Origin of the sequence: Candidatus Poriferisodalis sp. (genome assembly GCF_965203655.1) — a bacterium.
Lineage (GTDB): Bacteria > Actinomycetota > Acidimicrobiia > Acidimicrobiales > Poriferisodalaceae > Poriferisodalis.
This window is the reverse complement of record NZ_CBDBDD010000003.1, coordinates 1-230,686: the sequence shown is the minus strand read 5'-3', so window position 1 is coordinate 230,686 and position 230,686 is coordinate 1. Positions and strand designations below refer to the sequence as shown.

The window sequence follows — 230,686 nt, the reverse complement described above, 5'->3', positions numbered from 1 at the left end:
GTTGGCCGTCATGGGCTCGCCGAAGCGCAGGCGCCGAACGACGCCGTCGCCGCCGTTGTTTGCGCCACGGCCGCCCGAGCCTCGGCGCACCTCGAACCGTTCCAGCAGTACAGGGTGACGCTGCTCGAGGATCTCGGGGTCGGTGAGGCGGGTGTTGGTCATGTGCGTGTGCACCGCATCGGCACCCGAGCGGCGGGCCGTGGCGCCCGCTCCCCCGCAGATCGTCTCGTAGTACTGGTGGGCGGCGTTCCCCCAGATGAAGTTGTTCATGGTGCCCTGCGAGGCCGCGATGACGCCGAGGGCGCCGAACAGCGCATCGGTGATCTGCTGGGACGTCTCGACGTTGCCGGCGATGACTGCGGCGGGCGGGTGGGGCGACAGCATCGAGGGGTCGGGCACCACAAGTTCGATGGGCCGCAGGCAGCCGGCGTTCAGCGGGATGGCGTCGTCGACCATGCAGCGGAACACGTAGAGCACCGCCGAGCGGCACACCGCCACCGGGGCGTTGAAGTTGCCCGGATGCTGACCGCTGGTACCGGCGAAATCGACGACTGCGCTGCGCTGGTCGGCATCCACCACAATGCGGACGCAGATCACGCTGCCGTCGTCGAGCTCCATCCGGTAGCTGCCCCGAAAATTGCGATGGTCGAGGGCATCGATGACCCGGCGCACCATCTCCTCGGCATTGTCGGCGACGTGGCCCATGTAGGCGTGCACGACATCAAGTCCGTAGTACTCGACGATCCGAGCCAGCTCGACGGCGCCCCGCTCGCACGCCGCCACCTGGGCGCGCAGGTCGGCAATGTTCTGGTCGGGATTGCGGGCCGGCCACGGACCGCTGGCGAGCACGTCGCGCACCTTGCCTTCGAGGAAACTCCCCTCGGTCACGATCTGGAGGTTGTCGAGGACCAGCCCCTCCTCGTCGATCGTGGTCGAATCGGCCGGCGCCGATCCGGGCACGCAGCCGCCGATGTCGGCGTGATGACCTCGGGACGCGACATAGAAGATGCGCTCGACGCCCGAGGCGTCGAACACCGGTCGCACCACGGTCACATCGGGGAGGTGCGTGCCGCCGTTGTAGGGGTTGTTGAGCACGAAGACGTCACCGGGTGCCATATCTGGGTTCTGCTCGATGACGGTGCGGATGGATTCGCTCATCGAGCCGAGGTGCACCGGCAGGTGCGGTGCGTTGGCCACCAGCTCGCCGGAGAGATCGAACAGCGCGCAACTGAAGTCGCGCCGCTCCTTGATGTTCACCGACACCGCTGTGTGCTCAAGCACCACCCCCATCTGCTCGGCGATGTTCATGAACAGGTTGTTGAAGATCTCGAGCTGCACCGGATCGACGCTGGTGCCGATCGCCACCCGTGAAGGCCGGGCCACCACCCGATCCAGCACGAGATCGCCGCGGTCGGTGATCGTGCCCTGCCAGCCCGGCTCGATCACCGTCGTGGCGTTCGGCTCGACGATGACCGCTGGGCCTGTCACCGCCGTGCCGGGCGCCATGGCGGTGCGGTCCCAGAACGGAGTGTCGTAGCGCTCGCAGGTCGGCTGCGTGTCGCCGTCGGCTGATGCGGCGCCATTCGCTGCCGCGCCGGAGGTTGAGCCCATGTAGGTCGGATGGGTGGCAAGCAACGGCTCTCGGTCGCCGGCCAGCGGTGCGGCCGGCGGCGGATCGACAGCCTGGCCGCGGGCCTCGATATGCAGCGCGTCGACGACCAGAGCTGTTGCAGAGTTCGCCGCTCCAGGCGGGCTGAAACCGAACCTCGTCCGGTGTGCGAGCACGAACGCCGCTGCCACTTCATTCGCGGTACCGAGCGGCACCTCAAGCGTCGTGTCCGAGCCCCGGTACCGGACGGCGAGACGACCGGTCACCTCGATCCGATCAGGCGACACACCCGCGGCGGCCACGGCGTCGATGGCACTGGGAGCGGCAGCGGCCAGTCGCCGGTGCAGATCGTCAATGAGGGTCTCATCCAGCGGGGCTTCGACTGGTTCGGCCCGCAAGTCGGTCACATCGGCAAGTCCGATGCCCAGCGCCGAGAGCACACCTGCGTGCGGGTGGATCAGCACCGTGGTGATGCCGAGCCGATCGGCGACACGGCAGGCGTGCTGGCCGCCGGCACCGCCGAAACAGACGAGCGTGTACGCGCTGACGTCATGGCCCCGCTCGGTGCTGATCTTGCGGATCGCGTTGGCCATGTTCTCGGCTGCGATCTCGCCGTAGCCGAACGCCACCTCGGCGGTACTGCGTCGCGCGCCGCTCGCGTCCGCGATCCGGTCGGCCAGCTCGGCGATGCCGCGGGCCGCAGCATCGGCATCCAGCAGCTCGGTGCCGTCGGCGCCGAAGACCGCAGGGAAGTACTCGGGCCGGATCACACCCAGCACCGCGTTGGCATCGGTGAGCGCGAGCGGGCCGTCGTTGCCGTAGCAGACCGGTCCGGGGTCGGCGCCGGCCGATTCGGGGCCGACACGCAACCGGCTGCCGTCAAACGTGAGCAGCGATCCGCCCCCTGCAGCGACCGTGTGCATGTCGATGATCGGAGTGCGGACGCGGATGCCCGCCACCTCGGTCTCGTTCGCCCGCTCGAACTCGCCGGCGAAGTGGGAGACATCGGTCGACGTGCCGCCCATGTCGAAGCCGATGAGCCGCTCGAAGCCGGCTGCCTGGGCGGTGCGGGCCATGCCGACGACACCCCCGGCAGGACCCGACAGCAATGCATCGCGGCCGGTGAAGCGCCGAGCGTCCGCCAGACCGCCGTTGGACTGCATGAACTGCAGCTGCGGCCCCCCTGCCGATTCAGAGCTGCCGATCCTCGACGCGACGGCATCGGCCGTGCCGATTCTCGATGCCACGGCATCGACGTAGCTGCGCAGGATCGGGGACAGGTAGGCGTCGGCCACGGTGGTGTCGCCGCGGGGAACGATCTTGACCAGCGGGTCCACTTCGTGGCTGACCGAGACCTGCGAGAAGCCAATCTCGCGGGCCGCAGCTGCCAGCGCTGCCTCGTGATCGGTGTGCCGGTAGCCGTGCACCAGCACGATGGCCACGGCCTCCATGCCGCGCTCACGCGCCGCGGCCATGCCGTCTGTGGCCGCCGCCAGATCCAGCGGGCTCAGCACCGTGCCGTCCGCGGCGATGCGCTCGTCGACCTCGAACACCTCCGAATAGAGCATTTCGGGCAGCACGATGTCGAGCTTGAACAGATGCGGGCGGGTCTGGTAGCCGATGCGCAGCACGTCGCCGAATCCGGCCGTGGTCACGAACAGCGTCGGCACGCCGCGGCGTTGCAGCAGCGCATTGGTGGCCACCGTGGTGCCCATCTTCACCGACCTGATCCGGTCCGGCGGCAGCGGCTCGCCCCGAGGCACTTCGAGCAGGTCGGCGATGGCGGTGGTGGCTGCGTCGTCGTAGCGGCGCGGGTCCTCGCTCAGCAGCTTGTGCGAAACAAGACCGCCGTCGGGCCGCCGAGCCACGACATCGGTGAAGGTGCCGCCACGATCGACCCAGAAGTCCCAGCCACCCGGCCCGACGTTCATGGCAGGACCCTACGTGCCGTCCTTGGCGAGGTCCGTCTCACGGCCTGCTCTCAGTCGGGAACGACGGCCGTGGTGATGATCTCCACCATCGCATCGGGTTCGACCAGCCCAGTCGTCCCCAGCAGCGCCATCGCCGGGAAGTGCCGGTTGAGATGCTTGCGGTGGGCGGCCCCCACGCCGCGGAGGTCGTCCCGGTAGGCCTGCACATCGGTCGCGTACACCACCATCGACACGATGTCGTGGGGTTCGCCGCCGGCATGCGCCAGCGCCTCGACGACGTTGCCCAGTGCCACGTCGTACTGCTCGGCGAACGTGTCGCCGACCACGGCACCGGTCGGGTCTGCGGCGATCTGGCCAGCGAGGTACACCGTCCGCCCGTCAGCCGGCACGACCGCGTGGGAGAAGCCCGGCGAGGGCGACATCGATTCGGGGCTGATCAGCCGGTGTGGCGTGCTCATCTCATCGTCCTTGCCATCTCGTCTTCTCCAATGTCTCGAGTGTCATGACGGTCCTCCGTCGAGCACGACCTCTCGGCCGTTGTGATCGCCGTCGAGCAGCTCCATCACCGCCTCGACCACTTCGGCGATCTCGATGATCCGTCCGTGGGGCGTGGCCTTGGCCAAGGCGGCTTCAGCCTCGGCGAGGTTCTTGCCGGTCTGGCGGGCAATGTTGGCGATCGTGGCGACAGTCATCTCGGTGCGGACGAAGGTCGGGCACACGGAGTTGGCCGTGACCCCGGTGCCATCCACCTCGGCCGCCACCACACGCGTCAGGCCCATGACTGCGTGCTTGGACGACGCATAGGCGGCGATGTACTTCGCGCCCTCGACGCCGGCAATCGAGGCAACCGTCACGATCCTGCCGGCGTCGCGTTCCAGCATTCCGTCGATGACGGCTCGGGTGCACAGGAATGCCCCGGTCGCATTGACCGCGATGCTGCGGTGCCACTCCTCCAGCGTCGTGCGGCTCAGCCGGTTCGATCCCGACACGCCGGCGTTGTTGACGAGGATGTCCACCGGGCCGATGTCGGAGAATGTCGAGGCCACCTGCCGCTCATCGGTCACATCGCAGATGCGGGCCTCGACGCCGTCGAGCGGGTCGGCAGGCGCCGAGGTGGCCAGGGCGATGACGTTGTGGCCCGCACTGGCGAGTTCGAGGCTGATGGCCCGGCCGATCCCGCGAGTGCCTCCGGTGACGACGGCCGTGCTCATGCGGCAGCTCCGGCGTTGTCGAGCATGGTGGGGACTGTACTACTCTTTTTGACATCGCAAATTTCACGCGATCTCACGGATGCAGCGAACGATGACGGATCCCGAACGGATGCCTCGATGAAGATCGCCTGCATCGGGGGCGGCCCCGCGAGCCTGTTCTTCAGCATCCTGATGGCCAAGCAAAGCCCGGGCCACGACATCACCGTGTACGAGCGCAACCGCCGCGGCGACACGTTCGGGTTCGGCGTGGTGTTCTCCGACGAGACGCTTGCCAACATCGCAGAGACCGATCCCGGCTCGATCGCTGCGATCGAATCGGAGTTCCGCTACTGGGGCGCGATGGATGTCCGCTACCGGGGACGGACGATCACCTCCGACGGGCACGGCTTCGCCGCGCTGTCCCGAGTGCGTCTGCTCGAGATCCTCACCCGCCGGGCGATCGAGCTCGGCGTCCGCGTCGAGTTCTCCGCCGAGGCCGACGCAGACGCGCTGTGCGGCAACGTCGACCTGGTCGTGGCCGGCGACGGCGTCAACAGCAGCACCAAGTCCCGCTCCGCCGACGACCTGCGCCCAACGATCCGCCACGGCTCTGCGAAGTACATCTGGACCGCCACCGACGCCCCCTTCGACCGCTTCACGTTCATCTTCGAGGACTTGTTCCTCGAAGACATCAAGCACAGCGAGGACTTGTTCCTCGAAGACATCAAGCACAGCGAGGACGGGGGGCGCCGCACGGTGCAGGCGCACATCTATCCCTACGACGACACGCGCTCCACCTTCATCGTCGAGATGGCCGAACCGACGTGGGAACTGGCCGGCCTCGGGGGCCACGACGACGGGCTGGCAGCAGGTCAGTCCGACCAGCACGCCCTGGACTGGTGCAGCCGGCTCTTCTCGGACCATCTCGACGGGCGGAAGCTCATCGGCAACAACTCGCGGTGGATCAGCTTCCCCCGCATCTCATGCGAGTCGTGGATCGCGAACAACGTCGTGCTGCTGGGCGACGCCGCACACACGGCGCACTATTCGGTGGGCAGCGGCACCAAGATGGCGCTGGAGGACGCGATCGCGCTCGCCGATGCCATGGCCGCAACGGGCGATGTCTCCACGGCGCTCAAGAACTACGAGTCCGAGCGTCGCCCCCAGATCGAGAGCCTGCAACGGGCCGCTGCCACCAGCGAGGACTGGTTCGCGAACGTCGACCATCACCGCCAGCGTCCGTTCGAGCAGTTCGCGTTCTCGCTGTTCACCAGGTCGCAGCGAGTCACCTACGACAATCTGCGCGAGCGCGACCCGCAGTACCACGACAAGACCCTGCGCTGGTTCGCCGAACAGCAGCCGCCTGCACACCGGCCGCCGACCCCCGACACGCCGCCGATCTTCTACCCCTTCACCCTGCGGGACGTGAGCTTTCACAACCGGATCGGCGTGTCGCCCATGGCGCAGTACAGCGCCGTGGACGGGATGCCCAACGACTGGCACAAGGTGCATCTGGGCAGCCGCGCCGTCGGCGGGGCCGCCTTGGTGATGACCGAGATGACTTGCACCTCGCCCGACGCTCGCATCACGCCCGCCTGCACCGGGATCTGGAATACCCGCCAAGCCGAGGCATGGGCCGGGATCACCCAGTTCGTGCACGACTTCACCGACGCCAAGATCGGCCTGCAGCTCGGGCACGCGGGCCGCAAAGGCTCCACGAGGGTGCCGTGGGAAGGCGAGGACGTACCGCTCGAAGCCGGCAACTGGCCGCTGATCTCGGCGTCGCCGCTGCGATACCGGGTCGGCAGCCAGCTGCCGACCGAGATGTCGAATGCCCAGATGGATGCCGTGCTCGACGACTTCGTGGCGGCAACCCAGCGAGGGGCTGACGCGGGGTTCGACTTGGTCGAGCTGCACGCCGCGCACGGCTACCTGCTCTCGTCGTTCCTGTCGCCGGTCACGAACCAGCGCAGCGATGATCACGGCGGCTCGCTCGAGAACCGGGCCCGCTTCCTGCTGCGAGTTACCCAGGCCGCACGTGAGGCCTGGCCGCAGGGCAAGCCGCTGTCAGTGCGGATCTCGGCCAGCGACTGGGTCGAAGGCGGATTCAGCCGATCGGAAGCGATCGAGCTGAGCGACATGCTCAAAGGCGCCGGCGTCGACATCATCGACGTCTCGACCGGCCAGGTCGATCCCAGCGGGGAGCCGGCGTACGGGCGCCTGTACCAGACGCCATTCGCCGAGGCCATCCGCAACACCGTCGGCATTCCGACCATGGCGGTGGGCGCCATCTCCAGCATCGACGACGTCAACACCGTGCTGATGGCGGGCCGGGCCGACATCTGCTTGATTGCCCGTGCGCACCTGGTCGATCCCTACTGGACGCTCAACGCGGCAATCGACCTAGGTCGCAGCGAGCAGCCGTGGCCAATCCAGTACTGGCAGGGTCGCACCAGCCGCCGGCGCGAGCAGGTGCCCGACGCCTTGATCGACCGCGACCTGCGCTGACCGGGCCTCTTGGACTCCAACTGGTGGTTGCGCCCGCTGCGGGGCACGCGTTTCCTAACCGCGAGTGGTGGCGTCGAGCGTTGCTAGGTAGAAGCGGTGTGCGCCGGGACGCAGCTGGCGGTGCAGCTTCGTGAACACGTCGCGAGCCTCGTCTGCGAGCCATCCGTCGGGTGTGACCGAGGGAGGCAGACCGGGGTCTGCATACGGAAGCGATCGCCAGGCGCTGATGTTGTTCATGTGCGCCACGAATGCGTCACGGTCAGACCCGGGCTCGGCGACCCACGCGTCCGAGATGGGCCGCTGAGCCGTGAGGTATTCGCTGTAGAGCTTGTTGATCAGGTCGAGATCCCATGCGCTGGTCGCTATGTGGGGCTCGTCGCTGTCGGGCCGAAAGTCACCCTCGAAGAACGAGACGTAACCCTCCAGTTCGGAGCGCTTGAGCATGGTGCGGGCCTCTCCCAGCAGGGACGCGGGGGCGATCCATGACGCAGCCGGACCGGGCGCGAAGCCCAGACGGGCCAGTTGCGACCGGATCAGGTAGCGCTTGCTGCGCTCTGGCTCGGGGATGGAGAACAGCACCAGCAGCCATCGATCGTCACTGGGCCGAACGCCGTTGCCGAAGATGCGCCGATCTCCTGCTTCGAGGATCTCGCGCCCATCGGCGCTGAGGGCGTACCCGGCCTTGCCGTCCACCCGTTCGGGCACCAGCAGCCCGGAGCGCTTCATGCGAGACGCCGCGGATCGCACGGCCTGCGCATCTACGTCGACTTCGCGCAGCAAGGCGATAAGCCCGCCGACGGCGACCCAGCCGCCGTAGTCGCGAGCGAACAGCCCGTAGGTGTCGAGGATGCGGTCTCTCGGGGACTTCGTCATGCCGTCCTGGCCCAGCCCCGCCGCTATCCGCCGAGCAGCGCAGCCAGCCCTCGCCGCTGGAGCTTCCCTGTCGGCGTCGTGGGCAAGGGCTCGGCGCAGAAGGTGATCCGGCGAGGGTACTTGTAGGGCGCAATCGAGGCCTTGACGTGGCCTTGCAATTCGCATGCCAGTGCGTCGGTGGCTGTCGACGGGTCAGTCAGATGGACAAATGCATGGACGACCATGCCCCGGTCGGCGTCGGGCGTGCCGATCACTCCCGCTTCGGCCACTGCGGCGTGTGTCAGCAGGGCTTCCTCGACTTCGGGGGCGGCGATGTTGTAGCCCGAGCTGATGATCATGTCGTCGGCCCTGGCCTGGTACCAGAAGTAGCCGTCGACGTCACGCACATAGACGTCGCCCGTGAAGTTCCAGCCGTTGCGCACGTAGACGGTCTGGCGTTCGTCGTCGAGGTAGCGGCAGCCGATTGGTCCCCGCACGGCAAGCAGGCCTGCCTGGCCGTCCGGCACGGGAGTGCCGTCGTCGTCGAAGATCGCCGCCTCCCACCCCGGCAGGGGCTTGCCCGTCGAACCGGGCCGTATCTCGGCGTCGGGCGCGGAGATGAAGATGTGCAGAAGCTCGGTGGCGCCGATCCCGTCGTTCAGTCGCAGGCCGAGCTCATGCTCGACGAGCTCGAACGTGGATCGCGGCAGCCATTCACCGGCTGACACGCCACAGCGCAGCGAGGAGAGGTCCGGCCGGGGATCGAGCATCGTCATGGCCCGGTACGCGGTGGGCGAGCTGAAGCACACGGTGGCCTGCCGTCTGGCGATCAGCTCCGCCAATGCAGCGGGACCCGGCTCGTCGCAGAACCAGGTGCACGCTCCTACTCGCATGGGGAAAACCACCTCGCCGCCCAGGCCGAACGTGAACGCCAGCGGCGGACTCCCGACGAACACGTCGTCGGGGCGTGCCCGTAGGATCGGCTCGAACGCATCGGCGATCACCAGCAGGTCTCGATGGAAGTGCACAGCGACCTTGGGATCGCCGGTGGTGCCCGAGGTGGACGCGAGCAGGGCAGGATCCGTCGCGGAGGTGTCCACCGCAGCGAACTCGCAGGACTTGGATGCGGCCGCGGTGTTGAGATCGCCGTTCGGGCCCCAGATGGCGATCGGACCGCCGGTCACTTTCTGCAGCTCGGCTTCCATTCCCGCTTCGCACAGCGAGACCGCCGGCTCGCACTTCGACAACACCTTCGCAAGCTCGGCGGCGCGAAGCAGCGGCATCGTTGTGACAGCCACGGCGCCAGCTTTCAGCACGGCGAACCAAGCAGCCACCATCCAGGGCGCATTGGCGCCCCGTAGCAGGACGCGGTTCCCCGCAACGACGCCGTAGTCCTCAACCAGCACCGCGGCGATCCGGTTGGCGCAGTCGGCCACGTCGGCGTAGGACCACATGTCATCGCCGAGCCCCATGCACGGACGCCGTCCCCAGCCCCGCTCGATCGCCCCGTCGAGCAGCACTGCGGCGGCATTCAGCCGGCTCGGGTAGCAGTACCGCGATGCGTCGAGCCTGATCTGCGGCCAGCGCTCCGCGGGCGGCAAGCGATCGAGGACGAACCGGTCCACATGTGCCGTCGCAGCCGCGGTGCCTGTGCTCATATCCAGCCGTTCATACCCGTTCGGGTAATGCCGTCGATATGACGATCTCTAATCGAACGCTATATCGAGTGTCGCCGTCGCGCAAGGACTTCGTGGCGCGCCCGCGGGGCGCATTTGGCGTGGCGAGTCAGGCCGCATGCCGCCGCGGGATGCGGCCGGGGTCGCCGCTGGTCAGGACGTGATCTTGCGGAAGCGGGCGCCGTACATGATGCCGCCGTAGTAGTTGAAGACTTCGCGGGCGTTTTCGTCGTCGAACGGGTAGTCCGCACCGATCTGGGTGGCTGCGGCGAGCCCGGTCACGAAGCAGGTCTCCTGGCTGTTGACCAGCGTGTGCGCCCCGCAGTGCCAGCTGCGGCGCTTGCCCTGGATGAAGCGGAACAGCGGCACGAGCAGCGTCACCTGACGCACGTCATGCACGACGTGCTGGAACCACCAGCGCTTCACGATCTTGTCCTCGTCGATCGGGGTGTTCGAGTTGTAGGTCACCAGGCAGGGTTTGTCGGAGCCGAAAATCCACGGCTGCTGGTTGTGCATGATGTAGGTGAGCTCGTAGTTGTCGGGCCGGGCGCCGTACTGCTCTACGTGATTGGTGCGTGTGCGAAGGCATTCCACCTCGTCGTCGGGCAGGACCGACGGGTCCGAGTGCACCAGCGTGTGGTTGTGCAGCTCGCTCTCGTAGCGCACCGACGAGAGCACGTAGCGCTCGAGCGCCGTGGGCTTGTCGAGCATCATCAGGGTCTGGTTGGCGTTGGAGGCGAAGATCACCTCGTCGAACGTCTCGCGCACCCCCTCTGCGTCCTCGACGACCACCTCCGACGCCCCCCGGTACACCTTGCGGACCGGTCGGCTCAGATAGATCTTGTCGCCGAAGTCCGCCGACAGGTGCTCGTAGATGCGCCGCGTGCCCTGGTCCCAGGTCTGCATGGGCGTTGCCGTTTCGATGTCGAAGAACTCGAGGTAGCGAGCGAACAGCGCGGCGGGCATGTCGAACACATTCGTCGCCATCAGGAAGTTGACGAACATCGGCTTGAGGATCTTGTACCTGAAGTCGGCGGAGAACCTGCCCACGTTCAGGACCGTCCGCATGCTGATGTAGTTGAACGGGTTCAGCGCATTCACGAACTTGGACCGCGCCCGGGTGAGACGACCGAATGAGTGCAGCCGACCCAGCAGGCGTTGGAACCGCTCGATCTCGGGCTGCAGCTGGTCTCTGATGTCGGAGTCGAAGTCGTGGGCGTACCTGCCGCCCTGGTACTTCACGCTGTAGTTGAACTTGGTCGGGAACAGCTCGATGCCGAAGCGCTCCAAGAGCAGCAGGACGTGGTCGTAGACCGACGGGATGAGCGCGGTGACCGAGATGTCGAAGGGAAGCGACGTGCCGTCGTCCTGCGGCATGTCGACCGTGACAGCGTTGCCGCCGAGGCGATCGTTGGCCTCGAACAGCCGAATGTCGAACCGGTCGGGATGGTGAGCCAGCGCCCACGCGGCACCCAGCCCGGACATGCCTCCGCCGATGATTGCGATCCTGCGCTGCGTCATCGTGCTCCCGGTTGGCGCGCTTGCAGGGATTCGAACCCCGAACCTTCTGATCCGTAGTCAGATGCTCTGTCCAATTGAGCTACAAGCGCTGGTTGCCACTGGACGGGCCGGAGGGCCCGTCGGCGCCCGAACAGTGTACGAGGCTGTTTTCTGCGAACGCCGGGGATTTTGCCGCCTCCGAAACTCTGGCATCTGTGCTTACTGGCTCGAGTCCTTAGTCGGGGTTGCATTGTTCGCTGGTGCTCGCTTCGCGGGCGACATCGGCCGGTGCGCGACCGAGCGCTTCGGCTGCGGCGACCACGTCGGCCCACTCGGGCTTGCTGCGGTGCGGGCCGTGCTTGACCCGAATGGTCTGGCCGTCGACATCGACAGTCGAAATATGTCGTTCGAGCGCCGTGCGCACGACGGTCCGCGCCCGTAATCCCAGCGTGCCGGTGAGGCGCGCCATCAGGTCGCCCAGCGCTGTCACTTCGTCGGCACTGCACAGCGCCATCAGCGTGTTTGCCGGACGGCCGTGCTTCATCACGATCGGGACTGCCCACGCATCCAGCGCTCCGGCCGCCAGCAACTCGTCGATGGCGTGGCCCAGCAGCTCGCCCGTGACGTCGTCGAGATTCGTGGCCAGCTCGACCAACTCCGTGGTGGTTTCGGTGCCGTCGATGGCCGCCATGGACCCGTCCAGCCCGGTATCAGGATGGCTCGTTTCCGTCGCTGGAGTGCCGATCAGCACGCCGGTGACGTTCGGGCGACCCGGCAGATCGCGGGTTCCAGCGCCAAAGCCGACGCTCGTCAGCGTCATGGGCGGCACTGGCCCGAACACCGACGCCAGCGCGGCCACGATGGCGGCCCCCGTCGGGGTCGTCAGCTCCATGTCGATATCGACGCCCACCACTGGGTGTCCCGACAGTAAGTATCCGACTGCGGGCGGCGGGTTCGGCAGCACGCCATGCGCGGCGTGGATCGTGCCCTTGCCCACCGCAACCGGTCCGCAGGCAATCTCATCGACGCCCAGAGATTCCAGCGCCGCGCACACGCCGACGATGTCGACGATCGCATCCAGCGCCCCGACCTCGTGGAAATGGACCTCGTCGGGCGGCACACCATGCACCTGGCCCTCGGCAACAGCGAGCGCCTCGAACGCTGCGAGCGCGCGGCCCCGAATCCGGTCTTCCAAGGGTGCGCGCTCCAGCAACTCCCGGATGTGTCGCCATCGCCGATGGTGATGCCCTTCGGGGGCGTCCACGACGGCCCGCGTCGCCGCCAATTCGTTCCGCCGTACCCGCTCGGCACTGAGCCGCCAGCCGTCAACACCCAGCGTCTGCAGCCGTTCGATGACGAACTCCAGGTCTGCACCGGCATCCAGCAGCGCCCCGAGCGCCATATCGCCTGCGATCCCCGACACCGGATCGAACCACGCCACCGTGCCACCGGGCACAGTTCGCTCGCCGCCCGCAGTGGACGGCCTAGCCACCGGCGCGTCCGACGTCACCGGCGACGTGCCAGAGGCAGCGACGTCATGCATTACCCGGCACCACCATGGGGCTGGCTCCCCATCAGGCCGATCCCTGATCGGAGGCGGCTGCCAGATCCAAGATGCGCATAGCGGCCATCGCGGCACCGAAGCCGTTGTCGATGCCCACCACGGTGATCCCGGCTGCGCACGACGCATGCATGGCCAGCAGCGCCGTCACACCGTCGAGCGCTGCGCCATAGCCCGCGCTGGTCGGCACGGCGATGACCGGTGCAGCAGTCAGACCCGCGACGGCCGTGGCCAGCGCTCCTTCCATTCCTGCTACCACGATGACCACGTCAGCCGAAGCCAGCGTGTCGATCTCGGCCAGGAAGCGATGGAGGCCCGCGAGGCCGATGTCGGTCACCATTCCGGCATCGACGCCGAACGCGCCGAGCACCGCTGCCGCTTCGCTCGCCACCGGTCCATCCGACGTGCCCGCAGCGGCCACCACCACCCGCTCGTGACGCGCTGGGGCAAAGCGCCACACCACGGTCGCCAAGTCGGCTGAAGGCTGTGCTGCGCCATCCGCGGAGACAGGCTCCCGATCGGCAGGGCGGTGCACCACGCCGCCGGGGCACGCGGCAAGGGCTGCTGCAACCTGATCGGTGCTCGCTCGGGTCAGCAGCACCGGGCCGGAGCCGCCGCTCAGCATCTCGGCCACGATGCGGGCGCACTGGCTGGGCGACTTGCCAGGCCCGTACACCGCCTCGGGATGGCCGGTGCGCAGCGCTCGGTGATGATCAATGCGCGCCCCGGCAATGTCCGCGTACGGCAGCCGCCGCAGGCGGGCCAGCGCCTCATCAGCGGTCACCGTCCCGTCACGAACCTCAGCCAGCAATCCGGCGAGCTGTTCAGCGTCCATCGCCTGCCGTTCTACCCGCCGCGGCCCGGGGTCGGGTGCCCGCGGCCCGGTGCGTATCCTGCCCCGATGGCTGCTGCCGCTGCACCCCAGGGCACCTCTGCCCTCTCGCCGTCGACGCGCATCGGGTACATGGGCCCGCACGGCACCTTTACCGAGGCCGCGCTGGCGACCCAGCCAGACCTGTCGCAGTGCACGCCTGTCCCGCTTATCTCGGTGCCCGAGGTGCTCTCTGCGCTCGACGACGGGGCAGTCGACTACGGCTTCGTCCCTGTCGAGAACGCCATCGAAGGCGCTGTCAATGTCACCCAGGACGCGCTCGCGTTCGACTTCGACTTCCTCATCCAGCGGGAAGTTGTGGTGAACGTGCAGCTCGACCTCATGGCACTGCCCGGCACCGCCACCGCCGACGATTTGTCGGCAATCCACACCGTGCTGTCGTTCCCTGTGGCGATCGCGCAGTGCCGTGCGTTCCTGCACACCCAGCTGCCCGACGCCGAGATCGAAGCGGCTACCTCGACAGCGCTGGCGGCCCGGCGCATCGGCGAGGAACAGCTCGCCGGCGTCGCAGCGATCGCCAGCCCGACGGCAGCGGAGCTCTACGGGCTCGAGACCGTCGTGCCCTCCATTGAGGACCACCGCGACAACCAGACCCGCTTCCTGCTGCTGGCCAAGGGCCAGGTGCCGCCGGCCAGCGGCAACGACAAGACCAGCATCGTGGTGTTCCAGCAGCAGAACGAACCCGGCAGCCTGCTGGGAATCCTCATGGAGTTCGAGGCCCGCCGTCTCGACCTGTCCCGGCTGGAGTCGCGGCCGACCCGGCGCGGCCTCGGCGAATACTGCTTTCTGCTCGACTTCGAGGGTCACATCTCCGACGAAGTGGTTGCCGACTGCTTGCGAGCGCTCAAGATGAAGCAGCGCGACGTCAAGTTCCTGGGCTCGTTCCCCGCCGCGAATGGCAACTCCTCGGGCCGCGAGCGCGTCAGCGAGGAAGCCTGGAATACGTCAGACGACTGGATGAAGGCGCTCCGCCGCCTCGTCCGCTAGGCACTGCCGGCTTCCGCTGAAGGCGGCCGAACATGAACCAGCCGATCCATCCGCTTGGAGAGATTGCTCGCCACAGCGATGGCACGACAAGCCTGCGGTTCGAACGCGAGCTGGCGGGCTCAGCCGAACGTGCGTGGCGCGCGCTGACCGAGAGCGAGCAGCTCCGTCACTGGATGCCATGCGACATCATCGGGCCGCGGGAGACAGGCGCCGAGGTCGCAGCCCCATTCTGGGAAGACGTGGTCAGAAAGTACGGCATCGAGGACACCGTGCTCGCCGGTCGCATCGTCACCTGGGATCCGTCCAGCACCTTTGCCTGGGAGTGGGACGACGAGCTGCTCACGTTCAGCCTCGAACCGACCCCGACCGGCACGCATCTCACGCTGACCATCGACTTGGGAGACAAGAGCCCGGAAGTGCACCAGGTGGCCGCCGGCTACCACATGTGCTTGGACCAACTGTGCGCCCTGGTCGACACTGACAACCCGCCACCCTTCATCGACGTCGACCCGAGCCGATACGAAGTCGCATACGCAGGATTTCCCCGGTCGGCGAACTACGACCCGGTGTGGGTTGTCGAGCACATGATGGGGCCCAACCCGCTGTGGCTGACGGAGTCATTGTCGGGGTGCATGGATCTCGACTCGACCATGCGCGTCCTGGATTTGGGCTGCGGTAGAGCGCTCAGCTCCATCTTCCTCGCCAAGGAGTTCGGCGTGCAGGTGTGGGCCGCAGACCTGTGGATCGACGCCAGCGACAACCTCGACCGCATCCGCGCTGCAGGCGTCGAAGACAAGGTCTTTCCCATCCGGGCCGAAGCACATGAGCTGCCGTTTGCCGACGGGTTCTTCGATGCGGTGGTGTGCGTCGATGCCTATCACTACTTCGGGACCGACGACCTCTACCTCGAACAACACCTGGCCCGGCTCATCCAGCCCGGCGGCCAGCTGGGCATCGTGGTGCCCGGACTGGTCGAAGAACTCACGTCGAACGCGGTGCCGGCGCACCTCCAGCAGTACTGGGAGCCAGCCTTGTTCAGCTTTCACAGCCCCGCCTGGTGGCAGCGTCACTGGGAACGAAGCGGGCTAGTGGATGTGGAGCTGGCCGACCTGATGCCCGACGGGTGGAGACACTGGATGGCGTCAGACCTGTCGTGGTCAGAACACCTCGGAAAGCCCAGCGACGAAGCCGACATGCTCGCCGGAGACCAAGGCCAGACCCTGGGGTTGACCCGGGTGGTGGCGCGCCGCAACGACCGACCGACGGCTCGCCTCGCTGAACTGCAGTGACATCCCGCGGCCCCGGCGCCGCGAGACCGGCGGGTCAGACCCAGGGGCAGTTTGAGTTGCGGTCGCCGAAGGTGCCGCCGGTGCGGTAGCGGTCCAGCGTGAACGGCTTGAGCTCGTCGGGCTTCTGGCCGTGCACCATCATCTCGGCGGTGAGCTTGCCCACACCGATCATCTTGAACCCGTGGTTGGAATCGGCGATCACCCAGGCGTTGTCGGCCACGTAGTCGAACACCGGCACGTTGTCGGGGGTGAACGCCCCGATGCCGCCGTTGCGGCGTTCCTTGAAGTACGGCCGCAGGTCTTCCAGCCGCTTGAAGAGCATGCCCAGCGTGGCGCAGTAGTAGTCGGCGAACCACTCCTCGGCCTGGTACTCGTCGTTCAGGTGGCCGTAGGGCTCCACTGCCGCTCTCGGCCCGATCTTGATCGGGATCGTGCCGCCCTGCAGGCCGGGTGCGCCCACCCGCTCCGCGGCGTAGCGCGTGTACGAATAGAAGTGGTCCTTGAGGAACCGGCCGTCAGGTGAGTACACCGGCGTGTTCATGAGCTCCACGTGCAGCACCGGCGAGTCGCGGTGCTGGGCGGTGCGGAAGTCGACGCCGGGGGGGAGCAGCACCTCGCCCTCGAGCAGCCGCCAGTAGGTCCACATGTCCATCTGCTCCTCGACGTGCCCGTCGGGGTACAGCACGTCGAGCTGGCTGGGACCGCCCAGCCATTCCCAGTGCGTCGGCGTCCACGCTCCCGCACCCACCACGACCTGCTCGCACGCGATCGACCCTTGGGTGGTGTCGACCGCGGTGACCGAGCCCGAGTTGTCGAACTGGTAGCCGGTCACGGTGGCGCCGTACACCCGCTGCACGCCCCACTGGCGGCACTTCTGGTCGAGACCCCACACGGCCAGGTGCGTGCCGGCGTAGCCAGAGCGGTGCTCGTGCAGCACCACGTCGCAGTTGTCGGTCTTGAAATCGGGCCACAGGTTGGTGAGAAAGGCACGGGCTTCTGCACCGGTGTAGACGTCGGATGGGTAGCCGCTCGCCGCCTGGGACGCCTGCAGCTTGAGATAGTCGTCGGTCTGGTTGGCCTCGCCCACCGACACGTAGCCGACCTGCTGGAAGCCGAGGTTCACGGGGTCTGACTCCCACACTTCCACGCTGGCTCGCAGGATGGCGTGCAGCGGCCCGGTCATGTACATGTTGCGGACACAGCCGCAGGCCAGCCCGGTGGCGCCTGCCCCCGGGCCCTGCTTGTCGATCAGCACCACGTCGCTGCCGGAGCCTTTGCCGGTGCGCTCGAGGTACATGGCCAGGTGGTAGGCGCTCGACAGCCCGTGCACGCCCGCACCCACCACCACGAAGCGGGCGTGAGGCGGCAATGGCACGGCGTCGAACACCGGGATGGCGGCCGGGTTGACCGCCTGGCCGTCCACCTCCGGCGGCAGGGGCCGGTTGGCGAACGGGTACCACTGGTTGTGCCCAGTGGGATTGGGTACCGGTGGATTGGGGATGGTGTTGGTCATCGCTGTCCTTCTTTCAATTGGAGATCACGTCGGGTCGTCGGCGGGCGGGAGCCGGTAGTCGGCTCCCAGTGTCCGCCAGATCATGGGGACGCCGGGCCGGTACGCGAGGTGGTAGCGGTTGGGTGCGTCCAGGATGGTCACGTGAGCCGGACTGCCGTTGGTGAGCCGCCCAACGTCAGTCCGGCCCAGCGCGACTGCCCCGCCGACCGTCACTGCGGCGACGGCTTCGTCGATCGTCATGCCCATGTCGCGCACTGCCATGGCAATGCAGAACGAGATGGACGTGGTGTAGCTCGAGCCCGGGTTGCAGTTCGAGGCCATCGCCACCTTGACGCCGGCATCGATGGCCCGCCGGGCATCCGGGTACGGCTGGCGGGTCGAGAAATCAGTCGCCGGCAGGAACGTGGCCACGGTGTCACTGCCGGCCAGAGCCTCGATGTCGTCGTCGGAGAGGTAGGTGCAGTGGTCCACCGACGCAGCGTCCATCTCGACAGCGAGCTGCACGCCCGGTCCGTGGCCGAGCTGGTTGCCGTGCACGCGCAGGCCCAGCCCGGCGTCCCGACCCGCCTCGAGCACCGCCCGGGACTGCTCGACGTTGAACGCGCCGGTCTCGCAGAACACGTCGATCCAGCGGACGTGATCCCGGACCGCGTCCAGCATCGGCCCGCACACCAGGTCGATGTAGTCGTCGGCCCGTCCCGCGTATTCGCTGGGCAGCAGGTGAGCTCCCAGGAACGTGGCTTCGGGGGTGACCTCTGCAGCCAGCAAGGCAAGCTCGACCTCGGAGTCGAGTGACAGCCCGTATCCGGTCTTGATCTCCACCGTGGTGGTGCCCGCCCGGTGTGCCTCGGCCAGCCGTTGGGCGAGCGAGGCAGCCAGAGCGTCGCGGCCGGCGCCGCGGGTGGCCTCGGTGGTCACCCGGATCCCGCCGCCGTCGTAGGGCTCGCCCGCCATCCGCCGGGTGAACTCCTCTGAGCGGTCGCCTGCGAAGACCAAGTGGGTGTGGGAGTCGACGAATCCGGGCAGCACGCACCGGCCGCCGGCATCCAGGCGCTCGTCGGCAACGGCACCCGATGGGCCCACCGCAACCACCGTGTCGCCGTCGATGACCAGCGACGCATCGGTGAGCACGCCCAGCGGGCCGTCCCCCAGCTCGGGGTCGTTAGTCACCAGCTCACCGATGTTGTCGATCACTAAGGAAGTGCGCGGATTGGCGGACCGTTCCTTCGCGTCGCCTATTTCTTCCCGCTCTTGTTCGCTTCGCTCACGGGCCGCTCGGGCCCCGGCTTCGCCCTGCATTTTCCGCTCTTGTTCGCTGCGCTCACGGGCCGCTCGGGCCCGGGGCTCAGCCTCTGCGGTCATGGCGCGGTGACCTCCGTGATGGCTGCGGCCAGTTCGGCCGCGACATCGATCGTGGTGTGGCGACCGTCGCGCACGACGGTCCTGCCGCCCACCACGAGGTGATGCACATCGGCGCTGGAGGCGCCGAAGATCGTCGCTGCCAGCGCGGAATCGGCGTCAGCTCCGGCCGTCCGCACCGAGTCGAGCCCCACCGTTGCGAAGTCGGCGAGCGCGCCCGCCTCCAACCGGCCCCCCTCCGTCCAACCGAGCGAACGGCAGCCGCCTGAGGTGGCCATCTCCGCCAGCGACTCGGCGCTGAACACGCCGCGGACGCCAGAGGCCGCCCGCTGGTCCAGCTCGACCGTACGAGCTTCCTCGAAGAGATCGACGGTGGCGTGGGAGTCCGAGCCGAGGCACAGCGCGGCTCCCTGGCGGGACAGACCGACGCTGGGTCCCGTGCCGTCAGCAAGGTCCCGTTCGGTGGACGGGCACAGGCAGCACAACGCTCCCGCCTCGCCGATCATGGTCTGGTCACGGCCGCTGGCATGCGTGGCGTGCACCACGGTCGTACCCGCACCGAGCCCTCCGGCTTGAGCGATCACCTCGATGGGAGACATGCCGTGAACGGCGACGCACTGCTCATTCTCCGCAGGCTGCTCGGAAGCGTGGAAGTGCAGCGGGGCGCCGCGCTCGCGTGACCAGTCCGCCGCCGCCTTGATCGATGGCGGATCGACCGCCCGCACGGAGTGCACCGCGGCGCCGATGCGCACCGTCGGACCGGATGCCGTCGAGGCCAGGCGCTCTACCCGGTCGATCCACCGGTCGGCGCTGCCGTCGCCGAAGCGGGCTTGGGACGGTGCCAGCGGCCCGTAGCCGTCGTCCAGCGCGGAGTCGAGTCCGCCGTGGAGGTACAGCGTGTCGAGCAAGGTCAGGCGGATGCCGGCGTCGGCGGCCGCGTCCACCATCGCTGCACCCATGGCATTGGGATCGTCGTAGGAATCCCCGCCGGGGCGGTGATGGACATAGTGGAATTCCCCGACCGTCCCGATTCCGGCCAGCGCCATCTCGGCGAACACGGCCCGGGCCAGCCTGCGGTAGGAGTCGGGGTCGAGCCGGCCCGCCACCCGGTACATCAGGTCACGCCAGCTCCAGAAGCTGCCTCGCCCAGCGTGAGTGCGGCCCCGCAGGGCCCGGTGGAACGCGTGGCTGTGCGCGTTCGCCAATGCCGGCAGGGTCAGTCCCGCCAGCGGCACGGCGCCCTCGGGCCGGACCGGCACACCGGCGCACACCGCGGAGATGCGATCGCCGTCGACCGCGATCACCACGCCCTCGGAGGCGCGGGAACCGCCGAGCCAGGCCAGTTCGCACCAGTAATGCGCCGTCATGTTCCAACTTGCTGGTTGAAGCGGGTGATGCGCTCGATGAACGCGTCGCGGTGGTGGCGCTGGAACTCGTCCCAGGTGCACAGGGTGGACGGGTCGGCACGGTCGGTGATCAGCACGCCGTCGAGGTGGTCGCACTCGTGCTGCCAAGTACCCGCAGTCAGGCCACGCGCGGTAATGCAGTGCTCGGCGCCTTCGCGGTCGAGGTAGCGGACTCCCAGGTTGACCGAGCGGACCACGTCGCCCCGCAATGGCACCGACAGGCAGCCCTCGTTGATCACCACGGTCTCGTCGTCGAGCACTTCCAACTCGGGGTTGATGGCCACGGTCAAGGGGATCGGCGGCTTGTAGGGGTAGCGGGGATTGTCGTTGACCTCGATGACGACGATCCGGGCGGTCTCGCCGATCTGGTTGGCAGCCAAGCCCGCACCGTTGGCATGGCGCATCGTGTCGATGAGGTCGTCGATGACGGCCTGCACACGCTCACCGGCTATGTCGGCTGGCGGCACGGCGGTGGCCGTCTCACGCAGCACCGGGTGGCCGATGGAGAGGATCTCCTGGACGGTCATGTTGCGTGTCTTCGTGTGCTGGGCTTCATTGCGCGGTCGGTCGGTCCGATGGAATCTGCACGCCGCGCTCGGCGGCCACGTCCCACGCCCGGTCGTAACCGGCGTCGGCATGGCGCATGACGCCCGTACCCGGATCGTTGAGCAGCACCCGTTCCAGCTTCTGCGCGGCCAGGTCGGTCCCGTCGGCCACGCTGACCTGGCCGGCATGGATGGAACGGCCGATGCCCACCCCGCCGCCGTGGTGGATGCTCACCCATGACGCTCCAGACGAGGTGTTGACCATCGCGTTGAGCAGGGGCCAGTCGGCAATGGCATCGCTGCCGTCTGCCATGTCTTCGGTCTCGCGGTAGGGCGAAGCCACCGATCCCGAGTCGAGATGGTCGCGCCCGATGACGATCGGGGCCTTGATCTCGCCTGAGGCGACCAGCTCGTTGAACCGCAGGCCCAGCCGGTGGCGCTCTCCGTAGCCGAGCCAGCAGATCCTCGCCGGCAGGCCCTGGAACGCGACTCGCTCGCCAGCGAGCTTGATCCAACGCTTGAGCGGCTCGTCGTCGGGGAACTCTTCGAGCACCGCCCGGTCAGTGGCGGCGATGTCGGCCGGGTCGCCCGACAGCGCAACCCAGCGGAACGGTCCCTTGCCCTCGCAGAACAGGGGCCGGATGTACGCCGGCAGGAAACCCGGATAGTCGAAAGCCCGCCCGTAGCCGCCGAGCTCGGCCTCGGCCCGCAGGCTGTTGCCATAGTCGAACACCTCGGAACCGGCGTCGAGGAAGCCCACCATCGCCTCCACGTGGGTGGCCATGGCCGACCGGGCGCGGCGTATGAGCTCGTCGGGCTGGTTGCGCCGCATCTCCTCGGACGCCTCGGGCGACAGGTCGTTGGGAACGTAGGTGAGCGGGTCGTGGGCTGACGTCTGGTCGGTGACGATGTCGGCAGCGACGCCGTCTGCCAACAGGCGCGGCATCAGGTCGGCGGCGTTGCCGACTAATCCCACCGACAGCGGGCGGCGAGCCTGCACTGCCTCCTCGCACCGGCGGAGCGCATCGGCGTAGTCGTCGGCGACCACGTCGAGATAGCGGGTCTCCACGCGGCGGGCGACGCGCTCGGGGTCGACCTCGATGCACAGGGCGACCCCTTCGTTCATGGTGATGGCCAGAGGCTGGGCGCCGCCCATGCCGCCCAGCCCGGCGGTGATGGTGAGGGTGCCGGCCAGCGAGCCCCCGAAACGCTTGCGGGCGATGGCGCCGAAGCACTCGTAGGTGCCCTGCAGGATCCCCTGCGTGCCGATGTAGATCCACGACCCCGCAGTCATCTGGCCGAACATGGTCAAACCGAGATGCTCCAGCCGGCGGAACTCGTCCCACGTGCCCCAATCGGGCACCAGGTTGGAGTTCGCGATCAGCACCCGGGGCGCCCATTCATGCGTCTGGACGACGCCGACCGGCTTGCCGGACTGCACCAGCAAGGTCTCGTCGTCGGCCAGGTCGGTCAGCGCCCCGATCATGGCGTGAAATGCGGGCCACGAGCGCGCCGCCCGGCCGGTGCCCCCGTACACGACGAGTTCGTCGGGGCGCTCGGCGACCTCGGGATCCAGATTGTTCTGCAGCATCCGGAAGGCGGCCTCTTGGGGCCAGCTGCGGCACGTCAACGCCGTGCCGGTGGGCGCCCTCACCCCGCCTGGCGGGGCGCTGGCGGCGTGGTCTGTGCTGGTGGCCATAGACAACCTCGGCGCCGGATGTGCGGTGTGCCGCACGTTACTGAGCAACGGCCTATGCTGTCAATATGCAGCAAAAAATTTCAGATAGTGAAATTGCTGCTGCGTCTCCGCTGCACCGGTCACGCTCGGCAGAACGAGTGCTGGAACTGCTCGACACCGTGGTCACCAACGGCGAGCTCAGCCTCACTGCGGCAGCCGCCCGCACGGACATGCCGGCAAGCACGGCGCTGCGACATCTGCGCGTGCTGACCGACCGCGGCTATCTCGTCAAGGACACGTCCGGTTCGTACTCGGTGGGTCCGGCGTTCGTGCGCACCGCTCTGGCGTCGCTGCAATCCGGTCCCTACGCCCGGCTCCGGGCCGCTGCGGGGTCAGAGCTCGAACGGCTGGTGGAAGCCACCGAAGAATCCGCATACCTGGCCGTGCGCGACGGCGATGCTGCCGTCTACATCGCCACGGTCGAAGGTCGCCGGGCGATCCGCCACGTCGGCTGGGTGGGCCGCTCGGTGCCGATCGACGGCACCGCCGTGGGCGCGGCGCTGCAGGCCGCTCCCCTGGGCCGTGACACCCGTCCAGCGCCCGTTTTCAATACCGGCGCCATCGAGCCCGACGTCACGGCGGTCTGCGCTCCCATCCACGGCCCCGACGGCGCGATCGCCGCGCTGTCCGTGCTGGGCCCGGCGGACCGGCTCACCGGCACCCGCCTGCAGACGGCGGCCGATGCCGTGGTCGAAGCCGCCGTCGCCACGTCGGCAGCGTTCTCCTCCGTCCCTTCGACTCAGCCTCGGGGATGACGGTGGAACTCGACGGCCCGGGCGTCACCGTCGCCGATGTCGTCGCGGTTGCCCGCCACGGCGAGCATGTTCACCTCAGCGCCGACGCCCTCGACCGGATGGCCGCAGCCCGCCGCATCGTCGAGACGCTGGCCGAAGGCGAGCCGGTCTACGGGATCTCCACCGGCTTCGGTGCCTTGGCGAACACCACGATTCCCTCTGATCGTCGGGTCGCACTGCAGCAATCGCTGATCCGCTCCCACGCCGCCGGGATGGGGCCGCCGGTCGAGGCCGAGGTGGTGCGGGCCATGATGCTCCTGCGCGCACGCACGCTCGCGTTCGGCGCCTCGGGCGCAAGACCGCTCGTCGCGGAGTCGCTGGTGCTCCTGATCAACGCCGGCGTGGTGCCCGTGGTACCCGAGCACGGCTCGCTGGGCGCCAGCGGCGACCTCGCGCCATTGGCCCACGCGGCGCTCGTGCTGATGGGCGAAGGCGACGTCCTCGCTGACGGCGGGGGCACGATCGGCGGGGCCGGAGCCCTGTCGGCGGCGGGCATCGAGCCGCTGGTCCTCGCCGAGAAAGAGGGCCTGGCCCTCACCAACGGCACCGACGGGATCCTGGGAATGCTCTGCCTTGCCGTCCATGATCTCGCCGGACTGCTGAGGGTCGCCGACATCGTGGCTGCCTGCAGCGTCGAGGCGCTGCTGGCCACCGATCGGGCCTTTGCCGCCGACTTGCTGGAGCTGCGGCCCCATCCCGGCCAGCAGGCAAGCGCCGCCAACCTGCGCTCGGTACTGGATGGCTCGCCCATCGTGGCCAGCCACCGCCACGGTGACGACCGGGTGCAGGACGCCTACTCCATCAGGTGCACGCCCCAAGTCCACGGCGCAGCTCGCGACACTCTCGACTTCGCCGCCGACGTGACCGATCGGGAGCTGGCCTCGGCCATCGACAATCCGATGGTGCTGCCCGACGGTCGAGTGGAGTCGTGCGGCAACTTCCACGGAGCTCCGGTGGCGCTGGCAGCCGACTATCTCGCGATCGCCGCGGCCGAAGTCGGCGCCATCGCGGAGCGCCGCATCGACCGGCTGCTCGATCCCAAGCGGTCCGCCGGGCTCCCGCCCTTCCTGGCCGACGACCCTGGCGTGGACAGCGGCCTGATGATCGGCCAGTACACGGCAGCCGCCCTGTGTGCCGAGAACCGCCGCCTGGCCGCACCGGCTGCGGTCGACTCGTTGCCCACCTCCGCCATGCAAGAGGACCACGTGTCGATGGGCTGGGGCGCGGCCCGCAAGCTGCGCCGGGCCGTCGCCAACCTGCGCCGCATCCTCGCCATCGAATGGGTGACCGCTGCCCGCGGCATCGAACTGCGGACACCCCTGCAGCCCGCAGCAGGCACCGCGGCAGCGCTCAGCCGGCTGCGCAACGCAGTTCCGGGCCCCGGCCCCGACCGCTGGCTGTCGCCCGAGCTCGCCGCAGCCGATCAGATGCTCACCGACGAGACCCTCGTACCCGCAGTAGAAGCAGCCACCGGCCCCCTGGCCTGAACCAGCTCAGCCACAGCGCGGAGGGAGGGGGATTCGAACCCCCGGAGGCTTGCGCCTCAACGGTTTTCAAGACCGTCGCAATCGTCCACTCTGCCACCCCTCCGTCGGCCAAGCTACCGGCAGGTCTCGCTGGCACCGGCGGACGGCCGCATCGCGGTTGGTCCCCATGTGGGGCTATCTTGAGTCGGCGCACCTGCCGCTGTCGGCTGGTTGCAATGGAGAGGTGGCCGAGTCCGGTTGAAGGCGCTTCCCTGCTAAGGAAGTAACTGCCGCAAGGTGGTTCGTGGGTTCGAATCCCACCCTCTCCGCACCTCCTATCCGTCCGAAGTGAAACGACCCGTATGAGAAACCGGCTGCTTCGCTTCGCGACCTATGTCGCCGTGGGCGTCGTGACGGGCTTCATCGTCGCCGCAGTCGCCGTGCTCACCGAGAAGGTGCTGCTCGAGCGGGTCCTGAACTTGCCGCCTTGGCAACGGATGATCGCGCCCGCGCTCGGTCTGTGGGGCGCCGTGCTGATGCTGCGCTGGGCTGATGCCGGCCGCCGTCTCGCGCCCTCCACCTCCGAGGAGTACATCCGCGCCTTCCACGACCGCAACCACCCGATGCGGTTTCGGGACCTGCCCGCTCGCCTGCTGGCGGGAATTGTGACGGTCGGCTCCGGCGGTGCAGTCGGTCTTGAGGGTCCGTCCATCTACGCCGGCGCCACCGCGGGCAACGCGATCCAACGGGTTGTCCGCCGGCTGTTCCGGGGCCGGGAGGGCTACGCGCTGCTCGTGGCCGGTGCCGCCGCGGGCGTCAGCGCCATCTTCCAGGCGCCCGCCACCGGCGTGCTGTTCGCACTCGAAGCCCCCTACAAGAGCGACCTGGGCCGCAGGGCGCTGCTGCCTGCGCTGCTCTCGAGTGCCTCCAGTTACGTCGTGTACGTGCTGGTCACCGGCTTCGACGACCGTCCCTTCGAGATCGGCACCGAGATGGTGAGCGTGCAGTTCGGCCGCCAGGAGCTGCTGGGCGCTGCGGTTGTCGGCGCCCTCTGCGGCCTCGCGGCATCGGCGTTCTGCCGCGTGCTGGCCCTGGCCAAGCGCATTCACGCCTCCGACCGGCCGTGGTGGATGATCGCGCTGGGTGCCGGGGGAATCCTGGTGGGTCTCGCTGCGCTGTGCGAGGTGCTGTTCAAGGAGCCGCTGTCGCTGGGCCCCACCGCCGAGGGACAGCTCACGGACTGGGCGCTGAACCCCGAGGCATCGCTGTGGTTGCTCGGCGCCTTGCTGGTGATCAGGATCCTGGCAACCTCCACGGTGCTGGCAGGCGGCGGCGTGGGCGGCGTGTTCATCCCGCTCGCAGTATTCGGCCTGATCGTGGGTCGTCTCGTGGGCGGGTGGATCGAGCTGGGGCCCGAGTCGCTGGCGTTCTTTCCCTTCATCGGCGTCGCGGCGTTTCTGGCAGCCGGCTACCGCACCCCACTTGCGGCGGTGATGTTTGTGGCCGAGTCGACCGGGGCGCCATTATTCGTCGTGCCCGCACTGGTGGCCGTTGCCGTGTCGCAGGTGCTGATCGGCAACGCCTCGGTATCTCAGTTCCAGCGGGACAGTCGCACGGGGCATCTGGAACGCCGTCTCGAGATGCCGGTCAACTCGGCGATGTCCACCGATGTGCCCTCGGTGCGCTCGGACGCCTCGCTGTCCGAGTTCGTGTGGGAGGTCGCGTTGCCCCACAAACAGCTCGAAGCCATCGTGATCGGGCCCGAGCGGGAATTCCTCGGCGTCATCCGGCTCAGCGACACACGCGACGTCGATCGCAACGACTGGGGAACGATCACGTGCGCGGAGGTCATGACCACCGACATCGAACCGGCACGCCCGTCGTGGACGCTGCGCGAAGTCACCGAGGCGATGGCCGATGCCGAAATCGAGCTGTACCCGGTGATCGACAGCGGCGGTCGGATCGCGGGCGTCGTCACCGAGCATGCGATCGTCAAGGTGGTGGACTTCCTCAATGAGACACAGGGCAACGGATGATGAGTGAACCGACGGCTGCAATCGGGTCTGACAGTGCATCCGGCGCGAGGCCGCTAGGGCTGCTCGAAGGGCTGGCCACCACGCGCGCCATCCGGCGCTACCTGCCCGACCCCATCGGAGACGAGGACCTAGCGACGATCCTGTGGCATGCCGGCCGGGCCCCGAGCGGCTCGAACCGGCAGATGTTCCGCTTCGTGGTGCTGCGGGACGGCCCGGTGGCGGTTCAGGCCAAGGCGCTGCTGGGCCGGTGTTTCCGCGAAGGCTGGAATGCGAAGCGCTCCGGCGACGGTTACACCGAGGGCTCCGGCGCCGACGACGACTCGCCCAAAGCCCGCATGGCCCGGACCATGCAGCACTTCGTCGACCACTTCGAGGAGACGCCGGTCGTGATCCTGGCGTGCCTTGTGCGGTACCGCCGGCCCACACCCACCGAGGGAGGTTCGGTGTACCCGGCGGTGCAGAACCTGCTGCTGGCGGCGAGGGCGCTGGGCTACGGCGGCGTCATCACTGGGTGGCATCGCGAGGTCGAGGACGAGCTGCGCGAGCTGATCGGCATCCCTGAGGGCGTGGCCATCCACGCCACGATCCCGCTCGGCCGGCCAGCAGGACGCCACGGCCCGGTGCGACGACGGCCGCTGCGCGAGGTCGTCTACGAGGACCGCTGGGAGCAGGAGGCGCCGTGGGCTGTCGACCCGCCCGGCACGCATTTCGCCTCAGCAGGCCCGCCGCCCGGCTCCCCGACCTAGAACACGGGCGCGCCACCGAGATGGCAGGTCCCTCGGAACTTGCGGTCTCGGCAGCTCTCAGTCAGTGCCAGAGGGACGGTCGGTGTGGCTCCACTGCGACCACGAGCCGATGTACACCTGCGGGCGGCCGAGGCCGGCGCGCTCCATGGCTAGGGCGTCCATGCATGCGCTGACGCCTGAGCCGCAGTACACGACGGCGTTGTTTGCGTCACCGGCCGCCTTCACGCCCTCGGCTCCATAGCGGGCGCGCAGCGTCGCAGCGTCGGCGAAGCGACCCTCGGGGCCGAGGTTGTCGGTCATCGGCACGTTGACCGCGCCGGGGATGTGTCCCGGGCGCGGATCGACCGGCTCGGTTTCGCCACGATAACGATCGCCGCCGCGGGCATCGATCAGGACGACGGCTGGGTCGGCGCCGGCCTCGGCCGCCCCGTCGATGTCTGCGAACGCTGCTTCGGGCCAGGCCCGCACCGGGCACTCGACCGCCGCAGGCACCTGCGGCGCCGTCTCGGTGGCGCCGGTCCACGATCCCAGACCCCCGTCCAGCAGCGCCGCATCGTGGCCGAGCACGCGCAGCATCCAGACCATCCGACCGGCGGCGGTGCCGTTCAGATCGTCGTAGGCCACGACGGGGTCATCCGGACCGATGCCGAGGCTGCCCAAGGATGCGGCGAAGCTCTCGGCGGTGGGCAGTGGATGGCGGCCATGGGCCGGCGTGCCGTGCGCGGACAGATGCGCGTCGAGATCCACCCAGATGGCGCCGGCGATGTGGCCCTCGAGGTAGGCGTCATAACCCGACCGGCCGTCGAGATACCAGCGCACGTCGCACAGCACGATGTCGTCGCGCCCGGCAAGCTCGCTGGCGCTCACCACCGGCGGCAGCGAGGCCATCACCCCTGCCCGAACATCATCAGCCACTGCGCCGCCATCACACGCTCGGCGCAGGGCACCGCTCTCAACCCTGCCCGAACATCATCAGCCACTGCGCCTCGCTGCTTGGCTTGAAGACGTAGTTCATCTGGCGGGTCTGGCCCATGGTGGCGCTGGGCTCGAACGAGTACCGGTGGCCGGGAAACAGCACGGCCGAGTCGGGCACCTTGGCGAGCGTGTCGTGCAGCGAGCGGTACATCGCCGCCGGGTCGCTGCCGGGCAGGTCCATCCGTCCGCAGCCGTCCAAGAACAGCGTGTCGCCGGCCACCAGCGCTCCGGCTATCAAGAAGCACTGGCTGCCGGGCGTGTGCCCAGGGGTGTGCAGCAGTTCGATGTCGATCGCACCCACCGACACCACGTCACCAGGAGCGTGCAGCTCCATGTCGCTCATGGAGATGCCGGTGGTTTTCTGCACCAATTCGGCCTCGGGCGCCTGCAGGTGGATCTTCGTGCCTTGGCGTTCGAGCAGCTGGGCGACGCCCTCGATGTTGTAGCCCATCATGTTCCCGCCGATGTGATCGGCGTGGAAGTGGGTGGCCAGCACGCCGGTGAGCTGCATCTCGTCTTCGGCGAGGATGTCGAGCAGGTCATCGACGGCATACGCCGGGTCCACCACGACCGCCTCGCGGGTCTCCCGGTCGCCGATGAGGTAGGCGAAGTTCACCATCTGGCGGGCGATCGGGTCGCTGGTGGCGAAATCCTGACCCGACAGCAGCTGGCGGAAATACAGCCGGCTCGGTTCGGGCTGGCGCGCCTTCGGCTCGTCGGCAGTGTCGTCACCCATGGCAGCGCACAGTACTCACCAGCCGCGCGCAAAGACATGCCCGGGTTGGCCCGCCGGGCGCCAGCGCGGCAGTATGCGCCCATGAGCCAAACGCCTGCGCCGCTGTCGGACTTCTACGAGATGGACGAATTCCTCTCCGACGAGGAGGTCATGATCCGCGACACGGTCGCCGCGTTCGTGGCCAAGGAGTGGGACCCGATCGTTGGCGAGCACTTCGAGGCCGGCACGTTCCCGATGGAGCTGATCCCGACCATCGCCGACATGGGCCTGCTCGGCATGCACCTCGACGGCTATGGCTGCGCGGGCGCCTCGGCCATGGCGTACGGCGTGGCCTGCCGCGAGCTCGAAGCGGGCGACAGCGGGCTGCGCAGCTTCGTGTCGGTGCAGGGGTCGCTGTGCATGTTCCCGATCTGGCGCTACGGCTCCACCGAGCAGAAGGAGCACTGGCTGCCCCGCATGGCCGCCGGCGAGGTCATCGGCTGCTTCGGGCTGACCGAACCCGACCACGGCTCCGATCCGGCTTCGATGACCACCCGGGCGGTGCGCCGCGGCGACACATGGATCCTCAACGGGGCCAAGCGGTGGATCACCAACGCCGGGCTGGCCGATCTGGCCATCGTGTGGGCCAACACCGACGACGGTTTCCGGGGCTTCCTGGTGCCGACCGATTCGCCCGGTTTCGAGGCTCGCAAGATCCAGAACAAGCTGTCGCTGCGGGCCTCGGTGACCGGCGAGTTCTACATGGACGATGTCGAAGTGCCCGAGTCGATGCGCCTGCCCGACGCGCTCAGCATCGGCGCGCCGCTGAGCTGTTTGTCCGAAGCCCGCTTCGGCATTGCTTTCGGGGCCGTGGGTGTGGCCCGTTGTTGCTACGAACAGGCGCTCAGCTACCAGCTCGAACGCCCCCAGTTCGGCAAGCCGCTGGCCAGCTTCCAGATCAGCCAGATCAAGTTCGCCGACATGCTCACCGACATCACCAACGCCAACCTGCAGGCCATGCGGCTGGGCCAGCTCAAGGAACAGCACCGGCTGAGACCGCATCACATCTCGATGGCCAAGCGGCACAACTGCCGTGTGGCCATCGACACGGCCCGCACCGCCCGGGCGATGATGGGCGCCAACGGCGTCTCGACGGAATACGCACCGATGCGCCATGCGGCGAACATGGAATCGGTCATGACCTACGAGGGCACCGAGGAAATCCACGGGCTGATCCTGGGCCAGCAGATCACCAGCATTCCCGCCTTCCGCTGACAGCGCGCACGGCTGGGTGACAGCGTGGGCGCGCCATGGTCTCGCGACCGACACTGAACTGCAATGGCGCTGCCGGAACGATCACGGGACCATGAGCGTCACTCAGGTAGCGCCGCTCGACGAGCGGCCAACCAAGGGAGGGGACGCCATGGGGTTACCAAGCAACCGCCGGACCAGCAGTTCGTCGGGCAGATGGGCACGACGGCTGGCCGTCGCAGCGGCGCTGCTGGTGCTGATGTCCGCCTGCGCTGGCAGCGGAGACGACGACTCTGCCGACGGCGACGCACCGGCAGCAACCGTGGAGATGGCCTCCGAAGATGCACCGACAGCCGCGCCAGCCTCGGCCGACATGATGATGGAGGAAGAGGATGGCCCCTTCATGGCCGAAGGTGACATGGAGGTGGTCGAAGCTGCCATGGCCGCCGATGAGGACATGTCGGACGACGCGGGCACGAGCGCCCTAGCAGCGGGTGCGCCTGCCGTGCCTGCAGATCTCGGCCGGGACATCATCCGCACAGCCCGTATCGCGGTCGAAACCGCCGACGTGGCTGCCGCCGCCGACCGGGCCACGTCGATCATCGAAGAACTCGGCGGGTTCACGTTCTCTCAGGACACCCGTACCCAGGGCCGCGCCCATACAACCCTGACGTTCAAAGTCCGGCCGGAACAATTCACGACAGCGTTGGCGCGACTGTCCAGTGTCGGCGAGCTGGTGGAGCAGACCGTCAGTGCCGAAGACGTCACCGACATCGTCGTGGACCTGAACAGCCGCATCTCGACCGCCGAGATCAGCGTGAACCGTCTGCGCGAGTTCCTGTCGCAGGCCACCGACGTGGAGGGCGTGGCCGAACTGGAACGGGAACTGGCCAATCGCGAGTCCGACCTGGAACGGCTTCGAGGGCAGCTGCGCTCGCTGCGAGACCGGGTGGACCTGGCCACGATCACGCTGTCGATCACCGAGTCCGTGGAGGCAGTTCCGCCCACCTCGGTGATCTTCCGGGCCTGGCTGGCCGAGAGCGATGAAGACCCCTGCCTCGGCTTCAAGGACGTGCCCGTGCCGCCGGACAGCGAGGTCGGCTTCTGCATCGAACTCGAGAACGACGGCGAGACAGCACTTACTGAGGTCAGCCTCAGCTCGAACGCGCTGCGTTTCTCGAACGACGACCTGACCGTGCCCGACGGCACGAGCCTGGATCGGATCGAGCCCGGCGAGCGTGCGGTTGCGACGCTGTACGAGACGGTCGAAGACGGACGCATCGCTGGACGGGTGGCCACACGAGGGTTGGAGATCGACGTGCGCCTCAGCGCCGTACCGGTGACCGGCAGCGGGGAAGAACTGGCACGGCTCGCGCGAGTCGAGGGTCTCCATCTCTTCGTCATCGAAGACGACACGCCGCCGACCTTCGGCGATGCGCTGAGCGGCGGCTGGAATGCACTGGTTGCCGTCGGCAACGGCGTGCTGCTCATCTTCGGTGCGCTGCTGCCGTTCCTGCCGGTCATCGCGATCGCACTCGTCGTGGCGTGGTGGTGGACGCGCCGCCGCCGAGCCCGCAGCTCAGCCACGTAGCAACCGCACAGCATCGGACATATTCGGACCTCCGTTGGTCATGTCCGTTTGTGTCCGATACAGCCTGCCAGACTCGCCTCATGCAGGTATCGGCCGTGCGCACGACGGGCATCTACTGCCGGGCGGATTGCTCGGCGCAACCGCTGCCGCACAACGTGACGCAGTACTCCAACCCGGTGGCCGCAGAGGCGAACGGATTCCGCCCATGCCTGCGCTGCCATCCAGAACGCCAAGCCGGGTCGCTCGCCGATCTGGACGTGCCTGCGCCGGTCGGGGCGGCCCTGCTGCGGATCAGCGACGGCTACCTGGACAACCACGACGAAGAGGCGCTCGCGGCGCACGTGGGCTACAGCGCCCGCCAACTGCGGCGGCTGTTCGAGCACCACGTCGGGGCGACGCCCACCACCATCGCCCGCTCACGCCGTGCGCACTTTGCCCGCTGCCTGATCGACGACACCGACCTGACGTTCGGCGAGATCGCCCGCGCTGCGGGCTTCGGTGGGCCGCGCCAACTGCACCGGGCCATCACTTCGGTGTTCTGCTTCACGCCCACCGAACTGCGTTCAAAGCGGCGGCAGGGCGAGCGCCCTCAGCTCGACGGCGGTCTCGTGCTCACGGTGCCGTACCTGGCGCCGTTCGACTTCGAGGCGTTCATCTCGCACCAGGCCGCCCGCGTCATCGCCGGGGTCGAAGCCGTCGGCGTTGATCCCGGCGGGAACCCCAGCTATATCCGCAGCTTCAGCGCCTGCGGTCACCCCGGCATCGCCGAACTGGCGATGCCCGACAACGCCGCCTCTATGGCGGGCGTGCCCAACGGCACCGCCGCTGTGCCTGAGGATGCCGGTGGCGAACGCAACCAGCTGCAACTGCGGCTGCACCTGCCGACGTACGACTCGATCATCGATGCAGTAAGCCGCTGCCGGGCGATGCTCGGCGCGGACGAAGACCCGTTGCCGGCCGAAGCCGCTCTCGCAGACGATCCGCTCATCGGTCCCCTGGTGCGCCACGCGCCCGGGCTGCGAGTGCCGCGGTCGTGGGACCGGTTCGAGACCGCCATACGCATCGTCGTCAACCAGCAGATCTCACTGGCAGCGGCCTCCACGATGTGCAGCCGGATTGCTCAGCGCTTCGGCACGCCCTTCGACGCCCCGTCGGAGTGCTGCGTCGACGTCCAGGTGCCCCTGACCCACCTGTTCCCGGGTGCGGCGAACCTGGCCGACGCCGGACCGTCCGGGCTCGCCGGGCTGGGCTTCACCCAGCGACGCATCGACACCATCGTGGGCCTGTCGAAGGCCGTAGCGAGCGGCGATCTCGACTTGAGCGCCGCTGACACGCTTGAAGACACCGTGGAACGGCTGTGCGAACTGCCCGGCATCGGCCCGTGGACCGCGCACCTCATCGCCATGCGGGTCTTGGGCCACGACGATGCGTTCCCCGCCTCAGACCTCGGTCTGCGCCGGGCCGCCGAGGGTCTGCTGGGCCACCCCGTCTCCGCCGGTGAGCTGGAGGCGCTGGCCGAGTCGTGGCGCCCCTACCGTTCGTGGGCTGCACAGCACCTGTGGCATGCCGCCGCGGCGTCCAGTCCACGCCCACCAGATTCTCGCTCGCACTGACCCCATCCCGATCCAGGAAACGACACATGAATCCACCGCCGTCCACCGCAAGCAGCGCCGTCCCAGACCAAGATGCGCATTGGCACACCACCATCGACAGTCCCATCGGGCCATTGGGCCTCGTGGCGACCGACGAGGGACTGCGTGCCGTGTCGTGGCGCGGCGACGAGACATCGGTCAAGCTGCCCGACGACATGGTCGAAGCGCCCGACCATCCGATCCTGCGTCAAGCAGCGCATCAGCTCAACGAGTACTTCGACGGCGACCGCACCAGCTTCGACGTGCCGCTCGACCTGCGCGGCACCCCGTTCCAAGAGGCAGCCTGGCGAGCACTCGGCGACATCCCCTACGGCAGCACCCGCAGCTACGGCGAGCAGGCCGCGCTCATCGGCAGGCCCAAGGCTGTGCGAGCCATCGGCCAGGCCAACGGCCGCAACCCGGTGCCGATCGTGCTCCCCTGCCACCGAGTCATCGGCGCCGACGGCTCGCTCACCGGATTCGGCGGCGGACTCGACCTCAAGACCCAGCTGCTCCAGCACGAAGGCGCGCTGTAGCCGGCGCATGCACGGTCGCACAAGGACCGCGGGCGGGCAACCCTGATCATGACGAACACTCAGCTCGTCACCGACGTCCGACGCTCGCTCGCCGAACATGCCAACCCCGACAAAGCCGAACCCATGCGCGCCTACATGAAGTCGGAGATGCCCTATCGCGGCGTACAGAAGCCGGCCCGCCGCAAGCTGCTCAACGCACTCCTGCGCGCTTACCCATTCGACGACAAGACGAGCTGGCAGAACACGGTTTTCGAGCTCTGGCGCAACGCCGAGTTCCGGGAGGAGCGCTACATCGCCCTCGACATCGCCGGCGCGCCGAAGTGCCGGCCCTTCCGCACGCTCGACACGCTGCCGATGTTCGAAGAGTTCGTCGTGACCGGCGCCTGGTGGGACTACGTCGACGACATCGCCACGCACCGCTTGCGTGAGCTGCTCGAGGCATACCCCGGCGACATGCCCGGCCACATGCGCTCATGGAGCGGCGACAGCGACATGTGGAAGCGCAGGTCATCGATCATCTGCCAGATCAACAGAAAGGACGAGACCGATCTCGACCTGCTCTTCGATTGCATCGAACCCAACCTGTCCCACACCGACTTCTTCATCCGCAAGGGCATCGGGTGGGCGTTGCGCTCGCTCGCATGGACCGACCTGCCGACCGTCGAGAACTACGTCGCCCGCAACCGCGACCGCATGAGCACACTGTCCGCTCGCGAAGCCCTCAAGAACGCCGACAAAATCCGGCGCGCTTCGTGAACCACCGCTGGCGCTGCCGCTCTCGGTGCAGTCATGAGTTCGGCACCTGGTCTGACCGGGAAGTCCGCAACCATCTAGACGTCGCTCCACGTTTCGTCTGACGCAGTTCCACGTATCTTGGGTTCTACGGCCTGTTTACAAGTTCAGGGGCCAGAAGCGTGACATCACGATAGGCGGTACCCCACCGAGGCCAGCAATTACTCCTCGTTCCACCAAGCTGCCGTCGCCTCGTTGAGCTGGGCCTCGGTCAACTCAAGAACATAAGACCAGGAGTCCGAGGCGTATGCCCAAGCCTTGGCCGACCGGGCCCAAGCCGCTCTCATCTCTGGGTCCTCACTGGCCCCCTTCCGTGCATTTGCCTCGTCCCATGCGGCCACGGCTGCCACACCCGCAGCACGAGAACTCCACCACGCCTCCTCCGCCAAGGCCATCGCCCCCGCCTGATCCTCAAGATCCATCCCTGCCGACAGCTCCGCCCAGCTCGCTTTGCCCAGCGCTTCGCCGGCCAGGCTCAACGCTTGTCTCCAGACGTCGTCGCCTTCGTCCCACTCGAAACCTCCTCGGAGGCCGTCTCTCATCATCCCGGTGAATGCCGCACGCGTAGCCCCGTGCGCATGTGACACAGTCCCGATCAGGTCCCCGTTGCCCCATGTCTTCCCTGCATATCCGTAGGCAGCCTTCGCCGCCTCCAACGGATCCTCGGCCAAGGTCTGCTCAAATGGCGAAAGCACCTCAGGCGCTGGCTCGGCAACCTCTCCGCGCCCCCATCCCAGCCATGCCGAGACGACCAGAAGAAACCCAAGCCCACCAGCCCAGGCGAGCACTCTGAAGCGGTCCTTCCGCTGCTGCTCGGGTGCTGGGCGTTCGAAGTTGGCCTCCTCGCGAGCCATCGGGCGGTCCCCTCCAGTTCAGAGTCAGTCTCCGCTCATTCTCAGCGCTGCCATTCCGATACCAGAAGGGATTTCGACGTGCGGGGTCTTTCGATCTGGGAATGGCCTCTGCTGAAGCACGACAGGGAGCACTGAGAACGCCCCCAAAGTAGTCAGCACCCCAGGCGGGGGCAACCCTCTCCACGAGAAGCTGCGCCTCGAATCACATCAATGTGAGTCGAACGCGATGGCGTGGTCCCACGGCAGAGTCGCGAGTCCTATGCCAAGTGCTAAGGGCCTGCTCAACGCCCAGCTTGGGGCGGTGCGCGCGATGCTGCGCACAATCACCGATCATGCCCTGACCAACGCGCAGCGGGAAGATCTACTAGGGAGTGCTCCGGCTTGAAGATTGTCGCATCGACCTCACCCATAGTCGACCATCGCCGCGTTGCCATTGCTCCGTGCATCCACTCGAATCGCGAACCGCGCCCTGCCAGAACCGCGGGAGGCACGACTACAACTGCCACCGGCACCACACCAACTTCGGCGGACCACCCGCATCACGCGCGCGGAAGCTCATGCGAACCGGCTCTTAGACTGCGGTTGATTGTGGCGACGGACGAATTGCGGCGCACTCAGCTCTACCAGTACATCTGGGCCAGTCCGATGTTCAACCGCTGGCACTGGCTTCAGTGGAACTTTGATCAGCTTCGCGCCACGGGAGTTGAAGCAACATCCGCGGCGCGCATAGTGGATGCGCTGCTGACATGTAATCGGAGGATGCCAGGATTCGCCTTCGACATGGTCGATCGCGTGGCCGCCGTCGGAGGCGACGACAGGAATCGAGACCACTATGAAGCCATCCGGCAGTGGCTCGCGGAACTCCTCGTAGTCAACCACTTCGTGACTTGGCCATGGCCATTCGATGTATCGATGACTCACGAGCGTGACATCGCCGGCGTCGAGCCGAAACCCGAGATGCTCATCGAAGGCGAGCAAATCCGTCTCGGCATTGAAGTCAAGTGTCCCGATCTCCGCTCTCATGGCGCTGCCAGATCGTCGAGCGACATGCAACTCTTGGCGCGCGTCGCACCAAGTCCGGCGGCAGCATTCGGCGACGCGACTTTGCCGAGGGACAATCCCGTCAAAGATGCACTCGTGTCTAGCGAACGAAAATTCGTCAAATACTGCGAAGACCCCGCCTTCCGCTCACTTCTCGTCATCGTGTGGGATGACTACATCAATGAACCCATCACGGCGCTGCTGTCACCCGCTTCGGGCCTCTTGACAGAAAACAGCTTCGCACGCGACTCGAATGGCGATCCGCTGCGCTTCGGGCACACGGACGCTGTGGTAGTGCTACGTCATCAACATCAGTTTGTCCAAGGACTCAAGAACAAACCACCGCTTGACCAGCGAACGCACCTACTGGACTACGGCCGAGTCGGGCGTTTCCCTCCGAATGCGCTGATCATCAACCCGAGCGGACGAACACTGTCAAGACACATTGTGGACGCCACGCAGGCAACCGAACCTGACGAACGGTTGGGAGGCGAGTACGTGCCGGGCGAGATCGTGTTGTGGTTCGATGTCGAGGGCTAGAAATTCGGCCAGGCTCGTCAGGTCACCTCGGGCATCTTGCAGCAACTGCTACCTGTGAGTCATTGCGGGTTTCTTGGCTCCTGGCTCAATTCTCCTTGACGACCACCGGCGTCTTGTCTGCCCTCAGGTGTGTGCAGCTCAGCACACCGAGGCCTGCATGATTGGTCAACCGCTCGTTTCGGCAGCGGCGTCATCGCTCTCGTCTGCCGGGGATGGCACCAGATGCTCTACAAGGATGCGCCCGAGTTCTACGAACCGCAGGACCTCAGGCGACCAAGACTTGCTGCGCAGCTGCGCGCATGCCTCCTCGAGCAGTCTGTCGACGCCTGCCTGCGGGACCTTGCCTTGGGCTGCCGCTAGCAGGAGTTCTGGCAGGAGGCACTTCCAATCGTCTTCAAAGCGACCCTTGAGTTCACCAATGAGCGCTTCACACTCGTTGTCGTCGACACCCCACCAAGCGCGCGCCGGTTCGGTCCAGCGCAGAATCGAGGCGTGGATGATCCCGTCGAAGTACGAACGGAACGCGTTCGGCAAATCGAACCTCACCCACTCCGGCACCTGCTCATCAGTGCGACGAAGGAGTGCCGACTGCATCGCGGCGCCCACGGCAACGAGTACATGCCGATCATCCAAGTCGCCGTAGAGCGATGTCAGACGCAACTGCAGCTTCATGGGACTCCAGAGCGGACTCTGCGGGGACTCGACGGCACTTGCGTCAGGGTCCAGCCATGCGAGCCGCTCCTGCCACAACGCGTCTGTGCCTTCGTACGTGCCTTCGAGCCATTCCTCTTGGAATTGTCTGAGTACCCGGAACTCCTCCTCAAATGGCGATGTACGGGGCAGGTAGGTCAGCCACAACGCCAGCAAACGCGCGGTACCGCTCGGGCCGCGGAACGTGTTTCTCAACGCCCGCCACGTTTGCCGGTCAGCAGGGTGGGCGTGTACGACGAGTCCGTGCATCTCAGGCGGTGTGTCAAGTTGCCGACACTTGTTCTGTACTCGCACGACTAGCTGTTGCAACGTGGCACCACTCTGCACGCCGGGTGCCACAAGGAGCAACGAGGTCTGTCTATTTGCACGCGAAGCCACTGCGTCGAATTCATCGTCGACGACTGCGGTTTCGACGGTGGGGCACACCGATTGCGCGATCGTCAGAACTTGGGCCATCGCCGCGTCGTCGTTCACGCCGGCCGGCCGGAAGAGCGCTATCTGCTCTCGGGCGCAGATGGCAACTGCGGGTTGCCCGTCCCGAACTGCCTGAAGGGCATCGGCTATCTCCTGCCGATCCCGGTCTCGACCCGGTAGCGCCTCCAACTCGGCGACGCGGCTCGCGACAAGCTCCTGAGTGACCGCGGGATCCCGCAAGAGCGCATCCATTCTGAACTTCACACCATGGTTCGGAAGCCGCAGGGTGGGCGATGCAGTCGCTGGCCCAGCCTCCGATTCGGTCAAGCACACCCCGTCGAATGCGCTGTCTGTGCGCACCCCGCGTGTCGAAGGGGAGTGACTCTGGTACGTCTCGAACAGGCTTGCGTTGCGTCGTCCTTCCTGAACGTCGGGCATGATGCGGGTGGGTTGAGGCAGCACCATCGCGGCAAAGGACCGAGGGTCGATCTCGACAACCCGGGCCCGGTCCACCTGCCGGCATATTGCGCAGGAACCCGGTTGGCCTAGGAACGGCGTTGCTTCCCCGAGCGCCAGCCAAGGGCTCTGCCGCCCCAATGCGTCGTGATGCGGCAGCGATGTCGCCTGGTCATCGCCACGCGACACCAGACACTCCGCACGCCAGTGATCACCGGCCGTTTCCTTCAGCGTGTCTCGGATCATGCGATAGGTGCGGCCTGTCGAACTCACCGACAAGAGCGCCAAGACGACGACTTCCTCGAACACGGAGAAGCGCTCCAAGTATTCGAACCGGCTGAGTGGGTATGAATCGAGCGTTTCCACCGCAGCGATGCCGCGCGGAGCGAACTCTTCGGTTGCCCTCGCGGCGAGCCGGAGCACGTGATCGAGATGCTGCACGATGGGCATCAACGTCCCCGAATCGGCCACCAAGGCGATGTTCTCTCGGAGACAGCCATGCAGCCAGCTCCCGAGAGCCGGGGCTGCCCGGTGATCGCGAAACACGTCGGCAATGCGCACGAAGGCGCCGGTGTGGTGTCCTGATGGCAATCGGTAGTGGTACTTGGTGGGCCTCCAGATTGCGTTTCCGGATTGCAGCAAGGCGTCAAGCTCCACGGCGCGGCATCGAGCAAGCACTTCGTGCGAGACACCCGCGCTGGTCTTGGGGTCCGCGGCGAGCGGCAGCTCTACGGTGCCGACCGCAACGGTCGGAAGCCCGTGACTGACGAGCGCGCTCTCGACGCTCGAGGCCATCTCGTCCACCGTTGTCGGCCACCCTCGTCCGGCCACCGACACCGGCTCGCTCGAATCTCGCCACCGAAGTCTGGGACTCCTGAAAACCATTTGCGATGCATCGCTCAGCGTGGCTGGCGGCATTCTCCTGAGAGCGGCCTTGACGACTTCCCACTCGACGGCCTCGACGTCCATGTCCAGAAAGAACACACCGCCTTCCCGAGGCGGCATCTTGATCTCGACTATCGATGGGGTCAGGCGCCCGTAGCCGTCACCGTGGCGATTTGCCGGAGGCATAGCCGTCAGCTACGCAGCATCGTGATGGGCGTCGCGCTTCAGATCACTCGCTTCGTCAGAAACTGACACGGAGAACGGCAGGTGCTCAGCCTGTGCTGCCTCCGCGCGTACGTCTTCTTCGTCGACTGCCTGAAGCATGACGTGAATGAGCGTGCCTTGAGCGCCGGACAACTCGGGTGAACCGGCGGCGATCTCAGCGTCTTCCTCGACAAGACCGCGAGTCCCGAGCCTCATCACACGACCGTCCCGATCCGTCGTCATGATGTCGAGAGCGCCAACCCACTTCGTTGCCCTGGCTTGTGTCGCATGCAACCCGTACCCATTGTGATTCGGGATCTGGCGTTCGCCGAACGCGCGGAAGACCAACGTACGCAGCAGATCAATGTCCGCTATCTCGGCCCAGTCGGCATATCCGCCCGCATCCCGCACTGCCGAGTAGGCGGCAGCATCGTTGTGCAGCGCTGTCGGGATGCCGATGCCGTTGTCAGCAACGATGACGTGGAGCCGGTTCCAGCTCACTCGCCGATCATCGCGACGAGCGCCCCCCCTGGTGACAGAGAGCACCGCATAGGCCTCACTCGCTTGGCTCCACTTGTGAACGTTGTCGATGAGTTCAGAAACGACGACATCGGCGTCATTGACGAACTGGAAGAGACCTTCGTACGAAATCGCCGGGGACGCGAGACGGAGACCATCCAGCCACGGGTAGTGCAGCCCGCATTTCGCGAGTTTCGGCACCTGGCGCCGTGGGCTTGCCAGATCGGAAACAACACGGAGCTGGTCGCCGTCAAGCTCATCGAACGGCTCCCAAGCCACACCAGGCAGGCGCGGGCTGTGACGTCGCAGGTCGCTGTACAGATGCGTCCAGTCGAACTCGGTCTTGTCGCTGTATCCCAGCCGAGCCGACCGATTGGCCGCTGCTGTCACGAGGCCCGTGCGGCCGAGGAACCTCATTGGCGCCGAACCCGCTTTGGGCAGGACGACCGCAAGCGGCTCGGGATCACCCGAGGCAGCGAGGCTGTGCGCCATCAGCCACCAACCGAGACCGCTCCAAGCAACCATGTCGGCATGCGCAGCACGGTTGTGCTCGACATCGGAGAGGTCAATCTCACGCTGACCGAGGGTTAGTTTCCCGACCTCGCTCTCAACCCGACTGAGATCGACAAGTCGCTGCGCCGTCGGCAAGTTTCGTCCTCCTCGATCGCAAGATGCCAACCATATTCCGCCACGGCGGATCGATCACCAGGGATTTTCCGCTCGTCTGGCGGCGGCCCCTGTCACCACGTCACATGAAGGTCGCGTGTTGTTGCCCAACATTGTTAGAACCGCCCAAGATGCCTGCCAGTTCGGCAGCGTTGTCTGAGCGGGTGGCCACGGCGACGCGACGGACCCGCTCACAGGTCGATGGGCGGCAGGCCAATTCGCTGCGCTTCGTCGCCAGCCGGGCGGCATATTGCTCTCCCGTGGCGGGCTGATGGCGTGCGTCCGGCCCGTTCCAGTGCGCCAGCAGCAGTACCCGCGGCGACAGCGGTGCCCATATCTCCTCGGCAGTCAAAAGGCCTGGGTTGTTCCATGGGAATGGAGCTCCCTGCGGCGGGAGCAGGAAGACCCCTTGATCCAGCGGGATCGGCAGGATCGGCTCAGGGAGCGTGATGACGTTCCACCACCGAGCGAAGACCGGCATGACGGCATCTGTGTCGAAGGCGATGGAGATCTGTTGGGCCACATCGGTACGTGGGTCCACCCTGATGTCGAATTTCTGATCCGGCCCCGGCAGGAAGTCATCCGGTGACCATTCGAAGTCGTCCCACTCGCTCGGGTCGATGCTGGCTTCGCGGGCCAGCTCCTCCTTCATGCGCTCATCCGGACCTCCGCGGCGGGCGAGCACGGCCATCATCTGGGTAGCGCTGCTGGCTTGCGCGTCTCGCATCGCTTGCATCGCTTGTGGCGGTCTGGCTATCTGAAGCGCGATCAAGATCGACATCCAGTACCGGTCCAAATCGCTCAACTGCACATCCCTGCCATCGGCCATGCCGACGAGCCGATGCAGCACATCGGCGGCTCTGTGCTCGAACACGCCGAGCATCCGTTCCATCGGAACCGCATCGTCCGGTTCCCCGTCAGCCTGTGACCCTTCGCCTACTGCGTACGTCGTGTACAGGTCACGCTCGACCGATGTGCTCTTGACCGATTGCCTCCGTGCAGCACAAGCCGGGTCGCGGCTGAGAACGCACAACATGCCCTTCTCAGCGAACTGCCTGAGCCAGAACTGCGGAATGAAATGGTGCTCGCGCGGGCTCCGCTCATCGGCTGCGCTGCCGTCGATCTTCTCCAGCGCGCCTTCGACCTTGCCCCGGGCTTCCCTCGTGGACAACGACAGACGCGGCAACATCTCCCCGAAGCGAACCCGCATCAAGTCCTGACTTCCCTCACCCACAGATGCCCGCCGCCTCAATCGGCCAGCAACCTGCGATTGGCCCGCGCTCTGTTGGCGCGAAAGACCCCGACGATCTCCGATGCATCTGGGGAGCCCAGAGAATCGGCGTCGATCTGAGGCATGACGACAAGGTCAGGCCGATCAGCGAGAGCGGCCATGACGGCATCAACGTCCGCTACATCGGATCGCTCCTCAGGCATGTCCAGCACGACACCTCTCTCCCCAATTCGCCTGGCCTCGACCATCGGACTAGGTCACATCGGCTTCGCCGCGCTTCACCTCTTTGGTGACGAGATGAGCCCATGAGGCTGACATTCCCAGCGTTGTCCCGATCTCCTGAAGCGTCCGCCCCTGACGGCGCAACCGGACGGCTTCAGCGGATTTCTTCTCTCTCGTGGCGGTCCGGCTAGCTGCCTGCGGGGGTGAATCTTCTGGCGCCGCACCGGAGGTCTCGGCAGGTTCTGCGCCTGTCTTGAACAGATCCAAGATGTCGGGAGCCTCGAACAGACCCCGGCCGCGGTGCTTGCCTCGCACCGGCGCGACGATCCCCGCGGCTGCGAGCCGATCAGTGGCCCGGTAAGCCGTCGCCGGCGGAATGCCCAATTCTTCGGCCATGCCCTGCACGCTGAACACGGGCATCTCGGGCAAGCGCTCTGCAATCGTTCGAGCGGCTGACCGTCTCCGGCTCCCGAGCTTGCCATCCCATGCTCGAGTGGCCGCATCGATCCGTGCAATGAGCCCCTCCGCGTAATCGCAAGAGGACTCGGCCGTCGTGCAAAAGAGCGACACCCACGAGTCAAGCGATGCCGCTTGATCGGACGAGCCCGCCGCCCCCTCGAAGCGGGACTCCGCGAGAGCATCGATGTACCCGTCGCGGTTGAAAGCAAGAACGGCGCTGACAGGCGGCGTGGTGTAGCGGGTGATGCCTCCCTTGCGGAGGATCGTCTGCATCAGGGCTCGGCCGGCTCTCCCGTTCCCGTCGCGGAACGGGTGAATCGACTCGAACTGGACATGGGCAATCGCAGCTGCGATGACCGGGTGATGGTCGGTGCTGTTGATGTACTCAACGAGGTCCTCCATCAGCCCGGGCACCTCTTCGGCCGGCGGGGCCACATAGGCAGGCGGCGGGTAGCCGCCCAGCACCCCGCCGATGAGCACCCAACTCAGGCGCAGATGCCCGCCCAACTCGGGTACAGAGGTGTGGTCCATCAACGTGGTGTGGACAGCGAGAAGGTCGTCCAAGGTGACGGGCCCTGCTGCATCTCCGATCTCTGCGGCGAGACGGGTCGCCTCGATGCTGCCGATCGCCTCCTTCGCCGCTTTATCCCGGGGGTCGTCGCCTCCTCTGGTGACGGCCTCGGCCCTGGCCACCCTCCGCAGAGAGGGATTCACATCTTCGATGGTGCTGGAGCCGACACTCTCAGACCTCTGGAGCGCCCAGCCAACGCGACCGGCGACGTCTCCGTGCCGGTCTTCGAACTCCTTGATTGCAGCTTCGGCTGCACGAGCTGCACTGTGCCAGTGGGGGGGCGCGGTGATGCCGGGTGTCAGGAGCGAATCGGGGTGGTATGCCGCGAAGCTCCCCGGGGGATAGTCGAGTTTGCGCGCAGCGTTCTTGGACACGGGAGGAATCTCGTGTGCCGGTAGCTGGTGAATGGTGTAGCGGCCCACCGTCTCACGGTACCCGCCCACAAAATGAGAAAACTGGAAATTATCTTCTCACTTCATGCCGACTCGCGACACGCCGCCCAGAAAATGAGAAAACTGGAAACAGTGTTCTCGGTTACACCCAGATGCCGATCTCGCTGCAGTGCGCGAGGAGGGACTTGAACCCTCACACCCTTGCGGGCACAGGCACCTGAAGCCTGCGCGTCTGCCAAATTCCGCCACTCGCGCGTGGGGCGAACAGACTAGCCCACCGACCCGCACTCCTACACTTGGCCGGCGTGGGTGGCCTCAGCTTGGTCGGCAGCGACGGACAGAGCCACGAGCTGGGGCCCGAAACCGTCATCGGGCGGCGAGACGACTGCGACATCGTGCTCAACGGCCAGAAGGTCTCCCGGCGCCATGCACAGATCCGTTCAGACGCCGACGGCATTCTCCTGGTTGATCTGGCCAGCGTCAACGGGACCCTGCTGAACGGCATCGAGGTGACCAGCGAGCGGCTCACCACCGGTGATGTGGTCACTATCGGCGGACACGAACTGCGGCTGGAGTCGAGCTGATGTCCGAGCAGCTCGTGCGGCTGCTCGCGATCTGCGTGCTCGTCCTGCTCTACCTCTTCTTCTTCCGGGTGCTGCGAGCCGTCTGGGCCGGCGTGGCGACACCGCGCAATCACCTCGGCTGGAAGTCCATCCTCACGCTGCGCAGCGACTCTCGCGACAACGGAAGGGCGGCATCGCAGCCATTGGCCCTCGTCGTTCGCTCCCCGTTGCACGCCCAAGGCGAACGACACCTGCTGGAAGACACGATCACCATCGGGCGGGACCCCGAGTGCGATGTGGTCATCGACGACGGCTACTCGTCTCAAGCCCATGCCCGGCTGTACCGCCGGGGCGACCAGCACGTCCTGGAGGACCTGGGTTCGACGAACGGCACCTACCTGAATCGCCAGAAAGTTGCGGCCACGACCGTCGTCCGCGTCGGCGACTACGTCCAGATCGGCTCCACCGTTTTCGAGGTCAGCGCGTGATCGATGCACGCTGTGCCGCCGCACGGCAAAGCCGCGAGACTGCAACGTCATGAGCGCCCCTGCCCGCCAGATGCGCATCCGCTGGGGCGGCGCTTCGGATCGAGGACTGCGGCGGGCCGAGAACCAGGACGCCATGTATGCCGATATCGGTCTCTTCGTGGTGGCTGACGGCATGGGCGGCCACCTGGGCGGCAGCGTGGCATCCAGCCTCGCCGTCAAGACGCTGGCCGCGAACTCCCCGTCGACGCCGAGCGAGCTGCTCGCGGCAGTGCGCCACGCGAACCAGGTGGTGCACCATCGCTCTACCGCTCACGCGGATCTGACGGGAATGGGCACGACGCTGTGCGCTATCGCCGTCGTGCAGAGCGACGACAGCAGGGTCTGGTGCCTGGTCAACGTGGGCGACTCGCGCGTGTACCGCTACCAGGCGGGCAAGCTGACCCAGCTCACGGTGGATCACAACTTTGTTGCGGAGATGGTCCGCGCCGGCGACCTCACCGAGGAGCAGGCCGCCGAGCATCCCCGGCGCAACACGCTCACGCGTGCCATCGGGGTGGAGCCGCAAGTGTTGATCGACGACTGGATCCTCGATCTCACCGGCAACGATCGGTTCCTGCTGTGCACCGACGGGCTCACCAACGAACTCGACGAGTCCGAGATCACCGAGCTGCTCGACGCCGATCACCATCCCTCCGAGGTGGCGCGCGCCCTGGTGCGTCAGGCCAACGATCGAGGGGGGCGGGACAACTCGACAGCGCTCGTCGTGGACGTCGACATCGAGGGCCTGCCAGCCCCGACGGCTGTTCCTGCCGAGCCGGCTGCCGAAGCCGTCAGCGCTCGCAGCACCTCGAGGCGGCGCAGCTGGCGACGATCTCGCTCGCGCTGAGGACCCCGCTGCGCACGCGACGTCGCACCGAAGCAGCGCTCGCCGCACTCGCGGGCGTGGTGGTCTGCACGACATTTGCCGTCACCGCGCTGGGTGTGGAGCACAACTCGGTCTGGGGCGGTGCCGGCAGGCGCGGCGCAACCGAATCGCTGTGGGGCACCGCCGGCTGGCTGGCAGCCGTTATGGCCTGCGGTGCAGCGGCGCGCGCTGCGATCAAGCGGTGGGCGCCGAACAGCAACGAGATCCTGTTCGGGATCGTCGGGCTGCTCATGGGCATCGGCTGGGTCTTCGTGGCGCGAATCGACTCGCTGCTGGCATCCGAGCAGGCAGTAGCCGTGCTGCTGGGACTTGCGGCCATCGCCGGAACCTTGCTCGCCGCCCGCCACCTCGACTGGTTCCTGAGCCGACCTGGCGCGTGCGGACTCGTTGCTGCGGTGCTGCTCGCCGCGGGGAGTTTCTCGGGCGGGGCCAATGTCTCGGCCGGCGCGTACGATCCGCCGCGCCAATGGCTGGACCTCGGGTCGCTGCTGAGCGTGCAGCCCTACGGTCTCGCAAAAATCGTCGTGGTCATCGCCGCCTGCGGACTTACCGCAACCGCGCCGCGCAGGCTCGGACCCCGATTCATCCCGCATCGCCACGTCGCGGGAGCGAGCGTCGCAGCAATCGGAGCGTGGACGCTGCTCATCATCGGCGCTGATCTCGCCTCATCGGCGATCGTCTTTGCGGCAGCCTGGCTGCCGCTGTGGCTCGATGGAGACGACCTCGTCGGCAGCGACGTCCCGACGGTCCCCCGCTCGACTCGCGCGAGGGCACTCAGCGGGGTGATCGCCACGTACGTCATCGGCGTCGGCGTGCTCGCGACGGTGTACGACCGGCTGTCCGCACAGATTCGCTACTGGCTGAACCCGTGGATCGATGCCGAGGGTGCGACCGTGGTCGACGCGGCGTTCGCCATCAGCGACGGCGGCATCAGCGGGGTGGGCCCAGGACTCGGCGCCCCGCAGCGCCTGCATGAACCGCACAGCGACTTCATCTTCGCCGTCATCGCCGAAGAGCTCGGCATCCTGGGCGCTGCGGCCTTGCTCGTCGCGTTCATGCTGCTGGTCGGACTCAGCGCGAGCATCGCCCAGCGAGCGCGAGGTACGCATCGACTCGTTGCCGCCGCCGCCACATCGGTCATCGGGCTGCAGGCCTTCTTCACCATCGCCGGCGTGCTGCGGCTGCTGCCGCACACCGTCGGCGCGCTGCCCTTCGTCGCCTACGGGCAGTTGGCAATGATCGGCAACTGCGTGGCGGTAGGGCTGCTGCTCGCCGTCTCGGATGCCGGCGGCGGGCTGGGTGGCCAGTTGGGGTCTCCGCCCCACGCCACCCAATTGCGGCTCCGCATGGTCGAACCGGTGGCCGGGGACGCGCCGACCGGCGAACTCGGGGTGCCGACCCGCAGGCCGACCCGTCGCCGTCGCCGGGCAAACGGCGATCCCGCGCACGGCGAACCCCAGCAACTCCCGCTCGGTGACCCATGAGCCGGCGTATCGCACGGCTGGCAGTGGTGCTCGGCGCGGGCTTCATCGTGCTCTTGGTTCAGCTCTCCAACATCGGCTACTTCTCTGCCGAGAGCCTGCGACAGCACGACTTCAACAGGCGCGCCGCGGCGGCTGCGCTCGGCCAAGCGCGCGGCGCGATCACCAGCGCCGACGGAGAGACGATCGCACCCGCCATCGACCCCGACGCGCTCGGAGCGCGCCGGCTGCGCACCTACCCCCACGGACCGCTCTATGCCCATGTCGCGGGATACCTGGCACCCGAAGCCGGCGCCGACGGGCTCGAGCGCAGCTACGACGCCGAGCTCTCGGGTCGCGCTGCGGACATCGCCCTGCGCGACGTCTCGGACCTCTTCGCCGACAGCGACCGCATCGGCGATCTGGGTCTGACAGTGCATCACGGAGTGCAGCTCACCGTGCGTGCCGCACTGGGAGACCGCGACGGTGCCGTCGTTGTCGTGCACCCGCAGACGGGGGCGATCCTGGCGCTGTGGTCGCGCCCCAGCTTCGACCCCAACATCGTCGACGGGCTGATGCCCGATGGCCCTGCACTGGCGACGGGATTGCCCGATGCGCGTGCCTACCAACGCAGCTACGTCCTGACCGCAGATGCGGCATCCGGTGCTTCGGGCGAGACGCTGCTGCAGCGAGCCAGCACCCAGCCCGCAGCGACCGGCATCGACCTGCCCGGTGAGCCCGATGCCATCGCGCAGCTCGACGGAGTGACACTGACACCGCTTCAGCTCGCGCTCGCCGCTGCGGCGGTCGCCAACGAGGGCGTCCGCATGCGCCCGCACGTGGTGCACCAGATCAAGGCCCGGGCACCGGGCGCGGGGACCGGAGACGCCGCCGCCTCAGCCGACGTCGTCCAAGAAGTCGCCGCGAGCAGCATCGACAGTCTCTTCGAGCCCGATGAGGCCGCAAGCCTGCTGCAGGCCATGACCAGCGCAGCCGAGCAGGTACCGATCCGACTTGTACTCACCGACGGCGTCGAGGTGGCCGCAGCGGTCGCAGGCGGCGCTGCCGGATCCGTCGGCGACCTCGGTGGCCCTGCGGGAAGCTGGGCGGTACTGCTGGCGCCCGCGGACGGTCCGACAGTGTCCGTTGCGGTGCTCATCGAGCCCGATGCAGCACTTGACGTGGGCGATCCGCAAGGCAGCGGTACCTTGGCAACGATGATCGCTGCGACCGCAGCGGAAGCCGCCCTTGCACTGCGGGCAGTCCCGACACCTGTCGGCGACGGCCCCTAGCCCGACCCACTGCAGTTGCCCGGCCGAGCCGGCGACCCGATCTGACCGCACGAGCCCAGCGTCCATGGCAGACACCCCAAACCCCATCTTCGGCGGCCGCTATGAGCTGTTCAGCCGCATCGCTCGGGGCGGAATGTCCGAAGTGTTCCTGGGCCGTGACCAACTGCTCGACCGGCCGGTCGCGGTCAAGGTGCTGTTTCCCGAGTTCGCCACCGATTCATCGTTTGTCGAGCGATTCCGGCGGGAGGCCCAAGCTGCCGCCAACCTGAGCCAGCCCAACGTGGTCGGCGTGTACGACTGGGGCAACCACGAAGGCACCTACTACATCGTGATGGAGTACGTCGAGGGGCGAAGCCTCGCAGAGGTCATCCGCAGCGAAGGTCCGTTGCACCCCGACCGCGCCGCCGACATCGCCATCGACATCGCAGCGGCATTGGCGTTCGCGCACGGCAACGGCGTCGTGCATCGCGACATCAAGCCGGGCAACGTGATGATCACGCAGTCCGGCCAGGTCAAGGTTGCCGACTTCGGCATCGCTCGGGCGCTCGGGGGCGGCTCGGATGACCTGACCCGCACAGGTTCGGTGATGGGCACCGCCACCTACCTGTCCCCCGAGCAGGCCCAGGGGCTGGATGCGGATCCGCGCAGCGATGTGTACTCGCTCTCCGTCGTGCTGTACGAAGTGCTCACTGCAGGGCCGCCGTTCACCGGCGACAGCCCCGTGGCGATCGCCTACAAACATGTGCAGGAGACGCCCGTCCCGCCGTCGCGTTACAACGCCGACGTTCCCCACGAACTCGAAGCCATCTGCCTGCGCGGGCTCGCCAAAGATCCCGATGCCCGGTACGGCTCGGCCGCGGAGATGCGCAACGACCTGCTGCGCTTCCGTGCCGGCCAGCCGACCCACGCGGCCGCCGCTGACGTCACGGCCTACTTCCCAGCGGTGTCCGTTCCCACACCGACGACCACGGGCCAGATCCCTGCCGCGGCACCACAGGCCCAAGCGGGATACGCACCCCCGCCGGCCCCGCCGGTGCCCCCGTATGGCTCTGGGGGCGCAGGCGCCGGCGAGTACGGCCAGCCCCAGTACCCCCAGCCGTACCCGCCCCAGTACCCCCCGGGTGCTCCGCCCAGCCAGATCGAGCCCCCGGACCGCACCCCCATGTGGATCACCCTGCTGGTGATCCTGCTGCTGGTCATCGCCGGACTGGTGTTCCTGCTCGTCAACGACCGCGGCGATCCCTCGCAGGTGGTGGAGCCCGAAGGCACCTCCGATGCCCGTCTGCGCGTGCCAAATGTGGTGGGTCTGCATTTCGCCGAAGCCGAACGAGAGCTGGCCGACGTCGGTTTTTCCCACGTGACCATCGAATTCTCCGAACGCGACGACGTCGACGAGAACATGGTGTTCCAGCAGAATCCCCGCGCGGGCCTGCTGCTGGCCGAGCCCAACGATCCTGACAATCCGATCACGCTGTTCGTGGCCAGCCCTCGCACACTGGTCCAGCTTCCCAACGTGGTGGGACGAAGCTACGAAGAAGCCGAGGCCGCGCTGGTGACGGCCGGCTTCAGCGTCGATCGGATCGATGTCCGCAACGACAACCTGGCGATCGGGTTGGTGACCGAGCAGAGCATCCCGAGCACCGAGCAGCGGCCCGCAGGCACGGTCGTCACGCTGACGGTCTCAGCGGGACGGGGAGAGGTCGAGGTGCCGCGGCTGGTCGGCCAGACCGTCGACGACGCACGCGTCACGCTGGCTCGCCTCGGACTCGTCGATCGCGTCGAGCGGGAGTTCACCACAGAATTCAGCGAGGGGACGGTGATACGCAGCAGCCCCGAATCCTTCGAATCGGTGGAGCGAGGCAGCGTGATCACGCTGATCGTGTCCGAGGGGCCCGAGGAGCTGGTGGTGCCTGCGCTCGAGGACTTCGGCACGACGCTCGCCGATCGCATCGAGGCAGAACTGGTGGCGCTCGGATTCTCGGTGAAGCGCACGTTCAGCGAGGTATCCAATGCCGACGTCAACATCAACGTCGTCCGCGATATCAGCCCCGAGCCTGGGACCGTTCTCATCGCCGGATCCGAGGTCATCATCCACCTCTACACGCCACCGGTGATCGCGACCATTCCGAGCCTGCAGGCCTTGGGGACGTTTGATGCCGACGAGGTTGAAGCCGCCATGACCGAACTCGGTTTCCGGCTCAGGCGTCGCACGCAATCAGTCGCCGCAGGCGACCCGGCCGACGGGCAGGTCATCACGTTCGATCCGGCACCCGGCACTGATGTCAGGATCAACTACGACACGGTGACGCTGGTCGTCGGCGAAGCCGAAGCCGACACCGGCAACGGGGATCCAGACGGCGAGACCGAGGACCCGGCCGACGATGGCGGGGGGTAAGCGCCACGCGCTGGCGCCTTCGCTCGATGCAGATCAGATTCGGATTGCACCACTAGGTTGATCAGCCATGGCTCGGCCCCGCAAGACAAGCCGCATCACGCCAAAGGGCACGCGACCGCAGGGCGCGCAGGCTGCCCCCCAGCACACCCCCAGCGATGGCCGGCAGAGCGCCTCGTGGTTCGGGTGGTTGATCGCGGCGCTGCTTGGCATCGGCACCGCAGTGATCGTGTCGAACTACATGAGCTGGCTTCCGGGCAGCCCGGCCAGCACGTGGATCGCCGTCGGCCTCGCGATCGTGCTGGTGGGCATCCTGCTCGCCACGCGCTGGCGGTAATGACACAGATGTAACTTTCCCCAGGCTGTGGAAAACCTGTGGGAATCCACGCGCCGCGGGGGAGGCAAGTCCCTACTCGTCGGCGTTGGCGATGAGATCCATGTCCTCGCTGCAGCAGCGGGGCGGTTCTGGGTTCTGCACCGGAGCGCGCGTCATGCGCATTTCTGTACCGCACAGGCTGCACCGGTAGGTGAGCCGCACCCGTCGCAGCTCCCCTGGCGGGGGCGGCGGGGGAATCGGCCTCGAGAACGTCGCCATCATCCGCAAGCCGAGCCGGTACACGATGTAGATGAACACCAGCGACAGCGGTACAGCCAGCCACAGGCTCACGCTGTCAAGCTACTGGCGCGCGCCCTCCGCTCTTGGCGTCGGGAAACGAGTGCTTGTGACATTGTTTGGCTGTGCGGCCGAGCGGCACCGAGCCGGGCGACTTCGTCGAGTACGACATGGACCTCTACGAGGCCCAACGTCGCAGCAGGATGCGCGCTGCGCTCGAGGCCAGCCGGGTGGAGCTGTCGCGCGAACTCGGCATCGAACTGCAGGTCGCCAGCGAAGGCAACAACCTGGTGCTCGCCGATGCAGACGGCGTCCGTTACCGGGCAAGCCTGAACCACGAGGGACGCCTTGTGCTCACCGCAGCTCGGGGTGCGAGTCTGCTGTAGCGCTCCTGGGTGCTACTGCGAGCGGGCGGGTGCCGCCCGGAACGCGCGCTCAAGCAACGACGGTGGCGCCGGTTCCGGCTCGGCGACCTCCGGAGGGTCGGCAGGCTCGGGACGCGAGCGGGGTTCGAAGAGCGGCGCTGAGGCCACGCTCGGCTCCGGCTGTGCCGCGACCGGATCGGGCACAGGCACCCGGCGATCCTCGAACTCCCACCCGACCGGCACGGTGATCCGATCCGCGTGCATTCTGCAGAGCGGCACCACCATGTCCCGACTGCGGGTCGTCCCGGCAATCGTCGCGGGATCGAGGTCGTACAGCCACGCCCTCGCTCCGGTGATGTCGTACCCCAGCCCAGCGGTGGCCATCTCGGTGCACATCCCTCGGACACACTGCAACATGGGCTTCGAAGGTACCGGCGCGCTCAGCCCCGCTGAGGGATGGGGCGGTTGGCGATCTGAGGCTCGATCGGGAGCCGCCGACGCTGCCTCGATAGGGTTCACTGCGCCAGACGCGGACCTGCGGCTGGCGAGCACACGAGGGGAGCTGCTGTGGTTGGCGGAGCATTGAAGTCCGCGAGCATGGACGATTTCGATCTTCGGATGTCCACCGAGGTCGAGCCGCTGTACGAAGCGGTCAAGGCGTTCATCCGCGACGAGGTCGACCCCATCACCGAGGAATTCCACCAGATGGGCGAGAACCGCGAGGACCGCTGGAGCTGGGCACCCGGCCAGCTTGAGCTGCTGGAAGGAGCCAAGGCCAAGGCACGTGAGCAGGGCCTGTGGAACTTCTTCCTGCCCGACGCGGACACCGGCGAAGGGCTGAGCAATCTCGACTACGCCTATATCGCCAACGAGCTGGGCAAGAACCGGCTGGCCTCGGAGTGTCTCAACTGCTCAGCGCCCGACACCGGCAACATGGAGGTGCTCGAGCGTGTCGGCACGCCTGAGCAGAAGGCGGAATGGCTGGAACCGCTGCTCGAGGGCAAGATCCGCTCTGCCTACGCCATGACCGAGCCAGCGGTGATGAGCTCGGATGCCAAGCAGGTGCAGACCAACGCCGTGCTCGACGGTGACGAGTGGCTGATCAACGGCGAGAAGTTCTACATCTCGGGTGCGGGCGACCCGCGCTGCAAGATCATGATCACGATGGTCCGCACCAATCCCGATGCGGACACCTACAAGCAGCAGTCGCAGATCCTCGTGCCGATCGATGCTCCCGGCGTGGAGATCCTGGGGCCGATGCACGTCTTCGGCGCCGACGACGCCCCGCACGGGCACATGCACATCCTGTTCAACGACGTGCGCGTCCCCAGGGAGAACATCCTGCTCGGCGAGGGCCGGGGCTTCGAGATCTCTCAGCTCCGCCTGGGCCCGGGCCGCATCCACCACTGCATGCGCTCGATCGGCTCGGCCGAGAAGGCCATCGAGATGATGGTCGACCGGGGCGTGAACCGCGAGGGCTTCGGAAAGAAGCTGATCAACCTCGGCAAGAACATGGAGATCGTGTCGCGGTCACGCATCGAAGTGGAGGCGATGCGGCTGATGGTGCTGCGGGCTGCGAAGGCCATGGACACGCTGGGCAACGCGGAGGCCCGGGTGTGGGTGAGCGCCGTCAAGGCGATGGTGCCCGAGAAGTGCTGCGACATCATCAACGAGGCCATCCAGATGCACGGCGCAGCCGGCGTCTCGCAGTGGTTCCCGCTGGCAGACATGTGGCATGCGCAGCGCACGCTGCGGCTGGCCGATGGGCCTGATGAGGTGCATCACCACGTCGTGGCTCGGGCTGAGGTTCGTACTCGTGAGTCGGAGCGGGCAATGGGGTTCGCTGCTGATCACACGCTGGACGGGCCTCGCCAGCCCGCAATGGCCTTCTCTGGCCCGTAACTACACCCGCTCAAGCGTGGCTGGGGTCGCCTAGGTCTTCGAGGGCCCAGTCTCTGAGTTCTACTTTGCGGATCTTGCCTGAAGGGGTGGCTGGCATTTCCTTCACAAAGATCACGTGGCGGGGGATCTTGAAGCTGGCGATGCGGCCTCGGCAGCGCTCGATGAGCGACTCCTCGGAGATGTCGGGTGGGGCTGTTGTTGTGAGTTGGACGAAGGCGACGGGGACTTCTACGAGGCGGGGGTCGGGGTAGCCGACGACTGCTATCTGCTCGACACCGTCGACTTCGAGCAGGTAGCCCTCTACTTCGGCTGGTGAGACGTTCTCGCCGCCGACCTTGAGCATGTCCTTGTGGCGGCCGATGAAGACGGCGTGGCCGTCGGGGCGCATCCTGGCGATGTCGCCGGTGTCGAGCCAACCGTCATCGCCGAGCACTTCGGCTGTGGCCTCGGGGCGGCGCCAGTACTCCTCCATCACGGTGTAGCCGCGGACGAACAGCGCTCCCGGGGTGTCGGCCGGGCATTCGGCGCCGGTTTCCAGGTCGCGAATCTGGTACTCGATGCCGTCCATGGGGTAGCCGGAGGCCTCGGTGCGTTGCTCGACGGAGTGGGTGGGGTGGCTGCAGCTCACGAACGCCCACGACTCGCTCATGCCCCAGCCCGAGATGGTCGGGCAGAACACCTCCTGAGCCCGGCGAGCTATGGGCGTGGACGATTCCATGCCCGCCGCCAGCGTTCCCATGCGCAGGCTGGACACGTCACGAGGGTGCTCGTCTTGGGCTCGCAGCAAGTCGCCCCAGTGCGAGTCGAACCCGTGCAGGACCGTGCCGCCCCGTGATTCCACCTCCGCCAGCACCGCGGCGGGGTCGAAGACGTCGAACAGCACCTGGCAGCCGCCGGTGAGTACCGCCTGTATCGAGACCTCGCCATAGCCGAACAGGTGGAACAGCGGCAAGTAGCTCATGTGGATGTCGTTGGCGGTGTGACCCAGCAGCATCGAGCGCTCACGGCTGTTGCGCAGCGGGCGGTGGGTGTGCACCACACCCTTGGGATGACCGGTGGTGCCCGAGGTGTACGCCAGCATCATGCGGTCGTCGACGGTCACGCTGGCGGCGCGCTCTGCCAGCTCCTCGTCGGAGACGCTCGCCCCCGCGGTGAGCAGATCGTCCCAGCTCATCGCATCGGCCAAGGCGTCGTCACGATCAGCGCCGGTGAACACCAGCCGCTCCAGGTGGCCAGCTGCGGTGATATCCGGGTAGGCCTCGCAGAGCATCTGGCGGTAGTCGATCGGCCCCGACTGGTCGATCGAAATCATGAACCGGCTCTCCGACTGCGCCACCGTGTACGCGACATCGTCGGTCCGGTAGCGGGTGTTGAGCGGCACAATGCAGCCGCCCACCTTCGGGATGGCGTACTGCAACCACAGCCACTCGGGCAGGTTGGTCATCCACACCGCCACGTGATCGCCACGCTGGGCGCCAAGCGCCATGAGCCCCTTGGCCACCCGGTCCACTTCGTCGGCGAAATCGGCGTACGTCCAGTGGCGCTCGCCGAAGATCACCGCGGGGCGGTTCCCCCACTTGCGGGCCGCCCGGTCGACGGCGTCGCCCAGCAGCAGCCAGTCATAGGTCGCGTTCGCAGCCATCGCCGCAGCGTATGCCAGCAGTCCTTCTCTGCGCCCAGTCGGCCCGCTACACGCCGAAGCAGCGGGGGCTACGTTGAGCGGGTTCGTGCCCCCGCCTGAAGGAGACCCCGAGGTGGAATTCGATCTCATGACCGGCTCGTCCACCTGGAGCGATGCGGCCGACCTGGCCCGCAAGGTGGAGGGCGCCGGCTTCTCTGGGATGCTCTACACCGAGACCGGCCAAGTGCCGTGGATGCAGCTCGCCGCGGCCGCCATGGCAGCTCCCAGCCTCACCTTCACCACCGGCATCGCCGTGGCCTTTCCCCGCAGCCCGATGGTGTCGGCCCAGATCGCTTGGGAACTGGCCGGCGAGACCAACGGCCGCTTCCGGCTGGGGCTCGGCAGCCAGGTGAAGGGCCACATCGTGCGGCGCTATGCGGCTGAGTTCGACCGGCCCGCAGCACGCATGCGCGACTACGTGGGAGCAGTGCAGGCGTGCCTGCGGGCCTTCCGGCGCGAAGAGAAGCTCAGCTACGAAGGCGAGTTCTTCAACCTGAGCCTGCTGCCGGCCCAGTGGGCGCCTCGCAGCCACGACTACGGCGACGTGAAGGTCGACATTTCATCTGTCGGTCCGATCATGAACGGCGTGGCCGGCGAGGTGGCCGACGGCGTGCATGTCCACCCGATGCACACCATGCACTACATCCGCGAGCGGCTGCTGCCCGAGGTGGCCCAAGGTGCCGAACGTGCCGGCCGCGACGTCGACGAGATCGACCTGATCGTGCCGGTGTTCGCCGCGCCGGGTGACTCTCCCGAAGAGCTGGCGCCGCTCGTCCGGCGGGCCAAGACGCAGATCGCCTTCTACGGCACCACGCCGAATTACTCGTTCCAGTTCACCGACCTGGGGTACGAAGGCGTGACCGCCGCGCTGCGCGAGCGCATGGCTGCGGGCGATATCGCCGGCATGGCCGACTGCATCACCGACGACATGCTGGAACATTTCGCGCTGGTGGCCCGGTGGAACGAGATGGCGGACCGGTTGAAGGACCGCTACACCGGCACGGCAGCACGGGTCGTCATGTACCTGGCCGAAGAGCAGATCCGCAAGGACCCCGACATGGTCCACAAGTGGGGCGACGTGGCGCAGGCCACCCGTTCCTAGAACGCATCACGGCCGGAGCACTCGGCGACAGGAGACGAGATGAACGACAGCAACGGCACAGCCCGGGTGGCCCTGGTGACCGGCGGCGGCGGAGGCATCGGCCGAGAGATCTGCCTCGGGCTGGCCCGCGACGGTCGGCGCGTGGCGGTGGCCGACCTGCGGGTGCCAGAGGCCACCGAGACATCTGCCGCCATCAACGGCGAGGGCGGTACAGCCATTGCTGTGGAGATGGATGTGGCCGACTCCGACGCCGTGACGCAGGGCTTGCTGACGGTGGTGGACGAACTCGGACCGGTTGAAGTGTTGGTGAACTGCGCGGGGTGGGACGTGCTGCATCCGTTTGTGACTACCGATGAGGATTTCTGGGACCGGGTCATCGAGATCAACTACAAGGGTCCGCTTCGCACGACGCACGGATGCCTGCCCGCAATGATTGAAGCGGGCTTCGGGCGGATCGTGAACGTCAGCTCCGATGCTGCTCGGGTGGGCTCGTCGGGCGAAGCCGTCTATGCCGGTGCCAAGGGCGGCGTGATTGCTTTCACCAAGACCATCGCCCGCGAGGTGGCGCGCCGCGGCATCACCGCGAACGTGGTGTGCCCCGGCCCGACCGACACCCGCCTGCTGGCAGAGATCGCCGCGGCCACCGACACGAGCGACAAGATCATCGGGGCGATGGCCCGGGCCGTGCCGATGAAGCGCATCGGCCAACCGCACGAGGTGGCGGCGGCGGCGGTGTTCTTGTGCAGCGAAGAAGCGGGCTACATCACCGGTCAGACGCTGTCGGTCAGCGGCGGCCTCACCATGGCCTGATTAGCGTCAGCTGTAATCGGGATCGCGGCGTTCGGCGAAGGCCCGCAGGCCCTCTTTCGCATCAGGGGATGCGAAAGCTGCCCGGGTGTATTCCTGGTAGAGCCGCAAGCCGTCGGCCAGTGACATCTCCCTGCCGCGCAGGGCCATCTCTTTGGTCATCCGGATCGCGGCGGGACCGTTGGCCGCGATCTGGGCGGCGATGCCTCGGGCGGTCGCCTGCAGGTTTTCCGGAGCGGTCATCTCGCTGACCAGCCCGATGCGCAGCGCTTCGGGTGCATCGATGAATGCGCCGGTCAACAGCAGCCGCATTGCGTCCGACGAACCGATCAGGCCGGGCAGCCGTAGCGCGCCGTAGCCGTGCAGGATGGCCCAGCGCACCTCCGGGCAGCCGAACTGGGCGGTGTCATCGCAGACCCGGATGTCGCAGAACAGCGCCAGCTCCAGCCCGCCCGCCAGGCAATAGCCCTGGATGGCGGCGATCGTGGGCTTGGCGGTCTCCAGCCCGATGTCGAACCGGTCAGGGCGCCACGGCATCCATGCGGCTCGATCCGCGAACTCGCCGAGGTCGTGGCCCGACGTGAACGCCCGGCCGGTTCCGGTCACGATCGTGCAGCGCACGGCAGGATCAGCATCGGACGCGAGCAGCGCTTCGCCGATGCCGTGATACATCTCGTCGGTCATCGCATTGAGCTTGTCGGGCCGGTTCAACGTGATCGTCGCCACGTGCCCGTCAACCTCGTATGTCACTTCGTCCATGACAGCTCCCCTCTCTGGTCGCGAAATGCTTGCACGATGAGCGCCCGCGTGACGACGGATGCCGGCGCAAGTGCGGGAAAATCGGTCGTGTGGCGAATGTCGGCAGCAGTACGTTGCCGTTGTAGGGATGACTCCCCGACCCGCTCCGCACACACGCATCAACCAAGGACCCGCGCCGACCGATGACGACGACACTGAATGACCTGGTGAACTCCAAGGGCTATGTGGTGGCCGACGGTGCAATGGGCACGCAGCTGTTTGCGGCCGGGCTGTCGGCGGGATGGTCGCCAGAAGAGTGGAATCTCAGCCACCCCGACGAGATACGGGCCGTCCACCGCGGCTACCTGCAGGCGGGTGCTGACCTCATCGTGACCAACAGCTTCGGCGGCAACTGCTTCCGGCAATCGCTGCACGGCTTCGAACGGCAGGTGCGCGAGCTCAACATTGCTGCTGCGCAGATCGGCCGGTGCGAAGCCGATGTTGAGACGCAACGGTCAGATCGGCCGGTGCTGGTGGCCGGCTCCATGGGCCCGACGGGCGAACTGCTGGCGCCGCTCGGCGACATGAGCGTCGAAGCCTGCGAAACCGCGTTCACCGAGCAGGCTGCTGCGCTCGACGCGGGCGGGGTCGATCTGCTGTGGATCGAGACCATGAGCGCGCTTGACGAAGTGGAAGCCGCCGTCCGCGCAGCGCGCCGGGTGTGCGATCTGCCCGTCGCAGTCACCATGAGCTTCGACACCGCCGGCTGCACGATGATGGGCGTCACCGGCAACGAGCTGGCCGACCGGCTGGGGCCCATGGAGCTCGCCGCCATCGGCGCCAACTGCGGCAACAACGTGCCCGACACCGAGGCAGCGGTTCTCTCCATCGCCCGAGTCGCTCCCGACACCCCGGTCATCTCCAAGCCGAACGCCGGCGTGCCGGTGTGGCACGGCCATTCGCTCGTCTATGACGGCACGCCAGAGCTGCTTGCCGCTCACTCGCACCGGGTTCACGCCGCTGGGGTGAGCGTGATCGGCAGCTGCTGCGGCAGCACTCCCGAGCACACCGCGAAGATTGTGGCTGTGCTGGCTGGCGAGGAACCCACGCCCGCTGTGACCGCAGAGCCAAACCCGCGCGAGACGCTCGACGAGCGACTCGTGCGTCGGCGCCCTCGGCGGCGCCGGCACCGCCATTGATCGCGACCGGATTCCGGCGGAGAGGTCCGATGGCCTCGGATGCGCGCAACCGAGGCAACGGCAGACCATGACATCGAGCAGGGACGTCGAACTGACTGATCCGTGGCAGGCCATCGAGGCCTGCTACGAAGCCGGCTGGACCGACGGCCTGCCGGTGGTGCCGCCGACCGAGGCGCTGGTGGATGCCATGGTGGCTGGCAGCGTGTGGGACGCAGACGAGGTCCTGCTGCGCGAACCCGCACGCGGCCTCGAGGTCAGCGCCCGCAAGGCGGCTGCCAACGCCGTCATGGCCGGGTGCCTGCCTGAGTATTTCCCAGTCGTGGGCGCGGCTCTCGCCGCCATCGGCGACCCGACCTTCGAGCTGCACGCCGTGTCGGCCAGCACCGGCGGCGCCGCCATCCTTATTGCAGTCAACGGTCCGATCCGGGACGAGATCGGCATCCACTGCAAGGAGAACCTGTTCGGCCCAGGCTTCCGGGCCAACGCCACGATCGGTCGTGCGCTGCGGCTCGTGCTGCGAAACTGCCTCGCCGCCATTCCCGGCAAGCTCGACAAGAGCACCCAAGGCTGGGCGGGCAAATACGCGATGTGCTTCGGGGAGGACGAGGCCACGAGCCCTTGGGATCCGTACCACGTGTCGCTCGGCTACTCGCCCGACCAGAGCACGGTCACGGTGATGGCAGCCGAGTCGGGCCACAACGTGCTGAACCATGCATCGCCCGATCCCGAAGGTCTGCTGGGCACGTTCGCCGACACCATGTCGGCGCTCGGCTCGCTCAGCTCGGGCCGGTCGCTGGTGGTGTTCGCTCCTGAGCACGCCCGCAAGCTCGGCGCTGCGGGCTGGAGCCGGGCGCAAGTGCAGGAGTACTTGTTCACCCACGCCACTCGCACCTATGCAGACGTGAAGCGCGGCGGCAAGGTCGAGGCGGCTGGGAACGTCACCGGCTTCCATCCGACGCAATGGATGGAGACCGACCCGCAGGTGCAGCCCGGCGACGACAACATCTCGGTTCCCCGCGGGACCTGTCCTGACGACATCGCGCTCATGGTCGGCGGCGGCGATGCCGGCGGCCATTCGTCGTTCTTTCCCACCTGGAGCCGCGACCGCAGCGTCCCGCTCATCACCCAAGAGATACTGACGCCGTGACTGTCACCCTGGTGGACCCGACGCTGCCCGTCAGCGGTGCGGGCGCCACGCTCTCGCCACGGCCCGACTCGCTGGACGGCGCTGTCATCGGGCTGGTGAGCAACGGCAAGACACACGCCCCGGCGATTCTCCAACGTGTTGCCCAGCACCTCATCGAGACACACGGTGCGCGCAACGCCGTGCTGATGATGAAATCCACTGCCAACCTGCCCGCCGCTCCCGAAGAGGTAGAAGCGCTGGCCGCCGAGGTGACGGCGATCATCGCCGCCATCGGCGACTGAGGAAGCTGCTCGTCGAGCAGTGTGCTCGACGCCGTGCACTTCGAGGAGCTGGGTGTGCCCGCCGCGGCCATCCTGACCCAGCCGTTCGCCGCCACCGGCGAGGCCATCGCCGAACTGCAGGGCTTCGCTGATTACCCGTTCGCCACCGTGCCGCACCCCATCGGCAGCCTGACCTCGGCCGAGGCGATGGCCGTCGCCGATGCGGTGACCCCCGTTGTGTTGGCGCTGCTCACCACCGCTGATGCTCAAGCTGGCAGCGCTGACGAGTCGAGCGCACCGGCGACTGGCATCACTCCGGCCGATGTCGTAGAGGAACTGGCCGTTGTCCTGCGAGCTGACCGCGCCGACCTCACTGCGTCGATCACCGGACGCCACATCACGCTCAGCCTCCACATTCCCGACGAAGCCTGCGCCGAGTGCGTCCTGCCCGCCTCGATGCTCGTGCCCATGTTCCAGCAGCGCTTCGACGCAGAGCTCGGACCCGGCTGGACGATCACGCTCGACGACCCTCGAACGACTGAGCACAGCGATCCCGCGAACGACTGAGGGGTCCGAACCCGCCATTTCCACATGCGATCTAGGGTGAACCCATGAACGGTCAGTTGCTTGCGGGAACCACCAAGGGTGTCTTTGTCATCGACGACGCGGGATCTACACAAACGCTCGAAGCACGCCACGTCCGCGACCTCGTCAACGTCGACGGCCGCCTGTTCGCCGGGTCAGCCGCCGGTCTGTTCACCAGTGAGGACGGGGGCCAGACTTGGGCCGGGCCGCAGCTCGCCGGGCGCGAGGTGTGGCAGATCCGGGCCGCCAGCGACGGCCGGCTGTATGCCAGCACCGAGCCGGCCGCACTGTTCCGCAGCGACGACGGCGGCGCAACGTGGGACGAGGTCACGGCGTTCGCCGCACTTCCCGAAGCGGAACGCTGGTGCGTACCGGTCGAGCCTCCCCTGCCAGGACGGGCACGTGCGCTCGTCATCGACGAAGACGACCCCGACCGCATCTGGGTCGGCGTCGAGGTCGGCGGTGTGGCTCGCACCACCGACGGCGGCGAGAGCTGGACGGTCGACCTGCCCGGCGACAACCCAGACATCCACATGATGTTCGCCCATCCCGCCGATCCGGGAGTGCTGTTCATCAGCACCGGCTACGGCCGCTTTGACGGCGTCGCCGAAGAGCTCGAAGGCAACGCCGGCGTGTTCCGCTCTGACAACTACGGCGAGACATGGGAATACGCCTGGAAGGGCGTCGTGCCGCGCTACTCGCGACCGCTGTGCATCGACCGCCGCGACCCCTACAGCGTCACCGTCGCCAGTGCCCCCACTGCCTTCTCCCATTACAAGGACGATGGCGGCGCCCATGCCGCGATCTATCGGTCCGACGACCACGGCCAGTCGTGGCGGTCGCTCTGCGACGACGCCCACTCGCCGTCGCCGGTCAACTTCCATGGCCTGATCGCCGATCCTGACAACGTGGGCGGGGTGCTGGTGGGCACCGACACCGGCGAGGTGTGGCAGGTGTCCGACGATGCCGAGTGGACCGAGCTCGGGTCTGGCCTCCCGCTCGTCTGGTCGCTGGCGGTGGTCTGACGCGACCCTAGGAGGTCACGGACACCTGACGTCAGCGACGCTGGAGACGGAACGCATGCAGGACCGCTACGGCCTCGAACTCAGCACCTCGTCGTTCAGCGCCCGTGACGCCTATGTCGAGGGCATCGATCGGATGCTGTCCGCTGAGGCCGGGGTCGAGGAGTGCCTGTCGGCGGCGATCGCAGCAGATCCGGGCTTTGCCCTTCCTCATGCTGCGCTGGCCCGTCAGCATCAGCTCTACGTGCGGCCCGACGAAGCACGAGCCTCTGCGGAGGCCGCCGTCGAGCTGAGCCAGACGGCCACCGAGCGGGAACAGCAACACGTCGAGATTGTGCGGCTGCTCATTGCCGGCCAGGTGCCCCAAGCGCTTAACCTCATCCGCCAACACGTCATCGACTACCCCCGCGATGCGTTTGCGTTGTCTCCCGCCTGCGGCGTGTTCGGTGCGATCGGCTTCAGCGGCCGCATCGGCAGGGAAGCCGAGTTGCTCGACTTCCTCGAGCCGCTCGCCACTCACTACGGCGACGACTGGTGGTTCGCCACCGTGCACGCCTTCGCCCTCATCGAGACCGGCCGGTGGGACCGGGGGCGGCAGCTCGCCGAGCGTGCGCTCGAACAGCGGCCCACTACTCCCCACGGTGCCCACACGCTGGTGCACGCGCTCTTCGAAGCGGGCGCTGACGACGAAGCGGTCGACTTCCTCGATCGGTGGCTCCCCGACTCTGACCGGGCGAGCGTGCTGCACTGCCACATCTGGTGGCACTACGCGCTGGTGCTCATGGCAGTCAGCCGTCACGACGATGCCTGGCAGGCTTTCCGCCACAACTGCCTGCCTGGGGCAACCACCAGCCCACCGATCACCGTGTTCTCCGACTCAACGTCGTTCATGTGGCGCTCGGAGCTGGCCGGGCAACCTCGTGATCGCGCCGTCTGGCAGCGGGTTCGTGAGTTCTACGAGGAGCGGTTCCCGCAGCCGATCGTGTTCGTCGATGCCCACGCGGGGCTCACCTACGCCGTCCTCGGCGAGACCGAACAGCTGCAGGCGTGCATCACCGAGCTGCAGGAGCTTGGCGAGGCAGGCCGCCTGCCGGCGGGCACGACCGGAGCGACCCTGGCTCAGGCCTACGGCGCATTCGTCGACGAGAAGTGGTCGACGGTCATCGACGTCCTCGAGCCCCTGATCCCCCAAGTCGTGCGCATCGGCGGCAGCCGGGCCCAACGCGACCTGATGACCAACACATTGCTTGCGGCCTACGTCAAGGCCGGTCGCATCGACGAGGCACGGGTCTTCTGTGCACGAGTCGTCGATCGCCGACCCACACGCCCGGTGGCCGGCTTCGAGCTGTGCTGATCAGCGGCAGCGAGATTGCAGCCCGCCGCCAATCAAAATCCGTGCCAGCCGTCGAGTGCTGCCGACTGCTCGATCCACACTGCCATCTGCGCGTCGTCGAATTGATCCTCACCTATGTCCACCCAGCGTGAATCGGGATCCTTGCCCGAGCCGGGCGGCTCGGGAACAAGCAACGCGCCATTCAGGAACGTCACCTTGACGTACCAGGTGAACGCATGGCAGCTCGCGAACCACCCGCGCCCCTCGATGCCGTAAAAGGGCGAGTTCCACCGCACGGCCTTGCGCACGTCGGGCACGAGGTACACGATCAGCTCATCCAGCCGGCGAGCGATGGTGCCCTTCCAGCCGGGCATTGCATCGATGTACGCCTGCACCGGGGCATCGCCGTCGCCTTTGGGAATCTGCGGATTGCCGCCTGCGAGCAACTTGGGCGACTGCGCATCGGACACTGTGGAGCTGACGGGACTCGAACCCGTGACCCCCTGCTTGCAAAGCAGGTGCTCTTGCCATCTGAGCTACAGCCCCAAGAAGCGAGGGTCACCGAGGGTACCGGCCAGCCCGCCGCGCGAATCCGGGCGAGGTCGGCGGAACCCGCGGGCCAGCCCGGCGCAGGGCAGGCTTGGGGCTGGTGGCCGACACATCGAATCTGGGACCTCCGGGTGAACCGCAGGACGCGTCGGCTCCGTGGTCGGTTGCAGCCGCAGCGTTCGCTGCCAACTTCGTGACGTTCGGGATCCTCTTCTCGTTCGGGGTGTTCCTGACACCCATCGCGGACGACCTCGACACCACGACCGGACCGGTGGCCGCCCTGTTCTCGACGGCCGTCTGCACCTACTACGCCGGAGGCGCCATCGGAGGTCGCATAGGGGACCGCTACGGAGCCCGCCTGCTGGTCGGGGTCGCAGCGGTGGCGATGTCGGCGGGCCTTCTGCTGACCGCCACCTCGAATGTGCTGTGGCAGACCTATGTCGCGTTCGGGGTCTTGGTGGGGCTGGCCACGGGTTTCTGCTACCCGTCGATGATCGGCCTGATCGGCCGCAGCTTCAGCGAGCGACGACGCCCTGCAGCGATGGGTTTCCTGTTGGCCGGCGTGGGCGCCGGGACTCTGGTCATGCCGCTGGCGAGCCACGCGCTGATCTCGAGGCTGGGCTGGCGCCAGACCTACGCCGCACTGGCTGCTGTGGCCTTCGTCGCCATCGGCTGGGCGGCCACACGCGGCGACCGGGTGCGCACGTTGCCCGCTCGTCTCGTAGGTGTCACCCAACTCGTGCGCTCGCGCCGGTTTCTGCTGTTCTTTGCAGCCGTCGTGGCGATCGGGCCAGGCTTCTACGCGCCGGTCGCGTTCTACAACGACTACGCGGTCGACCGTGGTGTCGCGCCCGCATTGGCCGCGGCACTGATCGGCATCTCGGGCGCGACGAGCGTCGTCGCCCGCCTGGCCTGCGGCGCTCTGGGCCACCGCGCCGATCCGATGTGGCTGTGCCGGGCAGCATTCGCTGCCATGACCGCAGCGCTGGCCATCTGGTGGATCTCTGATGGGAACCCCGCAGTGCTGATCGCCAGTGCCGTTGCCCACGGTGTCGGCTGGGCGGTGTGGGTGACGGCCACGCCCTCGGTGCTGGCCGGCTGGTACGGAGTGGAGAACTTGGGCGGCGTGATCGGCATCCACTACACGGGTCTCGGTGTCGGCGCGCTGGCCGGTCCGGCTGTTTGCGGCTTCATCATCGACGCCTCCGGGTTCGAGCCCGCAATCGGGCTCGTCACTGTCACCAGCGTGGCTGCACTCGGCCTGTTGATGCTGCCGATGCGGGAAGCGGCCGTCGCAGGATCGCCATAGGGCGTGCATGGATCGGGCCCGGGGCTCAGCCTCTTAGAACATGCGCGGATTGTTCCACCAGCTAGTCGCGTCGCCTATTGCTTCCCGCTCTTGTTCGCTGCGCTCACGGGCCGCTCGGGCCACGGCTTCGCCCTGCGGGCTCAGCCTCTTAGGCTCCCCCAGGTGAGCAGCATTTGGCAGGTCGCACGCGGACTGAAGATGTCGTACCGCGGCTCGGATCTTCGACACCGGGTGGAGCAGCTGAACGATCGGCTCGACGAGACGTACGCGCCGGGTGACGGCCCGGCTGCCGACCACGCCGAGACAGCGACGGAGTACTACGACATCTGCAGCCACCTCATGATCTACGGCTGGGGTGAATCGCTCCATTTCGCCCCGCTGACTCCGGAGGAGAGCTTGGAAGACTCCAAGCTCCGGCATCAGCACCTCATGATCGACAAGCTCGACTTGCACGAGGGCATGTCGGTCATCGATGTCGGGTGCGGGATCGGCGGACCGATGCGGACCGTGGTCCGCGAAGCAGGAGTCAGGGTCACCGGCATCAACAGCAGCGAAGTCCAGCTCGCCAGGGCGCGGGAGCTGACCGCCGACTCAGGCCTCGGCGACATGATCGATTACGTGGAAACCAGCTTCATGGACATGAGTGCCATCGAAGACGGCAGCTACGACCGGGCCTACGCGATCGAATCAACCTGTCATGCGCCGGACAAGGTGGGCGCCTTCACCGAGATCTCGCGGGTGCTGAAGCCTGGCGCCTTGCTATGGGGTCAGGAAATGTGCCTGACCGGCACGTTCGATCCTGACAACACGACCCACCAAGAGATCAAGCGAGAACTCATGCGCGGGATCGCGCTCAAGAAGATCGCGACGTTCGCCGAAGTCAACCAAGCACTGGAGTCGGCAGGATTCGAGGTGATCGAAGGCATTGATCGCGGAACCGCCGAATACGGATCGACGACGCCGTGGTATCAGCCGATGGAGTCGCGCAGTGGTACAGCCCGTAACACCCCGCGCGGAACACCACTGAGTCGACGACTCGCGATCGGGGCCGCACGTTTCGTTGAAACACTGAGGATCCTGCCCCGAGGCACCGCCGAGGTCGCCAAGCTGCTGGATCGCACCGCCAACGCGTACGTCGCCGGCGGCAAGACGGGAATCTTCACGCCGCTGTATTGCTTCGTGGCCCGCAAGTCGCCCTGAGGCTGAGACTGCTCAGCCAACGGCGGCATTCGGGCACGTCTGCTAGGAAACCCCGCATGAACATGCCTGCCATCTCGCTGGCCGCCGTGCGCGGTCGCCGTGAACGCACCCTGGAGATCGCCGCCGAGATCGAGCAACGAGGATTCAGCGGCGTCTACTGCCCCTCCATGGGCGATCCGGTGGCGCTGTGCCAAGCGATTGCCCATGTCACCAACGAGATCCATTTCGGCACCTCGGTGCAGCCGATCTACTTCCGCAACCCGGTCGACATGGCCTCGACTGCGGCATTCATCCACGAGATCTCGGGCGGGCGGTTCTGGCTGGGCATCGGCGTGACGCACGGACCGGTGCACGAACGACTCGGCATCACGCCCGGCAAGCCGCTCTCTGACATCCGCGAGTACATCGCTGCCATGGAGGCCGCTTCGGCACAGCACGGCGAACTGCCGCCGATCGTGCTGGCCACGCTGCGCCAGCGCATGGCCGAACTGTCGGCCGAGATCAGCTCAGGGGCGGTGTGGGCCAATGCGAGCTGCAACGATTTCCAGAACTCCGTGGCGCACCTCGGCGACGCCGCGAGCCGTGACGACTTCTTCGTGGGGAACATGATCCCGACCGTCATCGATGACGACCGCGCCGCCGGGGCGGCGCGCAACCGCAAGACGCTCGCCGGCTACGTGTCGCTGCCGAACTACCGCAACTACTGGAAGCAGGCCGGTTGGGTCGACGAGATGGAAGCAGCCGAGACGGCGATCGCCGCCGGCGACACCGAAGCACTGAACCGGGCGATGACCGACGACTGGCTGTCGAACGCGACGCTGTACGGCTCGGCCAGCCAGGTCCGTGACGGCGTCGAGGCATGGTTCGATGCTGGTTGCAAGACGCCGATCTTGGTGCCGTCCAGCACGAGCGGCGGTCAGCTCAAAGCGCTCGAGGAGCTCTTCGACACGTTCGCTTGAAATTCGGCGCCTGAGCCTGCGGCCTTCCCGACCGCCTACCCGGAAACCCCGGTGGGCGCGCCGTTACGCTGCCGGGCATGCATATCGAGCTGTTCGGATTCGACACCACACCTGAGCGCTTCGAGGCCAGCATCCGCGAGGCCTCCGAGCAGGGCTTCCGCCGCTACTGGACACCGCAGATCTTCGGCCACGACGCGCTGACCACCATCGCGGTGGCAGGCCGCGAGGTACCCGGCATCCGGCTCGGCACGGCGGTCGTGCCCACCTACCCGCGGCATCCGATGATGCTGGCCCAGCAGGCGCTCACGACCCAGGCCGTGATCGGCGGGCGGCTGGACCTGGGCATCGGCCCGTCGCACAAGCCAGTGGTCGAGGGCATGTGGGGCTACTCATTCGACCGACCCATCGCGCACATGCGCGACTACCTGACAATCCTGACGAAGCTGATGACCGATCGCCGTGTCTCCCACGGCGGCGACGCGGTGGTCGGACGCGGCGAGATCACTCCCCCGGCTGCCGACGCGCCGCCGGTGTTCGTCGCTGCCCTGGGCAGCCAGATGCTGCGCCTGACCGCCCGCATGGCCGACGGCACGTTCACCTGGATGACCGGACCGGCGACACTGCGGGATCACACCGCGCCCACCATCAACGAAGCGGCCGCCGAGGCCGGGCGCCCGGCGCCGCAGGTGGTGGCCGGCTTCCCGGTGTGCGTGACTGATGATGCCAACACCGCCCGGGAGCGAGCCGCCAAGGACCTCGTGGTCTACGGCACGCTGCCCAGCTACCGGGCGATGCTCGACCGGGAGGGCCTCAGCGGGCCCGAGGACATCGCCGTCATCGGCAGTGCAGCCGAGGTCAGCGACCGGATCGGCGCGCTGGCCGACTGCGGCGTGACGTCATTCGCCGGATCGGCGTTCGGCACCCTCGACGAACAGGCCGCCACCCGCGAGACCCTGATCAGCCTGCTGAGCTGAATCGGGGCCGCGACGCAAGCCCACCAGCACTGCGATCAGCGCCGCTAGGCCGACCACGATGCTGGTCCACACATTGATCCGAACGCCCCACAGCTCATTGGCCGTGTCGATGCGCAGCAGCTCGATCCACAGCCGCCCGGCGGTGTAGCCGAGCACGTACACCGCGAACAGGTAGCCGGTGCGCAGGTGCGGCAGCACCTTGGGGACCACCCACACGAGCGCCGCGGCCAAGCACAGATTCCACAGCGCTTCGTAGGCGAACGTGGGATGAAACGTCTCTTCGAGGCCGTAGCCGGCCACACGATGCGCCTGGTCGATCTCGAGCCCCCACGGCAGGTCCGTGGGCCGGCCGTACAGCTCCTGGTTGAACCAGTTCCCCAGCCGGCCGATGGCCTGGGCCACCGCAAGCGCTGGCGCCAGCGCGTCGAGCATCGCTCCGGTGCTGTGCCCGCCCCGGCGCAGCATCCACACCGCCACCAGCACGCCCACCGAGATGCCGCCCCAGATGCCGAGGCCGCCCTGCCAGATCTTCAGCGCATCGCCGAGGTTGTCCTGGTACCGGTCGAAGTCGGTGATGACGTGGTACAGCCGGGCGCCGATGAGGCCTGCGGGGACAGCCCAGATCGCGATCGTCCCGACCAAGTCATTGGCGCGAGCCCGGTACGCATCGTCCCGGTCTGCGATGGCCCGGCGCCAGCGGCGGGAAGTGATCCACACTGCCACCAGTACGCCCAAGGCGATGGCCACGCCATAGGCTCGGATGTCGAGCGGGCCGAGCGAGACAGAGCCGCGCGATGGACTCGGAATCGACGCCAGGAGCCCGCTCACGTCGTGGCTGCGGCCATTGGCTCGACCGGCAGGAGCAGGAGATCACACGCCATGGACGCCACAGCGTACGCAGAGTTCCGGGGCGCAGAGGGCGCGCGACTGAACGAAATCGCGGCAGATGCTGACCGCTCGCCAGACATGTGGGCCAGCGGGGTCCCCAGCTGCGGCGACTGGACCCTCGAGGCACTCATCGCGCACTGCGCCACGGTCTGGACATTCGTGCGCAGCAGCGTCACCGCGGGAACGCGCGTCGATCCCGCCGCCGTCGCCAGGCCTCCCGGTTCTGTGTCGCAGTGGCACGCAGATGCGTTCAGTGCACTCACCGATCTCATGACCGGGCGCCCATCGGACGCCGAAGCCTGGACGTGGGACCCCGAGAACCAGTCGATGAGCTTCTGGTGGCGACGCATGGCCCACGAATCCACGATGCACCGGTGGGATGCTGAAGCCGCCCTCGGCATCACGCCGGCACCGATTGCACCCGGACTCGCCGTCGACGGTATCGACGAACTCTTCGACGTGTACGTGCGCCTGCGACGACCGGACGGTTTCGCCGGCGACGGCGAAACCGTGCACCTGCATGCCACCGACGCCCACGGCGAATGGGTCATCACCCGCACACCCGACGGGATGCAGGTCGAGCGCACGCACGCGAAGTCCGACGTCGCCGCCCGGGGACCGGCGCAAGACCTCCTGCTGTTCGTCTGGGGCCGCATCGGCCCCGAACGGCTCGAAACGTTCGGCCGCACCGACCTGTTGGATGAGTGGCAGCGGGACGTCCGCTTCTGACCGACCGCCCTACAGGCGCGCTCCTTCGTAAGCGGCAGCTCGGACGCCTCGTTCGGCCAGCTCGGTAAGCCACGGCAACGGATCGTCGAGCATGCCCAAGCCCCAGGCTCCCGAGGGCAATTCGTCCGCCAAAGCCCACGCCGCGGCAGTCGCAGCCACCGCTGCCGCTGCGGCGCTGGGGTGGTCGATTACTCCCAGCACGTCAGTGCAGTGGCGGCCATCACGCAAGCCCCGCAGCTCAACCCGTACTCCCCCAGGTCCGCCTTCAGGGTGGGGCGGCCGCAGCATCGGCAACATTGCCGTCAGGCGGTCACGGCGCGTTCCCGCCACACGGGCTGTGACGCGTTCGACGTCGCTGAACGCCGGCACCAGCAGCAGAGCATCCGGCAGTGCAGCCCGGTAGCAGTCGTGCGCGCCGAGCGGATCGGGGAACCACACCAGCTCGCGCCCCGAACCGCCGCGCCGTCGCCGCCATTCCCCGTCACGCCAGTCGATCGAAGTACCGGTCCGGGCGCGGTGCAGTTGGCGCTGGTTGGCGGGCCCACCGGTGCCGACGCGGGCGATATGGACTTCGGTGACGACGTCGAATTGCGCTGCTCCGTGTCGCGCCAGCAGGCAGCTGTAGCCAGGTGAGAAACCGGCACCGACCACCAGTGAGCGGTCCGCGTTCAGCGCTCGCTTGTCGAGCTCGAGCAGCGCCTCCACATCCGAGATCGCGGCCGAGAGCGACACCACGTGGGCACCTGCGCGCAGCGCCTTGTCGGCCAACGCCGCGTGACCCCCGCTCGGCAGGCTCAGCACCACAACATCGGCCTCGGGCAACGCACCTGGCTCCACGACCTCGACATCCACGTCGAGAAGTTGCGACGCGAGTCCGCGCAGCCGTGACGTGTGGCGCGAGCCGAGCACCAGGCGATCCACATCGTGACGCGAGGCCAGCTGGCGTGCGATGCGCTGACCGACCGCACCAGCGCCGATGACTGCCGCTGTGCTCATCGCCGTGCCGGACTCATCGGAGATGCAGGATCATCGGACGGCTGGGTGATCACCGCAGGTTGGGACCGGCCAGCTCCCGCCAACTGCCTTCCCGGCGGGGGATGTCCTGAGAGGAGCGCAACCGCAGGATGATGGTGATCAGCCCGCCCACCACGCTGGCGAGCAGCGCGCGCCGCAACAGGCTCATCATGTGGGGCTAGCTGGAATCGAACCAACGACCTCACCCTTATCAGGGGTGCGCTCTAACCGACTGAGCTATAGCCCCGCGGGGCCGCACAGACTACAGCCAAGTCGCCAATGGGTGCGCCCGCTGTGACATCTGCGACTAGCGAGCAGGGGGGCGGCGCTCATCCTCGAGCACCGTGACCCGCACGCCGCCGGTGAGATCGCTGATCAGGTTGAACATGATCGCCATCACGACGTTGAAGGCGACCCCGACCGTGGCCAGCACCAGACCGATGATGCGGGCGCGCTGGTAGATCACCATCCCGTTGATCTTCCAGCTCTCGTACGAGCCCACCTCGGTGATGAACGACTCCACCTTCTCGACGAGACCCGATCGCTGCGCCGCATTCCACAGCAGCACACCGGCGATCAGGACCGCCACATACAGGCAGGCATACAGCAGCACCGACACCTTGAACACCGACCACGGATCGATGTGTCGCAGGATGCGATGCGTGCGTCGAGCCCGGGCTCGACGCTGGCTGAGCCACGTCCACCGGAGGGGCTGCGGTTCGTCCGGCTGAGGCGGGGCGGGGGGATCCCCAGCAGGGGGTACCTGCGGTACAGCAGCCGGAGCGCCCTGAGGCATTCCCGGCGGCCGTGACGGTGCGGGGTCAGGAGATGGCCCCCCATGGGGCGGCACGGCGGGATCAGCCGGAGCTGCTGCGGGCGCACGATCTCTCCGGCGGCGACGTGCGCGACCGGCTGGGGTGATGCCCAGCGCTTCAGCAAACAGCTCATCGGTGGGAGTCGGCCCGCTTGGCTCCGGCGACGGCGGTCCCCCACCAGAAGTCCCGGAGGCCACGCTTCGCAGTGTAGGAGTCAGCCGCCGGACATCTCGGCCGCCAAGCCCGGCGGCGGCAGCGCGAGTGCCGCTGCTGCGGATGCACGCTGCCCGTCCATCTCGACGACGACTTCGACGCGTGCAGCAGCCTCGTCGAGGCGCACCTCGAAGCCCACCAGCGCCCCGCCGGCATCGCGGACAGCGCTGCGTGCAGCGGCATCGCCGGGCAGTACGCCGTAGGGGATGGCAGCGACGTCAGCGGTTGCCAGCGTCACGAGCGCCGCCGCATCGGCAGCAGCCTGGGCACGTGAACTCGCCAGTGCGGCATTCCCCCACCGAGCCACGAGGCCCAAGCCCACGAGCAGCGCCAGGGCCAGCAATGCCACCGGCAGGGCCGCCTGCCCGCGTTGGGTCCGAGTTCGGATCGTCTGCCTCGCACCGGTCGGCATCAGCCGACGCTATGACGCCGGAGTCTCTCCATCGGAAGGGTTTTCGCGGGACGAGACCGGCACATCGTCATCGGCACCCGCATCCGGGCCAGCGTCAGCGTCAGCGTCTGAATCAGCAGCGGGAATATCTGCCAGCTCGACGGGCGCGATCGCCACGACCTCTTCGCCGTCATCGAGCGCCATCCCTCGCACGCCGGTCGCGAGACGGCCCTGCTGGGAGATCTCCCTCACCGGCGTACGGATGAGAACGCCGCCGGATGACACCAGCAGAACCTCGTCGTCATCATCGACCAAGCGAGCACCCACGACATGCGATGTGGCGTCGGTGAACTTGACAGCGATCACGCCAAGAATGCCGCGTCCCTTGCGCCCGAACTCCTCGGCGGCTGTCCGCTTAGCGGCACCATTGCTCGTCACCACGAGCAGGTCGCGTGCCTCATTCGGATGAAGCACATCGGCCGAAGCCACGACATCGCCATCACGCAATCGCATCGCACGCACACCAGCCGCGTTGCGGCCCATCGACCGCACGTCGCTCTCCGCGAAGCGCACCGCTTGGCCCGCTTGCGACACCACGAGCACGTCATCGTCGCCGGAAGTCTCGAGCACGCGCACCAGCTCGTCCCCGTCACGCAAGTTCAACGCAATCAGACCGTTCGAGCGGATGTTCTCGTATGCGCTCAGCGACGTCTTCTTGGCGAGCCCGTTGCGCGTCACGAACATCAAGTACCGGTCCGAGGGGAATTCCCTCGCCTCGACAACTGCCTCAACTCGTTCATCGGCCGCGAGCTGCAGCAGGTTCACCAGTGCCGTGCCACGGGCCGTGCGGTTGGTGAGCGGCACTTCGTAGGCCTTCAGCCGGTGTACCCGGCCGCGGTTGGTGAAGCACAGCAGCCAGGCGTGCGCTGTCGTCAGCAGCACACGGACCACCGCGTCGTCGTCCTTGAGGCGCGCACCCTGCACACCGCGACCGCCCCGCCCTTGGGTACGGAACACATCGGGCGAGGTCGCCTTCACGTATCCCTCGCGCGTCAGCGTTACCACCAATGGCTCGTCCTCGATGAGATCTTCGGCGTCCATCTCGCCGGGGTCGGTGACGATCTCCGTGCGCCGCGGCGTCTGATGCTCGTCACGCAAGGCGCTCAGCTCGTCGATGATGACCTGCCGCAGCAGACCTTCGTCGCCGAGGATGGCTTCCAGCTCGGCAATGGCCTGCGTCAGTTCGGCCAGCTCGTCGCTCAGCCGTGTGCGGCCCAGCCGGGTGAGGCGGCTCAGCTGCATGTCGAGGATGTGGTTCGCCTGCTCAGCGCTGAACGACATCGGCTCAGCGCACAGCCCCGCCAGCGCCGCCGCCCGATCGTCGCTGGCGCGGATCAGGGCGATGATCTCGTCGATCAGATCGAGCGCACGCAGCAGGCCTTCCACGATGTGGGCACGTGCCTGCGCTTCTGCCAGCCGATGCTCGCTGCGACGGGTGACCACGTCGATCTGATGATCGACATAGGCGACCAGCGCATCCCTCAGGTTGAGCGTGCGAGGCACCCCGTCGACCAGCGCCACCATGTTCACGGCGAAGCTGGACTGCAGTGGCGTGTGCTTCCATAGGTTGTTGAGCACCACGTTCGCCGACGCCGATGGTCGCAGCTCGATAACGAAACGCATCTGGCCCCGTGCGGACTCGTTGCGCAGTGCAGTGATGCCCTCGATGACCTTGCGGTTCACCGCATCGGCGATCTTGCGCTCGATGTTCTCGATGGAGGTCTGGTACGGAATCTCGGTGACCACGATGCTCGGCCGCTTGCCGTTCTCGACGATCTCCGCTCGGGCCCGCAGCTTTATCGAACCGCGCCCGGTTGCCATGGCCTCCCGGGCACCGGCCCGGCCGAGCATCCGTCCGCCCGTGGGGAAGTCGGGTCCGTGCACAAATTGCATCAGGTCGTCGACGGCGGCATCGGGGTTCCCGATGAGGTGAATGGTGGCGTCGACGATCTCGCCGAGGTTGTGCGTAGGGATGTTGGTGGCCATGCCAACCGCGATGCCCTGGCTGCCATTGACCAGCAGGTTCGGGAAACGCGACGGCATCACGAGCGGTTCTGTGCGGGAGCCGTCGAAGTTCGCGGCGAAGTCCACCGTCTGCTCATCGATGCTCTCGGCCATCGTCATGGCCAGGTCGGTCAGGCGGCATTCGGTGTATCGGTACGCGGCTGGCGGGTCTGACGGTGAGCCGAAGTTGCCGTGCGGATCGACCAGCGTGTTCGCCAAGCTGAACGACTGGCCCATCCGCACGAGCGCGTCGTAGATCGAGCCGTCGCCATGTGGGTGGTAATTGGCGATGACGTCACCGACCACCGTGGCGCACTTCTTGTGGGGCCGGTCCGGCCGCAGGCCGGTGTCGAACATCGACCACAGGATGCGGCGGTGCACTGGCTTCAGGCCGTCACGCGCATCGGGCAGTGCCCGTGACGTGATGACCGACATGGCGTAGTCCAAGAACGACTGCTCCATCTCGGTCTGGATCTCGACGTCCACAATGCCGAGGGTGCCCTCTGCACTAGGCGACTCGCCTTCGACCGCTGCACTGGAGTTGCTGGTTCCGTCGTCGTTCATGTGCGTGCCGTCAGATGATCTTGGGACGCTGCGCTCAGACGTCGAGGAAGCGGACGTCGCTGGCGTTGTTCTGGATGAAGCCCCGGCGGGCGTCTACGTCGTCGCCCATGAGGACGCTGAAGATGCGATCAGCCGTGACGGCCTCTTCGAGCGAGACACGCAGCAACGTCCGCCGCGCCGGATTCATGGTGGTCTCCCAGAGTTCGGCGGCATCCATCTCGCCGAGACCCTTCAGACGCTGGAACTCGTTGCGGTGGTTGGGCCGGTCCGACAGGAAGGCCTCCTTGGCCCGGTCGTCCTTGAGATACACCGTCTCGGTGCCCACCTTGGTGGAGTACAGCGGCGGTTGGGCGATGTACACATAGCCGCCCGAGAGCAGCTTGCGCATCCGGTGGAAGAAGAACGTCAGCAGCAGCGTGCGGATATGGCTGCCGTCGACGTCGGCGTCGCACAGCAGGATCACCTTGTGGTAGCGGATCTTGGCCAGGTCGAAGCCGTTCTCACCGGTTGCGCCGTCCACGCCGGCGCCGATCGCCGAGATCAGCGCGCTGATCTCGTTGTTGTCGAAGATGCGCTCAGGACGGCTGCGCTGGACGTTGAGGATCTTGCCCCGGATCGGCAGGATCGCCATGGTGGCGGGGTCGCGCGCCTCCTTGGCTGAGCCCCCGGCCGAGTCGCCCTCCACGATGTACAGCTCGGACTCTTCAGGATCGCCTGATGAGCAGTCGGTGAGCTTGCCGGGCAGGCCGGCACCGCCCAAGGCCGACTTGCGCACCGTGTTGCGCGCCTTCTGCGCCGCGATGCGCGCCCGGCGAGCATCGATGGCCTTGCCGGTGACCAGCTTGGCCTCGGTCGGGTGTTCTTCGAGCCATTCGCCGAGCCCGCTGTAGGCGGCCTTCTGAACGAGGCTTCGCATAGCGGTGTTGCCCAGCTTGGCCTTGGTCTGACCTTCGAACTGCGGGGCTTCCATGCGGACGCTCACCACTGCGGTGAGGCCCTCGCGGATGTCGTCGCCTTGGAGGTTGTCGTCGTCGGGACGCAGCATCTTGCGATCACGGGCGTAGTTGTTCATCGCGGACGTCAGTGCCGAGCGGAAACCTTCGGCATGCATGCCGCCCTCGACCGTGTTGATGCCGTTGGCGAAGCTGTGGATGCCATCGGTGTTGAAGCCGGTGTTCCACTGGAAGGCGATCTCCACCTCGTCACCGTCCTCGGCTGCTGATAGGAATCCGACTTCGTCGAACAGCGCCTCGGACGACTCATTGAGATGGCGGACGAAGTCTCGGATGCCGCCCGGGTAGCAGTACTCGTGGCGGACCGGCGCGGCTGGCCGTTCGTCGATGAAGACAATCTGCAGTCCCGCATTGAGGAACGCCATCATCTGCAGCCGCTCGGTGAGCGTCTGGGCCCGGAACTCGGTGTGGTCGAAGACCGTGGGATCGGGTGTGAACGTGATGGTGGTGCCCGACGAGTCACCCGGTGACGGACCGGAGTCGGTCAGCTCGCCGACCGGTTCGCCGCCGTCACGGAACTGCAGCTTCCAGCGCCGGCCGTCGCGATCGATGGTGGCTTCGAGCTCGCTCGAGAGTGCATTGACGACCGAGACGCCGACGCCGTGAAGGCCGCCTGACACCTTGTAGCCGGTGCCGCCGAACTTGCCTCCGGCATGGAGCACCGTAAGCACCACCTCGGCTGCCGACTTGTCTGGGTACTGCGGGTGAGCCTCGACCGGAATCCCGCGCCCGTTGTCGGTGACGCTGCACGCGCCGTCCGGCCGCAAGGCGACCTCGATCGACGTGCAATGGCCTGCCATGGCTTCGTCGACGGCATTGTCCACCACTTCGTACACGAGGTGGTGCAGGCCGCCCGAACCCGTCGAACCGATGAACATGCCGGGACGTTCACGGACAGGCTCAAGCCCTTCGAGAACCGTGATGGCATCCGCGTTGTAGTCGCCGACAACGGTGCTGTCAGAGCCAGCGGCGCCCGTTACGCCGTCGCCAGTGCTTGCTGACGCGGGTGCCAGCGTCGTGTCGGTCACAGTGCGTCCAGTCTACTGGGCGGCGAGTGATTCTCGGTGTTTGAACAGTCGTGTCGATCACGACAAACCTGCTGGTCAGAGCGTATTTTCTGGTCAGTTCCCAGGTTGTACACGCAGGTGCAGCTCGGAGATCGGCGCGGCACCCGGATTGGTGTTGAGCGCATCCAGAATCCGGGCGCTGTGATAGCGCAGCTCCGTTGCCCAGGCAGGGTCATCCACGACGACGGTCAAGCGCCCGGCGTCGAGCCGCTCAGGCCGCGCATGAGCCGCGATTGCCTCGCCGACGGCCTCGGACCAGCGATCGGTCAAGTCGATCGCTCGCCCGCGCGACCCGAAACCGGCCGTGACAGATTTCAGCGATTCGCCGATCGATCGGGGCTCGCGGATGCTTGCTCTGTTGCGGCGTCGTTTCATCTCACCCACATGGTCGCGCACGCTCCCTGCGGCACCTGTCCGCCGGTTGCTCATTCGTCAGGGTGCCTCGGCTCGTCATGGCAGACCGATGCAGAGATCACCTCGCCGTCGTGCACCTCGATGCGGCTGTCGATATCGATCCCGTCGGGCACATGCCCGGTAGCCGACGTCACCACGGTCTGCGCGCCCGGCAGGCAGCCGACGAGGCGGCGCGCTCGACCCTCATCCAACTCGGAGAAGACATCATCGAGCAGGACGATGGGGGCGGTACCGACCCGGTCCGCGATGTAGTGATGCTGAGCCAGCCGCAGCGACAGCGCGATGCTGCGTTGCTCGCCTTGCGAAGCGTGCGTCCGTGCAGCCAGACCCTCAAGCGTGATCTCCATCTCGTCGCGATGCGGACCGACGGAGGTCGTGCCGCGCCGCAGATCGTCGGAGCGTGCACCCGCCACCGCGGCAGCCAGCGACATGTCCGCCCACGAAGTCACGTACACCAGCTCCAGGGATGCATCGGTACCCGCCAGCTGCCGGTAGGCCTCCTGGGCAACAGGTGCCAATGCCTCAACCAGCTCCGCTCGGCACCGGACCACGGTCTCGCCCGCCGTCGCGAACTGGTGATCCCAGACATCCAGCGTGTTCAGGGCATCGCTGTCAGGTCGCTGGCCGGCTTGCTTCAGCAGATTGTTCCGCTGACGCAGGATGCGCTCGAGGTCCGCGCGCGCCGCCCGGAACTCACGATCAGTGCTGGCGAGCACCTCATCGAGCAGGGATCGCCGCATCGACGGCCCACCAGCAGCAATGGCCAAGTCAGCCGGGCAGAACACCACGGCGGTGACGATCTCAGCGAGGTCTCGCAACGATCGCGCGCGCTCGCCGTTGACCTGCGCCCGGGATCGCCCGCCTGCCGGAATCTCCATCTCCACCAAGCTGCTGCGATTCCGCCGCTGGATCTCCGCGCGCACGTAGGCCCGCTGCGAACCCGCCCGCACCAGCGTCTCGGCAGTCGCGCCCCGGAACGAACCTGAGCCGTCCAGCATCGCCACTGCCTCGAGGAGGTTGGTCTTGCCGTGCCCGTTCGGTCCCACCACCAGTGTCCGACCGGGATCGAAGGAAATCTCGGTGGACCGATGATTCCGGAAATTCTCGACGCTCAGCCAAGCGATGATCACGACACCCGGACGGGCATCAGCAAGTACAGGAATTCGCCCTGTCCTGGAGTCTGCAGCACCGCCGGCTTCAGCGCATCGAGGCGGACGAGTTCGACGGTGTCACCCCCTGCGGCCTCCAAACCCTCGATCAGGTAGTCGGGGTTGAAGGCAACGGTGGTCGACTCCCCGGAGTACACCGCGTCGACTTCTTCGCTCGCGCTGCCGACGTCCTGGCTGATGACCGTGAGCTCGATGCTGTCGTCGCGCAGCTCCATCCGCAGCGGCGCATTCGTGTCGCGTGCCAGCAACCGGAGCCGCCGGGCGCCGTCCAGCAGCGCAGCGCGATCGATCTCCAGGCGATTGTCGAACGAATCCGGAATGAGCGGCTCGTAGCTGGGGAAATCGCCAGCGATGAGGCGGCAGGTGACTTGCGCGGACTGATTCTCGTCACTGACCTCAAAGGTGACCTCGCGTTCGCCCAGACGCATGGTGACGTCGGAGTCTTCATCGAGGATCCGGCCCAGCTCCTCCAGCGCACGCGATGGCACGAGAACCTGCTGCCCGGCCTCGAGAACTTGGGCTTCGGGCAGATCCCGCAGTGCCAATCGATAGGAATCGGTTGCCACAAGGCGCAGGCCGTCACCCCGTGCGGTCAGGAGCACTCCGGTCAGGATGGGCCGGGCGTCGTCTGAGCTGGCGGCCCGGACGACTTGCCGGAAAGCCTCCGCAAGGTCACCGGCCGGCACGGTCACACTGTCGCCCGCCGGCACGGGAAGCGTCGGGAAATCGGCGACCGGCAAGGTCCTCACTGAGAACTGGGCCCGGGCACTGCTGATCTGCACATCCTCGTCGGTGACCTCGAGACTCACCTCGCCGCTGGGCAGCGCGCGAACGATGTCGGTCAGCAAGCGGGCCGGCACGACCGTCTCCCCTTCAGCCTCCACCGGTGTGCTCAGACGGGTGCGCACGGTGAGATCCAGATCAGTCCCTGTCACCGTGAGGCCTGCACCATCTGCCCGCAGATGCAGTCCGGTGAGCACAAACAGGCCGCCCCCACGCGCGTTGACCCCTCGACTGGCCAAGGTCAACTGATCGACCAGTGCATCTCGTTCAATGCGCAGTTTCACGGGCGGTTCTCCTTGACCAGGTCAGACCGGTGAGATGGACAATCCTCAATATGAAGGTTGAGAGTTCTTCGGTAGTAGCTGTAGGGGCTGTGGATTGTGGACGACCAGCCGTTCTTGCAGATCAGAGCGGCACAGTCTGTCAACAGTGTTGCCTGCTGAATCCACAGCTCTCAGTCGCCTTGTTCTACTCGCCGTCACGATGGTGGATAAACCCAATTTGTCCCGAGGTCTACGAAGGACTTTTCCACTCGTTGTCCACAGTGTGTGGAGACACCCTACGTCTGCTTTGTTGCCCGGCAGCGGAACGCCAGCAGCGAGACCCGATCAGGCGGCCCGGACTCGTGCGATCAGCTGCGCTACCTGGTCGTAGACCTTGCGTTCAGACGGCAGCAGGCTGTTGATCTTCTTCACGGCGTGCATGACAGTGGTGTGATCTCGGCCACCGAAGACGCTTGCGATGGCGGGGTAGCTCAAGTCGGTCAGCTCACGCATTACATACATGCTGATCTGGCGCGCCTTCACTAAGCCCTGCTGCCGGCCCTGACTGGTGAGCTCGGTGATGCCGTAGCCGAACATCTCCGCCGTCAGCTCGAGGATCCGGTCGGTGGTGATCGGCCGTTCCTGCGGTGCGCGGACGTCGCTGAGGATCTGCTGTGCCATCTCGAGACTCACCGGACTGCGCGTGAGGCTTGCGTAAGCGGTGACGCGGACCAGCGCGCCTTCGAGTTCACGGATGTTGTTGGTGATCAGATGCGCGATGTGCTCGAGCACCTCATCGGGGACATGGCCGTGCTCGGTCTTCTTGCGCAGGATGGCGACGCGCGTCTCCAGATCCGGCGGTTGGATGTCGGTGATGAGACCCCATTCGAACCGGCTGCGCAGGCGGTCCGACAGCGTCGCGATGCTGCGAGGCGGCCTGTCCGAGGAGATGACGATCTGCCGACCGGCCACGTGCAGCGAATTGAAGGTGTGGAAGAGCTCTTCCTGCAAGCCTTCCTTGCCCTCCATGAACTGGATGTCATCGAGCAGCAGCACGTCGAGTTCGCGGTACCGCCGCTTGAACGCCGGTGTCGTATTCGTGCGGATGGCCTCGATGAACTCGGAGAGAAAGGTCTCCGTCGAGACATAGCGAACGCGATGCTCCGGCAGCGTGTCGCCGAGGAAGTTGACGATGGCCTGCAGGAGGTGGGTCTTGCCGAGGCCTGTTCCGCCGTGAATGAACAGTGGGTTGTACGCGATGCCGGGTGTCTCGGCAACCGCCAGCGCTGCAGCTTGGGCGAACCGGTTGCTGCTGCCGGTGACGAAGCTCTCGAACGTGTACCTGGGATTCGTGATGTCGGCACCGGCCACAGGTCGCTGCGTCTCGACGGCCGGCAGCGGTGTGCCGTCGCTGGGTTGGGCAGGAACCGGAGTCGCACCGTGAGCTGCGCCGCCGGCGGGGTGCCATGTCTCGCTGTTCGCATCGCCTGAGGTCTCGTCGTCAGCGAGGATTGCATCGAATTCGTGCGTGTCCGCGTCGGTGCCGTTGGCCGCATCGAGATCGTCGAGCTCGGGTCGGGTCTCGATCTCGTAGGTCCCCGGCCGTACTGGCAGCCGTTCGAAGGCGGCGTGAAGCATGGGGATGTAGCGGCGCTGGATGCGATCGCGAATCATGTTGCTGGGCGCGATCAGCACCGCCAGCTCGTTGTCGATGTGCAGGGCTTGCAGGTGGCGGAAGTAGCCCAGCCAGAGCGCGTCCGACACGGTTTCGCGCAGGATCTTGCGGCACTGCGACCACAGCTCGTCGGTGTTGGCACGGGTGCTCGCGTCGGCTGTTGCAGGCTCCTGTGACGTCCCCCGAGAGGAGCTGAGTGTTTCCTGAGCGTCTGGGATGTCGGGGCGGTCGTCGGGTTCGTGCGATGCGGAATGCGCATGCGGAGAACTCACCACGACAACCTTCTTCGTCTGCGGCCGTCGGGGACCCGGGCGACCTCGGTGATCGCATGCGGGCCACGGAGCGGCGTCCGGTAGAGGGAACTTATGGCCGCGCTTGTGATGTCGCAAGCGCGCATTCTCGGACCCTCTCCGACCCGCAAGTGACACGCGTCCGTCAATTCGTCAACAGCTACATAACACCCGTACAACAGGCGGTTGACACCGGGATTTGTGAGGCGGGCTTCGCGCGTGTCGCCGTTCGAATCTCTCCGCAGGCACACGCACATCTCGGATCTGCCGCGCGCGTTTGCGCGCGATCGGCGCCGCGCTCGCGTCACGAGATGCCCGCGGTGCCTACCCGCACCGACACCCGTAGGCTGTCAGTGCTTCCGGGGCGACTCCCGGGCACGCTCCGGCCGCCGCACCGCACTTCGCGGACCAGCCCGCGGCCTGAACCTCCAGGAGGCTGCAGCGTGAAGCGCACGTACCAACCTCACAATCGCAGACGAGCACGCAAGCACGGCTTCCGTCATCGCATGTCCACCCGCGCAGGTCGGGCAATTGTGAACTCTCGCCGACGCAAGGGCCGGCAACGGCTGAGCGCCTGATCGATTCGTGCCGCAGCAGGGCCGACTTCGCAGCGTTGCGCCGCGGCCGCCGCTTCGGCAGCGAGTTGCTGTGGATGTCGTTCGCAGCAGACCCCGAACTCGAGCGGCCACGCGTGGCGTTCGCGCTCAACCGTTCCAGCGGCACCGCCGTCGAACGGAACCGGGCGAGACGGCGATTGCGGGCCGTTCTCGGCGAGCACGCCGGCCGCTTGACGGCCGGGCGCTACCTCGTCGGCACACGCGGTTCGGTCTCGCAAGTGACCTACCGCCGTGCACAGACCCAGCTGCTGGAGATGCTGACGTCCGCCGGGGCGCTGCAGAGGCCGAAGGACTCGACAACATGAGATCCGGGCCCTTCGCGCGCATCGCAATAGCGACCGTGCGGTTCTACCGGGCCCTCCCCCGATCGAGACCGCCCTCATGCCGGTTCGATCCGACGTGCTCGCAGTACGCGTTGGATGCGTTGCGCACCTGGGGAGCTCTCCGCGGCGGCTGGCTGGCCATTCGGCGCATCTGCCGCTGCCACCCATGGGGTGGCTGGGGCTATGACCCGGTGCCTGCGAGAGTGTCCCCCGCGGAGGAACCAGCCGGCGTGACCGAGGTATCGGAGCACTCATGTTCGATGTGATCTTCGACGGCATCGCCGGCGTGATGGCGTGGTTCTACTCGCTGGTCAACGACTACACGTTCGCTATCGCCATGCTCACGCTGGCGATCATGCTGCTATTCACCCCGCTCACGCTGCGGGGCGCCCGCTCGATGACGAAACAGCAGGCACTGCAGCCCGAACTGGCGCAGCTTCGGAAGCAGTACGCCGGCGACCGCCAGAAGATCAACGAAGAGACCATGAAGCTGTTCCAGGCCCACGGGGTAAGCCCGCTGGGCGGGTGCTTGCCGAACCTGGTGCAGATCCCGATCTTCTTCGTGCTGTACCGGGTGATCTGGAACCTGCGCATCCCCGACCCGAATCCTCCGAACCCAGGCGACGACCCCTACCCGCGCAACCTGAACTCTGATTCGCAGATGTACGAGGACATCGTCGCAGCGGACGGCGAGTTGCGCTCGCTCGGCATGGATCTGGCCAAGTCGGCCCGAGAAGTCGTACAGGCCGACTTCGTGGAAGGGCTGCCCTACCTGGCGCTCGTGGCGGTCACCTTCGTGCTGGCCTGGCTCCAGCAGCGCCAGATGGCGAGGCGGCGTGGCACTGCCACCCTGCCGAACCGCCAGATGGAACTCATGATGAAGTATCTGCCCTTCATGCTGCCGGTGTTCAGCTTCTTTGTGGCTGCAGCGTTGGTGCCGTACTTCATCGTGTCGAGCATCTACCGGATGCTCACCCAAGCATTCATTCACGCCACGATGAAGCCGCCGCAGTCCATCGCCGCTGCCGGCAGCGACGGCGACGTCATCGAGGCCGAGACGGTTCCCGACCCCGAACCGGATCCCAAACCCGAGCGTTCGGTGCCGAACCAACGGTCACGCAAGGCGCTTGACGCCGAGGCGGCCCGGCGCGCGGCCCGGGCAGAACGTCGAGCAGAACGCCGGACAGACGCCTCGGACGCTCAGCACGACGGCACCGAAGAATCCGAGCCGTCCCCGGCTCCTGTGGTTCGCCGGACTCGGGCGACCTCCCAGCCGCCCCCCGAGACTCCCAAGCGCAGTCGCCGGGCAGCGTCTGCTGCGAGCCGCGATTCTTCAGCTCGCCGAGATGCCGCCGAAGGCCGGAGTCGTCGCCGCGGACGCTCAGCTCCCGAACCGGCACCCAAGCGAATCCAGAGTCGCCGCACATCGGGAGATGGTCGAACCCGCAACCGTCGCAAACGATGAACGGCATGCTGGCAAGTCTGGAGTCCTAGGGCGCTCACATGGAGTGGATCGTGATGACTGCCCCGACCGTGGACGAGGCGCGAGTCCGCGCACTCGATGCACTGTCCGTCGCCGCTGAGGATGCGGACATCGAGGTCCTGGCGACGCCGACGCGCTCGCATTGGGGACTCCGGCACCACCCCGCTCGAGTGCGGGTACGTGTGCGCCCCATGGGCCCGCCGCCACGCGTGGGCGAAGCTCGGCGTGATCGGCGACAGCGTCGGCGATCCGGCGGCGGCGGTCGCAATGCGAAACGACGGCCGAACGCCGGGCAGGGCCAGAACGGCAGCGGCAAACGATCCCGCCGTCGTTCCAGATCAGGTTCGCGCTGACCCGGTACGGCTCACTTCGTCAATGGATGCCGCTGCTGCGCGACCTTGAGCTTGAAACGCTTGTTGGGCGACATTGACGGGAACGGACTGATCTTCAGCTTGTAGTTCGACGGCGAAATCTCGAAGGTGAAGTAGTGCGCGAGCATCAACAGGCTCATCAGCATCTGCAACTCCACCATGTGAGAGCCAAGACAGCTATGCGTGCCAAGACCAAACGGTGCGTACCCCGGCGTTCGGTGCTCGCCGCGTGAAGGCAGGTAACGATCGATGTCGAATGTGAAGGGATCCGGAAAAACTTCGTTCATGTAGTGCGGTGCCGTCGTGGCAATGAACACCTTGGAGCCGACCGGCAATTCGTAGTCTTCAACGACGCATGCGTTCATCACCGTGCGGATCGACATCGGCACCGTCGGCCACAGTCGCAAGCACTCCATGATGAAACGTCGAGTGACGTCGATGGCGGGAGAACTCAGGTCATCTGGCGACGGATCTCCGTTGCCGAATAAGGCATCGGCTTCCGCCTGGATCTGCTCATATAGATGCGGCTGAGACACCATCGCATGCAAGATGAAGCTGAGCTCGTCTCCCGCGTACATTCCCGCGAGTACCGGTGCTGAGAAAGTAAAGCTGAGATTTGATTCGGGTACGAAAATCGGATCGCTGGTGTGCAGACTGAGTACGTCGTCGGCAAGATCGCGAGGACACCCGGCCCTCTGCGCGGCCGTGTGCGATTCCAGAACGCGCTCGTACAGAATGTCAACCACCTTCTTCTTGCGCTTCATGCGTGGCGTATTGAGCATGAAGTTCGGCAAGACGTTGACGACTTGGGTCATAAGCACCCGGGACTTATAGGCGATGAGGTCATCGATGACATCATCCGCTTCGATGCTCGCGAGGAACGGCGTGACCTGAGCGCCGGAGAAGCCGCGACACATGGATACAGCTCCAAATGTGTCGCCGACTTGCCACTTGCCGATGTGGGTTCGAGCGTGCTGATATACCGTCTCCAGCTGCTGCTCAAACCGCGCTCGGCCGTAACCAGCACGCAGCGATTTCCGCATGCGGAAATGATCTGCACCATCCAGCGCGGGCAACAATCCGGAGGCGTGATAGGCAGTCTCGAGACCTCGGAGATAATCACTCGACCTGAGATGCATGCGACCATGACGATGAACCCAGCGATTGACGTTGGGTCCCGATAGGAAGGTGATTTCCTGCTTGGAGAATAGGGGGCTGAGCCTGAAGACAGGACCGAACTCTTCAGTCAATTGTGCATAGACGGCAGGGATATTCCCCCGAATGAAATGACGATTGAGCAGCAGTTTGTTCAGCGGCAGCTTGGGTACCGATTTCGTCAGCGCAGAGCTTCTGAGCAGAGACGCCACCAAGTTGTGCGCGACGGCATCGGCGATGGCCCTGCCGATCAGGTCCATCTGGCAGATGAGCTGGACCCGCTCCTCCGCTTCGTCGTCGAGCTCGAAGATGAAGCGCAGAACATCGCAGGTGTGGGCGAGACCGATGATGATGACGTCTCTCGGGCTCGGTATTTCACCAAGCAGAATCGATCTGCCAATGCGTGTCTTGATGAAATGGACCGCCGTGTCGTCGTCATCGCTGGCGAAGAAGTCGCTGTGCCGGGCCGCTGCCGTCAAACTCCAGAAGTCGCCATCGTGATGCTCGAGAATCCCGAGCCCGACCAGTTGCTCCAATGCCAGGTCGATCATCATCTCGGCGCGTGGCGCGAGACGCTCCACCCAGTACTGGGCACTGCGCTGTTCAGGCTCGTTGGAGATCTGCTGGAGAGCGAGGTCCAAGATCGGCTTGCCGGTCGGCGTGGGGTCCAGCAGGATCAGCGATTCCATGTCGGTGTCAATGCGCGCCTGCAGCGAGAGCTCGGCCAGCGCCGCACCGGCCATGGCGCAATTCAGGTGCCAACCGGGAACCTGATGGAAGTAGCCGCTCTCCTCGCTGAGCAGCACCAGGATGAGTTCCTCGGTCAGGTCGAGCGGTTGCGAAGCTGCGACTTTCGTCGATGCCGTCGGTGCAATAGTCAAGTGACGCTCCTGATCACGCCGGCCACGGTGGACAGCCCGGCGTCCGGGAAGATCGTCCCAAGTGTACGGATACTTGGGGGTGAGGGGTGCAGCACCGGCTACCCGGCCTAACCTGCCGGCATTGCTTCGGATGGAGAGCGCGCCTCGATGACCGCCCGACCCCAGCAGGATACGAACATTAGTTCGCTTCCACCATTCCCGGAAGGCTGGTACTTCGTCGCGACGCTCGAAGCTGTCGAGAAAGCTGGCTTGATTCATCGAACTTGGATGGGCGAAGAGATCGTCATCTGGTCGAATGCGGCTGGCCAGATCTGCATCGCGAGATCGATATGTCCCCACCTGGGCTCCGATCTGGGACCTGAAGCCGGGGGGAAAATCGTCGACGGCCGACTGGTCTGTCCCTTTCACGGATTCGAGTTCGAGGCCAGCGGGCAGTGCGTGGCCACGCCATCTGGAGCGCCCGCCCGTTCAGCGCAGCTGGACCTCTTCGAAGTGCGCGAGACCGAAGGCCTGATCTTCGGTTGGTGGGGCCTCGGAGGACGACCTTCGCAGTGGCAGTTGCCTGATGTCCCTGGAACCGGCGACGACTGGACCGATCTGCAGATCCGGACGATTCGGTTTGCCGGCCATCCGCAGGAAACCAGCGAGAATTCGGTAGACATCGCGCACCTGAGCTATATCCACGGCTACCACAACGTCGCCAACGAAGCGCCGGTGTTGATTGACGGGCCGCGGCTTGAGAGCCGATTCGGTTTCTCGACGACCAGGAGAATTGCCAAGCTCGCCAAGCTCACCCTGCATGTATCAGCGATTGCCCACGTCGTGGGACTGGGCTACTCGTTCGTCGAGTTCCAAGAGCGTTCGATCGGCATTGATGCCCGGTTGTGGGTGTTGGCGACGCCGGTTGACGGCACGCTCATTGACATGTCCATCGTCTCGAGGATGCGCACACTGCACAAACCCAAGCGACCGATCGCCGGCCTGAGCTTCTTGCCGCGACGGATGCGAGCACCCATCATCAACAAGTTCATTGCGGATCTTCAGATTCGAGACGTTCAACAGGATGAGATCATCTGGAGCCGCAAGCACTACGTCCCGCGCCCCCGGCTCGTGCACACGGATGGCGAAATCATGAAGTACCGGGCGTATTGCACCCAGTTCTACGCCGATGAGCCTCTGTGCGATTCGTCGCGACCCTGAGCGCCGCGTCCCGTCCCTATGAACGTCGGGAACTTCAGGGGCTACGCGGCCGCGGACCCGTAGGCTGAGCCGCGCTCACGACGTGCGAGCAATGTGACATCAGCACGCGTTGACAGCTTGCGTGCGGCGGGCCACGACCTATGCGAGCCCGATCAGAGGTGATGAAGATGACAGGTGAGACAACGACAGCCGAACAGCAGGCCATGGTGCAGGAGTTCTTGGATGGCTTGGTGCAGGCGTTCGGCATCGAGGCGACGGCGGTTCCCGTCGCCGCAGATGACGACAGCTTTGAAATCAATCTTGAAGGCGCCAACGAGTCCCTGGGATTGCTGATCGGTCCGCGCGGACGTCATGTGGTGGCACTTCAAGAAGTCGCCAAGACGATGCTGCAGCGCCGGCTTCCTGGCGTGCGACGTGCTCGCGTCCGGGTTGACGTCGGCGGCTACCGGCAACGACGCCGTGAAGCACTCGAGGCATACGTTCGTGAGCTTGCTCAGGCCGTGGTGGACCGGGGGACCGAACGAGGACTCGAACCGATGAACGCAGCTGACCGCAAGGTTGTGCACGACACCGTGAATGAAATCTCGGGTGTTGACACCATTTCGGTCGGCGACGAGCCGCGACGCCGGGTCGTGCTCGTGCCATCGAGTTCATAGCGGGCACGTTCCTGGCCCGGGCAGCCCGACCCGCGTGGCTAGCGCGCGTCAGCAGCGGGCAGCTCGTTCAGAAGATCGGCCGCTTGCGGATCTGCTTCCAGGCTCGCGGGTAGACGTCCAGGTGTGACGGCTGGCGCGTCAGAACCGCAAAGGTGGGCTCCCCTCCGCTCAAGCCGTCGAAATCCCAGCCGAGCTCGGCCAACCCGTCGACCGGCCAACGCGCGAGCCCGTCACGCGTCGTCAGATGCGGCGGCTCGCTGACCACCAGCCTGCCGCCGGGTTTCACTAGGCCGCTGCTGCACTCCGCGACTGCCCCTGGCGGGCCGAATGCCCGGCTGACGACACCGTCGTATGCGTGTCGATGCTCGGGTTGGTGTGCAAGCTGCGCGGCATCCCCGCTGGCAATCCGGACTCTGTCGCTGATCCCGAGGCGACGAACCGCGTCCCTCAAGAACTCCGTTCGGCGCTCGGACCGATCCAGCAAAGCGAACTCGACGTCCGGTTCATCGAGGGCCATGACGAGCCCCGGCACTCCCCCGCCGCTTCCCAGATCGCACCAGCGTTGGCCCGGTTCAGGACGGGCTGCGCCGCAATGGGCCCGCGCGTGCTCGACATGTGCTTGCAGATCGCCTGTTCCGAGGTAACCGAGCCGCTGACCCCGCGCGAGCTGATCCAGGAGCAGATCGAGGGCCGGATCCATGGCCCCAGTCACCGTAGTCCAGACGTTTCACGTGAAACATCGGACGTCGGGACCCCGCCGCGCGTACAGCGACGGCGTACTCTCAGAGGCGAAGCCGTGGCCCGAGCGGCCCGTGAACGGGAGACAGAATGGGCCGGATCATTGCGGTGACGAACCAGAAGGGCGGCGTCGGCAAGACGACGACGGCCGTCAACCTGTGTGCGTCGCTCGCGGAAGCCGGTCAACGGACCCTCCTCGTCGACATGGATCCGCAAGGAAACGCTGCGACTGGTGCCGGCATCAACCCGCGTGTGCTGGATCTTTCGATGTACCAAGTCCTGCTCGGGGCTGCCGACCTGCAGGACTGCATCCAGTCGACCGAGATCGAGAACTTCGCCGTCGCGCCTGCGCGGCTGGAGATGTCTGGGGCCGAAATCGAACTCGTGTCCGTCTTTAGCCGTGAGTTGAGACTCCGTCACGCACTGCAACCGCTGATCGACGATTACGACTACATCTTCATTGACTGTCCCCCGTCGCTCGGTCTCCTGACTGTCAATGCCCTGAGCGCAGCCACGGAAATCCTGGTGCCCGTCCAGTGCGAGTACTACGCGCTCGAAGGACTCGGCCAGCTGCTGCACAACGTCGACATGGTGCGAGAGGGGCTCAATCCTGCCCTCGTGATCAGCGCCATCGTGATGGTCATGTACGACGCCCGGACCCGGCTCGCGGCCGAAGTGGTCCGAGATGTACGCCGGCACTTTGGAGACCGGGTCTGCAGAGTCGTCATACCTCGGTCAGTACGACTGTCGGAAGCGCCGAGCGTCGGCCAACCGGTGACCGTCTACGCACCGTCGAGCCGAGGCACCGTTGCATATCGGGAGCTTGCCCGGGAAATTCATGAACGAGGAGATCCCCACCACGGCGTCGTCGATCATTCCGCAGGCGCCCAAGCCGATGGTGCTGATGATGCCCACGACACCGACGAGCGTTACGACGTAGTCGAAGGAGCGTCGACATGAACGCCCAGCGAGGTCTTGGACGTGGGCTCGGCGCGCTGATCCCGACAGGCCAGTCGGCTTACCGCGAGGTCCCGCTCGGCGCTGTCGAGGTCAACCCCTTGCAACCCCGGCGGCACTTCGATGCGGCGTCGCTCGACTCGCTCGCCGACTCGATCCGCCAGATTGGCGTCCTGCAGCCGATCGTGGTGCGTGAGACCGGCATCGTCGGGCGTTACGAGATCATCGCTGGGGAACGCCGCTGGCGGGCAACCCAGATTGCCGGCCTCGACACCATCCCGGCAGTCGTGCGTGCCGCCGATGACGAATCGAGCCTGACGCACGCCTTGATCGAGAACGTCCACCGGGCGGATCTCAACCCTCTGGAAGAGGCTGCCGCCTACCGGCAGCTGATCGACGACTTCGGTGCCACGCACTCCGAGCTCGGGCGCCGGATGGGCCGCAGCCGAGCGGCAATCACCAACTCGCTGCGGCTCCTGTCACTGCCTGTCACCGTGCAGCGCTTTCTGCTGGACGGCGAGCTCTCGGCCGGTCACGCCCGCGCGCTCCTGGGCTGCGAGGATCCTGTCGAGATCGAGCTGCTCGCAGAGCGCATCGTGGACGAGGGCTGGTCGGTCCGTGCGGTTGAGGAAGCTGTCAGATCCTTGGGCACCTCACCAGTGCCCGATGTCCAGCCGGCTTCGAATGATGAACGGGACGCGGGTGCTGCAGCTGCTCCCGAAGCAGAGCGCCCGGCTGCAGTCTTGGAGGTAGAGGCAGCATTGTCTGTCGCCTTGGCGACCTCGGTGGAGGTTCAGATGGCGAGCCGTGGGGGACACATTGTCATCAGATTCGCCGATTTGGCCGACCTATCGCGGCTCTTCGACACCATGACGGCCAACTTTCCAGAGTCGCTTGAAGGTTGACGTTATGCGGGGAGCAAGTTGAATCTTCGGCGCTGACTCGTCAGACGGGCCGGATTCACAGCCTCAATCTGAACTTGTTGTCCACTTCCTGTGGACAACTTGGGGAGAACGAGAAGCGGCTTCGCAGTCACCCGCGGCACGGTGAGACCACGAACAGGCAGACAGGATCACGCAGCGGAAATCACGCAGACGGCTGGGTGACCAGCAAGTCTCGCGTGGACTGGGCTACGGCGCTGGCTACCTCACGGTTGCATTCCAGGAGGATGTCAAGCCCTTCAAACCTGCACAGGACTGCGGGCATGGCGCTCTCGCGCAGCATCGGCAAGCCCATGCCGCTCGTCGGCATTTCACCGAACATTGGTTCGAGCCGCTCGGCAATATCTGCGGCCAGCCGCTGACCAGCCCGGCTGACGAAGTGGCGTCCCTGGAAGTAGCTAATCGAAGGTGCTGTGGGCTTCACTTCGAAGCCGATGTACACGGCTGCGCCGAACCGGTTGACCTGCGCCGCTTGCGCGGACCAGTCGGGATGGTGCACCGTAAGAACTTCCGCACCGTTGCGCCCGACGGCCCGCCTGACCGACGCGGTGACCGGTTCGAGGCCACCGGCTTCGCCGATGGCAATCCGGTGGCCCGCCAGTTGGCCTCCCGCGGATTCCAGCCGTTGACGCTCGGTGATGTGCGCTACCACCGAAGCATCGCCGAGGGGACGCACGAGTCGCTGCAGCGTCCGCAGGGTATGACCGCCGCAGACGCCGTCTCCGCCGAGCCCCATGTTGAGCTGGAAGTCAGCCAGCGCCCCCGCCGTCAGCGGGCCCCAGATGCCGTCGATGCGCCCGACTGAGAATCCCAGCGTGCTGAGCATGCGCTGCACCTCGGACACGTCGTCGCCGCGCAGCTGGGGAGTGCGCAGATACAGCAGGCGATCTCCGAGGCGCTGGCCGGCCTCGATCAACAGGGACCAGGTCTCAGGACCGCAAATGCCGTCGACATCGATGGAGCGGTGGTGCTGGAATGCCCGAACAGCGTCGGCCGTCGCAGCATCGAAGATCCCGCTGACTGGGCCGTTCCAATGGCCTGTCGCGCTCAGCCGGTGCTGGAGGTCTCGTACGTGCGGACCTGCCGCGCCGATGCCGAAGGGTCGGATCAGAGGAATTCGCCGATCTCAGCCAGCAAGGCACTCTTCGGCTTGGCGCCGACCAGGCGCTTCGCCGGTTCTCCGTCCCGGAACATGATGAGCGTCGGGATGCTCATCACCTGGTAGCGCATCGCCAAGTCGGGGCTCTCGTCCACGTTGACCTTCGCTATGCGGATGTTGTCTTGCTCCGCAGCGATCTCTTCGAGGATCGGGGCGATCATCTTGCACGGCCCACACCACTCGGCCCAGAAATCCACCAGCACTGGGCTGTCAGCGCTCCCGACGGTCTCGTCGAATGTGCTGTCGTCCAAGGTGGATATGCCTTCGGCCATTGGGGGCTCCTCATGTCGCGATTACAGCGAGGCTAATGCGCCGACTTCGATATACGGCGGCTGATCTGGCAGAGCTAGTGCCCGCGAGCCTCGAGCCAGCGCTCCGCGTCGATAGCGGCTTGGCACCCCGAGCCCGCAGCGGTCACCGCCTGCCGGTAGTAGTCGTCCTGGACATCGCCGCAGGCGAAGACGCCGGCGATGTTGGTCCGCGCGCTGCCGGCCTCGGTCACGAGATAGCCGTTCGGCTTGCGATCCAGCCAATCCGCAAACAGCTCGGTATTCGGCCGGTGACCGATGGCGACGAAGAGCCCGGTGACATCGAGCGAGGAGTGCTCGCCGGTCTGGGTGTCTTCCAGCGTGAGGCCCTCGAGCCGCTCGTCGCCGTGAATCGCCTGTACGCGACGATTCCACAGGAACTCGATGCGGTCGTTGTCAAACGCGCGGTCCTGCATGATCTTCGACGCCCGGAGCTGGTCACGCCGGTGCACGAGGTACACCTTGGACGCGAAGCGTGTCAGGAACAGGGCCTCTTCGAGAGCGCTGTCGCCCCCTCCGACCACGGCGATCTCCTGATCCCGGAAGAAGAACCCGTCACAGGTTGCGCAGGTGGACACGCCGTGACCGATCAGACGCTCTTCGTCGGGCAACCCGAGCAGCAAGCTCTGGGCCCCGGTCGACACGATCACCGTGCGGCCGAGATAGCGGTCGTCGCCGATCCAAACAGCAAACGGTTGTTCGCTGAAATCCACCTTGGTCGCCTTGGCGGTGCGGAACTCGGCGCCGAACCGTTCTGCCTGTGCCCGAAAACTCATCATCAGCTCGGGTCCCATGACACCGTCAGGAAAGCCGGGATAGTTCTCGACGTCGGTAGTCAGCATGAGCTGCCCACCAGGTTGATCGGAGGTTGATGACGGTTCACCCTCGATGACCAGCGGCGCCAGCCGGGCGCGGGCTGTGTAGATCGCTGCGGTCAGGCCTGCGGGACCGCTTCCGATGATGATGACGTCACGTACCGCCACGGCGTCGTCAAGAGTGCTGTCAGCATTGGTCATGTGTGAGCCGTCCCGCGGCGACGGCGCTTGGACCACGCCCATGCGCCAGCGACACCGAATGCTGCGCTCGTGATGAGATGGGCTGCCCATACATCGCCGGGCACCACGATGTCGAGCGCTCGAACTGCCGCAACTGCGACGAGCACCACGACACCCACGGCGGCCGTTGCGATCGCGACGCCGTAGACGAGCGCGCGAACAGCGGTCACCAAGGGTCCGCTTGTGCGCGAGCGGACAGCTTCGACAGCATCGGTGAACCTGGCCACGGCTGCGTCGATGCTGTCGTCGACCGCGGGATCGGCGTCGGGTTCCGACGCGCCGTTGCGCCCTGTCTTCGAACGGCCGGCGCCGCGCACGGGGCTCATCGGCGGCAGGCTAGTGGTGAGTCTCGGCCGCACCCCGCGATCACCCATGCCCGAACCGCCATGGGGCAGCTGACCGCTACGGCGTCACGGCATCGGTGCCCGTGGGTGCCTCCTGCGCCCCCGATGTCGTGCTGACGTCGATCCTGGAAACCGTGACCCGGTGCCCGCCGCTGGGAAGCTCGTCGCCGAGGTCGGTGATCCACACCAGCAGAGCTGCAGCATCGGCGGCGGGCAGATCGAGCGTCGTCGAACCGGTGATGTCCGAAGCGACCGCCACGGGGTTGCCCCAGTCGATCAGCGTCCGGTTCCGCTCGGTCGAGACGTACACCTCGATCGACCAGCCCACGGTGGGGGAGTCGATTGCCAGGCGATCTAGGTGTGCTGGACCGCCGGGAGCGAGCACGATGATGAGGCCGACGCCGTCCTTCAGACCGCCGAAATCGCGGGTGCTGTAGCGCGCCGTGCTCCAGCCGGTGGTGGGATCGCCGTCGTTGATGAAGATCAACCGCTCGGGGTGCTCGACCCGGTCGTCGCCCGCTGGGTCGAAGTCGGTGATGGACTCCAGCGGCACAGGCACGCGCCGCAACGGCGTCGTGGTCGTGACAGGGACGGTGGACTGCGGCGTGGTCGTCGTAGCCGCAGGGGGCCCGGTCGGTGCCACGGTGACGACAGGCGGCGATTCGCCACTGGGATCGACACTCGGAGCGGTCGTGGCAATGGCCTGCGCCGCTGGGCGCTCGGATTCTTCGGGCTGCTCTATGAAGAGGGCGATGCCGACGAGGGTCGCAGCGGCGGCCACCAGCACTCCTACCGGCGCGAGCCAGTGGCGCTCGGTCTGCCATACCGACCTGCGGTCGGTGTGGCCGTCGTCGGCGTGCGGCAGGTCGTCGACCACCGAACGCAGGGCGAGCAGCATCGACGGCACGTCAGGCCACGGGTCTGACGCACTGATGGCGCGCGCCAGCACCGGCGCCACCACGTCAGGCACCGCGGGATCCAGCTCCCAGGTGCCGTCGGGTCGTCGCTGGGGAGCCGCGCCGGCGATCAACCGATGGGCGAGCACGGCCACCGACATCAAGTCGGCCCGCCGGGTGGCGGGGATGGTGACCGCGTCGTCGGTCGGCGGACCGTTGAGGATGACCCAGCCGACCTCAGCTCGCCATCCGATGTAGTCGGCGTCGACACCGCCGTGGGCGAAACCCGAGCTGTGCAGAACCGCCAGAGCCTCGGTCACCGCGATCACGATGCGGACGGCTTCGGCCGCAGCGAGCCGCTTGATGTCGCCGTTGGGCGCGGTGAGTTCGTCGACAAGCAGCCTGGTGGGCAGCTGCTCGGTGACGATGGCAAAGTGCTCGACTTCGTCGTAGGTGTCCAGGATGTGCAGGAGGCCGTGATGCTCCACCCGAGCGAGAGCTTTGGCCTGCAGGCGCAGCCGGTGCCCGATCTCGCTGTCGGCGGACGACCTGCGGATGGTCACGGGCCGATTGAGCGTCCGGTCGAGACCTGACCACGTCTCGACCGCACCCGGCTGAAGCAGTTCGCGCCGCTCGTACCGCTCGCTTGTGATGCTGGAGTCCGTCATCAGCGCGTCGACGGATCCCGCGAGGCCGGACCTGGGGGGTCCGCAGCATCGGCTGTTGCGGTCACTCCGGTGAGACGGACGCGGGTTCCCGCTCGATGAAGACCACACCGATCGTTCCGGCACCCGTATGCGCGCCGACCACCGGCCCGATCATCATCACCTCAGGTTCGGCATCGGTGAGGGGGGCGACTCGGGCCACGAAGTCGTCGACGTCTGCGCAGTCGGCGTGCATGACGGCGAGCCGTTCGATGTTCGCGCGTTCGGTTGACACCAGATCGACCAGGTGTGCGAGCGCACGTGTGCGTGTCCGCTGCTTGCCGGCCGGTTCGACGCGCCCATCGGTCACCGTGATCAACGGCTTGATCGACAGCACCGATCCGAGCAGTGACTGGGCTGCCCCGATGCGGCCACCCTTGCGCAGGTTCTCCAAGGTGTCCAAGGCAGCGTGAATGCGGACGCGCGGCGCGACTGACTGCACGAAATCGACAATCTCTGTGCCGCTGGAGCCGTTGGCGGCGAGCTCGGCTGCAGCGATGACGATGAGGCCGAGTCCCGCGCTGACTGAGCGGCTGTCCACGACGTGGCAGGGAAGCTCAGCGTGCGCCCCGGCTGCCTGCTGGGCAGCTTCGATTGTGGCCGAGAGATCGCCGCTCAGCGTGATGACGACCACTTCGGGAGCGCCCGCGTCCACTGCACGCTGGTACGCCTGCGCAAAAGCGCCTGGCGCGGGTGCGGCCGTGGAGGGCAGCTCGGGGTCGGATCGGCAGCGCTCCCAGAAGTCGGCCGTGCTCAGCTCGACCCGGTCGACGAACGTCTCGGTGCCGAATCGAATCTCCAGCGGAACGATCGTGATGCCAAGCTCGGCGACGGCGTCGTCGCTGAGATCGCAGGAGCTGTCGGTGATGATGTGCACCGGTGATTGGGTTGTCATGGCTGGGAGCCTCCTTCATCGCCGTCGGACGACGGTCGCGTCGCCTCGCCGGCTGTGCCGTCGGGGGAGCTGCCGTCGGGGCGTCGACGCCAGTTCAGCATGAGACGGGGCAGCTGTGAGATCAGTGCTTGGGCGGCGGGCAGTTTGAGCGCCAGCCCGCAGCCGAGGTGCACTGCGACCATGAGCGCTGCCACGGCAGCGAATCGCAGCACCGCAGGCAGCACGTCGAGCGCCAGTGATGCCGGGATTCCGGCAGCGAGCGCGACGGCGGCAGGCACTAGGTGGCGCGCTCCCGAACCGCCGAACAGCCGCTGTTCGGGCCAGTCGGTGCGCCGTGGCAGCCCGCCGCGCGCGGTCCGCCGCGCCAGCACCGCCCGGCGCAGCAGTCCCATCTCCACCCACGCGCCGACAGCCGCACCGAACGCGAGCCCGACCGCACCCAGACGGGCCGGCAGCGCCGGATCGGAACGGATCTTCGAATCCAGCAACGACCAGGTGGACTCCCGCGAGAACAGGTCGATGTCGCCGAAACCGGTCAGGGCACCGTCGATGACCAGGACCCGGTCCAGCGGCAGCATCAGCGCTGCGCCGATGACCAGCGAGACAGCCAGGCGGATGGCGGCAATCACCGCAGCCGTCCGTGTGTCCCTCGCGGCGAACAGAACGTTCTGGCACAGCCGAGATGCCACCAACGGCACCAGACCAAGCGAGTAGGCCCCGAGGACGAGCGCGATGAGCGCGATGTCGTCATCTGCGATGGCATTGCGCAGGCCGGCCAGGTTGAAGATCGCGTCGCTCAGCGGAGTGCCCGCCGCCAGGTAGATCGCTGCAACTCCGGAGACCCCGAAGACCGTGGCGCACAGGCGTTGCGATGTCCGCTCCGCGATGACTGCGGTGTCACGGGCTCGACTCAGCTCTGTCAGTTCGGCTGCAGCGATGCTCGTGCCGATCAGGCTCAGCGGCAGCAGGTACAGCGTCTGCGCGGCAGCCATCGCCGCCGCGGCCCCGACACTGAGCAGAGAAGCGAGCGCGAGATCCAGGAACGCTGATATCTGCAAGACCCCGCGACCTGCAACGGCGGGGCCGAAGCGCTTGATGACCCCGGCTGCTTCGTGCTCGCGCCAGCGGAAGTTCAGCTTGATATGAGGATCGGCACGCCAGACGCCACGCAACTGGACTAGGACCTGTCCGGCCGCGCCCGCGGTGACACCCCAGGCCAGCGCCGTTGCCCGGCTGGTGCCGGCCACACCCCACAGGATCACACCGACGAGCACGGCGATCTGGGTGGCGTTCCACACCACGGGCGCCACATAGGACAGAAAGAAACGCCGATGGCTGTTCAGCACTCCCAGGCACCACGCGCTCAGGACGGCCAGCGCCGTGCCGCACACAGTGATGCGCACGAGGGTGACGGTGAGCTCGAAGCGATCGCCGACGAAGCCCCAGGCGATAAGTCGCACGAGCGGTCGCGCCGCGAAGATGCTGATCAGCGCCGCAGCGGCGGTGACTGCGAGCAGGAACGTGGCAACAGCGCCGGCGAGCCGGCCGGCGGCACGTTCGTCGCGCTCGCTGAGCGAGCTGTACGCCGGCACGAACGCTCCTGACAGCGCGCCCTCGCCCAAGAGGTTCTGCAGAAAGTTCGGGATCCGCATTGCTGCGGCGAAGGCGTCGCCGATGGTGCCGATTCCGAGGACGTTGGTGACCAGTGCCGTGCGCGCCAAGCCAGACAGGCGCGAGGCGCCGATGCCGGCGGCGGCCGCCGCAGCGCCCTGCCGTCGGCGCAATTCGGGCCGTCGGCGCATATTGGCGCCCAGTCGCTGCCCGCTCAGCCGGCGAGCCGCAGTTCCACCTGCTGGCGGGCTTCGTCCTCGGTCACGTCCATGCTGATGGACAACTCGGAGACGAGGATCTGGCGGGACTTCTCGAGCATGGACTTCTCGCCCGCCGAAAGACCCTTGGCGTTCTCGCGCAGCGCGAGGTTCCGTACCACCTCGGCGACCTGGTAGATGTCGCCGGACTTCAGTTTCTCCTGATGATTCTTGAAGCGACGGCTCCAGTTGGCCGGCTCGCGTACGTCTTTCTTGGCGAGCAGCTCGAAGAGGTCCTCGACGTCATCGGTGTCGATCGGCGGTCGCATGCCGACTTCGTCGACCATGTCGGCCGGGACCTTGACCGTCAGCTCGCCGTGCGCCGTCTTGAGCACCAGGTACTCGCGCGACTCGCCGAATTCATCCCGCTCCTCGCGCGCCGTGATCTCCGCTGCACCGTGATGTGGGTAGATCACGCGGTCGCCAAGCTCAAACTTCATCGTCACCTGCTCCGCTGCCGACTGCTGCGGGAGCCGAATGAGACCCGCGCCGGACAGCTAGAAGGATGCCAGAAAGTGATCTAGCTGCCACTTCGGGAGCAAGCCGCCCCGAGCGTCAGTGAGCTGGCTGCGTCGACGCCAGATCCGCTCAGCCGGCGCCGATCGGGTAGCGCCGGATGAGGTGGTTCCAACCGCAGTCGGGACACACCTCGAGTTCATACGCCACGAAGTTCCCGCGGCGCCGTGCAACGCGCTGGAGTTCTGCGTCCGACAAAACGCACTTGCCGCCGCTGCCCATCCTGGGTCCGAATACATAGCCGACGATGCGGAGTTCGCCGTCTGGGCACAGCGGGCAGCTGCGGCCGAGCGGCGGAGCTGCGTTGCGAGCCGCCCGCAGCAGTTCAGGGTGGGCATCGCACGCCTCAGCACGTGAGACCACGCCGGCTTCCACGTCCGCCAGCAACCGTCGCCGCTTGAGCCGGTAGTCGACTGAGCCCGGCACCGGCGATGCTGGCTCGGGTGCGATGTAGGGCTGGAGCGCCACGCGGTTCACGATAGTTGCGTGTCTCGAGCCTGATCGCGCTCTGCCGGCTCAGCCGTCTCGCTGACGATCCCACTCGCGAAGCAGTTCACTGGCGCGCTCTGGGCTCAGCGGACCGAGCTCGATCTGCCGCTCCCGCAGCCAGCTCAGTGCTTCGCCGACGACTGCGCCGGACGCCTCGAGCAGCTCCATGACACGGTGGCCATCGACGGGAAGGCAGCCGAGCGCCGGGCCTTCTGCGGTGCGCACTTCGGTCAGCCACGCGTCGAATGGCTCGATGAGGGGACGGCCCCACGCACGCAAGGCGACGAGCGCGGCGTCGAGGCTCGCATCGTGATCGATGACGAGACGGCGGGCGACGGGCCGCCACCCCGCATCCTCGGCGATGTCTGGCGTCGGAGCGTCAGCGCTCGCGACCTCCACCGCGTGGGCGGCTCGCAGAATGGAGCGAGTCGCCTTGATCGTCGCGCCCTTGATGCGCAACGCGGACAGGCAGCGTGCTGCTTCGGCGTCATTGCCGCAGACGGGTCCCAGCAGGATTGCCCAGCGGAGCGGGACACGGTCGCCGTCGCCGTCGACACTGTCCAGCGCTGCCGCGGGAACCTCGGCGTCCGAGGCGCGCCATGGGTGCACGAGATCGCCGAGCAGCCCGGTCACGGCGAGAAAGTCGGCACCTGCCGCGACGCTGGGCAATTCGAGGAGTTTGGTGAGTTCGGTCGCGATGCGTTCGCGCGACACGATCGCCAGCCGCGGGCGCACGCTGCGAACGGCAGCGATGAGTTCGGGTCCTGCTGACAGGTCCAGCTGTGAGCAGAACCGTGCCGCACGCAGCATCCGCAGCGGGTCGTCCGAGAACAGTCCTTCTGGCTCCGAGGGTGTGCGAAGGACACCGTTCGCCAGATCCTGCATGCCTCCGAACGGATCCAGCACAGCCCAACCCGGCATCTCGACAGCCATGGCATTGACGGTGAAATCCCGCCGTCCCAAGTCGGTGGTGATGTCGGAAGAGAAGCGGACGTTCGGCTTGCGCGACTCGCGGTCGTAGGACTCTGCACGATGGGTGGTGATCTCCACAGTCGTGCTGCCTCGGCGCGCACCCACGGTGCCGAAGTTCTTTCCCTGGTCCCAGATGGTGTCGGCCCAGTCGGCGAGGAGTTGAGCGATCCGATCCGGGAATGCGTCGGTCGTGATGTCGATATCGCCTGTCAGGCCGCGGCCCAGCAGCGCGTCACGCACGAGCCCGCCGACCAGAAAGAACCGGTGCCCTGCGTCGGCGAACGCCTCGGCCAGCATCCCGATTCGCTCATTGAGTTCGGGCTGGTAGGCATCGCTGAACGTCGCAGCGGGCCGGGCCGCTCGGACAGGAGTTGATGACGTTGGGCTCGATCCCGCTGATTCGGATCTCGTTGGGTTCGATCCCACCCGTCCGAGAGTACAAATCAGAGTTGATCTCTTCGTTGTACCCTGCGCGGCGCGAGCGACATGGACCGTCCATCCTCTGACGGCACACCCGCCTTGCGGCGGCCGCCGGCTTCCGGCACGCCGGGCGCGGCGACCCACGGGTCCAGACGGTCGCGCACCACACCTGCCGCGATCCGAACCGGTCGACGCTGGGCTCGGGTCTTGCTGTGGCTGGGTGCAGCAATGTTGGTCGCCGTCGGCGTGGGGAGCCGAGCGCTGGACACCTTGGGGGCTCCGCCGGCCCACGTCGAAGTGGCGCCGAGCGTGCTGTACGACCGTCACGGCTCAGCGCTCGCCGAAATCGGGCCCCCGGTCTCGCACGCTTCGTTGGGTCTCGAAGACTTGGCTCCTGCGCTGGTCGACGCCATCCTCGCGACGCTGGATCCGTTGTTCCTCGAAGGCGAAGGCGTCGATGCGTCCTTGTATGTCGACTCGGTGCGACGCCTAGGGACCGTTGCTGAGGGCGGGGACACCGGTGACGGGATCATGCGCCGGTACCTCGACACTGTCCACCTCTCCGATGGCAACGTGATCGCCGAAGCGCGGTTGCTGCTAGCGGAACTGCGGCTCGCCCGCGAGCTGAGCCGTCCGGAGACTCTCGAACGCTTCGCCAACGTCGTCTACCTGGGCCGTGGTGCGTACGGCGTACACGCCGCAGCAGCAGCCTGGTACGGGATCCCGGCGTCCGATCTCACGGTGCCGCAGGCGGCGTATCTCGCGTCGCTCATCGATGCGCCTTGGGGCGTCGACGCGCCATCAGCAGATGCAGACGATCCGAACCGGACGGCGCGCCTGCGCCGGGACCAGGTGCTGGTGGCCATGTTCGAGAACGGCATGCTCACGCCCGACGAGCTGGCCCTCGGCCGAGCGACAGCAGTCATCGAAGGGATCCGGCCGGCCGCTGATGTGGGCATCGTCGCCGGGTCGGCTCGCACGGCTGCGCCCGACGCAGCCTCGGGCGGGTTCATCCGGCTGCTGGTTGCCGATGCCGGCCTCGCGACCGCGACAACGAACGCGTACCTGCAGCTCGTCGAACGCTACGGAGTGCATCGCGTTGTCACCGGTGGCCTGCACGTCACCACGAGCATCGACCTGCCTGCGCAGCGGGCCACCTTGGAGACGATCCAGAACCAGCTCGGCGCCGCAGCGGACGCGGAGGTGGTCGTGCTGGACCGCAGCGGCGATGTGCGTGTGTTGTTGAGCCTCAAAACTGGAGTGGCCACGGGTGCGCAGCCGTCGGGGGGACTGCGCGACCGACCGGTCGGCGACCTCGGCGGGTCGGATCCCAGCACGCTCGGGTCGTTGATCGGGCCGGATCCCGCAGGCGGCAACGCCGGGGCTGCCGGCGACGTCGTCGAGGTGGCGTCGGCATTCGGCGTCATCGCTGCCGGCGGTGCCGAGCGGCCTTCGCGCATCGTCCTGGAGGCCGCCACCGCGCCGCACCGGCCGCTTCGGGACCGGGATCTCGATCGCTGGCGTATGACCCCGCGGCCCGTGCTGGAGGCTGATGCAGTCGCTCAGATGCGCGCAGGCATGGACGAGCACTCGCTGGCATCGGGCGTGACTGCCTGGGGCCGCGCAGGAGTCGTTCCACACACCGGTGATGCCTGGTTTGCCGGCTGGACGTCTCACTACACGGCCGCTGTTCGCGTCAGCCTCGGCAATGCGGATTCGGCTGCCGCCGCGACAGCCGCTCGCGAGCTGTTCCTCGCAGTGTTGGAGCCATTGCAGTACGCGCCGAGCTCATCGGTCAGCCCGCCCCGGTGAGGTCGTCGGCAGGTTCGCTAGGTCGGGGTCTGACGGGCCGGCAGCGGGGGTGACCGAAAATTCAGGTGCGATCCGCCGCCGCTGGGCCTAGCGTTGCGGGAGCACCACGGGCGCTCTTGTGCCCGAAGCGCCTCAGGTGCCATTGGCGTTTGCCAGCGGTGCCTGTACGGGGCCTGCTCATTGGGGCCGGGCTCGCAGGCAGGTGCGCCAACCCATACCTGCCCCGCGAGGGGCCCCGCTGCGGCGGGTCCACAGGAGGATGCCCCCAATTGCGCGCGTATGAGCTGATGGTCATCTGTGACGGTGACCTGGAGAATTCCGAAGCCCGCACTGCCATGGACGAGATCCAGGGCCGGATCTCCGAGATCGGCGAGGTCGCCTCGTTCGATTTCTGGGGTCTGCGAGACTTCGCGTACGAGATAAACCACAAGACACGCGGCTACTACTCGGTGATCGAGCTGCGGGCCGAGCCCGGGGCGATGGACCCGGTAGAGCGATATCTGCGAATCGCGGACGGCGTCGTCCGCCACAAGCTCATCCGACTCCCTGACGACGAAGCGCAACGGCGCGGGCTGCTCGATGGGACGTCGGCAAACAGCCAATAAGCGGAGGCGTCATGGCTGACAACACCATCACCGTCGTGGGGAACCTGACCCGCGATCCCGAACTTCGATTCACCCAGACCGGCCGTGCCCGGGCGCTGCTGGGCATCGCCGTGAACCGGCGATGGATGAACCGCCAGACCAACGAATGGGACGAACAGGTCTCGTTCTTCAACATCGTCTGCTGGGCCGAGCTGGCCGAGAACGTCAGCGAATCGCTGGCGAAAGGCAATCGCGTCGTCGTCACGGGCCGGCTCGAGCAGCGGAGCTGGGAAACCCAGGAGGGCGAGCAGCGCAACGTCGTCGAGATTGTCGCCGACGAGATCGCGCCCTCGCTGCGCTGGGCCACTGCCGAGATCACACGGACCCCGCGGGGACCGGGGGCTGAGAGTGCCGGCGCCCGTGAGCGTCGCCCGTCCAGTCCTGGCTGGGACGGCGGGGACGCGCCCGCACAGCACGCTCCTGAGGAGGAACCCTTCTGATGCCACCACGCAAGCGAACCGGTCGAGCGCGGACGAAAGATCTGCGCAACCGCCCGCGCCGCCGCAAGGTCAGCCCGCTGACCACGGCGGGGGTGTCCTACGTCGACTACAAGGACGTCGAGTTGCTGCGGTCGTTCATTTCCGAACGAGCCAAGATCCGGGCCCAACGGGTCTCGGGGAACAGCCGCCTGCAGCAGCGCGAGGTTGCCCGGGCTATCAAGACCGCCCGCGAGATGGCCTTGCTCGAGTACGCGCGCCGGCCGATGACCCAGCGCCGCGGCGACAAGCGACGGGGACCGCGTCCCGGTGACGATCGCCGGCCGGGCCCCGAGCGCGCCGAGGCACTTGCCGACGACGAGCAGACCGACCTTGGGGACCCGTTCGACGATCAGCGCGACGACGCAGCCAGCCCAGAGCCGGCTGCGGTCGCGGGGGAGCAGGCATGAAGATCGTGCTGCGCCGCGACGTCGACGGCGTCGGCACCGCAGGCTCGGTGGTCGATGTGGCCGACGGGTTCGCCCGCAATCACCTCATTCCTCGCGGGCTGGCCTTGCGCGCGACCGAGGGCACCGTCACCCAGGCCGCGGCGATGGCGCGGGCACGGTCGGCGCGCGACCTGCGCGAGCGCGAGACAGCCGAGGGCGTGGCGAGACAGTTGGTGGCCGAGGGCGTGACGATTGCCGCTCGGGCAGGATCGGGCACGCACCTGTACGGCTCGGTCACCACCAGCGAGATCGCCACCGCCGTGACTGCGCGGACCGGCGTGGACGTCGATCGGCGGAAGCTGTCGCTGCCCGCGCCGATCCGCACCATCGGCTCGCACGAGGTCTCTGCGCAGTTGCACCCTGAGGTGGCGTTCACGTTCAACGTCGAGGTCGTTGCGCTGAGCTAGGCAGGCACCGAGCCGGTGGGCACGACGGTGCCTGCCTTTGTCGGCTGTTGTCACACCCCCCTGGTGCAATGGCGCCATGGCCTTACCCCGCTGTGGTGCCTGTGGACAAGCAGCCGCTTATGCACATGCGGCAGAGCCGATTTCCACCGGAAATCCCAGTGATGTGCCCAAGCGTTCCAGAGGGTCCGCACGGCAGGATCGCGGGCGATGAGTCTCGCCGAGTTGTCGACGGATGTCGCGCGCCGAGCTGGCGGGCGGTTGCCGCCGCAGAACATCGACGCGGAGGAGTCGGTGCTCGGGGCAATGCTGCTCTCGAGCGATGCCATCGGCGCTGCCGTCGAGCGACTCGATGCCCAGCACTTCTACGTGCCCGCCAACGGCCTGGTCTTCGATGCAATCGAGACGCTGTACATCTCATCAGAACCGGTCGACTGCCTGACGGTTGCCGACCAGCTCGAACGCACGGGCAATCTGGCGGCGGCCGGGGGTTCCGAGCGGCTGCTGGCGCTCGAAGCCGCCACACCGACGCTGGCCCACGTCGATCGGTACGCGCGCATCGTCGAAGACAACGCCTTGCTGCGGCGGCTGATCTCCGTTTCTGCAGAGATCTCCGAACTCGCCTATGACCGCCCCTCCGACACCGCCGCTGCCATCGACCAGGCCGAATCGCTGGTGTTCAGCGTGGCTGAGCGCCGCATCGTCGACTCCACCGAATCGCTGCATGACCTGCTCGACCAGAGCCTCGACCGGCTTGAGGAGCTGTACGAGCGCGGCGACGCGTTCTCGGGATTGGCGACCGGCTTCTCATCGCTCGACAACATCCTGTCGGGGATCCAACCGTCGTCGCTGGTGGTGGTCGGCGGTCGACCCGCCATGGGCAAGACAGCCTTCGCCCTGACGATGGCGTCCAACGTGGCACTGGAATTGCAGGAACCCGTGCTGCTGTTCTGCCTCGAGATGAACCACGCCGAGCTGACAGGTCGTCTGCTGGCATCCGACGCACGGGTCGACGCCACGCGGGTGCGGACTGGTCAGCTGCGAGCCGAGGAGTGGAATCGCATTACGCGCAGCGTGGGCCGCCTCGGCGATGCACAGATGTGGATCGATGACAACCCCAACGTGACGGTCGCCGAGATCCGCGCCAAGGCCCGGCGTTTGCGCAGCCGCTTGGGCAGCTTGGGCCTCATCGTTGTCGACTACTTGCAGCTCATGAGCGGCCGCGCCACTGCCGAGAACCGTCAGGTGGAGATCGCCGAGATATCTCGCGGCTTGAAGATCCTGGCTCGCGAGCTCGAGACGCCGATCGTGGCCCTGTCGCAGCTGAGCCGGAATCTCGAGTCCCGCGGCGACAAGCGTCCGATGCTCTCGGACCTGCGCGAGTCGGGCTCCATTGAGCAAGACGCTGATGTCGTGATGTTCATCTACCGCGATGAGGTGTATGACGAGGACACGACTGACCGGGGCATGGCTGAGATCATCGTCTCCAAGCACCGCAATGGCCCCACCGGCACGGCACGGGTGGCGTTCATGCCGCAGTACACGCTCTTCGCCGACATGGCGCACGAGACGTGAGCGGGGTGCCCCCATGGCCCGATCCGGTGGAGGCCTTTCTGCCTGCCGTGGGTGCCACGCCCTTCCTTGGGGAGGATCTCATCCCGTACCTGGTGCTGGCGCTGGGCGCGGCGCTGCTTGTCGGCAACGTGGCAGCAATGGCGCGACCGCGGCGTGCCGGAGAGAACGGCGAGACGGTGCGGGCGCCGGCGTGGCGTGCCGTGCCGCTTGCCCTCGTCGGACTCGTGGCATCCATCTGGGCGCTTGCAACGCTCGTGGCCGGGTGAGGTGAGCGGGTGAGGGGAATCGAACCCCCGTTATCAGCTTGGGAAGCTGAAGTTCTGCCATTGAACTACACCCGCGGGCGAAGGCCAGAGCCTAGAGGAGGTGTGTGGTGATCCTGTCGGACCGGAGCATCCGTGAAGCCCTAGAGAAGGGCCGCATCATCATCGAACCCTTGGGTGATGCAGCAGTGCAGCCCTCATCGGTGGATCTGCGGCTGGATGCCACTTTCCGGGTGTTTCGCAACCACACCCGTCGAGTCATCGATGTCATCGAGGACCAGACCGACCTGACCGAGGAGGTGGAGGTCGCGGCGGGCGACGCGTTCATCCTGCACCCCGGCGAGTTCGCGCTGGGCTCCACGCTCGAGCGCGTGGCCGTGCCGGACGATCTCGTCGGGCGCATCGAAGGCAAATCGTCGTTGGGCCGTCTCGGCCTGCTCATCCACACCACGGCTGGTTTCGTGGATCCCGGCTGGGACGGCTACCTGACACTCGAGTTGTCGAACGTGGCCAACCTGCCGATCACCCTGTACCCGAGCATGAAGATCTGCCAGATCAGCTTCATGGAGATGACCACGCCCGCCGAGCACCCCTACGGCGCCGAGCTGCTGGGCTCCAAGTACCGGGGCCAGCGCGGCCCCACACCGAGCCGCTACCACGAGAACTTCCGCTCCCGCCGCATGCTGTAGGCCGCGCGCCGGAGCGTTGCCGGCACGGTGGCAGGGCTCAATCGTCGGCGGCTTCGAGGGCGTCGATGAGGTGGATGGAGATGTCGGCCACCTTGACCTCGTCGTCCTCGACGCCGTGGCCCTTCACACCGTCGTCGATCATGATGTAGCAGAACGGGCACGCCGTGGCGATGCGGTCGGCGCCGGTGTCGAGCAGCTCGCGTGAGCGCTCGTCGTTGACCTTGGTGCCGATGGTCTCCTCCATCCACATGCGCGCCCCGCCGGCCCCGCAGCACATGCCCTTGGTGCCGTTACGCGGCGCCTCCACAATCTCCACGCCGCCGAGACTGCCGATCACGTTGCGGGGCGCGAGGTACACGTCGTTGTGGCGGCCCAGGTAGCACGAGTCGTGGTACACCACCCGCTCGTCGAGGCGGGCATTGCTCAAGTCCAGGCGCCCGTCGGCCACGAGCTGCTCGAGGAACTGGGCATGGTGGATGACCTCCCAGTTCCCGCCGTACTGCGGGTACTCGTTGCGCAGCGTGTTGAAGCAGTGCGGGCACTGGGTGATGACCTTGCGGACGCCCATGCCATTGAGCGCCGCGATGTTCTCCGCAGCGAGCATCTGGAACAAGTACTCGTTGCCCGACCGGCGCGCACTGTCACCGGTGCAGTTCTCGCCCGGGCCGAGGATGGCGAAGTCGACCCCGGCGCGCCGCAGCAGCTTCGCCGTGGCCACCGACACCCGGCGGTTCTTGTCGTCGAACGATCCGGCACAGCCCACCCAGTACAGGTACTCGTGTTCGAACGGGTCATCGACGTCGACCACCTCGACATCGAGACCGTCGGCCCAGTCGGCCCGCTCGCCGTTGTTGAGGTTCCACGGATTGGCGTTGTTCTCCATGCCCCGGAACGCACCGCCCAATTCGGCGGGGAACTCGCTCTCCATCAGCGTCAGGTAGCGCCGCATGTCGAGGATCTTGTCGAGGATCTCGATGTTCACCGGGCAGTTCTCGTCGCACGCTTTGCACGTCGTGCACGCCCAGAGCTCATCGTGGGTGATGCGCTCGAACACCGAGTCGGCAGACACGGTGATCTCGGCATCGGTACCGATCGGCGGCGTCACCGCTCCGTGCTCACCGGTCGCCGCCATGATCTCGCCGGTCTTCAGCACGATCTCGCGGGGATCGAGCGGCTTGCCCGTGGCGTGAGCTGGGCACACCGCCGTGCAGCGACCGCACATGGTGCACGCATCGGTGTCGAGCAGCTGCTTCCAGGTGAACTCGTTCACCATTGACACGCCGATGGTCTCGATGTCCTCGGCCTCCATCAGGTCGGGCACCATCCGCATGGCGCCCTTGGGCCGCTCCCGGTCGCGCAGGTACATGTTGAGCGGCGAGGTGAACATGTGCCGCAGCATGGTGATGGGCAGCATCACCAGGAAGGCCATGAAGCAGCCCACGTGGGCGATCCACCACACCTGGTGCCAGCCGCGGATGTTGGCGAGACCGTCGAACGCAGCCGACAGCGGGTAGCCGACGAACGACCACTGCTCGTATGCAGGCCTGCCGTCGATCACGATGCGCATGGCCTCGGCCACGAAGCCGGTGGCACCGAGCGCTGCCAGCACGACCAGGATCATCATGTGCTCGGGCCGCGACTTGATCCGGATGCGATACGGGCGGGCCACGTAACGCCGAACGATGGCCCACACTGCACCGGCGAGGAAGATCACACCGGCGAGATCTCCGACGAAGCTGAATCCTTGGTAGGTGGGTCCGACGAGGAACTTGGCCGCCGTGGGCAGTTGGTGGTTGATCTCGAGTGTCGTGGTGACGGCCAACAACACCAGGAACCCGTAGTAGAGCAGCGCGTGCATGACACCGGCAGCGGGGTCGCGCAGCAACGTATGCATGAGCACGCCGCCGCGGTAGTCCGCCAGCCGGCGATGAGCGTTGCGGGTCGTCGTCGAGCGCCGGTCCGGCGCGCCGCGCTGCCAATTGAGCGTGCGCTGGGCGAAGTTCCACGCCCCGTAGAGGATCAGTGCGCACGTCAGCGCGTAGAACGCGAACTTGACCCCGCCCGGAATGTTGCCGAAGACCTCGCGATGAGCCGCGTCGGTGTCGTCGTGGAACTGCAGTACGGCCGCCGCGATGCCCGAGGCGGCAGTGACTGCTGCGAAGGCAATGCCGATGCCCAACACCAGATGGTGCGGACGCAGAGGTGGCTTGTTCACGCTGGTGAAGTTACTTGACGCCCCCGCTGCGACCCGGAGTCCCGATGCGCCTGCGGTCGGTCACCGCGCAGCGGACTGCGCTGCAACGAGGCTTCAAGCGTTGTTGCGATTCAGCCGTAGAGCTTGCGGTTCGCCTTGCGGAGGCGGCCGGCCAGCTCCGACAGCAGCTTGTGCGCCACTGACGGCGTGCTGTCGATGATGCCCTTCAGCGCGCGGCGGGACAGCATGATCGCCTCCATGTCGGTGGCAGCCACCACCGACGCGGTACGCGGGCCGTCATCGAACAGCGCCATCTCGCCGACGGTGTCGCTCGGGCGGAGTTCGGCGACCTTGCGGCCGTTGCGCCGCACTACAGCAGTGCCGCTGACAATCACATAGGCATAGCTGGCACTAGCGCCGCCGCTGCCTTCCTCGACGATGTTGTCGCCGGCAGTGAAGTCGACCTGCTCAGCGGCACGTGCGATGTGCTGGAGTTCCTTCCTGCTGCAGTCTGAGAACAGATCGATCTCACGCAGACTCTCCACACGATTCGCCACAGACATATCCCGCTCCTTGGGTGAGTGGCCGTTTGCGCTGGGACTGCCAAGGCCCCACGAGCGCCGGACCGTAGCACGCGCTCGGCCCCAAAGACGCGCCAGAGGCTACCGCCCCCGATGCGGCTCTTGCCATCTCAGGCATCGGAACGGACGGCCGAGGTGCAACTTTGATGCCCTACGGGTGCTGAATAAAGGCTGCACATGCGCGCTGTCATCGAGGTTGCGTGCAATCGGGCTCGGCGCGTGCGACGCTTGGGGTCGCCGAACGGTTCGAGAATTGCGGTCGGTTCGGCGCAGTCGGGAGGACGCAATGGTTGAGGAGTCCGTGGCGATGGTGACCGCGGTCATCAAGCCACACCGTCTGGAGATGGTCCTCGAAGCGCTCCGTGACCTCGACATCACCGGGCTCACGGCGTCAGAAGTTCGGGGATTCGGCCGCCAGGGCGGCCACACGGAAACCTACCGGGGCACCGAATACCACGTCGACTTCATCCCGAAAGTCCGCATCGAAGTGCTCGTCGCCACCGAACTGGCGGAGCGGGTCACCGACGCGATCGTGGAATCCACCCGCACCGAACGCATCGGCGACGGCAAGGTGTGGGTCACGTCGGTCAACAGCGTGGTGCGCATCCGAACCGGCGAGCGCGGCATCGACGCCCTGTAGGCGCTGCGGTCAGCGGAGGTAGCGGTCCTCCACTGGGCAGTGCGTTGCGATTTGCAGGTTGGCATCGAGTTCGTACACCAGCGGAGCGCCGGTCGGGATGTTGAGCTCGGCGATCTCGGCGTCGCTGATGCCGTCGAGATGCTTCACCAAGGCCCTCAGGCTGTTGCCATGAGCGGCGACCAGCACGGTCGCGCCGGCTCGCAGATCTCCGACGATGCCCTCGTGCCAGTAGGGCAGCATGCGCCGCACGACGTCGGCCAGGCACTCGCCGCGCGGCACCTCGCCGGGAGGCAAGCCTGCATAGCGAGGATCGCTCGCGACGTCGAAGGCGTGCCCGGTGGGCATCGGAGGGGGAGGCACGTCATAGCTGCGACGCCACAGATGCACCTGCTCGGCGCCGTGCAGTTCGGCCATCTCGGCTTTGTTCAGACCGGTGAGCGCTCCGTAATGCCGCTCGTTCAAGCGCCAATGACGCCGTACTGGCAGCCAGCCCAACCCCATCTCGTCGAGTGTCGTGTTGGCCGTCTGGACGGCGCGCCGCAACAGCGACGTGTGCACGATGTCGGGAGCGATGCCCGCGTCTTCCAGCGCAGCCGCTGCAGCGCGTGCTTCGGCTTGGCCTTCGTCGGTCAAGCCGACGTCCCACCAGCCGGTGAAGCGGTTCTCGAGGTTCCACTCGCTCTGGCCGTGGCGCAGCAGCACGAGGGTGTGCTTGACGCCTGACGATGGCATGGGCGTGCACGGTAGCCCGAACGTCGCAGAGTCTCCTGCCGCCGCCGCTGTAACGCTTGTCTGATGCCGCGGCCGGTAGCATGACTTAGAGAAGTTGCTAATAAGACACTCAACTAATATGCTTGTCTGCAACACCCATCCACCTTCCGGGCCCATCTGGGCCGGGACGCCTCACGATGAAAGGCACAGCGATGCCCAAGGCTGTCGGAATTGACCTCGGAACCACGAACTCGGTGGTGGCTGCGATGGAAGGCGGCGAGCCCGCTGTCATTGCCAACGCCGAAGGCGACCGCACGACCCCGTCGGTGGTTGCCTTCGCCCGCAACGGCGAGGTATTGACCGGCGAGGTCGCCAAGCGGCAGGCGGTCACGAATCCCGAGCGCACCATTGCCTCGGTCAAGCGGCACATGGGCACCACCTGGGGCAAGTCCATCGACGACAAGAACTACACGCCGCAGGAGATCTCGGCCCGGGTGCTGCAGAAGCTGAAGCTCGACGCCGAGCAGTACCTCGGCGACACGGTGACCGAGGCGGTCATCACCGTGCCGGCGTACTTCGACGACGCACAGCGCACCGCCACGACCGAGGCGGGCAAGATCGCCGGCCTCGAGGTATTGCGCATCATCAACGAGCCAACGGCCGCGGCGCTGGCCTACGGCCTCGACAAGGAAACCGAGGACCAGACAATCCTGGTGTTCGACCTCGGCGGCGGCACGTTCGACGTGTCGGTGCTCGAGATCGGCGACGGCGTCTTCGAGGTGAAGTCCACCGCAGGTGACACCCGCCTCGGCGGCGACGACTGGGACGCCGCAGTGGTCGCGTGGCTGGTGGCGTCGTTCAAGGGCGACCACGGGGTCGACCTGAGCACCGACGCGATGGCGTGCCAGCGTCTGCGGGAGGCGGCCGAGCAGGCCAAGAAGGATCTGTCGTCCAAGCAGTCCACCCAGATCAACCTGCCGTTCATCACCGCAACTGACAGCGGCCCCCTCCACCTCGACTATGAGCTGAGCCGATCCAAGTTCGAGGAGCTGACGTTCGACCTGCTGAAGCGCTGCCGGTCTCCCTTCGAGCAGGCCATCAACGACGCGGGCTTGGCGAAGGCCGACATCGATCACGTGATCTTGGTGGGCGGCTCCACGCGCATGCCCGCCGTGCAGAAGCTGGTGACCGAGCTCACGGGCCGCGAGCCTCACAAGGGTGTGAATCCCGACGAGGTGGTCTCGGTGGGCGCCGCCATCCAGGCCGGTGTGCTCAAGGGCGACGTCACCGATGTGCTGCTGCTGGACGTCACACCGCTCAGCCTGGGCATCGAGACCAAGGGCGGCGTGATGACACGCCTCATCGACCGCAATACCACGATCCCGACGCGCCGGTCGGAGATGTTCACCACCGCTGAAGACGGCCAGCCCTCCGTGGAGATCCACGTGCTGCAGGGCGAGCGGGAAATGGCAGCCGGCAACAAGACGCTGGGCAAATTCCAGCTCGTCGGCCTGCCGCCGGCGCCGCGAGGCGTCCCGCAGATCGAGGTGGCGTTCGACATCGATGCGAACGGCATCGTCCACGTGTCCGCGAAGGACAGCGCGACCGGCAAGGAGCAGTCGATCACCATCACCGGTCAGTCGGCCATGTCGCCCGAGGAGATCGAGCGGATGGTCTCCGATGCCGAGGCGCATGCCGCAGAAGACGCCCGCCGGCGTGAAGAGGCCGAGATCCGCAACAACGCGGACACGCTCGTATATCAGACGCGCAAACTGCTCGACGAGCAAGGCGACAGCGTGTCCGCCGATGACAAGGAGCCTGTGGAGTCGGCCTTGGCGGCTGCCAGCGAGGCACTCGAGAGCGACGATCTCGACGCCATCCGCTCGGCCACTGAGACGCTCGCTGGCGCCAGCAGCGCGTTCAGCCAGAAGCTGTACGAATCTGCGGCCGCGGACACCGCCGCCGGTGCCGAGGGCTCCGGTGCTGACGACGACGTCGTCGACGCGGAGATCGTGGACGAGGAGAAGTGAGCGAATCCGAGACCGAGCTCGACGCAGCGGCTGCGGAAGCAGTCGGCGAGAGCCTGGAGGATCCGGCGGAGCTGGCTGAGCTGCTGTCACAGCTCGATGCCGTAACCGCCGAGCGGGACGACTACCTCGACCAGCTGCAGCGCCAACGGGCGGAGTTCCAGAACTTCCGGAAGCGAGTCGAAGCGGAGCGGCGCCAGCAGGTTTCGGCCGGTGTCAGCCGCTTGGTCGAGTCGCTGCTGCCGGTGCTCGACGGGTGCGACGCTGCCACTGCCCAGGGGCACGACGAAGTGGCCGCCGTGGGCCAGTCGCTTATGGTCGCCTTGGGCAAGGCGGGGCTCGAACGCATCGACTCCGTCGGGGAGCCGTTCGACCCCACCCAGCACGAGGCGGTGACGATCGAGGAGGCAGTCGACGACGCCCCTCAGATTGTGACCGCGGAGTTGCGCAGCGGCTTTCGATTCGACGGCCGGGTGCTGCGCGCCGCCATGGTCCAGGTGCGCGCGGGGTAGGGGGCCACGATGGACCCGCGACGCGAGTGGTTCGAAACCGACTACTACGCGGCCTTGGGTGTCTCGCCCGACGCGTCGGACAAGGACATCACCAAGGCGTACCGGAAGCTCGCCCGCAAGCACCATCCGGACTCGAGCGCCGGCGACGAGGAACGCTTCAAGCAGATCTCCGCGGCGTACGACGTCATCGGCGACACCGAAAAACGCTCCGCGTATGACGAGGCTCGCCGCCTGGGACCTGGCGGCTTCGGCCCGCAGATGGGCGGGTTCGCATCGGGGCCTGGCGGCTTCAGCATCCGGATCGAGGATCTCGGCGACCTGGGCGGCATATTCGGCAACCTCTTCGGCGACGGCCGGGGACGGGCCGGCCGCGGCGGCCCCATGCCGATGCGCGGTCACGACCTCGAAACCCGGCTCGGCATCTCATTTCGCGATGCCGTGGAAGGCGCGGTGACCGAAGTCAGCGTTCCGGACCCGTCCGGAGGCGGCATGCGCATGGTGAAGGTGCGCATTCCCGCTGGGGTCGACGACGGCGGGCGGATCAGGCTGGCGGGCAAAGGTTCGCCGGGTTCGGGCGGGGGACCCAACGGCGATCTGTTCGTGCTGGTCGACGTGGCGCCGGACGCAGATTTCGGCCGTGACGGCCGCAACCTGACCATCAACGTGCCGATCACTTTTCCCGAGGCCGTCTTCGGCGCCGATGTCAAGGTGCTGGATTTCGACGGGAACCCGGTGACGCTGCGTATCCCACCAGGAACCCCGTCGGGCAAGACCTTCCGGGTGCGCGGTCGCGGCGTCACCACACGCCGCGGCACCGGCGACATGCTGGTGAGCGTCGACATCGTGGTGCCGACGAAGCTGTCGTCTGCGGAGCAGGCGGCAATCGAGGCGCTGCGCGACGTCACCGACTTTGAGGGAGGGACGGGCCGGCGACAGCGCGCGGCAGAGCCGGAACCGGCGACATTCGCCGACACCGCAGGAGCACAGCGATAGCAACTAGGGGACGAACCGAGGACCATCGTCATGAGCGAACAACCAAGGCGAACGCCATCTGCGTCCGAGCGCAACCGGGCGCTCTACGTCATCTCGGTGGCGGCCGAGCTCGCCGGTGTGCATGCTCAAACGCTGCGGATCTATGAGCGCAAGGGCCTGCTGGCCCCCGCACGCACCTCCGGCGGCAGCCGCCGGTACAGCGACCGCGACATCGCGATGCTCAACCGCATCAGCCAGCTCACCAGCGAAGGACTCAACCTGGCAGGTGTCAAGCGCGTGATGGATCTGGAGGAGCGCGTGGCGGCACTGGAGCGCAAGCTTGCCGACGTGCAAGCCGAGGCGGCCACGCTGGTGGCAGAGACGCACCGGCAGTACCGGCGAGACCTGGTGCCGCTGCCGCAGACCGATCTCATCAGACGTCCGGGCTCGGGGCCCGGAGCAGGGCCGAATCCGCAGGGCTGACTCGGCTGGCCATTAGCTGTCGAATCAATAAATCTGAGTCAATCAGTATCAAGTTTTCTGTTAAACTTGACATCATGAACAACGACGCAGATCCTTGCAACCGTCCGCTGCCGTCCAGCCCGCTGACGCACAAGTGCCAAGAGGCGCTGGCATCGGCGGCAGCCGCCGCGCAGAGTCAGGGTCATCCCGAGATCACCCGGGCGCACCTGCTGGCGGCGCTCGTCTCCCAGCCAGAGGGCTTGGTGCTCCCCGTGCTCGCACGCGCCGGCATCGAGCCGGCTTCCGTGCGTACGCGGGCGCTGGAGGCGCTCGGGCGGCTGCCGCGCGGCTTCAGCACGCAAGAGTCACGGCAACCCGGGCTCGCCCGCGAGCTGGCCGAAGCGCTGCAGGCTGCCGACGCGGAGCGCGCCCAGATGGGCGACGACTACCTGTCCACCGAACATCTGTTGCTGGCGCTCGCCGACGACCTTGATGCCGACCGCGATGCGCTGGCGGCTCTGGTCGGCGAGTTGCGCGGCAGCACACGGGTCACGTCGCCGACTCCGGAGAACTCCTATGAGGCACTCGAGCGATTCGGCCGCGACCTCACGGCCGAGGCTCGCGACGACCAGCTTGATCCCGTCATCGGCCGAGATGACGAGATCCGCCGGATCATCCAGGTGCTGTCGAGACGCACCAAGAACAACCCCGTCCTGATCGGCGAGCCGGGTGTGGGAAAGACGGCGATCATCGAAGGCCTGGCCCGTCGCATCGCCGAGGGCGACGTTCCTGACGGCCTGCGCGACAAGCGCGTCGTGGCGCTGGACCTGGCTGCGATGGTGGCTGGAGCCAAGTACCGGGGCGAGTTCGAGGAACGGCTCGAAGCAGTGCTGAACGAGATCGTCGAGTCCGAGGGCGAGATCATCACCTTTCTCGACGAGGTGCACACGCTGGTGGGCGCAGGCGCGGGCGGCGAGAGTTCGCTCGACGCAGCCAACATGCTCAAGCCGATGCTGGCGCGGGGCCAGCTGCGCCTCGTCGGCGCGACGACGCTCGACGAGTACCGCCAGCACATCGAAGACGACGCTGCGCTCGAACGGCGTTTCGCCCCCGTCTATGTGGGCGAGCCATCGGTCACCGACGCAGTGGCCATCCTGCGCGGGTTAAAAGAGCGCTACGAGGTCCACCACGGCGTGCGCATCACCGACGCAGCGCTGGTGGCCGCTGTCACGCTGTCGGATCGATACCTGCGAGAGCGATTCCTGCCCGACAAGGCCATCGATCTGATGGACGAGGCCGCCAGCCGCCTGCGCATCGAGATCGATTCGGTACCGCTCGAGATCGACGTGTGCGAACGGCGCATCCGCCAGCTCGAGATTGAGGAACTGGCGCTGGGCAGCGAGGAGTCGTCGAATGGATCACTGAATGGGTCGAGCAGCAGTGCGCTCGGCAGCCAGGGGCAGCAGAACCAGCGCCGCGAAGCGATCGCCGAAGAACTGGCGTCTGAGCGCGAACGGGTTGCTGGGCTCAAGGCGCACTGGCAGGCGGAAAAGGCAGCCATCGACCAGATCCGGGCACTGAAGTCCGAAGCCGAGGCGCTGGCCGCCGCTGTCGAGCGGGAAACGGATCTCGAGCGGGCTGCGGAGATCCGCTTCGGCCAACTGCCCGAGGTGCACCGGCGCCTCGACGAAGCGGCCACCGAGCTGACACGACTGCAGGCCGGCAAGCGGATCCTGCGGGAAGAGGTGGACGCGAACGACATCGCCGAGGTGGTGTCGCGCTGGACGGGCATCGCCACGAGCCGGCTGCTCGAAGGAGAAGTGCACAAGCTGGTGCACCTCGAAGAGACGTTGGCCCGCCGGGTCGTCGGCCAGCACCATGCCGTTGCGGCGGTCGCCAATGCCATCCGGCGCAGCCGTGCCGGGCTGAGCGAGCCGGATCGGCCCATCGGCAGCTTCCTGTTCCTGGGCCCGACCGGTGTCGGCAAAACCGAGCTGGCGCGTGCGCTGGCCGAGGCGCTGTTCGACGACGAGCGCGCCATGGTTCGCATCGACATGTCGGAGTATCTGGAACGGCACTCGGTCAGCCGCCTGATCGGTGCACCTCCCGGGTACATCGGCCATGACGACGGCGGCCAGCTGACCGAGGCAGTCCGCCGCCGGCCGTACTCGGTCGTGTTGCTCGATGAGATCGAGAAAGCACACACCGACGTGTTCAACGTGCTGCTGGCTGTGCTCGACGACGGTCGGCTGACGGACGGCCAAGGGCGCACCGTCGACTTCTCCAACGTCGTGCTCATCATGACGTCGAACCTGGCGGTGGACCCAGCGGAGTTCTTCGCACCGGAGTTCATCAACCGCGTCGATGAGATCCTGCAGTTCGACGCCCTCAGCCGCAGCGATGTGGCTGCCATTGCCGAACGGCAGCTGGAGATCTTGCGCACCCGCCTTGCCGATCGCGAGATCACGCTGGACGTGACAGCGACAGCGGCAGAACTGCTCGCCAACCGCGGGTACGACCCCGCCTACGGTGCCCGGCCGCTCCGGCGCTTGATCCAGCGCGAACTGACCGATCCGCTGGCCTCCGGCCTGCTCGACGGCACGTTCGCCGATGGCGACGCCGTGACGGTGGACAACGTCGACGGCTCGTTCAGCCTCAGCACGTCGTCGAGGGGGGCACGCGTCGCGCCCGCGGCGCCCGACGGGGCGCAGCCGTGGCCGCAAGCCTCCTGAACGCCGTGCCGGACGGCCGGATCCGCCGCAAATCCGGCGGCCCCGGAGGGGCCACTCCCTAGACTGATTTGGTGACGACGACAGCGTCCTGCCGGCTGGCGATGGGCTGAATCATGCCGGGCTCGATCGTCGTAGGAACGCAATGGGGCGACGAGGGCAAGGGCCGCATCGTCGACATCGTCGCCAAGGAATGCCAGCACGTCGTTCGCTACCAAGGCGGCCACAACGCTGGGCACACGATCGTCGTCGACAGCGAGACGTTCGCCCTGCAGCTCATTCCCAGCGGGGTGCTGTACGAGCACGTGACGCCGATCATCGGCAACGGCGTGGTGATCAATCCGTGGGTGCTGATCGATGAGATCGACATGCTCGCCAGCCGCGCCGTCGACTGCGGCCGGCTGATGCTCAGCCCTGCGGCGCACCTGGTGCTGCCCTACCACCAGATCGCCGACGAGCTTGCCGAAGCGCAACGCGGTGATGCCAAGCTCGGTACCACCAAGCGCGGCATCGGGCCTGCGTACGCCGACAAGGCGGCACGAGTCGGGCTGCGAGTCGAGGATCTGCTCGAGCCGATGACGCTGCGCTCGCGATTGCTGAGCGTGCTGGCCGACCGCAACGCTTATCTGCAGCGGGTATACGACCATCCCGGCGTCGATCCCGACGAGTTGGCCGACCAGCTCATCACTGAGGTGGCACCCCGGCTGGCGCCGCTGGTGGCCGACACCATCGGCTGGCTCCACGAAGCGCTGCACGCGGGCGAGCGGGTGCTTTTCGAAGGCGCCCAAGCCACGTTCCTCGACCTCGACCACGGCACCTACCCGTTCGTCACGTCGTCGAACCCGGTGGCAGGGTTCGCGCTGGTCGGCTCGGGTATCGGCCCCGGCGCGATCGATCAGGTCATCGGCATCGCCAAGGCGTACACCACCCGGGTGGGTTCTGGACCCTTCATCACCGAGCTGGACGGCGAGACCGCCGAGCATCTACGAGATCGCGGCGCGGAATACGGCACCAACACCAACCGGCCGCGCCGCTGCGGCTGGTTCGACGCCGTCATGGGCCGTCAGGCCGTGCGGCTGAACGCCTGCACCGAGATCGCGCTCACCAAGCTCGACGTGCTCGACGAGCTCGACACGATCAAGGTCTGCGTCGCCTACGAGGTGGACGGTCACCGCTACGACTACCTGCCCCACCTGCGCTCGCTGCATGACCGGGCTGTCCCCGTCTACGCCACGCTGCCGGGCTGGAAGACGCCGCTCGACAAGGTCACCCAGCGATGGCAGTTGCCGCGCGAAGCGGTCGACTACATCGTCTTTCTCGAACGTCAGCTCGGCCTGCCGATCCGGTATGTCTGCGTCGGCCCTGGCCGCGAGCAGTACATCCGCTTCGCAGCGTGAGCTGCGAAGTTTGGACCCGGCGCGGCGTGAGCTGCGCTGACTGAGCGGGGGTATCCCGGTGAGAGTGTGCGTGGTCGGCCAGGGCGGTCGTGAGCATGCGTTCGCGTCGGTGTTGCGCCGGACTGCCGATGTCGTGGTGACTCCGGGGAACCCTGGCATTGAGGGCAGCGTCGCAACACCGCCCACCGAGATCGATGCCGATCTGTTCGTGATCGGCCCGGAAGGGCCGCTGGCAGACGGCCTCGCTGATCGCCTGCGGGCAGGCGGCCAGCTCGTGTTCGGACCGGGCGCCGACGGTGCCGCGCTGGAGAGCTCCAAGGCGTGGATGAAAGAAGTAGTCAATGCCGCCGGCGTGCCCACCGCCGCCTACGCCACATTCGACAGCGACCCCGCAGGGCGCCGTGCAGCACACGCCTACCTGGAAACACTGCCGCCGCCGTACGTCATCAAGACCAGCGGCCTCGCCGCCGGCAAGGGCGTGCTGGTCACCGACGAGTTGGCCGAAGCCCATGCCGACATCGACGCCAAGCTGGACGGCACTGCGTTCGGGGATGCCGGCCGCCGCATCGTCATCGAAGAAGGGATGCGAGGCCCCGAGGTGTCGCTGTTCGCCCTCTGCGATGGCCGCCGCGCTGTGCTGCTGCCCACGGCCGTGCGCGATCACAAGCGCATCGGCGACGGCGACACGGGGCCGAACACCGGCGGCATGGGCTGCGTGTCGCCGCTGGCCGATGTCGACCGGGCTGTCTGCACCGAACTGGCCGCAATGGCGTTCGAACCGACGCTGGCCGAGTTGGTCCGGCGAGGCGTCGACTACCGCGGCGTGCTCTACGCGGGCTTCATGCTGACCCCCGACGGGCCTCGATTGCTGGAGTTCAACGTCCGCTTCGGCGATCCCGAGGCCCAGGTCACGCTGCCGCGCATCGAGAACGATCTCGCGCTGCCGCTAGCGGGGGCCGCGGCAGGCGAGCTGACCGACGAGATCGGGGTCTCCGACGACGCCATGGTGTGTGTCGTGTGCGCTGCCGAGGGATACCCAGCGGCGCCGCGCACCGGCGATGTCATCGCGGGCCTTGAGCGGGCGCGCGAAGTTCCAGGCGTGACCGTCTTCTGTGCAGGCGTCGGGGCCACCGACGGGCAAGCGGTCCCGCCTGAATCGCTGGTGACAGCGGGCGGCCGTGTGCTGAATGTGTGCGGCCGCGGGCCCGATGTGGCGGTAGCGCGCGACCGTGCGTACGAAGCCGTGCGGCACATCAGCTGGCCAGGAATGACCTACCGCACCGACATCGCCGCGGCCGAGGCCGCGGCCGCCGACACCCTCAGCCGATGAGGGCGTCGACGGGCGCCGAGCTCCATTTTGGACATCGCCCCATCACCCGCTCCGGGCGGCGAGACTCAGGCGGTACGTCGATGGGCAGCACGCCAATGCATGCCAGGAGAGCAAGCCGATGAAGGTCGCCATCTTGATGGGTTCGCCGAACGATGCGTCGAAGATGGCACCGGCCGCCGAGATGCTCGACAGGTTCGGCGTCGAGCACGTGACCGAGGTGATGAGCGCTCATCGCACACCTGCCGCCGTGGCGGCGTTCGCGACCGGGGCACGCGATGCCGGCTTTGCCGCGGTCATCTGCGGGGCGGGCATGGCAGCGCACCTGGCCGGTGTGGTGGCTGCGCACACCACGCTGCCGGTGATCGGCGTGCCGCTCAGCGGCGGACTCGCTGACGGCCTCGATGCGCTGCTGTCGACGGTGCAGATGCCGAAGGGCATTCCGGTCGCCACCGTTGCGGTCAACGGCTCGGCGAACGCGGCTGTGCTCGTCACCGAGATGCTGGCGGTGAACGATGCGGAGCTCGCTGCCCGCCTGGACGAGTTCCGCGCCGCTGGTGCCCGGTGAGGCTGGGTCACGGTGAAGCTGGCGTGAGTCCCGAGGTCATCCCCAACGTTCTGGCGACGCGCTACGCCTCCCGGGAGATGGCCGAGCTGTGGTCGCCCCGCCACAAGGTCATCCTCGAGCGGCGGTTGTGGATAGCGGTGCTGGAAGCGCAGCGAGAAGCGGGCGTCAACGTGCCAGACGGAGCGCTGGAGGCGTACCGCGAGGTGGTCGAGGTCGTCGACCTCGATTCGATCACCGAACGGGAACGGGTCACGCGCCACGACGTGAAGGCGCGCATCGAGGAGTTCTGCGCGCTCGCCGGCTACGAGCAGATCCATCGCGCGATGACCTCGCGCGATGTCACCGAGAACGTCGAGCAGTGCCAGGTCACCGCAGCGTTGGGCCTGGTCGCCCAACGCATGGCCGCGCTCATCGTGCGCATCGCCGCGCTGGCCAGTGCCCACCGAGACCTCGTGATGACGGCACGCACGCACAACGTGCCTGCGCAGGCGACCACGCTGGGCAAGCGCTGGGCCACGATCGGCACCGAGGCGCTCGTGTCCCTCGAGCGCGCCGAGGCGCTGTTGGCGCGCTATCCGATGCGTGGCATTCGCGGACCGGTCGGTACGCAGCAGGACATGCTGGATCTGCTGGACGCCGACCCGGCGGCAGTGGATCAGCTGGAGCGACGCCTCGCCGTCGAGCTGGGCTTCACCCGGGTGCTCGGCTCTGCTGGGCAGATCTATCCCCGCTCACTCGATCTCGATGTCGTGGCCGTGCTGGTCGGCGCTGCGGCCCCGCTCAGCAACTTGGCGCTCAGCGTGCGGCTCGCTGCCGGTCACGAACTGGTCACCGAGGGCTTCGCGGCCGGCCAAGTCGGTTCGTCTGCCATGCCGCACAAGATGAACACCCGCTCGTGCGAGCGAATCACCGGCCTGATGACCGTCTTGCGGGGCCACCTCACGATGGCCTCGCAGCTCGCCGGTGACCAGTGGGACGAAGGGGATGTGAGCTGCTCGGTGGTGCGGCGCATCGTGCTCCCCGATGCCTTCTTCGCGCTCGACGGAGCGCTGGAGACGGCCTTCAGCGTCTTGGACGGCTTCGCCGTCTTCCCGGCTCGGGTCGAAGCCGAACTGGCCGAATACTTGCCGTTTCTCGCCACGACCCGCCTGCTGGCCGCCGCCGTGGCAGCGGGCGCCGGCCGCGAGGAAGCGCACGAGCGCATCGGCGCCCACGCGATCGCCGCAGTGTTGGCGCTTCGTGACGGCTCGGCCGAGCGCAACGATCTGGCGGCCCGCATCGCCGCCGACCCGGCGCTGCAGCTCAGTGCCGACGACGTCGCAGCAGCGCTCGCGGATCCGGCTTCGTTCAGCGGCCGTGCCCCAGATCAGGTCGACGAGTTCGTGGCCGCTGCGGGCAAGGTGGCGGAACGGTACGGCGCAGCCGTCGACTACGAGCCGGGCGAGGTGCTGTGAGCCGAGCGGCGCACAGTGCGGCGACGACATGCGAACACCAGCGATCAACGATGACAAGCCACGACAACAAGAGAGTGCAACGTGAGCGAGCTTGAGCTAGTCCACCGCGGCAAGGTACGCGAGATGTATCGCGTCGACGACAGGCACCTGTTGATGGTTGCCAGCGACCGCATCTCGGCCTTCGACGTGGTGTTCAACGAACCGGTGCCCGACAAGGGTCGAGTGCTGACGGCCATGACGGCGTGGTGGTCGACCTGGCTCGGCGACATCGCCCCGACCCATGTGGTCTCGGCCGATCCCGGCGACTTCCCGGCTGCGGCGCGACGACCGGAATGGGCCGGCCGAGCCCTGCTCGTTCGCCAGGCGGAGATGCTGCCGATCGAGTGCATCGTGCGCGGGTACATCACCGGTTCGGCATGGAAGGAATACCGCGAGCGAGGCACGATGCACGACGAGCCGCTGCCGGCCGGCCTGCTCGAATCGCAGCAGCTCCCCGAGCCCGTCTTCACGCCATCCACCAAAGCAACCGATGGTCACGACGTGAACATCTCGTTCGATGCTGCCGCCGATCTGGTCGGCCCCGAGGCAGCCGCGGCTGCCCGCCAAGTGTGCGTGGATGCCTACAGCGCCGCGGCCGCGCACGCCTCCGAGCGGGGGATCATCATCGCCGACACCAAGTTCGAGCTGGGCTATGTGGACGGTGCCCTGGTGGTTGCCGACGAGTGGCTGACTCCCGACTCGTCACGTTTCTGGCCCAAGGCCCAATGGCAGCCGGGAGCGTCGCCTCCGTCGCTCGACAAGCAGCCGGTGCGCGACGCGACCGAGGCGACCGGCTGGAACAAGGAGCCGCCGCCTCCGCCGCTGCCCGACGAGGTGGTCAACGCCACCCGTGACCGGTACATCGAAGCATACGAGACATTGACCGGCGAGTCATTCGCCGATTGGGTGTCACGGTCGGCAGTGACCCCCGAAGCGACCGCTTCATGAATCGCTGGGACGTCTTGGTCGAGGTGTCGCCCCGGTCCGAAATCGCCGACCCCGCCGGAACGACCGTCGAACGCGCGTTGCGAGCACTGGGATTCTCGGGTGTCAGCGGCGTCAGAGTCGGCAAAGCCATCCGCTTGGAAGTCTCCGCAGCCGATGAAGCCGAAGCGCGCGCCGTCACCGAGCACATGTGCGAACGCCTGCTGGCGAACCCGGTGATCGAAGATGCCCGGATCGAAGTGCGTGCGACTGTGGCGCACGAATCGGTCTCGTGAGCGTCGCCATCGGCGTAGTCCGGTTTCCCGGTACGAATTGCGATCTCGACACGGTTGATGCATTGACCGAACTGGGTGCCACGACCGAACTATTGGGCAATGACCAAGTGCCGCTGCCTCCGCTCGACGCGGTAGTCATTCCAGGCGGATTTGCGCACGGGGACTACTTGCGAACCGGGGCAATCGCCAGATTCTCTCCCATCATGGACGCAGTGACGGCGTTTGCGAATGCCGGCGGTCCGGTCGTCGGCATCTGCAACGGATTTCAGGTATTGACCGAGGCCGGTCTGCTTCCCGGGGCACTGCGTCCCAATACCGGACTCTCTTTCTTGTGCCAGCCCCAGCGCGTCGTGATGGCGGCAGTCAACCACGTGCTCTCGCACGGACTGTCGCGCTCAGAAGAACTCAGCATTCCGATCAATCACTTCGAAGGGAACTTCGTATGTGATGAGTCGACTCTGCAGCGCTTGCGTGACAATGATCAGATCGTGATGCGCTACATCGACAATCCGAACGGCTCACTCGACGATATTGCCGGTATCTGCAACGAAGCCCGCAATGTCGTGGGCCTGATGCCACACCCTGAAAGGGCTACGGGAGAGTTGCTGGGGTCGGCTGACGGGATCAGATTGCTGAATGCACTGCTGCACGCAGCCGCCGTAGACCGGCAATCGACCAAGAGTCAAGCGGCCTAAAGGACTGCATTAGTGACTATCGCCCACACCGCCAAGAGTGCGGCGAACGTATGTGAGGCGTCAGCCGCCCCGGGTGATGCCAGCGCGGGCAAGCATGTCTGCTGGAACGCCGAACTCGCGCCAGGTGGCGTACTGGATGCCCTTGCGCTGGCCGTAGCTGGCCGCGTGTGTCACGAAGCCTTCCTCGACCGAGGCCATATCGGGCTCGACTTGCAATGCTTCGATGGCTGCTTCGACATCCCGTCGTTCTTGCATGAGCAGCAAGCGCTTAATCGGCTTGGCTTCGCCGATCTGCGCGTCAATTGCGTCGCGCTTCGCATTCAGAGATTCGGCGCTTGGTCGCCGTCCCGGCTTCGGCCGATTGGTTTCGAGAGCCTCGAGATAGTCGCGTACCGCGGCGGCTTCAATGCGCCCGGCCGCGATCGCTGCCTTGTGCTCGTCGGACATAGTTCGTTCGCTCATGACGCTTGTATATCACGGCGACAGTTCTGCGCAACGGAGTCGGCATGACAAGTTCGCCGACCGCATCAGCGAGCGTTTATTCGGCTCTCGGTCTCACAGACGCGGAATTCGCCCACATATGCGAACTGCTGGGACGGGAGCCAAATCACCTCGAACTCGCGATGTATGCCGTCATGTGGTCTGAACACTGTTCCTATAAGTCGTCACGGCGCCACTTGGCCCGTTTGCCGACCGAGGCGCCCTGGGTGTTGGTGGGTCCGGGCGAAAATGCCGGTGTCGTCGATGTCGGGGACGGTATTGCCGTCGCCGTGAGAATCGAGAGTCACAATCACCCGTCTGCGATCGAGCCCTACCAAGGTGCAGCAACCGGGGTCGGGGGCATATTGCGTGACATTTTCACGATGGGAGCCCGCCCGATAGCCCTCGCAGATCCCCTGCGAGTCGGTCCGCTGAATGAGCCGCGCAGCAATTGGATAGCCCAAGGAATAGTCAGCGGGATCTCCGGCTATGGAAACAGCGTCGGAGTTCCCACCATCGCCGGCGAGTTCGTGTCCTGCGAGACGTACCGCGACAACCCGCTGGTGAATGTCGCTGCCGTCGGCATCATGCCGACCGAACGGCTGGTCTTGGGCCGCGCCTCCGAAGTGGGAAACCTCGCTGTTCTCATGGGGGCCAGCACAGGTCGCGACGGCATCGGCGGCGTCAGCGTGCTCGCCTCGGCAGGGTTCGACGAAGCCGCTGACGATGCCGACAAGCGGCCCAGCGTGCAGGTCGGCGATCCGTTCGAGGAAAAGCGCCTCATCGAGGCGTGCCTGGAAATGCTGGACGCAGGATTGGTCAGCGGCATCCAGGATCTCGGCGGGGCGGGTTTGACATGTGCGGCCAGCGAGACGGCCTCGCGTGGCGGGACCGGCATGGAAGTCGACGTCGCTGCGGTGCCGCTGCGCCAGCAAGGCATGGCCCCGTTCGAGATCATGACGTCCGAATCACAGGAGCGGATGCTGGCGATCGTGTCGCCGGCCCGCGTCGACCGGGTATTGGAGATCTGCCGCCGGTGGGAGGTGGCCGCTGCGGTCGTGGGGCGCGTGACCGACGATGGGATGCTGCGGGTGCGAGACGGCGCGGGAGGCGAGCTGCTGGCCGAGATTCCCGCTTCGACGCTCCATGACGATGCGCCCGTCTATGACCGCCCCATGCAGCCGCCCGACGATCGGGTCCCGCGCCGCAGCATCGATCCCGGCGCAGGCGCCGCTGAGCGTGAGGCCGACTGCACTGCCGACCTGCTGGCGATGCTGGTCGATCCGAGGTGGGTGTACCGCCAGTACGACCACCAGCTGTTTCTCAACACGGTGGTAGGACCGGGACACGACGGCACCCTGCTGCGGCTGCGAGATCCGCGCTCGGGCCGGCCGACCGGCCGTGGCCTTGCGGTCACGACCGATGGCAATCATCGTTGGTGTGATGCGGATCCCCGCAGGGGCACCGCAATGGTCGTGATGGAGTCGGCGATGAACCTGGCGTGCGTCGGGGCTGATCCGCTGGCGCTGGTCAACTGTCTCAACTTCGGCAACCCGACCCATCCCGAGGTGATGTGGCAGCTGTCCGAAGCGATCGACGGGATGTCTGAGGCATGTGCCGCGCTTGGGGTGCCCGTCGTGGGCGGCAACGTCAGCCTCTACAACGAGACCAACGGCGAGGACATCTGCCCGACTCCTGTGGTGTGCATGATCGGCGTGCATCCAGCGCTGGACCGCAGGCCGGCTCTCGAGCGGCTGCCGGCGGGCACGGAGATCGTGCTGCTGTCGCCGGGGCCCGCCGCCAGCGACCCGGGTGAGGATGCCGCCGCGGAAGAGGCGGTCCCGCTGGGCGGGAGCCGTTGGGCGTGGGAACGCCGGCGCAACCGGGACGGCGCGCTGCCAGCGCTTGATCTCGCGACCACCGTCGCGACTGCTGGTTTGGTGGCGCGGTCCGTTCGAGCCGGACTCATCCAGCATGCGCACGATGTCTCCGATGGCGGCATCGCCCTGGCCATCGCCGAGATGTGCTGCCGTGGAGACGTGGGAGTGCAGGCTCGAATCCCGCCGCTCGGTTCACCCGCGCCGGCCGTTCGCGCCCTGTTCGCGGAGCCCCCGGGCCGCATCTTGGCGGCTGTCCGACCCGCCGACGTCGAGCGTCTCGCGGCCCAGGCCGCCGCGTCCGGCGTGGAATGCCGGCCCTTGGGGCGATTCGGTGGAACACGAATTCAGATCGGCCGCGAGACGCACCCCGCGTGGGACGTCGACCTGGCACTGCCGGATGCCATCTCTGCATGGAGCGGCGCCTTGGGTGATTCGTTCGCGGCGCCGATCGACGGGGCAGCGGCGTGACGCTCGACCCGGCGACCGGCGTCGATCTGGTCAAGCCGCGTGAAGCGTGCGGCGTGGTCGGCGTCTACCTGCCCGGCGGTCCGGTTGCGCATCTGTGTTACCTCGGGCTGTACGCCCTGCAGCACCGCGGTCAAGAATCGGCGGGGATTGCGGTGTCCGACCGCACGCACATCACCGTGGTGAAGGACATGGGCCTGGTAGCCAGCGCATTCGACGACCGCGTGCTGGCTGGGCTCGAGGGTGATCTGGCAATCGGGCACACGCGCTACTCCACAACGGGATCCAGCTCATGGCGCGCCGCGCAGCCCTTCTACCGGGGGCTGGAGGCAACGGAGTTCGCACTGGGGCACAACGGCAATCTCACCAACACGGCCGAACTCGCAGCAGCATCCGGGATGCTCGATGGCGTCGTCACCAGCGACAGCGACCTGGTCGCGGAGTTGATAGCGCAGCGCATCAACGCAAACCCGCAACTCACCCGCAGCCAGCCGCGCGAGGCGGTCACCGAAGCACTGACCGACGTGCTGGTCACCTTGCGAGGCGGCTTCACGTTCGTTGTCGCCGATCGCGACCGGTTGATCGGCGTGCGTGACCCGCACGGCATCTGGCCGCTCTGCCTCGGGCGACTCAACGTCGCTGGATCCGACGCCGAGCAGCCCCATGCCGACCAGCCCGACGCAGACCAGCCCGGAGGTGGCTGGGTGCTGGCGTCGGAGAATCCCGCGCTCGAGGTCGTGGGCGCCACCTTTGAGCGCGAGGTGGCCCCGGGCGAGATGGTCGTCATCGATGCTGCCGGGTGCCGGTCGCTGTGGCCGTTCGCCGACGCTGTCGCGCCAGACGCTGCCGTGCCAGCGCATCTGTGCATCTTCGAATTTGTGTACTTCTCCCGCCCCGACACCACCTTGGCCGGCCAGAACGTCCACGCAGCACGTCAGCGGATGGGCAGCCACCTCGCAGCAAATGCACCCGTTGACGCCGACCTTGTGATGCCCATACCCGAGTCGGGCATCCCTGCAGCCCAGGGATATGCACGAACCAGCGGCATCTCGTACGGGGACGGCCTGGTGAAGAACCGCTACATCGGCCGAACGTTCATCGCGCCCGACCAGCACGTTCGCTCGCTGGGAGTGCGCACCAAGCTGAATCCCATCAGCTCGAACATCGACGGCCGCCGGCTGGTGGTCGTGGACGACTCGATCGTGCGGGGCACGACCACCCGGTCGATCGTGGAGATGCTGCGGAGCGCCGGCGCGGCCGAGGTGCACCTGCGCATCTCGTCGCCCCCGTATCGCTGGCCGTGCTTCTACGGCATGGACACCGGCACGTCCGACGAGTTGCTCGCGGCCAACCGCAGTCTGAGCGAGATCGAGTCGTTCTTGGGAGTCGACTCGCTGGCATACCTGAGCCTCGACCAGCTCGTCGAAGCCACCGGCGTCCCCGGCGGAGGCTTCTGCCATGCGTGCCTGACCGGCGAGTACCCGGTCGAGATCGGTGGCCGGGCACGGGCGGAGGTGTTCGGCAGCGGTGCCGAAGAGCCGGGCCGCTCCCTGATCGCGACGGGCAGCGTTCAACCCGCTGCGCTCGCCGAATCCGCCGCAGGATGACCGACGACGCGCCCGATGCGCCCGTGGTTGCCGAGCCTGAGCCGCTGACCTACGAAGGGGCGGGCGTCAGCATCGCAGCGGGCGACGAGGCGGTGAGGCGGTTAGCGCCCCACGCGCGCAGCACCTACCGGCCCGAGGTGCTGAGTGACATCGGGGCATTCGGGGCGGTCACGGCCCTGCCGGAGGGCTTCACCGATCCCGTGCTGGTCAGCGCTAACGACGGCGCCGGGACCAAGCCGCTCATCGCCGCGGCGCTCGGACGCTGGGACACGATCGGGATTGACGTAGTGGCGATGTGCGTCGACGACATCGTCACGCTGGGCGCGCAGCCGTTGCTCTTCCACGACCAGATCACGGCGGGGAGCCTCGATCCCGACGTTGTTGAGGCGATCGTGTCGGGATTGGCTGCTGGCTGTCGCAGCGCCGGCTGCGCCCTGGTCGGGGGCGAGCTGGCCGAGCATCCCGACGCGCTTGCGGTCGGTGACTATGACATCGCCGGTTTTGCCGTGGGCGTTGTGGAGCGAGCACGGCTGCGGGGTCCGATCTCGGCCAGCGGAGCGGCGCTCGTGGGATTGGCGTCTGGCGGGTTGCGATGCAACGGCTACAGCCTCGCCCGCCGCGTTCTGCTCACAGGTACCTCCGATGCAGACGCACTCGGGTCGCCAGCCTGGCCGGGTGCCGATCATTCGCTGGGTGACGAGATGCTGCGACCGTCGGTCATCTACACCCCTGCGGTGCTAGCGCTCTTCGACGAATGCGGTGCCGTCGGGGCCGCACACATCACCGGTGGGGGACTGGTCGCGAATGTGACTCGCATGCTTGGCCCCGGCGTCGATGCGGTGCTACGGCGCGGTACCTGGCAGGTGCCCCGGATCTTCGACCGAATCGCGGACGCCGGCCCGGTCACGCCCGACGAGATGGAACGCGTCTTCAATCTTGGCATCGGCATGGTGGTGGCAGTGCCCCCGTGCGAGGTCGATGCGGCGGTCGGCACTGCGCACGACGCCGGACACCAAGCGTGGGTAGTCGGCGAGATCCGCCCGGGCACCGGCACTGCCCACTTGGTCGAAGTGGGCAACTAGGCCCAAATCGGCAGGTCCAGCCCAATACCCTGCCTGCCCATTATCCGGACAGCGCCCCAAGCGCGCCAGGAGCACCGATGACTGCCACCGCGGGGTCTCGACCCACCGCTGCCTATTCCGCCACGCTCGAAGTCGAGCTGGCCCACCAGCCGGGCACGCTCGGCCGGCTGTGCACGGCGATCGGCGACGTAGGCGGCAACATCCAGAGCCTCGACGGCTTCACCATCACCCAGGGCAGCCTGCGCCAGCACATCGTGGTCGACGCGTCGAGCGAGCAGCACATCGTTCAGATCTGCGACGCAGTCAACGGGCTCGAAGGCATCACCGTCATTTCCTCGATGGACCGGACCTTCGAGTTGCACGCCGGCGGCAAGCTCGAGACGGTCACCCGCATCCCGCTGCGCAATGCCGATGACCTCTCCATGGCCTATACGCCCGGCGTCGCACGTGTGTGCCGGGCGATCGCCGACGACCCCGAGCGTGTCCACGACCTGACCATCAAGGGCAACACGGTCGCGATCGTCAGCGACGGCACTGCAGTGCTGGGCCTCGGCGATATCGGCCCGGCCGCGGCGATGCCGGTGATGGAGGGCAAGGCGCTGCTGTTCAAGGAATTCGCCGGGGTGGACGCCTTCCCCATCTGCCTTGATGTCAACGAGCCGGACGAGATCGTGGAGACGGTCATCCGGCTGGCTCCCACCTTCGGAGGCATCAACCTCGAGGACATTGCGGCACCTGGTGCATTCGAAGTCGAGGAGGCACTGCGTGCCGCGCTCGACATCCCCGTGTTCCACGACGATCAGCACGGCACCGCCGTGGTCGCTCTGGCGGCGCTCGAGAACTCGGCTCGCATCGTCGGCAAGGAGCTGGCAAACCTGCGCTGTGTCATCTTGGGGGCAGGTGCTGCGGGCGTGGCGACGGCCAAGATCCTGCTCGGCGCCGGCATCGGGGATGTCATCGCCTGTGACCGCAAGGGAACGATTCACCCTGGCCGCGGCGAGCTGAACCACGCCAAGGAATGGCTGGCTGCCAACACCAACACCGAGCGCATCGCCGGTTCTGTATCTGATGCCATGGCGGGTGCCGATGTGTTCTTCGGATTGAGCGGCCCGGGGCTCATCACCCGCGACGACGTGGAAACGATGGCGGAACGGCCGATCGTGTTCGCGATGGCCAATCCCGATCCCGAGATCCTGCCCGACGCCATCGGCGACATCGCCGCCGTGGTTGCCACCGGCCGCAGCGACTACCCCAACCAGATCAACAACGTGCTGGCGTTCCCCGGCATCTTCCGGGGTGCCTTCGACGCAGGCGCCACCGACATCACCGAGAACATGAAGATCGCCGCCGCCGAAGCCATCGCGGCAGGCGTCTCCAGCGACGACCTGAGCCCCGACCTGGTGATCCCCACAGCCTTCGACCGCTCAGTAGTCCCCGCAGTGGCATCTGCCGTAGCAACAGCAGCCCACAACGACCAAGTCACGCGCCGCTGAACGTCCCGCGGGGACGTGCCACCACGGCACCCCTTGAGTTAGCGGCCGAGGGCGAAGCCCTTCGAGGCCGCTTGTTCCCAGTGGTCGGGACCGGCGTCGATCCGGTGACCTCACGCTTTTCAGGCGCGCGCTCTGCCAACTGAGCTACCCGACCGCGGTCCCGACGGGATTTGAACCCGCGACCTCTGGCTTGACAGGCCAGCGTGAACTCCAGACTTCACCACGGGACCAGTTGTATTGCTGTGTGCCTGCGCCGACGTCGAGACCGGGATCTCTGCCGATGCAAGCGCAGCAACGATAGCCACCTCGATCAGCAATCAGCGCCGCTGACCGCGGTGCGCAGCCGGTCGGCGAGATCGCCGCGCGACAGCACCGACACTCCCTCGCCGCCGCACCACGCTGACAGCGCTTGCAGTTCGGATGCCAACGCCGCGAGAGCGTCTGCGGAAGCCGATGCACTGCTCGGCCACGACCCCGGCTCCGCCCACGAAGCCGGTACTTCCAGCATGTTGCGCTCCCGGTCGAAACGCACATCGAGGCGCGCCACCAGCGCATCGTCGTGCAGGAACGGCAGCACGAAGTAGCCGTACTGCCGCTTGGCCTTGGGCGTGTAGATCTCGATGCGGTAATGGAAGCCGAAGAGCCGCTCGGCGCGTGGGCGGTACCAGACCAGCGGGTCGAATGGGCTGAGCAGCACCGACCGCGATCGTCGCCGGGCAGCGCGCTGGGCGGCGGGCGCGTACCCCGGCCGGTCCCAGCCCTCCACCGTCACCTCGGTGAGCTGGTTGTCCTCGACGAGCTCGGCGATGCGGGCTGGCGCAATGCGCTTCGGCAGCCGGTGGTAGTCGATGAGGTCATCGGCGGTGGCGACGCCGAGACACCGGGCGGCGTCTGCCAGCAGCGCCCGGTGCGCGTCGGGTTCGTCCACGACAGTCGCCACCACCTTGCTAGGCAGCACCCGTTCGATCACGTCGTAGCGGCGCACAAAGCCGGCTCGGTCGGCCACGCCAACCCGGCCTGCCCAGAACAGCCATGCCAGCGCGAGCTTCCCGTTGCTGCGTGTTCCCCACGGCCCGCGTACGCCGGGTCCCCAGTCCATGGCGGCATCCACTTCGCCGGTCGATGCAGGCCCGTTGGCGTCAAGCCAGTCGAGTGCGGCACCGATCTTGGGCTGGTTGGCCTGCCCGAAGCGGGCGTACCCGCTCCACATGTCGCCGGCGGCGCCCCGCCGCATCCGCCAGCCGAACAGCGGCCAGTCGGCCACACGCACGAACGACGCTTCATGACCCCAGTACTCGGTCAGCTCCCGCTCGGCCGTCCGGCGGGCGTACGCCGATCGCTCAAGCAGCCTCAGCACCGTGTCGTGCGTGCCGCCCATGCGGGCCCGCAACACCAGCAGGTGCGAGCGCGCCAGCACATTGACGGCGTCGATCTGCAGCAGGCCCATGTGGTCCATGGCCCTTCGCAGATGCCGGACGTCCAGCCGTCCGTTCGGCAGCGGCGAGGCGAGCCCCTGGGCACCGATAGCGAGGCGGCGCGCCGCCCCCAGGCTCAGGCGGGCTCGTCGGGCACGAGTCACTGTGATGGATCGACGCCTCGGTCGACGGTGCGCGCGATCAGCCGGCGCATCGTCGTGCGGCAGGTGCCGTCAGCAAGCCTTGACGCCGCTCAGCGCTCTTCTCTGAAGATGACGTGGCGTCGCAGCACCGGGTCGTACTTGCGGAGCTCGATCCGGTCGCGGGTGTTCGTCTTGTTCTTGCGCGTCGTGTACGTGTAGCCGGTGCCCTCGGTGGACTTCAGCTTGATGATCGGCCGCTTGTCGCTCTTGGGCATCAGACCTTCTCCCCACGACGGCGCAGATCAGCCACCACCGACTCGATGCCGCGCTTGTTGATCGTCTTGATGCCCTTCGCGCTCACGGTCAGCGTGACCCAGCGCCCCTCGTTGGGCACCCAGAACCGCTTGCGTTGGATGTTCGGCTTGAACCAGCGCTTGGTCCGCCGATGCGAGTGCGACACGTTGAAGCCCGAATGCGGCCGGCGGCCGGTGACTTGGCAGATGTTGCTCATCCGAAGCAGCTCCCTGCGGGTGGGCTTGACAGCGGCGCACAAGGCTACCGAGCTGTCTCGTACTGACCCACTCAGCCTGTCGCCAACCGGGGGATGATCTCGCGGCCGACGCGTTCGAGCACCTCGTAGCGGGGGTCGAAGTTGGGCAGAATCATGATCTGGTCGAGCCCCCGCTCGCCCAGGTCGGCCAGTCGTTCGGTGACCTGGTCGGCTGTGCCCACGACGCAGGTGGCGTCGATGAGTTCGTCGTTGAGGAATCGAGCCTCTTCAGGCAGCACCCAGCAGTTGTGGCCGGCGTGGATCCGCTGGTGAATGCGATCGGGGTCGGTGTCGTCGAGCATGGCGCAGTACTCGTCCCAGACCGCCTCCAGACGGGCGCCCGGAGACCTGCCGAATTGCCGGTACTGGTCATAGGAGTAGTGCAGCGACGCCATCGCGAAGGCACCCGCTTCATGGTGGACTCGCTCACGCTGGCTGGCGAGGGTCTCGCCGTCGTCCAGGATCACGATCGTGGTGAGCGAGCACATCAGGTAGTCGGCGCGGTCGATCGAGCGTCCGGCATCCGCGGCACCCGCTTCGATGTACTCCCAGACGCGTGCCGTGGCCGAGCCGTCGGGCGGCACCGAGAGCACCGCGCCATCGCCGTAGCGACCCGCAAGCCCCAGCGACCGCGGTCCGAAACCTGACACGTACAGCGGGATCTCGTCGTCGAAGTTGACAAACCCGTTGTCCGGCATGATGTGGCGGATCGGCTGGGCGCTGCCGCCGAAGTGGTGGACGGCTTCCTCGCCGCGCAGCAGCGGTCGCAGCGCCGCCAGGTACTGATCGAACTCGGCGATGCGCTGGGGTTTGTGTCCCATGATCCGCATCGCCGTGTTGCCGGTGCCGATGCCGAGGAATGTCCGGCCGGGCGCGAGCGCGTTGATCGTGGCGATCGACGCGGCCGTCACCGGTGCTGGCCGTGTGCCCGAGACCGACACGCCAGTGCCGAGCTGGATGGTGCTGGTGCGCTCGGCGGCGAGCGCCAGCGTCGCGTAGCAGTCCGACCACAGCATGTGGCTGTCCGCGAACCAGGCATGGGTGTAACCGAGCTCCTCGGCGCGCTCGACGTAGTCGAGATCGCCGATGTGCGATGCGATGCAGATCCCCAAGTCCATGTCTGTTCCCCGTCGTCGGTCCGACCGGTCCGCGACATGTCCATCGCGGCCAGCGCGGACACGCTAGACACGAACCGTGGCGTCCGACGGGGCGAAGTCGTCGAAGAAGAGCCGCAAGAAGGCGGCCAAGGCTCCTGCCGCGCAGGTCACGACGAAGATGCGCCGGCGCCACATCGAGCGGGGCCGCTATTCCAATGCGCCGGTTGACCGCGCCGCCGGCGGGGTCGTCTGCCACGACGGTGCCGTGCTGGTGGTGCATCGGCCGCGATACGACGACTGGTCGCTGCCGAAGGGCCACCTCAACCGGGGCGAGACCTGGGAGGAGGCGGCGCTGCGGGAGGTCCGCGAGGAAACGGGCGTGCGCTGCGCAATCACGTCCGCGCCCTACCCGGTCAGCTACCTGATCGCCAGCGGGGTGCCCAAGCTGGTGCTCTTCTACGCGATGGCCCCGACCAAGGTGCCCAAGCGGCTCGCGGGCGACCCGAGTGAGGTCGACGAGGTGGCTTGGTGGGACATCGCCGACGCCGTGCGGGCGCTGAGCTACGAAACAGAACGCGAAGCCTGCGCCGCGCTCACTATCTCCCACCTGCGCCGCCGCACCTCCGCCGCTGGCTAGTTGCCGAGCCGCCTGGATCGGCCTCTCATGGGTTTCTCATGATCCGCATTCCAGAATGAGGCCATGGGTGCTGATCGGCCGAGCGGTGCCAGCCCCGCGGTAGCCGTCGTCGACGACGATCAGCGCATCCGAGCGGCATTGCGCCGCGCCCTGCAGCTCGAGGGTTATGACGTGCTCGAAGGCAGCGATGGCCTCGAAGGCGAGGCGCTGGCCGGCCGGGCAGACGTGATGGTGCTGGATGCCACCATGCCGAACCTGGGCGGCTTCGAGCTGTGCCGCCGCCTGCGCGCCGCCGGGAGCCGCCTTCCGATCCTGCTGCTGACGGCGCGGGGCACCACTGCGGATCGGGTGGAAGGCCTCGATGCCGGTGCCGACGACTACTTGGCCAAGCCGTTCGCGCTCGACGAACTACTGGCTCGGCTGCGGGCACTGCTGCGCCGGAGTGCCGGGGGCTCCTCGCCGGACGAAGGCGAGCGGCTGGCATGCGCTGGCATCGTGCTCGACACGGCCAGCTACGAGGTGACCTGCGCGGGCGAGCCCATCTCGCTGACCCACACTGAGCACCGGCTGCTGGAACTGTTCCTGCGCAACCCCGGTCGTGTTCTGCACCGCGACGAGATCTACGACACGGTGTGGGGTTACGACGCGTCGCTGGCCTCGAACTCCCTGGAGGTCTACGTCGGCTACCTGCGGCGCAAACTCGCGGCGGCGACAGTGGGCTCCGACGGCCACAGCCCGATCCGGACCGTGCGCGGCGTGGGATACGTGCTCCGAGAAAACGCCAAGAGCTGAACGTTCTCGTCGTGTCGCCCGTTGCTTCCCGCTCTTGTTCCCAATTCGTATTCGATACGGGCTCACGGGCCGCTCGGGCCACGGCTCCGCCTCTGGGCCCCACATGAGCTTCCGTACCCGGCTCGGGCTGCTGGTGGCGGCCTCGGTTGCCGTCGCCGTGCTGGCGGTCTCGGGAGTCGCGCTGTGGATTGCCCGAGCCGAGGCCCGATCGGCGCTCGACCGCAAGCTGGACGACCGCGTCGCCGTGCTGGTCGCGAGCGGCGGACGCATGCCCGAACGCCGAGGCGTGCAGTTCTTCGGACGATTTGTCCCGCGGGACGTGCTTGTGCAGATCGTGGCTTCGAACGGTGCCGTGGTGTACGCGTCTGACGAAGTGCTGCCAGTGGCGCCCGCAGACGTTGCCGTGGCAAATGGCCGGGCTCACCGCCACCGAAGCGATGTGTCCGCGGACGGTGTGCGCCTGCGAGTGCTGACCGTGCCGGTCGCGCCCGTGGGAGCGCTGATGGTCGCCAGCCCGCTCGACGAGGTCGATGCGAACGTGACGGGCCTGCGCAATGCGCTGGCCGTTGTGGCTGCCGTCGGCGTCGCGGGAGCCGGATTGCTGGGATTCCTGGTGGCGGGCCGTGCCATCCGGCCGGTTCGGCGGCTCACCGACGCGGCACGGAACGTCGCGCGGACCCAAGACCTGGACCAGCCCATCGAGCTTGAACGCGATGACGAGCTGGGCGAGCTGGCACGCAGCTTCAACGCGATGCTGGAGGCCTTGGCGCTGTCGCGCGCCCAGCAGCATCGACTGGTCACCGACGCAGGCCACGAGCTGCGGACACCGCTCACAAGTATCCGCACCAACATCGAATTGCTGGCGCGAGCCGAGCAGTTGGCGACGCCAGTAGAGGATGCTGGCGACGCCGTCGGCGACGCAGTCGTTGCACTCGACGGCGATGAGCGCCGCCAGATGCTCGACGATGTCCAGTTCGAGCTCGACCAGCTCACCGAACTGGTGAATGAGCTCGTCGAGTTGGCGACCGACCAGCGATCCCAGGGCGAGCCGGAGCGCGTCGACCTGGCCGAGCTAGCTGCGTCGGTGGTGGACCGGCACCGCCGCCGGACCGAGACGGATTTTGTAACCGAGTTCGAGCCGTGCGAGGTGGTGGTGAGTGCGGCGCTGGTCGAGCGAGCGATCGGCAATCTCGTCGACAATGCGGTGAAGTGGTCGCCACCGGGCGAGCCCGTCGAGATCAGCGTCGCTGCAGTCGACCGGGAGGCTCACGTCCGGGTGCGCGACCGCGGACCCGGCATCCCCACGGCCCTACGCGAGACCGTCTTCGAGCGCTTCTATCGGGTGCCCGAAGCGCGCTCGCAGCCCGGTTCCGGCCTCGGGCTGTCCATCGTCGACTACGTCGCTCGCAGCCACGACGGTTCAGCGTCGGTCATCGACACCGACGGTCCAGGCACCACAGTCGAGTTCCGGCTCCCGCTGGCCGAGCTTGACTGAAGCGGTCGCCGGTTTCCAGCACCCCCAACGGGATTCGAACCCGTGCCGCCGGCGTGAAAGGCCGGTGTCCTAGGCCGCTAGACGATGGGGGCAGGACACATCAGGCTACGCCTCGTCACCACAGCGGCCAATGGTGCTCGGTGTAGGAAATTCGAGAGTTTCGATGTAGGGAATTCCGTCGCTGGTGATCAGCGGTGTGCGGCGTCGATGAGCTCTGCCAGCAGGCCGCCGAGGTAGTGGTATCGAAGCCTCGGCCGCTGGGCGGGATCGTGCGGATCGAGATCGGTCGGGTCCTCTTCCTCGGAGATGTCGAGCTGTGTGCCGAGCACCAGCCGCAGCTCATTGAGGCCCTGCATCCAGGCGATGACCTGTGCATCATCGAGGTGGTCGGCTTCGAGCGTGCCGTCCAGCAGATCGAGATGTTCCAGCCGCTCGGCGAGCAGCTCGTCACGCATGAGCCGCTGGTACTCCGCGTCGCGGTCGGGGTCGGCGAGATATGCCGGCGGGAAGAGACGCCGCAGCGATGGATCCAGACCCTCGCCGCCGTCACGTGCAGGTGTGTGATCCAGCAGGTTGCTGCGCAGTTCGCCCACTAGGTCGGTGAGCAGCCGCCGCTCCCAGTCCGCGAGGTGCACGCTCACGAGCGAGCCACGGGCACCGAAGCGGGTGCCGGTCATGCGCCCGCTGCCGCCGTCTCGAGACGGCTGCTCGCTGCCTGCGAAGACTCAGCCATAGCTCAGTCGTCTTTCTGCATCGTGGCCCACAGGCCGTACTCGTGTAGGCGGAAGACATCGAGCTCGGCCTGCTCGCGCGTCCCCCACGCGACTGCTGCGCGGCCCTTGTGGTGGACGTCCAGCATCAGCTGGGTCGCCTTGGCCTCGCTGTAGCCGAAGAGCTTCTGGAACACGTACACGACGTAGCTCATCAGGTTGATCGGGTCATTCCACACCAGCACGACCCACGGCGCGTCGGTGCTGTGCTCGTCTTCGCTGGTCGGATCGCGGACAACCTCGGGCTCGGCAACGGCTGGCGCGTTCGCCAGTCGCGGTGAGACAGCTGGCGCGTTCGGGCTCACGGCTTCATTCTGCGAACGCGCGGCCCGCGATGCCAACCGATTCGCCAACACCAACCTCGGCAGCCAGCACCAAGCGGGTCATCGTGATGGTGAGCAGCGTTGCGCCGACCACATGCAACGCCACGAGCAGCACGGGCAGCTCATTGAAGTACTGCACGTACCCGATCGCCGCCTGCACAGCCATGACCCCGATCACGATCCGGATGCGCCGGCCAAGCGCGGTCGTTGCGTCGCCCATCGCGGCGTCCCCCTGCGTCGCGGCCAGCCGTCGCACCCGGAAGGCGAGCAACAACATGGCCGCAACCAGCACTGCCACCGTGATGCCGTGAATGCGCGCCACCGACGGCAGGGCGTACTGCAGGCGCTCGACATGCTCGTCACCGCCGTGGGGCCCGGTGCCGGTCACCACCGTCCCGGTCCACAGGGCCGCAGCCGTGAGCGTCGCGGCGAGCCATGCGAGTGTCCGGATCTGCGTCGGCAGCCGGGCCGCGCCGTTGCCGAAGGGCGACGGCTCCCATGACGCTCGATGCTGCAAGACGACCGCAGCCGACACCAGCACCTGCGACGCCAAGAAGTGCGACATCACGATCGGCGGGGACAGGTGAGTCAGCACGGTCACCGCGCCGAGGCCGATCTGGAAGACCACGCCGGCCACTAGGCCCAGAGACCACCACACCAAGTCGCCCCGGCGCGGTCGCCGCCACCACGACGCCGCCACAGCCATCACCACAGCCAGCGACACCAAGCCGGTCACGATGCGATTGCCGAATTCCACCCAGCCGTGAAAGTCGGCCGCCGGCACGAACTCGCCGGGCTCGCAAGTCGGCCAGTCGCTGCATCCCAACCCGCTGCCGGTGAGCCGCACGAGCGAACCGGTGATAACGATCGCCACGAGCGACCACAGGGCCCAGCGCGCAATTGTGGCGAAACGCTCGGGCGCGATCTCCAGCCTGCGCTCTCGCTGCCGCGGAAGTCCCGGCAATCTCACGCTGAAACGCTAGAGGTCACTCGTAGCCTCACAGCAATGCTGGCGGCGCTACGCCCATCACTGCGTGGATCAACATTGCGGGGATACGTCGCGCTCACCAAACCGCGCATCATCGAGCTGTTGCTGGTGACGACGGTGCCGCCGATGTTCGTGGCCGAGCGGGGCGTGCCGTCGGTGGCGCTGATGCTGTTCACCGTCGTCGGCGGCACGCTGTCCGCAGCGGGCGCCAACACCTTCAACATGTACATCGATCGCGACATCGACGCCACGATGGCTCGCACGGCCCACCGTCCGCTGGTGGTCGGCACGGTGACACCGCGCGCTGCGTTGATCTACGGCGTCGTGCTCGAGGCGGCAGCGTTCGGGATTCTGTGGTGGGGCGCCAACCTGCTCGCAGCCCTGCTCGCGCTGGCTGCGTGCCTGTTCTACGTATTCGTGTACACGTTGTGGCTGAAGCGGTCGTCGGCACAGAACATCGTCATCGGCGGGGCGGCCGGTGCTGCGCCGGTGCTCGTGGGCTGGGCGGCCGTGACCGGCACGCTGTCGCTTGAGGCCTGGATCGCGTTCGCGATCGTCTTCTTCTGGACGCCGCCGCATTTCTGGGCGCTGGCCATCCGCTATGCCGACGACTACGACACCGCCGAGGTGCCGATGCTGCCGTCGGTGGCCAGCGAGCGCTCGGTGCTGGTCCAGATGACGCTTCACACCCTTGCGGTGATCGCGCTGTCGCTGTGGTTTGCCGTGGAGGCCGGGGCCGGAGGCCTGTACTGGGCGGTCGCGTTGGCCGGCGGCGCAGCGTTCGGATGGCAGCTGGTGACACTGTGGCGCGCGCTGACACCCCAGACCGCGATGCGCGTGTTCCACACCTCGATCGCGTACCTGGGGCTGCTGTTCGCGGCGATGGCTGTCGACGTGGTCGTCCGGCTCAGCTGGTGATGCAGCCAGAGGCTGAGCCCCAGGCCCGAGCGGCCTGCGAGCGAAGCGAGCTAGAGCGGACAACACAGTGCGAAGCCGTGGCCCGAGCGGCCCGTGAGCCCGATCACATGAGGACGGGATCAAGAGCGGGAAGCAACGAGCATTGCGATGCGAACAATCTGGTTGAGGGGGCTGCGGGTCGCTAGAGTGCGCCGTTGGCGCCGCCTCAAAGCGGCGCTGCCAGCCGAGTTCGGGAACCACTTCGCCGCATGACCGACGCCACTACCGAAGCTGCGCATTCGACAGGGTCTGCCGTAGCTCCGCAGGCAGAAGACCCGACCGCGTTCGGTCTGCTCAACACGGCCGACCACAAGCGCATCGGCCGGCTGTTCATCGGCTTCTCGCTGCTCTTCGCGCTCGCCGGCGCCGTCACCGATGTGCTGGTGCGCTTCGATCTCGCCTCCGACAGCGGGCATACGGTGCTCAATCTCGAGACCTTCACCCAAGTCTTCATGTTCACCCGCGATGCGCTGGTCTTCGGAATGCTTATCCCGTTCTTCCTGGGCGTTGCGATCTACATCGTCCCGCTGCAGGTCGGCGCACCCAACATTGCCTTCGCCCGGGCGGCAGCCCTGTCGTTCTGGGGCTGGCTGGTGTCGTTCGGCGTGCTGGTCGGCGCGTACATCGGCAACGGCGGGCCCGCCGGTGGCTGGGATGCCGGCGTGCGGCTGCACATGCTCGCCCTGGCGGGACTGGTGATGTCGCTGATCGTCGGTGCCATCTGTGTCGCCGTCACCACACTTACGATGCGTGCGCCAGGCATGTACATGGATCGCACGCCACCGTTCGCGTGGTCCGCGCTCGTCACGGCATCGATGCTGGTGGTCAGCCTCGGCGTCGTGCTGGGCCAGCTCGTCCTGCTCTACATCGACCACCGCTACGGCCGCCACTTCCTGGACGGCAACTACGGCGTCTGGCCCCGCATCGACTGGATGTACCGGACGCCGCAGCTGTTCATCTATGTCGTGCCGGTGCTGGGCGTGGCGGCTGAGATCATGCTGGCCGCTGCACGCCGCTGGGTCTTCGAGCCGCTGGCGCTGTACTTCACCATGGGCCTCGTCGGCCTGTTCGGCTTCGGTGCCTGGGCCAACTTCGGCATCGCCAGCGAGGGCGAAGACATCGTCGACGGCCTCGAGGGCATCGTGCTGGTCGGCCTCTACGCCGGTGCACTGGCCGGAGTCGGCGGCCTGCTGGCGCTGCTGGGATTCACCGTGTGGCAAAGCCGCAAGTGGCCGCGTCCCACCACCGCGGTGCTGGCCGCGTTCGGCGCCGGCAAGCTCATCGCAGTCGCCGCCCTCGTCGGGCTGATCGGCGCCGGCGTGGACTGGCTGAACATCGCGGGCCGTGGCATCGACGGCAACGCCCCGCTGCGGTTCACCACTTGGGTCACCGGTCAGCAGAGCCTGCTCATCTACGGCGCGGGGCTGCTGGGAATGCTGGCGGCACTGCATTGGTGGGCCCCGAAGATCTGGGGACGGCGACTGTCGGAGTTCGCCGGCTGGGCCAGCTTCGCCGCGATCGGCGGGGGCGCCTTTCTGGCATGGCTCGGCCCGACGCTGTCCGGTGCGTTCACCGAGCAACCCCAGTTCGTCTACAACGATCCGCTGCTGACCACCGACTATGACAGCCTGATCGACAGCTCTGCCGCGGAGGGCCTCTCGGTGGTCGGCGGCATCGGTGTGGTCGTCGTGCTGGCCGGTATCGGGCTTGTCGTATTGAATCTGCTCGTCTCGGTGGGCATGGGCAAGGGTGCCGAAGCTGATGCCGATCCGTGGGGCGGCCTCACGCCTGAGTGGCTGCTCGACTCGCCTCCGGCGTTGGGACAATCCGATTCCCTGCCGCAGCTGAGTTCGGGCACGCCCCTGCTCGATGCCGAGCTCAACGGCAGTGTCACGCCGGCCGAGCGCGAGGCCGCTGAGGTGCTGGCCTGATGTCCGAGACTGCGGTGAGCACCGTCGAGGCGCCCGAGCCCGGGCGCTACACCGTCCCCGGTCCGCCGCCGCGCCCACGCAGCCAGCTCGTCGGCACTGGCTTCGCCATTGCGGCAGGCTCCATGGCGGTTGCAGGCGCGCTGGGCCACTACATGGCCCGCCGCCACATCCTCGATGACCCCGGACACGACTGGCTGGCCGGCCAATCCGTGCCGAACCCGCAGCTGGTCTACGCCCTCATCACGCTGCTGGTTTCGGTGGTGACGGCGCACTGGGCGCACTGGGCCAGCCGACGGGGCGAACGCGGCCACACCTGGGTGGGCATGGCTATCACGCTGGTAATGGGATTCGCCTTCTTCAACATGGTGATGTACAGCCTCAACCGCATGGAGATCGAGCTCGGCGCGGGGGAGTGGGAGAACTTGGCGTTCTCGGTGACCGGGCTCTCGCTGGCGATATTGATCGTCGGAATGTTCTATCTCGGCCTGATGACACTGAGATCGCTGGGTGGCAGCGTCGGCCGCGACCGCTCGACGCCGCTGGGTTCAGCGGTCTTCTTCTGGGACTTCGCCGTGCTTGCGTGGGCCGCCACCTGGTACGTCGTCTTCGTGGTGAAGTAGGGGATCGATGGTCGGCATCGCCAGCAGGTACTTCGCCGGACGCATTGCGCTGGCTGCCGCGGCCGCCGTCGTCGTCGGTGTTCTCACCGGCATGGACGGCACGGGCAATGTGGTCATGTACGCCACGATCGTGCTGGGCGTTGCTGCGGGAGCGTTCGCGCTGCTGTTCAGCTTGGCGCTGACGGTCGGCGACGGCGACTCGCTCGACCGCGAGCACCTGGCCGACCATCAGCCCACGCCGGCCTACTGGCCGATCATGGCCGCGCTGGGCATGGGTGTGCTCATGGTGGGTCTGGTCACCAGTTCGCTGCTGACCATCGCCGGGGTGGCGCTGCTGCTGATCTCCGCGATCGAGTGGACGATGAGTGCTTGGGCCGAGCATCTCTCCACCGACGCTGAGTCGAACGCCATCGAGCGGGCACGCCTGCTGCGGCCGTTCGAGATCTCGCTCTACGGCGCGCTGGCCATTGCCATACCGGTCGTGCTGGCGTCCCGCATCTTCCTGACGGTGAGCAAGACAGCGGCGAGCTACGCAGCCATCGTGATAGCGGCGGTGATCTTGGCATTTGCCTTTCTGGTGTACGCGAAACCGCAGCTGCGACGCGCTGTCACGGCGTCCATGCTGGTGCTGGGCGGCGTTGCGCTCATCGTCGCGGGCATCACCTCAGCCGTGATCGGCGAGCGTGAGTTCCATCACCATGGCGGCCACGCAGAGGTGTCCGATGGTCACGGCGAGGCTGCCGACGACGGGTCGCACTCCTCTGACGAGATGAGCGAGTCCGAGGAGAGTCACGAGTGAGGGGCACCCGCTTCGCTCCCCGATGGCGCCTGGCTGTCCTGGCAGGTGTCGCACTGGCGGTTGCCGGCTGTGCCACCGGCCAGCTTGACGCCACCAAGCCCATCGGCGAGGACGCCCGGGAGATCGACGGTCTCATGCGCCTGTCGGGCTGGATGGCCGTGGGGGTGGGCATCTTCGTGGCGGCTGCCGTCGTCACGATCATCGTGAAATTCCGGGCCAAGCCCACCGACGATCCCGACGACCTGCCGCCGCAGATTCACGGCAACCGCAAAGCCGAGCTGACCTGGACGCTCATCCCGACGGTGATGCTGGCGTTCCTCACGGTCGTCACGATCGGGGCAGTGTTCGATCTCGCCGGCGCAGGCACCGGACGCACGATCAAGGTCGAAGGCCAGCAGTGGTGGTGGCAGTTCAGCTACGACGTCAACGAGGACGGCGACTTCGACGACGATGTCGACATCGTCACCGCGAACGACCTGGTGATCCCGGTGGGCGAAGAGGTCAACCTTGAGATCCATTCCAACGACGTCATCCACTCGTTCTGGATCCCGCAGCTGAACGGCAAGCGGGACGCGGTACCGGGTCGCGTGCACCACTGGCGGATCAGCTCCACCGAGCCGGGCATCTTCTATGGCGAGTGCGTGGAGTTCTGCGGTCTCAGCCACGCCAACATGCAGATGCGGGCAATCGTGTTGGAAGAAGCCGACTTCGAGCGCTGGCTCGCCGACCAGCAAGCAGGACGCAGTGCGGCCGCCGAGCCCCACGCTGAAGACTCAGCTGAAGCTGCCGGTGCCGCCCTGTTCGAGACCCATTGCATCAGCTGCCATGTGGTCGACGGGGTGTACGAGAGCGCAGCAGGCGGCAATGCGAATCTCATCGCGGGCATCGCGCCCAACCTCACCAATCTGATGAGCCGCACGGCGTTCGCCGGGGCGCTGTACGAGACCTATGTGCAGGACGCCGACCGCGAGTACGTGCGCGGATCTGACGGCAAGCTCATCGTCAACATCGCTGGGCTGCGCGAATGGGTGCGCAACGCGCCCGACTTGAAGCCTGCGCGCGCGGACAACCAGCAGGGCATGCTGGACTTCTCCGAGGTGCTGACCGATCAGGACCTCGACAACCTGATGGCCTACCTGAGGACACTCGGCAACGAGCCGGTGCTGCCCCGATGAGCACTGCCCCGGGCTGAGGAGGACGACCCGATGGCAATCGTCACCGATCGACCAGACAGCGAGTCGTCAGGCACCGAGCTGGAGCCGGCAGGCGACGGCGCGGAGGTCCTCGAGGACTCGCCTCATACCGGTGTCTTCGCACGCCCGACTCACGCCACCGGCTGGCGCGAGTGGCTCTTCACGGTGGACCACAAGAAGATCGGGATCATGTACGGCGCGCTCGCGCTGTTCTGGTTCCTGATCGGCGGCCTCGAGATCGGATTGGTGCGCCTGCAGCTGTGGGCGCCCGACGGCGAGGTGATCAGCGCCGACTTCTACAACCAGCTGTTCACCATGCATGGCGTCACCATGGTCTTCCTGGTGATCATGCCGCTGGCGAACGCGTTCGCGAACTATCTCGTACCGCTGCAGATCGGCGCCAGAGACGTGGCCTTCCCCCGCATGAACGCGCTGGGCCTGTGGGTCTTCTTCTTCGGCGGCATCTTCCTGAATCTCAGCTGGTTCCTGGGCGGCGGCGCCGACGGCGGCTGGTTCGCCTATGCGCCCAACACCGGCATGGCCTTCAGCCCCGGCCACGGCATGGACTTCTACGCCCTGGGCCTGCAGATTGCCGGCATCGCCTCGCTGCTGGGCGCCATCAACCTGCTGGTGACCATCATCAACATGCGCTGCCCGGGCATGAGCCTGCTGCGCATGCCGGTGTTCACCTGGATGATCCTGGTGGTGCAGTTCCTGCTGGTGTTCGCCCTGCCGGTCATCACGGTGGCGCTGATCCTGTTGACGTTCGATCGAACCTTTGATGCCAACTTCTTCAATGTCGACGCGGGCGCCGACCCGCTGCTCTGGCAGCACCTGTTCTGGATATTCGGCCATCCGGAGGTCTACATCCTGATCCTGCCGGCATTCGGCGTGGTGTCCGAGACGCTGCCGGTGTTCAGCCGCAAGCCGCTGTTCGGCTACCCGATCGTGGTGCTGTCGGGTGCGGCTATCGGCTTCATGGGATGGGGCGTGTGGGCGCACCACATGTTCACCTCGGGCATGGGACCGGTTTCGGTGGCGGCGTTCTCGGCGACCACCATGTTCATTGCAGTGCCGACGGGTGTGAAGATCCTGAACTGGATCGCGACCATGTGGGCAGGCAAGGTCCGCTTCACTGTGCCGATGATGTTCTCGGTGTCGCTCGTGGCCATGTTCACGATCGGTGGTTTGTCCGGCGTCATGCATGCGATCGCACCCGCCGACACCCAGCAGACCGATACGTACTTCATCGTGGCGCACTTCCACTACGTGCTCGTGGGCGGCGCCCTCATGGGCATGTTCGCCGGCATGTACTACTGGTGGCCCAAGGCGTTCGGCTACCACCTCAACGAGCGGATGGGCCGCTGGCACTTCTGGTTGATGCTCATCGGCTTCAACGTCACGTTCGGGCCGATGCACATCGTGGGCTTGCAGGGCATGGCCCGACGGCACAGCGTCTATGGGGAATTCGACGGTTTCGAGTTCTGGAACAAGATCGCCACGATCGGCTACTTCTTCATGCTCATTGCCATGGTGATCCTGGCCGTCAACATCTTCCGCACGTGGGGGCGCTACCGCCGGGGCCTCGAGCCCCAGGCCGGAGCCGACCCGTGGGACGGCCGCACGCTGGAATGGGCCATTCCCTCGCCGGTGCCCGAGCACAACTTCGACTACGTGCCCGTGGTGAGCGATGTCGACGACTTCTGGCACAAGAAGTACCAGCCCGACGAGACAGGCAAGCTGCGACGGATTGCCAACGGCGACGACATCGCCCAGATCGGCGATCAGCACCCGCACCTGCCGTCGCCGTCGTACTGGCCGATCGTGCTTGCGGCGGGCATGCCGCTCATCGGGTTCGGGCTGATCTACAACCTGTGGATCGCCGGCATCGGGCTGTTGCTGCTGGTCGGTTCCATGTTCGGCTGGACGCTCGAACCGGCCACCGACCCTGACGCGGGACACGGCCACGACGGGCATGGCGACCATGACGATGATCATGGTGACGGCCCCGACGGCCATGATGACCACAACGGCGTGCTGGCCACCAGCACAGCAAACGGGGAGGCCGCCGGTGACTGATACCCCGACGACCGCCGGCACGACAGCCGCCGTCGAACCGGCCGAAGGCGACGAACCGCAGATCGCCTACCCCCGCACCGACTGGGATGACTACGAGATCGTCCCGCCCACCACGAGCCTGTCCAACGAGAAGCTGACGATGTGGACCTTCCTGGGTTCGGATTGCCTGCTCTTCGGGGCGCTGATCTCGACATACCTGCTGCTGCGCAACCGTCGACCGCTGTCGGGCGAGGAGTCGCTGCGGGCCGCCGACCTGTTCGACATCCCGTTCACCTCGGTGAGCTCGTTCGTGCTGTTGATGAGCTCGCTCACCATGGTGCTCGCGGTGTCGGCGATTGCCAGGGGCGAGATGGAGCGCTGCAAGCTGTGGCTGCTGACCACCGCAGCGCAGGGTGCCGTGTTCATCGCCGGTCAGGTGTACGAGTTCACGAGCTTCTACCGGGAAGGCCTCGGGTTCACCGTCAGCATCTCGTCGTCGGCGTTCTACACGTTGACCGGTTTCCACGGCGTCCACGTGTCGCTGGGCATCATCATGCTGGTCACGCTGTGGGTGATGGTGAATCGAGGGATCATCGGACCTGAGCGGGCAGAGACCGTCGAGATAATCGGCCTGTACTGGCACTTCGTCGACATCGTCTGGATCGTGATCTTCGCGGTCGTCTACTTGATCCCGTAGGAAGTGCAGCGATGAGCACCGCCACCGAAGCCGCATCCGAAGAGATCCACCCCTCCGACGAGGCTCACGACGACCATGACCACGGTCTGAGCGACTTCGGCTACATCAAGGTCGCCCTGCTGCTCGCCGTGCTCACGGCGGCCGAGGTCCTGATCTACTTCGCGCCCCCGGGCCGGCTCGAAGTCCCGTTGCTGCTCATCCTGATGGTGCTGAAGTTCGAGATCGTCGTTGCCTATTTCATGCACCTGCGCTTCGACAGCAAGCTGTTCACGTGGATGTTCGTCGGAGGGCTGGTGCTCGCCGTCGCGGTCTACGCGGCGATGGGCACCTCGATGGTGTTCTGGACAGACCCAGCCGGCTGCGACGTCAGTCCCAACCCCAACTGCTGAGTCTCGCTGCGTGCTGCGGCGCGCTCTCTAGGTATCTGGTAAGAGTTCAACGCTGTTGATGGCCGCCACGGCTACTTGCTCTCGCAAGCCGGTTGGTGACGAGAGCACTAACTGGCCGGACTCAGCGATGTCCTCGGCTAGACCCCGGCGTCTGCCGTGGGGCAGCAGCCGCAGTTCGACCGCTCGGCCGAGCGTGGCGCAGCGAGCCTTGTAGGCGTCGATCACGAGGGATGGCTCGTCGAGACTGGAGGCACACGACCGCAGGTGTTCAAGCAGCGCCTGAGTGAGCAGGTCTCGTCGATCCGCTAGATCGACTGGCGCCACCCGAATTGTCAGCGCCGCGTACTCGACCCGTCCGGGACCCAAGATGCATGAAGCTGTCACTGCGACATCGATCGCATCGTCGGCTTCGTCGACTACCGCGTCGGGCCACAGACACAGTCTTCGGCCGCCCAGACACTCATCGAGTGCTCGGGCAGCGGCCAAGCTGGCTGCCAGCCAAGACACCTCGGCTGATGTGGCAACGAGCGTCACGGGCCGGCCAAGCACGCTCACTGCGATTGCATGAGATGAACGCCATTCGATTCCCCCGCGGCGCCGGGCTGCGATTTCGCTGTGAGCTACCACGGCGGCTCCCGCGGGAGCCGCCGACTGACGAGCCCACTGATGCAGGAGCGCATCGGCCGACAGCGCCACTGCGACGGTTCGTGTCGGTGAGGTCACGGCCCAGCCAGCCTGGGTTCGAGTCGGTCGACGAGCCACCCTCGTTGCGGGTGGTCGCTCAGGATGAGCCGTCCAGCCGGCCAGGCATCCGTGCCGGGAATCGAGGATGGCGTCAGCAATTCGGCCGCCACGACATCGCCCTCTGCCAGGTTGCATTTGCCGACGTCGAGTTTGGTGAGTTCGACGCTGCGCAGGTCACGACGCAAACCCTCTACCAGTTGCCGCAAGAGGTGTTCTCGTTCGACCGGGTCGGCGAGGCCGTCTCGTATCCGTCCGGCGGCGACGCGGTCGAGTCCGTTGCTCACTGCAACCGAGAGCGCTGTTTCCCGAGCGTTGTCGCTCAGCAGATCCCACAGCACGGTGTGCTCGGCCCAGATGATCGCGTGAATGAACTCGGCGGCGCGCTCGCGAGCTGCATCCAGACTTCCGGTCACGGACGCTCCCACCCCTTTGCCTCAAGCAGGTCGCGGACCTTCACTCTTTGGGGGCCGAACAGCCTGTCGGTGATGACCTCGTCGAGCACCCGATCCAGGGCCTCGGTTGAAACGTGTGCTTGGTGCGCTCGGCACAGTGCCCCGCAAGCGGCTTCCAACAACTGTTCGGGAAGTTCCATGAGCACGCCGATCAATGAGCGGAGCACGTGCCGATACTTCTCGAGGCCCAGTCCGACAAGCGAGTCGATGAGAGAGCCGAGGTCGGCGGCCATGCCGACCCTGGGCATCGACGCCGCGCGGAGAAGCCGGTCTCGCAATATCTGGTCGCGTTCCGCGTCAGTGGTGTCGGCGAGCAATCTGGCGACATGGTTCAGCCCGGAGCCCTGACTGCCGTCGCCGAGTTCGGCTTCAAGACGAGTGAGCGTGGCGTGGGCGGTATGCCAGTGAGTTGCATGCAGGCGCGGATCGAATGCCGAGATTGCGGCGTAGGCGCTGTTCACGGCGCGAGCCGGATCGCCTGGCATGCCTCGCAGCTCGTAGGCCAAGGCGAGGCTGTGCCTTGCAACCGCATGGTGGAACGGAAAGCTGGTGTGGCTCAGCACGCCGAGTGACTGCTCGAATGCCTCGACGGCGTCGTGCACGTCGCAGAAGCCGGAGCCACGTCGACACAGCTCGAGCATGGTGGCACCCAATCCATGGGCAGCCATCCCTGCCTGGAGCGAAGTCGGCGGGAGTGCGGCGACGGCGGCCTCGTAGTCGCTCACAGCGGACTCAAGTTCGTCGTCGCGTCCGAGCGTCTGGCGAGCCTGAGCCCGATTGATCAACGCGGCACCGAGCAGTCGCTGCATCTCCTCGTGCTCCGGATCGTCACGCTGTCCAGTGCCAGGATCATCCTGAGTTGTGAGTATCTGCTCGATGGCGCGGTTCAGCGTGTCGACACCGTCGGAAGGTTTTCCGGCTTCGCACAGTGCCAAGCCGACGTTGATCAAAGCGCCGGCATATTCGCGCGCTGGCGCACGCAGCGCGAGAATCTCTGCGGCACTAACGAAGTGCTCGAGAGCATCCCGTGTGCGACCGCGAGCGCGGTGGCAGTTCGCCACCGCGATGAGGATTCGTCCGTGTTCCAGAGGTGCGCGTTCGATCGTGAAGATCCGAGCCGCCTTGCCGAGCAGTGCGAGCGCTTGATCGATGTCTTCGGGCCGGCCGGCGGCCTCGGTTCGCGCGACTGCGAGCCGATAGGCGGCCGTCGCCCATCCGTCGGGCGCTTCGGCGAGGTTCACGGCTGACAGTTCGGACTCGAGATCCTCGACTGTCATGCCGCCGGACCGCTTGCAGAGGCGAGTTCGTGAACGCAGCGCACGACCTCGGTGACCGCATGGGTCACAGCGTTGCTCACCGCTGAGCTCAAACCGATTGCCAGGGTGTCTGTCTCGGCAGGCTGGCAGCCGACGATGATGGTGCGTTCGGGAAGAACTCCCGCCGCTTTGGCAACCATGAGAGCGCGCTCGGGCGTGGCGAGGTGCATGTCAGCGAGCAGGTCGTGGCGCTCGAGAACTGGAAATTCGCCGACGTCGATCACGTCTGCGTCGATGACCATCACGGTTCCGGGCGCACGACCCCGGTCCACGGCGTCGATCACCACCAGAGCGTCATAGCCCGCCATCAGTTCATGGACGAGATGAATCCCGCCGATGCCCGTCTCTGTCACCGTCACGTCAGGCGGAAGTTCCGCTGATCCGAGTCGCTTGACCACCTCGATGCCGAAACCGTCATCGCCGTGCAGGACGTTGCCGACACCGGCCACTAGCACGCGAGGCGGCATTATCGCTTGGGGCACTCGCTGGCGCGCAGCGCGTAGCCGTGAATCACCCACCAGGCGATGTAGTCCTCGAGTTCGATCCAAGACGCGTCATCCAGTTGCTCGCGCAGATGCTCGTGGCGCTTGTCCAACTCGGTGGCGATGATCCGGTCGAGCGCCTTGACGGTCACCTCTGCCGGCAGGAGCGAGACGCTGGCGGGGTCGCCGACACGCAGTGACTCTGTCAGTGCCTCGACGTCATCAAGGTCGATTTCGTGACCGTGCGCCGCGGCAGCGCACAGCTCGATGTCGGGAACTCTGGCCTCCTCGGAACGTCTCAGGCAGTAGCCGACGAGCAAGGCGGTGGCAGCCCAGTCGGCGAGCTCGGAGACAGGCTGTCGCATGCGCTCGCGCTCCAAGCAGGCCTGCCGGTAGCGGTGGGCTGACTCGGTCATTGCGTGTGACTGGGCGAGCGCCCGAGCAGCGAAACAGAGTTCGTCGAGATCCACGCCGGCCACCGCGGTCATGACCGGCGGGGCCCGATCATCAGACCCGTCGTGACTTCGCCCGTGCTCGGCGGCGGATGAGGTGCCTCGGTGTGTTCTTCGACCTCCACACGACGGAAGTCGATCCAGTGCTCGCGCAGTGTCACCTCGATGCGCCGGGTCACGGTCTCGTCGGCCGCGGTGCAGCCATTGCAGGTGCCGTGCATTCGCAGCTTCACGACGCCGTCGAGGACCGAGATCACCTCCACTTCGCCGCCGTGTGAGTGGATGTAGGGGCGTACCTCATCCAGGGCCACACCGATGACGCGTTCTGCAGCAGCCGAGTCGGCATCGGTGCCGAGGCTGTAGGTGGCCAGCAGCTCACCCACGACGGGATCCAATGCGGCTTGTTCCAGGAAGAGATCGCCGCGCCATTGGCGGACCATCTCGACGAACCGTCCGAGGCCTTCGCGGTGATACACGTCAAGCCAGTCGAGCAGTTCCTCAGCGTCGGCCGCGACGCGCGAGTCGTCGCCCTCCAGCAGGTTCGATGCCAGTTCGGCCACTCGTTCGAGAATGTCGCCGTACGCCAGTTCCTCAGGCGCGGTCACGTCTGCGCACCTCTCGCGAACGCCAGGTCACCCCACAAATCGGGAACATCAGCGCCGATGTCGCTCAACGCAGTACCTCGTGAAGGACCATCTCGATCACCACCTCGACGGCATCTTCAACAGGCTGAGAGAATCCCCAGCCGAACTCGCTCTCCGCAGGCTCGACCTCGATGACCACCGTGTCGGGCGGCAGCGCATCCCAGTACCGGCACACCGCCAGCGTGTGATCGAGATCGACGATCCCGCCGACGGCCTCCGCCAGGCGTTCGTGCACGTCGGTGGGGTCGAGCATGGGAAGTTCGGACAGCTCATAGCGGCGGATCGTGCCCGGCGGCCCTGTTGATCGAGGCATGCAACCGAGCAGCACTGCGCGCTTCGGGCGCAGTTCCTCGAGCCGGTGCATCACGCGGTGGGCCGCGTACGACAGGTCTTCGAGTATCACGCCGTCGGGCCACTGCAGCGAGGCGGCGCGCGCCAGCCAATTCGTGCCGAAGTCGAGATCGCGGAGCCACGGCAACCCTATGCCACCCACCAGCGTGCACCCCGGCGCAGCCTCGCCCCGGCCGGGCTTGACCCGAGCACCGGGACCCAGCAACGTGTCGAGGGCTTCGTCGCGCGCAGCCGTCGACGCTCGAATTGACTTGAGCTGCGCACCTGCCGTATCGGCGTGGGCCGAAGGCGCGCTCTCGATGAGCCGTTGTGGCGTGCTTGGAGTGCCGTCGTGAGCGGCCCGCATCACTCCAGTGTGCACCCGCACGAGTTGACCTCGCGCGTGATGACCCCCCGGCCCGTGTCCATGTGGGTAGTGCAGGGCATGCACGGATCGAAGCTGCGAATAGTTCGCAGGATGTCGATGCCCTTGATGTCATCGTCGGGCACGCTCTCCAGGATCGGTGTGCCCACGATCGCCTGCTCGTAGGGACCCGGGTTGTCGAACGGGTCCCTCGGCGATGCGTTCCATGTGGACGGGGTGTTGATCTGGTAGTTCAGCAGCCGTCCCTTGTCCATGTGCATGTGATGCGTCAGATAGCCCCGCCCGGCCTCCCAGACGCCCATCGACACTCGCTCATCCCGCGGAACCTTGAAAGATGTGGAGACTTTGGTCTCGCCCTTGCGCCAGTAGTCGAAGGCCTGCATGAGGCAGATCATCCCGATGGCTGCGGTGAAGGCGACGCCATAGGCTCGACCCCGGTTGCGCTCGAAGGCGTTGAGCTTTTCCGGCACTTTCCAGAAGAGTTCAGTCTCGGGCAGGTCGTGCGCAGGCAACAGCATCCGCAGACCGTCGCCAGTGGCCTCGATATACGGGTTGTCCGGAAGCTGCTGAGCCATGGCTGTGGTCCACATGCGCCCGTACACGCCCGTCTCCATCGTGGTGCGGTCCCAGCGCGGAGCGGTTGACCAGGAGTACTTCTCCTTGAAGTTCTTGCCTTCCGGGCGCGGGATCGTTTCCTTGTTCCACGCGTGATACGGCGAGAGCGGGTTGCCCAGAGCATCGGTTGGGAATCGGGCCTGACCGTTGCCCGTGGTCCAATCGTCGTAGTACGAGTGCTCGACGAACTCCTCGATGCCCATGTTGATCTCGGTGATCTTGGTCGTGAGGAGCTCGCCGTCCTTGATGATCCCCGGCGCTGAGTAGCGGGCATGACCCCAAACGTCGATGTTGGCGTAGGTGGCGTCGTAGGTGCCCGGATCATCCCAGATCCCGGTCTGGATCAGGTTCGACGGCCGGTAGCCGACATCGGAGTAGCCGGGATTGGTGTGCAGGAAGAAGTCGCAGATGTCGTCCCAGATCCCGGCGAGTCGCTTGGCGTAGTCGAAGATCTTGCCGAGGTTGGCGTAGTACTCGTTGAACGTCGTGGTGGAGACGGTTGTGGACACGCCACCGGGCACCAAGGTCGATGGGTGCGGGTACTTGCCGTACATCAGCGTGCACATCTTGCGTGCGATGCGGGTGTATTCCAGCGACTCGAGGTAGATGGAGCCCTCCAACGGGTTGAGGGCGTCCATGAGGTCCTTGACCGTCACGTATCCGTGGACATCGGCGTGCGGCGCCAATGTGTTGGCGGCCAAGTCCACCAGTTCGGGGTTGGTCACCGACACGACGGCGGTGGAATAGTCCGGGCCGGCGAGCAGCCCGAGATGCAGGGGATGGTCGTAGAACATCTCGGCAACCTCGCCGAGATTGCGCACACAGACACCGAGCGGCGGCGGCTGGATGCCGAACGCCATCTCGATGGCCAGCGACGACACGGTCGCATGCACACCGCCGCACACCCCGCAAGCGCGCGATGAGATGTCGATGGCGTCACGCGGGTCGCGGCCTTGGAGGATGATTTCGTAGCCGCGGAACAGCATCGCCATTGAATGGGCATCAACCGCCGTGCGGGATCCGAGGTCCAGCACGGTGTGCACTGCGAGTGCGCCCGCCACCCGGGTGACGGGATCGATGCTCCACTCCCGCAGCTGAGGCGGGGCCGCGAGCGCCCCCGCACTGCGTCGGTCCATGGCGGCGCGGACGAAGTCTCGCGGCTCTGCAAGTGACAGGGCGTAGGGATCGCCGATGCCCTCGACGAGGCGAGCCTTGCCGTTCTCGTCGAATGTGATCGGGAGATTCTTGAAACACATGGCCCTTCAGCGGCCTCCCTCGCGAGCATGCTGCTTGCGCGAATAGAGCCGGTGAACCAATCGTTCGGCACCGACCGGCTGGGTGCTGTAGCGGCTCCACCCGCTCGGAAGATCACGGCTGTCGTGCCACCGTGCCGAGCGCATTTTGTCTCGCTGGGACATGTAGCGCATTCGCCGGATGAAGCCGCCGAACACCCGGTTGGTGTTGGTGGACAGCAGTGCGCCGGGCGGCCGCTCGTAGATAGGTGAGAACTTGTCGGGAAATCCGGGCATGGTGCAGCCGATGCAGATGCCGCCCATGTTCATGCAGCCACCATGCCCGTCGACAATGCCCCGTTCGGCGATGTTGCACTGGACGACCGGCCCCCAGCATCCCAGTTCGACAAGGCACTCCTTGTCGCCGTAGGAATGAGCGAACACCCCTTCTTCGTAGTAGCCGGCCCGTGGACAGTGACGGTGCACTGTCTCCGTGAACAGCCATGCAGGTCGCCCCAGCTCGTCGAACTCCGGCAGGGGAGCGAGGCCATTGAGGAACAGCAGGGCGGCTGCGGCAGTCTCGGTGATGTTGTCTCCCACCGGGGAGCAGCCCGGAATGTTGACTACGGGGAGCCCGAGAGCCGAGCGGTAGTCCTTGCCGAGATGGTCCATCACGCCCATGGCGTTGGTGGGATTGCCGTGAGCTGCGGGAATCCCGCCCCAGCAGGCGCAGGTGCCGATGGACAGCACTGCGGCCGCTCCGGGCGCCAGGCGGTCGAGCCATTCCAAGCTCGTGATCTGACGGCCGTCGTCGCGGTCTTCGCCCAGTCCCATCCAGTAGCCGTACTCGCCCGAGACTGTCTCGTCCATGATCGACCCTTCCCAGCAGACCAGGTAGGGGGCGTCGAGCTTGCCCTCGGCCGCGAGGCGCAGGTTCTCGGTCCATTCCGGTCCTGATTCGACGGAGAGCACGGTATGGATGAGTTCGATGCGAGGCAGTCCGGGGACGCGTCCGGTCAGCAGGTCTTCGACTCGGGGGTGCGTGGCGCCCGAAATGGCAATGGTGCAGCCGTCGCAACTCGCACCGACGATCCAGAACAGGTAGGCCTTCTCGAGCGGCCCCTGCGACACCAATTCGGATTGCTTCGGTCGTCGGGGGCTGCGGAGCGCCACCGGCGCGAACGGATCGTCGGGATCGGTGATCAGCGCCTTGGCCTCGATCTCACCGTGGGTGGAACCGGGCGACACTCTGGTGTATTGCGCCACGAACGATCCTCTCCCCCAAATGGCGTTCTGCTGACAGATCGATACTAACACTAGGTGCGAATCGCATCTAGAGCCGACCGTGAGTTAGGCTGGCAGTGCCCACCAATCCGACTGCAAGGGGGATCATGTCGACAGGATGGGTCATCGGCTACATCGTCGCAGCAGCCTTGGTACTGGTGGTCGTGGTCCTGCTGCTTCTGATGATCCGCGGGGCGCACCACGCTGCGGTCAAGGCAGAGGCCATCCTGGCGGCGCTGGAGGAGTCTCGCGACAACACAGCTCCGCTGTGGGCAGTCAATGACGTCAATGGAGCGATTGATCGCATCACTGCGGGAGCGGTGGCCGTTCGCGAGCACCTTGCGTCGAGGGCGGAGGGCTGACGATGAGCACTCACGCAGTGTGGTGGCTGACACTGGGACTGGGCCTCGTCGTCGCGCTCATCGCAGTCGCGCTGCTGCAGATCATGTACCGCAAGGTGCGGCGCATCGAGACCGGGGCAGAGGCCATCTGGGAGACGGGCAAGCAGGTGGCGCGGAACACCGCGACGACCTGGATGCTGCACCAGACCACGGTGCGGCTCGACGCATTCACGGACGAAGCGCTCAAGCACGACGCGTTCTTGGATGACGTCCTCGCAGAATCGGGAGGAGACGGCTGATGCGCAGCCTGCTCATCGTGCTCACGGTTGTCGAGATTCTGATTTTCGTCGGTGCGTTGGCGATGTATCTGGTCGCCATTGCTCGTTCGCTTCGCCGCATCTCCCAGTTCTTGGGCAAGGTCACCTTTGGTGTGCGCGCCATCGAGACACAAGCCGCTTCGGTGGGTCCGTCGGTCACTCGGATCAACGAACAGCTCACCGGGATAGCGGGCGCTCTGGAAGGTGTGGCGGTCAAGGCCGAACGGGTCGGCACCGGCTCATGAGCACCCCGACGGCCGCTCCCAAGTCCGATGCGATGGCTGCGCTGTACTGGCGCAGCGAGATCCTTCAGGTCATGTACTGGCTGCGTGGCGAGGGATTCGGCGACGTCGTCGATCCGGGCCTGATCGAGCGCTTCTTGGGGGTGGACGCTGTTATCGGCATGACGTACCTCGACCGGTTAGTGACCGAGGGCTACTTGGTTCGTGACGGCGAGTGGTACGCGCTATCCGAATTCGGCTTGGAGCGGGGTGCCAAGGAGTTCCAAGAAGCGTTCGCCGACCTCACCAAGCCCACGCACGGGGAATGCAGCGCCGATTGCTGGTGTCACGCATCTGTCGACGAGGCGGAGTCGTGTCAGGCACATCGCCTGAGCCACGATTGCGACCATGTCTAGGGAGCCGGGCGAAGAGCTGCCGCGGCGATTCCTGCCTGCGTTCCTGCTGCTGAGCCTGCACTGGGACGGCACGTCCTACGGCTATGAGCTGTGCGAGGCCGTTCGTTCGCTCGGCGTCTCGGCGGACTTGGCCGCGGTGTACCGAGGGTTGCGAACCATGCAGCATCGAGACCTCGTCACGTCGACGTGGGTTCCTTCGGACACCGGGCCGGATCGACGTCTCTACTCGCTCACAGAGGCGGGACGGGTCGCAGCTGCGGAGGCCATGGACGAATTGTCGATGGTTCGTGATGGCCTGAGCGCTGCGCTGGAGTACTTCGGGGCGTTCGACGGCTCCCGAGCATGAAGATCGCTGTCGCTGGAAAGGGTGGCGCCGGCAAGACCACCATCTGCGCAACTGCGGCGCGCTTGTTGGCCAGATCGGGACACCGGGTGGTCGCCATCGACGGCGACACCAACCCGAACCTGCACACGGCCATCGGGATCGATCCCGCAGCCGCGCTGCCGACGCTGCCGACGTCGCTGGCGTCGCAGCGATTCGACGGTCCGCGCTTGACGGCCTCGATCGACGAGGTCCTGCAGCGGCACGCCCACCTCGCTCCCGACGGCGTTCACCTGGTGCGCATGGGCATGCCCCAGCACGCCGACGAGGGATGCATGTGCTCTGCGCACGCCGTTGTCAGCGCCTTCCTCGCCGATCTCGACGCGGACTCTGAAGCCGTCACGTTGCTCGATCTCGAAGCGTCGCCAGAGCACCTCAGTCGTGGGACGGCACGACACTGCGATGTGCTGCTGCTTGTCGCCGAGCCCTACTACCGCTCGCTCGAGGCCGTGAGGCTGCAGGCCTCGTTGGCTGCGGAAACCCCGATCTCTCGAGTCGCAGTCGTCGCCAACAAGTGTCGGCAAGGCACTGATGTCGACGCCATCACGGAGTTCTGCGAGCGACACGAACTGGATCTGATCGGGTTGCTGCCGTGGTCCGAAGCCGTACTCGGCGCAGACTCCGCGACGCGACCGCTGATCGACTTCGCGCCACAGGACGACATGGTCAGCGCACTCACTGCGCTCGTGACAAGTCTCGTCGAGGAGCCGTCCGCTGAGATGGTGACGGCGTCGCGCCGTGGCACGTTTGCGGAGCGGCCGTCCCGGGCGGACTCGTCGACGGAGACCGGCGTCTGATGTGCGTCGGCATTCCCGCCCAAGTGGTCGAATTGCACCCGTCGGGACCACACTCGGCAGTCGTCGATGTCGAGGGCGCGCGGCGCGAGGTCAACACCGTCATGGTCGATGACGAACCGCTGGCTGTCGGAGACTGGGTACTGCTGCATGTGGGCTTCGCCATGTCCAGGATCGACGCCGCTGAGGCAGCCGAGACTCTTGCGTTCATGCGCGAACTCGGTGCGGTGTACGACGAAGAGATCGAGGCATTCAGCAGCGAGCTGCCGTGACCGGAGGGTCGATGCCAGCAATCGACTGCACCGCCCAGCCCGCGGACGCCGCACTGTGGTTGGCGCGGGCATTCGTCTTGGGCCGCCGACTCGCGGTGTGCGCACCGCGCGCACCGGATCATGCCCATCACGTAGCGGTTGAGTTTGTCCACCCGGTCGTGACTGGGACCCGTCCATTGGCAGCTGTGGTCACCGGGGACGATCGTGGCGCCACTGCAGAAGCGATGCTGATCATCGGGGAGAACACCGGCCATGCCGACCTCGTGATCGGTGAGGATCAGCCCGACTGGGCCATAGTTCTCAGTTACCACCTGTTGTGGGAACTGGTGCAAGTGGCGCTTGAGCACCCCGGTCTCGTCGGCGCCGAGCGTGCCGCTGGAGGGGACTCCACTGGGTTCCTGTACCCGTTTCTCGACGCTTCTGAGAGCGACGAGGCATCGCTGCGAGCGGCACTGCAGTCGTCGGCCGACGCCAAGAAGGAGCAGTCTGAGCGGCTGGCGAGAGAGTCCATGACATCGAACACTGAGACGCTGGCGACTGCCGCCGCGGCCATCGGGCAGGCCGTCTCGACTGGCGGGCGTGTGCTCTCGATGGGAAATGGGGGCAGCGCCACCGATGCGGCCCGTCTCACGCGCATGCTGTGCGCTCGCGGGCTGCCCGCCGCGTCGCTCTGCGCGGACTACGCGGTCACCTCGGCGTTGGCGAACGACCTGGGTGCTGAGCACATCTTTGCGCGGCAGATCGACGCTTTTGCGTGCGCTGGCGACGTGCTGGTGGGCTGTAGCACGAGCGGCGCGTCCCGCAACCTCCTTGCTGCTTTCGACCAAGCATCGAAGATCGGCTTGACCACGATTGGGATCAGCGGCTACGGGGGCAGGTCATTTGAAGGCCACGAAAGCGTGCACCACTGCCTCGCCGTACAGTCGTCATCGGTGCACCGGATCCAAGAAGCTCAAGCTGCGCTCTTGACCGCGCTTTGCGAGCTGGTGGACAGCTATTGCGAGGCTGGTGCGGCGGCCCCGGAGCGACCCCGGTGAAGTTCGTCGACGAATTCCGTGACCCGCAGGCGGCCCAGCGTCTGCTGGTTGACATCGCCACGGCGGCGGACGGTCAGCCCACCAGGAAGTTCATGGAGGTCTGCGGCGGCCACACTCACGCCATCTACCGGCACGGCATCGAGGACCTGCTGCCGTCGAGCATCGAGCTGATCCACGGACCGGGCTGCCCGGTGTGCGTCATTCCGATGGGCCGGGTGGATGACGCCATCTCGGTGGCACAGTCCGACGGCGTGACGATGTGCTGCTTCGGCGACATGATGCGCGTTCCCGGCAGCTCATCGACGTTGCTCGAAGCCAAGGCACGCGGCGCCGACGTGCGCGTCGTCTACTCGCCGCTGGATGCGCTGGCACTGGCCGAACGATCGCCTGGACGCAACGTGGTGTTTCTTGCCGTCGGCTTCGAGACGACAGCGCCGTCGACTGCCGTAACCCTGCTGCAAGCCCGCGAGCGCAACGTCAAGAACTTCAGCGTGTTCTGCAATCACGTCACCATCGTGCCGCCGCTCAAGGCCATCTTGGACTCGCCCGGGCTCGATCTCGACGGCTTTCTGGGCCCCGGGCATGTTTCAACTGTCATAGGGACCCGTCCGTACCGATTCGTGCCGGAGCAGTACTCACGACCGCTGGTCACGGCGGGATTCGAACCGGTCGACATTCTTCAGGGGGTGTTGATGCTGCTTCGGCAGCTCGCCGACGGTCGTTGCACAGTCGAAAACCAGTACCGGCGTGTCGTGTCGGATGGCGGGAACCCGACGGCGCTGGCGCTGCTGCGCGAGGTGTTCGTGCTGCGACCCCACTTCGAGTGGCGAGGTCTCGGCTTCATCGCTCAGAGCGCCTTGGCGATCTCGCCGGAATTCACCGGTTGGGATGCCGAGTTGCTCTACGACGTGCCCGGCGTGCGTGTCGCTGACCCCAAGGCGTGTCAATGCGGCGAGGTCCTCAAGGGTGCGCTGCGGCCGTGGGAGTGCAAGGTCTTCGGCACGGCCTGCACACCCGAAACGCCGATCGGGACGTGCATGGTGTCCTCGGAAGGCGCTTGCGCCGCCTACTACAACTTCGGTCGATACTCAACTAGGCCACGTATTCCGGTTCGTGCTACCTGATGCCTCGCGATGACGACCTCGACGCTCGCGAGGCCGTCCTAGCCCGGGTGGAGTCGTGGAGACGCCGCGCTCCCCGGCTTGCGGATGACACCATCACCATGGCGCACGGAGCGGGCGGCAGGGCGAGCCAATCGCTGCTCGAGGCAGTCATTCGGCCGGCTTTCTCCAACCCGGTGCTGGACCAGCTCGAGGACGGCGCCGTGCTCGACGTCGGTGACGGCAGCCGCATGGCCATCACCACAGACGCCTTCGTCGTGACGCCTCGGCGTTTTGCTGGAGGCTCGATCGGAGACCTGGCGGTCAACGGCACGATCAACGATCTCGCCGCTATGGGCGCCGAGCCGGTGGCGCTCACGGTGTCGCTGGTGTTGGAGGAAGGCCTGGACGTAGATGAGCTCCGGAGCATCATTGACGATCTGGCTCAAGCAGCTGCTCGCGCCGGCGTGCCCGTCGTCACCGGCGACACCAAGGTGGTCGAGCGGGGGGCCGCCGACGGTTGCTATGTGACGACATCTGGAGTGGGGCGGGTTCTGCCGGGAACCCGTCTCGGCATCGACCGTGTGCAACCCGCCGATGCAGTGGTGCTCTCGGGCACGATCGGCGACCATGGCGTGTCAGTCATGGTCGCGCGCGGCGAGCTGGAGCTGATGGCGGACGTTCGATCCGACACGGCGCCCCTGCATGGGCTCGTTGGGGCTCTGCTGGAGGCCGTCCCTGACACCAGGTGGATGCGGGACCCAACCCGTGGCGGGGTGGCGTCGGCGTGCAATGAGCTGGCGGCGGGTTCGGGATTCGGAGTGGAGATAGACGAGCAGTCAGTTCCGGTCCGAGGACCCGTGGCTGGTGCCTGCGAGTTGCTCGGCCTGGACCCGCTGTACATCGCCAACGAAGGGAAGCTGATCGCCGTGGTCCCCGCCGAAGACGCTGATGCGGCGGTTCGAGCAATGCAAGGTTGCGAGCAGGGCGCAGACGCCTGCGTCATCGGCACCATCACGGACGATCACCCCGGTCTTGTTGTTGCCCGAACCGATTTCGGCGGCACCAGAATCGTCGACATGCTGGTCGGTGATCCGCTCCCTCGCATTTGCTGATGGCGCTTCAGCGAGCCAGTCGCGGCGCATGGCAGCGAAAGAGTCCGGCTGTGATCATCGCCGGTGAAGGCCTATGAGCCACGTCGGGATCGTGCGGTGCCTGCTGGCTGCCGTGCTGTTCGGGGCGTCGGCACCGGCGGCGTCCAAGCTGGCTGGCGAAGTGCCTGCGCTGGTGCTGGCCGGATTGCTCTACATCGGTGCGGGTCTGGCAGTGGTCCCATCGGTGGTGCGCACGCCGCCGACAGCGGTGGCCTTGCAACGCGACTGGCGTCCGGCACTCGTGGCTGTCGTTGCGGGCGGTGCGGTGGGTCCAGCTCTGCTGGTGGCCGGTCTGGCTCGTGCGGCTGCTGCCACTGCCTCGATCCTGCTCAACCTTGAGCTGGCGGCGACCGTCCTGCTTGCGGCCATTGTCTTTCGTGAGCACATCGGTCGTCGAGTATTAGCTGGCGCCGCCCTGGTCACGGTCGCTGGGGCACTCCTGACGTGGGAGCCCGGCGCGGAACTGAGCATCGGTGCGCTGCTGATCGCAGGCGCATGCCTCGCTTGGGGGCTCGACAACGGCGTGACCGCCAAGATCGATCAGCTCAGCCCCGAGCAAGTAGTGCTGCTGAAAGGATTCGTGGCCGGATTCGCCAATCTGGGGCTGGGCTTCGCGTTCGCCGGTGGTGCCACCGACGTCAGCGCCAGTCAGATCTTGGCCGCCTTGGCCATTGGTGCGGCCGGGTACGGGGCATCGATAGTGCTGTGGGTCAAGGGCGCTAGGGATCTCGGCGCAGCGCGAGGACAGCTGATCTTCGCTGCAGCGCCGTTCATCGGCGCTGTCATCGCATGGTCGGTGCTCGGCGAGAGCGTGACCGTCGCGCAGCTGCTCGCAGTGGCGATCGCGGCAGCAGGAGTCGGCGTGTCGCTGGAGTCAGCCCACGACCATGCGCATGCCCATGAGGCCATGGAGCATGAGCACGAGCACAGCCACGACGATGGGCACCACGACCATCATCACGATGAGGAAGTCATCGGTCGGCACACCCATGTCCATCAGCACATGCCCACGGAGCACCACCACCCCCATGTGCCCGATCTCCACCACCGGCACCGGCACCGCCGGAGGCGCTGGCGGCGAGGCCGAGCGGCCTGAGAAGCTGTATCGCAGGCCCGCACGAATGCCGAGCGTGCAGACCCAGCGGCGAAGCAGGCAGATGGCCTCTACTGAAGTGCTGGCTGCTGACCAGCGTGCACGAGCCGGCTGGTCAACGACTCCACGGCTTGCCACACATCGCCGGCATCGGCGCGATACAGCGGGCGGCCGATCCGGTCGGCAGCCACGATCGCGTCGCTGGCGGGAACCACCACATCGAGCGGCACGTCGTGTCCATCGCACAATTCGGCGAGGAGATCCCGCTGCTCGTCGCTGATCTTGTTGCCCACACCGATCCACCTGTCGATGCCCAGCTCTTGGGCCAGGAGGATCGTCCTGCGAGCGGTGATCACGGCCTTCAGGCTCGCCTCCATCACCAGCACGAGCACATCCGCATGGGCAAGCGTCCCTCCCGAACGGCTCAGGTGCTCGATCCCTGCCTCCATGTCGACGATGGTGTCGTCCGTCTCGCTCTCGAGCGCCTCGCCGAGCAGGCTTCGCACTGTGGCGTGACCGCCGCAAGTGCAGCCTGCGGCGGCCTCGTTCACGCGCAGGGCCGACATCACCGTCACACCTGTGGGCGTCGGCGCGGCGTAGTCCGCCATCAATTCGGCGACGGTGAGGTCGCCCCGGCTGCCGACAACGATCGACCTGGGCACCGTCGGCAGGGCCTCGGTCTGTGCGGAGTCCAGTCCGAGCGAGAGCCCAAGATTGGGATTCGAGTCCGTGTCGACGGCGAGAACCCGGCGACCGCGTTCTTGCAGCGAACGGGCCAACAGCGCGCTGAGTGTCGTCTTGCCGACTCCGCCCTTGCCGACCACGCCGATCTTCACGGCCGCGCACCATGGAGGTCCATACGTCGCAACGCTAGTCCCGGAGGGTGAGCGCGGCCCGACCGATAGCGGCTTGGCCCAATGAGATGCCTCCATCGTTGGGCGGAACTTGCCGATGCAACAGCACTTCGAAGCCGGCCTCAGTGAGCGTCGGAACGGTCAGCTCTGTGAGCAGTCGATTCTGGAAGACCCCACCAGAGAGCGCTACGACCGCAATCCCGGTCTGTGCCCGTGAGCGCTCGCTTGAGGCGAGCACCACGTCGGCCACCCACCGATGGAACGCGCCTGCGACGCGCGCAGGATCCAGCCCTGCCATCAGGTCCGCCACGATCGCTTCCACTACGGATGCAGTCTCGATGTGAGCCGGGGCATCTTCGCTGAGCTCAACGCGGTAGCGCCTCTCTGGCTGCTTTGCCAGTTGTTCAAGACCGATGGCCGCCTGACCCTCGTAGGTGACCTTCGTTCCGATCCCGCATGCGACTGCGACGGCATCAAACAGTCGACCCATCGATGTCGTGGTGATGGAGCGACCCGGCCGGCATTGCTCCAGAACCTGCGGTGCCTGCTCAAGGTGGCCTCGCAGCGCAGCGAGCGGTGGCACATCATGCCCATACGCAGCCGTGAGATACGCCAGCGCCATTCGCCAAGGCTCCCGGATCGCAGCAGTTCCGCCGGGCATGGCAACGGGACGAAGATGCGCGACCCGCTCGCAGCCGCTGGCATCGCCCACGAGGATCTCGCCTCCCCACAGGGTGCCGTCGTTTCCCCATCCAAGCCCGTCGAAAATGGCGCCAATGGCAGGCCCCGACCGCCCGGCATCGGCGAGACACGCCGCGAGGTGGGCGTGGTGGTGCTGGACACCGAGCATGGGCCCGAGCCTCGACGAGGCCGCGAACTTCGTGGAGAGATACTCGGGGTGAAGATCGTGCACCACCAGTTCTGGTGATGTCCGGCTCAGGGCCAGCAGGTCGGCTATTGCGAGTTCGAAACCCGCGAGCGCGGCTTCGTTCTCCAAGTCGCCGAGATGCACCGACAGGCAAGCTTCCGCTCCGATCGCAAGGCACACCGTGCTCTTGAGTTCCGCCCCCACGGCCAGCACCGGTGGTCCGCTCGATCCCAATCGCACCGGTCGTGGGGCGTACCCGCGTGCCCGCCTGAGCAGCTGGATTCGCCCCGCCGCAACCTGAGCGACCGAATCATCCGCGCGGCGCTCGATGGTTCGGTTGTGACTCAGCACAGCGTCAGCGATTCCGCCGAGCTCGTCGGGCACGCGGGCGTCGTCAATGACGATGGGCTCGTCTGTGCGGTTCCCGCTGGTGCACACGAGAGGTATCCCGACAGCCTCTGACAGGAGCGCATGCAGGGGAGTGGCGGGCAGCATGACCCCCACCAGACGGTTGCTGGGCGCGACCGACATCGCCAGCGGCGCGTCATGGCGGCGTGGTGCGAGAACGATGGGCGCCTCGGGGCCCATGAGCGCTGCAATCGACACGTCGTCGAGCACGGCCAGAGGCTCGGCCGCTTCGAGCGAACGCGCAAGCACAGCAAATGGCTTCTCGTCACGGTGCTTGCGACGCCGTAGACGCCTCACGGCCTCATCGTCATCGGCTCGGCAGGCGAGCTGGTAACCCCCCGCTCCCTTGATCGCCACGATTGCTCCGGTGCGCAGCAGCGCAGCGGCCTTGGCGATGGGATCGCCGGCCTCGACGCCGGCCTCGGCCGTCAGCGACATTGTGGGGCCGCAATCGGGACAGCAGACAGCCTGGGCGTGATGGCGGCGGTCGCCGGGGTCGGCGTACTCGGTCTCGCAGGCCTTACACAGCGGGAACGGCGACATCGACGTACGGGCGCGGTCGTAGGGCAGCTCCTCGATCACGGTGTAGCGCGGACCGCAGTCAGTGCAGCAGGTGAACGCGTACCGGTATCGGCGACCGGCGGGATCGGCGACCTCGGCGAGGCAGTCCGAACAGGTCGCAACATCCGGCGGGACGGTCGACACTCTGACGGACGAACCGTCATCAGTGCTTGCCGCCACGGAGAACGCCCGCTCACCTGCCACCGGTTGCATGTCCTCGGAACGAACCGAGTCGACCGCGGCAAGCGGGGGAGCATCGGCAGCCACCCGCACCTCGAATTCATCGAGATTGTCGCGAGAGCCCTGGATCTCGCACCAGACACCGGCGCTGTCATTGCCGACTATCCCGGTGAGCGACAAGTCGCGGGCAAGCCGATGCACATACGGCCGAAAGCCCACGCCCTGAACGGTTCCGGTGATGCGCAATCGTCGCCGCTGCATCGAGCCGAACGTACCGCGACTAGATGTAGATGGCATATAGGGTTCTTGGCGGCATTGGCGCTGCTGACCTACGGTTCGCCGCCGTGTTCCAACGTCGAGCCATTTCTCTCGTTCTCATCACGCTGGTATTCAGCCTTTCGCTGGCGCCGCCGTCCGCCGCACAGAATGACGACGACGTCGTGGTTCGCGTCGGCCTGCACGCTGCAGAGAAGAACCTCAACCCGTTCATTGTCCCCCAGGCCTTGCCGCTGACCCATGACTTCACGATGCTGGTCTACGACTCTCTGTTCTGGTCGCAGAGCCGTCTCGATCCCGAGCCATGGCTGGCCACTGCCGCTGAACCTTCCGAGGACTACCGCACATGGACCGTGACGCTGCGCGACGACGTTCTTTGGCACGACGGCGTCCAGTTCACCGCCGCCGATGTCGCATTCACCTTCGAGTACTTCGCTGATGACCGCGGGCCTGGGCGCTATGGACACCATGTGTACGACCATCCAGTGTTCGAATCGGCGGTCGTCCTGGATGACTCGACCGTCGAGATCACCTTCGAGGAACCGGTTCCGACGTTCGAGCTGCTTCCCGGAGGTGACCTGCCGATCCTCCCCAAGCACATCTGGGAGGGCGTCGAGAACCCCCGCGCCGATGCCACCTCGCTGCCGGTGGGAACCGGCCCGTTCCGCATGGTCGAGTACAACCCCGGTGTCTCCTACCGTCTCGAAGCCAACACCGACTACTTCAAGGGTGCGCCGACCGTCGACACGCTGATCATGCCGGTGGTCGCCGACGCGCAAGCGGCGTTCGCCGGGCTCCAGACGGGTGAACTCGACTTCGTCACCCGCAATCTTCCGGCACCGCTCGTCTCTCGAGTGGAGGAAAACCCCGAGCTGTCCGTCATCACCGGCAGCCGGATGCAATCCGTGTACCTCATGTTCAACACCCGCAAGCCCCATCTGCGAAGCCCCGTGGTGCGCAAGGCCATGAGCATGGCTCTCGACGTGCAGGCGATCGTCGACATCGTCGAGGGCGGGCTGGGACGACCCGGCAACGACACATGGACCCATCCCGATTCCGCCTGGGCTCATCCCGAGGGCGGGCACGAGTTCAATGTTGATGCCGCCCGGAGCATGCTTGATACAGCCGGGTACACGGCCGGCGACGATGGAGTTCGTCGCAATGCCGACGGTGCCGAGCTGGCATTCACGCTGCTCGTCAACGCATCAGCCCCGCCCCAGATCCGCTCGGGAGAGCTCGTTGCAGAGCAACTGTCTGCGATCGGTGTGGACATCACCGTCGAACCGCTTGATCCGCCTGCAATCGCTGCAGCTCGGCGTCCCAGCCCGGATGGCCCGCCGACTGTGGACATGTTCATTGCCGTGTTCGAGTCCCATGCCCATGCCGATCCGGATCACCTGTTCTTCTTCTTCCACTCCCCTGGGCGAGGTGTCGGTGCCATCTTCAGCGGCTACGCCAATCCGGAGTTCGACGCCATTCTCGAGAGCGCGCTGGATGAGCCGATCACCGAGAAGCTGGCGCTGACGGCTCAGGCTCAGGAGATCTTCGCTGCCGAGGCACCCGCTGTGGTGCTGTTCTACCCCGATGGTCGATGGGGCTACCGACCCAGCGCCTACGACGGCTGGGTCAGCGACCCGGGACATGGCGTGTTCACCAAGCGCTCGTTCCTCGTACCCGCTGCCACCGGTTCGGAGTCGACCGAAACGGACGACGAGTCCGGCGCGGGCAACGCTCCGGAGACCGCGGACGGGCAGTCCGATGCTGCCGAGCCTGCGGCCGACGACGGCGCGCCATCCGATGAGGACGCCGACGCTGCTGAAGACGCGCCCGAGGGTTCCGATGATGAAACCGCTGCGACGACTCCTGACGGATCTGCAGCTGACGATGCGGATGTCGATGACGCAGTTCAGACCGACGACGGCGGCGGCGCCGGCGGCACCATCGCAATTGTGGTCATCGTGCTGGCCGTGGTCATCGTGGCAGCGTTCGTCTTCGCGCAGCGCCGCAGGCGAGCAGGCACGGTCGAGGACTGACACCGGGCTGACGAAGTGACCGAGACCGGGCCGCTCGGCTCTCGCCGGTCTGGTCTCGGCTCGTCACGCGGCATCAGGCTTGCATCGCAGTACCTGGCCGTCATATTCGCCGCACTCATCGTCAATTTCGCACTGCCGCGGCTCGCGCCGGGAGGTCCTATCGACTACCTCGTTCCGCCCGAGCAGGGAACGATCGACGAGGCCGTACGCGAATCGATGCTCGAACGGTTCGATCTGAACGGTTCAGCGTGGCAGCAGTTCGTCAGCTACATGGGCAACCTGATCCAAGGCGATCTTGGCATCTCCGTGCGTGATGGGCGGGCCGTGACGGAGGTTGTCGGCGAGCGACTCCTGTGGTCGTTGTTGCTCGTGGGAACCGCGGTAGCCGTGTCCACGATTGTCGGTGTGGCGCTGGGGTTCGCCGCGGGCTGGCGTCGCGGCTCACGCAGGGACATCTCGCTGCTCACGACCGTTCTTGCATTGGACGCGCTCCCCGCGTTCTTCGTCGGCCTGCTGCTGTTGCTCGTTTTCTCTGTCCAGCTGGAATGGCTGCCGGTCTATGGGGCGATCTCGCCCGAGGCGCTGTCTGGCTGGGCTTGGATTGCCGACGCGGCGAGACGGCTCGTGATGCCTGCAATCACGCTCACATTGGTCGGCCTCGGATCGGTCTTTGTGGTCGCCCGCTCAGCCATGGTGTCTGAGCTGAGCGAGGACTACGTGTTCATGGCCCGCGCCAAGGGGCTCACCGATCGAGGCGTGCGTCGTCACGCCCAGCGCAACGCCATGGTTCCGGTTTCCACGGTGGCCCTGCTCGGCTTTTCCACCCTGGTCGGAGCAGCGACCGTTGTCGAGAGCGTGTTCTCCTACCCGGGGTTGGGCTCGCTCGCATTCGGGGCCGTTCGGGCTCGTGACTACCCGGTGCTGCAGGCGGTCTTTCTCTTGCTGTCGCTGATCGCTGTCGCGGCGAATCTCTTGGCGGACTTGATGTATCCCCTCTTTGATCCCCGGGTGCGACGGGCAGGTACGAAATGACGGTCGCCGACGTTCCGATCTCGGCATCGCCGCTCCAGCAGCCCCAGAGCCCCGATTCCGCCCGGCGGCGATTGAGCTGGGACCGCGCGCAGATCCGGCGGAGCACCCGAGTGCTGTTCATTGCCGGCGCCATGATGCTGACGCTCGTTGTCGGCGCGGCCGTTTTCGCCGAAGCGCTGACGGTGCACCCCCCCAACCGTTCCAGCGGGGCGCCGTTCGAGGCGCCCTCCGCTGAGCATCTGCTGGGCACCGATGATCTCGGGCGCGATCTGTGGTCACAGCTCATCTTCGGTGCGAGGGTCTCACTGGCGGTGGGCCTCATCGCTGCGGTGGCCGCGACGACGCTGGGGACTGCTGCGGCTTTGATCGCGGGATGGCACCGAGGCTGGATCGACGCTGCCATCATGCGCTTGGTTGATCTGACGCTGTCACTCCCGTTCTTGGTACTGGTATTGGTGCTGGCGGCGTACTTCGGCCGCGGGCTCGACGTGCTGATCGTTCTGATAGCCGGAGTGCTGTGGGCACGCCCAGCGCGGCTGCTACGCGGTCAAGTGCTGAAGATCAGGGAATTCGGCCACACCGAAGCAGCCCATGCCATGGGGGCTGGCTCCATACGGATCATGGTGATCCATATTCTCTGGCGCTTGGTACCGCTGCTGGTGTCGCAGTTCGTGCGAGCGGCAGCTGTAGCGGTGATCGTGCAGTCGGGTGTCGCCTTCCTCGGGCTTGGCGACCCCGGTCGCATCAGCTGGGGCTCAACGCTGTACTTCGCCAACAATGGAAGCGCCATTCTGACTGACGCATGGCTGTGGTGGATCGTGCCGCCCGGGGTCGCGTTCACCATCCTCATCGTCGGATTTGCCTTCGTGGGATACGCATTCGAAGAAGTCGCCGATCCCCAGCTGAACAGTCACGGCTGGAGACCGCCGACCCGACGGCACCTGTCCGAGACGGTCCCCGACCCATGCCCGGCTGGCGTGCGTCTTGACCTGCGCTCGGTGACTGTCGACTACGACGGTGCAACCGCAGTGCATCAAGCCTGCGTGCAGGTCGACCGGGGCCGCATCCTGGGCCTAGTCGGCGAGTCTGGGTCGGGCAAGTCAACACTGGGACTTGTCGTGCCAGGCCTCGTGCCTCACCCGGGGTCAGTCCACGCCGACGCAGTGATGCTCGACAGCGTCGATCTGCGCCGCCTCGGACGGCAGGGACTCCAGAAGATCCGCGGTCGCGACATCGCAATCGTGCCGCAGGCAGCGATGAGCGTGCTCGATCCCACCATGACTGTGCTCGATCAGGTCGCCGAGTCTGCATCCCTGCGCCCCGGCGCTGTCTCAGCGACCGAGCGGGCACACGACCTCTTGGATCAGGTCGGCCTCGCGCGTAATCGCCACCGAGCATTCCCTCATGAGCTGAGCGGCGGGCAGCGTCAGCGGGTGGTGATCGCGATGGCCGTGGCCAACCGGCCCAAGCTGCTGATCGCCGATGAACCGACAACTGGTCTCGACGTGATCAATCAGCATGCGATCCTTGACCTCCTCGACGAACTGCGTCACCAGTTCGATTTCGACTTGTGGCTGATCTCTCACGACCTGCCACTGGCTGCGTCGCGGTCGGACGATGTCGCTGTTCTGTACGGCGGGCGGGTTGTGGAGTCCGGACCCTCCCGCGAGGTGGTCGCCAAACCGCTGCATCCCTATACGGCGATGCTGGTGGAGGCGTTCCCGTCGCTGCACGCGACAGCGCCGGATCTCACGCCGTTGCCGGTCGCGGCCGAGGATCCTGCGCAAAGATCAGCCGGCTGTGTATTCGCTCCGCGTTGCCCACACAGCCAGGACGACTGCGAAAGCGTGACGCCGCAGAGTCGGGCTGTCGGCAATGTCATGGTTGCATGCCACCGCGCTCCGATCATGACATTGCCGGCCGCGGGACCTGGGCCAGTCCAGAGGCCGACAACCTGGTCCAGCCGTCGCGCGCTCTCTCAAACAGCGCCGGCCGTATGCATCGACGACGCGTGGGTGAGGTACCGGGGCCGTCGCCGCGAGGACCCTGATATCGCTGCGCTCAAGGGAGTGACGCTGAGCGTCGAGGCTGGCGAGTCAGTCGCGATCATCGGCAGGAGCGCCGCCGGCAAGTCGACCTTGGCGAGGCTGGCAGTCGGCCTCATGACGCCCGCCGCTGGGTCTGTGGAACTGCTCGGCCAGGCGACGGGCGCCCTGTCGCAGCGACAGCTCCGCCAGCTCAGACGACGCATCCAGATGGTGTTTCAGGATCCGTATGAGTCGTTGCATCCGGGCATGCGAGTAGCTGCACTTGCGGGCGAGCCCTTGCGGATCAATGGCGTTCGCCGTGACGAACACTCCGAGCGGGTGTCCGATGCCCTGCGGCAGCTGGGGTTGGTCCCGGCCGAGAGCTACTTGGGCCGCCATGCCGCCACGCTCAGCGGTGGCCAGCGCCAGCGAGTCGCGCTAGCGCGGACCCTGGTTGCGGAGCCGGAATTGATCGTTGCCGACGAGCCGGCTTCGATGCTCGATGCATCGCTGCGGGCGACGGTGGCTGCGCACTTGCTGGCCGTGCGTGCAGCGCTGGGGGCCACGCTGATCTTCATCACTCATGACATCTCGCTTGCGCGGCTGGTTGCTGACCGGATGGTGGTAATCGCTGACGGTCGAGTCGTCGAGGACGGGCCTGCGGAACAACTCATTGCGGCACCGACGCATCGTGAGACGCGTGCCTTGATCGACGCGGCGAGGTTGCACCACTCACCCCTCAACGCCCCAGTGCTAGACAGTGCGCCCAGCGAGAGGAGCGGATGATGCAACAGCGGCGAAAACTCATCTTCTTCACCACGGCAGACCCCCGGACACAAACCGACGCGCTGTTCCGTGCGTACCACTTTGCGAACGTGGCCGGCTCGGCTGGACTCGAAGCAGAGGTTCGTCTCGCTGGCGAAGCCGTGGCCGTCGCCGATCCGGACGTCATGCCCGACACCGAGTTGGGGCATGACGTGCGCCAACGTGTGACCGCAGGAGCGGATGCGTCCTTCGCCGTCTCGTTCTGACCGTATTCCAGCGACGCCCGTGCGGTGTCAAAGGCAGACGCGGCCTGTGTCGGCGGCACATTCAAGTACCTCAGCGAGGTCCTCACCGAAGTGGCAGACGGAAAAGCGGAGCTGATCTTCGTCGGCGGATGACCGTCAGCACCGCTTGATTCATGCCGATATCCGCCAGAACACCAATGCCGCTGATGAGGATTGCATTCGTCGGCAAGGGCGGAGCCGGCAAGTCGACGATTGCAGGTACCTTTGCCCGCCTCTTGGCACGACGCGACCGAGCCGTGCTGGCGCTCGACTCCGATCCCATGCCCGGCTTGCCCTATTCGTTGGGGGTCGCGGTGGACGACCATCCCATACCCGATGACGTGGTGGTGCCCGGCCCGGCGGGCCGCCCTCGTTGGGTGCTGCGTCCCGACCTCGACGCACCGACGTTTGTCGACCGGTATGCAGTCCGCGGGCCCGACGGAGTGCTCTACCTGCAATTCGGGAACCTGTGGGGCCACGCCGTCAGGCTGCAACAGGCCCAGCATGCTTGGAGTCAAGTGGTGGAACATCTCGACCAGCATCAGTGGCATCTCGTCGGGGACCTCCCCGGCGGCACCCGTCAGGCGATGGCTGGATGGGCAAAGTACGCGGACACCGTGTGCCTGGTAGTCGAGCCGACGGTGAAGTCTCTGCACACCGCAAAACGGCTGTTGGCGCTGTCGGATGCCACGTGGGCACCGGCGAACATTCTGCTGGTTGTCAACAAGGCCGGTGATGACTCAGACGCAAAGCGCATCTCGGAGCGGCTGGAGCTGTCGGCCGCCGCCGTGATCCCCGAGGATCGGGAAGTTGCACGTGCTGATCGCCGAGGTGCTGCACCACTGGACACAGTGCCCGATGGTCCTTTGTGCGCCACAGTGAACGACTTGGTGAGCCAGGTCGAATGTCTTTACGCTCGCAACTGAGGAGGCGACACCATGAAGATCGCAGTGGTCGGCAAAGGGGGCGCTGGCAAGACCACGTCCAGTGCTGTGCTGGCACGTTCCTTGGGACGCCAAGGTGCCCGCGTAGTCGCCCTCGACTGCGACACCAACCCCAATCTCGGGTTGTCGCTCGGAGTCGGGGATGCCGAGACCGAACGCCTTGTCACGCTCCGGGAGCAAGTCGGCGAAGGCGAATCAGCGCATGCACCGACCTGGGGAGAAATCTTGGACCGCTACGGCGCGGACGCGCCGGACGGCGTTCGCCTCGCCGTGATCACCCGCATCCAGAATCCCGAGCCCGGCTGTCCCTGATGCGGTCTGTCCGCCGAGCAGTTGCTCGGCTCAGTGAACGACGAGTCCACGACGATCGTCGCCGACCTCGAAGCCGGTATCGGCACGCTGACTCGCCTCGAACCTGAAGCCGTTGACGCGACCGTTGTGGTGGTCGAGCCGACGCTTCGCTCCATCGATGTCGCCCGCCGGGCTGTCGCCGTTGCCGAAGAACAGAGACAGGGACGGATCGTGGTGGTCGCCAACAAAGTCGGCGACGAGCACGACCAGGCCCGCATCTCCGAGGCGTTCGGCGGCCGAGTCGTGGCGATGATTCCCGAGGATCCGGCCATCGATCGCGCAGACCGGCTGGGACTCTCGCCGGTCGACCACGAACCGTCTTCGCCTGCCGTGACGGCTCTGGAGAACTTGGTAGATCTACTGGGCCTGAAGCCTCGCTGACGAACGCTGCCCGCTACTGGGCGCATCTCTGCGAGCGCACAGCCCAGCTAACTGCAGAATGCACTTAGGTGCACTATGCTCGTGCTAGCTGTCCGTGACCTTTGACGAGGAGTCGGCCATGTGGCTGTGGTGGATCGGCAACGCTGTGCTGCTGCTGGCAGTCGTGCCGGTTGTGCTGCTGCTCGCCAATCGGGTCATCAGACCAGCGCTGGAAATCAAGCGCTACACAGCGGACATTCTCGAACACGGCTTGGGTCTGAGCAAGAACCTTGAGCCGTTGCCCGCAGTCGCGGAGACACGCGATCTCGTCGCAGCCGCCAAGGGTCTTGCGGTTCGATACGTCAACGCAGCGGGGCCGCTGCTATGAACACCGGTGCCCTCTGATGCCCGCTGCAGCCATCGTCACCATCGTGATTGCGCTGGTCGTCGCGGCAGCGTTGGCCTTTTATCTCACTCGCGTGGTGATGGTGCTTCGCTCGGTCAACGACTCGCTGGGCAAGCTCACCGGGGGAGTGCGCGCAATTGCCGATCAGACAGCTCCGCTCGGCGAACTGTTGACTCCGATCAAGACCGATCTCGAGGCCGTGGCTGACGTGCTCGACGGCGTGGCCGCCAGTCTCACAGAGACCTCGCAGGCAAGCTGAGGTTGGGGTACGCCCGACGCGCGCATGATCGCGGTCTACGCGGCGATGGGCACCTCGATGGTGTTCTGGACAGACCCAGCCGGCTGCGACCTCAGCCCCAACCCCAGCTGCTGAGCCTCGCGCGTCCGGCCCGACGGTCTCGCTGTTGCGCTATCGGCTGGGAGAGTGCGAAGACCAGAGCGTGCTGATCGGTGCTGCCCACAGGCGGTCCCCGAACGGCATGATGCCTGGGCCGGTATGAAGAACAAGGCCTGCGAGGAATCGATCGTCTTCCTCGTCGCGCAGCCAGCTGAGGTGTCGGGCGTCATGGCGGGAAGGGGCGGCGGTGGACTTGATTTCGATGCCGATGATGTACCCGGAGTCGAGTTCGATCACGACATCGACTTCGTGTCGACCGTTGTGCTGCCGCAGGTGATGCAGCGTGCAGCGATGCTCGCTGACAGTGGCCTGCGCTCGAAGCTGAGCGACGACGAACGTCTCGAGAAGGCGGCCCAACAGGTCGGCATCGCGCATCACCCCCGCCTCGGTGGTGCCAGTCGCCGCGGCGAACAGCGAAGGATCCACGAGGAACCGCTTCGGGCGCTTGACGAGCCGTTTCGTGCGATTCGATGACCACGCCGGCAGTTCGCTGACCACATAGATGCGCTCGAGCAGGTCGAGATACGCATGCGCGCTGCGGCGGTCGATGCCTGCGGTCGTAGAGAGAAGCGAGTCGTCCACGATGCGAGCGCATTGATGGGCGTATGCCGCGAAGTAGCGTCCCAGCCGGCTGCGGTCGACACCGTTGCCTGCGAGCGCGGCGTCGCGGCCGACGATCTCCGCGGCGTAGGTATCCAGCCATCGGCGGCGGGCACGTTCGGGAGTGCCGAGCGCCGCTTGCGGGAACCCGCCTCGTATGGCCATCCGCACGTAGTCCCGGAGGTCGGCAGCGGTGCCCTCAGCGGGTGAACTGCCGACCCCATCGATTGCCCAGCGGGTAACCGCTGCCAGCGCCGGGCCGCCCTCGACGACGCGGTCGACGAGCATGGGTGCTGTCGAGGCTGACAGTTCGCCGACGGTCAGCGGGAACATCTCTACGCGAGTCACCCTGCCGGTGCCCGGCCATGTCCGATGATCGGTTTCGGCTCGCACCGATCCGGTCAGGATGAAGCGTCCTGGACGGCGATCACGGTCACACGCGCGCTTCACCGCCCCGAGAACTTCGGGCACCTCCTGCCATTCGTCCAGCAGGATGGGTTCCGCGAGCCCCTTGAGCGCTGCATCGGGATCCGCTGCTACTACCTCGGCCTCGGCTGGACGGTCGAGATGGATGACTGTGCTGGCGTGCCGGACGGCGGTTGTTGTTTTGCCCGCCGCCCGCGGGCCGACCAGCGACACAGCCGGCAGCGTCTCGAGCAATTCCGCGATCAGCGGGTCAGCGAGCCGCTCCAAGTAGCCGTCCATGCCGCGAGCGTAGCTGCCGAGTCTGGAATGTCGGTTTGCAACAGCCTGTGATGTCGGTTTGCAACACCTCACAATGTCGGTTTGCAACAACATGTGATGTCGATTTGCGACACCGTTCGCGGCCTTGCGAGGCAGGCAGGTCGTGATGCAGCTGTCGGCTGAATCACTCCATTCAAGACGTGAGCTGCTCGACGGGGGCGGCGGCGTAGTCGCCGTGGGGGCCGTCGTGGCTGAATGCGTAGGCGTTGGTGCGGTTGGCGTCGCCTGCGACCGCGATCACGAACTTCGCCGGCTCCGAGACGATCGGCACCAGGCGGTCGGGATCGTCTGATTCGGCGAACTGCGACGGCAGATCGCCGGCGGCGACGACATCGGTGAGCCGGGGCCGGCCTGCCGCCAGGTTGGTCCACTCGCCGATCAGCTTCTCGAAGCGCCACGCAGGGATGCGAGCGTGCTCGAAGAGCGCCTCGGCCAGGTTCGCTTTGGTCCAGCCGGCTGATGCGCAAGTGCGCGCCAGGATCGGCGACAGCACCAGCAGCGGCCGGTAGTGCATCCGCCCGAGCCCGTACAGGTGCCCGAGATCCCAGCCGGTGATCCGTGCCAGGCCGTCGGCAAGGTACGGCACGATCTCGTCGGGGGTCGAGCCGAACGCGCTGCCAACAATGGCACCGCTGTTGAAGCGGGCCATGGTGAGCACATCGTCGTCGGGGCCGAAGCCGAACTCGGCGCTGACGGGGTCCCAGCCGATGTCGGCGAGGGTGGCCGCGTCTTCGCACAGCACCACACGGAACGAGTTCCCGAAGGTGGACTTGTCGTGCTCGGCTGCAGTGAAACCGAACACGTTGCGCTGGTAGAGCCGCAGCCAGCGGCCGACGCTGGTGTTGGCGCGCACGCCGTCGCGCAACGCTCCGACGCCGGAGTTGAAGCCGAGGCCGGCAGCGCTCGGGCCGTCGAGGATCATCAGCGCGTCGGCGCCGGTGGTGTTGCCCGAGTGCTCAGCGCCGTAGTGCGGGTCGGCCAGGATGCGCGCTGCGGCGAGCAGCACGCCGAGGTGACGCGGCTCGCAGCCCGCCATGACGGCGTTGGTGGCCACCGACCACACGGTCATGTCGCGGCCGGTCGTCCGGGCGATGCCCAGCGACTGCTGAGAGTCCAAGCCCGTGCCGGCCAGGAAGCGCTCGACCCGGTCCCTTGTCGGCGGAACGATCGGCAGCCCGTCGGACCATCCCCGCTCGGCGAAGGCGTCGTTGATCTCGTCGACCGAACCGCTGGCGACGGTGTCGTAGGGGGCTGGGTCGAGCGATGCTGAGTCGAGCGCGGAGGGGCCGAGCGAGCACTCGTTGCCCTCGGCCGGATCGCTGCGGGCGACGCGGCCGTTCGTGCCGTTGCGTGCGGCAGATGTTCCGGTCAGCCCTTCGACGATGGCGTCCACGGTGTGATTGACGAAGTTGCTCTCCATATCCGAAGCGGACTGGGCATCCACGTGGCCCACGGTGATCGCCAGCGGGAGCTGCTCGAATCCGTGCCCCTTTGCGGTCGCGACGGCCTGGCCGTCGAAGCTCTCGCACACGATCGAGACCGACGGCACACCGGCGGCTTCGGCTGTGACTGCTGCCCGCGCCACGGCGGGCGTGCAGCTGCCTCAGCAGCCCATGCCCGACACGACGGCGTCGACAGCTCGTGAACGCAGAGAGTCGGGCAGGCGGTCGATGACGGCGGCTTCGTCGCCGCCGTGGGTGTTGCCGAATGTCTCGTAGCCCACGAACGTCACGCCGTCGTAGCGAGCAGCGAGCTCGCGTTCGAGCACCGGGAACAGCTCGTCGCCCCGGAACAGGTAGTCCCACAAGAACCCGATCCGCTTGCCTTCAAGCGTGTCGAGTCTCGGCGCCAAATCCCGGTGCTCGATGCCTGAGGGCGCTCCAGGCCACACGACGTCGTAGGACGGTTCGGTCATTGGAGTACCCCCTCGACCGTGGACCCGGCGCTCACGCCTCGGTGAGCAGCCTGGGATCGGGCACGTCAACGTGGACGGTCACGATATCCACCTCGTGATATTGCTGATGATTCACCGAGGCGGCGTGATGCTGCAGCATGCGAAGCGAGAGATCGCGCTCGACGGGCCGCTCCACGCTGTGCGCATCCAGCACAGCGAGCCGGTCCTCGATGTTCTCCCCGCTCGCGGTGGCCACGAACTCGAGCACGGCACCGCCGTCCTGCTTGCCTGCTGTCAACCGCAAGCTGCGACCCTCGTCGGCGTCGGCGGGCCGTTCGGCGTCGATCAGCGTCAACAGCGCTTCCTCGGCCACCGCGTCGAGACGGTCCGACATCGCTCGGCTCCAGCCGTTGCGGTCGGCGAAGCGGCCCACGAACACCCGAACCTGCGGCAACGCCGATGCCGCCAGCTCGCAGCGCAACCGCTGGGGACGGGCCCGGGTGACCTCATCGAACAGCGTCAGCACGATGGCGGTGAGCCCACCGGCGGTCATGCCGTTCTCGAGGAAGCCGCCAGCAAAGCCCGTCAGGTACTCGGGGAAGATCTGGTTGTTCTGGAAGCCCACGCCGATCCAGAACGAGAAGCCTGCAATCAGCCCCCGGCGGTAGTCGGTGGCGTCGGCGATCACGATCTTCATGCCCACCACGAACAGCAGCGCCAGCAAGACAGTCGCGTAGGCCGCGACGACGGCATCGGGGATCGCGAGGACCAATGCGAGCAGCTTGGGCACGAATGCCATCACGATGAACGAGATGCCGATGGCCACGCCTACCCGGCGCGCAGCCACGCCAGTCAGCTCGGTGATGGAGATGCTGGTGGAATAGGTCGTGTTCGGCACCGTGCCCGCCAATCCCGACAGCAGGTTGCCGGTGCCGTCAGCGGCCACGGCGCCCTGCACGGCCCGGTAGTCGACGGCCCGGGGCCGGCGCCACGACACACGCTGGATGGCGACCGAATCGCCGATGGTCTCGACGGCGCCGATGAGCGTGACGAAGATGAACGCGGGCAGCAAGCCCCAGAATTCAGCGCCGAACGAGAAGTCGAAGCCGGGCCAGCCGCTGTCGGGCAGACCAATCCAACCGGCGTCAGCAACCCTGTCGAAGTCATACAACCCGAACAGCGCCGCCACGATCGATCCGGCCACGATGCCGATGACCGGTGCCCAGAGCCTCAGGCTGCCCTTGGCCTTCAGCGCGATGACGACGATGACGCCCATGGCCGCGAGCGCACTCAACGGGGCGCTCGCCGCAGCACTGCCTTCGGGCGACGCCGTCACCATGTCGAAGATGAGCGGCATCACCGTCACGGCGATGAGCATGACCACCGTGCCCGCCACGGTGGGCGTCAGCAGCCGCCGGAAGAGCGACAGCTTCGCCGCGAGCAGGTACTGGAACAGCGAGGATGCCACGACCAGGCTGGCGAGCAGGCCCGGCCCGCCGTCGGTGAGGGCAGTGACGCAGACGGCGATGAATGCGCCGGACGTGCCCATCAACAGCACGTACCCGGCACCGATGCGGCCGAACCGGACAGCCTGCAGGATCGTGCTGATGCCGCTGATCGCTGCGGCGGCGAACACGGCCCACGTCAGGTAGGCGTCAGTTCCGCCGGCGGCTCGGACGACGATCGCGGGCGTGAGCACCACGCCGGCGATGGCCAGAATCGCAAACTGCAGGCCCAGTCCGGCAGTGAGCGGCAGCGGAGGCTTGTCGTCGGCCTCGAAACGAATGTGCCGGGAGGCGGTCGGTGCTTGTTCAGGCATCCGGCGATCCTCGCGGCCCACAACGGTTGGCGCAAGCACCGCACCGGGCCGTCGCGTCACGCGCTGCTGCAGTCGGCCGGTCAGTGACGAGGCTCACTTCGCCGTGCGGATGCGAGGCCGGTAGCTTCACCCGGCGTGATCGACCTTCGCCGGCTTCGTGATGACGCTGCGTATCGAGACGGCGCCGCCCGCAAGGGGGCGTCGCCGGAGTTCATCACCGAAGTGCTCGCGGCCGACGAGACGTGGCGGGCAGTCACCCACCAGGCTGAGCAGGCGCGTGCGGCTCAGAACGCCGCGTCGCGCGAGATCGGTCGGGCGGCCCCCGACGAGCGCCCGGCCAAGATCGCCGAGGCGGCGCGTCTCAAGGAAGAGGTGGAACGCCTAGAGGTCTCCGAGCGGGAAGCTGCTGAGCGGCGAACCGAGCTGGCATTGCAGGTTCCCAACCCGGCCGCGGCCGAGGTGCCGTCCGGCGGCGAGGAGCACTTTGAGACCGTGCGTGAGGTGGGGGAGCGGGGCGAGCCGCCTGCTCACGACCACGCCGAGATCGGAGCGCTGGCCGGCTTGGTCGACTCCGAGAGCGGCGCCCGCAACAGCGGCTCGCGGTTCGCCTACCTCAAGGGCGCGGCGGTGCGGCTGGAGTTCGCCCTCGTGCAGTGGACGATGGACCTGCTGGAGCGCAACGATTTCGTGCCTGTCGTGCCGCCGGTGCTCGTGCGCGAGGAGATGATGGTCGAGGCCGGGTTCTTTCCCGCCGACCGCCACCAAGTGTACGAGATCGACGGCGACGACCTGTTCCTGATCGGCACGTCGGAGGTGGCGCTGGCGGGCTTGCACCGCGGCGAGCGGCTGGACCGGACCGGGCTGCCGCTGCGCTATGCCGGGTTCTCATCGTGCTTCCGGCGCGAGGCCGGCACGTACGGCAAGGACACCCGCGGCATCTTCCGGGTTCACCAGTTCGACAAGGTGGAGATGTTCTCGTTCTGCGACTCGGACACGAGCTGGGACGAGCTGGAGGCGTTGCGCGCCATCCAGGAGGAGATCGTCGGCTCGCTCGATCTGCCCTACCGGGTCATCAACGTGGCGGCCGGCGACCTGGGCGCTGCGGCGGCGAAGAAATACGACCTGGAGGTGTGGCTGCCGTCCGAGCGGGCGTTCCGCGAGGTCACCTCGTGTTCGAACTACACCGATTACTCAGCCCGACGACTCGGCACGCGATGGTTCGACGAAGACGGCCACGGGCTGGTCCACACTCTGAACGGCACGGCATGCGCCGTCGGCCGCACACTCGTGTTCATCATGGAGAACCACCAGCGACCCGACGGCTCCATCGCGGTGCCAGACGTTCTCCACCCCTGGCTCAACTTCACCGAGATCGGAGCCCCCGCCGAAGTGTGAGCGGTTGGCTCAGGCGTTGGCCAGTTGCGCAGCAGTTTCGAGTGCTGTGATGCGCTCGCCGTGATCAGCCATGCGGCCGAGCTGCTTGCTGTGCTCGCCGATGATGCCCTCAATCCGCGCGATGGCTTGCCGCAGACCGCCAATGTCGGCGCGCATCTCGGCGAATTCGGTGCGCATGTCGGCGCGCAGGCTGGCAATTTCGGCACGCATGTCGGCGCGCATCTCGGCAATGTCGGCCCTCACGCCGCGCATGAAGGCACCGAGCATGGCCAGAAAGCCGACTCCAAGGACGCTGATGATTGCTGCGATCACGGTGGAGTCCATCGTACTGCCCTCCGTGGGGAGTCGAATTGCCTGGTGCTGTTGCCGCGGCCGACAGCGCGGCTGACAGCGAAACAGCTATGAATATATTGAAATAGTTTGAAACTGATCAAACTATTTTCACTCCCCGGCTTCGGCCGCTGGCGTGCGTGCCGCTAAACGAGCCGGAGGCCCAGCGTGGCGGCGGCGATTGCGCCTGTGATGGTGAGAGAGATGTAGCCGAGCGCGAGCAGGGGGCTGGCGCGGGTGAGTCGCACCAACTCGGGAAGCAGTCCCGAGACTGTCGTGAGTGCGCCGAGACCCGCGGTGCCGATGACGGTCATCGTGGTGTCACCCGTGTCGGCCAGCAGGCCGAGTGCGAAGGCTCCGGCGATGTTGATGAGCAGCGTGCCGCCTGGCCCGAGCGCGGTGCTCGCTCGCCAGCGGAGCAACGTGCCGATCGCGGCCGCGACACCGAACCCGACTGCCGTTGCGAACGCCGTCACGGCTGTCTCCCGTAGGCGAGCACGACAGCCAAGCGGCTCATCACAAACGCCGCAGTGCAGGCAACAGCCGTCAGGCCGAGCCATGCGCCCGCCATCGCGATGCGGCCGTCGTCGAGGTATCTCGCGAGCTGCAGCGCGAGCGCCGACATGCTGGTCAGTGCGCCGCAGAAACCAGCCGTCAGCCCCGGTGACGGGCCGGCACCGCTTCGACCGGCGCTTCCGATTCCGGGTCGAACGGCCCTGCGATGCCGGGCCTGCGCGTGGCGGGCGGTTGCCCAGCCGACGATGCCGCAGCCGACCACGTTGACAATGAGCAGCGCCCAGTCGTCGTCAACCTGTGTCGCGACGCCCGAACGGGCAGCGGCACCGACGATTCCTGCTGCCGCAACCGTGGCCGCGACACGCAACGACATCGGGGAAGTCTCAGTCGGCGAGCGCAGGCTCGGGCACCAGCTCTCCGCCGGCGCCGTGCGAAGCCTCCGATGTGGTCCATGCACGCGCCGCCGCGGCCAAGCCTTCGATGAGTGCCTCGTGATGGGGCACCCGTCCGGGGCCGCGGAATCCCGTCCACATCGGGCTCTTGCCGCGGATGCGCGGCGGCAACTCGATCTGGACGCCGCCGCCACGGGGCAGGTTGCAGGGGTTGCGCGGGTGCTGGCCGGCCAGCGTCTTGGGGATCTCGTCGAGACGGTGAAGAACCTCGTAGTGCGGCAGCCGCCCGATCAAGTGCACCGCGACGTGGGCCGCGAGTGTCCGGTTGCGCCCGCCCAGCAGCACCGCTCGCAGCAAGCGGGGGCTGCCGAAGCCGTGGACCGCGACCACGACGTCGACGTGGTCGAGGAATTCGCGCAGCACCGGCGAGTCGGCGGGATCGAAACAGTGGCTGGGCAGGTGCCACTGATCGTTGGGACCCTGCAGGCACGCGTACACCGATGCGCCGCTGCGCTCGGCTGCTGCTGCGGCGATGTCGTCGGTGACCTCTTCGAGCCACCCGCCGTGGAAGGCCATGAAGCCGAATCGCGAACGGAGTTGCAGCATTTCGGTCACACCTGGCCGGGCGAGCAGCTCGGCAAATGGCCGCTCAGCATCGAGGAGCGTGCGGTCCTTCAGGTGCAGTGCCACGGTGGCTTAGTTCAGCACCTCAGCGGCACTGCCCGCTTGGTCGGGCCCGGAGGACTCGTCGGCGAGGTCCGGCACCGCTGAGGCGTCGCCGCCGCGCCCCGACACGAGCATTGCCATGCCCCCGATGGCGAGCACAATGCTCATCACGAGACCCAGCCGCAACCCGCCGACCGAGGCCACCCAGTTGCTCAGGCTGCTGCTCCACCGTTCGACCGTCACCACCAGTCCGTCGCCGCCGCGGTCGGTCAGGTCGATGAACCAGTACCAGATGGTGAACGCACCGGCAGCGATCATCAGCACTGCCGCGATCGTGTCGGTGTAGCGCATGAGCACGCGGAGCTTGCTCAGCAGCCAGCCGCGAGCCAGCGCCAGGCTGACGGCCAGCGAGGTGAGCACCAGACCCATGCCGAGCGCATACAGCACGAACGACACGATGCCGCCGACGAAGCTGTCGTCACCGGCCGAAGCGGTGACCACCACTAGGAACGTCGCCAGCCCGCACGACACCGACGCAATCGCATAGCTGACGCCGAACAGGAACAGCGAGCGCACGTCGCGCCCCGAGGCGCCTCGCTCGAACTTGGGCAGGTACGCCGTCAGGCGGAAGCCGGCGAGGATGGCGACGCCGAGTGCGATGAGCCCGATACCGATCACGATGGCCGCCCACGGCACGTAGTCGCGCAGGGCGCTCAGCCCCGCCGACAGCGCGATGCCGACGATGCCGAAAACCACCACGATGCCGGTGGTGACGACGGCACCGGTGGCCAGTGCCCGCCCGACGCCGGCGCGCGGACTGCCCTCGCTGGCGCGGCGGTCGATACCCAAGAAGAACGACAGGTACGCAGGCAGCATGGCGAACCCGCACGGGTTCACCGTGGCCACGATGCCCGCCGTGAAGGCGAAGGTGAGTCGAGCGCTGTTCATATGCCGCTGTGTCCTTTCTTCGGCCTACAGGCCCCTGTGTTGTTGCTTCGGGCTCATAGCCCGAAGTGCTCCTCTGCTCGGGTGGTGATGTCTTCGAGGGTGAGCAGGCCGCTGTGTGTCTCGAGAATCTGGCCTTCGGGCGACACGAACACCGTGGTGGGCATGCCCAGCCCGCCGAAGTCGATGAACAGCTCGCCCTCGTCGAGCCCGGTGGGGTAAGTCACGCCGCGGTCGATCACCGTGGCAATGGCGTCTTCCAGCCGATCGTTGGCCGCGAGGCCGAGCACCGCGACCTGCGTGCCGTGCTCATTCCAGAAGCGTTCGAAGTCGGGCATCTCGGTGACGCAGGGCACGCACCACGACGCGAAGAAGTTCACGATGAGCGGGCAGCCTGCGTAGCCAGCGAATGCTGCGGGTTGTTCTTCAAGCGTCACGAAATCCAGCGCGTGCACGCCCGTCAGGCCTGGATCCACGTTGTGTTCGACGGGGTCGATGTCGTTGCAATCCGGAGGCGGTTCCGACGCTGCGGCCGCTGTGGAAACCGATCCGGCCGCACCGGTTGCAGCCTCGCCGGCGGCGGCCGGCTCGACCGACGTGGCTTGGCCGGTGTCGGCCGAAGCGTCGCCGCCTTCGACCTCAGCTTCCATCGCCACTAGCGAGGTCATGGCGGGTTGACCGCCGCCCGCCAGCAGGAACACGGTCGCACCGAGTGCGTAGAGGCCGAGCAACGCGAACAGGCCGCCGCGCCAGCCCGTGAGCTGTGCTCGCCAGCGTGCGCCGCCCGGTGACTTCATGCAGGGGCGAGGCTACTTGCGCCCCTCGCGGCGATTGATTCGGAGGCTGAGCCGCATGGCGAAGCCGTGGCCTGAGCGGCCCGTGAGCCCAATCACATGAGGATGGGGAACAAGAGCGGGAAACAGCTAGCGCGGGTGTCGACGGCCGCATCGCATCACCGCTCGACGGCCCGCCCCGGGGCTGCCAGCCGCCCATTTCGGGCAGCCTCAGTTCACCGGGGCGGGCCGTCTTGATGAGGCCTGCGGGGGCAGTGCAGGCCCTGGGTGCCGGGTTTGCCGGAGGGGGTCGGCAGACCCAGCGGAGGGACCCGTCGCAGAAGCTGGGTCCACTCGGAGGACGCGCCTGAGCAGGGGAAGACTCAGGCGCGGGCCAAGTCGGGAGGCAGCGGCACCTCCTCGATCACGAGTTGCGGGTGGCCGCTTCTGGGCGGCCGGCCGCGCGGGCGTTTGTCCCTGCAGACGCGCCCGTTCTCGAAGAGCTCGCCGCCCCACACGCCCCATGGCTCGTGGCGTGCTTTGGCGGCGTCGAAGCACTCGCTCACCACCGGGCATGCCGCGCAGATGGCCTTGGCGCGGGCGATCTCGTAGAAGTTCTCCGAGAAGAACAGCGGCGTCAGGGTGCCCACGAGATCGCGGCAGCGACCCCGTGCGCGCCAGCCCTCATTGGTGAGGGCCGCTGTGCTGTTGGTGTTGTCGATGACCAGTTCCAGCATGAGCTTTCTCCTGTGTGCTGTGGGTTGCGAAGTGGTTGTGGTTCACGGGCAGCGGTGTCGGTGCGTGCACCGGAAACGCAAAACGGCCGCCGGGTTGTCCCAGCGGCCGTTCGGAGAGTTCTGGTGTCTCAGTGGACTACATCAGATACTCCGAGGGCCGCAGGCGGTGACGCTTGGTCGTTGGCGTCGGGTTGGCACCGTGACCGCGCACCGCATGCTGGTACATGACCGGCATGGGACCCACCGCCGCGAGCCGACCGATGGCCGTGCCGCGCTCCCGCATGCGCGTGACGGCCCGCCAACAGCGCACGCCAGTTGCCGGCACCCGTACGCGATACCCGCAGGCACGCGCTGTGGTGTAGGCGCCGTGATCGAACATTGGGGATCCAATCGGACGAAAGGTCGGGGCTGGTGGCCAGCTGCGGATACCCGACGATAGGCCGCAGCGGCGCCAACAGCACCACGTCGCGGCAGGCCGTGTCAAGTTATTTTCAGTCGAACTCGTATTCGAGGACGTCGTCGGCCCGCCGGGAGACATTGACTTCGCCGATGTAGCGCAGATGCTCCAGGTGAGCGAACGTCTCCGACTCGGCCATCGGGCCCCACGAACGCTCCTTGAACAGCTGCTTCATGTAGTCCTGCACGGGGGCTCGGCCGAGCCGGTCCGAGGAGGTGCGAAGCAGGTCGAGGCGCTCGTTGTGGTGACGCTTGATGTCCTCCACCCGTCCCGACAGGTCGGTGAACGGCTGGCCATGGGCCGGCAAGCCCATGGTGACGCCGTCGAAGCTGGCGACCCGGTCGAGGCTGGTGAAGAAGTCCTTGAGCGGGTCACGCGCGGTGGTGATCCCCGAGATGTGCGGCGTGATCGTGGGCAGGACATGGTCGCCGCAGATCATCAGCCCGCCCTCGGGATCGAACAGGCACAGGTGGTCGATGGTGTGCCCGGGCGTGTGCACTGCCACGAACTCGCGCCGCGCCAGCTTGATCCGGTCGGCGTCTTCGACGTGGTACGTGGGCTGAGGGGTGGCGAACCAGCGCCCGCCCCACCCGTTGCGCATCGCCCAGTAGCCGAGCTTGGCCCGGATGGGCATCTTGTAGCGCTGGCCGCCCCATGGCGTGGGGCCGCCCGGTCCGGTATCGCGCCCGCCGTACACGGGGTCGGCCACGAGCTCGTTGTTCTCCCCGTCGGACGACACCTGCTCCAGGGCTTCCTCGTCTTCATCGGCGGTGTCCCACCACAGCCGGAACGTGCGATGGGTCACCAGGTCGGCGCCGTACTCGCGGACGAAACGGCCTGCCGCCCCGAAGTGATCCGGATGGCTGTGGGTGACGATGATCGAGTGGATGCGCTCCGGCGGCACTTCGGCTTCGGCCAGCCCTGCCATGAGCGCTTTCCAGTTGGCCGGGCCCGGCAGGCCGGGATCGACGAGGGCGGCGCCGCGATCGTCGTCGAGGATGTAGCAGTTCACATGCCCGAGACCGGGCATCGACATCGGCAGCTGCAGCCGGCGCACGTCCGGCGCGAGCTCAGTGATCTTGCCGTCGGGCGGCATCTGCTCCTCGCGAGTCGGACCTGACACGGGGTGCAGACTAGCGAGCCGCCTCAACCTTCTAAGGAGCGTTCGATTCCGATCGGGGTACCTCTGCTGCCTCTCTGGATGAGTCGTTACTTCCAGAGGTAGACGCGGTGATCACGCGCCCAAGGGATGCCCCCCTCCATACACCACTACCCGGGACTCAACTGGGTGTGTCACCGCTGGGTTCGCCCGTTGGGGGATAGGGATGGATGTCACAGGGGTTCAGTACGATTCGGGTTGTGACGGTGCGCCGCAATCCCTCCGGGCGTCCGGCGGACACGCCTGATCACGTTTGGCGGCGTCAGATGGACGCCGTCCGCGCCCGCACAATTGCGCAGCGCCTCGAGGAATGGCGTCAGCTCAACGTGGCGGGCGCGGCCATGGAGGAGAGGTCGGTGCGGATGCGCCACCCCGATTACGACGACAGCGAGGTCTTCTTGGGTCTTGTCGTTGCCCGCTATGGCCCTGAGCTCGCCGGCGAAGTCTGGCCTGAGTCGGTGGGAATCGAATTCTGATCGATCTCACAGCCGCGCTGGAGCGCACGGTCCATGCCCTTGAGTCTGCCGGTCTGGACTACGTCGTGGTCGGCTCAACAGCCGCGGCGGCGTGGGGGACTCCCCGGATGACTCGCGATGTGGACATCGTGGTCCTGCTGGTGCCCGATTCGGGCGAGGCGGTGCTCGAAGCGCTTCGGGGAAGCGAGGTCTACTTCCCGGAGTCAGAGGCCCGTCGGGCGGTCACCTCCGGAGGCACCTTCAACGTCCTTCATCCCCAAAGCGGCGGCAAGGTCGACATCTTCGCCGTTCCGTCGGAAGACGCGTTCACCCAGTCCCGCATTGCTCGGCGCGTCCGCGCTGAAGTTCTCGGAATCGAGACATGGATCGCCGCGCCCGAAGACATCGTGTTGGCCAAGCTCCGGTGGCGCTTGGAGTCGCGCTCTGAGCTCCAATGGCGAGACTGCGTCGAAATCGCTGCCGTCAACGATCTCGACGTCAGCTACATGCACCGATGGGCAGCCGAGTTGGGTGTCCAAGACGATCTGGCCGAACTGCTCGACGAACAGGCCTGACTCGCCTTGGGGTGATTCACCCTGGGTCTCGCGCAGGCTCTGGGGGTCCGATCCTTAAGGAGCGCAGAACTGCTGAGGCAACCGTTCAACTCACTGAGATCGTGAAGCAGCCCACCCCGGGAATACCCTTTGGAACAACGACTCCCACAGAGTCGCCGCAGGCGGCGTGATGAGTGCCGCCGAACCCGACACAGGAACAGCACAATGACTGCCGTAACGGTCGCTGGCCGTACCTTGGACGAACCACCCAGCTACGCAGCCGACCCCGCCGAAATCGAGGTTGTGCACCTCAGCGATGGCGACGTCGACGAACTCGTGAGCGGTGCGCTCGACGCCGCTGGCTGCACGCGCGAGGAGCTCGACCAGCAAGCCGCGACGGGTGACTTCACAAGTGAGCTCGCTCGACGCATGTGGTTCCTCGTCTCGTCCTTTGACCCGCCTGCGGAGTGACCTAGAGAGGCAGGCCCGCGATTTCGCCGCAGAAATCACGGGTCTGCTCAACGGGACCGTTACGAATGGAATCCGCCTCTCGTCTTGGATCGACCCGAACGGAAACGCGATCATCCGCTACGGGAGGCAAGACTCGGGCGCTCTGGACAATCTCGTCCCGCTGACGGTCTCGCAGAAGCAGGCTCGCTTCGGTTTGCGCATCTTTCGCACGCTGACGCTCGACGACGAGTCGAGGCACCTGCGGAACACGCAGAGTGCCTACGTGCTCGCAACCGCGGACGGAGAGGCGGTCTTCACGTACGACTTCGTGCGACCGGCGCCGACCACGGCTCCGGCTTCGGGCAGGGAGCCGACGAGGCGGCAGATGCGCTGCTGCAGCGGGGTGAGCACGCGCTAGACGATCAGGCCGCGAGAGCGCAGGTGCTCGGCCCACTGGTCGCGCACATGGGGGGCGAGCCACATCGTGTCCCACATGCCCAGCAGCACGTCCAGGTCGATGCAAGCGCGCACGTCCTCCTCGCTGCCTTCAGTCATGACCAGTTCGTACACGCGCTCGCGGCCCCGCGGGTCATCGAGGTCGTACTCGCCCTGACCGCTCCAAGCGATGTGATTCGGCAGCTTCACCCGGCCGCTTCGGACCGCGACAGGGCGCTCCCCGAGATCGTCGGGGATCTCCACAGGACGCCAAAAGCCGGTAGTGCTCACGGCACAGAGTTTACGGACGCCGCTGCCAGCTGGTCCGTGCGCCACAGCAGCCCCTAACGAATATGCCCCGCCATTCCCGGCGAACCGGGAAGGCGGGGAGCAGTGACGCCACTGTAGCGCAATCCACCACGGCGGCCACGCGCCGCCGGCTTGAGCCGCAGCGGCCGATCAGATGCCCGCTGTTCGGGGGCGGTCGCCAAGCGCAGCCTGACTGCCGCTGTCACTGGCGTGCGCCGGCGCCTCGCACGTCCGATCGGCCGCGACGTCGTCGGGGCAGGTGTTGGGAACGTGCTGTGCGCTACTCGAAGAGGTCGGCGTGCGTGCCGGTGCGCACGAGTCGTAGCTCGGTGCCCTGAATTCGATAGATCAGCAGCCAGTCCGACTCCAGATGCAATTCCCGGTAGCCCTTCCAAGGGCCGCGCAGCGGGTGGTCGCGGTAGCTCGATGGGAGCGCTTGCTGGTTGACGAGCAGCCGGAGCACATCGCGCAGTTTCGCGGAGTCCTTGCCGCGTGACTTGGTGGTTCTGACATCGCGTTTGAACTGCGACGACCGGACGGGGGTCAGCATGTCGCAGGTTCGTCAGAGTTCGAGATCGCGCAGCAGATCCTCCGTGCTCTCGAAGCGCCTGCCCTTGCCCTCGTCCAGCTCGGCCATGGCCTCGACGGTGGCGGCGGTGGGCACCTGGACAGCGAACGGGAGCCGCTGCTCGTCAGCGACGCGCACCATGAGCAAGCGGATGGCATCCGAAATCGACAAGCCCATAGCGTGCAGGGCTCTTGCTGCCCTTGCCTTGGTATCGGGGTCGATGCGGGCTCGCACGACGGTGTCAGCGCCCATGATGATTCCTCCGGATCGGTGCCCAGTGTAGTTTCATTGTAGCCACAACCTCCATCCAGCCGTTACGCGCCGTGGTGCCACGGGCACAAAGCATGGGTTGGCAGTCGGTTCCAGCGTCGGCAGCGGCGGGCAGATCTCGAGGCCGCCGAGCAGATCCGCGCCGACGGGCGACGGGAATCCACCCCGAACCGACTGACGCTTCCTCGGACCACAGTGCGGTCAATCGCCCGCCGATGGTGTCGCAATATCTGTGCTGCTTGGTCGAGACCCGTGTGTCACTGAATGAGGGCCACGCGAATATGGGGATCATGCGGGTGCGAGTAAAGTTGCGCTTTGGGCTGCTGTGGGCCAACCCGGCTCTCGGGGGCTGGCTGCGCGGGCGTGCCGTGATGCGAGGGAGCTGCGCAAGAACATGCAGGACCGCTCCTACATGATTCTCGGCCGAGACAGCCTCATTCGCGGTACCGCTGCGGGGTCACACGTCGCCACCGCGCTCTGGGCGTTCCCCAGCGCCGGTCGCCCGCCTGCTAGCGCTGACCCCCCCCCCCCCCTTCGCGGTCCAACTACGCGGTCGGGTAAGGCGTGATGCGGGTGATCAAGGCCCCGTGCGCCGCGTTCCTGGCCGCGGTGCTGGTGGTCGCCGGGCTTCCCGTTCTCCCGGGGGCAGCGACAGCCGCCGCGGCATCGACGCCCGCCGCGGCCTCGATGACCGTCACCCCCACGTCGCTGGCCGTCGTGGAGGGCGGCGCCAAGGGCACGTACACGGTCGTCATGGACCAGGCGCCGACGGGCGACGTCACCATCTCGGCCACTAGCGGCGCCGACACCAAGGCCACCGTGCTGCCCGCCACCCACACGTTCACCACCGCCAACTGGGACATTCCCCAGACGTTCACCGTCACCGGCGTGGAGGCAGGCGCCAGCACCATCAGCCACGCCGTCACCGCCAGCGCGGCGCCGACGTATCCCACCGACCTGGACATCGACTCGGTAGCGGTCACGGTGGTGCAGCCCAACGACACCTCGTTGAGCGCGCTGTCGGTGACGTCCCCGGACGGGGTGGCGCACCCCCTCACTCCCTCCTTCGACCCCTCGACCCTTGAGTACCAGATCCTCGTGCCGATCGCCGCCCCGGGGGTGCGGATCGCCGCCACCGCCCTCAACCCCAGCGCGTCGGTGGAGGTTTCGTATTTTGGCGGCAAATACCCGTCCGGTGAGTTGCTCACGATTCCAAGCACGCATGGAAGGCAAGAGATCTACGCCTTTGTGAGCGTGACCGCCGCCAACGGCGACAAGACCAGCTACACAATCAAGGCGGACCGGCCTGCCACCGTGGTACGGGACCCGGCGGTCGACCGCGGCGAAGACTCGCTGGCGCTGACGTGGAAGGGGCCGAATTTTGCAAGCACCAACTTCGGCAACGATGTGCACTACCGGGTGCGCTGGCGGGAGAGGACCCCAGACGGCAGCGCCTCGTGGCAGCCCAACGAAGGCCCGCAGCGCGTAGAGCTGTCCTCGTCGCCCCAATACACCATCACCGGGCTCACCGCCCTGGTGACTTACGAGGTCGAGGTGTGGGCCCGGACCGCGGCGGGAGACGGCGAGAAGGTCCGGTTGGTGGCGACACCCGGGCCCGAGTCCGACGACTCGAAGCTGAGTGCGCTGTCGGTGACCGACCAGAACGGCGAGGCGATTGCGATCTCCCCCTCCTTCGACGCGGCGACGCTCCGGTACCGGGGAAGCGCACCCCTGGGCGTGACCGAGGTGACGGTCACCCTCACCACCAGCGACAAGACCGCCTCGGTGACGGTGGACGGCACAACCGCCTTCAGCGGGGAACCCTCCGCACCGGTGACCCTGGAGGAACTGAAGGCCAAGACCGTCACGGTGGCGGTGGCCGCCTCCGACGGCAGCGGCTCCACCAGCTACGTCATCACGCTCCAGCGGCCTCCCTCGGCGGTGCGCAACCTGGCGGCGACCCCCGGCGTCGATTCGCTGGCACTGTCGTGGGAGGCCCCGCAATTCGCCGGCACCGACACCGCCGGCGCGGGGTACCGGGTGCGCTGGCGGCAGAAGACCGCCGACGGCAGCGCCCCCGCCAAGTGGCAGCCCAGCGACGCCGGACAGAACGTGTCGGGGACCTCCCACACCGTCACCGGCCTCACCGGCTCGGTCGTGCACGAGGTACAGGTGTGGGCCCGGAACTCCGGAGGCGCCGGCGTCAGGAGCCGGGCGGAGGCGACGCCGATCTCGGGCGACTCGACGCTGAGCGCGCCGCCGTCGGTGACCGACCAGGCCGGCAACGCGATCGCGATCGATCTGTTCGCTGTGGTGGACCGCGACGGGAACAGCGTCGCGCAGGACGTCTATCGGGCCAACCCCGAGAACTATGACGTGGCCACCTTCCGCTACGAGGGCTCGGCGGCGCTTGACGTGACCGGGGTGAAGGTGACTGCCACCACCAGCGACAAGACCGCCACGGTGACGGTGGACGGGGAGGCCGCCGCCAGCGGGGTCGCCTCGGAGGTGAAGCTGACCGCGCAGACCAAAAAGACGATCACGGTGGTGGTGACCGCCGCCGGCGGAGGCACCACCAGCTACGTCATAACGCTCCAGCGGCCTCCCTCGGCGCCGCGGGACCTCGCGGCGGCCCCTGCGGTCGGTTCGCTGGCGCTGACGTGGAAGCACCCGACGTTCCTCGGCACCGACTTGCACGGCGCCTCGTACCGGGTGCGCTGGCGGCCCAAGACCCCCGACGACTCCGCCGCGTGGCAGCCCGACGATCGGGGACAGAGGGTGTCGGCGACCTCCACCTCCTACACGATCACCGGTCTCACGGGCTCGGTCGTGCACGAGGTGCAGTTGTGGGCCAGCACCAGCGGAGGCGTCAGCGTGAGGGCCGAGGCGGAGGCGACGCCGATCTCGGGCGACTCGACGCTGAGCGCGCCGCCGTCGGTGACCGACCAGGCCGGCAACGCGATCGCGATCGATCTGTTCGCTGTGGTGGACCGCGACGGGAACAGCGTCGCGCAGGACGTCTATCGGGCCAACCCCGAGAACTATGACGTGGCCACCTTCCGCTACGAGGGCTCGGCGGCGCTTGACGTGACCGGGGTGAAGGTGACTGCCACCACCAGCGACAAGACCGCCACGGTGACGGTGGACGGGGAGGCCGCCGCCAGCGGGGTCGCCTCGGAGGTGAAGCTGACCGCGCAGACCAAAAAGACGATCACGGTGGTGGTGACCGCCGCCGGCGGAGGCACCACCAGCTACGTCATAACGCTCCAGCGGCCTCCCTCGGCGCCGCGGGACCTCGCGGCGGCCCCTGCGGTCGGTTCGCTGGCGCTGACGTGGAAGCACCCGACGTTCCTCGGCACCGACTTGCACGGCGCCGCGTACCGGGTGCGCTGGCGGCCCAAGACCCCCGACGACTCCGCCGCGTGGCAGCCCGACGATCGGGGACAGAGGGTGTCGGCGACCTCCACCTCCTACACGATCACCGGTCTCACGGGCTCGGTCGTGCACGAGGTGCAGTTGTGGGCCAGCACCAGCGGAGGCGTCAGCGTGAGGGCCGAGGCGGAGGCGACGCCGATCTCGGGCGACTCGACGCTGAGCGCGCCGCCGTCGGTGACCGACCAGGCCGGCAACGCGATCGCGATCGATCTGTTCGCGGTGGTGGACCGCGACGGGAACAGCGTCGCGCAGGACGTCTATCGGGCCAACCCCGAGAACTATGACGTGGCCACCTTCCGCTACGAGGGCTCGGCGGCGCTTGACGTGACCGGGGTGAAGGTGACTGCCACCACCAGCGACAAGACCGCCACGGTGACGGTGGACGGGGAGGCCGCCGCCAGCGGGGTCGCCTCGGAGGTGAAGCTGACCGCGCAGACCAAAAAGACGATCACGGTGGTGGTGACCGCCGCCGGCGGAGGCACCACCAGCTACGTCATAACGCTCCAGCGGCCTCCCTCGGCGCCGCGGGACCTCGCGGCGGCCCCTGCGGTCGGTTCGCTGGCGCTGACGTGGAAGCACCCGACGTTCCTCGGCACCGACTTGCACGGCGCCGCGTACCGGGTGCGCTGGCGGCCCAAGACCCCCGACGACTCCGCCGCGTGGCAGCCCGACGATCGGGGACAGAGGGTGTCGGCGACCTCCACCTCCTACACGATCACCGGCCTCACGGGCTCGGTCGTGCACGAGGTGCAGTTGTGGGCCAGCACCAGCGGAGGCGTCAGCGTGAGGGCCGAGGCGGAGGCGACGCCGATCTCGGGCGACTCGACGCTGAGCGCGCCGCCGTCGGTGACCGACCAGGCCGGCAACGCGATCGCGATCGATCTGTTCGCTGTGGTGGACCGCGACGGGAACAGCGTCGCGCAGGACGTCTATCGGGCCAACCCCGAGAACTATGACGTGGCCACCTTCCGCTACGAGGGCTCGGCGGCGCTTGACGTGACCGGGGTGAAGGTGACTGCCACCACCAGCGACAAGACCGCCACGGTGACGGTGGACGGGGAGGCCGCCGCCAGCGGGGTCGCCTCGGAGGTGAAGCTGACCGCGCAGACCAAAAAGACGATCACGGTGGTGGTGACCGCCGCCGGCGGAGGCACCACCAGCTACGTCATAACGCTCCAGCGGCCTCCCTCGGCGCCGCGGGACCTCGCGGCGGCCCCTGCGGTCGGTTCGCTGGCGCTGACGTGGAAGCACCCGACGTTCCTCGGCACCGACTTGCACGGCGCCGCGTACCGGGTGCGCTGGCGGCCCAAGACCCCCGACGACTCCGCCGCGTGGCAGCCCGACGATCGGGGACAGAGGGTGTCGGCGACCTCCACCTCCTACACGATCACCGGCCTCACCAATGCGGTGACCTACCAGGTCCAAGCGTGGGCCCAGAACTCAGGCGGCGTCGGCGAGAAGGTCCAGGTGGAGGCCGCGCCGGTGTCCGACAACGCCACCCTGAGCGTGCTGTCGGTGACCGACCAGGACGACGCGGCGATCGCCATCGAGTTGGCCTCGGTGGTGGAGACCGACAGCACCGAGGTCGCCGCCGCCGCCTACCTGGCCAATCCCGAGAACTATGACGTGGCCACTTTCCGGTACCGGGGCTCGGCGGCGCTGGACGTGACCGGGGCGAAGGTGACCGCCACCACCAGCGACAACACCGCCACGGTGACGGTGGACGGCAGCGCCGCCGTCAGCGGCACGCCCACCGCGCCGATCACCCTGACCGCGCGGACCGAAAAGACGATCCCGGTGGTGGTGACGGCCGCCGCCGGAAACCAGACCACCTACACCATCGAGCTCCACCGGCCCCCCTCGGCGGTGGGCGGCCTGACGGCGACCCCCGCCGTCGACACGGTGGCGCTGAGGTGGACGGCACCGGCATTCGCCGGCACCGACACCACCGACGAGGAGTACCGGGTGCGCTGGCGGCAGAAAACCGACGACGACAGCGCCTCCTGGCAGCCCGCCGATGCCGGACAGCCCGTGGACATAAACGACACCTCCTACACCATCACCGGTCTCACCAGTGCGGTGACCTACCAGGTGCAGATGTGGGCCCACAACGCCGGGGGAACCGGCGAGACGGTGGCGACCGAGACGACGACCCTGTCCACCGACGCCACCCTGAGCGCGCTGTCGGTAACCGACCAGGGCGACGACGCCATCCCCATCGTGCTGCATGAGGTGGTGACAGACGACGACACGGTGGTCCCCGTCGCCACCTACGAGGCCGACCCCGGGAACTATGACGTGGCCACCTTCAGGTACCGGGGCTCGGCGGCGCTGGACGTGACCGGGGTGAAGGTGACCGCCACCACCAGCGACAAGACCGCCACGGTGACGGTGGACGGCAGCACGGCCTCCAGCGGCACCCCCACCGCGCCGGTGACGCTGACCGCGCGGGCCGCCAAGACGATCACGGTGGCGGTGACCGCCGCCGGCGGAGGCACGACCACCTACACCATCAAGCTCGAGCGGCCTCCCTCTGCGGTGCGCGACCTGGCCGTCGTCGCCGGCAACAGCTTGCTGACGCTGACATGGAAGGCACCGGAGTTCGTCGGCACCGACATCGGCGACTCCCGGTACCGGGTGCGCTGGCGGCAGAAGACCGACGACGACAGCGCCCCCTGGCAGCCCGACGACGCCGGACAGGAGGTGCTCCCGACCGCCACCGCCATCACCTACATCGCCGACTCGCTCACCGCCACGGTCACCCACCAGGTGCAGGTGTGGGCCAGCACCCCGGGAGGAGACGGCGAGGCCGTGGCGGTGGAGGCGACGCCGACCGGGACCAATTCCTACGCGGTCGCCGACGTCGCGGTCGCCGAGGGCGACGCGGCGGAGATCACCGTCACCCTCGACCAGCCGGCCCCGACCGGCGGGCTCACCTTCGACGTCGCGGTCTCCCACGCCTCGCCGTCCACCGCCGCGGCGTCCGACGTGGGCGCGGCGCCGGCCACGCTGAAGGTGCCTGAGTACAAGACGAGCGCCGCCCTGACCATCCCGACCGTCGAGGACGAGGTGGACGAGGGCGACGAGACCTTCGAGGTCACCGTCACCCCCGCCACCGGCGTGACCGGCTGGGCCGAGCGGACGGCCGGCGCGGGCACCGCCACCGTCACCATCACCGAGGACGACACCGCGGCGGTGGAGGTCGCCGGGCTCCACGACCTGCCGCAGGGCACCAAGATCACCTACACGGTGCGACTGGGAAGCAAGCCGACCGGGGCGGTGACCGTCACGCCGTCGGACAGCGGCGCAGGCAGCGTGACCTTCTCACCGGCGTCGCACGCCTTCGGCCCCGACGACTGGACCACGCCCAAGACCTTCACGCTCACCGGCACGACCCAGGGCGAGGTCGCCATCGACCACGTCGCCTCCGGGGCCGACCCCACCTACGGGAGCGGCCTGAGCATCGACCGGGTGTCGCTGTCGGTGACCGCTCCGACGCTGTGGTCTGGGGTGTTGACGGTGGGTGGTTACGGTAATCGGGTTAGGTCCGTTTTCCCGCTAAAGGGTTGTTCGGCCGGTTGCGGTGACCGGTTGGACGACAACAGTTTCTCGGTGGGCGGCGTGGACTATGTGTTCACAGGCATCACCGACTACGGCCGCGGGTCGCTGGACAACCTGGGCGTGTCTATCGAGGGCAGGCTCTCTGTCAGCTTCGACAAGGTCCCCAACGAGGCGCTGAAGGGCTACCAGTTCTGTGTGGGCGCGAGGCCTTTCGCGCTGTCGGAGGCCCGGTCGAGGCTCGGCGGCCTGCAGCTCTGGTGGCCCGGCGCTCACTTGGACTGGGCGGACGAGACAGAACTGGGTGCTCCGCTGGACGTGCAGGCCGTCGCCAAGGGCGAGGAGGTCTTGTTGAGCATCAAGGCCTCCTGCGATGTCGGCGCGGGAGAGTCTCTCAGCACGCCGGGGGCGCCGCAGGGGCTGTCGGTCACGTCGGGCGATTCGGAGCTTCGGGTGGACTGGACGGCGCCGTCGGGAACCGGCGTGGCTGTCACCCGTTACGGCGTCCAGCACAAGCCCTCGGGCGACGCCCGCTGGCCCAACGAGGCCACCGCCGTCCCGCTGATCGACGGCACGGACGCGGTGATCAAGGGCCTCGACAACGACGTGGGCTACGACGTGCGGGTACGGGCCTACAACTCGGCAGGACCCGGCCAATGGACCCGCACGGTCAGCGAGACACCCAGAGTCATCGAACTGTGGTCCGCCACACTGACCGTTCAGGGCGTCACAGAAATCGGCTGCGACAGCGACCCTCTCGTGCCCGTCTCGCATCATTGCAGCGAGTTGCTGAGCTCGTCGTCGTTCACGTTCGACGGCCAGACGTACAACTTCGAGTTGCTCGAATACGTGGGCGGGGCAACGAAGGTGCTGTACCTCGAGCTCGATCGCGACATACCGGCCGCTCTGGGCAACGGCTTCCGCCTCTGCGTGGGCGTGGCGGACAGCTATTCGCTGTCGCATGCGCATTCGGTGCCGCAGAGACAGGATGCGCCCGACAGGCAATGGCGAACCACACTGGGCTGGCAGGCGGGCGGCCGGGTGGAGTTGAGCATCAGGTCGTCGTGCCAGTTCTGGTCGGCGACGCTGACGCCCAAGACCCTGGCGTCGGGCCTGGGATGCAACCGCGCCTCGGTCACCGCCGCCAACCGGTGCAGCGCCACCGCGACGCTCACCGACGACGACTTCACCCTGGCCGGACAGACCCACACCATCGACCGGATCGCCCTGGGCTCAGACGGCGCCCTGGCGGTGCGGCTCGGCTCGGACATCCCCGACCAGCTCCGCGCCTACACCCTGTGGGTCGGAGACAACCCTTTCCACTTCTCGACGGCCAAGATCGACCCCAGCACCCCGCACACCGCCACCTGGACCGGAACCGGCCTCACCTGGACAGCAGGCCTCTCCGTCCGACTGATCATGCGACCCTCCGAACCGCTGTGGTCTGGGGTGTTGACGGTGGGTGGTTACGGTAATCGGGTTGCGTCCGTTTTCCCGCTAAAGGGTTGTTCGGCCGGTTGCGGTGACCGGTTGGACGACAACAGTTTCTCGGTGGGCGGCGTGGACTATGTGTTCACAGGCATCACCGACTACGGCCGCGGGTCGCTGGACAACCTGGGCGTGTCTATCGAGGGCAGGCTCTCTGTCAGCTTCGACAAGGTCCCCAACGAGGCGCTGAAGGGCTACCAGTTCTGTGTGGGCGCGAGGCCTTTCGCGCTGTCGGAGGCCCGGTCGAGGCTCGGCGGCCTGCAGCTCTGGTGGCCCGGCGCTCACTTGGACTGGGCGGACGAGACAGAACTGGGTGCTCCGCTGGACGTGCAGGCCGTCGCCAAGGGCGAGGAGGTCTTGTTGAGCATCAAGGCCTCCTGCGATGTCGGCGCGGGAGAGTCTCTCAGCACGCCGGGGGCGCCGCAGGGGCTGTCGGTCACGTCGGGCGATTCGGAGCTTCGGGTGGACTGGACGGCGCCGTCGGGAACCGGCGTGGCTGTCACCCGTTACGGCGTCCAGCACAAGCCCTCGGGCGACGCCCGCTGGCCCAACGAGGCCACCGCCGTCCCGCTGATCGACGGCACGGACGCGGTGATCAAGGGCCTCGACAACGACGTGGGCTACGACGTGCGGGTACGGGCCTACAACTCGGCAGGACCCGGCCAATGGACCCGCACGGTCAGCGAGACACCCAGAGTCATCGAACTGTGGTCCGCCACACTGACCGTCGGCAGATACAACAACATCTACTACGGCTGCGACAACAGTCTGCAGGGTCTCAGTTCGCGCCACTGCACTACGACGCTGACTTCCTCCTCCTTCACGGACGGCGACCAGACATACAACATCGACATCCTGAGAATCCAGAAAACCCCAGGCTTCCTCCTCAGCGATTTGGAGATCGACTTCGATCGTGACGTCAGCGCGAGGCTGGCAGGCCTGAACCTCTGTGTCGGCGTGACGGGCAGGACGGGCAGCTATCCGCTGTCGGTCACACGGGATGACAACTCCAAGAGGCTATGGGTCGGCATCGGCCCGGGCTGGTCGTCGGGCGATCGGGTGGAGCTGAGCATCAGATCATCGTGCCAGTTCTGGTCGGCGACGCTGACGCCCAAGACCCTGGCGTCGGGCCTGGGATGCAGCCGCGCCTCGATCACCGCCGCCAACCGCTGCAGCGCCACGCAAACGCTCACCGACGACGACTTCACCCTGGCCGGACAGACCCACACCATCGACCGGATCGCCCTGGGCTCAGACGGCACCCTGGCGGTGCGACTCGGCTCGGACATCCCCGACCAGCTCCGCGCCTACACCCTGTGGGTCGGAGACGACCCCTTCCACTTCTCGACGGCCAAGATCGACCCCAGCACCCCGCACACCGCCACCTGGACCGGAACCGGCCTCACCTGGACAGCAGGCCGGGCGGTCGCACTGTACCTGCAGCCCGGCCCGCCCCTTCTCTCCGACGTCGTGTTCCCCACGCTCACCGGCACGCGGGAGGTCTCCCTGGACGGGTTCCCGCCCGGCGGAGGGCGGAGCATCACGGCGGGTTCCTCGAGCGACGCGGTGGCGACGGTGACGGTGTCCGACGACCAGTCCGCCCTGACGGTCACGCCCCAGGGGCACGGCACGGCCACGATCACGGTGACGGCGACCTACCGCAACGGCCACCGGACAATCAGCACTTTCGAGGTGAGGGTCAAGACCGCGCCGGTGGTGAAGGCGCGAATAACGCACCTGCGGGGAGTGCTGGGCCAGACGGTCTCCCCCGACATGACCCCCTACTTCGAAGACCCCGACGGCGACCCGCTGACCTTCAGGGCCGTGACCGTACGGATCGACAGGGCCACCTTCCCGACGCCGCCGGACGGCAAGCTCCTCATCACAGGCATCAGCCAAGGTTCCTCCACCATACGGATCACGGCCTCCGACCCCGACGGCAACACGGTCAGCCAGGAGGTCGCCCTGGGCGTGGACGGGTACGTCTCGTGGACCGCCGCCAAGTACCGGGTCGACGAAAACGGCGCCGCCTCCGCCCTGCTGAAGATCAGGAACGAACCCGCCCGGTTTGCGGCGCGCATCGGGATGACCTGGCGCCCAGGCACCGCCACCGGAGGGGGCGTCGACTACACCAAGGGCGGCGCCACGTACACCATCGGCCGCTCGTACTCGGGCGCATTCCCCATCGCCTTCACGCTCGTCGACGACGACCTGGTGGAGAACGACGAGACCTTCACCGTCACTCTCACCGTGCCGAGCGGCCATATCCCCGGGGCCGGCTTCAGCCCGGGCAGCCACACCACCGCCACCGTCACCATCACCGACGACGACGCGGCAGAGGCCAAGATCGCGTTCGGCACCGACGCCGCCTCCACCAGCGCCCACGCGGTGGCGGTGGAGGAGGACGTCAGCACCGGGACGGTGTCGGTGCCGATCACCGTCAGCCACCTGCCGGCTGCCTCCACCACCTTCACGGTGGAAGTGCTGGGCGGGACGGCCACCGAGAACACCGACTACGCCATCGCCACCAAGTCGGTCACCTTCGGCCCCGACGACACGTCCAAGACCAAGAACCTGGAAATCACCATCACCGACGACGAGGACTCGGAGCGGGACGAGACCATCGAGCTGCGGATCGTGGCCGCCGACGCCACCCCCGACGACTTGGGCGACCACTACGACCGCCACGCCTCGGGCTCTCTGGCCACCGTCACCATCGGCAACGACGACGGGGCTGTCAAGACCTTCTCGGTGAGCGACACGGCCGCCGCCGCGGAGGGCGCCGACGCCACGCTGACGATCACCCTGAGCGAGAACGCCCCGACCGGCGGGGTGGAGTTCACGGTCACCGCCGGCTACGCCGGGTCGTCCACCGCGGTGGCCGCCGACGTCGGGTCGATCACCTCCCCGGTCACCGTGGCGGAGAACACCGACAGCCTCGACATCACCATCCCCCTGGTCGACGACCCGGTGGACGAGGACGGCGAGACGTTCACGGTCACCGTCGCCCCGGCCACCGGCGTCACCGGGTGGGTAGCGGAGGGCACGGGCAAGGACCAGGCCACCGTCACCATCACCGACAACGACACGGCGGGCGTCTCGGCGGGCAGCGCCACGTCGGGCAAAGTCGCCTTCAACGTGGCCCGGAGCCGCACCCGCACCTACCCGGTGGTGCTCACCAGCAAGCCCACCGCCGACGTGACGGTCACCCCGGTGAGCGGCACGCCGAACAACGCCACGGTCAGCGGGGCGATGACCTTCACGCTCGACAACTGGAACATCCACCAGCACGTGACGGTCACGGCCCACAGCCGCCCCAACGATCTCGGCACCGCCCTGATCAGCCACTCGGTGTCCAGCACCGACCCCAAGTATCCCGCCGGCATGACCCTGCCCCAAGTGGAGGCGCGCATCGACCGGTTCCCCTACGTCACCCTGCAGAACCCCACCGTCACGGTGACCGAACCCGACGCGGCCGCCACCGCCACCACCCCGGTCCAGGCGTTCATCAGCCGCGACCACCAGCTGTATCCCGCCTTTGCCCTCGGGTTCAGCCTCGGCGCCGGCACCACCGCCACCCACCACCCCACCACCTGCGGACCCGGCGTCGACTTCGTGTTCCCCTTCAGCGCACGAGTCAGCGTCCCCGCCAGATTCTGGGGTCTCTCCCCGGTGGTCAACCTGACCATCTGCGGCGACGACGAACACGAAGACGACGAAGTCATCGTGTTGGAAGTGCTGTCCCAGCCCGCCTCCTACCAGTCGGCCGGGAAGCAGATCATCACCATCACCAACAACGACCGCGCCTCCATGACGGTCACCCCCACCTCGCTGCTGGCAGTCGCCGGCTCGACGGCCGCCTACACGGTCGTGATGGACCACCGACCGGCCGGCGACGTCACCATCTCGGCCACCAGCGACACAACGGCCGCGGCCACCGTGCGGCCCGCCACCCACACCTTCACCCCCCAGAACTGGGACACCGCGCAGACGTTCACCGTCACCGGCGTAGCCGAGGGCACCGCCACTGTCAGCCACGCCGTCACCCACACCGCCGACGCCATCCAGTACCCCACCACCCTCGACATCGACCCGGTGGCCGTGGGGGTCGCGCCGCCCACGTTGTGGTCGGCGACGCTGACGCCGGCGACGTTCCCCGGCGGGGCGCTGGCCTGCGTCGACGGGACTCCCGAGAAGGGGTGCGAACCCGGGGAGCTGCTCACCGACGACGTTGTCACCGTCGGCGCCACCGACTACCCAATCCACACGATTGGTCTGAGAACCGAGGGCAGCTTTGCGGGGAGCTTGCTCATGCGGTTCGACACGACCCTCAGCGATGGCAACCCCGGCCGCCTCGGCGATGATCTCGAGGACCTGGTGCTGCGGATCGACGACAGGATGCTCGCCCTTTCCGACGCCACGCTCGGCGGCGACGTTGTTCTTGACGACCAACTGGTTTGGGCCTCGACGGGCCTCACTTGGGCGGCGGACCGCAAGGTGCTGCTGAGCCTGGTCACGCCGCGGTGGTCGGCGACGCTGACCCCCAGGGACCTGGACGGGGAGGCGGCGGGGTGCGACAACGCCTCGTCCGCCGCGGGCGACGAGTGCAGCGCCGCGGCGACGCTGACCGACGACGACTTCGACCTGGACGGCAAGACGTACGCGATCACTGCCCTGCGGCAGACCCCGGCGCAAGGCGACACGCCCCGCCGGCTGCACGTCCGGCTCGACCCGAGTCCGCCCGACGAGCTGAACAGGTACAGCCTGATGGTGGGCCGCACCGAACTGGACGTCCGCGACGCCCGCCGGGAGGCCGACGGCACCCTGGTGTGGGACGATCCCGCGGTGACGCTCGCCGCCGGCGGGGCCACAACCCTGAGACTGGTGGAAACCGGCCCCGGCGTGAGAGTGAGCCGCACCGCACTGACCCTGGTGGGCGGCGCGGGCTCGAAGGCCACCTACACGCTGGTGCTGAACACCCCTCCGGCGGGCGACGTGGTGATCACGCCCACCAGCAGCGCCGTCGCCGACGCCACCGTGAGCGGGGCGCTGACCTTCACGCCCGCCGACTGGAACAAGCCCCAGACGGTGACCGTCACCGGCGTCTCCGACGGCGCTGCCACCATCACCCACGCCGTCACCCAGACCGCGGATGCCATCCAGTACCCCGTCGGCATCCACATCGACGACGTAGCCGCAAAGGTCTTGAACGGCTACATCTCATTCGAATCGGCCGCCTACAGCGTGCGCGAGAACCGACGCCAGGGCGCTCTCGGCTATCGGGGCTGGCTGTGGTTCGCCTTGAGCCATGCGCCGCCGAGTTTGAGCTACGCCACCTTTGCGTGGCGTGACGGTACGGCGACGGGCGGGGGCGTGGACTACACCAACGGCGCCACCCGTTTCGGCATAGCTCCCAGCGTCAAGAGGTCGGCACTCGCTTTCGCGTTCGTCAACGACGACCTGGTGGAGGACGACGAGACCTTCACCGTCACCGTCACCCCTCCGACCGGCTACGAGCTCGGAGACCACCCCACCGCCACGTTCACCATCGAAGACGACGAGGCGCGCAGCGCCAAGATCGCGTTCGGCACCGATGCCGCCTCGACCAGCGCCCACGCCGTCTCGGTCGACGAGGACGTCAGCGCCGGGACGGTGTCGGTGCCGATCACGGTGAACCACCTGCCGGCCGCCTCCACCACCTTCACGGTGGAGGTTCTCGGCGGGTCGGCCACCGAGGACACCGACTACGCCATCGCCACCAAGTCGGTGACCTTCGGCCCCGACGACACGTCCAAGACCCAGAACCTGGAAATCACCGTCACCGACGACGACGACACGGAGATCGACGAAACCATCCGGCTGCGCATCGTGGCCGCCGACTCGACCCCCGACGACCTGGGCGACCACTACACCCGCCACGCCTCGGGCTCTCTGGCCACCGTCACCATCGACGACGACGACGGCACCCCCAAGACCTTCGCCGTGAGCGCCACGGCTTCGGCTGCGGAGGGCGCCGACGCCACGCTGACGATCACCCTGAGCGAGAACGCCCCGACCGGTGGGGTGGCGTTCAGCGTCACCGCCGGCTACGCCGGGTCGTCCACCGCGGTGGCCGCCGACGTGGGCTCGATCACCAGCCCCGTCACGGTCGCCTCGGGCCAGACCACCGCCACCGTCACCGTGCCGCTGGTCGACGACGACTTGGATGAGGACGGCGAGACGTTCACCATCACCATCGCCCCGGCCTCCGGCGTCACCGGGTGGGTAGTGGCGGGCGAGAGCAAGGACGAGGCCACGGTCACCATCACCGACGACGACGCCGCCGGGGTCACGGTGTCGCAGACGTCGGTGACGCTGACCGAGGCGGCGGGGCCGACGAACACCGCCACCTACACGCTGGTGCTCGACTCCCAGCCCACCCACGATGTGGAGGTCGCCATCTCTTCGGGCGATACGGGTGCGGCCACGGTGGCGCCCGCGTCGCACACGTTCACCCCGACGAACTGGGACGAAGCCGAGACGTTCACCGTCACCGCCGTGTCCGACGACGACGCGGACGACGAGTCGGTCACCATCTCTCATACGGCGACCAGCACCGACAGCGACTACGACGGTGCCTCGATCGGGTCGGTGGCCGTGTCGGTCGACGACGACGACACCGCCGGGGTGTCGGTGTCGGAGACGTCGGTGTCGGTGAACGAGGCGGCAGGGCCGACGAACACCGCTGACTACACGCTGGTGCTCGACACCAGACCGGCGGGGAATGTGGTGGTGTCGGCCACGTCGGACGACACGGACAAGGCGACGGTGGCGCCTGCGTCGGTCACGTTCACCCCGACGAACTGGTCGACGGCCGAGACGTTCACCGTCACCGGCGTGGCGGCGGGCACCGCGACCATCAGCCATGCGGTCACTCAGAGCGAAGACACGGGCGGCTATCCGACTTCCACGAGTGTCGAGTCGGTGGCGGTGACGGTGAACCGGGCTCCTCCGATTCCGACAGTCACGTCGGTCACTGCGGGTGCGGCTGACGGTGCTCCCACCCTGACGGTGGTCACTTCCAATCCCGACCCGGCCGTGTGGGATGTGGCCATCCAGATACGCCAGTCGTCGATGGCCTGGCCCGCTCGGGGAACGTCTCATGACCTGCCCGACGGTGTCACCCGCGACACCGACGCCAGCAGCGCCGGCACCGACGTGTTCGCCGGTCTGGTCAAAGGCACGGCCTATGCGGTGCGCGCCCATCTGGTGTCCAAGGGCGCCACCCCGGCCGCGGTGGCCGCCTCGAGCGCCGAGGCGACGGCCACCACCTGGGACGTGCCCGGCGCGCTGTCCGCGCCCACGGTGGCCGCCGGCGCAAGCAAGCTGACCGTCGAGTGGGACGCCCCCGCGGACGCCGGCGGCACGGGCGCGGCGGTCACCGGCTACGACGTGAACTACAAGGAGGCCTCGGCCCCCGACCGCGACGCAGTGCTGTGGGAGGCCACCCTGACCGTGGACCAGCGCGTCACTATTTTCGGCTGCGAGAGCTTCAGCCTCCTGGCCAACTGTGACGTCGCTCTCGACGACGACGAATTCAGCCTGGGCAGCGTGGACTACACAGTCAGAGGCATCTCGCTCAACTCGCAGAGCGGCGAGTTGCAGCTGATCACAGACTCCGATTTCGGTGACCTCGTGGACTATTCGCTGGTCATCGACGGCTCGCGTTTCCCGCTCAACCACGAACTCAGGAACTTCAGCGCCGCGCGTTGGGGGAGCTCCCTGTCGTGGATCGACGGCCAGAAGGTCAAGGTGTCGCTGGTTCGCAGTGATCCCTCCCCGGCCGCCGGCTGGGTGGACGCCGGGCACTCCGGCACCGCCACGACGGCGGAGATCACCGGGCTCACCGACGGCACCGCCTACGACGTGCGGGTGCGGGCCCGCAACGGCATCAGCCCCGGCAGCGCCTGGGCTGCGGGCCAGGGCACGCCTGAGAATCTGGCTGTGCCGGTTGTCGATTCGGTGAGGGTCGGGGCTGCTGGTGGTGGGTTGCCGTTCTTGTTGGTGAGTTACTCCAATCCTGATGCGAGCCGTTACGCGGTGGTGGTTCAGGTGCGCGAGGGATCCGCTGGGTGGGCTGCCCGCGGCGTTGCCGGTGCTGGTGTCGGTTTGGGTCCTGGCAGGACCTATGTCGGCACGGGTTTGAAGAAGGGCACCACCTATGGTGTGCGTGCCCATTTGGTGGTGAAGTCGACGAACTCGGTTGTGGAGGCGTCGAGCGCCGAGACCAGGGTCGTGACCTGGGACGACCCTGGGCCTCCCACTGGTCTGGATGTGGCCGGGGGCGACTCGAAGCTGGTGTTGTCGTGGACGGCGCCCGCTGACACCGGCGGCGTGAGCCTCACCGGCTATGAGGTGGCCTACAAGGCGGACTCGGCGCCTGACCGGGCGTCTCCGGGGCGGGACCCGTCGACGGGCTGGGTGGACGTCGTGCCAAGCCCCGCGACGGCGACTGCGACGATCGGGCGTCTGGTCAACGGCACGTCCTATGACGTGCGGGTCCGCGCCATCAACCCCGTCGGCGCGAGTTCCTGGGTGGCCAGCACGGGCGTTGCCGCGGATCGGACTGATGCGTCGCTGAAGTCGTTGGGTGTGGCTTTGACTGACGCCGGGGGCACGGTTGTTCCCTTGACGCCGCGGCGGTTGACGCTGGGGTCGAGGTTCACGGCCCGTGTCGACGACGACGTCACAGAGGTGAGGGTCTCCGCCACGCCGACCGCTGCGGGAGCGACGGTCACCATCGACGGCACCCCCGGCGCCGCCAAAGTCGTGGCACTCGGCTACGGCGACAACACGGTCACGGTGGTGGTGACCGCTCTTGACGGCACCACTGCCAAGACCTACACGATCGTCGCGAAACGCGCCTACCCAGTGCCGAGGGTCACCTCGGCCGCGGCGGGCGCCCACAGCGACGGCACACCCAAGGCCACCGTGGTCACCTCCAACCCCGACAGCGCCGCGTACACCGTCGTCGTGCAGGTCAAAGAAGCGTCGGCTTCTGCGTGGCCGGCGCGGGCCGCGGCTCACAGCCTGCCCGCGGGCGTGTCGCGTGCGTCGTCGAGCACCGCCGACAGCCACGTGCTCATCGGCCTCGCCAAGGGCACGGCCTATCAGGTGCGGGCCCATCTGGTCACCAATGCCGCCACCCCCGCTGTCATCGACGATTCGTCCTCTGAGAAGGCGTTCACCGCCTGGAATGTTCCCGGCGCTCCGGGCGGCCCCGACACCGCGGCGTGGACGACGACGCTGACCGTCGACGCCGACGGCGCCGACAGGGGCTGCGACAACGCCCCGGGCGGATTGGACGGCTGCGCCGACGCGCTCAGCAGCGACGAGTTCCCCTTCGCCGGCAAGACGCTGGAGGTCGCCGAGCTGTACGTGGACGGCAGCGACCGCCTCAACCTGAGGGTCAACACCGACGGCGACGCCCCCGCGGGCCTGCGAGCCGCCAAGCTGCGCATCGGCGGCACCAACGGCACCAGCTACCCGCTGACAAAAGGCCCCGGCAAGCTCCACACCTGGACCGGCGGCCCGTCATGGACCGACGACCAGACCGTCACGATCGAGTTGCTGGCACCGTCGAGCACCCCGATACTGACCGTCGGCCACACGAAACTGGCTGTCGGCTGGTTCGCGCCCGCAGACCCCGGCGGGCAGGGCGCAACAGTCACCGGCTACGAGGTCCAGTACAAGCAGACCTCGGCCGCCGATCAGGCGGCCGCCACCCCCGCCGACCCGGCCACCGGCTGGGTGGACGCCTCCCATTCGGGCACCGCCACGACAGTCGAGATCACAGGTCTGACGAACGCGGTCGGCTACGACGTGCGGGTCCGGGCCGCCAACGCGGTCGGCAACAGCGTCTGGATCACCGGCTCTGCAACGCCGGCGGACACTCGGCCTGTTCCTGTCGTCAAGTGGGTTCGCGCCGGGGTGTATTCAGACGGGACACCCAAGCTGACCTTCAGCTACTCCAACCCGGACACGAATGTCTACGAGGTGGTATTCCAAGTCAAGAAGAAAGCGGATGCCTGGGGCGCTCGGGGCGTTGATCATGACCTGTTCTTCTTCGGCACCGGTCTGGAGAAGGGAACCGAATATCTGGTCCGCGCCCATCTGGTGGTGAAATCGGGCCGAACAGTGATCCAGGCCTCGAGCAACGAGGTGAGCGTCGTCACCTGGGACGACCCGGGACCTCCGACCGATCTGGACGTGACCGCCGGCGACGCGAAGCTGGCTCTGTCGTGGACCGCGCCGTCCGATGTCGGCGGGCCCGGCGCGTCCTTGACCGGCTACGACGTGGCCTACAAGACCGCCACAGCCCCCGACCAGACCGCCACCGGCGGCGACCCGTCCACCGGCTGGGTGGACGCCGGCCACACCGGCACCGGCACGGCTGCGGAGATCACCGGTCTGACCGCGGGCACTGCTTACGACGTGCGGGTGCGCGCCGCCAACGCCGCAGGCCAAAGCCCCTGGGCGACCGGTTCGGGCACGGTGTTGCCGGTTCCGGTTGTGGATTCGGTGAGGGTGGGGGCGGGTGTCGGCGGGTTGCCGTCTCTTCTGGTGAGTTTCACCAATCCTGATGCGAGCCGTTACGCGGTGGTGCTCCAGGTGCGCGAGAGGTCGGCTGGGTCGGAATGGGCTGCTCGCGGTGTCGCTGGTGCTGGTGTCCCGGTGGGTGCGGGCAGGATCTATGTCGGCACGGGTCTGGACAAGGGCACCGAGTACGTGGTGCGCGCCCATCTGGTGACGAAGTCGCCGCCGCAGTCGGTTGTGGAGGCGTCGAGCGCTGAGACCAAGGTCGTGACCTGGGACGACCCGGGGCCTCCCACTGGCCTGGTCGTGGCCGGGGGCGACTCGAAGCTGGTTCTGTCGTGGGAGGCGCCCGCCGATACCGGCGGTGCGAGCCTCGCCGGCTATGAGGTGGAGTACAAGGCGGGCTCGGCGCCTGATCGGGCGTCGCCGGGGCGGGACCCGGCGACGGGCTGGGTGGACGTCGTGCCTAGCCCCGCGACGACAGCAGCGACGATCGGGCGTCTGGTCAACGGCACGTCCTACGACGTACGGGTCCGCGCCGCCAACGCGGCCGGCGCGAGCTCGTGGGCGTCGGGGTCGGGTGTTCCCGCGGATCCCTCTGATGCGTCGTTGAAGTCGTTGGAGGTGACCTTGACCGACGCGGAGGGCACGGCTGTTGAGTTGACGCCGCGGCGGCCGACGCTGGGGTCGAGGTTCACGGTCCGTGTCGACGACGACGTCACAGAGGTGAAGGTCACCGCCGAGCCGACCGCTGCGGGGGCGGCGGTCACCATCGACGGCACCTCGGGCGGCAGCAAGGTCGTGGCGCTCGGCTACGGCGACAACACGGTCACGGTGGTGGTGACCGCGGTGGACGGCACGACTGCCAAGACGTACACGATCGTCGCGAAACGCGCCTACCCGCTGCCGAGGGTCACCTCGGCTGTGGCGGGCGCCCACAGCGACGGCACCCCCAAGGCCACCGTGGTCACCTCCAACCCCGACGCCGCTGCCTACGACGTGGTCGTGCAGGTCAAAGAAGCGTCGGCTGCGTGGCCGGCGCGGGCCGCGGCTCACAGCCTGCCGTCGGGCGTGTCGCGTGCGTCGTCGAGCACCGCCGACAGCCACGTGCTCGTCGGCCTCGCCAAGGGCACGGCCTATCAGGTGCGCGCGCATCTGGTGACCAAGGCCGCCACCCCCGCCGTGTTCGACGACTCGTCGTCTGAGAAAGCGTTCACCGCCTGGAATGTTCCCGGCGCGCCGGGCGGCCCCGACACTGCGGCGTGGTCGACGACGCTCACCGTCGACGCCGACGGCGCCGACAGGGGCTGCGACAACGCTCCGGGCGGATTGGACGACTGCGCCGACGCGCTGGGCAGCGACGGGTTCTCCTTCGGCGGCAAGACGCTGGAGGTCACCGAGCTGTATGTGGACGCCGGCGGCAACCTGAACCTGAGGCTCAAGACCGTCGGCGACGCCCCTGCGGGCCTGCGAGCCGCGAAACTGCGCATCGGCGGCACCAACGGCACCAGCTACCCGCTGAGCGACCCCGGCAAGCTCCACACTTGGACCGGCGGCCCGACATGGACCGACGACCAGCAGGTCACGATCGAGCTGCTGGCCCCGTCGAGCACCCCGATACTGACCGTCGGCCACACGAAACTGGCTGTCGGCTGGTTCGCGCCCGCAGACCCCGGCGGGCAGGGCGCAACAGTCACCGGCTACGAGGTCCAGTACAAGACCACCACCGCGGCCGACCAGACCGCCACCGCGGGCGACCCGTCCACCGGCTGGGTGCCGGTGTCCCATTCGGGCACCGCCACGACTGTCGAGATCACCGGCCTGACCAACGGCACGGCCTATGACGTGCGGGTCCGCGCCGCCAACGCGGTCGGCAACAGCGTCTGGATCACCGGCCAAAGCACCCCCCCAAACAAGACGTTCGAGATCACCTCGGCGGTGTCGGCGGCGGAGGGTGCCAGTGCTTCGTTGACGGTGACTTTGAGTGAGGCGGCGCCGTCTTCGGGGGTGGCGTTCACCGTTGCTGCCGGCTACACCAGCCCCTCTACCGCGGTGGCCGCGGACGTGGGCACGGTCCCGTCCTCGGTGACTGTCTCCTCTGGCCAGACCACTGCCACCGTCACCGTGCCTTTGGTCGATGACGACCTTGATGAGGACGACGAGACGTTCACGATCACGATCGCCACCGCCGCGTCGGGCTGGGCCAAGGAAGGGACGGGCAAGGACACCGCAACGGTCACCATCACCGACAACGACACCGCCGGGGTCACGGTCAGCAAGTCCAGCGTGGCGCTGAGCTCAGGCGGCACCGCCACCTACACGCTGGTGCTGGACACCAAACCCGCAGGGAACGTGGTCGTGTCGGCCACGTCGAGCGCGGCCGGCAAGGCGACGGTCTCGCCCGCCGCCCGCACGTTCACCCCTGCGAACTGGTCGACCGCGAAAGAGTTCACGGTGACCGGTGTGGCGGACGGCACCGCGACGATCAGCCACGCCATAACCCAGAGCGCCGACACCGGCGGGTATCCGACCTCTACCAGTATCGGTTCGGTGGCGGTGACGGTGACCGACAAGACGTTCGAGATCACCTCCACCGCCTCGGCTGCGGAGGGGGCTAATGCTTCGTTGACGATCACTTTGGGTGAGGCGGCGCCGTCTTCGGGGGTGGCGTTCACCGTCACCGCGGGCTACACCAGCCCGTCGACTGCTACCGCGGCGGATGTCGGGTCGATCACCAGCCCCGTCACGGTGGCGTCGGGCCAGACCACCGCCACGGTCACCGTGCCCCTCACAGACGACGACTTGGATGAGGACGACGAGACGTTCACCATCACCATCGCCACTTCAGCGTCGGGCTGGACAGTCAAGGGCTCAGGCGATGACAAAGCCACCGTCACCATCACCGATGACGACACCGCGGGGGTCACATTGTCGACGAGCAGCGTGTCGGTGACCGAAGCGACAGGCGCATCGAACACCGCTACTTACACGCTGGTGCTGGACTCCAAACCCACCGGCAACGTGGCCGTCACGATCAGCAGCAGCGACACGGCCGCAGCCACCGTCGCGCCCACCACTTACAGGTTCACCCCGACGAACTGGAACACCCCCAAGACGTTCACCGTCACGGCAGTGGCCGACGGCGACGCGGAGGACGAGACGGTCACCGTCTCCCATTCGGCCACCAGCACCGACGCGGGTTACAACAACATCTCCATCGGGTCTGTGTCGGTGACCGTCGATGACGACGAGGCCAAGACGTTCAAGATCACCCCCACCGTGTCGGCTGCGGAGGGCGCGTCGGCGTCGTTGACGGTCACCTTGTCGGCTGCGGCGCCCGCCGGTGGGGTGGCGTTCACCGTCACTGCGGGCTACGCCGGGTCCTCCACTGCCACCGCCGCGGACGTCGGCACTGTTCCGTCGTCGGTGACCGTGAACGCCGGGCAGACCACCGCCACGGTCACCGTGCCGTTGGTCGACGACGACCTCGACGAGGACAACGAGACGTTCACGATCACCGTCGCCACTTCGGCGTCGGGCTGGGTCAAGGAGGGGACAGGCAAGGACACCGCCACGGTCACGATCACCGACGACGACACCGCCGGGATATCGGTGTCCAAATCGTCGGTGGCGGTCTCAGCGGGTTCGACCGCGACTTACACGTTGGTGCTGGACTCCAAACCCGCCGGCAACGTCACGGTCAGCGCCACGTCTGGTGCGGCCGGCAAGGCCACCGTCACGCCGGCGTCGTTCACGTTCACCCCCACCAACTGGAACACCGCCAAGCCGTTCACCGTCACCGGCGTGGCAGCGGGGACCGCGACGGTCACCCATGCGGTCACCCAGTCCGCGGACACCGCCGGGTATCCGACCTCCACCAGCATCGGGTCGGTGGCGGTGACGGTGACCGCCAAGACCTTCGAGATCACCTCGACGGCCTCGGCGGCAGAGGGTGCCAGTGCTTCGCTGACGATCACTTTGGGTGAGGCGGCGCCGTCTTCGGGGGTGGCGTTCACTGTTGCTGCGGGCTACACCGACCCGTCGACTGCGACCGCGGCGGATGTGGGCACTGTTCCGTCGTCGGTGACTGTCTCCTCTGGTGAGACCACCGCGACGGTGACGGTGCCCCTCACAGACGACGACTTGGATGAGGACGACGAGACGTTCACGGTCACGGTCGCCACTTCAGTGTCGGGCTGGACGGTGAAGGGTTCGGGCAAGGACACCGCGACGGTGACGATCACCGATGACGACACCGCCGGGGTGTCGGTGTCGAAGTCCGCCGTGTCGGTGACCGAGGCATCGGGCGCGTCGAACACGGCTGAGTACACGCTGGTGCTGGACTCCGAGCCCACCCATGACGTGGCCGTTTCGATCAGGAGCAGCGACGCGGCCGCGGCGACGGTGGCGCCGAGGTCGTTCACGTTCACTCCCGTCAACTGGTCTACGGCGAAGACGTTCACCGTGGCGGGTGTGTCTGACGGCGACGCGGACGACGAGTCGGTCACCGTCTCGCATTCGGCGACGTCCAGCGACGGCGATTACCGCGGCGTCTCGATCGGGTCGGTGTCGGTGACCGTCGATGATGACGAGGCCCGCGACGACGCGTTCCTTCAGGGGCTGCGGGTGACGTTGGCCGACGACGCGACGAATGCGCGTCTGGCGTTGAGCCCTCAGGGGTCGGGGGGCACGCGGTTCGCGGTGAAGGTGGACGAGGACGTGTCCGCGGTGAAGGTGTGGGCCACGCCGCGGGTGACCAACGCCTCGGTGTCGATCGGCGGCCAGAGCGGCACGGTCCGGCAGGTGAGCCTGGACTGGGGCGAGAACGTGGTCCCGATCGTGGTCACCGCCGCGGACGGCGTCACTGTCAAGGCCTACACCGTCACCGTCGAGCGCGCCTATCCGGTTGCGGGGCTGACGTCGGTGACGGCGGGGGCGCACAGCGACGGCACCCCGAAGGTGACTGTGGCGACGACGAATCCTGATGCGGCTGTCTATGACGTGGTGGTGCAGATCAAGACGAAGTCGGGGTCGTGGGCGTCGCGGGGGGCTGTTCACAGTCTGCCGGCGGGGGTGTCGCGTGACGCGGCGGGGTCGACCGCGGGCTCTCATGTGTTCATCGGGTTCCCCAAGGCGGCGCAGTATCTGGTGCGGGCCCATGCGGTGTTGAAGTCCGGTTCCACGGTGATTGAGAACTCGTCTTCGCAGAAGGCTGTCACGACTTGGGGTGATCCGGGCGCGCCGGGCGGTCCTGACGCGGCGGTGTGGTCGACGACGTTGACGGTCGACGCCGACGGTTCCGTCAGGGGCTGCGACAACGCTGCGGGCGGGTTGGACGCCTGCGGGAGCGGGCTTGGCAGCGACCGGTTCTCCTTCGGCGGCAAGTCGCTGCGGGTGACGGAGTTGTATGTCGACTCGGGCGGCAACCTGAACTTGAGGCTGTCCACCGGCGGGAACCTGCCCCAGGGGCTGCGGAACACGAAGCTGCGCATCGGCGCCGCCGCCGGCAGCACCTATGCGCTGTCGTCGGGGTTCCGGGGTCTCTACTACTGGTCGGGGGGGCCGTCATGGACCGACGACCAGGCCGTGTCGATCGAGCTGTTGGCACCGTCGAACAGCCCGGCGGTGACCGCCGCAGCCGGCAAGCTGACCGTCGAGTGGCTCACACCCGCCGACGCCGGCGGCCGCGGCGCAACCATCACCGGCTACGACGTGGCCTACAAGACCGGCTCTGCTGCTGATGCGGCTGCGACGACCCCCGGTGATGCGTCGACGGGCTGGGTGCCAGTGTCCCATTCGGGCACGGCCACCACCGCCGAGATCACTTCGCTGACCGACGGCACGGCCTATGACGTGCGGGTGCGTGCCGCCAACGCCGTGGGCAACAGCGTCTGGATCACCGGTTCGGGCACCCCCACAGCCGCCACCGCCAAGACCTTCGAGGTCACCTCCACCGCCTCGGCGGCGGAGGGCGCCGACGCTTCGTTGACGGTCACTTTGGGCGAGGCGGCGCCCGCCGGCGGGGTGGCGTTCACCGTCACTGCGGGCTACACCGACCCGTCCACCGCGGTGGCCGCGGATGTGGGGACGGTTCCGTCCTCGGTGACCGTCGCCGCCGGTGAGACGACCGCGACGGTCACGGTGCCGTTGGTCGACGACGACCTCGACGAGGACGACGAGACGTTCACCGTCACCATCAGCACTTCGGTGTCGGGCTGGACGAAGGAGGGGGCAGGCAAGGACACCGCGACGGTCACGATCACCGACGACGACACCGCCGGGGTCACCGTGTCGAAGTCCAGCGTGTCGGTGACCGAAGCGTCGGGCGCGTCGAACACGGCCGCCTACACGCTGGTGCTGGACTCCAAGCCCACCCACGACGTGGCTGTTTCGATCAGCAGCAGCGACGCCGCCGCGGCGACGGTGGCGCCGACGTCGTTCACGTTCACCCCGGCGAACTGGTCGACGGTCAAGACGTTCACCGTGACCGGCGTGGCCGACGCGGACGCGGAGGACGAGTCGGTCACCGTCAGCCACTCGGCCACCAGCACCGACAGCGACTACAACAGCATCTCGATCGGGTCGGTGGCGGTGTCGGTCGATGATGACGAGGCCAAGACGTTCAAGATCACCCCCACCGCCTCCGCTGCGGAGGGGGCGTCGGCGTCGCTGACGGTCACCCTGTCGGCCGCGGCTCCCGCCTCGGGGGTGGCGTTCGCCGTCACCGCGGGCTACGCCAGCCCGTCCACCGCCACCTCCGCGGACGTGGGCACGGTCCCCTCCTCGGTGACCGTCGCCGCGGGCCAGACCACCGCCACCGTCACCGTGCCTTTGGTCGCCGACGATCTCGACGAGGACGACGAGACGTTCACCGTCACCGTCGCCACCGCCGCGTCGGGGTGGACGAAGGAGGGGGCCGGCAAGGACACCGCGACGGTCACGATCACCGATGACGACACTGCCGGGGTCACCGTGTCGAAGTCCAGCGTGGCGGTCTCGGCGGGTTCGACCGCGACCTACACGCTGGTGCTGGACGCCAAACCCGCCGGGAACGTGGTCGTGTCGGCCACGTCTGGCGCGACCGGCAAGGCCACCGTGATGCCTGCCACCCACACGTTCACGCCGGCGAACTGGTCGACGGCGAAGCGGTTCACGGTCACCGGCGTGGCGGCGGGGACCGCGACCGTGAGCCACGCCGTAACCCAGAGCGCCGACACCGGGGGCTATCCGACGTCCACGAGCATCGACGGCGTGGCGGTGACGGTCACCGCCAAGACGTTCGAGGTCACCTCTGCGGTGTCGGCGGCGGAGGGCGCCAATGCTTCGCTGACGGTCACTTTGGGTGAGGCCGCGCCGTCCGCGGGGGTGGCGTTCACTGTTGCTGCGGGCTACACCAGCCCGTCGACTGCCACCGCGGCGGATGTCGGGTCGATCACCAGCCCCGTCACGGTGGCGTCGGGTGAGACGACGGCGACGGTGACGGTGCCGTTGGTGGATGATGACCTTGATGAGGACGACGAGACGTTCACGATCACGGTCGCTACTTCGGTGTCGGGCTGGACGGTGAAGGGCTCGGGCAAAGACAAAGCCACCGTGACGATCACCGATGACGACACCGCCGGGGTCACCGTCAGCAAGTCCGCCGTGTCGGTGACCGAGGCGGCGGGCGCGTCGAACACCGCGACTTATACGTTGGTGCTGGACTCTGAGCCCACCCGCAACGTGGCCGTCACGGTCAGCAGCAGCGACACGGCCGCAGCCACGGTGGCGCCCACCACCCACACGTTCACCCCCACCAACTGGAACATGGCCAGGACGTTCACGGTGACGGGTGTGTCTGACGGCGACGCCGACGACGAGTCGGTCACCATCAGCCACACGGCGACGTCCAGGGACTCCGATTACCGCGGCGTCTCGATCGGGTCGGTGTCTGTGTCGGTGGATGATGACGAGGCCCGCGACGACGCGTCTCTTCAGGGGCTGCGGGTGACGTTGGCTGACGACGCGACGAATGCGCGTCTGGGGTTGAGCCGTCAGGGGTCGGGGGGCACGCGGTTCGTGGTGGAGGTGGACGAGGACGTGTCGGCGGTGAAGGTGTGGGCCACGCCGCGGGTGCCCGACGCCTCGGTGTCGATCGGCGGGCAGAGCGGCACGGTCCGGCAGGTGAGCCTGGACTGGGGCGAGAACGTGGTTCCGGTCGTGGTGACCGCGGTGGACGGCGCCACTGTCAAGGCCTACACCGTCACCGTCGAGCGGGCCTATCCGGCTGTGGGGGTCGCGGTGACGGCGGGGGGCCACAGTGACGGCACCCCGAAGGTGACTGTGGTCACCACGAATCCTGACGCGGCTGTCTATGACGTGGTGGTGCAGGTCAAGACGGCGTCGGCTGAGTGGCCGTCGCGGGGGACTGCTCACAGTTTTCCGTCGGGTGTGTCGCGTGACACGTCGTCGACCGCGGGTTCTCATGTGCTCGTCGGGTTCGCGAAGGCGACGCAGTATCTGGTGCGGGCCCATCTGGTGGTGAAGTCCGGTTCCACGGTGATTGGGAACTCGTCTCCGCAGGCCGCTGTCACGACTTGGGGTGATCCGGGCGCGCCGGGCGGCCCTGACGCGGCGGTGTGGTCGACGACGTTGACGGTCGACGCCGACGGTTCCGACCGGGGCTGTGACAACGCTGCGGGCGGGCTCGACGCCTGCGGCAGCGGGCTTGGCGGCGACCGGTTCTCCTTTGGCGGCAAGTCGCTGCGGGTGACCGAGCTGTTTGTCGACTCGGGCGGCAACCTGAATTTGAGGCTGTCCGCCGGCGGGAACCTGCCCCAGGGGCTGCGGGACACGAAGCTGCGCATCGGCGGCGCCGCCGGCGCCTCCTATGAGCTGTCGTCGGGGTTCCGGGGTCTCTACTACTGGAGCGGCGGCCCGTCGTGGACCGACGACCAGGCCGTCACCGTCGAGCTGCTGGCGCCGTCCAACAGCCCGGCGGTGACCGCCGCAGCCGCCAAGCTGACCGTGGAGTGGCTCGAACCCGCCGACGCCGGCGGCCGCGGCGCAGCAATCACCGGCTACGACGTGGCCTACAAGACCGCCACGGCTGCTGATGCGGCCGCCACCACCCCCGGTGATGCGGCCACCGGCTGGGTGCCAGTAACACACACGGGCACCGCCACGACAGCGCAGATCACTTCGCTGACCGACGGCACCGCCTATGACGTGCGGGTCCGGGCCGTCAACGCGGTCGGCAAAAGCGTCTGGGTCACCGGTTCGGGCACACCCACAGCCGCCACCGCCAAGACCTTCGAGATCACCTCCACCGCCTCGGCTGCGGAGGGGGCTAATGCTTCGTTGACGATCACTTTGGGTGAGGCGGCGCCGTCTTCGGGGGTGGCGTTCACCGTCACCGCGGGCTACACCAGCCCGTCGACTGCTACCGCGGCGGATGTCGGGTCGATCACCAGCCCCGTCACGGTGGCGTCGGGCCAGACCACCGCCACGGTCACCGTGCCCCTCACAGACGACGACTTGGATGAGGACGACGAGACGTTCACCATCACCATCGCCACTTCAGCGTCGGGCTGGACAGTCAAGGGCTCAGGCGATGACAAAGCCACCGTCACCATCACCGACGACGACACCGCGGGGGTCACATTGTCGACGAGCAGCGTGTCGGTGACCGAAGCCGCCGGCACCTCCAACACCGCCACCTACACGCTGGTGCTGGACTCCAAACCCACCGGCAACGTGGCCGTCACGGTCAGCAGCAGCGACACGGCCGCAGCCACCGTCGCGCCGACGTCGTTCATGTTCACCCCGACGAACTGGAACACCCCCAAGACGTTCACCGTCACGGCAGTGGCCGACGGCGACGCGGAGGACGAGACGGTCACCGTCTCCCATTCGGCCACCAGCACCGACGCGGGTTACAACAACATCTCCATCGGGTCTGTGTCGGTGACCGTCGATGACGACGAGGCCAAGACGTTCAAGATCACCCCCACCGTGTCGGCTGCGGAGGGCGCGTCGGCGTCGTTGACGGTCACCTTGTCGGCTGCGGCGCCCGCCGGTGGGGTGGCGTTCACCGTCACTGCGGGCTACGCCGGGTCCTCCACTGCCACCGCCGCGGACGTCGGCACTGTTCCGTCGTCGGTGACCGTGAACGCCGGGCAGACCACCGCCACGGTCACCGTGCCGTTGGTCGACGACGACCTCGACGAGGACAACGAGACGTTCACGATCACCGTCGCCACTTCGGCGTCGGGCTGGGTCAAGGAGGGGACAGGCAAGGACACCGCCACGGTCACGATCACCGACGACGACACCGCCGGGATATCGGTGTCCAAATCGTCGGTGGCGGTCTCAGCGGGTTCGACCGCGACTTACACGTTGGTGCTGGACTCCAAACCCGCCGGCAACGTCACGGTCAGCGCCACGTCTGGTGCGGCCGGCAAGGCCACCGTCACGCCGGCGTCGTTCACGTTCACCCCCACCAACTGGAACACCGCCAAGCCGTTCACCGTCACCGGTGTGGCAGCGGGGACCGCGACGGTCACCCATGCGGTCACCCAGTCCGCGGACACCGCCGGGTATCCGACCTCCACCAGCATCGGGTCGGTGGCGGTGACGGTGACCGCCAAGACCTTCGAGATCACCCCCACCGCGTCGGCGGCAGAGGGCGCCAGTGCTTCGCTGACGATCACTCTGGGTGAGGCGGCGCCGTCTTCGGGGGTGGCGTTCACTGTTGCTGCGGGCTACACCAGCCCCTCCACCGCCACCGCCGCGGACGTCGGGTCGATCACCAGCCCGGTGACTGTCTCGTCGGGTCAGACCACCGCGACGGTGACGGTGCCGTTGGTCGATGACGACCTCGACGAGGACGACGAGACGTTCACCATCACCATCGCCACGTCGGTGTCGGGCTGGACGGTCAAGGGCTCAGGCAAAGACAAGGCGACGGTCACGATCACCGACAACGACACCGCCGGGGTCACCGTGTCGGAGTCCGCCGTGTCGGTGACCGAAGCGGCGGGCACATCGAACACCGCTACTTACACGCTGGTGCTGGACTCCAAACCCACCGGCAACGTGGCCGTCACGATCAGCAGCAGCGACGCGGCCGCAGCGACGGTGGCGCCCACGTCGTTCACGTTCACCCCCGCCAACTGGTCTACGACGAAGACGTTCACGGTGACGGCTGTGTCTGACGGCGACGCGGACAACGAGTCGGTCACCGTCTCGCATTCGGCGACGTCCAGCGACGGCGACTACAACAGCATCTCCATTGATGGTGTGTCTGTGTCGGTGGATGATGACGAGGCCAAGACGTTCAAGATCACCCCCACCGTTTCGGCTGCGGAGGGCGCGTCGGCGTCGTTGACGGTCACCTTGTCGGCTGCGGCGCCCGCCGGCGGGGTGGCGTTCACTGTTGCTGCGGGCTACACCGGGTCCTCTACTGCCACCGCGGCGGACGTCGGCACTGTCCCGTCGTCGGTGACCGTGAACGCCGGGCAGACGACGGCGACGGTGTCGGTGCCGTTGGTCGACGACGACCTCGATGAGAACAACGAGACGTTCACGATCACTGTCGCCACTTCGGCGTCGGGCTGGGTCAAGGAGGGGACGGGAAAGGATACCGCGACGGTGACGATCACCGATGACGACACCGCCGGGATATCGGTCAGCAAATCGTCGGTGTCGGTGACCGAAGCCGCCGGCGCATCCAACACCGCCACCTACACGCTGGTGCTGGACACCAAACCCGCCGGCAATGTGGTGGTGTCGGCCACGTCGGGTGCGGCCGGCAAGGCCACCGTCGCCCCTGCCACTTACACGTTCACCCCCACCAACTGGTCCACCGCCAGGACGTTCACGGTGACCGGTGTGGCGGCGGGAACCGCGACGGTCAGCCATGCGGTCACCCAGTCCGCGGACACCGCCGGCTATCCGACCTCTACCAGTATCGGGTCGGTGGCGGTGGCGGTGACGGTGGTGCCGGGTGCGCCGCCGGCAGACAGCCGCCCGTCGGGGTGGTTGGTGGTGAGGGTGGAGCCCGGCGACGGTTCTCTGGCGTTGTCGTGGAACCGGCCGTGGGGTCCGAATGCTTCTTATGAGGTGAACTGGAAGTCGTCGTCGGCGGCTGACGCGGCCGCCACCACGCCGGGCAACCCGTTCACGGGCTGGGTGGAGCCCGTCAAGGTCATTTCGGGTACGCGCAACACCTTGTATTCGATCTGTTGTGCCTACACCATCGAGGGGCTCGCCAACGGCCACAGCTATGACGTGCGGGTGCGTCCGCTCGCCTATGCCGGTGAGACTCCCGCGCGGTGGTCCACCGGTTCCGGCACGCCTGTCGCTCCGTCGCCGCCGTCGTCGTTGGTGTTGGATGTGACGCGTCCTGGGGGGTCTGCTGTTGCTGTTGTGGCGGCGGGCGGTTCGGTGGCGGTCACCGCGCGGCTGGACCGGCCGGCGTTGACGGCGACTGAGGTGTGGTTCGACACCTCTGGCGACGGCGGCGGGGCGCGCTGGGGGCCCGACTGCGCCTGGGAGCACGGCACGGCCGACATCATCCCCCGCGGCGAGACCGAGACCACGGTGAGGCTGTGCGCGACCGCGGCGGCCGCGGGGCGCACGATGACGGTTACCGCGGGCACCTCGGACTCCAACGGCCTCAGGCTCGCCGCGTCCGCCTTTGCGGTGCGGGTGCTGGGCGACAGCCCGCCCACCGCGCTGACGCTCAGCGTGGACCCCCAGGACGCCGCCGCGGGCGGCACGGTGGACATCACCGCACGCTTGGACCGGCCCAGCACGCCGGGCATCACGGTGAATCTCAGCATCGACGGCGTCGGCGCGGCCTACTGGGGCGACTGCCTGCCCGCGGGCACCGCGCTGGGGGCTGCGCGGCTCTACGGCGGGCACAGCCTCGCGATACCGCCCGGCGGCCAGCAGGCGACCGCGAAGCTGTGCCTGCGCCTCGACGTGGAACACCTCGCCATCGGGGCGTGGACCGACGCGCCGCGGCTGACAGCACAAGATCTGCAACTGATGGGACCCGCCGGGCTCAACCTGCGCGCGCTCACCGTCGCCCCCGCCGACCCCGCCCAGACCCTGCCGACCACCGCCGTGGACATCTCCTCGCCCAGCGGCAGCTTCGCGCTGAGCGTCCCCCACGACGTGGCACGCATCACCGTGACGGCCGCCACCGCGTACTCCGCCGCCGAAGCCAAAGTCAACGGCAGGCCCGTGGACACAGCCACCTCCGCAGCGGACGTGCCGCTCGAGATCGGCGACAACGTCATCACCCTCGAAGTCGACGCACCCAAAGCGCCCGCACCACGCGAGTACACACTCACCGTCACACGCGGCGAAGCGTCGACAGACCGCGAACCCCGACGCGTCGAACGGCCCCGCCAAGACCAGCAGCCCCAGCAGCAGCAGCCCGAGCTGCCCGAGTGCGAGACCGACAGCTCACCGCTGTGCGGCATCGCCCTCACAGCCGGCACCCAGACAGTGCCGCTCAGCCCGGCCTTCGCCCCGGGCGTGACCATCTACCGGGCCACAGTCCCCGCAGGCACCGCAACGGTGACCCTCACCCCGACATGGCACAGCGAGGCGAACGTGCTCGCCGGATCACGCTGGGGCGCCGCCACCTACACCCGCCCCGCCCGCATACGCCCCTCCGGCACGCCAGTCGAGCTGGCCCTCGCACCCGACGGCGGCCCCACCGAGCTGTGGCTCATGGCGACCAGCGGCGGCAGCCGCACCAACTACCGCATCGACATCACCCAAACCGCCCCCCAACCCCAGCAGCAACACGACCCGCCGACCCAGCAGCCGCAGCCCGAACCCCAACAGCCCGAACCCGCAGAGCCCGAACCCCAACAACCCGAGCCGCGGGAGTTCGTGCCCGAACAGGAACGCGAACCCCAAGCCCAGCAAGGCGACACGCCCCCAGAGCTGCCCGGCCCCGTGAGCGGCCTGCAACTCACCGCCGCCAAGAAGAACGTGACCGTCACCTGGCACGCCCCCCAGTCCGGCGGCGCCCCCCACCGCTACATCGTGCACATCAAACCCGGCGGCGGCGGCAACGGAAAAACCCACCGCCCCCAAGCAGGCAAGCTCACCACCATCTTCCGCAACCTGGAACCCGGCACCGCCTACGAGGTCTGGGTGCGAGCCCAGAACGACGCCGGCAAAGGCGAGCGCACCCACGCGACCGTCACCACCCTGCCCGCCGCTCAACCGTGACTTGGGCTTGACGATGGATCGGCGAAACAGGCACGCTCGCTGCGGCAAATCGAGCATGAAGTCCCCGGCAAATGTGACATAAACCCGGTCCATAGTGCGCTGATGTGCTCGCAGCATTGCCCAGGCTTCGCGTTCGGCTTGGGATCTGACGGCGTGCCTTGGGTTATGCGGGGTCGCCTAGGATGTGGCGAAATCTACACGTCGGGATCACCGCGGGGAAGAAGAGTGCACATGTTCTGCGAGGCCGCCCGCAATTCCGCGAAGCCCGGCGCTGCACCTTTCGGGGGGGGGGGGGGGTATGGGGCCGCTCCGTCACTCCGCGCGGCCTCTAAGCCCGGGCACTTCCGCCTCCCGGCCCGCTGAGCCAGCCCGCCGGGTCCTCCGCCGGCTGGCGACACTTCTGGTCGCCGTCCTCGTCGGGGCGGCGACGCTGCTGGTGCCTGCGCCCCGGCCCGCCGAAGCTCAGTCCGAGGCCCGGTTCGATACCGGCTGGTGCCACTTCGAGTCGATGACGCCGCCGACCAAGCCCGCCTTCTCCGGCAGCCCCAGCGCGTCGGCCACATCCGTCACCCTTTCCTGGGCCCGCTCGCAGCAGCGGGGCAGCCTGATCACCGACTACACCGTCTACATATTCACCGCGGGCGGCTCGTGGGTCTCAGAAACGCTATTCACCGCACTGCGGCCTTGGGAGAACTACCGAAACTACACCGTCACCGGGCTCCAGCCCGGCACCGCCTACACGGCCAGGGTGCGGGCCCGCACCATCCACGCCTGCTATAGCCCCGCCAGCGAAGCGACGTCCTTCACCACCGCCTCCCAGCAGCAGGGGCAGTACCAGGGCGGTGAGGCCGCGGTATCGCAGCCGGGGCCGGACGAGAGCTGCCACGCCGTCGACGCGCAAAGGGACTACCCGGTGGTGGACCCCGAGAAGAGCAAGCCGTCCGACGTGCGGGTCACGCCCGGCGACGGGACGCTGACCGTGAGCTGGACGCCGACGCCTCGCGAGGGCGTGCCCGACGGCGAGATCAAGCACGCCCTGCGCTGGAGCCAGGTGTCGGGCGTGTGGGCCAACCCTGCCGACCCCAACGCCCTCAGCCAAGGCGACGGCGTTGCCGCACCCTGCGGCGCGACCAGCGTCACCATCAGGGGACTCGAGAACGGGGTCGCCACCGGCGTGTTCGTGCGCTCCTTCACCGGCGGCAACTACATGCAGTTCAGCGCGCAGTCCAGCGGCTGGGTGCGGATCAAGGGTCCCGAAACCACGCCGCAGGCCGACCCACCGGCTGCTCCGCCGCCCGAGGGGGAGCTCCAGCCGCAGGAGCGGGAGGCGCCTCCGGAAGAGGAGTCCCAGCCGCAGGAGCAAGTGGAGCGGCCCGGCGCGGTGACCGGCCTGCAACTGCTGGCCAAGGGCAAAAGGGTCACCGTCACCTGGCAGGCCCCGGAGTCGGGCGGCGCCCCCGACGGCTACATCGTGCAGCTCAAGGCGGTCGGCGGCAGCAAGGGAAAGACGCATCGTCCCAAGGCGGGCAAGCTCACGACCACCTTCCGCAACCTGGAACCCGGCGCGGCCTACAAGGTGTGGGTGCGGGCGCAGAACGACGCCGGCAAGGGCGAGCGCGCCCACGCCCGGGTAACCCTTCCCGCCACCCCGCCGCGGTAGGTGTAGCCGCAGGGCGCGCGGAATCCGCCGCCGCCATCATTCCAACCACCGGTTCGGCATCGTCTAGAACGTGGTGGGGTCCTCGTGTCGGAATCACCGGTGGGGAACCTCAAAGGGAGTCCACATGAAGCTAGGCCGCACGCAGTCAAGCGACGCCCGCCGCCACCCTGGGGGGGGGGGGCTCGCCGCCTCGTTGAGGTTCGCCCACCCCGCCGCACCATGAATCCGCGGGGCCTTTTGGCCCTGGTTCTCGCCGTGCTGCTGGTGGGCTCGGCGGCCGTGGTCGCTGCCCCGCCCGCTTCGGCGACCACGGGGGCCGCCCTGACCGGGCTGACGCTGTCGGCGGACGGGACCGCGTTGGCGCTCGACCCGGCGTTCAGCAGCGGCACCACGAGCTACAACGCAAAGGTCCTGAGCACCGCCACCAGCGTGACGGTCACGCCGTCGTGGACCGGCGGCCACACCGTGTTCTGGAAGGCCCAAGGCAATCCCTCCGACACCAAGATCGGCGAAGGAGTCTTCTCCGGCTCCGGCGCCTCGCAGAGCGTGACGCTGTCGACGACCGAAGCGACCACGCTGCTTATCATTGTCAACTCCGCGGACTTCCTGAGCGTCTCGGTCTACTCGGTCGTCATCACGCCGGTGCAGCCTCTGCCGGACGCGCCGGTCGGGCTCAAGCTGGTCTCTGGGGACGCGGAGCTGAGGGCGTCGTGGAGCGCCCCGGTGAACACCGGCGCGACGGAGATCATCCGCTACGAGGTCCAGCGCAAGCGGGTCTCGGACGCCGTCTGGCCTGCTTCAGACACCGACGTGAGCGGCCTGACGGCAACTGTCGGCGGGCTGGCGAACGACGTCGCCTACCGCGTGCGGGTACGGGCGGTGAACTCGGCTGGGGCCGGTCCATGGTCTACCGAGGCCGTGGGCACGCCCTCGGTGGAGAACCAGCCCACCTCGGTGACCCTGAGCACGGGGACGGGCACGACCCTGAGCCCGGGCATACCGTTCAGCCTGATCGCGACGCTGGACCGTCCGGCGTTGACCGACACCCACTGCGTCATCAGCTACTCGGTCGTACACTATTCGGTCCAACGCGGGACGGACACTCGCACACTGGTCATCGCGGCCGGCCAGACGAGCGCGGAGATTGCGCTTCGGGTCTTGGGCCCACCGAGAGACGCGTACCTCATTTACACGGTCGAGTGCGCCGACTTGAGCCTGTCCGACACGGAGCGGCTCACCGTCTCCCACCGCCGGGTGGTCTCAGTCATTGCCACCGTGGGCGTGGCGGAGGGCGACACAGTGAAGGTGAAGGCTGTGCTGACCGCGGCGCTGGCGAGCGACGTGACGATACCGCTGACGGTGACTGCGGGCACGGCGGAGTCCGGGGACTACGTGGCGCCTTCACCCGCGACCGTCACGATCAAAGCCGGCAAGATCATCGGCGAGACCACGATCACCACGGTGCGCGACGACGACGACGACGACGAGACCTTCACGGTGGCGCTGGGCTCGCCGCTGCCCTCGGGGTTGTTGAGGGGTTCGCAGGCGTACCCGACCCAGCGCGCGGAAGAGATCTTCAGTCCCTACTACGAGGACTACCCGGAATCGCAAACGGTGGAGATATGGGACCGCGACCGCGACCCGACCGGCCTGGATCTGTCGGTGGAGTCGGGCGACGGGGCGCTGGCGCTGACGTGGAACAAGCCGGTCGGGCCGAACACGGCCTACGAGGTGAACTGGAAGGCGTCCTCGGCGCCCGATGCGGACGCGACCGCGCCGGGCGACCCGTCGACCGGCTGGGTGGCGCCCAGGGCGCTCATCAACGGCTCGACGTGGGTGACGGAGTACCTCTACCGCACCGAGTACACCGTTGGGGGGCTGGTCAACGGCACGGCCTATGACGTGCGGGTGCGCCAGTTCTCCGGCGGCCAGGCGGCGAGCCGCTGGTCCACCGGCGCGGGCACGTCGGCGGCGCCTCCGCCTCCGCCGCCGCCGGCGCTGACGCTGGGCGTGGCCCCTGGCGCCATCGCGCATGGCGGCTCGGTGACGGTGACGGCCCGCCTGGACCGGCCCGCGTTGACGTTGACCGAGGTGTGGTTCGACACCTCAGGCGACGGCGGCGGGGCGCGCTGGGGGCCCGACTGCGCCTGGGAGCACGGCACGGCCGGCATGATTGCCCCCGGCGGGCAGGAGACGACGGTGAAGCTGTGCGCGACCGCGGCGGCCGCGGGCCGCACGATGACGGTCACTGCGGGATTTTCGGGCCCGTATGTCGTGAAGGCGGGCGTCAAGGTGCGGGTGCTGGGGCCGAACCCGCCCACCGCGCTGACCCTCAGCGTCGAACCCCAAGACGCCGCAGCGGGCGGCGCCGTGACCATCACCGCGCGCCTCGACCGGCCCACCGCGCCGGGCATCACCGTGCATCTCAGCATCAACGGCGTCGGCGCCGCCTACTGGGGCGACTGCCTGCCCGCAGGCACCGCGCTGTCGGCTGCGCGGCTCTACGGCAGACACAACCTGGCCATACCCCCCGGCCAACAGCAGGCAACGGCGCAGCTGTGCCTGCGGCTCGACGTGGAACACCTCTCCATCGGCGCGTGGACCGACGCGCCGCGGCTGTCCGCGCAGGAACTGAAGCTGATGGGACCCGCCGGGCTCAGCCTGCGCTCGCTGACCGTCAACCCCGCCGACCCCTCCCAGAGCCTGCCCACCAGCGACGTGGACATCTCCTCGCCCAGCGACAGCTTCGGGCTGCGAGTCCCCCGAGACGTCACACGCATCACCGTCAAGCCCGCCACCGTCTACTCCGCCGCCACAGCCAAAGTCAACGGCAAACCCCTCGACACCGACAGCGCCGCAGTCGACGTTCCCCTCGAGATCGGCGACAACGTCATCACCGTCGAGGTCGACGCACCCAAAGCCCCCGCACCGCGCGAGTACACCCTCACCGTCACACGCGGCGACGCATCGACAGACCGCGAACCCCGACGCGTCGAACGGCCCCGCCAAGACCAGCAGCCCCGACAACAGCAGCAACAGCAGCCCGAGCTGCCCGAATGCGAGCCCGACAGCGGCCCGCTGTGCGGCATCGCGCTGTCGGCGGGGTCGCAGGCGGTGGCGCTCAGCCCCGACTTCGCCCCGGACACGACGTCGTACCGGGCCGCGGTCCCGGCGGGCACGACGAGCGTCACGCTCACCCCGGTCTTTGCCGACGGGACGAGCGTGTTCGGCGGATCCCGCTGGGGCGCCGCCACCTACACCCGCCCCACCCGCATACGCCCCTCCGGCACGCCAGTCGAGCTGGCCCTCGCACCAGACGGCGGCCCCACCGAGCTGTGGTTCATGGTCACCATCTCAGGCAAGCGCACCAACTACCGCATCGACATCACCCAAACCCCACCCCAACCCCAACCCCAGGGCGACCCGCCACCCGACCAGGGCGACCCGCCACCCCAGCAGGACGACCCGCCGCTCCAAGAGCTCGACCCGCCGCCGCAGGAGCCCGATCCTCAACAGCCCGAGCCGGAGCGCGAACCGCAGGCGCAGCAGAGCGAATCGCCGCCGGAGCTGCCCGGCCCGGGCCCGGTGACCGGCCTGCAACTCGCAGCCGGGAAAAAGAGCGTGACCGTCACCTGGCAGGCCCCCCAGTCCGGCGGCGCCCCCGACCGCTACATCGTGCATATCAAGCCGGTCGGCGGCGGCGACGGAACGACGCACCGTCCCAAGGCGGGCAAGCTCACGACCACCTTCCGCAACCTCGAACCCGGCACGGCCTACAAGGTGTGGGTGCGGGCGCAGAACGACGCCGGCAAAGGCGAGCGCGTCCACGCCACCGTCACCCTGCCGCCGCTCTTGGGGCCAGAGTAAGGAGCGCTAGCAGATGACCGGATTCACCAAGAGACCTCGCGCCGAAGCCGGTGCGTCGCGCCCGGCTCTGTCTCCGCGGCGCTGCTTCGCCGGTGCTCTGGCCGTGTTGATGGTGAGCTCGGTGATGGTGCTGGCGCTGCCGCCCGCGCCTGCGTCGGCCCAGAGTTTCTCCAGTTGGCCATCAGTCAGGTCAATAACGGCGGGGGCCGGCGCTGACGGCAAGCCGACGCTGACCGTAGTTGCTACCTCCCCGGATGGGCGCGTTTCCAGGGCTGTGGTCTTGATTAGGGAGGCATCGGCTGGTTGGCCCGCGAGAGGCTCGCAGCATTCGCTGCCGGCCGGCGTGTCCCATGACAGCGCGCTGAGCACTTATGACGACTGGACTTTCGCTTTCAGCGATGTGTTCACGGGCCTGAAGAAGGGCACTCGTTATGAGGTCCGCGTGTACTTGGTGCGTAGGTCCGATAATGC

192 protein-coding genes, 10 tRNA genes and 3 pseudogenes (1 of these 205 cut by a window edge) are annotated in these 230,686 nt (G+C 67.2%); 109 read left to right on the top strand and 96 right to left on the bottom strand.

Annotated features, from left to right (window positions below):
• The 3 genes in view from ACOGW9_RS02550 to ACOGW9_RS02540 are tightly spaced (at most 50 nt apart) and all read right to left on the bottom strand, a layout consistent with a single transcriptional unit that may run on beyond the window.
• Positions 1–3,540, bottom strand: partial view of a hydantoinase B/oxoprolinase family protein gene (locus tag ACOGW9_RS02550; protein WP_419908067.1) — the 5' portion only. The gene continues 210 nt to the left of window position 1, outside the view; only the first 3,540 of its 3,750 coding nucleotides appear in the window; the start codon lies at positions 3,538–3,540; its stop codon lies off the left edge, out of view.
• A gap of 50 nt (positions 3,541–3,590) precedes the next feature.
• The gene (locus ACOGW9_RS02545) at positions 3,591–3,998 is read right to left on the bottom strand and encodes a RidA family protein (RefSeq protein WP_419908065.1); all 408 of its coding nucleotides are present in this window, start codon (positions 3,996–3,998) and stop codon (positions 3,591–3,593) included.
• A 42-nt stretch (positions 3,999–4,040) separates the two neighbouring features.
• Positions 4,041–4,751, bottom strand: coding sequence for an SDR family NAD(P)-dependent oxidoreductase (locus ACOGW9_RS02540; protein WP_419908063.1), 711 nt, complete (start codon positions 4,749–4,751; stop codon positions 4,041–4,043).
• 117 nt (positions 4,752–4,868) lie between these two features.
• On the opposite strand from ACOGW9_RS02540, the gene ACOGW9_RS02535 reads away from it, so the two are divergent.
• Entirely contained in the window at positions 4,869–7,238 is a 2,370-nt protein-coding gene (locus tag ACOGW9_RS02535; RefSeq protein ID WP_419908061.1) for an FAD-dependent monooxygenase, read from the top strand.
• Positions 7,239–7,292: 54 nt separating this feature from the next.
• On the opposite strand, the gene ACOGW9_RS02530 is transcribed toward ACOGW9_RS02535, so the two are convergent.
• The 6 genes from ACOGW9_RS02530 to larB all read right to left on the bottom strand — a co-directional run bounded on the left by ACOGW9_RS02530 (position 7,293) and on the right by larB (position 13,662).
• Entirely contained in the window at positions 7,293–8,111 is an 819-nt protein-coding gene (locus tag ACOGW9_RS02530; protein ID WP_419908059.1) for a PaaX family transcriptional regulator C-terminal domain-containing protein, read from the bottom strand.
• 23 nt (positions 8,112–8,134) lie between these two features.
• Positions 8,135–9,748, bottom strand: a complete 1,614-nt coding sequence (locus ACOGW9_RS02525) for an AMP-binding protein (protein ID WP_419908057.1) — start codon at positions 9,746–9,748, stop codon at positions 8,135–8,137.
• Between the two features lie 171 nt (positions 9,749–9,919).
• A complete protein-coding gene (locus ACOGW9_RS02520) occupies positions 9,920–11,287 on the bottom strand; it encodes an FAD-dependent oxidoreductase (protein WP_419908055.1) in 1,368 nt (455 codons plus the stop codon).
• A gap of 12 nt (positions 11,288–11,299) precedes the next feature.
• Positions 11,300–11,376 (bottom strand) — tRNA-Arg (locus ACOGW9_RS02515).
• 125 nt (positions 11,377–11,501) lie between these two features.
• Positions 11,502–12,758, bottom strand: a complete 1,257-nt coding sequence (gene larC, locus ACOGW9_RS02510) for a nickel pincer cofactor biosynthesis protein LarC (RefSeq protein WP_419908053.1) — start codon at positions 12,756–12,758, stop codon at positions 11,502–11,504.
• 82 nt (positions 12,759–12,840) lie between these two features.
• Positions 12,841–13,662, bottom strand: coding sequence for a nickel pincer cofactor biosynthesis protein LarB (gene larB / locus ACOGW9_RS02505; protein ID WP_419908051.1), 822 nt, complete (start codon positions 13,660–13,662; stop codon positions 12,841–12,843).
• A gap of 66 nt (positions 13,663–13,728) precedes the next feature.
• Between larB and pheA the strand changes: the two genes are divergently transcribed.
• Positions 13,729–14,706 (top strand): prephenate dehydratase, encoded by a 978-nt coding sequence (pheA, locus tag ACOGW9_RS02500; protein ID WP_419908049.1) that lies wholly within the window; start codon positions 13,729–13,731, stop codon positions 14,704–14,706.
• A 32-nt stretch (positions 14,707–14,738) separates the two neighbouring features.
• Complete coding sequence (locus ACOGW9_RS02495) at positions 14,739–15,995, top strand: methyltransferase domain-containing protein (protein WP_419908047.1); 1,257 nt, start codon at positions 14,739–14,741, stop codon at positions 15,993–15,995.
• A 34-nt stretch (positions 15,996–16,029) separates the two neighbouring features.
• Here ACOGW9_RS02495 and ACOGW9_RS02490 read toward each other — a convergent pair whose 3' ends face one another.
• Genes ACOGW9_RS02490 through hutU form a run of 5 tightly spaced genes read right to left on the bottom strand, consistent with a single transcriptional unit; the run spans position 16,030 to position 22,517 of the window.
• Entirely contained in the window at positions 16,030–17,508 is a 1,479-nt protein-coding gene (locus ACOGW9_RS02490) for an NAD(P)/FAD-dependent oxidoreductase (protein ID WP_419908045.1), read from the bottom strand.
• 24 nt (positions 17,509–17,532) lie between these two features.
• Positions 17,533–18,870: an imidazolonepropionase gene (gene hutI, locus ACOGW9_RS02485; RefSeq protein ID WP_419908043.1), complete on the bottom strand. Its 1,338-nt coding sequence runs from the start codon at positions 18,868–18,870 to the stop codon at positions 17,533–17,535.
• Positions 18,867–20,234, bottom strand: a complete 1,368-nt coding sequence (locus ACOGW9_RS02480) for a formimidoylglutamate deiminase (RefSeq protein WP_419908041.1) — start codon at positions 20,232–20,234, stop codon at positions 18,867–18,869. Before ACOGW9_RS02480 ends, hutI begins: the two co-directional genes overlap by 4 nt.
• The gene (gene def / locus ACOGW9_RS02475; protein ID WP_419908039.1) at positions 20,231–20,800 is read right to left on the bottom strand and encodes a peptide deformylase; all 570 of its coding nucleotides are present in this window, start codon (positions 20,798–20,800) and stop codon (positions 20,231–20,233) included. Before def ends, ACOGW9_RS02480 begins: the two co-directional genes overlap by 4 nt.
• A 25-nt stretch (positions 20,801–20,825) precedes the next feature.
• Positions 20,826–22,517: a urocanate hydratase gene (hutU, locus tag ACOGW9_RS02470; protein WP_419908036.1), complete on the bottom strand. Its 1,692-nt coding sequence runs from the start codon at positions 22,515–22,517 to the stop codon at positions 20,826–20,828.
• 137 nt (positions 22,518–22,654) lie between these two features.
• Between hutU and ACOGW9_RS02465 the strand changes: the two genes are divergently transcribed.
• Positions 22,655–23,311, top strand: a complete 657-nt coding sequence (locus tag ACOGW9_RS02465) for an IclR family transcriptional regulator (RefSeq protein WP_419908034.1) — start codon at positions 22,655–22,657, stop codon at positions 23,309–23,311.
• Positions 23,308–24,837, top strand: coding sequence for a histidine ammonia-lyase (hutH, locus tag ACOGW9_RS02460; RefSeq protein ID WP_419908032.1), 1,530 nt, complete (start codon positions 23,308–23,310; stop codon positions 24,835–24,837). Before ACOGW9_RS02465 ends, hutH begins: the two co-directional genes overlap by 4 nt.
• An 18-nt stretch (positions 24,838–24,855) precedes the next feature.
• Here the strand turns inward: hutH and ACOGW9_RS02455 are convergent.
• A tRNA-Ser gene (locus ACOGW9_RS02455) sits at positions 24,856–24,940 on the bottom strand.
• A 114-nt stretch (positions 24,941–25,054) separates the two neighbouring features.
• On the opposite strand from ACOGW9_RS02455, the gene ACOGW9_RS02450 reads away from it, so the two are divergent.
• The 3 genes from ACOGW9_RS02450 to ACOGW9_RS02440 all read left to right on the top strand — a co-directional run bounded on the left by ACOGW9_RS02450 (position 25,055) and on the right by ACOGW9_RS02440 (position 27,598).
• Positions 25,055–25,145 (top strand) — tRNA-Ser (locus ACOGW9_RS02450).
• Between the two features lie 33 nt (positions 25,146–25,178).
• On the top strand, positions 25,179–26,852 hold the full coding sequence (locus ACOGW9_RS02445) for a chloride channel protein (RefSeq protein WP_419908030.1): 1,674 nt from the start codon (positions 25,179–25,181) through the stop codon (positions 26,850–26,852).
• Positions 26,852–27,598, top strand: coding sequence for a nitroreductase family protein (locus tag ACOGW9_RS02440; RefSeq protein ID WP_419908028.1), 747 nt, complete (start codon positions 26,852–26,854; stop codon positions 27,596–27,598). The genes ACOGW9_RS02445 and ACOGW9_RS02440 overlap by 1 nt, the downstream gene beginning before the upstream one ends.
• Positions 27,599–27,655: 57 nt before the next feature.
• On the opposite strand, the gene ACOGW9_RS02435 is transcribed toward ACOGW9_RS02440, so the two are convergent.
• On the bottom strand, positions 27,656–28,513 hold the full coding sequence (locus ACOGW9_RS02435) for a sulfurtransferase (protein ID WP_419908026.1): 858 nt from the start codon (positions 28,511–28,513) through the stop codon (positions 27,656–27,658).
• Positions 28,514–28,550: 37 nt separating this feature from the next.
• Positions 28,551–29,309: an MBL fold metallo-hydrolase gene (locus tag ACOGW9_RS02430; RefSeq protein WP_419908024.1), complete on the bottom strand. Its 759-nt coding sequence runs from the start codon at positions 29,307–29,309 to the stop codon at positions 28,551–28,553.
• A gap of 81 nt (positions 29,310–29,390) precedes the next feature.
• On the opposite strand from ACOGW9_RS02430, the gene ACOGW9_RS02425 reads away from it, so the two are divergent.
• The 5 genes from ACOGW9_RS02425 (at position 29,391) to ACOGW9_RS02405 (ending at position 35,053) form a co-directional block, all read left to right on the top strand.
• Positions 29,391–30,563, top strand: a complete 1,173-nt coding sequence (locus tag ACOGW9_RS02425) for an acyl-CoA dehydrogenase family protein (protein ID WP_419908022.1) — start codon at positions 29,391–29,393, stop codon at positions 30,561–30,563.
• A gap of 91 nt (positions 30,564–30,654) precedes the next feature.
• Complete coding sequence (locus ACOGW9_RS02420) at positions 30,655–32,130, top strand: DUF4349 domain-containing protein (RefSeq protein ID WP_419908019.1); 1,476 nt, start codon at positions 30,655–30,657, stop codon at positions 32,128–32,130.
• An 80-nt stretch (positions 32,131–32,210) separates the two neighbouring features.
• Positions 32,211–33,743, top strand: coding sequence for an AlkA N-terminal domain-containing protein (locus tag ACOGW9_RS02415; protein WP_419908017.1), 1,533 nt, complete (start codon positions 32,211–32,213; stop codon positions 33,741–33,743).
• Positions 33,744–33,769: 26 nt separating this feature from the next.
• Positions 33,770–34,297 carry a methylated-DNA--[protein]-cysteine S-methyltransferase gene (locus ACOGW9_RS02410; protein ID WP_419908015.1) on the top strand — a complete coding sequence of 176 codons (528 nt, stop codon included), beginning with the start codon at positions 33,770–33,772 and terminating at the stop codon, positions 34,295–34,297.
• 48 nt (positions 34,298–34,345) lie between these two features.
• Positions 34,346–35,053 carry a DNA alkylation repair protein gene (locus ACOGW9_RS02405; protein ID WP_419908013.1) on the top strand — a complete coding sequence of 236 codons (708 nt, stop codon included), beginning with the start codon at positions 34,346–34,348 and terminating at the stop codon, positions 35,051–35,053.
• A gap of 197 nt (positions 35,054–35,250) precedes the next feature.
• On the opposite strand, the gene ACOGW9_RS02400 is transcribed toward ACOGW9_RS02405, so the two are convergent.
• Positions 35,251–35,943: a hypothetical protein gene (locus ACOGW9_RS02400; RefSeq protein ID WP_419908011.1), complete on the bottom strand. Its 693-nt coding sequence runs from the start codon at positions 35,941–35,943 to the stop codon at positions 35,251–35,253.
• Positions 35,944–36,531: 588 nt separating this feature from the next.
• On the opposite strand from ACOGW9_RS02400, the gene ACOGW9_RS02395 reads away from it, so the two are divergent.
• Complete coding sequence (locus ACOGW9_RS02395) at positions 36,532–37,524, top strand: hypothetical protein (protein WP_419908009.1); 993 nt, start codon at positions 36,532–36,534, stop codon at positions 37,522–37,524.
• Positions 37,525–37,689: 165 nt separating this feature from the next.
• On the opposite strand, the gene ACOGW9_RS02390 is transcribed toward ACOGW9_RS02395, so the two are convergent.
• The 6 genes from ACOGW9_RS02390 to ACOGW9_RS02365 form a co-directional block, all read right to left on the bottom strand.
• A complete protein-coding gene (locus tag ACOGW9_RS02390; protein WP_419908007.1) occupies positions 37,690–40,176 on the bottom strand; it encodes a hypothetical protein in 2,487 nt (828 codons plus the stop codon).
• 9 nt (positions 40,177–40,185) lie between these two features.
• Entirely contained in the window at positions 40,186–41,361 is a 1,176-nt protein-coding gene (locus tag ACOGW9_RS02385; RefSeq protein WP_419908005.1) for a hypothetical protein, read from the bottom strand.
• 100 nt (positions 41,362–41,461) lie between these two features.
• The gene (locus ACOGW9_RS02380) at positions 41,462–42,568 is read right to left on the bottom strand and encodes a DUF4238 domain-containing protein (protein WP_419908003.1); all 1,107 of its coding nucleotides are present in this window, start codon (positions 42,566–42,568) and stop codon (positions 41,462–41,464) included.
• 59 nt (positions 42,569–42,627) lie between these two features.
• Complete coding sequence (locus ACOGW9_RS02375) at positions 42,628–42,822, bottom strand: hypothetical protein (RefSeq protein ID WP_419908001.1); 195 nt, start codon at positions 42,820–42,822, stop codon at positions 42,628–42,630.
• Between the two features lie 40 nt (positions 42,823–42,862).
• Positions 42,863–44,284: a Fic family protein gene (locus tag ACOGW9_RS02370; RefSeq protein WP_419907999.1), complete on the bottom strand. Its 1,422-nt coding sequence runs from the start codon at positions 44,282–44,284 to the stop codon at positions 42,863–42,865.
• A 140-nt stretch (positions 44,285–44,424) separates the two neighbouring features.
• Positions 44,425–44,509: transfer RNA gene (locus ACOGW9_RS02365), tRNA-Leu, on the bottom strand.
• Positions 44,510–44,559: 50 nt separating this feature from the next.
• On the opposite strand from ACOGW9_RS02365, the gene ACOGW9_RS02360 reads away from it, so the two are divergent.
• From ACOGW9_RS02360 to ACOGW9_RS02330, 7 genes are all read left to right on the top strand, one after another.
• Positions 44,560–44,838 carry an FHA domain-containing protein gene (locus tag ACOGW9_RS02360; RefSeq protein WP_419907997.1) on the top strand — a complete coding sequence of 93 codons (279 nt, stop codon included), beginning with the start codon at positions 44,560–44,562 and terminating at the stop codon, positions 44,836–44,838.
• Positions 44,838–45,305 (top strand): FHA domain-containing protein, encoded by a 468-nt coding sequence (locus ACOGW9_RS02355; protein WP_419907995.1) that lies wholly within the window; start codon positions 44,838–44,840, stop codon positions 45,303–45,305. The genes ACOGW9_RS02360 and ACOGW9_RS02355 overlap by 1 nt, the downstream gene beginning before the upstream one ends.
• Before the next feature lie 49 nt (positions 45,306–45,354).
• The gene (locus ACOGW9_RS02350) at positions 45,355–46,191 is read left to right on the top strand and encodes a Stp1/IreP family PP2C-type Ser/Thr phosphatase (protein WP_419907993.1); all 837 of its coding nucleotides are present in this window, start codon (positions 45,355–45,357) and stop codon (positions 46,189–46,191) included.
• A 56-nt stretch (positions 46,192–46,247) separates the two neighbouring features.
• On the top strand, positions 46,248–47,714 hold the full coding sequence (locus ACOGW9_RS02345) for an FtsW/RodA/SpoVE family cell cycle protein (protein ID WP_419907991.1): 1,467 nt from the start codon (positions 46,248–46,250) through the stop codon (positions 47,712–47,714).
• The gene (locus ACOGW9_RS02340) at positions 47,711–48,982 is read left to right on the top strand and encodes a penicillin-binding transpeptidase domain-containing protein (RefSeq protein ID WP_419907989.1); all 1,272 of its coding nucleotides are present in this window, start codon (positions 47,711–47,713) and stop codon (positions 48,980–48,982) included. The genes ACOGW9_RS02345 and ACOGW9_RS02340 overlap by 4 nt, the downstream gene beginning before the upstream one ends.
• Positions 48,983–49,046: 64 nt before the next feature.
• Complete coding sequence (gene pknB, locus ACOGW9_RS02335) at positions 49,047–51,377, top strand: Stk1 family PASTA domain-containing Ser/Thr kinase (protein ID WP_419907987.1); 2,331 nt, start codon at positions 49,047–49,049, stop codon at positions 51,375–51,377.
• 67 nt (positions 51,378–51,444) lie between these two features.
• Positions 51,445–51,711, top strand: coding sequence for a cell division protein CrgA (locus ACOGW9_RS02330; protein WP_419907985.1), 267 nt, complete (start codon positions 51,445–51,447; stop codon positions 51,709–51,711).
• A gap of 72 nt (positions 51,712–51,783) precedes the next feature.
• On the opposite strand, the gene ACOGW9_RS02325 is transcribed toward ACOGW9_RS02330, so the two are convergent.
• Positions 51,784–52,041 (bottom strand): hypothetical protein, encoded by a 258-nt coding sequence (locus tag ACOGW9_RS02325; protein ID WP_419907983.1) that lies wholly within the window; start codon positions 52,039–52,041, stop codon positions 51,784–51,786.
• 71 nt (positions 52,042–52,112) lie between these two features.
• On the opposite strand from ACOGW9_RS02325, the gene ACOGW9_RS02320 reads away from it, so the two are divergent.
• Complete coding sequence (locus ACOGW9_RS02320) at positions 52,113–52,373, top strand: hypothetical protein (protein WP_419907981.1); 261 nt, start codon at positions 52,113–52,115, stop codon at positions 52,371–52,373.
• Between the two features lie 12 nt (positions 52,374–52,385).
• On the opposite strand, the gene ACOGW9_RS02315 is transcribed toward ACOGW9_RS02320, so the two are convergent.
• Positions 52,386–52,769, bottom strand: coding sequence for a DUF3499 family protein (locus ACOGW9_RS02315; protein WP_419907979.1), 384 nt, complete (start codon positions 52,767–52,769; stop codon positions 52,386–52,388).
• Between the two features lie 180 nt (positions 52,770–52,949).
• Here ACOGW9_RS02315 and ACOGW9_RS02310 point away from each other — a divergent pair, with 180 nt between their 5' ends.
• Positions 52,950–54,254 carry an acyl-CoA dehydrogenase family protein gene (locus ACOGW9_RS02310; RefSeq protein ID WP_419854982.1) on the top strand — a complete coding sequence of 435 codons (1,305 nt, stop codon included), beginning with the start codon at positions 52,950–52,952 and terminating at the stop codon, positions 54,252–54,254.
• A gap of 10 nt (positions 54,255–54,264) precedes the next feature.
• Here ACOGW9_RS02310 and ACOGW9_RS02305 read toward each other — a convergent pair whose 3' ends face one another.
• Entirely contained in the window at positions 54,265–55,896 is a 1,632-nt protein-coding gene (locus tag ACOGW9_RS02305) for a class I adenylate-forming enzyme family protein (protein WP_419907976.1), read from the bottom strand.
• Positions 55,897–56,008: 112 nt separating this feature from the next.
• Here ACOGW9_RS02305 and ACOGW9_RS02300 point away from each other — a divergent pair, with 112 nt between their 5' ends.
• Together ACOGW9_RS02300 and ACOGW9_RS02295 are read left to right on the top strand one after the other, a co-directional pair.
• Complete coding sequence (locus ACOGW9_RS02300; protein WP_419907974.1) at positions 56,009–57,037, top strand: TIGR03617 family F420-dependent LLM class oxidoreductase; 1,029 nt, start codon at positions 56,009–56,011, stop codon at positions 57,035–57,037.
• A gap of 39 nt (positions 57,038–57,076) precedes the next feature.
• A complete protein-coding gene (locus ACOGW9_RS02295) occupies positions 57,077–57,847 on the top strand; it encodes an SDR family NAD(P)-dependent oxidoreductase (RefSeq protein WP_419907972.1) in 771 nt (256 codons plus the stop codon).
• Positions 57,848–57,853: 6 nt separating this feature from the next.
• Here the strand turns inward: ACOGW9_RS02295 and ACOGW9_RS02290 are convergent, their stop codons facing one another.
• Positions 57,854–58,603 (bottom strand): enoyl-CoA hydratase/isomerase family protein, encoded by a 750-nt coding sequence (locus ACOGW9_RS02290; protein ID WP_419907970.1) that lies wholly within the window; start codon positions 58,601–58,603, stop codon positions 57,854–57,856.
• A gap of 182 nt (positions 58,604–58,785) precedes the next feature.
• Here ACOGW9_RS02290 and bmt point away from each other — a divergent pair, with 182 nt between their 5' ends.
• The 5 genes from bmt (at position 58,786) to ACOGW9_RS02265 (ending at position 64,149) form a co-directional block, all read left to right on the top strand.
• Positions 58,786–59,781, top strand: coding sequence for a betaine--homocysteine S-methyltransferase (bmt, locus tag ACOGW9_RS02285; RefSeq protein WP_419907968.1), 996 nt, complete (start codon positions 58,786–58,788; stop codon positions 59,779–59,781).
• Positions 59,782–59,848: 67 nt separating this feature from the next.
• Positions 59,849–60,928 carry a hypothetical protein gene (locus ACOGW9_RS02280; protein WP_419907966.1) on the top strand — a complete coding sequence of 360 codons (1,080 nt, stop codon included), beginning with the start codon at positions 59,849–59,851 and terminating at the stop codon, positions 60,926–60,928.
• Positions 60,925–61,755 (top strand): UGSC family (seleno)protein, encoded by an 831-nt coding sequence (locus ACOGW9_RS02275; protein WP_419907964.1) that lies wholly within the window; start codon positions 60,925–60,927, stop codon positions 61,753–61,755. The genes ACOGW9_RS02280 and ACOGW9_RS02275 overlap by 4 nt, the downstream gene beginning before the upstream one ends.
• A 44-nt stretch (positions 61,756–61,799) precedes the next feature.
• A complete protein-coding gene (locus tag ACOGW9_RS02270; protein ID WP_419907962.1) occupies positions 61,800–62,798 on the top strand; it encodes a WD40/YVTN/BNR-like repeat-containing protein in 999 nt (332 codons plus the stop codon).
• A gap of 55 nt (positions 62,799–62,853) precedes the next feature.
• The gene (locus ACOGW9_RS02265; RefSeq protein ID WP_419907960.1) at positions 62,854–64,149 is read left to right on the top strand and encodes a tetratricopeptide repeat protein; all 1,296 of its coding nucleotides are present in this window, start codon (positions 62,854–62,856) and stop codon (positions 64,147–64,149) included.
• A 32-nt stretch (positions 64,150–64,181) separates the two neighbouring features.
• On the opposite strand, the gene ACOGW9_RS02260 is transcribed toward ACOGW9_RS02265, so the two are convergent.
• Both ACOGW9_RS02260 and ACOGW9_RS02255 read right to left on the bottom strand, forming a co-directional pair.
• Positions 64,182–64,598 (bottom strand): DUF1801 domain-containing protein, encoded by a 417-nt coding sequence (locus ACOGW9_RS02260; RefSeq protein ID WP_419907958.1) that lies wholly within the window; start codon positions 64,596–64,598, stop codon positions 64,182–64,184.
• Positions 64,599–64,600: 2 nt separating this feature from the next.
• A tRNA-Ala gene (locus ACOGW9_RS02255) sits at positions 64,601–64,674 on the bottom strand.
• Positions 64,675–64,777: 103 nt separating this feature from the next.
• Here ACOGW9_RS02255 and ACOGW9_RS02250 point away from each other — a divergent pair.
• The 4 genes from ACOGW9_RS02250 (at position 64,778) to ACOGW9_RS02235 (ending at position 69,119) form a co-directional block, all read left to right on the top strand.
• Complete coding sequence (locus ACOGW9_RS02250) at positions 64,778–65,986, top strand: MFS transporter (RefSeq protein WP_419907956.1); 1,209 nt, start codon at positions 64,778–64,780, stop codon at positions 65,984–65,986.
• Positions 65,987–66,148: 162 nt separating this feature from the next.
• Positions 66,149–67,186, top strand: a complete 1,038-nt coding sequence (locus tag ACOGW9_RS02245; RefSeq protein WP_419907954.1) for a methyltransferase domain-containing protein — start codon at positions 66,149–66,151, stop codon at positions 67,184–67,186.
• Between the two features lie 56 nt (positions 67,187–67,242).
• On the top strand, positions 67,243–68,145 hold the full coding sequence (locus tag ACOGW9_RS02240; protein ID WP_419907952.1) for an LLM class flavin-dependent oxidoreductase: 903 nt from the start codon (positions 67,243–67,245) through the stop codon (positions 68,143–68,145).
• Positions 68,146–68,222: 77 nt separating this feature from the next.
• A complete protein-coding gene (locus tag ACOGW9_RS02235) occupies positions 68,223–69,119 on the top strand; it encodes a TIGR03564 family F420-dependent LLM class oxidoreductase (RefSeq protein WP_419907951.1) in 897 nt (298 codons plus the stop codon).
• On the opposite strand, the gene lgt is transcribed toward ACOGW9_RS02235, so the two are convergent.
• The gene (gene lgt / locus ACOGW9_RS02230) at positions 69,042–69,947 is read right to left on the bottom strand and encodes a prolipoprotein diacylglyceryl transferase (protein WP_419907950.1); all 906 of its coding nucleotides are present in this window, start codon (positions 69,945–69,947) and stop codon (positions 69,042–69,044) included. The genes ACOGW9_RS02235 and lgt overlap by 78 nt on opposite strands.
• Before the next feature lie 51 nt (positions 69,948–69,998).
• Here lgt and ACOGW9_RS02225 point away from each other — a divergent pair, with 51 nt between their 5' ends.
• Positions 69,999–70,736, top strand: a complete 738-nt coding sequence (locus ACOGW9_RS02225) for a maleylpyruvate isomerase family mycothiol-dependent enzyme (RefSeq protein ID WP_419907948.1) — start codon at positions 69,999–70,001, stop codon at positions 70,734–70,736.
• 9 nt (positions 70,737–70,745) lie between these two features.
• Here ACOGW9_RS02225 and ACOGW9_RS02220 read toward each other — a convergent pair whose 3' ends face one another.
• From ACOGW9_RS02220 to dnaA, 11 genes are all read right to left on the bottom strand, one after another.
• Positions 70,746–71,732, bottom strand: a complete 987-nt coding sequence (locus ACOGW9_RS02220) for a saccharopine dehydrogenase NADP-binding domain-containing protein (protein ID WP_419907946.1) — start codon at positions 71,730–71,732, stop codon at positions 70,746–70,748.
• Positions 71,733–71,781: 49 nt separating this feature from the next.
• On the bottom strand, positions 71,782–71,919 hold the full coding sequence (locus ACOGW9_RS02215; protein WP_419907944.1) for a hypothetical protein: 138 nt from the start codon (positions 71,917–71,919) through the stop codon (positions 71,782–71,784).
• Positions 71,920–71,923: 4 nt separating this feature from the next.
• Positions 71,924–71,997: transfer RNA gene (locus tag ACOGW9_RS02210), tRNA-Ile, on the bottom strand.
• Positions 71,998–72,057: 60 nt separating this feature from the next.
• Positions 72,058–72,546 carry a DUF3566 domain-containing protein gene (locus ACOGW9_RS02205; RefSeq protein ID WP_419908131.1) on the bottom strand — a complete coding sequence of 163 codons (489 nt, stop codon included), beginning with the start codon at positions 72,544–72,546 and terminating at the stop codon, positions 72,058–72,060.
• Positions 72,547–72,779: 233 nt separating this feature from the next.
• Positions 72,780–73,127: a hypothetical protein gene (locus tag ACOGW9_RS02200; RefSeq protein ID WP_419907942.1), complete on the bottom strand. Its 348-nt coding sequence runs from the start codon at positions 73,125–73,127 to the stop codon at positions 72,780–72,782.
• A 72-nt stretch (positions 73,128–73,199) separates the two neighbouring features.
• On the bottom strand, positions 73,200–75,797 hold the full coding sequence (gene gyrA, locus ACOGW9_RS02195; RefSeq protein ID WP_419907940.1) for a DNA gyrase subunit A: 2,598 nt from the start codon (positions 75,795–75,797) through the stop codon (positions 73,200–73,202).
• Positions 75,798–75,831: 34 nt separating this feature from the next.
• Positions 75,832–77,838, bottom strand: a complete 2,007-nt coding sequence (locus ACOGW9_RS02190) for a DNA gyrase/topoisomerase IV subunit B (protein WP_419907938.1) — start codon at positions 77,836–77,838, stop codon at positions 75,832–75,834.
• A 93-nt stretch (positions 77,839–77,931) separates the two neighbouring features.
• Positions 77,932–78,252 (bottom strand): DciA family protein, encoded by a 321-nt coding sequence (locus ACOGW9_RS02185; protein ID WP_419907936.1) that lies wholly within the window; start codon positions 78,250–78,252, stop codon positions 77,932–77,934.
• Positions 78,253–78,302: 50 nt separating this feature from the next.
• Positions 78,303–79,421: a DNA replication/repair protein RecF gene (gene recF / locus ACOGW9_RS02180; protein WP_419907934.1), complete on the bottom strand. Its 1,119-nt coding sequence runs from the start codon at positions 79,419–79,421 to the stop codon at positions 78,303–78,305.
• Positions 79,418–80,527 (bottom strand): DNA polymerase III subunit beta, encoded by a 1,110-nt coding sequence (gene dnaN, locus ACOGW9_RS02175; RefSeq protein WP_419907932.1) that lies wholly within the window; start codon positions 80,525–80,527, stop codon positions 79,418–79,420. The genes recF and dnaN overlap by 4 nt, the downstream gene beginning before the upstream one ends.
• 324 nt (positions 80,528–80,851) lie before the next feature.
• The gene (dnaA, locus tag ACOGW9_RS02170) at positions 80,852–82,453 is read right to left on the bottom strand and encodes a chromosomal replication initiator protein DnaA (protein ID WP_419907930.1); all 1,602 of its coding nucleotides are present in this window, start codon (positions 82,451–82,453) and stop codon (positions 80,852–80,854) included.
• Between the two features lie 461 nt (positions 82,454–82,914).
• On the opposite strand from dnaA, the gene rpmH reads away from it, so the two are divergent.
• The 5 genes from rpmH to ACOGW9_RS02145 are packed head-to-tail and all read left to right on the top strand — an operon-like array spanning position 82,915 to position 85,247.
• The gene (gene rpmH, locus ACOGW9_RS02165; RefSeq protein ID WP_419907928.1) at positions 82,915–83,049 is read left to right on the top strand and encodes a 50S ribosomal protein L34; all 135 of its coding nucleotides are present in this window, start codon (positions 82,915–82,917) and stop codon (positions 83,047–83,049) included.
• Positions 83,046–83,393, top strand: a complete 348-nt coding sequence (gene rnpA / locus ACOGW9_RS02160) for a ribonuclease P protein component (RefSeq protein ID WP_419908129.1) — start codon at positions 83,046–83,048, stop codon at positions 83,391–83,393. Before rpmH ends, rnpA begins: the two co-directional genes overlap by 4 nt.
• Entirely contained in the window at positions 83,390–83,677 is a 288-nt protein-coding gene (gene yidD / locus ACOGW9_RS02155; RefSeq protein ID WP_419907926.1) for a membrane protein insertion efficiency factor YidD, read from the top strand. The genes rnpA and yidD overlap by 4 nt, the downstream gene beginning before the upstream one ends.
• Positions 83,665–84,876 (top strand): YidC/Oxa1 family membrane protein insertase, encoded by a 1,212-nt coding sequence (locus ACOGW9_RS02150; protein WP_419907923.1) that lies wholly within the window; start codon positions 83,665–83,667, stop codon positions 84,874–84,876. The genes yidD and ACOGW9_RS02150 overlap by 13 nt, the downstream gene beginning before the upstream one ends.
• Positions 84,877–84,914: 38 nt before the next feature.
• Positions 84,915–85,247: a Jag N-terminal domain-containing protein gene (locus ACOGW9_RS02145; protein WP_419907921.1), complete on the top strand. Its 333-nt coding sequence runs from the start codon at positions 84,915–84,917 to the stop codon at positions 85,245–85,247.
• 11 nt (positions 85,248–85,258) lie between these two features.
• Here the strand turns inward: ACOGW9_RS02145 and ACOGW9_RS02140 are convergent, their stop codons facing one another.
• Complete coding sequence (locus ACOGW9_RS02140) at positions 85,259–87,559, bottom strand: cytochrome P450 (protein WP_419907919.1); 2,301 nt, start codon at positions 87,557–87,559, stop codon at positions 85,259–85,261.
• A gap of 9 nt (positions 87,560–87,568) precedes the next feature.
• On the opposite strand from ACOGW9_RS02140, the gene ACOGW9_RS02135 reads away from it, so the two are divergent.
• A complete protein-coding gene (locus tag ACOGW9_RS02135; RefSeq protein ID WP_419907918.1) occupies positions 87,569–88,501 on the top strand; it encodes a Rieske 2Fe-2S domain-containing protein in 933 nt (310 codons plus the stop codon).
• Between the two features lie 167 nt (positions 88,502–88,668).
• Positions 88,669–89,157, top strand: coding sequence for a protein jag (locus ACOGW9_RS02130; protein ID WP_419907916.1), 489 nt, complete (start codon positions 88,669–88,671; stop codon positions 89,155–89,157).
• A gap of 67 nt (positions 89,158–89,224) precedes the next feature.
• Here the strand turns inward: ACOGW9_RS02130 and ACOGW9_RS02125 are convergent, their stop codons facing one another.
• Entirely contained in the window at positions 89,225–89,857 is a 633-nt protein-coding gene (locus tag ACOGW9_RS02125) for a 16S rRNA (guanine(527)-N(7))-methyltransferase RsmG (protein WP_419907914.1), read from the bottom strand.
• 146 nt (positions 89,858–90,003) lie between these two features.
• Between ACOGW9_RS02125 and ACOGW9_RS02120 the strand changes: the two genes are divergently transcribed.
• Together ACOGW9_RS02120 and ACOGW9_RS02115 are read left to right on the top strand one after the other, a co-directional pair.
• Positions 90,004–90,855 carry a ParA family protein gene (locus tag ACOGW9_RS02120; protein ID WP_419907912.1) on the top strand — a complete coding sequence of 284 codons (852 nt, stop codon included), beginning with the start codon at positions 90,004–90,006 and terminating at the stop codon, positions 90,853–90,855.
• Positions 90,852–91,757, top strand: coding sequence for a ParB/RepB/Spo0J family partition protein (locus ACOGW9_RS02115; RefSeq protein ID WP_419907910.1), 906 nt, complete (start codon positions 90,852–90,854; stop codon positions 91,755–91,757). The genes ACOGW9_RS02120 and ACOGW9_RS02115 overlap by 4 nt, the downstream gene beginning before the upstream one ends.
• 181 nt (positions 91,758–91,938) lie before the next feature.
• Here the strand turns inward: ACOGW9_RS02115 and ACOGW9_RS02110 are convergent, their stop codons facing one another.
• The 11 genes and pseudogenes from ACOGW9_RS02110 to ACOGW9_RS02060 all read right to left on the bottom strand — a co-directional run bounded on the left by ACOGW9_RS02110 (position 91,939) and on the right by ACOGW9_RS02060 (position 101,425).
• Positions 91,939–92,709: a peptidoglycan-binding protein gene (locus ACOGW9_RS02110; RefSeq protein WP_419907908.1), complete on the bottom strand. Its 771-nt coding sequence runs from the start codon at positions 92,707–92,709 to the stop codon at positions 91,939–91,941.
• A gap of 9 nt (positions 92,710–92,718) precedes the next feature.
• Positions 92,719–92,886: pseudogene (locus ACOGW9_RS02105) on the bottom strand (peptidoglycan-binding domain-containing protein); the annotation flags it as partial.
• Positions 92,887–92,900: 14 nt separating this feature from the next.
• The gene (trxA, locus tag ACOGW9_RS02100) at positions 92,901–93,224 is read right to left on the bottom strand and encodes a thioredoxin (RefSeq protein ID WP_419907906.1); all 324 of its coding nucleotides are present in this window, start codon (positions 93,222–93,224) and stop codon (positions 92,901–92,903) included.
• Between the two features lie 74 nt (positions 93,225–93,298).
• Positions 93,299–94,276, bottom strand: coding sequence for a thioredoxin-disulfide reductase (gene trxB / locus ACOGW9_RS02095; protein WP_419907904.1), 978 nt, complete (start codon positions 94,274–94,276; stop codon positions 93,299–93,301).
• Complete coding sequence (locus tag ACOGW9_RS02090) at positions 94,273–94,641, bottom strand: hypothetical protein (RefSeq protein ID WP_419907902.1); 369 nt, start codon at positions 94,639–94,641, stop codon at positions 94,273–94,275. Before ACOGW9_RS02090 ends, trxB begins: the two co-directional genes overlap by 4 nt.
• 76 nt (positions 94,642–94,717) lie before the next feature.
• Positions 94,718–96,223 carry a hypothetical protein gene (locus ACOGW9_RS02085; RefSeq protein ID WP_419907900.1) on the bottom strand — a complete coding sequence of 502 codons (1,506 nt, stop codon included), beginning with the start codon at positions 96,221–96,223 and terminating at the stop codon, positions 94,718–94,720.
• Positions 96,224–96,284: 61 nt separating this feature from the next.
• Entirely contained in the window at positions 96,285–97,154 is an 870-nt protein-coding gene (locus tag ACOGW9_RS02080) for a DegV family protein (RefSeq protein ID WP_419907898.1), read from the bottom strand.
• Entirely contained in the window at positions 97,151–98,956 is a 1,806-nt protein-coding gene (gene murJ / locus ACOGW9_RS02075; RefSeq protein WP_419907896.1) for a murein biosynthesis integral membrane protein MurJ, read from the bottom strand. The genes ACOGW9_RS02080 and murJ overlap by 4 nt, the downstream gene beginning before the upstream one ends.
• Before the next feature lie 23 nt (positions 98,957–98,979).
• Entirely contained in the window at positions 98,980–99,462 is a 483-nt protein-coding gene (locus tag ACOGW9_RS02070) for a CarD family transcriptional regulator (RefSeq protein ID WP_419907894.1), read from the bottom strand.
• Between the two features lie 148 nt (positions 99,463–99,610).
• A complete protein-coding gene (locus ACOGW9_RS02065) occupies positions 99,611–100,006 on the bottom strand; it encodes a DUF5318 family protein (RefSeq protein ID WP_419907892.1) in 396 nt (131 codons plus the stop codon).
• Positions 100,007–100,054: 48 nt separating this feature from the next.
• Positions 100,055–101,425 (bottom strand): CCA tRNA nucleotidyltransferase, encoded by a 1,371-nt coding sequence (locus ACOGW9_RS02060; protein ID WP_419907890.1) that lies wholly within the window; start codon positions 101,423–101,425, stop codon positions 100,055–100,057.
• Positions 101,426–101,647: 222 nt separating this feature from the next.
• Between ACOGW9_RS02060 and ACOGW9_RS02055 the strand changes: the two genes are divergently transcribed.
• The 7 genes and pseudogenes from ACOGW9_RS02055 to ACOGW9_RS02025 all read left to right on the top strand — a co-directional run bounded on the left by ACOGW9_RS02055 (position 101,648) and on the right by ACOGW9_RS02025 (position 107,045).
• A complete protein-coding gene (locus ACOGW9_RS02055) occupies positions 101,648–103,231 on the top strand; it encodes a transglycosylase domain-containing protein (RefSeq protein WP_419907888.1) in 1,584 nt (527 codons plus the stop codon).
• 269 nt (positions 103,232–103,500) lie between these two features.
• On the top strand, positions 103,501–103,836 hold the full coding sequence (gene rpsF, locus ACOGW9_RS02050) for a 30S ribosomal protein S6 (protein ID WP_419907886.1): 336 nt from the start codon (positions 103,501–103,503) through the stop codon (positions 103,834–103,836).
• An 11-nt stretch (positions 103,837–103,847) separates the two neighbouring features.
• The gene (gene ssb / locus ACOGW9_RS02045; protein ID WP_419907883.1) at positions 103,848–104,315 is read left to right on the top strand and encodes a single-stranded DNA-binding protein; all 468 of its coding nucleotides are present in this window, start codon (positions 103,848–103,850) and stop codon (positions 104,313–104,315) included.
• Positions 104,315–104,575, top strand: a pseudogene (gene rpsR / locus ACOGW9_RS02040) (30S ribosomal protein S18); the annotation flags it as partial. The gene ssb and the pseudogene rpsR, both read left to right, overlap by 1 nt.
• A 182-nt stretch (positions 104,576–104,757) precedes the next feature.
• On the top strand, positions 104,758–105,207 hold the full coding sequence (gene rplI, locus ACOGW9_RS02035) for a 50S ribosomal protein L9 (protein WP_419907881.1): 450 nt from the start codon (positions 104,758–104,760) through the stop codon (positions 105,205–105,207).
• Between the two features lie 207 nt (positions 105,208–105,414).
• Entirely contained in the window at positions 105,415–106,779 is a 1,365-nt protein-coding gene (gene dnaB, locus ACOGW9_RS02030; protein ID WP_419907879.1) for a replicative DNA helicase, read from the top strand.
• Positions 106,776–107,045 carry a hypothetical protein gene (locus ACOGW9_RS02025; RefSeq protein WP_419907877.1) on the top strand — a complete coding sequence of 90 codons (270 nt, stop codon included), beginning with the start codon at positions 106,776–106,778 and terminating at the stop codon, positions 107,043–107,045. Before dnaB ends, ACOGW9_RS02025 begins: the two co-directional genes overlap by 4 nt.
• Before the next feature lie 4 nt (positions 107,046–107,049).
• Here the strand turns inward: ACOGW9_RS02025 and ACOGW9_RS02020 are convergent.
• Positions 107,050–107,120: transfer RNA gene (locus ACOGW9_RS02020), tRNA-Gly, on the bottom strand.
• 32 nt (positions 107,121–107,152) lie between these two features.
• On the opposite strand from ACOGW9_RS02020, the gene dcd reads away from it, so the two are divergent.
• Positions 107,153–107,731 (top strand): dCTP deaminase, encoded by a 579-nt coding sequence (dcd, locus tag ACOGW9_RS02015; protein ID WP_419854931.1) that lies wholly within the window; start codon positions 107,153–107,155, stop codon positions 107,729–107,731.
• A gap of 37 nt (positions 107,732–107,768) precedes the next feature.
• On the opposite strand, the gene ACOGW9_RS02010 is transcribed toward dcd, so the two are convergent.
• Entirely contained in the window at positions 107,769–109,946 is a 2,178-nt protein-coding gene (locus ACOGW9_RS02010) for a heterodisulfide reductase-related iron-sulfur binding cluster (RefSeq protein WP_419907875.1), read from the bottom strand.
• 110 nt (positions 109,947–110,056) lie between these two features.
• Positions 110,057–110,488, bottom strand: coding sequence for a cyclic nucleotide-binding domain-containing protein (locus tag ACOGW9_RS02005; protein ID WP_419907873.1), 432 nt, complete (start codon positions 110,486–110,488; stop codon positions 110,057–110,059).
• Between the two features lie 304 nt (positions 110,489–110,792).
• On the opposite strand from ACOGW9_RS02005, the gene ACOGW9_RS02000 reads away from it, so the two are divergent.
• Positions 110,793–111,146 carry a P-II family nitrogen regulator gene (locus tag ACOGW9_RS02000; protein WP_419907871.1) on the top strand — a complete coding sequence of 118 codons (354 nt, stop codon included), beginning with the start codon at positions 110,793–110,795 and terminating at the stop codon, positions 111,144–111,146.
• A gap of 9 nt (positions 111,147–111,155) precedes the next feature.
• Here ACOGW9_RS02000 and gpmA read toward each other — a convergent pair whose 3' ends face one another.
• Positions 111,156–111,878, bottom strand: coding sequence for a 2,3-diphosphoglycerate-dependent phosphoglycerate mutase (gene gpmA, locus ACOGW9_RS01995; protein ID WP_419907869.1), 723 nt, complete (start codon positions 111,876–111,878; stop codon positions 111,156–111,158).
• 191 nt (positions 111,879–112,069) lie between these two features.
• Here gpmA and dnaK point away from each other — a divergent pair, with 191 nt between their 5' ends.
• From dnaK to purQ, 12 genes and pseudogenes are all read left to right on the top strand, one after another.
• The gene (dnaK, locus tag ACOGW9_RS01990) at positions 112,070–113,887 is read left to right on the top strand and encodes a molecular chaperone DnaK (protein ID WP_419856431.1); all 1,818 of its coding nucleotides are present in this window, start codon (positions 112,070–112,072) and stop codon (positions 113,885–113,887) included.
• On the top strand, positions 113,884–114,396 hold the full coding sequence (locus tag ACOGW9_RS01985) for a nucleotide exchange factor GrpE (protein ID WP_419854924.1): 513 nt from the start codon (positions 113,884–113,886) through the stop codon (positions 114,394–114,396). Before dnaK ends, ACOGW9_RS01985 begins: the two co-directional genes overlap by 4 nt.
• A 9-nt stretch (positions 114,397–114,405) precedes the next feature.
• The gene (locus ACOGW9_RS01980; RefSeq protein ID WP_419854923.1) at positions 114,406–115,389 is read left to right on the top strand and encodes a DnaJ C-terminal domain-containing protein; all 984 of its coding nucleotides are present in this window, start codon (positions 114,406–114,408) and stop codon (positions 115,387–115,389) included.
• A gap of 30 nt (positions 115,390–115,419) precedes the next feature.
• On the top strand, positions 115,420–115,851 hold the full coding sequence (locus ACOGW9_RS01975; RefSeq protein ID WP_419854922.1) for a heat shock protein transcriptional repressor HspR: 432 nt from the start codon (positions 115,420–115,422) through the stop codon (positions 115,849–115,851).
• A gap of 107 nt (positions 115,852–115,958) precedes the next feature.
• Positions 115,959–118,562 carry an ATP-dependent Clp protease ATP-binding subunit gene (locus ACOGW9_RS01970; protein WP_419908127.1) on the top strand — a complete coding sequence of 868 codons (2,604 nt, stop codon included), beginning with the start codon at positions 115,959–115,961 and terminating at the stop codon, positions 118,560–118,562.
• Positions 118,563–118,675: 113 nt separating this feature from the next.
• Positions 118,676–119,956: an adenylosuccinate synthase gene (locus tag ACOGW9_RS01965; protein ID WP_419854921.1), complete on the top strand. Its 1,281-nt coding sequence runs from the start codon at positions 118,676–118,678 to the stop codon at positions 119,954–119,956.
• Between the two features lie 58 nt (positions 119,957–120,014).
• Entirely contained in the window at positions 120,015–121,286 is a 1,272-nt protein-coding gene (gene purD / locus ACOGW9_RS01960; RefSeq protein WP_419907865.1) for a phosphoribosylamine--glycine ligase, read from the top strand.
• A 118-nt stretch (positions 121,287–121,404) separates the two neighbouring features.
• On the top strand, positions 121,405–121,851 hold the full coding sequence (gene purE / locus ACOGW9_RS01955) for a 5-(carboxyamino)imidazole ribonucleotide mutase (protein ID WP_419907863.1): 447 nt from the start codon (positions 121,405–121,407) through the stop codon (positions 121,849–121,851).
• A 23-nt stretch (positions 121,852–121,874) separates the two neighbouring features.
• A complete protein-coding gene (purB, locus tag ACOGW9_RS01950) occupies positions 121,875–123,305 on the top strand; it encodes an adenylosuccinate lyase (RefSeq protein ID WP_419907861.1) in 1,431 nt (476 codons plus the stop codon).
• 72 nt (positions 123,306–123,377) lie between these two features.
• Positions 123,378–124,292: pseudogene (locus ACOGW9_RS01945) on the top strand (phosphoribosylaminoimidazolesuccinocarboxamide synthase); the annotation flags it as partial.
• Positions 124,289–124,564: a phosphoribosylformylglycinamidine synthase subunit PurS gene (gene purS, locus ACOGW9_RS01940; protein WP_419907859.1), complete on the top strand. Its 276-nt coding sequence runs from the start codon at positions 124,289–124,291 to the stop codon at positions 124,562–124,564. The pseudogene ACOGW9_RS01945 and the gene purS, both read left to right, overlap by 4 nt.
• The gene (purQ, locus tag ACOGW9_RS01935; RefSeq protein WP_419907857.1) at positions 124,561–125,259 is read left to right on the top strand and encodes a phosphoribosylformylglycinamidine synthase subunit PurQ; all 699 of its coding nucleotides are present in this window, start codon (positions 124,561–124,563) and stop codon (positions 125,257–125,259) included. The genes purS and purQ overlap by 4 nt, the downstream gene beginning before the upstream one ends.
• A 60-nt stretch (positions 125,260–125,319) precedes the next feature.
• On the opposite strand, the gene ACOGW9_RS01930 is transcribed toward purQ, so the two are convergent.
• Positions 125,320–125,721 (bottom strand): hypothetical protein, encoded by a 402-nt coding sequence (locus ACOGW9_RS01930; RefSeq protein WP_419907855.1) that lies wholly within the window; start codon positions 125,719–125,721, stop codon positions 125,320–125,322.
• 44 nt (positions 125,722–125,765) lie between these two features.
• Here ACOGW9_RS01930 and purL point away from each other — a divergent pair, with 44 nt between their 5' ends.
• The 4 genes from purL (at position 125,766) to ACOGW9_RS01910 (ending at position 132,266) form a co-directional block, all read left to right on the top strand.
• On the top strand, positions 125,766–128,087 hold the full coding sequence (gene purL, locus ACOGW9_RS01925) for a phosphoribosylformylglycinamidine synthase subunit PurL (RefSeq protein ID WP_419907853.1): 2,322 nt from the start codon (positions 125,766–125,768) through the stop codon (positions 128,085–128,087).
• Positions 128,084–129,691, top strand: a complete 1,608-nt coding sequence (purF, locus tag ACOGW9_RS01920; RefSeq protein WP_419907851.1) for an amidophosphoribosyltransferase — start codon at positions 128,084–128,086, stop codon at positions 129,689–129,691. Before purL ends, purF begins: the two co-directional genes overlap by 4 nt.
• Positions 129,688–130,773 (top strand): phosphoribosylformylglycinamidine cyclo-ligase, encoded by a 1,086-nt coding sequence (gene purM / locus ACOGW9_RS01915; RefSeq protein WP_419907849.1) that lies wholly within the window; start codon positions 129,688–129,690, stop codon positions 130,771–130,773. Before purF ends, purM begins: the two co-directional genes overlap by 4 nt.
• A gap of 77 nt (positions 130,774–130,850) precedes the next feature.
• The gene (locus ACOGW9_RS01910) at positions 130,851–132,266 is read left to right on the top strand and encodes an NAD-dependent malic enzyme (protein ID WP_419907847.1); all 1,416 of its coding nucleotides are present in this window, start codon (positions 130,851–130,853) and stop codon (positions 132,264–132,266) included.
• A gap of 81 nt (positions 132,267–132,347) precedes the next feature.
• Here the strand turns inward: ACOGW9_RS01910 and ACOGW9_RS01905 are convergent.
• The 6 genes from ACOGW9_RS01905 to ACOGW9_RS01880 all read right to left on the bottom strand — a co-directional run bounded on the left by ACOGW9_RS01905 (position 132,348) and on the right by ACOGW9_RS01880 (position 135,492).
• Positions 132,348–132,420 (bottom strand) — tRNA-Phe (locus ACOGW9_RS01905).
• 1 nt (position 132,421) lies between these two features.
• Positions 132,422–132,496: transfer RNA gene (locus ACOGW9_RS01900), tRNA-Asp, on the bottom strand.
• Positions 132,497–132,576: 80 nt separating this feature from the next.
• A complete protein-coding gene (locus tag ACOGW9_RS01895; RefSeq protein WP_419907845.1) occupies positions 132,577–133,845 on the bottom strand; it encodes a winged helix-turn-helix domain-containing protein in 1,269 nt (422 codons plus the stop codon).
• An 89-nt stretch (positions 133,846–133,934) separates the two neighbouring features.
• Positions 133,935–134,099: a 50S ribosomal protein L33 gene (rpmG, locus tag ACOGW9_RS01890; protein WP_419907843.1), complete on the bottom strand. Its 165-nt coding sequence runs from the start codon at positions 134,097–134,099 to the stop codon at positions 133,935–133,937.
• A complete protein-coding gene (gene rpmB, locus ACOGW9_RS01885; protein ID WP_323671456.1) occupies positions 134,099–134,335 on the bottom strand; it encodes a 50S ribosomal protein L28 in 237 nt (78 codons plus the stop codon). The genes rpmG and rpmB overlap by 1 nt, the downstream gene beginning before the upstream one ends.
• 71 nt (positions 134,336–134,406) lie before the next feature.
• Positions 134,407–135,492 (bottom strand): LLM class flavin-dependent oxidoreductase, encoded by a 1,086-nt coding sequence (locus ACOGW9_RS01880; RefSeq protein ID WP_419907840.1) that lies wholly within the window; start codon positions 135,490–135,492, stop codon positions 134,407–134,409.
• A 76-nt stretch (positions 135,493–135,568) separates the two neighbouring features.
• Here ACOGW9_RS01880 and ACOGW9_RS01875 point away from each other — a divergent pair, with 76 nt between their 5' ends.
• The 3 genes from ACOGW9_RS01875 to ACOGW9_RS01865 all read left to right on the top strand — a co-directional run bounded on the left by ACOGW9_RS01875 (position 135,569) and on the right by ACOGW9_RS01865 (position 138,395).
• Positions 135,569–136,108, top strand: a complete 540-nt coding sequence (locus ACOGW9_RS01875; protein WP_419907838.1) for an NUDIX hydrolase — start codon at positions 135,569–135,571, stop codon at positions 136,106–136,108.
• Between the two features lie 63 nt (positions 136,109–136,171).
• A complete protein-coding gene (locus tag ACOGW9_RS01870) occupies positions 136,172–136,900 on the top strand; it encodes a response regulator transcription factor (RefSeq protein WP_419907836.1) in 729 nt (242 codons plus the stop codon).
• Between the two features lie 103 nt (positions 136,901–137,003).
• Positions 137,004–138,395 (top strand): ATP-binding protein, encoded by a 1,392-nt coding sequence (locus ACOGW9_RS01865; RefSeq protein ID WP_419907834.1) that lies wholly within the window; start codon positions 137,004–137,006, stop codon positions 138,393–138,395.
• A gap of 19 nt (positions 138,396–138,414) precedes the next feature.
• On the opposite strand, the gene ACOGW9_RS01860 is transcribed toward ACOGW9_RS01865, so the two are convergent.
• From ACOGW9_RS01860 to ACOGW9_RS01845, 4 genes are all read right to left on the bottom strand, one after another.
• Positions 138,415–138,487, bottom strand: a tRNA-Glu gene (locus tag ACOGW9_RS01860).
• A gap of 96 nt (positions 138,488–138,583) precedes the next feature.
• Positions 138,584–139,072, bottom strand: a complete 489-nt coding sequence (locus ACOGW9_RS01855; RefSeq protein ID WP_419907832.1) for a DUF2017 family protein — start codon at positions 139,070–139,072, stop codon at positions 138,584–138,586.
• Positions 139,073–139,131: 59 nt separating this feature from the next.
• Positions 139,132–139,470, bottom strand: coding sequence for an ATP-dependent Clp protease adapter ClpS (clpS, locus tag ACOGW9_RS01850; RefSeq protein ID WP_419907830.1), 339 nt, complete (start codon positions 139,468–139,470; stop codon positions 139,132–139,134).
• Positions 139,471–139,474: 4 nt separating this feature from the next.
• Positions 139,475–140,458, bottom strand: coding sequence for a COX15/CtaA family protein (locus ACOGW9_RS01845; protein WP_419907828.1), 984 nt, complete (start codon positions 140,456–140,458; stop codon positions 139,475–139,477).
• A gap of 36 nt (positions 140,459–140,494) precedes the next feature.
• Here ACOGW9_RS01845 and ACOGW9_RS01840 point away from each other — a divergent pair, with 36 nt between their 5' ends.
• From ACOGW9_RS01840 to ACOGW9_RS01805, 8 genes are all read left to right on the top strand, one after another.
• Entirely contained in the window at positions 140,495–141,394 is a 900-nt protein-coding gene (locus ACOGW9_RS01840) for a heme o synthase (protein ID WP_419907826.1), read from the top strand.
• Positions 141,395–141,642: 248 nt separating this feature from the next.
• A complete protein-coding gene (locus ACOGW9_RS01835; RefSeq protein ID WP_419907824.1) occupies positions 141,643–143,364 on the top strand; it encodes a cbb3-type cytochrome c oxidase subunit I in 1,722 nt (573 codons plus the stop codon).
• Positions 143,364–143,984, top strand: coding sequence for a cytochrome c oxidase subunit 3 (locus ACOGW9_RS01830; RefSeq protein WP_419907822.1), 621 nt, complete (start codon positions 143,364–143,366; stop codon positions 143,982–143,984). Before ACOGW9_RS01835 ends, ACOGW9_RS01830 begins: the two co-directional genes overlap by 1 nt.
• A 7-nt stretch (positions 143,985–143,991) precedes the next feature.
• Entirely contained in the window at positions 143,992–144,783 is a 792-nt protein-coding gene (locus ACOGW9_RS01825) for a hypothetical protein (protein ID WP_419907820.1), read from the top strand.
• Positions 144,780–145,958, top strand: a complete 1,179-nt coding sequence (gene coxB / locus ACOGW9_RS01820; RefSeq protein WP_419907818.1) for a cytochrome c oxidase subunit II — start codon at positions 144,780–144,782, stop codon at positions 145,956–145,958. The genes ACOGW9_RS01825 and coxB overlap by 4 nt, the downstream gene beginning before the upstream one ends.
• A 30-nt stretch (positions 145,959–145,988) precedes the next feature.
• Positions 145,989–148,055 carry a cytochrome c oxidase subunit 4 gene (locus tag ACOGW9_RS01815; protein ID WP_419907816.1) on the top strand — a complete coding sequence of 689 codons (2,067 nt, stop codon included), beginning with the start codon at positions 145,989–145,991 and terminating at the stop codon, positions 148,053–148,055.
• Positions 148,048–148,731, top strand: coding sequence for a cytochrome c oxidase subunit 3 (locus ACOGW9_RS01810; RefSeq protein WP_419907814.1), 684 nt, complete (start codon positions 148,048–148,050; stop codon positions 148,729–148,731). The genes ACOGW9_RS01815 and ACOGW9_RS01810 overlap by 8 nt, the downstream gene beginning before the upstream one ends.
• 11 nt (positions 148,732–148,742) lie before the next feature.
• Positions 148,743–149,120, top strand: coding sequence for a cytochrome C oxidase subunit IV family protein (locus ACOGW9_RS01805; protein ID WP_419907812.1), 378 nt, complete (start codon positions 148,743–148,745; stop codon positions 149,118–149,120).
• A 27-nt stretch (positions 149,121–149,147) separates the two neighbouring features.
• Here ACOGW9_RS01805 and ACOGW9_RS01800 read toward each other — a convergent pair whose 3' ends face one another.
• The 9 genes from ACOGW9_RS01800 to ACOGW9_RS01760 form a co-directional block, all read right to left on the bottom strand.
• Positions 149,148–149,675, bottom strand: coding sequence for a hypothetical protein (locus ACOGW9_RS01800; RefSeq protein WP_419907810.1), 528 nt, complete (start codon positions 149,673–149,675; stop codon positions 149,148–149,150).
• Positions 149,676–149,839: 164 nt separating this feature from the next.
• Positions 149,840–150,277, bottom strand: coding sequence for a hypothetical protein (locus tag ACOGW9_RS01795; RefSeq protein WP_419907808.1), 438 nt, complete (start codon positions 150,275–150,277; stop codon positions 149,840–149,842).
• A complete protein-coding gene (locus ACOGW9_RS01790) occupies positions 150,274–151,593 on the bottom strand; it encodes a hypothetical protein (protein ID WP_419907806.1) in 1,320 nt (439 codons plus the stop codon). Before ACOGW9_RS01790 ends, ACOGW9_RS01795 begins: the two co-directional genes overlap by 4 nt.
• Complete coding sequence (locus tag ACOGW9_RS01785) at positions 151,590–152,087, bottom strand: hydrogenase maturation protease (protein WP_419907804.1); 498 nt, start codon at positions 152,085–152,087, stop codon at positions 151,590–151,592. The genes ACOGW9_RS01790 and ACOGW9_RS01785 overlap by 4 nt, the downstream gene beginning before the upstream one ends.
• Positions 152,088–152,098: 11 nt before the next feature.
• Positions 152,099–152,602, bottom strand: a complete 504-nt coding sequence (locus ACOGW9_RS01780; protein WP_419907802.1) for a hypothetical protein — start codon at positions 152,600–152,602, stop codon at positions 152,099–152,101.
• On the bottom strand, positions 152,599–153,171 hold the full coding sequence (locus ACOGW9_RS01775; RefSeq protein WP_419907800.1) for a NifU family protein: 573 nt from the start codon (positions 153,169–153,171) through the stop codon (positions 152,599–152,601). The genes ACOGW9_RS01780 and ACOGW9_RS01775 overlap by 4 nt, the downstream gene beginning before the upstream one ends.
• 64 nt (positions 153,172–153,235) lie before the next feature.
• Positions 153,236–153,907 (bottom strand): hydrogenase maturation protease, encoded by a 672-nt coding sequence (locus tag ACOGW9_RS01770; protein WP_419907798.1) that lies wholly within the window; start codon positions 153,905–153,907, stop codon positions 153,236–153,238.
• A complete protein-coding gene (locus ACOGW9_RS01765) occupies positions 153,907–155,796 on the bottom strand; it encodes a nickel-dependent hydrogenase large subunit (protein ID WP_419907796.1) in 1,890 nt (629 codons plus the stop codon). The genes ACOGW9_RS01770 and ACOGW9_RS01765 overlap by 1 nt, the downstream gene beginning before the upstream one ends.
• Positions 155,797–155,802: 6 nt before the next feature.
• Entirely contained in the window at positions 155,803–157,038 is a 1,236-nt protein-coding gene (locus tag ACOGW9_RS01760; RefSeq protein WP_419907794.1) for a hydrogenase expression protein HypE, read from the bottom strand.
• Positions 157,039–157,163: 125 nt separating this feature from the next.
• On the opposite strand from ACOGW9_RS01760, the gene ACOGW9_RS01755 reads away from it, so the two are divergent.
• The 11 genes from ACOGW9_RS01755 to ACOGW9_RS01705 all read left to right on the top strand — a co-directional run bounded on the left by ACOGW9_RS01755 (position 157,164) and on the right by ACOGW9_RS01705 (position 164,186).
• Positions 157,164–157,418 (top strand): hypothetical protein, encoded by a 255-nt coding sequence (locus tag ACOGW9_RS01755; protein WP_419907792.1) that lies wholly within the window; start codon positions 157,164–157,166, stop codon positions 157,416–157,418.
• Between the two features lie 2 nt (positions 157,419–157,420).
• The gene (locus ACOGW9_RS01750) at positions 157,421–157,696 is read left to right on the top strand and encodes a hypothetical protein (protein ID WP_419907790.1); all 276 of its coding nucleotides are present in this window, start codon (positions 157,421–157,423) and stop codon (positions 157,694–157,696) included.
• Positions 157,696–157,959 carry a hypothetical protein gene (locus tag ACOGW9_RS01745; protein ID WP_419907788.1) on the top strand — a complete coding sequence of 88 codons (264 nt, stop codon included), beginning with the start codon at positions 157,696–157,698 and terminating at the stop codon, positions 157,957–157,959. The genes ACOGW9_RS01750 and ACOGW9_RS01745 overlap by 1 nt, the downstream gene beginning before the upstream one ends.
• Positions 157,956–158,351, top strand: a complete 396-nt coding sequence (locus tag ACOGW9_RS01740; RefSeq protein WP_419907786.1) for a hypothetical protein — start codon at positions 157,956–157,958, stop codon at positions 158,349–158,351. The genes ACOGW9_RS01745 and ACOGW9_RS01740 overlap by 4 nt, the downstream gene beginning before the upstream one ends.
• Entirely contained in the window at positions 158,344–158,697 is a 354-nt protein-coding gene (locus ACOGW9_RS01735) for a helix-turn-helix transcriptional regulator (RefSeq protein WP_419907784.1), read from the top strand. Before ACOGW9_RS01740 ends, ACOGW9_RS01735 begins: the two co-directional genes overlap by 8 nt.
• The gene (locus ACOGW9_RS01730) at positions 158,694–159,530 is read left to right on the top strand and encodes an AAA family ATPase (protein WP_419907782.1); all 837 of its coding nucleotides are present in this window, start codon (positions 158,694–158,696) and stop codon (positions 159,528–159,530) included. The genes ACOGW9_RS01735 and ACOGW9_RS01730 overlap by 4 nt, the downstream gene beginning before the upstream one ends.
• Positions 159,530–159,799, top strand: a complete 270-nt coding sequence (locus tag ACOGW9_RS01725) for a HypC/HybG/HupF family hydrogenase formation chaperone (protein WP_419907780.1) — start codon at positions 159,530–159,532, stop codon at positions 159,797–159,799. Before ACOGW9_RS01730 ends, ACOGW9_RS01725 begins: the two co-directional genes overlap by 1 nt.
• A gap of 185 nt (positions 159,800–159,984) precedes the next feature.
• Positions 159,985–160,836 carry a D-sedoheptulose-7-phosphate isomerase gene (locus tag ACOGW9_RS01720; RefSeq protein ID WP_419907778.1) on the top strand — a complete coding sequence of 284 codons (852 nt, stop codon included), beginning with the start codon at positions 159,985–159,987 and terminating at the stop codon, positions 160,834–160,836.
• Positions 160,833–161,960: a hydrogenase formation protein HypD gene (gene hypD, locus ACOGW9_RS01715; protein WP_419907776.1), complete on the top strand. Its 1,128-nt coding sequence runs from the start codon at positions 160,833–160,835 to the stop codon at positions 161,958–161,960. Before ACOGW9_RS01720 ends, hypD begins: the two co-directional genes overlap by 4 nt.
• Entirely contained in the window at positions 161,960–163,051 is a 1,092-nt protein-coding gene (hypE, locus tag ACOGW9_RS01710) for a hydrogenase expression/formation protein HypE (RefSeq protein ID WP_419907774.1), read from the top strand. The genes hypD and hypE overlap by 1 nt, the downstream gene beginning before the upstream one ends.
• 73 nt (positions 163,052–163,124) lie before the next feature.
• A complete protein-coding gene (locus ACOGW9_RS01705; RefSeq protein ID WP_419907772.1) occupies positions 163,125–164,186 on the top strand; it encodes a DMT family transporter in 1,062 nt (353 codons plus the stop codon).
• 68 nt (positions 164,187–164,254) lie between these two features.
• Here the strand turns inward: ACOGW9_RS01705 and ACOGW9_RS01700 are convergent, their stop codons facing one another.
• Together ACOGW9_RS01700 and hypF are read right to left on the bottom strand one after the other, a co-directional pair.
• Positions 164,255–165,019 carry an AAA family ATPase gene (locus tag ACOGW9_RS01700; protein ID WP_419907770.1) on the bottom strand — a complete coding sequence of 255 codons (765 nt, stop codon included), beginning with the start codon at positions 165,017–165,019 and terminating at the stop codon, positions 164,255–164,257.
• Positions 165,020–165,053: 34 nt separating this feature from the next.
• Entirely contained in the window at positions 165,054–167,315 is a 2,262-nt protein-coding gene (gene hypF / locus ACOGW9_RS01695; protein WP_419907768.1) for a carbamoyltransferase HypF, read from the bottom strand.
• Between the two features lie 83 nt (positions 167,316–167,398).
• Here hypF and ACOGW9_RS01690 point away from each other — a divergent pair, with 83 nt between their 5' ends.
• The 9 genes from ACOGW9_RS01690 to ACOGW9_RS01650 all read left to right on the top strand — a co-directional run bounded on the left by ACOGW9_RS01690 (position 167,399) and on the right by ACOGW9_RS01650 (position 175,791).
• A complete protein-coding gene (locus ACOGW9_RS01690) occupies positions 167,399–169,363 on the top strand; it encodes an ABC transporter substrate-binding protein (protein WP_419907766.1) in 1,965 nt (654 codons plus the stop codon).
• A 15-nt stretch (positions 169,364–169,378) separates the two neighbouring features.
• On the top strand, positions 169,379–170,395 hold the full coding sequence (locus tag ACOGW9_RS01685; RefSeq protein ID WP_419907764.1) for an ABC transporter permease: 1,017 nt from the start codon (positions 169,379–169,381) through the stop codon (positions 170,393–170,395).
• Entirely contained in the window at positions 170,392–173,208 is a 2,817-nt protein-coding gene (locus tag ACOGW9_RS01680) for an oligopeptide/dipeptide ABC transporter ATP-binding protein (RefSeq protein ID WP_419907762.1), read from the top strand. The genes ACOGW9_RS01685 and ACOGW9_RS01680 overlap by 4 nt, the downstream gene beginning before the upstream one ends.
• Positions 173,208–173,453: a hypothetical protein gene (locus ACOGW9_RS01675; RefSeq protein WP_419907760.1), complete on the top strand. Its 246-nt coding sequence runs from the start codon at positions 173,208–173,210 to the stop codon at positions 173,451–173,453. The genes ACOGW9_RS01680 and ACOGW9_RS01675 overlap by 1 nt, the downstream gene beginning before the upstream one ends.
• Before the next feature lie 185 nt (positions 173,454–173,638).
• Entirely contained in the window at positions 173,639–174,397 is a 759-nt protein-coding gene (locus ACOGW9_RS01670; protein WP_419907758.1) for an ArsA-related P-loop ATPase, read from the top strand.
• A gap of 12 nt (positions 174,398–174,409) precedes the next feature.
• Positions 174,410–174,727, top strand: coding sequence for an AAA family ATPase (locus tag ACOGW9_RS01665; RefSeq protein ID WP_419907756.1), 318 nt, complete (start codon positions 174,410–174,412; stop codon positions 174,725–174,727).
• Between the two features lie 33 nt (positions 174,728–174,760).
• The gene (locus ACOGW9_RS01660) at positions 174,761–175,147 is read left to right on the top strand and encodes a hypothetical protein (RefSeq protein ID WP_419907754.1); all 387 of its coding nucleotides are present in this window, start codon (positions 174,761–174,763) and stop codon (positions 175,145–175,147) included.
• 94 nt (positions 175,148–175,241) lie between these two features.
• Positions 175,242–175,514, top strand: coding sequence for a hypothetical protein (locus ACOGW9_RS01655; RefSeq protein ID WP_419907752.1), 273 nt, complete (start codon positions 175,242–175,244; stop codon positions 175,512–175,514).
• 16 nt (positions 175,515–175,530) lie between these two features.
• A complete protein-coding gene (locus ACOGW9_RS01650; RefSeq protein ID WP_419907750.1) occupies positions 175,531–175,791 on the top strand; it encodes a hypothetical protein in 261 nt (86 codons plus the stop codon).
• A 150-nt stretch (positions 175,792–175,941) separates the two neighbouring features.
• On the opposite strand, the gene ACOGW9_RS01645 is transcribed toward ACOGW9_RS01650, so the two are convergent.
• The 3 genes from ACOGW9_RS01645 to ACOGW9_RS01635 all read right to left on the bottom strand — a co-directional run bounded on the left by ACOGW9_RS01645 (position 175,942) and on the right by ACOGW9_RS01635 (position 180,986).
• The gene (locus ACOGW9_RS01645; RefSeq protein WP_419907748.1) at positions 175,942–177,234 is read right to left on the bottom strand and encodes an ATP-binding protein; all 1,293 of its coding nucleotides are present in this window, start codon (positions 177,232–177,234) and stop codon (positions 175,942–175,944) included.
• A gap of 172 nt (positions 177,235–177,406) precedes the next feature.
• Positions 177,407–179,188 (bottom strand): UGSC family (seleno)protein, encoded by a 1,782-nt coding sequence (locus tag ACOGW9_RS01640; RefSeq protein WP_419907746.1) that lies wholly within the window; start codon positions 179,186–179,188, stop codon positions 177,407–177,409.
• A 31-nt stretch (positions 179,189–179,219) separates the two neighbouring features.
• The gene (locus tag ACOGW9_RS01635) at positions 179,220–180,986 is read right to left on the bottom strand and encodes a uracil-xanthine permease family protein (protein ID WP_419854888.1); all 1,767 of its coding nucleotides are present in this window, start codon (positions 180,984–180,986) and stop codon (positions 179,220–179,222) included.
• Positions 180,987–181,121: 135 nt separating this feature from the next.
• On the opposite strand from ACOGW9_RS01635, the gene serS reads away from it, so the two are divergent.
• Positions 181,122–182,381: a serine--tRNA ligase gene (serS, locus tag ACOGW9_RS01630; RefSeq protein ID WP_419907743.1), complete on the top strand. Its 1,260-nt coding sequence runs from the start codon at positions 181,122–181,124 to the stop codon at positions 182,379–182,381.
• A 9-nt stretch (positions 182,382–182,390) separates the two neighbouring features.
• Here serS and ACOGW9_RS01625 read toward each other — a convergent pair whose 3' ends face one another.
• The 9 genes from ACOGW9_RS01625 to ACOGW9_RS01585 all read right to left on the bottom strand — a co-directional run bounded on the left by ACOGW9_RS01625 (position 182,391) and on the right by ACOGW9_RS01585 (position 188,320).
• On the bottom strand, positions 182,391–182,705 hold the full coding sequence (locus tag ACOGW9_RS01625; protein ID WP_419907741.1) for a hypothetical protein: 315 nt from the start codon (positions 182,703–182,705) through the stop codon (positions 182,391–182,393).
• Positions 182,706–182,857: 152 nt separating this feature from the next.
• The gene (locus ACOGW9_RS01620) at positions 182,858–183,187 is read right to left on the bottom strand and encodes a CrcB family protein (RefSeq protein WP_419907739.1); all 330 of its coding nucleotides are present in this window, start codon (positions 183,185–183,187) and stop codon (positions 182,858–182,860) included.
• The gene (locus ACOGW9_RS01615; RefSeq protein WP_419907737.1) at positions 183,184–183,600 is read right to left on the bottom strand and encodes a FluC/FEX family fluoride channel; all 417 of its coding nucleotides are present in this window, start codon (positions 183,598–183,600) and stop codon (positions 183,184–183,186) included. The genes ACOGW9_RS01620 and ACOGW9_RS01615 overlap by 4 nt, the downstream gene beginning before the upstream one ends.
• Before the next feature lie 10 nt (positions 183,601–183,610).
• A complete protein-coding gene (locus ACOGW9_RS01610; protein WP_419907735.1) occupies positions 183,611–184,309 on the bottom strand; it encodes a poly-gamma-glutamate hydrolase family protein in 699 nt (232 codons plus the stop codon).
• A gap of 6 nt (positions 184,310–184,315) precedes the next feature.
• Positions 184,316–185,233 (bottom strand): cytochrome c biogenesis CcdA family protein, encoded by a 918-nt coding sequence (locus ACOGW9_RS01605; RefSeq protein WP_419907733.1) that lies wholly within the window; start codon positions 185,231–185,233, stop codon positions 184,316–184,318.
• A gap of 53 nt (positions 185,234–185,286) precedes the next feature.
• Positions 185,287–186,027, bottom strand: a complete 741-nt coding sequence (locus ACOGW9_RS01600) for a TlpA family protein disulfide reductase (RefSeq protein ID WP_419907731.1) — start codon at positions 186,025–186,027, stop codon at positions 185,287–185,289.
• A 359-nt stretch (positions 186,028–186,386) separates the two neighbouring features.
• Positions 186,387–186,740 (bottom strand): WhiB family transcriptional regulator, encoded by a 354-nt coding sequence (locus ACOGW9_RS01595; protein ID WP_419907729.1) that lies wholly within the window; start codon positions 186,738–186,740, stop codon positions 186,387–186,389.
• Between the two features lie 136 nt (positions 186,741–186,876).
• On the bottom strand, positions 186,877–187,119 hold the full coding sequence (locus tag ACOGW9_RS01590; RefSeq protein WP_419854880.1) for a hypothetical protein: 243 nt from the start codon (positions 187,117–187,119) through the stop codon (positions 186,877–186,879).
• Positions 187,120–187,231: 112 nt separating this feature from the next.
• Positions 187,232–188,320 carry an MBL fold metallo-hydrolase gene (locus ACOGW9_RS01585; RefSeq protein WP_419854879.1) on the bottom strand — a complete coding sequence of 363 codons (1,089 nt, stop codon included), beginning with the start codon at positions 188,318–188,320 and terminating at the stop codon, positions 187,232–187,234.
• 236 nt (positions 188,321–188,556) lie between these two features.
• On the opposite strand from ACOGW9_RS01585, the gene ACOGW9_RS01580 reads away from it, so the two are divergent.
• The 4 genes from ACOGW9_RS01580 to ACOGW9_RS01565 all read left to right on the top strand — a co-directional run bounded on the left by ACOGW9_RS01580 (position 188,557) and on the right by ACOGW9_RS01565 (position 190,233).
• A complete protein-coding gene (locus ACOGW9_RS01580) occupies positions 188,557–188,832 on the top strand; it encodes a hypothetical protein (protein ID WP_419854878.1) in 276 nt (91 codons plus the stop codon).
• Positions 188,833–188,939: 107 nt separating this feature from the next.
• Complete coding sequence (locus ACOGW9_RS01575) at positions 188,940–189,386, top strand: hypothetical protein (protein WP_419854877.1); 447 nt, start codon at positions 188,940–188,942, stop codon at positions 189,384–189,386.
• A 204-nt stretch (positions 189,387–189,590) separates the two neighbouring features.
• Entirely contained in the window at positions 189,591–189,836 is a 246-nt protein-coding gene (locus ACOGW9_RS01570; protein WP_419854876.1) for a hypothetical protein, read from the top strand.
• Positions 189,817–190,233: a hypothetical protein gene (locus ACOGW9_RS01565; protein WP_419907727.1), complete on the top strand. Its 417-nt coding sequence runs from the start codon at positions 189,817–189,819 to the stop codon at positions 190,231–190,233. The genes ACOGW9_RS01570 and ACOGW9_RS01565 overlap by 20 nt, the downstream gene beginning before the upstream one ends.
• On the opposite strand, the gene ACOGW9_RS01560 is transcribed toward ACOGW9_RS01565, so the two are convergent.
• The 3 genes from ACOGW9_RS01560 to ACOGW9_RS01550 all read right to left on the bottom strand — a co-directional run bounded on the left by ACOGW9_RS01560 (position 190,230) and on the right by ACOGW9_RS01550 (position 191,379).
• Complete coding sequence (locus ACOGW9_RS01560; protein ID WP_419854875.1) at positions 190,230–190,541, bottom strand: hypothetical protein; 312 nt, start codon at positions 190,539–190,541, stop codon at positions 190,230–190,232. The genes ACOGW9_RS01565 and ACOGW9_RS01560 overlap by 4 nt on opposite strands.
• A gap of 298 nt (positions 190,542–190,839) precedes the next feature.
• On the bottom strand, positions 190,840–191,109 hold the full coding sequence (locus tag ACOGW9_RS01555; RefSeq protein WP_419854874.1) for a type II toxin-antitoxin system YafQ family toxin: 270 nt from the start codon (positions 191,107–191,109) through the stop codon (positions 190,840–190,842).
• Positions 191,110–191,121: 12 nt separating this feature from the next.
• Complete coding sequence (locus tag ACOGW9_RS01550; RefSeq protein ID WP_419854873.1) at positions 191,122–191,379, bottom strand: type II toxin-antitoxin system RelB/DinJ family antitoxin; 258 nt, start codon at positions 191,377–191,379, stop codon at positions 191,122–191,124.
• Between the two features lie 591 nt (positions 191,380–191,970).
• Between ACOGW9_RS01550 and ACOGW9_RS01545 the strand changes: the two genes are divergently transcribed.
• The 4 genes from ACOGW9_RS01545 to ACOGW9_RS01530 all read left to right on the top strand — a co-directional run.
• A complete protein-coding gene (locus ACOGW9_RS01545) occupies positions 191,971–224,688 on the top strand; it encodes a fibronectin type III domain-containing protein (RefSeq protein ID WP_419907725.1) in 32,718 nt (10,905 codons plus the stop codon).
• Between the two features lie 436 nt (positions 224,689–225,124).
• On the top strand, positions 225,125–226,348 hold the full coding sequence (locus ACOGW9_RS01540; RefSeq protein ID WP_419907723.1) for a fibronectin type III domain-containing protein: 1,224 nt from the start codon (positions 225,125–225,127) through the stop codon (positions 226,346–226,348).
• 219 nt (positions 226,349–226,567) lie between these two features.
• Positions 226,568–230,215, top strand: coding sequence for a fibronectin type III domain-containing protein (locus ACOGW9_RS01535; RefSeq protein ID WP_419907721.1), 3,648 nt, complete (start codon positions 226,568–226,570; stop codon positions 230,213–230,215).
• Between the two features lie 13 nt (positions 230,216–230,228).
• Positions 230,229–230,686 (top strand): hypothetical protein (locus ACOGW9_RS01530; RefSeq protein ID WP_419907719.1); only part of this gene is annotated, 458 nt, incomplete at its 3' end.

Excerpts from the sequence above, each read along its gene's own strand:
- ACOGW9_RS02545 (WP_419908065.1), bottom strand. The coding sequence starts at position 3,998 with ATGAGCACGCCACACCGGCTGATCAGCCCCGAATCGATGTCGCCCTCG.
- ACOGW9_RS02540 (WP_419908063.1), bottom strand. The coding sequence starts at position 4,751 with ATGAGCACGGCCGTCGTCACCGGAGGCACTCGCGGGATCGGCCGGGCC.
- ACOGW9_RS02535 (WP_419908061.1), top strand. The coding sequence starts at position 4,869 with ATGAAGATCGCCTGCATCGGGGGCGGCCCCGCGAGCCTGTTCTTCAGC.
- ACOGW9_RS02530 (WP_419908059.1), bottom strand. The coding sequence starts at position 8,111 with ATGACGAAGTCCCCGAGAGACCGCATCCTCGACACCTACGGGCTGTTC.
- ACOGW9_RS02525 (WP_419908057.1), bottom strand. The coding sequence starts at position 9,748 with ATGAGCACAGGCACCGCGGCTGCGACGGCACATGTGGACCGGTTCGTC.
- ACOGW9_RS02520 (WP_419908055.1), bottom strand. The coding sequence starts at position 11,287 with ATGACGCAGCGCAGGATCGCAATCATCGGCGGAGGCATGTCCGGGCTG.
- larB (WP_419908051.1), bottom strand. The coding sequence starts at position 13,662 with ATGGACGCTGAACAGCTCGCCGGATTGCTGGCTGAGGTTCGTGACGGG.
- pheA (WP_419908049.1), top strand. The coding sequence starts at position 13,729 with ATGGCTGCTGCCGCTGCACCCCAGGGCACCTCTGCCCTCTCGCCGTCG.
- ACOGW9_RS02495 (WP_419908047.1), top strand. The coding sequence starts at position 14,739 with ATGAACCAGCCGATCCATCCGCTTGGAGAGATTGCTCGCCACAGCGAT.
- ACOGW9_RS02490 (WP_419908045.1), bottom strand. The coding sequence starts at position 17,508 with ATGACCAACACCATCCCCAATCCACCGGTACCCAATCCCACTGGGCAC.
- hutI (WP_419908043.1), bottom strand. The coding sequence starts at position 18,870 with ATGACCGCAGAGGCTGAGCCCCGGGCCCGAGCGGCCCGTGAGCGCAGC.
- ACOGW9_RS02480 (WP_419908041.1), bottom strand. The coding sequence starts at position 20,234 with ATGACGGCGCATTACTGGTGCGAACTGGCCTGGCTCGGCGGTTCCCGC.
- def (WP_419908039.1), bottom strand. The coding sequence starts at position 20,800 with ATGACCGTCCAGGAGATCCTCTCCATCGGCCACCCGGTGCTGCGTGAG.
- hutU (WP_419908036.1), bottom strand. The coding sequence starts at position 22,517 with ATGGCCACCAGCACAGACCACGCCGCCAGCGCCCCGCCAGGCGGGGTG.
- hutH (WP_419908032.1), top strand. The coding sequence starts at position 23,308 with ATGACGGTGGAACTCGACGGCCCGGGCGTCACCGTCGCCGATGTCGTC.
- ACOGW9_RS02445 (WP_419908030.1), top strand. The coding sequence starts at position 25,179 with ATGAGAAACCGGCTGCTTCGCTTCGCGACCTATGTCGCCGTGGGCGTC.
- ACOGW9_RS02440 (WP_419908028.1), top strand. The coding sequence starts at position 26,852 with ATGAGTGAACCGACGGCTGCAATCGGGTCTGACAGTGCATCCGGCGCG.
- ACOGW9_RS02430 (WP_419908024.1), bottom strand. The coding sequence starts at position 29,309 with ATGGGTGACGACACTGCCGACGAGCCGAAGGCGCGCCAGCCCGAACCG.
- ACOGW9_RS02425 (WP_419908022.1), top strand. The coding sequence starts at position 29,391 with ATGAGCCAAACGCCTGCGCCGCTGTCGGACTTCTACGAGATGGACGAA.
- ACOGW9_RS02420 (WP_419908019.1), top strand. The coding sequence starts at position 30,655 with ATGAGCGTCACTCAGGTAGCGCCGCTCGACGAGCGGCCAACCAAGGGA.
- ACOGW9_RS02415 (WP_419908017.1), top strand. The coding sequence starts at position 32,211 with ATGCAGGTATCGGCCGTGCGCACGACGGGCATCTACTGCCGGGCGGAT.
- ACOGW9_RS02410 (WP_419908015.1), top strand. The coding sequence starts at position 33,770 with ATGAATCCACCGCCGTCCACCGCAAGCAGCGCCGTCCCAGACCAAGAT.
- ACOGW9_RS02405 (WP_419908013.1), top strand. The coding sequence starts at position 34,346 with ATGACGAACACTCAGCTCGTCACCGACGTCCGACGCTCGCTCGCCGAA.
- ACOGW9_RS02400 (WP_419908011.1), bottom strand. The coding sequence starts at position 35,943 with ATGGCTCGCGAGGAGGCCAACTTCGAACGCCCAGCACCCGAGCAGCAG.
- ACOGW9_RS02390 (WP_419908007.1), bottom strand. The coding sequence starts at position 40,176 with ATGCCTCCGGCAAATCGCCACGGTGACGGCTACGGGCGCCTGACCCCA.
- ACOGW9_RS02380 (WP_419908003.1), bottom strand. The coding sequence starts at position 42,568 with ATGTTGCCGCGTCTGTCGTTGTCCACGAGGGAAGCCCGGGGCAAGGTC.
- ACOGW9_RS02355 (WP_419907995.1), top strand. The coding sequence starts at position 44,838 with ATGTCCGAGCAGCTCGTGCGGCTGCTCGCGATCTGCGTGCTCGTCCTG.
- ACOGW9_RS02350 (WP_419907993.1), top strand. The coding sequence starts at position 45,355 with ATGAGCGCCCCTGCCCGCCAGATGCGCATCCGCTGGGGCGGCGCTTCG.
- ACOGW9_RS02340 (WP_419907989.1), top strand. The coding sequence starts at position 47,711 with ATGAGCCGGCGTATCGCACGGCTGGCAGTGGTGCTCGGCGCGGGCTTC.
- pknB (WP_419907987.1), top strand. The coding sequence starts at position 49,047 with ATGGCAGACACCCCAAACCCCATCTTCGGCGGCCGCTATGAGCTGTTC.
- ACOGW9_RS02330 (WP_419907985.1), top strand. The coding sequence starts at position 51,445 with ATGGCTCGGCCCCGCAAGACAAGCCGCATCACGCCAAAGGGCACGCGA.
- ACOGW9_RS02315 (WP_419907979.1), bottom strand. The coding sequence starts at position 52,769 with ATGTTGCAGTGTGTCCGAGGGATGTGCACCGAGATGGCCACCGCTGGG.
- ACOGW9_RS02310 (WP_419854982.1), top strand. The coding sequence starts at position 52,950 with ATGGACGATTTCGATCTTCGGATGTCCACCGAGGTCGAGCCGCTGTAC.
- ACOGW9_RS02305 (WP_419907976.1), bottom strand. The coding sequence starts at position 55,896 with ATGGCTGCGAACGCGACCTATGACTGGCTGCTGCTGGGCGACGCCGTC.
- ACOGW9_RS02295 (WP_419907972.1), top strand. The coding sequence starts at position 57,077 with ATGAACGACAGCAACGGCACAGCCCGGGTGGCCCTGGTGACCGGCGGC.
- ACOGW9_RS02290 (WP_419907970.1), bottom strand. The coding sequence starts at position 58,603 with ATGGACGAAGTGACATACGAGGTTGACGGGCACGTGGCGACGATCACG.
- bmt (WP_419907968.1), top strand. The coding sequence starts at position 58,786 with ATGACGACGACACTGAATGACCTGGTGAACTCCAAGGGCTATGTGGTG.
- ACOGW9_RS02280 (WP_419907966.1), top strand. The coding sequence starts at position 59,849 with ATGACATCGAGCAGGGACGTCGAACTGACTGATCCGTGGCAGGCCATC.
- ACOGW9_RS02270 (WP_419907962.1), top strand. The coding sequence starts at position 61,800 with ATGAACGGTCAGTTGCTTGCGGGAACCACCAAGGGTGTCTTTGTCATC.
- ACOGW9_RS02265 (WP_419907960.1), top strand. The coding sequence starts at position 62,854 with ATGCAGGACCGCTACGGCCTCGAACTCAGCACCTCGTCGTTCAGCGCC.
- ACOGW9_RS02240 (WP_419907952.1), top strand. The coding sequence starts at position 67,243 with ATGAACATGCCTGCCATCTCGCTGGCCGCCGTGCGCGGTCGCCGTGAA.
- ACOGW9_RS02235 (WP_419907951.1), top strand. The coding sequence starts at position 68,223 with ATGCATATCGAGCTGTTCGGATTCGACACCACACCTGAGCGCTTCGAG.
- ACOGW9_RS02225 (WP_419907948.1), top strand. The coding sequence starts at position 69,999 with ATGGACGCCACAGCGTACGCAGAGTTCCGGGGCGCAGAGGGCGCGCGA.
- ACOGW9_RS02220 (WP_419907946.1), bottom strand. The coding sequence starts at position 71,732 with ATGAGCACAGCGGCAGTCATCGGCGCTGGTGCGGTCGGTCAGCGCATC.
- ACOGW9_RS02215 (WP_419907944.1), bottom strand. The coding sequence starts at position 71,919 with ATGAGCCTGTTGCGGCGCGCGCTGCTCGCCAGCGTGGTGGGCGGGCTG.
- ACOGW9_RS02205 (WP_419908131.1), bottom strand. The coding sequence starts at position 72,546 with ATGCCTCAGGGCGCTCCGGCTGCTGTACCGCAGGTACCCCCTGCTGGG.
- gyrA (WP_419907940.1), bottom strand. The coding sequence starts at position 75,797 with ATGAACGACGACGGAACCAGCAACTCCAGTGCAGCGGTCGAAGGCGAG.
- ACOGW9_RS02185 (WP_419907936.1), bottom strand. The coding sequence starts at position 78,252 with ATGAAACGACGCCGCAACAGAGCAAGCATCCGCGAGCCCCGATCGATC.
- yidD (WP_419907926.1), top strand. The coding sequence starts at position 83,390 with ATGAGATCCGGGCCCTTCGCGCGCATCGCAATAGCGACCGTGCGGTTC.
- ACOGW9_RS02150 (WP_419907923.1), top strand. The coding sequence starts at position 83,665 with ATGTTCGATGTGATCTTCGACGGCATCGCCGGCGTGATGGCGTGGTTC.
- ACOGW9_RS02145 (WP_419907921.1), top strand. The coding sequence starts at position 84,915 with ATGGAGTGGATCGTGATGACTGCCCCGACCGTGGACGAGGCGCGAGTC.
- ACOGW9_RS02140 (WP_419907919.1), bottom strand. The coding sequence starts at position 87,559 with ATGAATCAAGCCAGCTTTCTCGACAGCTTCGAGCGTCGCGACGAAGTA.
- ACOGW9_RS02135 (WP_419907918.1), top strand. The coding sequence starts at position 87,569 with ATGGGCGAAGAGATCGTCATCTGGTCGAATGCGGCTGGCCAGATCTGC.
- ACOGW9_RS02130 (WP_419907916.1), top strand. The coding sequence starts at position 88,669 with ATGACAGGTGAGACAACGACAGCCGAACAGCAGGCCATGGTGCAGGAG.
- ACOGW9_RS02125 (WP_419907914.1), bottom strand. The coding sequence starts at position 89,857 with ATGGATCCGGCCCTCGATCTGCTCCTGGATCAGCTCGCGCGGGGTCAG.
- ACOGW9_RS02115 (WP_419907910.1), top strand. The coding sequence starts at position 90,852 with ATGAACGCCCAGCGAGGTCTTGGACGTGGGCTCGGCGCGCTGATCCCG.
- trxA (WP_419907906.1), bottom strand. The coding sequence starts at position 93,224 with ATGGCCGAAGGCATATCCACCTTGGACGACAGCACATTCGACGAGACC.
- trxB (WP_419907904.1), bottom strand. The coding sequence starts at position 94,276 with ATGACCAATGCTGACAGCACTCTTGACGACGCCGTGGCGGTACGTGAC.
- ACOGW9_RS02090 (WP_419907902.1), bottom strand. The coding sequence starts at position 94,641 with ATGAGCCCCGTGCGCGGCGCCGGCCGTTCGAAGACAGGGCGCAACGGC.
- ACOGW9_RS02085 (WP_419907900.1), bottom strand. The coding sequence starts at position 96,223 with ATGACGGACTCCAGCATCACAAGCGAGCGGTACGAGCGGCGCGAACTG.
- ACOGW9_RS02080 (WP_419907898.1), bottom strand. The coding sequence starts at position 97,154 with ATGACAACCCAATCACCGGTGCACATCATCACCGACAGCTCCTGCGAT.
- murJ (WP_419907896.1), bottom strand. The coding sequence starts at position 98,956 with ATGCGCCGACGGCCCGAATTGCGCCGACGGCAGGGCGCTGCGGCGGCC.
- ACOGW9_RS02070 (WP_419907894.1), bottom strand. The coding sequence starts at position 99,462 with ATGAAGTTTGAGCTTGGCGACCGCGTGATCTACCCACATCACGGTGCA.
- ACOGW9_RS02055 (WP_419907888.1), top strand. The coding sequence starts at position 101,648 with ATGTTGGTCGCCGTCGGCGTGGGGAGCCGAGCGCTGGACACCTTGGGG.
- ssb (WP_419907883.1), top strand. The coding sequence starts at position 103,848 with ATGGCTGACAACACCATCACCGTCGTGGGGAACCTGACCCGCGATCCC.
- rplI (WP_419907881.1), top strand. The coding sequence starts at position 104,758 with ATGAAGATCGTGCTGCGCCGCGACGTCGACGGCGTCGGCACCGCAGGC.
- dnaB (WP_419907879.1), top strand. The coding sequence starts at position 105,415 with ATGAGTCTCGCCGAGTTGTCGACGGATGTCGCGCGCCGAGCTGGCGGG.
- ACOGW9_RS02005 (WP_419907873.1), bottom strand. The coding sequence starts at position 110,488 with ATGTCTGTGGCGAATCGTGTGGAGAGTCTGCGTGAGATCGATCTGTTC.
- ACOGW9_RS02000 (WP_419907871.1), top strand. The coding sequence starts at position 110,793 with ATGGTTGAGGAGTCCGTGGCGATGGTGACCGCGGTCATCAAGCCACAC.
- gpmA (WP_419907869.1), bottom strand. The coding sequence starts at position 111,878 with ATGCCATCGTCAGGCGTCAAGCACACCCTCGTGCTGCTGCGCCACGGC.
- dnaK (WP_419856431.1), top strand. The coding sequence starts at position 112,070 with ATGCCCAAGGCTGTCGGAATTGACCTCGGAACCACGAACTCGGTGGTG.
- ACOGW9_RS01980 (WP_419854923.1), top strand. The coding sequence starts at position 114,406 with ATGGACCCGCGACGCGAGTGGTTCGAAACCGACTACTACGCGGCCTTG.
- ACOGW9_RS01975 (WP_419854922.1), top strand. The coding sequence starts at position 115,420 with ATGAGCGAACAACCAAGGCGAACGCCATCTGCGTCCGAGCGCAACCGG.
- ACOGW9_RS01965 (WP_419854921.1), top strand. The coding sequence starts at position 118,676 with ATGCCGGGCTCGATCGTCGTAGGAACGCAATGGGGCGACGAGGGCAAG.
- purE (WP_419907863.1), top strand. The coding sequence starts at position 121,405 with ATGAAGGTCGCCATCTTGATGGGTTCGCCGAACGATGCGTCGAAGATG.
- purS (WP_419907859.1), top strand. The coding sequence starts at position 124,289 with ATGAATCGCTGGGACGTCTTGGTCGAGGTGTCGCCCCGGTCCGAAATC.
- ACOGW9_RS01930 (WP_419907855.1), bottom strand. The coding sequence starts at position 125,721 with ATGAGCGAACGAACTATGTCCGACGAGCACAAGGCAGCGATCGCGGCC.
- purL (WP_419907853.1), top strand. The coding sequence starts at position 125,766 with ATGACAAGTTCGCCGACCGCATCAGCGAGCGTTTATTCGGCTCTCGGT.
- purM (WP_419907849.1), top strand. The coding sequence starts at position 129,688 with ATGACCGACGACGCGCCCGATGCGCCCGTGGTTGCCGAGCCTGAGCCG.
- ACOGW9_RS01910 (WP_419907847.1), top strand. The coding sequence starts at position 130,851 with ATGACTGCCACCGCGGGGTCTCGACCCACCGCTGCCTATTCCGCCACG.
- rpmG (WP_419907843.1), bottom strand. The coding sequence starts at position 134,099 with ATGCCCAAGAGCGACAAGCGGCCGATCATCAAGCTGAAGTCCACCGAG.
- rpmB (WP_323671456.1), bottom strand. The coding sequence starts at position 134,335 with ATGAGCAACATCTGCCAAGTCACCGGCCGCCGGCCGCATTCGGGCTTC.
- ACOGW9_RS01880 (WP_419907840.1), bottom strand. The coding sequence starts at position 135,492 with ATGGACTTGGGGATCTGCATCGCATCGCACATCGGCGATCTCGACTAC.
- ACOGW9_RS01870 (WP_419907836.1), top strand. The coding sequence starts at position 136,172 with ATGGGTGCTGATCGGCCGAGCGGTGCCAGCCCCGCGGTAGCCGTCGTC.
- ACOGW9_RS01865 (WP_419907834.1), top strand. The coding sequence starts at position 137,004 with ATGAGCTTCCGTACCCGGCTCGGGCTGCTGGTGGCGGCCTCGGTTGCC.
- ACOGW9_RS01855 (WP_419907832.1), bottom strand. The coding sequence starts at position 139,072 with ATGACCGGCACCCGCTTCGGTGCCCGTGGCTCGCTCGTGAGCGTGCAC.
- ACOGW9_RS01840 (WP_419907826.1), top strand. The coding sequence starts at position 140,495 with ATGCTGGCGGCGCTACGCCCATCACTGCGTGGATCAACATTGCGGGGA.
- ACOGW9_RS01835 (WP_419907824.1), top strand. The coding sequence starts at position 141,643 with ATGACCGACGCCACTACCGAAGCTGCGCATTCGACAGGGTCTGCCGTA.
- ACOGW9_RS01830 (WP_419907822.1), top strand. The coding sequence starts at position 143,364 with ATGTCCGAGACTGCGGTGAGCACCGTCGAGGCGCCCGAGCCCGGGCGC.
- ACOGW9_RS01825 (WP_419907820.1), top strand. The coding sequence starts at position 143,992 with ATGGTCGGCATCGCCAGCAGGTACTTCGCCGGACGCATTGCGCTGGCT.
- ACOGW9_RS01815 (WP_419907816.1), top strand. The coding sequence starts at position 145,989 with ATGGCAATCGTCACCGATCGACCAGACAGCGAGTCGTCAGGCACCGAG.
- ACOGW9_RS01805 (WP_419907812.1), top strand. The coding sequence starts at position 148,743 with ATGAGCACCGCCACCGAAGCCGCATCCGAAGAGATCCACCCCTCCGAC.
- ACOGW9_RS01790 (WP_419907806.1), bottom strand. The coding sequence starts at position 151,593 with ATGACAGTCGAGGATCTCGAGTCCGAACTGTCAGCCGTGAACCTCGCC.
- ACOGW9_RS01780 (WP_419907802.1), bottom strand. The coding sequence starts at position 152,602 with ATGACCGCGGTGGCCGGCGTGGATCTCGACGAACTCTGTTTCGCTGCT.
- ACOGW9_RS01770 (WP_419907798.1), bottom strand. The coding sequence starts at position 153,907 with ATGCGGGCCGCTCACGACGGCACTCCAAGCACGCCACAACGGCTCATC.
- ACOGW9_RS01765 (WP_419907796.1), bottom strand. The coding sequence starts at position 155,796 with ATGTGTTTCAAGAATCTCCCGATCACATTCGACGAGAACGGCAAGGCT.
- ACOGW9_RS01755 (WP_419907792.1), top strand. The coding sequence starts at position 157,164 with ATGTCGACAGGATGGGTCATCGGCTACATCGTCGCAGCAGCCTTGGTA.
- ACOGW9_RS01750 (WP_419907790.1), top strand. The coding sequence starts at position 157,421 with ATGAGCACTCACGCAGTGTGGTGGCTGACACTGGGACTGGGCCTCGTC.
- ACOGW9_RS01745 (WP_419907788.1), top strand. The coding sequence starts at position 157,696 with ATGCGCAGCCTGCTCATCGTGCTCACGGTTGTCGAGATTCTGATTTTC.
- ACOGW9_RS01740 (WP_419907786.1), top strand. The coding sequence starts at position 157,956 with ATGAGCACCCCGACGGCCGCTCCCAAGTCCGATGCGATGGCTGCGCTG.
- ACOGW9_RS01735 (WP_419907784.1), top strand. The coding sequence starts at position 158,344 with ATGTCTAGGGAGCCGGGCGAAGAGCTGCCGCGGCGATTCCTGCCTGCG.
- ACOGW9_RS01730 (WP_419907782.1), top strand. The coding sequence starts at position 158,694 with ATGAAGATCGCTGTCGCTGGAAAGGGTGGCGCCGGCAAGACCACCATC.
- ACOGW9_RS01725 (WP_419907780.1), top strand. The coding sequence starts at position 159,530 with ATGTGCGTCGGCATTCCCGCCCAAGTGGTCGAATTGCACCCGTCGGGA.
- hypE (WP_419907774.1), top strand. The coding sequence starts at position 161,960 with ATGCCTCGCGATGACGACCTCGACGCTCGCGAGGCCGTCCTAGCCCGG.
- ACOGW9_RS01705 (WP_419907772.1), top strand. The coding sequence starts at position 163,125 with ATGAGCCACGTCGGGATCGTGCGGTGCCTGCTGGCTGCCGTGCTGTTC.
- hypF (WP_419907768.1), bottom strand. The coding sequence starts at position 167,315 with ATGCAGCGGCGACGATTGCGCATCACCGGAACCGTTCAGGGCGTGGGC.
- ACOGW9_RS01680 (WP_419907762.1), top strand. The coding sequence starts at position 170,392 with ATGACGGTCGCCGACGTTCCGATCTCGGCATCGCCGCTCCAGCAGCCC.
- ACOGW9_RS01675 (WP_419907760.1), top strand. The coding sequence starts at position 173,208 with ATGCAACAGCGGCGAAAACTCATCTTCTTCACCACGGCAGACCCCCGG.
- ACOGW9_RS01670 (WP_419907758.1), top strand. The coding sequence starts at position 173,639 with ATGAGGATTGCATTCGTCGGCAAGGGCGGAGCCGGCAAGTCGACGATT.
- ACOGW9_RS01665 (WP_419907756.1), top strand. The coding sequence starts at position 174,410 with ATGAAGATCGCAGTGGTCGGCAAAGGGGGCGCTGGCAAGACCACGTCC.
- ACOGW9_RS01650 (WP_419907750.1), top strand. The coding sequence starts at position 175,531 with ATGCCCGCTGCAGCCATCGTCACCATCGTGATTGCGCTGGTCGTCGCG.
- ACOGW9_RS01645 (WP_419907748.1), bottom strand. The coding sequence starts at position 177,234 with ATGGACGGCTACTTGGAGCGGCTCGCTGACCCGCTGATCGCGGAATTG.
- ACOGW9_RS01635 (WP_419854888.1), bottom strand. The coding sequence starts at position 180,986 with ATGCCTGAACAAGCACCGACCGCCTCCCGGCACATTCGTTTCGAGGCC.
- ACOGW9_RS01625 (WP_419907741.1), bottom strand. The coding sequence starts at position 182,705 with ATGGACTCCACCGTGATCGCAGCAATCATCAGCGTCCTTGGAGTCGGC.
- ACOGW9_RS01615 (WP_419907737.1), bottom strand. The coding sequence starts at position 183,600 with ATGTCGTTGCGTGTCGCGGCCACGGTTGCGGCAGCAGGAATCGTCGGT.
- ACOGW9_RS01605 (WP_419907733.1), bottom strand. The coding sequence starts at position 185,233 with ATGAACAGCGCTCGACTCACCTTCGCCTTCACGGCGGGCATCGTGGCC.
- ACOGW9_RS01600 (WP_419907731.1), bottom strand. The coding sequence starts at position 186,027 with ATGAAGTCACCGGGCGGCGCACGCTGGCGAGCACAGCTCACGGGCTGG.
- ACOGW9_RS01595 (WP_419907729.1), bottom strand. The coding sequence starts at position 186,740 with ATGCTGGAACTGGTCATCGACAACACCAACAGCACAGCGGCCCTCACC.
- ACOGW9_RS01590 (WP_419854880.1), bottom strand. The coding sequence starts at position 187,119 with ATGTTCGATCACGGCGCCTACACCACAGCGCGTGCCTGCGGGTATCGC.
- ACOGW9_RS01575 (WP_419854877.1), top strand. The coding sequence starts at position 188,940 with ATGACTCGCGATGTGGACATCGTGGTCCTGCTGGTGCCCGATTCGGGC.
- ACOGW9_RS01570 (WP_419854876.1), top strand. The coding sequence starts at position 189,591 with ATGACTGCCGTAACGGTCGCTGGCCGTACCTTGGACGAACCACCCAGC.
- ACOGW9_RS01555 (WP_419854874.1), bottom strand. The coding sequence starts at position 191,109 with ATGCTGACCCCCGTCCGGTCGTCGCAGTTCAAACGCGATGTCAGAACC.
- ACOGW9_RS01550 (WP_419854873.1), bottom strand. The coding sequence starts at position 191,379 with ATGGGCGCTGACACCGTCGTGCGAGCCCGCATCGACCCCGATACCAAG.
- ACOGW9_RS01535 (WP_419907721.1), top strand. The coding sequence starts at position 226,568 with ATGAATCCGCGGGGCCTTTTGGCCCTGGTTCTCGCCGTGCTGCTGGTG.